This is a genomic window from Rhizobium oryziradicis, assembly GCF_001939045.1.
GTDB lineage: Bacteria > Pseudomonadota > Alphaproteobacteria > Rhizobiales > Rhizobiaceae > Allorhizobium > Allorhizobium oryziradicis.
Window position 1 is genome coordinate 170365 of sequence record NZ_MKIM01000027.1, and the last position, 230686, is coordinate 401050.

The 230686-nt window shown below is 54.8% G+C and carries 212 protein-coding genes, 1 tRNA gene and 3 pseudogenes (2 of these 216 running past the window's edge); 119 read left to right on the forward strand and 97 right to left on the reverse strand.

What is annotated here, in order from left to right; all coding sequences use genetic code 11:
• The 11 genes in view from BJF95_RS11840 to BJF95_RS11890 are tightly spaced (at most 46 nt apart) and all read left to right on the forward strand, a layout consistent with a single transcriptional unit that may run on beyond the window.
• Nucleotides 1-374, forward strand: partial view of a GNAT family N-acetyltransferase gene (locus tag BJF95_RS11840; protein ID WP_075639666.1) — the 3' portion only. 58 nt of this gene lie to the left of the window's left edge; only the last 374 of its 432 coding nucleotides appear in the window; the start codon falls outside the window, past its left edge; it ends in the stop codon at nucleotides 372-374.
• Nucleotides 375-386: 12 nt separating this feature from the next.
• Nucleotides 387-3152 carry a phage tail protein gene (locus BJF95_RS11845; protein WP_075639667.1) on the forward strand — a complete coding sequence of 922 codons (2766 nt, stop codon included), beginning with the start codon at nucleotides 387-389 and terminating at the stop codon, nucleotides 3150-3152.
• Nucleotides 3149-4660 (forward strand): hypothetical protein, encoded by a 1512-nt coding sequence (locus tag BJF95_RS11850; protein WP_075639668.1) that lies wholly within the window; start codon nucleotides 3149-3151, stop codon nucleotides 4658-4660. Before BJF95_RS11845 ends, BJF95_RS11850 begins: the two co-directional genes overlap by 4 nt.
• A gap of 44 nt (nucleotides 4661-4704) precedes the next feature.
• Nucleotides 4705-4884 carry a hypothetical protein gene (locus BJF95_RS11855; RefSeq protein ID WP_075639669.1) on the forward strand — a complete coding sequence of 60 codons (180 nt, stop codon included), beginning with the start codon at nucleotides 4705-4707 and terminating at the stop codon, nucleotides 4882-4884.
• Nucleotides 4868-6193 (forward strand): gp53-like domain-containing protein, encoded by a 1326-nt coding sequence (locus BJF95_RS11860; protein ID WP_075639670.1) that lies wholly within the window; start codon nucleotides 4868-4870, stop codon nucleotides 6191-6193. The genes BJF95_RS11855 and BJF95_RS11860 overlap by 17 nt, the downstream gene beginning before the upstream one ends.
• Before the next feature lie 2 nt (nucleotides 6194-6195).
• Nucleotides 6196-6762: a DUF4376 domain-containing protein gene (locus BJF95_RS11865; protein WP_075639671.1), complete on the forward strand. Its 567-nt coding sequence runs from the start codon at nucleotides 6196-6198 to the stop codon at nucleotides 6760-6762.
• 43 nt (nucleotides 6763-6805) lie between these two features.
• Nucleotides 6806-7363, forward strand: a complete 558-nt coding sequence (locus BJF95_RS11870) for a lysozyme family protein (RefSeq protein ID WP_075640301.1) — start codon at nucleotides 6806-6808, stop codon at nucleotides 7361-7363.
• Nucleotides 7360-7590 (forward strand): hypothetical protein, encoded by a 231-nt coding sequence (locus BJF95_RS11875; RefSeq protein ID WP_075639672.1) that lies wholly within the window; start codon nucleotides 7360-7362, stop codon nucleotides 7588-7590. The genes BJF95_RS11870 and BJF95_RS11875 overlap by 4 nt, the downstream gene beginning before the upstream one ends.
• Entirely contained in the window at nucleotides 7587-8021 is a 435-nt protein-coding gene (locus BJF95_RS11880; RefSeq protein WP_075639673.1) for a hypothetical protein, read from the forward strand. The genes BJF95_RS11875 and BJF95_RS11880 overlap by 4 nt, the downstream gene beginning before the upstream one ends.
• A 46-nt stretch (nucleotides 8022-8067) precedes the next feature.
• Complete coding sequence (locus BJF95_RS24065) at nucleotides 8068-8229, forward strand: hypothetical protein (protein ID WP_175577246.1); 162 nt, start codon at nucleotides 8068-8070, stop codon at nucleotides 8227-8229.
• Nucleotides 8213-8584, forward strand: coding sequence for a DUF1515 family protein (locus BJF95_RS11890; protein ID WP_075639675.1), 372 nt, complete (start codon nucleotides 8213-8215; stop codon nucleotides 8582-8584). Before BJF95_RS24065 ends, BJF95_RS11890 begins: the two co-directional genes overlap by 17 nt.
• Nucleotides 8585-8631: 47 nt before the next feature.
• Here the strand turns inward: BJF95_RS11890 and BJF95_RS11895 are convergent, their stop codons facing one another.
• From BJF95_RS11895 to BJF95_RS11920, 4 genes are all read right to left on the reverse strand, one after another.
• Nucleotides 8632-8877: a hypothetical protein gene (locus BJF95_RS11895; RefSeq protein ID WP_139317475.1), complete on the reverse strand. Its 246-nt coding sequence runs from the start codon at nucleotides 8875-8877 to the stop codon at nucleotides 8632-8634.
• A 74-nt stretch (nucleotides 8878-8951) separates the two neighbouring features.
• Nucleotides 8952-9590 carry an acyl-homoserine-lactone synthase gene (locus tag BJF95_RS11900; RefSeq protein WP_075640302.1) on the reverse strand — a complete coding sequence of 213 codons (639 nt, stop codon included), beginning with the start codon at nucleotides 9588-9590 and terminating at the stop codon, nucleotides 8952-8954.
• A gap of 79 nt (nucleotides 9591-9669) precedes the next feature.
• A complete protein-coding gene (locus BJF95_RS11905) occupies nucleotides 9670-10404 on the reverse strand; it encodes a LuxR family transcriptional regulator (RefSeq protein ID WP_175577247.1) in 735 nt (244 codons plus the stop codon).
• A 1082-nt stretch (nucleotides 10405-11486) separates the two neighbouring features.
• On the reverse strand, nucleotides 11487-11699 hold the full coding sequence (locus BJF95_RS11920) for a hypothetical protein (protein ID WP_075639680.1): 213 nt from the start codon (nucleotides 11697-11699) through the stop codon (nucleotides 11487-11489).
• Between the two features lie 271 nt (nucleotides 11700-11970).
• Here BJF95_RS11920 and BJF95_RS11925 point away from each other — a divergent pair, with 271 nt between their 5' ends.
• The 6 genes from BJF95_RS11925 (at nucleotide 11971) to BJF95_RS11945 (ending at nucleotide 18673) form a co-directional block, all read left to right on the forward strand.
• The gene (locus BJF95_RS11925; RefSeq protein ID WP_075639681.1) at nucleotides 11971-13149 is read left to right on the forward strand and encodes a phosphoserine transaminase; all 1179 of its coding nucleotides are present in this window, start codon (nucleotides 11971-11973) and stop codon (nucleotides 13147-13149) included.
• Between the two features lie 83 nt (nucleotides 13150-13232).
• Entirely contained in the window at nucleotides 13233-14828 is a 1596-nt protein-coding gene (serA, locus tag BJF95_RS11930; protein WP_075639682.1) for a phosphoglycerate dehydrogenase, read from the forward strand.
• A gap of 227 nt (nucleotides 14829-15055) precedes the next feature.
• Complete coding sequence (locus BJF95_RS11935; RefSeq protein WP_083638797.1) at nucleotides 15056-16471, forward strand: cytochrome ubiquinol oxidase subunit I; 1416 nt, start codon at nucleotides 15056-15058, stop codon at nucleotides 16469-16471.
• Entirely contained in the window at nucleotides 16461-17465 is a 1005-nt protein-coding gene (gene cydB / locus BJF95_RS11940) for a cytochrome d ubiquinol oxidase subunit II (protein WP_075639684.1), read from the forward strand. The genes BJF95_RS11935 and cydB overlap by 11 nt, the downstream gene beginning before the upstream one ends.
• Entirely contained in the window at nucleotides 17465-17584 is a 120-nt protein-coding gene (locus tag BJF95_RS23845; protein ID WP_139317476.1) for a DUF2474 domain-containing protein, read from the forward strand. The genes cydB and BJF95_RS23845 overlap by 1 nt, the downstream gene beginning before the upstream one ends.
• Before the next feature lie 105 nt (nucleotides 17585-17689).
• Nucleotides 17690-18673 carry a Tim44 domain-containing protein gene (locus BJF95_RS11945; RefSeq protein ID WP_075639685.1) on the forward strand — a complete coding sequence of 328 codons (984 nt, stop codon included), beginning with the start codon at nucleotides 17690-17692 and terminating at the stop codon, nucleotides 18671-18673.
• A 127-nt stretch (nucleotides 18674-18800) separates the two neighbouring features.
• On the opposite strand, the gene BJF95_RS11950 is transcribed toward BJF95_RS11945, so the two are convergent.
• Complete coding sequence (locus BJF95_RS11950) at nucleotides 18801-19754, reverse strand: sugar-binding transcriptional regulator (protein WP_075640303.1); 954 nt, start codon at nucleotides 19752-19754, stop codon at nucleotides 18801-18803.
• Nucleotides 19755-19885: 131 nt separating this feature from the next.
• Between BJF95_RS11950 and ung the strand changes: the two genes are divergently transcribed.
• From ung to BJF95_RS11970, 4 genes are all read left to right on the forward strand, one after another.
• Entirely contained in the window at nucleotides 19886-20587 is a 702-nt protein-coding gene (ung, locus tag BJF95_RS11955; protein WP_075639686.1) for a uracil-DNA glycosylase, read from the forward strand.
• A gap of 59 nt (nucleotides 20588-20646) precedes the next feature.
• Nucleotides 20647-22074, forward strand: a complete 1428-nt coding sequence (locus BJF95_RS11960; RefSeq protein WP_075639687.1) for an aldehyde dehydrogenase family protein — start codon at nucleotides 20647-20649, stop codon at nucleotides 22072-22074.
• Nucleotides 22075-22079: 5 nt separating this feature from the next.
• Entirely contained in the window at nucleotides 22080-22469 is a 390-nt protein-coding gene (locus BJF95_RS11965; RefSeq protein WP_075639688.1) for a RidA family protein, read from the forward strand.
• A gap of 129 nt (nucleotides 22470-22598) precedes the next feature.
• Nucleotides 22599-23090: a histidine kinase gene (locus tag BJF95_RS11970; protein WP_075639689.1), complete on the forward strand. Its 492-nt coding sequence runs from the start codon at nucleotides 22599-22601 to the stop codon at nucleotides 23088-23090.
• A 9-nt stretch (nucleotides 23091-23099) separates the two neighbouring features.
• Here BJF95_RS11970 and BJF95_RS11975 read toward each other — a convergent pair whose 3' ends face one another.
• The 6 genes from BJF95_RS11975 to BJF95_RS12000 form a co-directional block, all read right to left on the reverse strand.
• Nucleotides 23100-23681, reverse strand: a complete 582-nt coding sequence (locus BJF95_RS11975) for an NAD(P)H-dependent oxidoreductase (RefSeq protein ID WP_075640304.1) — start codon at nucleotides 23679-23681, stop codon at nucleotides 23100-23102.
• A gap of 178 nt (nucleotides 23682-23859) precedes the next feature.
• A complete protein-coding gene (locus tag BJF95_RS11980) occupies nucleotides 23860-25266 on the reverse strand; it encodes an FAD-binding oxidoreductase (protein WP_075639690.1) in 1407 nt (468 codons plus the stop codon).
• 3 nt (nucleotides 25267-25269) lie between these two features.
• Nucleotides 25270-26580, reverse strand: coding sequence for a cytosine deaminase (locus BJF95_RS11985; protein ID WP_075639691.1), 1311 nt, complete (start codon nucleotides 26578-26580; stop codon nucleotides 25270-25272).
• Nucleotides 26580-27383 carry an ABC transporter permease gene (locus BJF95_RS11990; RefSeq protein ID WP_075639692.1) on the reverse strand — a complete coding sequence of 268 codons (804 nt, stop codon included), beginning with the start codon at nucleotides 27381-27383 and terminating at the stop codon, nucleotides 26580-26582. Before BJF95_RS11990 ends, BJF95_RS11985 begins: the two co-directional genes overlap by 1 nt.
• On the reverse strand, nucleotides 27383-28204 hold the full coding sequence (locus tag BJF95_RS11995; RefSeq protein ID WP_075639693.1) for an ABC transporter ATP-binding protein: 822 nt from the start codon (nucleotides 28202-28204) through the stop codon (nucleotides 27383-27385). The genes BJF95_RS11990 and BJF95_RS11995 overlap by 1 nt, the downstream gene beginning before the upstream one ends.
• A 101-nt stretch (nucleotides 28205-28305) precedes the next feature.
• Complete coding sequence (locus BJF95_RS12000; protein ID WP_075639694.1) at nucleotides 28306-29310, reverse strand: ABC transporter substrate-binding protein; 1005 nt, start codon at nucleotides 29308-29310, stop codon at nucleotides 28306-28308.
• A 199-nt stretch (nucleotides 29311-29509) separates the two neighbouring features.
• Here BJF95_RS12000 and BJF95_RS12005 point away from each other — a divergent pair, with 199 nt between their 5' ends.
• Nucleotides 29510-30481, forward strand: coding sequence for a LysR family transcriptional regulator (locus tag BJF95_RS12005; RefSeq protein ID WP_075639695.1), 972 nt, complete (start codon nucleotides 29510-29512; stop codon nucleotides 30479-30481).
• Here BJF95_RS12005 and BJF95_RS12010 read toward each other — a convergent pair.
• Nucleotides 30466-31266 (reverse strand): creatininase family protein, encoded by an 801-nt coding sequence (locus BJF95_RS12010; RefSeq protein WP_075639696.1) that lies wholly within the window; start codon nucleotides 31264-31266, stop codon nucleotides 30466-30468. The genes BJF95_RS12005 and BJF95_RS12010 overlap by 16 nt on opposite strands.
• Nucleotides 31267-31475: 209 nt before the next feature.
• On the opposite strand from BJF95_RS12010, the gene BJF95_RS12015 reads away from it, so the two are divergent.
• Nucleotides 31476-32255 carry a metallophosphoesterase family protein gene (locus BJF95_RS12015; protein WP_075639697.1) on the forward strand — a complete coding sequence of 260 codons (780 nt, stop codon included), beginning with the start codon at nucleotides 31476-31478 and terminating at the stop codon, nucleotides 32253-32255.
• A 116-nt stretch (nucleotides 32256-32371) separates the two neighbouring features.
• Here BJF95_RS12015 and BJF95_RS12020 read toward each other — a convergent pair whose 3' ends face one another.
• Nucleotides 32372-33265 (reverse strand): DMT family transporter, encoded by an 894-nt coding sequence (locus tag BJF95_RS12020; RefSeq protein WP_075639698.1) that lies wholly within the window; start codon nucleotides 33263-33265, stop codon nucleotides 32372-32374.
• A gap of 362 nt (nucleotides 33266-33627) precedes the next feature.
• On the opposite strand from BJF95_RS12020, the gene BJF95_RS12025 reads away from it, so the two are divergent.
• Together BJF95_RS12025 and BJF95_RS12030 are read left to right on the forward strand one after the other, a co-directional pair.
• Complete coding sequence (locus BJF95_RS12025) at nucleotides 33628-34926, forward strand: adenylosuccinate synthase (protein ID WP_075639699.1); 1299 nt, start codon at nucleotides 33628-33630, stop codon at nucleotides 34924-34926.
• Between the two features lie 171 nt (nucleotides 34927-35097).
• Nucleotides 35098-37164 (forward strand): hypothetical protein, encoded by a 2067-nt coding sequence (locus BJF95_RS12030; RefSeq protein ID WP_075639700.1) that lies wholly within the window; start codon nucleotides 35098-35100, stop codon nucleotides 37162-37164.
• A gap of 76 nt (nucleotides 37165-37240) precedes the next feature.
• Here BJF95_RS12030 and BJF95_RS12035 read toward each other — a convergent pair whose 3' ends face one another.
• Nucleotides 37241-38467, reverse strand: coding sequence for an MFS transporter (locus tag BJF95_RS12035; RefSeq protein ID WP_083638832.1), 1227 nt, complete (start codon nucleotides 38465-38467; stop codon nucleotides 37241-37243).
• Nucleotides 38468-38648: 181 nt separating this feature from the next.
• Here BJF95_RS12035 and BJF95_RS12040 point away from each other — a divergent pair, with 181 nt between their 5' ends.
• Nucleotides 38649-39911: an arsenic transporter gene (locus BJF95_RS12040; RefSeq protein WP_075639702.1), complete on the forward strand. Its 1263-nt coding sequence runs from the start codon at nucleotides 38649-38651 to the stop codon at nucleotides 39909-39911.
• Nucleotides 39912-39981: 70 nt separating this feature from the next.
• Here the strand turns inward: BJF95_RS12040 and rpoH are convergent, their stop codons facing one another.
• Together rpoH and BJF95_RS12050 are read right to left on the reverse strand one after the other, a co-directional pair.
• Entirely contained in the window at nucleotides 39982-40884 is a 903-nt protein-coding gene (rpoH, locus tag BJF95_RS12045) for an RNA polymerase sigma factor RpoH (RefSeq protein ID WP_075639703.1), read from the reverse strand.
• Nucleotides 40885-41043: 159 nt separating this feature from the next.
• Entirely contained in the window at nucleotides 41044-42069 is a 1026-nt protein-coding gene (locus BJF95_RS12050; protein WP_075639704.1) for an RluA family pseudouridine synthase, read from the reverse strand.
• Between the two features lie 285 nt (nucleotides 42070-42354).
• Between BJF95_RS12050 and BJF95_RS12055 the strand changes: the two genes are divergently transcribed.
• Complete coding sequence (locus tag BJF95_RS12055) at nucleotides 42355-42735, forward strand: hypothetical protein (RefSeq protein ID WP_075639705.1); 381 nt, start codon at nucleotides 42355-42357, stop codon at nucleotides 42733-42735.
• Nucleotides 42736-42833: 98 nt separating this feature from the next.
• On the opposite strand, the gene BJF95_RS12060 is transcribed toward BJF95_RS12055, so the two are convergent.
• A complete protein-coding gene (locus BJF95_RS12060) occupies nucleotides 42834-44666 on the reverse strand; it encodes a methyl-accepting chemotaxis protein (RefSeq protein ID WP_075639706.1) in 1833 nt (610 codons plus the stop codon).
• Nucleotides 44667-45062: 396 nt separating this feature from the next.
• On the opposite strand from BJF95_RS12060, the gene BJF95_RS12065 reads away from it, so the two are divergent.
• On the forward strand, nucleotides 45063-45914 hold the full coding sequence (locus BJF95_RS12065; protein WP_075639707.1) for a TrmH family RNA methyltransferase: 852 nt from the start codon (nucleotides 45063-45065) through the stop codon (nucleotides 45912-45914).
• Between the two features lie 142 nt (nucleotides 45915-46056).
• Here BJF95_RS12065 and BJF95_RS12070 read toward each other — a convergent pair whose 3' ends face one another.
• From BJF95_RS12070 to BJF95_RS12080, 4 genes are all read right to left on the reverse strand, one after another.
• Nucleotides 46057-46344 carry a hypothetical protein gene (locus tag BJF95_RS12070; protein ID WP_175577248.1) on the reverse strand — a complete coding sequence of 96 codons (288 nt, stop codon included), beginning with the start codon at nucleotides 46342-46344 and terminating at the stop codon, nucleotides 46057-46059.
• Between the two features lie 17 nt (nucleotides 46345-46361).
• Nucleotides 46362-47090, reverse strand: a complete 729-nt coding sequence (locus BJF95_RS12075; RefSeq protein WP_075639709.1) for a hypothetical protein — start codon at nucleotides 47088-47090, stop codon at nucleotides 46362-46364.
• Complete coding sequence (locus BJF95_RS24070; protein ID WP_175577249.1) at nucleotides 47087-47224, reverse strand: hypothetical protein; 138 nt, start codon at nucleotides 47222-47224, stop codon at nucleotides 47087-47089. Before BJF95_RS24070 ends, BJF95_RS12075 begins: the two co-directional genes overlap by 4 nt.
• A 127-nt stretch (nucleotides 47225-47351) precedes the next feature.
• Nucleotides 47352-47888: a DUF1134 domain-containing protein gene (locus BJF95_RS12080; RefSeq protein ID WP_425348696.1), complete on the reverse strand. Its 537-nt coding sequence runs from the start codon at nucleotides 47886-47888 to the stop codon at nucleotides 47352-47354.
• Nucleotides 47889-48224: 336 nt separating this feature from the next.
• On the opposite strand from BJF95_RS12080, the gene chpT reads away from it, so the two are divergent.
• On the forward strand, nucleotides 48225-48902 hold the full coding sequence (chpT, locus tag BJF95_RS12085) for a histidine phosphotransferase ChpT (protein WP_075639711.1): 678 nt from the start codon (nucleotides 48225-48227) through the stop codon (nucleotides 48900-48902).
• A gap of 203 nt (nucleotides 48903-49105) precedes the next feature.
• Entirely contained in the window at nucleotides 49106-49465 is a 360-nt protein-coding gene (locus BJF95_RS12090) for a response regulator (protein WP_075640305.1), read from the forward strand.
• Between the two features lie 285 nt (nucleotides 49466-49750).
• On the opposite strand, the gene ctrA is transcribed toward BJF95_RS12090, so the two are convergent.
• Nucleotides 49751-50452 (reverse strand): response regulator transcription factor CtrA, encoded by a 702-nt coding sequence (gene ctrA / locus BJF95_RS12095; RefSeq protein WP_075639712.1) that lies wholly within the window; start codon nucleotides 50450-50452, stop codon nucleotides 49751-49753.
• 443 nt (nucleotides 50453-50895) lie between these two features.
• Here ctrA and BJF95_RS12100 point away from each other — a divergent pair, with 443 nt between their 5' ends.
• The gene (locus BJF95_RS12100) at nucleotides 50896-51246 is read left to right on the forward strand and encodes a flagellar export protein FliJ (protein WP_075639713.1); all 351 of its coding nucleotides are present in this window, start codon (nucleotides 50896-50898) and stop codon (nucleotides 51244-51246) included.
• 861 nt (nucleotides 51247-52107) lie between these two features.
• Here the strand turns inward: BJF95_RS12100 and sciP are convergent.
• From sciP to cysC, 4 genes and pseudogenes are all read right to left on the reverse strand, one after another.
• The gene (gene sciP / locus BJF95_RS12110; RefSeq protein WP_075639715.1) at nucleotides 52108-52383 is read right to left on the reverse strand and encodes a CtrA inhibitor SciP; all 276 of its coding nucleotides are present in this window, start codon (nucleotides 52381-52383) and stop codon (nucleotides 52108-52110) included.
• 615 nt (nucleotides 52384-52998) lie between these two features.
• Nucleotides 52999-54036, reverse strand: a complete 1038-nt coding sequence (locus BJF95_RS12115; RefSeq protein WP_075639716.1) for a DUF2793 domain-containing protein — start codon at nucleotides 54034-54036, stop codon at nucleotides 52999-53001.
• A gap of 138 nt (nucleotides 54037-54174) precedes the next feature.
• Complete coding sequence (gene cysQ / locus BJF95_RS12120) at nucleotides 54175-54957, reverse strand: 3'(2'),5'-bisphosphate nucleotidase CysQ (protein ID WP_075640306.1); 783 nt, start codon at nucleotides 54955-54957, stop codon at nucleotides 54175-54177.
• Nucleotides 54958-55292: 335 nt separating this feature from the next.
• Nucleotides 55293-55826: pseudogene (gene cysC / locus BJF95_RS12125) on the reverse strand (adenylyl-sulfate kinase); the annotation flags it as partial.
• A gap of 519 nt (nucleotides 55827-56345) precedes the next feature.
• Between cysC and BJF95_RS12130 the strand changes: the two are divergent.
• The 14 genes from BJF95_RS12130 to BJF95_RS12195 all read left to right on the forward strand — a co-directional run bounded on the left by BJF95_RS12130 (nucleotide 56346) and on the right by BJF95_RS12195 (nucleotide 72154).
• Nucleotides 56346-57602: a sarcosine oxidase subunit beta family protein gene (locus BJF95_RS12130; RefSeq protein WP_075639718.1), complete on the forward strand. Its 1257-nt coding sequence runs from the start codon at nucleotides 56346-56348 to the stop codon at nucleotides 57600-57602.
• Nucleotides 57603-57685: 83 nt separating this feature from the next.
• Entirely contained in the window at nucleotides 57686-57967 is a 282-nt protein-coding gene (locus tag BJF95_RS12135) for a sarcosine oxidase subunit delta (protein ID WP_075639719.1), read from the forward strand.
• The gene (locus tag BJF95_RS12140) at nucleotides 57964-60921 is read left to right on the forward strand and encodes a sarcosine oxidase subunit alpha family protein (protein ID WP_075639720.1); all 2958 of its coding nucleotides are present in this window, start codon (nucleotides 57964-57966) and stop codon (nucleotides 60919-60921) included. The genes BJF95_RS12135 and BJF95_RS12140 overlap by 4 nt, the downstream gene beginning before the upstream one ends.
• Before the next feature lie 11 nt (nucleotides 60922-60932).
• Nucleotides 60933-61460, forward strand: a complete 528-nt coding sequence (locus BJF95_RS12145) for a sarcosine oxidase subunit gamma (protein WP_075639721.1) — start codon at nucleotides 60933-60935, stop codon at nucleotides 61458-61460.
• Nucleotides 61461-61817: 357 nt separating this feature from the next.
• Nucleotides 61818-62720 (forward strand): branched-chain amino acid ABC transporter permease, encoded by a 903-nt coding sequence (locus tag BJF95_RS12150; RefSeq protein ID WP_075639722.1) that lies wholly within the window; start codon nucleotides 61818-61820, stop codon nucleotides 62718-62720.
• Nucleotides 62721-62723: 3 nt separating this feature from the next.
• Complete coding sequence (gene livM / locus BJF95_RS12155) at nucleotides 62724-64112, forward strand: high-affinity branched-chain amino acid ABC transporter permease LivM (RefSeq protein WP_075639723.1); 1389 nt, start codon at nucleotides 62724-62726, stop codon at nucleotides 64110-64112.
• Nucleotides 64112-64987 (forward strand): ABC transporter ATP-binding protein, encoded by an 876-nt coding sequence (locus BJF95_RS12160; RefSeq protein WP_075639724.1) that lies wholly within the window; start codon nucleotides 64112-64114, stop codon nucleotides 64985-64987. The genes livM and BJF95_RS12160 overlap by 1 nt, the downstream gene beginning before the upstream one ends.
• The gene (locus BJF95_RS12165; RefSeq protein ID WP_075639725.1) at nucleotides 64987-65715 is read left to right on the forward strand and encodes an ABC transporter ATP-binding protein; all 729 of its coding nucleotides are present in this window, start codon (nucleotides 64987-64989) and stop codon (nucleotides 65713-65715) included. Before BJF95_RS12160 ends, BJF95_RS12165 begins: the two co-directional genes overlap by 1 nt.
• 75 nt (nucleotides 65716-65790) lie before the next feature.
• The gene (locus BJF95_RS12170; protein WP_075639726.1) at nucleotides 65791-66147 is read left to right on the forward strand and encodes a DUF6867 family protein; all 357 of its coding nucleotides are present in this window, start codon (nucleotides 65791-65793) and stop codon (nucleotides 66145-66147) included.
• Between the two features lie 241 nt (nucleotides 66148-66388).
• On the forward strand, nucleotides 66389-67507 hold the full coding sequence (locus tag BJF95_RS12175; RefSeq protein WP_075639727.1) for a branched-chain amino acid ABC transporter substrate-binding protein: 1119 nt from the start codon (nucleotides 66389-66391) through the stop codon (nucleotides 67505-67507).
• A 364-nt stretch (nucleotides 67508-67871) separates the two neighbouring features.
• Nucleotides 67872-68636, forward strand: a complete 765-nt coding sequence (gene minC, locus BJF95_RS12180) for a septum site-determining protein MinC (protein ID WP_075640307.1) — start codon at nucleotides 67872-67874, stop codon at nucleotides 68634-68636.
• Nucleotides 68637-68770: 134 nt separating this feature from the next.
• On the forward strand, nucleotides 68771-69586 hold the full coding sequence (minD, locus tag BJF95_RS12185; RefSeq protein ID WP_075639728.1) for a septum site-determining protein MinD: 816 nt from the start codon (nucleotides 68771-68773) through the stop codon (nucleotides 69584-69586).
• The gene (gene minE, locus BJF95_RS12190) at nucleotides 69583-69843 is read left to right on the forward strand and encodes a cell division topological specificity factor MinE (protein WP_075639729.1); all 261 of its coding nucleotides are present in this window, start codon (nucleotides 69583-69585) and stop codon (nucleotides 69841-69843) included. The genes minD and minE overlap by 4 nt, the downstream gene beginning before the upstream one ends.
• 214 nt (nucleotides 69844-70057) lie before the next feature.
• Nucleotides 70058-72154, forward strand: coding sequence for a hypothetical protein (locus tag BJF95_RS12195; RefSeq protein WP_075639730.1), 2097 nt, complete (start codon nucleotides 70058-70060; stop codon nucleotides 72152-72154).
• Between the two features lie 68 nt (nucleotides 72155-72222).
• Here the strand turns inward: BJF95_RS12195 and BJF95_RS12200 are convergent, their stop codons facing one another.
• From BJF95_RS12200 to BJF95_RS12210, 3 genes are all read right to left on the reverse strand, one after another.
• On the reverse strand, nucleotides 72223-72762 hold the full coding sequence (locus BJF95_RS12200) for an AAA family ATPase (protein ID WP_075639731.1): 540 nt from the start codon (nucleotides 72760-72762) through the stop codon (nucleotides 72223-72225).
• Nucleotides 72763-73013: 251 nt separating this feature from the next.
• Nucleotides 73014-73946, reverse strand: coding sequence for a response regulator (locus BJF95_RS12205; RefSeq protein WP_075639732.1), 933 nt, complete (start codon nucleotides 73944-73946; stop codon nucleotides 73014-73016).
• Nucleotides 73939-77325 carry a hybrid sensor histidine kinase/response regulator gene (locus BJF95_RS12210; protein ID WP_075639733.1) on the reverse strand — a complete coding sequence of 1129 codons (3387 nt, stop codon included), beginning with the start codon at nucleotides 77323-77325 and terminating at the stop codon, nucleotides 73939-73941. The genes BJF95_RS12205 and BJF95_RS12210 overlap by 8 nt, the downstream gene beginning before the upstream one ends.
• A gap of 387 nt (nucleotides 77326-77712) precedes the next feature.
• Here BJF95_RS12210 and olsC point away from each other — a divergent pair, with 387 nt between their 5' ends.
• Nucleotides 77713-78546 carry an ornithine lipid ester-linked acyl 2-hydroxylase OlsC gene (gene olsC, locus BJF95_RS12220; RefSeq protein ID WP_075639735.1) on the forward strand — a complete coding sequence of 278 codons (834 nt, stop codon included), beginning with the start codon at nucleotides 77713-77715 and terminating at the stop codon, nucleotides 78544-78546.
• Between the two features lie 93 nt (nucleotides 78547-78639).
• On the opposite strand, the gene BJF95_RS12225 is transcribed toward olsC, so the two are convergent.
• The 3 genes from BJF95_RS12225 to BJF95_RS12235 are packed head-to-tail and all read right to left on the reverse strand — an operon-like array spanning nucleotide 78640 to nucleotide 82365.
• Nucleotides 78640-81180, reverse strand: coding sequence for an HWE histidine kinase domain-containing protein (locus BJF95_RS12225; RefSeq protein ID WP_245297308.1), 2541 nt, complete (start codon nucleotides 81178-81180; stop codon nucleotides 78640-78642).
• Complete coding sequence (locus BJF95_RS12230; RefSeq protein ID WP_139317479.1) at nucleotides 81167-81802, reverse strand: biliverdin-producing heme oxygenase; 636 nt, start codon at nucleotides 81800-81802, stop codon at nucleotides 81167-81169. The genes BJF95_RS12225 and BJF95_RS12230 overlap by 14 nt, the downstream gene beginning before the upstream one ends.
• A gap of 41 nt (nucleotides 81803-81843) precedes the next feature.
• Nucleotides 81844-82365 (reverse strand): DUF5680 domain-containing protein, encoded by a 522-nt coding sequence (locus tag BJF95_RS12235; RefSeq protein ID WP_342587945.1) that lies wholly within the window; start codon nucleotides 82363-82365, stop codon nucleotides 81844-81846.
• Between the two features lie 190 nt (nucleotides 82366-82555).
• On the opposite strand from BJF95_RS12235, the gene urtA reads away from it, so the two are divergent.
• From urtA to ureC, 13 genes and pseudogenes are all read left to right on the forward strand, one after another.
• Nucleotides 82556-83803, forward strand: coding sequence for an urea ABC transporter substrate-binding protein (gene urtA, locus BJF95_RS12240; RefSeq protein WP_425348697.1), 1248 nt, complete (start codon nucleotides 82556-82558; stop codon nucleotides 83801-83803).
• Between the two features lie 144 nt (nucleotides 83804-83947).
• Nucleotides 83948-85522, forward strand: coding sequence for an urea ABC transporter permease subunit UrtB (gene urtB, locus BJF95_RS12245; RefSeq protein WP_075640309.1), 1575 nt, complete (start codon nucleotides 83948-83950; stop codon nucleotides 85520-85522).
• Entirely contained in the window at nucleotides 85519-86670 is a 1152-nt protein-coding gene (gene urtC / locus BJF95_RS12250) for an urea ABC transporter permease subunit UrtC (protein ID WP_075639739.1), read from the forward strand. Before urtB ends, urtC begins: the two co-directional genes overlap by 4 nt.
• Nucleotides 86667-87422 (forward strand): urea ABC transporter ATP-binding protein UrtD, encoded by a 756-nt coding sequence (gene urtD, locus BJF95_RS12255; protein ID WP_075639740.1) that lies wholly within the window; start codon nucleotides 86667-86669, stop codon nucleotides 87420-87422. Before urtC ends, urtD begins: the two co-directional genes overlap by 4 nt.
• Before the next feature lies 1 nt (nucleotide 87423).
• Complete coding sequence (gene urtE / locus BJF95_RS12260; RefSeq protein ID WP_075639741.1) at nucleotides 87424-88119, forward strand: urea ABC transporter ATP-binding subunit UrtE; 696 nt, start codon at nucleotides 87424-87426, stop codon at nucleotides 88117-88119.
• A 75-nt stretch (nucleotides 88120-88194) separates the two neighbouring features.
• Nucleotides 88195-89397, forward strand: coding sequence for a CE1 family esterase (locus tag BJF95_RS12265; RefSeq protein WP_075639742.1), 1203 nt, complete (start codon nucleotides 88195-88197; stop codon nucleotides 89395-89397).
• Nucleotides 89398-89475: 78 nt separating this feature from the next.
• Nucleotides 89476-90243 carry an urease accessory protein UreD gene (locus BJF95_RS12270; protein ID WP_083638833.1) on the forward strand — a complete coding sequence of 256 codons (768 nt, stop codon included), beginning with the start codon at nucleotides 89476-89478 and terminating at the stop codon, nucleotides 90241-90243.
• A 39-nt stretch (nucleotides 90244-90282) separates the two neighbouring features.
• Nucleotides 90283-90585 (forward strand): urease subunit gamma, encoded by a 303-nt coding sequence (locus tag BJF95_RS12275; protein ID WP_070149744.1) that lies wholly within the window; start codon nucleotides 90283-90285, stop codon nucleotides 90583-90585.
• 4 nt (nucleotides 90586-90589) lie between these two features.
• A complete protein-coding gene (locus BJF95_RS12280; RefSeq protein WP_075639744.1) occupies nucleotides 90590-90844 on the forward strand; it encodes a DUF1272 domain-containing protein in 255 nt (84 codons plus the stop codon).
• Nucleotides 90845-90861: 17 nt separating this feature from the next.
• Nucleotides 90862-91167 carry an urease subunit beta gene (locus BJF95_RS12285; RefSeq protein WP_075639745.1) on the forward strand — a complete coding sequence of 102 codons (306 nt, stop codon included), beginning with the start codon at nucleotides 90862-90864 and terminating at the stop codon, nucleotides 91165-91167.
• Nucleotides 91164-91568, forward strand: coding sequence for a lysozyme inhibitor LprI family protein (locus BJF95_RS12290; protein WP_075639746.1), 405 nt, complete (start codon nucleotides 91164-91166; stop codon nucleotides 91566-91568). Before BJF95_RS12285 ends, BJF95_RS12290 begins: the two co-directional genes overlap by 4 nt.
• Before the next feature lie 13 nt (nucleotides 91569-91581).
• Nucleotides 91582-92205, forward strand: a pseudogene (locus BJF95_RS12295) (glycosyltransferase family 29 protein); the annotation flags it as partial.
• A 35-nt stretch (nucleotides 92206-92240) separates the two neighbouring features.
• Nucleotides 92241-93953: an urease subunit alpha gene (ureC, locus tag BJF95_RS12300; RefSeq protein ID WP_075639748.1), complete on the forward strand. Its 1713-nt coding sequence runs from the start codon at nucleotides 92241-92243 to the stop codon at nucleotides 93951-93953.
• A gap of 59 nt (nucleotides 93954-94012) precedes the next feature.
• Here ureC and BJF95_RS12305 read toward each other — a convergent pair whose 3' ends face one another.
• Nucleotides 94013-95230, reverse strand: coding sequence for a glycosyltransferase family 4 protein (locus BJF95_RS12305; protein WP_075639749.1), 1218 nt, complete (start codon nucleotides 95228-95230; stop codon nucleotides 94013-94015).
• Between BJF95_RS12305 and BJF95_RS24075 the strand changes: the two genes are divergently transcribed.
• The 5 genes from BJF95_RS24075 to ureG all read left to right on the forward strand — a co-directional run bounded on the left by BJF95_RS24075 (nucleotide 95229) and on the right by ureG (nucleotide 98271).
• Nucleotides 95229-95375, forward strand: a complete 147-nt coding sequence (locus BJF95_RS24075; RefSeq protein ID WP_175577250.1) for a hypothetical protein — start codon at nucleotides 95229-95231, stop codon at nucleotides 95373-95375. The genes BJF95_RS12305 and BJF95_RS24075 overlap by 2 nt on opposite strands.
• Before the next feature lie 442 nt (nucleotides 95376-95817).
• Nucleotides 95818-96354, forward strand: a complete 537-nt coding sequence (locus BJF95_RS12310) for a peroxiredoxin (protein WP_075640310.1) — start codon at nucleotides 95818-95820, stop codon at nucleotides 96352-96354.
• Nucleotides 96355-96512: 158 nt separating this feature from the next.
• Complete coding sequence (gene ureE / locus BJF95_RS12315) at nucleotides 96513-96965, forward strand: urease accessory protein UreE (protein WP_075640311.1); 453 nt, start codon at nucleotides 96513-96515, stop codon at nucleotides 96963-96965.
• Between the two features lie 6 nt (nucleotides 96966-96971).
• On the forward strand, nucleotides 96972-97643 hold the full coding sequence (locus BJF95_RS12320; RefSeq protein WP_075639750.1) for an urease accessory protein UreF: 672 nt from the start codon (nucleotides 96972-96974) through the stop codon (nucleotides 97641-97643).
• Nucleotides 97644-97659: 16 nt separating this feature from the next.
• On the forward strand, nucleotides 97660-98271 hold the full coding sequence (ureG, locus tag BJF95_RS12325) for an urease accessory protein UreG (protein ID WP_075639751.1): 612 nt from the start codon (nucleotides 97660-97662) through the stop codon (nucleotides 98269-98271).
• A gap of 216 nt (nucleotides 98272-98487) precedes the next feature.
• Here the strand turns inward: ureG and BJF95_RS12330 are convergent, their stop codons facing one another.
• The 8 genes from BJF95_RS12330 to BJF95_RS12365 form a co-directional block, all read right to left on the reverse strand.
• Nucleotides 98488-99177 (reverse strand): Crp/Fnr family transcriptional regulator, encoded by a 690-nt coding sequence (locus BJF95_RS12330; RefSeq protein WP_083638800.1) that lies wholly within the window; start codon nucleotides 99175-99177, stop codon nucleotides 98488-98490.
• Between the two features lie 542 nt (nucleotides 99178-99719).
• The gene (locus BJF95_RS12335) at nucleotides 99720-103007 is read right to left on the reverse strand and encodes an efflux RND transporter permease subunit (protein WP_075639753.1); all 3288 of its coding nucleotides are present in this window, start codon (nucleotides 103005-103007) and stop codon (nucleotides 99720-99722) included.
• A gap of 12 nt (nucleotides 103008-103019) precedes the next feature.
• Entirely contained in the window at nucleotides 103020-104216 is a 1197-nt protein-coding gene (locus tag BJF95_RS12340) for an efflux RND transporter periplasmic adaptor subunit (RefSeq protein ID WP_075640312.1), read from the reverse strand.
• Between the two features lie 278 nt (nucleotides 104217-104494).
• Nucleotides 104495-105487, reverse strand: a complete 993-nt coding sequence (locus tag BJF95_RS12345) for an ABC transporter substrate-binding protein (RefSeq protein WP_075639754.1) — start codon at nucleotides 105485-105487, stop codon at nucleotides 104495-104497.
• Between the two features lie 44 nt (nucleotides 105488-105531).
• Entirely contained in the window at nucleotides 105532-106401 is an 870-nt protein-coding gene (locus BJF95_RS12350) for an ABC transporter permease (RefSeq protein ID WP_075639755.1), read from the reverse strand.
• Entirely contained in the window at nucleotides 106398-107273 is an 876-nt protein-coding gene (locus BJF95_RS12355; RefSeq protein ID WP_075639756.1) for an ABC transporter permease, read from the reverse strand. Before BJF95_RS12355 ends, BJF95_RS12350 begins: the two co-directional genes overlap by 4 nt.
• Entirely contained in the window at nucleotides 107270-107740 is a 471-nt protein-coding gene (locus tag BJF95_RS12360; RefSeq protein ID WP_245297309.1) for an endonuclease domain-containing protein, read from the reverse strand. Before BJF95_RS12360 ends, BJF95_RS12355 begins: the two co-directional genes overlap by 4 nt.
• Before the next feature lie 151 nt (nucleotides 107741-107891).
• Nucleotides 107892-108731 carry an ABC transporter ATP-binding protein gene (locus tag BJF95_RS12365; protein ID WP_245297310.1) on the reverse strand — a complete coding sequence of 280 codons (840 nt, stop codon included), beginning with the start codon at nucleotides 108729-108731 and terminating at the stop codon, nucleotides 107892-107894.
• A 71-nt stretch (nucleotides 108732-108802) separates the two neighbouring features.
• Here BJF95_RS12365 and BJF95_RS12370 point away from each other — a divergent pair, with 71 nt between their 5' ends.
• Nucleotides 108803-109222, forward strand: a complete 420-nt coding sequence (locus tag BJF95_RS12370; RefSeq protein WP_075639758.1) for a cupin domain-containing protein — start codon at nucleotides 108803-108805, stop codon at nucleotides 109220-109222.
• A gap of 15 nt (nucleotides 109223-109237) precedes the next feature.
• Here the strand turns inward: BJF95_RS12370 and hydA are convergent, their stop codons facing one another.
• On the reverse strand, nucleotides 109238-110692 hold the full coding sequence (gene hydA / locus BJF95_RS12375) for a dihydropyrimidinase (RefSeq protein ID WP_075639759.1): 1455 nt from the start codon (nucleotides 110690-110692) through the stop codon (nucleotides 109238-109240).
• A gap of 288 nt (nucleotides 110693-110980) precedes the next feature.
• Nucleotides 110981-112234, reverse strand: a complete 1254-nt coding sequence (locus BJF95_RS12385; protein WP_075639761.1) for a Zn-dependent hydrolase — start codon at nucleotides 112232-112234, stop codon at nucleotides 110981-110983.
• 292 nt (nucleotides 112235-112526) lie between these two features.
• Here BJF95_RS12385 and BJF95_RS12390 point away from each other — a divergent pair, with 292 nt between their 5' ends.
• On the forward strand, nucleotides 112527-113168 hold the full coding sequence (locus BJF95_RS12390) for a TetR family transcriptional regulator C-terminal domain-containing protein (RefSeq protein ID WP_075640314.1): 642 nt from the start codon (nucleotides 112527-112529) through the stop codon (nucleotides 113166-113168).
• Here BJF95_RS12390 and BJF95_RS12395 read toward each other — a convergent pair.
• The 4 genes from BJF95_RS12395 to BJF95_RS12410 form a co-directional block, all read right to left on the reverse strand.
• The gene (locus BJF95_RS12395; RefSeq protein ID WP_075639762.1) at nucleotides 113165-114100 is read right to left on the reverse strand and encodes a DMT family transporter; all 936 of its coding nucleotides are present in this window, start codon (nucleotides 114098-114100) and stop codon (nucleotides 113165-113167) included. The two genes, BJF95_RS12390 and BJF95_RS12395, sit on opposite strands and share 4 nt — an antisense overlap.
• Before the next feature lie 336 nt (nucleotides 114101-114436).
• Nucleotides 114437-116989, reverse strand: coding sequence for a bifunctional diguanylate cyclase/phosphodiesterase (locus BJF95_RS12400; RefSeq protein ID WP_175577251.1), 2553 nt, complete (start codon nucleotides 116987-116989; stop codon nucleotides 114437-114439).
• A gap of 572 nt (nucleotides 116990-117561) precedes the next feature.
• Nucleotides 117562-118875, reverse strand: coding sequence for an NAD-dependent dihydropyrimidine dehydrogenase subunit PreA (gene preA, locus BJF95_RS12405; RefSeq protein ID WP_075639764.1), 1314 nt, complete (start codon nucleotides 118873-118875; stop codon nucleotides 117562-117564).
• 13 nt (nucleotides 118876-118888) lie between these two features.
• Complete coding sequence (locus BJF95_RS12410) at nucleotides 118889-120250, reverse strand: NAD(P)-dependent oxidoreductase (RefSeq protein ID WP_075639765.1); 1362 nt, start codon at nucleotides 120248-120250, stop codon at nucleotides 118889-118891.
• A gap of 296 nt (nucleotides 120251-120546) precedes the next feature.
• Here BJF95_RS12410 and BJF95_RS12415 point away from each other — a divergent pair, with 296 nt between their 5' ends.
• The gene (locus tag BJF95_RS12415; protein ID WP_075639766.1) at nucleotides 120547-120948 is read left to right on the forward strand and encodes a DUF2325 domain-containing protein; all 402 of its coding nucleotides are present in this window, start codon (nucleotides 120547-120549) and stop codon (nucleotides 120946-120948) included.
• Between the two features lie 14 nt (nucleotides 120949-120962).
• A complete protein-coding gene (locus BJF95_RS12420) occupies nucleotides 120963-121241 on the forward strand; it encodes a hypothetical protein (protein ID WP_139317481.1) in 279 nt (92 codons plus the stop codon).
• A gap of 15 nt (nucleotides 121242-121256) precedes the next feature.
• Here BJF95_RS12420 and BJF95_RS12425 read toward each other — a convergent pair whose 3' ends face one another.
• The 4 genes from BJF95_RS12425 to BJF95_RS12440 all read right to left on the reverse strand — a co-directional run bounded on the left by BJF95_RS12425 (nucleotide 121257) and on the right by BJF95_RS12440 (nucleotide 125447).
• Nucleotides 121257-121622, reverse strand: coding sequence for a DUF423 domain-containing protein (locus BJF95_RS12425; protein ID WP_075639768.1), 366 nt, complete (start codon nucleotides 121620-121622; stop codon nucleotides 121257-121259).
• 1 nt (nucleotide 121623) lies between these two features.
• Complete coding sequence (locus tag BJF95_RS12430; RefSeq protein WP_075639769.1) at nucleotides 121624-122019, reverse strand: globin domain-containing protein; 396 nt, start codon at nucleotides 122017-122019, stop codon at nucleotides 121624-121626.
• Nucleotides 122020-122113: 94 nt separating this feature from the next.
• Nucleotides 122114-124207 carry a glycogen debranching protein GlgX gene (gene glgX, locus BJF95_RS12435; RefSeq protein ID WP_075639770.1) on the reverse strand — a complete coding sequence of 698 codons (2094 nt, stop codon included), beginning with the start codon at nucleotides 124205-124207 and terminating at the stop codon, nucleotides 122114-122116.
• 316 nt (nucleotides 124208-124523) lie between these two features.
• Entirely contained in the window at nucleotides 124524-125447 is a 924-nt protein-coding gene (locus BJF95_RS12440) for an alpha/beta hydrolase family protein (protein ID WP_075639771.1), read from the reverse strand.
• Between the two features lie 413 nt (nucleotides 125448-125860).
• Here BJF95_RS12440 and BJF95_RS12445 point away from each other — a divergent pair, with 413 nt between their 5' ends.
• The 3 genes from BJF95_RS12445 to BJF95_RS12455 are packed head-to-tail and all read left to right on the forward strand — an operon-like array spanning nucleotide 125861 to nucleotide 129104.
• Nucleotides 125861-127270 (forward strand): circularly permuted type 2 ATP-grasp protein, encoded by a 1410-nt coding sequence (locus tag BJF95_RS12445; RefSeq protein WP_075640315.1) that lies wholly within the window; start codon nucleotides 125861-125863, stop codon nucleotides 127268-127270.
• A 5-nt stretch (nucleotides 127271-127275) separates the two neighbouring features.
• Nucleotides 127276-128217, forward strand: coding sequence for an alpha-E domain-containing protein (locus BJF95_RS12450; protein ID WP_075640316.1), 942 nt, complete (start codon nucleotides 127276-127278; stop codon nucleotides 128215-128217).
• 14 nt (nucleotides 128218-128231) lie between these two features.
• A complete protein-coding gene (locus BJF95_RS12455) occupies nucleotides 128232-129104 on the forward strand; it encodes a transglutaminase family protein (RefSeq protein ID WP_075639772.1) in 873 nt (290 codons plus the stop codon).
• Here the strand turns inward: BJF95_RS12455 and BJF95_RS12460 are convergent.
• Nucleotides 129087-129926 carry a LysR family transcriptional regulator gene (locus BJF95_RS12460; protein WP_075639773.1) on the reverse strand — a complete coding sequence of 280 codons (840 nt, stop codon included), beginning with the start codon at nucleotides 129924-129926 and terminating at the stop codon, nucleotides 129087-129089. The two genes, BJF95_RS12455 and BJF95_RS12460, sit on opposite strands and share 18 nt — an antisense overlap.
• A 101-nt stretch (nucleotides 129927-130027) precedes the next feature.
• Here BJF95_RS12460 and BJF95_RS12465 point away from each other — a divergent pair, with 101 nt between their 5' ends.
• Entirely contained in the window at nucleotides 130028-130999 is a 972-nt protein-coding gene (locus BJF95_RS12465) for a quinone oxidoreductase family protein (protein WP_075640317.1), read from the forward strand.
• Nucleotides 131000-131086: 87 nt separating this feature from the next.
• Nucleotides 131087-131557, forward strand: a complete 471-nt coding sequence (locus tag BJF95_RS12470) for a hypothetical protein (protein ID WP_075639774.1) — start codon at nucleotides 131087-131089, stop codon at nucleotides 131555-131557.
• Nucleotides 131558-131608: 51 nt separating this feature from the next.
• Here the strand turns inward: BJF95_RS12470 and BJF95_RS12475 are convergent, their stop codons facing one another.
• On the reverse strand, nucleotides 131609-132082 hold the full coding sequence (locus tag BJF95_RS12475; RefSeq protein ID WP_075639775.1) for a MarR family winged helix-turn-helix transcriptional regulator: 474 nt from the start codon (nucleotides 132080-132082) through the stop codon (nucleotides 131609-131611).
• 305 nt (nucleotides 132083-132387) lie between these two features.
• Here BJF95_RS12475 and BJF95_RS12480 point away from each other — a divergent pair.
• Nucleotides 132388-132464: transfer RNA gene (locus BJF95_RS12480), tRNA-Arg, on the forward strand.
• 178 nt (nucleotides 132465-132642) lie between these two features.
• On the opposite strand, the gene BJF95_RS12485 is transcribed toward BJF95_RS12480, so the two are convergent.
• From BJF95_RS12485 to BJF95_RS12500, 4 genes are all read right to left on the reverse strand, one after another.
• Nucleotides 132643-133014, reverse strand: coding sequence for an HNH endonuclease (locus BJF95_RS12485; RefSeq protein ID WP_245297311.1), 372 nt, complete (start codon nucleotides 133012-133014; stop codon nucleotides 132643-132645).
• An 87-nt stretch (nucleotides 133015-133101) separates the two neighbouring features.
• Nucleotides 133102-133704 (reverse strand): DUF2026 family protein, encoded by a 603-nt coding sequence (locus BJF95_RS12490; RefSeq protein WP_075639777.1) that lies wholly within the window; start codon nucleotides 133702-133704, stop codon nucleotides 133102-133104.
• A gap of 84 nt (nucleotides 133705-133788) precedes the next feature.
• The gene (locus tag BJF95_RS12495) at nucleotides 133789-135180 is read right to left on the reverse strand and encodes a DEAD/DEAH box helicase (protein WP_075640318.1); all 1392 of its coding nucleotides are present in this window, start codon (nucleotides 135178-135180) and stop codon (nucleotides 133789-133791) included.
• Between the two features lie 317 nt (nucleotides 135181-135497).
• A complete protein-coding gene (locus BJF95_RS12500) occupies nucleotides 135498-135821 on the reverse strand; it encodes a hypothetical protein (protein WP_075639778.1) in 324 nt (107 codons plus the stop codon).
• Nucleotides 135822-136085: 264 nt separating this feature from the next.
• On the opposite strand from BJF95_RS12500, the gene BJF95_RS12505 reads away from it, so the two are divergent.
• A complete protein-coding gene (locus tag BJF95_RS12505; RefSeq protein WP_245297337.1) occupies nucleotides 136086-139754 on the forward strand; it encodes a PAS-domain containing protein in 3669 nt (1222 codons plus the stop codon).
• On the opposite strand, the gene mnmC2 is transcribed toward BJF95_RS12505, so the two are convergent.
• Entirely contained in the window at nucleotides 139746-140468 is a 723-nt protein-coding gene (gene mnmC2 / locus BJF95_RS12510; protein WP_075639780.1) for a tRNA (5-methylaminomethyl-2-thiouridine)(34)-methyltransferase MnmC2, read from the reverse strand. The two genes, BJF95_RS12505 and mnmC2, sit on opposite strands and share 9 nt — an antisense overlap.
• Between mnmC2 and BJF95_RS12515 the strand changes: the two genes are divergently transcribed.
• The 4 genes from BJF95_RS12515 (at nucleotide 140467) to BJF95_RS12530 (ending at nucleotide 145661) form a co-directional block, all read left to right on the forward strand.
• Nucleotides 140467-141666, forward strand: a complete 1200-nt coding sequence (locus BJF95_RS12515) for an NAD(P)/FAD-dependent oxidoreductase (RefSeq protein ID WP_075639781.1) — start codon at nucleotides 140467-140469, stop codon at nucleotides 141664-141666. The two genes, mnmC2 and BJF95_RS12515, sit on opposite strands and share 2 nt — an antisense overlap.
• A gap of 107 nt (nucleotides 141667-141773) precedes the next feature.
• Entirely contained in the window at nucleotides 141774-142481 is a 708-nt protein-coding gene (locus tag BJF95_RS12520; RefSeq protein WP_075639782.1) for a DUF1045 domain-containing protein, read from the forward strand.
• Nucleotides 142482-142649: 168 nt separating this feature from the next.
• A complete protein-coding gene (gene puuE / locus BJF95_RS12525; protein ID WP_075639783.1) occupies nucleotides 142650-143570 on the forward strand; it encodes an allantoinase PuuE in 921 nt (306 codons plus the stop codon).
• Nucleotides 143571-143840: 270 nt separating this feature from the next.
• Nucleotides 143841-145661 (forward strand): sensor domain-containing diguanylate cyclase, encoded by a 1821-nt coding sequence (locus tag BJF95_RS12530; RefSeq protein WP_175577252.1) that lies wholly within the window; start codon nucleotides 143841-143843, stop codon nucleotides 145659-145661.
• A gap of 84 nt (nucleotides 145662-145745) precedes the next feature.
• On the opposite strand, the gene BJF95_RS12535 is transcribed toward BJF95_RS12530, so the two are convergent.
• Together BJF95_RS12535 and BJF95_RS12540 are read right to left on the reverse strand one after the other, a co-directional pair.
• Nucleotides 145746-146792 (reverse strand): NAD(P)-dependent alcohol dehydrogenase, encoded by a 1047-nt coding sequence (locus BJF95_RS12535; protein ID WP_075639785.1) that lies wholly within the window; start codon nucleotides 146790-146792, stop codon nucleotides 145746-145748.
• A gap of 377 nt (nucleotides 146793-147169) precedes the next feature.
• Nucleotides 147170-148942 (reverse strand): methyl-accepting chemotaxis protein, encoded by a 1773-nt coding sequence (locus BJF95_RS12540; protein ID WP_245297312.1) that lies wholly within the window; start codon nucleotides 148940-148942, stop codon nucleotides 147170-147172.
• Between the two features lie 303 nt (nucleotides 148943-149245).
• Here BJF95_RS12540 and uraD point away from each other — a divergent pair, with 303 nt between their 5' ends.
• Nucleotides 149246-149740, forward strand: coding sequence for a 2-oxo-4-hydroxy-4-carboxy-5-ureidoimidazoline decarboxylase (gene uraD / locus BJF95_RS12545; protein WP_075639787.1), 495 nt, complete (start codon nucleotides 149246-149248; stop codon nucleotides 149738-149740).
• Between the two features lie 82 nt (nucleotides 149741-149822).
• Here uraD and BJF95_RS12550 read toward each other — a convergent pair whose 3' ends face one another.
• Nucleotides 149823-150002, reverse strand: coding sequence for a DUF2735 domain-containing protein (locus BJF95_RS12550; RefSeq protein WP_075639788.1), 180 nt, complete (start codon nucleotides 150000-150002; stop codon nucleotides 149823-149825).
• Between the two features lie 402 nt (nucleotides 150003-150404).
• Here BJF95_RS12550 and BJF95_RS12555 point away from each other — a divergent pair, with 402 nt between their 5' ends.
• From BJF95_RS12555 to BJF95_RS12570, 4 genes are all read left to right on the forward strand, one after another.
• Nucleotides 150405-151439 carry a glutamine synthetase beta-grasp domain-containing protein gene (locus BJF95_RS12555; protein WP_075639789.1) on the forward strand — a complete coding sequence of 345 codons (1035 nt, stop codon included), beginning with the start codon at nucleotides 150405-150407 and terminating at the stop codon, nucleotides 151437-151439.
• Nucleotides 151440-151715: 276 nt separating this feature from the next.
• Nucleotides 151716-152216 (forward strand): ureidoglycolate lyase, encoded by a 501-nt coding sequence (locus tag BJF95_RS12560; RefSeq protein ID WP_075640319.1) that lies wholly within the window; start codon nucleotides 151716-151718, stop codon nucleotides 152214-152216.
• Entirely contained in the window at nucleotides 152213-152569 is a 357-nt protein-coding gene (gene uraH, locus BJF95_RS12565) for a hydroxyisourate hydrolase (RefSeq protein ID WP_075639790.1), read from the forward strand. The genes BJF95_RS12560 and uraH overlap by 4 nt, the downstream gene beginning before the upstream one ends.
• A 2-nt stretch (nucleotides 152570-152571) precedes the next feature.
• On the forward strand, nucleotides 152572-153315 hold the full coding sequence (locus BJF95_RS12570; protein WP_075639791.1) for a metallophosphoesterase family protein: 744 nt from the start codon (nucleotides 152572-152574) through the stop codon (nucleotides 153313-153315).
• A gap of 110 nt (nucleotides 153316-153425) precedes the next feature.
• Here BJF95_RS12570 and guaD read toward each other — a convergent pair whose 3' ends face one another.
• From guaD to BJF95_RS12605, 7 genes are all read right to left on the reverse strand, one after another.
• A complete protein-coding gene (guaD, locus tag BJF95_RS12575) occupies nucleotides 153426-154730 on the reverse strand; it encodes a guanine deaminase (RefSeq protein WP_075639792.1) in 1305 nt (434 codons plus the stop codon).
• Complete coding sequence (gene puuD / locus BJF95_RS12580) at nucleotides 154730-155962, reverse strand: urate hydroxylase PuuD (RefSeq protein WP_075639793.1); 1233 nt, start codon at nucleotides 155960-155962, stop codon at nucleotides 154730-154732. The genes guaD and puuD overlap by 1 nt, the downstream gene beginning before the upstream one ends.
• Nucleotides 155963-156066: 104 nt before the next feature.
• Nucleotides 156067-156972, reverse strand: a complete 906-nt coding sequence (locus BJF95_RS12585; RefSeq protein ID WP_075639794.1) for a LysR substrate-binding domain-containing protein — start codon at nucleotides 156970-156972, stop codon at nucleotides 156067-156069.
• 335 nt (nucleotides 156973-157307) lie between these two features.
• The gene (gene xdhC, locus BJF95_RS12590) at nucleotides 157308-158108 is read right to left on the reverse strand and encodes a xanthine dehydrogenase accessory protein XdhC (RefSeq protein WP_075639795.1); all 801 of its coding nucleotides are present in this window, start codon (nucleotides 158106-158108) and stop codon (nucleotides 157308-157310) included.
• Entirely contained in the window at nucleotides 158108-160441 is a 2334-nt protein-coding gene (gene xdhB / locus BJF95_RS12595; protein WP_075639796.1) for a xanthine dehydrogenase molybdopterin binding subunit, read from the reverse strand. Before xdhB ends, xdhC begins: the two co-directional genes overlap by 1 nt.
• A gap of 114 nt (nucleotides 160442-160555) precedes the next feature.
• Nucleotides 160556-162022 (reverse strand): xanthine dehydrogenase small subunit, encoded by a 1467-nt coding sequence (xdhA, locus tag BJF95_RS12600; protein WP_075639797.1) that lies wholly within the window; start codon nucleotides 162020-162022, stop codon nucleotides 160556-160558.
• A 38-nt stretch (nucleotides 162023-162060) separates the two neighbouring features.
• On the reverse strand, nucleotides 162061-162831 hold the full coding sequence (locus BJF95_RS12605) for a 3-hydroxybutyrate dehydrogenase (RefSeq protein WP_075639798.1): 771 nt from the start codon (nucleotides 162829-162831) through the stop codon (nucleotides 162061-162063).
• 327 nt (nucleotides 162832-163158) lie between these two features.
• On the opposite strand from BJF95_RS12605, the gene glpK reads away from it, so the two are divergent.
• The 8 genes from glpK (at nucleotide 163159) to der (ending at nucleotide 172344) form a co-directional block, all read left to right on the forward strand.
• Nucleotides 163159-164652, forward strand: a complete 1494-nt coding sequence (gene glpK / locus BJF95_RS12610; RefSeq protein WP_075639799.1) for a glycerol kinase GlpK — start codon at nucleotides 163159-163161, stop codon at nucleotides 164650-164652.
• A 176-nt stretch (nucleotides 164653-164828) separates the two neighbouring features.
• Complete coding sequence (locus BJF95_RS12615; protein ID WP_075639800.1) at nucleotides 164829-165875, forward strand: LLM class flavin-dependent oxidoreductase; 1047 nt, start codon at nucleotides 164829-164831, stop codon at nucleotides 165873-165875.
• Between the two features lie 46 nt (nucleotides 165876-165921).
• Nucleotides 165922-166677 carry a type I methionyl aminopeptidase gene (map, locus tag BJF95_RS12620; protein ID WP_075639801.1) on the forward strand — a complete coding sequence of 252 codons (756 nt, stop codon included), beginning with the start codon at nucleotides 165922-165924 and terminating at the stop codon, nucleotides 166675-166677.
• A gap of 113 nt (nucleotides 166678-166790) precedes the next feature.
• On the forward strand, nucleotides 166791-167996 hold the full coding sequence (locus BJF95_RS12625) for a YbfB/YjiJ family MFS transporter (RefSeq protein WP_075639802.1): 1206 nt from the start codon (nucleotides 166791-166793) through the stop codon (nucleotides 167994-167996).
• 96 nt (nucleotides 167997-168092) lie between these two features.
• Nucleotides 168093-169343, forward strand: coding sequence for a peptide antibiotic transporter SbmA (gene sbmA / locus BJF95_RS12630; RefSeq protein WP_075639803.1), 1251 nt, complete (start codon nucleotides 168093-168095; stop codon nucleotides 169341-169343).
• A 148-nt stretch (nucleotides 169344-169491) separates the two neighbouring features.
• Nucleotides 169492-170070: an NnrU family protein gene (locus BJF95_RS12635; protein ID WP_075639804.1), complete on the forward strand. Its 579-nt coding sequence runs from the start codon at nucleotides 169492-169494 to the stop codon at nucleotides 170068-170070.
• Between the two features lie 124 nt (nucleotides 170071-170194).
• The gene (locus tag BJF95_RS12640; protein WP_075639805.1) at nucleotides 170195-170866 is read left to right on the forward strand and encodes a tetratricopeptide repeat protein; all 672 of its coding nucleotides are present in this window, start codon (nucleotides 170195-170197) and stop codon (nucleotides 170864-170866) included.
• 50 nt (nucleotides 170867-170916) lie between these two features.
• Entirely contained in the window at nucleotides 170917-172344 is a 1428-nt protein-coding gene (gene der, locus BJF95_RS12645) for a ribosome biogenesis GTPase Der (RefSeq protein ID WP_075639806.1), read from the forward strand.
• 70 nt (nucleotides 172345-172414) lie between these two features.
• Here der and BJF95_RS12650 read toward each other — a convergent pair whose 3' ends face one another.
• Nucleotides 172415-173188, reverse strand: coding sequence for a sulfotransferase family protein (locus BJF95_RS12650; RefSeq protein ID WP_083638801.1), 774 nt, complete (start codon nucleotides 173186-173188; stop codon nucleotides 172415-172417).
• A gap of 431 nt (nucleotides 173189-173619) precedes the next feature.
• Complete coding sequence (locus tag BJF95_RS12655; RefSeq protein ID WP_075639807.1) at nucleotides 173620-174681, reverse strand: glycosyltransferase family 4 protein; 1062 nt, start codon at nucleotides 174679-174681, stop codon at nucleotides 173620-173622.
• Between the two features lie 247 nt (nucleotides 174682-174928).
• On the opposite strand from BJF95_RS12655, the gene bglA reads away from it, so the two are divergent.
• Together bglA and BJF95_RS12665 are read left to right on the forward strand one after the other, a co-directional pair.
• Nucleotides 174929-176593 (forward strand): beta-galactosidase BglA, encoded by a 1665-nt coding sequence (gene bglA, locus BJF95_RS12660; RefSeq protein WP_075639808.1) that lies wholly within the window; start codon nucleotides 174929-174931, stop codon nucleotides 176591-176593.
• 132 nt (nucleotides 176594-176725) lie between these two features.
• A complete protein-coding gene (locus BJF95_RS12665) occupies nucleotides 176726-178537 on the forward strand; it encodes a M23 family metallopeptidase (protein ID WP_075639809.1) in 1812 nt (603 codons plus the stop codon).
• 10 nt (nucleotides 178538-178547) lie between these two features.
• On the opposite strand, the gene BJF95_RS12670 is transcribed toward BJF95_RS12665, so the two are convergent.
• The 9 genes and pseudogenes from BJF95_RS12670 to choX form a co-directional block, all read right to left on the reverse strand.
• Nucleotides 178548-179321, reverse strand: a complete 774-nt coding sequence (locus BJF95_RS12670; RefSeq protein ID WP_075639810.1) for a potassium channel family protein — start codon at nucleotides 179319-179321, stop codon at nucleotides 178548-178550.
• Between the two features lie 217 nt (nucleotides 179322-179538).
• Nucleotides 179539-181236 carry an adenine deaminase gene (gene ade / locus BJF95_RS12675; protein ID WP_075639811.1) on the reverse strand — a complete coding sequence of 566 codons (1698 nt, stop codon included), beginning with the start codon at nucleotides 181234-181236 and terminating at the stop codon, nucleotides 179539-179541.
• A 16-nt stretch (nucleotides 181237-181252) separates the two neighbouring features.
• On the reverse strand, nucleotides 181253-181921 hold the full coding sequence (locus BJF95_RS12680) for a chloramphenicol phosphotransferase CPT family protein (RefSeq protein WP_075639812.1): 669 nt from the start codon (nucleotides 181919-181921) through the stop codon (nucleotides 181253-181255).
• 5 nt (nucleotides 181922-181926) lie between these two features.
• Entirely contained in the window at nucleotides 181927-182796 is an 870-nt protein-coding gene (locus tag BJF95_RS12685) for an aldose 1-epimerase family protein (protein WP_075639813.1), read from the reverse strand.
• 710 nt (nucleotides 182797-183506) lie between these two features.
• Nucleotides 183507-183824 (reverse strand): ArsR/SmtB family transcription factor, encoded by a 318-nt coding sequence (locus tag BJF95_RS12695; RefSeq protein ID WP_075639815.1) that lies wholly within the window; start codon nucleotides 183822-183824, stop codon nucleotides 183507-183509.
• A 372-nt stretch (nucleotides 183825-184196) separates the two neighbouring features.
• A pseudogene (locus tag BJF95_RS12700) lies at nucleotides 184197-184679 on the reverse strand (HugZ family pyridoxamine 5'-phosphate oxidase); the annotation flags it as partial.
• A gap of 83 nt (nucleotides 184680-184762) precedes the next feature.
• On the reverse strand, nucleotides 184763-185812 hold the full coding sequence (gene choV, locus BJF95_RS12705) for a choline ABC transporter ATP-binding protein (protein ID WP_075639817.1): 1050 nt from the start codon (nucleotides 185810-185812) through the stop codon (nucleotides 184763-184765).
• Nucleotides 185809-186654: a choline ABC transporter permease subunit gene (gene choW, locus BJF95_RS12710; protein ID WP_075639818.1), complete on the reverse strand. Its 846-nt coding sequence runs from the start codon at nucleotides 186652-186654 to the stop codon at nucleotides 185809-185811. The genes choV and choW overlap by 4 nt, the downstream gene beginning before the upstream one ends.
• Nucleotides 186655-186735: 81 nt before the next feature.
• Nucleotides 186736-187692: a choline ABC transporter substrate-binding protein gene (choX, locus tag BJF95_RS12715; protein ID WP_075639819.1), complete on the reverse strand. Its 957-nt coding sequence runs from the start codon at nucleotides 187690-187692 to the stop codon at nucleotides 186736-186738.
• Between the two features lie 301 nt (nucleotides 187693-187993).
• On the opposite strand from choX, the gene BJF95_RS12720 reads away from it, so the two are divergent.
• Nucleotides 187994-188575, forward strand: a complete 582-nt coding sequence (locus tag BJF95_RS12720; protein ID WP_075639820.1) for a thymidine kinase — start codon at nucleotides 187994-187996, stop codon at nucleotides 188573-188575.
• A 184-nt stretch (nucleotides 188576-188759) separates the two neighbouring features.
• The gene (locus BJF95_RS12725) at nucleotides 188760-189869 is read left to right on the forward strand and encodes a DUF2333 family protein (protein ID WP_075639821.1); all 1110 of its coding nucleotides are present in this window, start codon (nucleotides 188760-188762) and stop codon (nucleotides 189867-189869) included.
• A 148-nt stretch (nucleotides 189870-190017) separates the two neighbouring features.
• Here BJF95_RS12725 and BJF95_RS12730 read toward each other — a convergent pair whose 3' ends face one another.
• Together BJF95_RS12730 and BJF95_RS12735 are read right to left on the reverse strand one after the other, a co-directional pair.
• Nucleotides 190018-190446, reverse strand: coding sequence for a PAS domain-containing protein (locus BJF95_RS12730; protein WP_175577253.1), 429 nt, complete (start codon nucleotides 190444-190446; stop codon nucleotides 190018-190020).
• Between the two features lie 99 nt (nucleotides 190447-190545).
• On the reverse strand, nucleotides 190546-191202 hold the full coding sequence (locus BJF95_RS12735) for a helix-turn-helix transcriptional regulator (protein ID WP_280950438.1): 657 nt from the start codon (nucleotides 191200-191202) through the stop codon (nucleotides 190546-190548).
• A 781-nt stretch (nucleotides 191203-191983) separates the two neighbouring features.
• Here BJF95_RS12735 and BJF95_RS12740 point away from each other — a divergent pair.
• Nucleotides 191984-193651, forward strand: coding sequence for a formate--tetrahydrofolate ligase (locus BJF95_RS12740; RefSeq protein WP_075639824.1), 1668 nt, complete (start codon nucleotides 191984-191986; stop codon nucleotides 193649-193651).
• 59 nt (nucleotides 193652-193710) lie between these two features.
• On the opposite strand, the gene BJF95_RS12745 is transcribed toward BJF95_RS12740, so the two are convergent.
• Nucleotides 193711-194625 carry an extensin-like domain-containing protein gene (locus BJF95_RS12745; RefSeq protein ID WP_075639825.1) on the reverse strand — a complete coding sequence of 305 codons (915 nt, stop codon included), beginning with the start codon at nucleotides 194623-194625 and terminating at the stop codon, nucleotides 193711-193713.
• Between the two features lie 318 nt (nucleotides 194626-194943).
• Here BJF95_RS12745 and BJF95_RS12750 point away from each other — a divergent pair, with 318 nt between their 5' ends.
• The 4 genes from BJF95_RS12750 to queF all read left to right on the forward strand — a co-directional run bounded on the left by BJF95_RS12750 (nucleotide 194944) and on the right by queF (nucleotide 199209).
• Nucleotides 194944-197133, forward strand: a complete 2190-nt coding sequence (locus tag BJF95_RS12750; RefSeq protein WP_075639826.1) for an anthranilate synthase — start codon at nucleotides 194944-194946, stop codon at nucleotides 197131-197133.
• Complete coding sequence (locus BJF95_RS12755; RefSeq protein WP_245297314.1) at nucleotides 197130-197624, forward strand: GNAT family N-acetyltransferase; 495 nt, start codon at nucleotides 197130-197132, stop codon at nucleotides 197622-197624. Before BJF95_RS12750 ends, BJF95_RS12755 begins: the two co-directional genes overlap by 4 nt.
• Nucleotides 197625-197833: 209 nt before the next feature.
• Entirely contained in the window at nucleotides 197834-198748 is a 915-nt protein-coding gene (locus BJF95_RS12760) for a cation diffusion facilitator family transporter (RefSeq protein WP_075639827.1), read from the forward strand.
• The gene (gene queF / locus BJF95_RS12765) at nucleotides 198745-199209 is read left to right on the forward strand and encodes a preQ(1) synthase (RefSeq protein WP_075639828.1); all 465 of its coding nucleotides are present in this window, start codon (nucleotides 198745-198747) and stop codon (nucleotides 199207-199209) included. Before BJF95_RS12760 ends, queF begins: the two co-directional genes overlap by 4 nt.
• Nucleotides 199210-199277: 68 nt before the next feature.
• Here the strand turns inward: queF and BJF95_RS12770 are convergent, their stop codons facing one another.
• Nucleotides 199278-200078, reverse strand: a complete 801-nt coding sequence (locus BJF95_RS12770; RefSeq protein ID WP_075639829.1) for a DUF2076 domain-containing protein — start codon at nucleotides 200076-200078, stop codon at nucleotides 199278-199280.
• Nucleotides 200079-200232: 154 nt separating this feature from the next.
• On the reverse strand, nucleotides 200233-200805 hold the full coding sequence (locus BJF95_RS12775; protein WP_075639830.1) for a HupE/UreJ family protein: 573 nt from the start codon (nucleotides 200803-200805) through the stop codon (nucleotides 200233-200235).
• Nucleotides 200806-200996: 191 nt separating this feature from the next.
• Between BJF95_RS12775 and BJF95_RS12780 the strand changes: the two genes are divergently transcribed.
• From BJF95_RS12780 to BJF95_RS12795, 4 genes are all read left to right on the forward strand, one after another.
• Nucleotides 200997-202448, forward strand: a complete 1452-nt coding sequence (locus tag BJF95_RS12780) for a protein adenylyltransferase SelO (RefSeq protein WP_075639831.1) — start codon at nucleotides 200997-200999, stop codon at nucleotides 202446-202448.
• Between the two features lie 273 nt (nucleotides 202449-202721).
• Complete coding sequence (locus tag BJF95_RS12785) at nucleotides 202722-203309, forward strand: alpha/beta hydrolase family protein (RefSeq protein WP_075640322.1); 588 nt, start codon at nucleotides 202722-202724, stop codon at nucleotides 203307-203309.
• 23 nt (nucleotides 203310-203332) lie between these two features.
• Nucleotides 203333-203857, forward strand: coding sequence for a GNAT family N-acetyltransferase (locus BJF95_RS12790; protein WP_075639832.1), 525 nt, complete (start codon nucleotides 203333-203335; stop codon nucleotides 203855-203857).
• Between the two features lie 310 nt (nucleotides 203858-204167).
• A complete protein-coding gene (locus BJF95_RS12795; RefSeq protein WP_075639833.1) occupies nucleotides 204168-204452 on the forward strand; it encodes a GIY-YIG nuclease family protein in 285 nt (94 codons plus the stop codon).
• Between the two features lie 414 nt (nucleotides 204453-204866).
• On the opposite strand, the gene leuA is transcribed toward BJF95_RS12795, so the two are convergent.
• The 7 genes from leuA to BJF95_RS12830 all read right to left on the reverse strand — a co-directional run bounded on the left by leuA (nucleotide 204867) and on the right by BJF95_RS12830 (nucleotide 211032).
• Nucleotides 204867-206573, reverse strand: a complete 1707-nt coding sequence (gene leuA, locus BJF95_RS12800; protein WP_075639834.1) for a 2-isopropylmalate synthase — start codon at nucleotides 206571-206573, stop codon at nucleotides 204867-204869.
• 329 nt (nucleotides 206574-206902) lie between these two features.
• Nucleotides 206903-208087: a benzoate/H(+) symporter BenE family transporter gene (locus BJF95_RS12805; protein ID WP_075640323.1), complete on the reverse strand. Its 1185-nt coding sequence runs from the start codon at nucleotides 208085-208087 to the stop codon at nucleotides 206903-206905.
• A 104-nt stretch (nucleotides 208088-208191) separates the two neighbouring features.
• Nucleotides 208192-208629 carry a DoxX family protein gene (locus tag BJF95_RS12810; RefSeq protein ID WP_075639835.1) on the reverse strand — a complete coding sequence of 146 codons (438 nt, stop codon included), beginning with the start codon at nucleotides 208627-208629 and terminating at the stop codon, nucleotides 208192-208194.
• A gap of 11 nt (nucleotides 208630-208640) precedes the next feature.
• The gene (locus tag BJF95_RS12815) at nucleotides 208641-209396 is read right to left on the reverse strand and encodes an HvfC/BufC N-terminal domain-containing protein (RefSeq protein ID WP_075639836.1); all 756 of its coding nucleotides are present in this window, start codon (nucleotides 209394-209396) and stop codon (nucleotides 208641-208643) included.
• A gap of 7 nt (nucleotides 209397-209403) precedes the next feature.
• A complete protein-coding gene (gene bufB / locus BJF95_RS12820; protein ID WP_083638804.1) occupies nucleotides 209404-210360 on the reverse strand; it encodes an MNIO family bufferin maturase in 957 nt (318 codons plus the stop codon).
• A 90-nt stretch (nucleotides 210361-210450) separates the two neighbouring features.
• Nucleotides 210451-210729 (reverse strand): BufA1 family periplasmic bufferin-type metallophore, encoded by a 279-nt coding sequence (locus BJF95_RS12825; protein ID WP_075639837.1) that lies wholly within the window; start codon nucleotides 210727-210729, stop codon nucleotides 210451-210453.
• Between the two features lie 27 nt (nucleotides 210730-210756).
• On the reverse strand, nucleotides 210757-211032 hold the full coding sequence (locus BJF95_RS12830) for a BufA1 family periplasmic bufferin-type metallophore (protein WP_075639838.1): 276 nt from the start codon (nucleotides 211030-211032) through the stop codon (nucleotides 210757-210759).
• Between the two features lie 194 nt (nucleotides 211033-211226).
• Here BJF95_RS12830 and BJF95_RS12835 point away from each other — a divergent pair, with 194 nt between their 5' ends.
• The 5 genes from BJF95_RS12835 (at nucleotide 211227) to BJF95_RS12855 (ending at nucleotide 215519) form a co-directional block, all read left to right on the forward strand.
• The gene (locus BJF95_RS12835) at nucleotides 211227-211784 is read left to right on the forward strand and encodes a sigma-70 family RNA polymerase sigma factor (protein ID WP_075640325.1); all 558 of its coding nucleotides are present in this window, start codon (nucleotides 211227-211229) and stop codon (nucleotides 211782-211784) included.
• The gene (locus BJF95_RS12840; RefSeq protein ID WP_075639839.1) at nucleotides 211781-212416 is read left to right on the forward strand and encodes an NrsF family protein; all 636 of its coding nucleotides are present in this window, start codon (nucleotides 211781-211783) and stop codon (nucleotides 212414-212416) included. Before BJF95_RS12835 ends, BJF95_RS12840 begins: the two co-directional genes overlap by 4 nt.
• Before the next feature lie 146 nt (nucleotides 212417-212562).
• Nucleotides 212563-213303 carry a GntR family transcriptional regulator gene (locus BJF95_RS12845; protein ID WP_075639840.1) on the forward strand — a complete coding sequence of 247 codons (741 nt, stop codon included), beginning with the start codon at nucleotides 212563-212565 and terminating at the stop codon, nucleotides 213301-213303.
• Nucleotides 213304-213348: 45 nt separating this feature from the next.
• Nucleotides 213349-214173: an amidohydrolase family protein gene (locus tag BJF95_RS12850; protein ID WP_075639841.1), complete on the forward strand. Its 825-nt coding sequence runs from the start codon at nucleotides 213349-213351 to the stop codon at nucleotides 214171-214173.
• Between the two features lie 47 nt (nucleotides 214174-214220).
• On the forward strand, nucleotides 214221-215519 hold the full coding sequence (locus BJF95_RS12855; RefSeq protein WP_075639842.1) for an SLC13 family permease: 1299 nt from the start codon (nucleotides 214221-214223) through the stop codon (nucleotides 215517-215519).
• Nucleotides 215520-215633: 114 nt separating this feature from the next.
• On the opposite strand, the gene BJF95_RS12860 is transcribed toward BJF95_RS12855, so the two are convergent.
• From BJF95_RS12860 to BJF95_RS12870, 3 genes are all read right to left on the reverse strand, one after another.
• On the reverse strand, nucleotides 215634-216218 hold the full coding sequence (locus BJF95_RS12860; protein WP_075639843.1) for an ATP-dependent Clp protease proteolytic subunit: 585 nt from the start codon (nucleotides 216216-216218) through the stop codon (nucleotides 215634-215636).
• Nucleotides 216219-216527: 309 nt separating this feature from the next.
• Nucleotides 216528-217481 carry a flagellin N-terminal helical domain-containing protein gene (locus tag BJF95_RS12865; protein WP_075639844.1) on the reverse strand — a complete coding sequence of 318 codons (954 nt, stop codon included), beginning with the start codon at nucleotides 217479-217481 and terminating at the stop codon, nucleotides 216528-216530.
• Nucleotides 217482-217679: 198 nt separating this feature from the next.
• On the reverse strand, nucleotides 217680-217940 hold the full coding sequence (locus BJF95_RS12870) for a hypothetical protein (RefSeq protein ID WP_075639845.1): 261 nt from the start codon (nucleotides 217938-217940) through the stop codon (nucleotides 217680-217682).
• A 266-nt stretch (nucleotides 217941-218206) separates the two neighbouring features.
• Between BJF95_RS12870 and hemF the strand changes: the two genes are divergently transcribed.
• The 3 genes from hemF to BJF95_RS12885 all read left to right on the forward strand — a co-directional run bounded on the left by hemF (nucleotide 218207) and on the right by BJF95_RS12885 (nucleotide 220036).
• Nucleotides 218207-219121 (forward strand): oxygen-dependent coproporphyrinogen oxidase, encoded by a 915-nt coding sequence (hemF, locus tag BJF95_RS12875; protein ID WP_075639846.1) that lies wholly within the window; start codon nucleotides 218207-218209, stop codon nucleotides 219119-219121.
• A 195-nt stretch (nucleotides 219122-219316) separates the two neighbouring features.
• On the forward strand, nucleotides 219317-219589 hold the full coding sequence (locus tag BJF95_RS12880) for a hypothetical protein (RefSeq protein WP_075639847.1): 273 nt from the start codon (nucleotides 219317-219319) through the stop codon (nucleotides 219587-219589).
• 243 nt (nucleotides 219590-219832) lie between these two features.
• Nucleotides 219833-220036 carry a DUF1059 domain-containing protein gene (locus BJF95_RS12885; protein WP_075639848.1) on the forward strand — a complete coding sequence of 68 codons (204 nt, stop codon included), beginning with the start codon at nucleotides 219833-219835 and terminating at the stop codon, nucleotides 220034-220036.
• Nucleotides 220037-220138: 102 nt separating this feature from the next.
• Here BJF95_RS12885 and BJF95_RS12890 read toward each other — a convergent pair whose 3' ends face one another.
• The 3 genes from BJF95_RS12890 to BJF95_RS12900 are packed head-to-tail and all read right to left on the reverse strand — an operon-like array spanning nucleotide 220139 to nucleotide 222650.
• On the reverse strand, nucleotides 220139-221401 hold the full coding sequence (locus BJF95_RS12890) for a CCA tRNA nucleotidyltransferase (protein WP_075639849.1): 1263 nt from the start codon (nucleotides 221399-221401) through the stop codon (nucleotides 220139-220141).
• The gene (locus BJF95_RS12895; protein WP_075639850.1) at nucleotides 221398-222036 is read right to left on the reverse strand and encodes a CoA pyrophosphatase; all 639 of its coding nucleotides are present in this window, start codon (nucleotides 222034-222036) and stop codon (nucleotides 221398-221400) included. Before BJF95_RS12895 ends, BJF95_RS12890 begins: the two co-directional genes overlap by 4 nt.
• Nucleotides 222033-222650: a DUF1285 domain-containing protein gene (locus BJF95_RS12900; protein ID WP_075639851.1), complete on the reverse strand. Its 618-nt coding sequence runs from the start codon at nucleotides 222648-222650 to the stop codon at nucleotides 222033-222035. The genes BJF95_RS12895 and BJF95_RS12900 overlap by 4 nt, the downstream gene beginning before the upstream one ends.
• Nucleotides 222651-222806: 156 nt before the next feature.
• Here BJF95_RS12900 and BJF95_RS12905 point away from each other — a divergent pair, with 156 nt between their 5' ends.
• The 6 genes in view from BJF95_RS12905 to BJF95_RS12930 are tightly spaced (at most 36 nt apart) and all read left to right on the forward strand, a layout consistent with a single transcriptional unit that may run on beyond the window.
• Nucleotides 222807-223820 (forward strand): AAA family ATPase, encoded by a 1014-nt coding sequence (locus BJF95_RS12905; protein WP_075639852.1) that lies wholly within the window; start codon nucleotides 222807-222809, stop codon nucleotides 223818-223820.
• A 15-nt stretch (nucleotides 223821-223835) separates the two neighbouring features.
• On the forward strand, nucleotides 223836-224780 hold the full coding sequence (locus BJF95_RS12910) for a DUF58 domain-containing protein (protein ID WP_075639853.1): 945 nt from the start codon (nucleotides 223836-223838) through the stop codon (nucleotides 224778-224780).
• Entirely contained in the window at nucleotides 224780-227593 is a 2814-nt protein-coding gene (locus BJF95_RS12915; protein WP_075639854.1) for a DUF4159 domain-containing protein, read from the forward strand. The genes BJF95_RS12910 and BJF95_RS12915 overlap by 1 nt, the downstream gene beginning before the upstream one ends.
• A gap of 31 nt (nucleotides 227594-227624) precedes the next feature.
• Nucleotides 227625-229697, forward strand: coding sequence for a hypothetical protein (locus tag BJF95_RS12920; RefSeq protein ID WP_075639855.1), 2073 nt, complete (start codon nucleotides 227625-227627; stop codon nucleotides 229695-229697).
• Nucleotides 229698-229700: 3 nt separating this feature from the next.
• Nucleotides 229701-230111: a GNAT family N-acetyltransferase gene (locus BJF95_RS12925; protein ID WP_075639856.1), complete on the forward strand. Its 411-nt coding sequence runs from the start codon at nucleotides 229701-229703 to the stop codon at nucleotides 230109-230111.
• Nucleotides 230112-230147: 36 nt separating this feature from the next.
• On the forward strand, nucleotides 230148-230686 hold the 5' portion of the coding sequence (locus BJF95_RS12930) for an MBL fold metallo-hydrolase (protein ID WP_075639857.1). 334 nt of this gene lie beyond the right edge of the window; 539 of the gene's 873 nt are visible here — the first part of the coding sequence; its start codon is at nucleotides 230148-230150; the stop codon falls past the right edge of the window.

The window sequence follows — 230686 nt, forward strand, 5'->3', positions numbered from 1 at the left end:
GCCATGCAGCGGCGGGCTATGGGTTCGCGTTTGAGGCATCACGGGCCGATGCGCTGTTTCGCCTGCATCTGGAAAGCCCCATGGCTTGCGTGTTGCTGTTGGAGCGGCAAGGGGTTGTAGCGGGCGTGCTGATGGCCTCGGTCTATGACCATCCGTTCGGGGCTGGGTTGATGGCTAAGGAAACGGTGTGGTATATCGCGCCCCATGCCCGTGGGCGCGGTGGGCCTGCCATGCTGGACGCCTATGAGGCGTGGGCGGTTAAGCTTGGCTGCACATCGATTGGCATGGCAGCGCTTGCCAGCAATGATGTGTCCAAACTCTATCAGCGGCGTGGTTATGCCGCCGTTGAAACGCACTTTATCAAGTCAATCTGACGGTATCCCAACATGGCTATTTTTTCCGGCATCGCCGCACTGGTCACCAGTGCGGTGGGTGCGATCTCGACCTTTGTGGGTGGCTTGGGCATTATCGGCTCAACCTTGCTGCGGGCCGCTGTTGGCGTGGGTTTGAGCCTGCTGGCCAAGGCGGTTGCGGGCAAAGGCAATCCGACGGATTCGGCATCCTTTGCGGTCAGTGGCCAGTTGCAGGCGGGCGGCACGGTGTCGCGCTCGATCATTCTGGGCATGACCGCCACAGCGGGATCGCTGGTCTATGCCAACACATGGGGCAATGAGGGCAACACGCCCAACGCTTACGCCAGCCAAGTGATTGCTGTGGCCGATGCGCCAATCAAGTCGCTGCTGGCTGTTATCGTCAATGGCGTTGCCTGTGAGTTGGATTTTGGTCGCTATCATGGCGACTTCGGCTGGCCGGTTAAAGAATACCGCAAGGATGGTGCCGATTACCTTTGGATCAAGTTTTATGATGGTAATCAGACACAAGCCGATGGCTTTCTGGTCAACCGTGTCTCCAGCGCTGCGCGGCCTTATCAAAGCACACGGGTGGGCTATGGCGTTGCCTATGTGATCGCCACCTCACGGGTTAATCAAGAGCTGTTTTCCGGCTTTCCATCGTTCAAGTTCGTGCTGGATGGCATGCGGCTTTATGATCCGTCTGCTGATAGCTCGGTGGGTGGCAATGGTGGCCAGCGCTGGAATGATCCCGCCACATGGGGCGGTGATGGCGACCGCTTGCCGGTGGTGCAGCTCTATAACGTTATGCGGGGTATCCGCTGGAATGGGCAATGGCTGTATGGCCTGCAAACGGTCTCGGAGCGGCGCTTGCCCGCCAGCCATTGGATTTCCCAGATTGGCAAATGCCGGGCCTTGATTGACGGGCCGGATGGCAAAGAGGCCACCTATCGTTCGGGTGCCGAGGTGGGTGTGAATGCTGCAATTCAGGATGCGGTCAACGCCATCCTGACCGCCTGTAACGGGCGTCTATCCGAGATTGGCGGCACCTATAAGCCTTATGTGGGTGCGCCGGGAAATGCTGTCTATCAGTTTTCGGATGCGGATATTCTCTCAACAGAAGAGCAGACGTTTACGCCCTTCTTTGGCCTGTCTGATACCATCAACGGCATATCGGCCTCCTATCCATCCATTGATGATGCATGGTCGATGACAGAGGCACCGCCTGTTTACAACAGCGGCTTTGAGGTGGAAGACGGCGGGCGGCGGCTGTTGGCCGATGTCAGCCTCGATTTTGTGCCCTTTAAGGGCCAAGTCCAGCGGCTGATGCAATCGGCGCTGAAAGAAGCGCGGCGGGCAAGGCGGCACACCATTTCCATGCCGCCCGCGTTTTGGGTGCTGGAGCCGGGCGATGTGGTGGCGTGGGCAAGCGCCCGCAACGGCTATAACCAAAAGCTGTTTCGCGTGGATGGTGTTCTCGATCAGCCCAACCTTGATGTGGTGCTTGATCTCACGGAAGTTGATCCAAGCGATTATAACTGGAACCAAGCCACCGATTACCGTGTGCCGGTGTCGGGCAGTATCGCAACAGAGCGGCCACCCGTTCAACCGATGTATGGTTGGCAGGCGGTGCCCGCCACGATTTATGATGATCAAGGCCGTGCACGGCGTCCATCCATCAAGGTCAGCTGTGATGCGGGTCAGGATGATGTACGCAATGTTCGCATTCAGGTGCGGCAAGTGGCATTGCAAAACCTTGTCTTTGATAGTGACGCCACGCCTTACGCGGCACCTTTTGAGTGGGTTTTGAATGGCACATTCATTTCAGCCACGCGGTTTCAGGTGCGCGGCAAGTTTGTGCCTTACTCCAACCGCGCCACCGATTGGTCCGATTGGATTGATGTGACCACGCCTGATGTGCGGTTTCTGGCGGGGGCCGATTATGATCCATACGAGGGGCTGATTGGCTTTGATAATCTTGAGGGTGACTTAGGGCAATATCAGGATTGGCTCGGTGCTGGTCTGCGCGATGTGCAAACCACGATTGCCGAGCTGGATGCGCGTATTGCCGACCTCGACCTGGGCGGCGCTGTTGTGCGTGATCAGCTGCGCCAGCAGATCCGGGCAACCGCTGATCAGGTCACGGCTGATTACACCCATCAAGTGGATGTTTTGGCCTCTGCGGATGCGGCGATTGTGAACAGCGTGACCGCGTTGACCTCCACCTTCAACGCGCAAACGGCAAGCTTTACCTCGCAAATCAGCACGCTTGCAGCCGCTGACACGGCCATGACAAGCCGGGTCGATACGCTCACCGCCACCTTGACCGATACGCGCACCGGCTTGCAGGCAACGTCCACGGCTGTTTCCAGCCTGCAAACCAAAGTCACCAGCGTTGACGGCAAGGTGACGGCGGTGGCCTCGGCCCTGACCTCGCTATCAGCCGCATCATCCAGCGGCGATGTGAACAGCGCCAATTTCCGCATGTCGGTGATGAGCGGCCCTGCTGGCTATTCGCGCATCGGGGCAGAAGCCCGCCAAGGCGGGGCGGGCGATTTCCGCTCTGCCGCCTGGTATCTGGACGTTCCCAACGATGCCAGCCTGCCAACCCGGTTTTTGGTGGAAGCGGGTCAATTCATTGTCGTCGCGGGCGGCAATTACAACAATCCGTTTGTCGTGGATGGCACGGCGGTGCGCATGAACGTTGCCAACATTGGCACGGTCACGGCGGGCGTTATGCAAAGCTCAAACGGCAAAATGGTGATCAACCTGACAGCAGGAACGATTGTGATTTCGTCATGACCAAAACACTTATTGGCCTCGACTATACCGGCACGGCTTGCGTTAAAATCACCAAGGGTTCCTATGATCCCGTGACCACGCCGGATGGTGATATTGCCAAGTTTCTCTATTCGTCAAAATGGGCGGCAGATTGCAAGATTGCCGCCCTGTTTCGCGGCCTGCCGCAAGGGGCGGGTTACTATCCATCACCGCAAAACTGGAATTATTACATCTCTTATGGCCACCCGCCACCAGCGGGCGAAACCACGTTTGATTTCAACATCATTCAAAAGAGCTATTTTCCTGATCTGCTCTATGATTACCCGCTGCACATCATCAAGTCCTATGATCAAAACGGCTATGACATTACCGCACGGGTTTGGAGTTTTGTGCTGAACGCTGGTTATGCTCAAACCTATGTTTGGCAGACCGCAAACGGATCATCCAACAACGTGGGCTGGGTTAGCCCCGGCTCGACCTTTGGGGTGCTGGCTGCGGGCGGGGCATGGACCACGGTAACAGCCACGCAAACGGCCATTGCGTCCAATATGGATTTGAGCGGATCATCCCAGATCACCATGGCGGTGTTTAACTTGCCCGGTGATGAAGCGCCCATTCAAAATGGCGATGAGCGGGCACCTGTGGCAGGCCAGCCGCAAATCATCATCAATTCCAGCACGCTCAAAGTGAGCAAGCCGGGCTTTGATGTGAACACCGCCACCGGCACGCAAGTGGCGTTTGACAGTGCCAACATGCCAAGCAAGATCATTGCCGCCAATGATATCTATGTGCCAAGCGGCACAAGCTATTATGAGACGGGCTTTTATCTGAGCTTGGAAACGCTGGTTGATTGCCATTTCTACGATGGCAGCGTGATCTATTATCCGCGCTCGATTGCCAAAGGTGCCATTCCGGTGGTCTATCGCAAGAACGGCACGACAATTGAATTCGTCAATTCAGGCGCACCATGCCGGGCACGATTTATGGTCTATGCCTCTGGCAAGACAGATCAAACCTATGGCCAAAACGATGTGTTGCGGCAATTTACCGATGGCGGCGGCAACAATGTCGTGCAGTTCTTAAGGCCCGGTTGCGGTCCTAATCCGAGCTTTTCCGATATTGTCATCGATAGCCGTTGGCCTGTCGTGAAGATCGTCAAACAGGGCTATTTCAATGTGCCGGATGGGGCGGCGGAATCAACCATATCCTATGACGCAAACGGCATGTTCGTGTTTGTGCGCTGGTGCAGCTTGCACGGCGGCGGCAGCAACGGCAATGGCGTGAACCGCTGGACGTGGAGCAAGTTTGTGCGCCCGCCCGAATTTACCCTATGGGCGGTTGATAACGGCGCTTTCAATGTGGGCGGCAACACCACGATTTGCCGCTACGACAACACATCGGCCACGTTTTACAGCTATCGCGGCCTGCCCAAATACCAGACCTACACCAGCTCAAGACCGACAACGGCCTATGACACGGCCCCGATTATCGGCATCCGCTACTACGTCTTTGGCGTGGCGATGCCCTGATAACGCCTGACGGCAACCCTTCCCATTTTCGAAAGAGTGTTTCCATGAACATCCATCCCGATGTCGCATATGCAGAGCTGTGCGCTGAGAACAAATATCTAAAAGGCCGCAATCTGGCGCTGGCGCAAACGCTGCATGAAATCGCCAGCGAGCGCGACCAATTGCGTGCCGAGCTGGACGCATTGACCAAATTAAAGGAGGCGGATGATGGCGCTGCTGAGTGATTACACTGCTGGCACCGTGACCATTGCCGCCAACGGCACAGCAGTCACCGGATCGGGCACGGCCTGGCTGGCGGCTGGCTTTGGTGAGGGGGATTTGCTGATCGCCAACGGCTATTTTGGCCTTGTTGGATCGGTGCAAAGCAACACGGCTCTAACGCTTTCCCAGCCTTGGCGCGGCGGTGCGCTGAGTGGTGCGGGCTATCGTCTACGCTATCAGGGCGATGGATCGCGGATCTCGGCGCAGGCGCGGCAATTGGTTGAGCTGCTGGGCGGCTCTGGCAATCTTGAGGCTCTTGGCAAGCTTGCCGCTGGTGCAAATCAACTGGCGTATTTCAACGGGGCGGGGCAGATGGCCGCAACGCCTTTGACCGCCTTTGCGAGGACGTTGCTGGATGATGCGGATGCATCCACCGCATTGTCGACCTTGGGTGTCTCCAGTTTCGCCAAGACCCTGCTGGATGATGGCGATGCGGCGACGATGCGCGCAACGTTGGGTGCGCAAGCAGCACTCGGATTTACCCCTGTTCAGCAAGGCGGAACCGCGCAAAGTGGCGGCAACAAGATTTATCTGGGCTGGGGTCTCGACGCCTCGCTCAAACTGAGAGTTGATAACGTAGAGTTTGGTTCGGTATGGCCCATAAGGGCGGCGTTCAACGTCAACCGCGCTGGCGACACCATCACCGGCGATTTGATCGTTAATGGCGGCTTGTCAACTCGCAGTCCGCTTGAAGTTGGGACTGGATCGAACGCAAGTTACATTCGTATGATTGATGTCGATGAAGGCACACGTTACCTTCATAACAATAGCAGTAGCATCGGCTTTCTTGGCAGCACAGACAGCTGGATCATGAGGGTCTTTGATGATGGCACGATCAATGCATTAAATCCGGCCAACGGTGCATCTGGTTATTTGTATTCCAATGGTAATGTTGCAGGCAGCATATGGGCCGCCTGGGGTGCCACAGACGCTTACAGCGCCATTAACGCAAAAATCGCCAGTCTGATTTCCGGATCGCTGGCGACCTCTGGATATACCAAGCTGCAAAACGGATTGATCATCCAGTGGGGCAGGGCAAACACTTCAACGGCTGCAAATGTCACATTGGCCTTTCCAATTGCGTTTCCAAACGCGGTCTATTCGGTGGTCGCTACCAACCTTGTGACCATACCGGATAACAACACCTTCTATGCCGTTTCCATTGATGACCCGCAACGCGGCAGCTTCAACGCCCGTGGTCGATATCTCAGCAATGGCGGCGGCTTAGGCGCAGCACAACTCGATTTTAGCTACATCGCGATTGGACGCTAACCATGAAACTCGCACAATTTAACGCGGATGGATTGCCGCTTGCCTTCTATGACAGCGAGATAAACGCCGATGCCTTGCCGCAGGATGCCATTGAGATCACAGATGATCAATGGCTGGAGCTGATCAGCCACCAAGGCCGCAGGCGCTTTCAAGATGGGGAGGTGGTCGAATATCAGCCTCCAGCGCCTGCACTGACCGGGGCAGATGTTGACCGTGAACGGGATCGCCGCATTGACGCGGGCTTTGTGTTCGATGGTGTCTTTTATCAATCCGATGAGGGATCACGCGAAAACATTGCCGGCGCAAAATCGGCGGCAACGGATGCCATCGCCCTGGGTGCTTCATCGGGTGACTTTGGCTGGCAACGCTTGCTCGATCCCGATGCTGCGGAAACCTTCAAATGGATCGCCACCGACAACAGCCTGCACCCGATGGATGCGCAAACGGTTGTTCGGTTTGGCTATGCCGCCATGGCCCATAAGCAGGATATGATTTTCAAGGCCCGCGCCCTCAAGGCCATGGACCCGATACCGGCAGATTTTGCCAGTAACGACGCCTATTGGGCGTGACGTCTAAACCCTAGCGGCAATTTTCAAAACAAGGATGAATACAATGGATCGTGCGAAATTCTTCGCAGGCCTGCGCAGCGCGTTGTTTGGCGGCAGGCTCACCCAAGGCCAAGTTGATGGCATCAACGCCATTCTGGATGGATGGCAGGCAAGCCAGATGACGGATCTGCGCTGGTTGGCCTATATGCTGGCCACCGCATACCATGAAACCGCCAGAACCATGCAGCCGGTTGCAGAATATGGCAAAGGCAAAGGCCGGAAATACGGTGTGAAAGGCAAGTACGGCCAAGTGCCCTATGGGCGCGGCTATGTGCAGCTGACGTGGGATGTGAACTATGAGAAGGCAGATCGCGAGCTTGGGCTTGGCGGTGCGCTTCTCGATAATTTTGATCTCGCGCTTGATCAGGATTTGGCCTCGAAAATCATGTTCCTCGGCATGGAAGAGGGCTGGTTTACCGGTAAAAGCCTTGGTGACTATTTCAGCGGGCAGAAGGCCGATTGGCTGAATGCCCGGCGCATTATCAACGGCATGGATCGCGCCAAAGACATTGCCGCCTATGGCCGCAAGTTCCACTCCCTCTTGCTGGAGGCCGGGGCATGAACACCAACCTCTTGCACAATCTCATCAACACGCTGATTACTGCCATCCCAGCGCTGGCGCTGTTTGACTGGACGCCGTTCTTTAGCGAGGCAACGTCCTTGAAGATCGTCGGGGTGCTTGGCCTTGGCAAGATCATGATCAACGCAGTGCGCGACGGGCCGGGCGGCATGGTGCGGCCACAGCCACCGGTGGAACCACCGCCATCACCAGACGGCGGTCCACAATGATGGACATTATCAAAATACCGGCTGCGATGGTGGCGGGCATGGCAATAGCGGCTCTTGCCCTTGTTGTCTTTTATGATGGCATCAGTCTGCCATATTTTGGACAGGTCATAGATGGTCGTTTGCAGAATGCCGTTGAGGCGGCAAAAGCGGGCTTGGTAGCGCAAGCCGACCTGGACGCGGCCAATGCCAAATTGGCCGCCATGACCCTGCGGGCACAGCAGGCTGAAGCACTGGCCGAACAGGCCCGCGCTACTGGCGAAAAAATCACGGAAAAAGAAGGGCAGGGCGATGATGCGCTTAAGGCATCTGTTGCGGCTGATCATCGCGGCGATGGCGCTCGGTGGTCTGCCTCTGATATTAACTGGCTGTGTAACGAGCGCCGACGCCTCGGCATCATTGGCGCGTGCGGCGGCGGCCAAAGCGGTCGCTGAAATGCCGGTGGCGTTGCCGCCATGGCCTGATTGGTGTCGGCGGCATATGCGCCGGATTGTGCCAGTGTCTGGCGGATCGGCGGCGCATGATCAACTTGGCTGGGAGGTTAGCGCCTCTCAGCAAGATGCCCGCACCGATGCTTGTGCCGAAATCTACGACAAGCGACGGGCGGAATATGGGGGTGGCGGGCATGGCACCGGAAATTGATGTGGGTGTGCATCGCCAGCTCGGTGAGCTGGTTGCCGGACTGCGGGGGCTAAAAGATGACATACAGGAAATCAGGGACGCGCAACTGCGTGCTGATGATAGATCAACACAAAGCCGCGCTGTGGTTCATCGGCGGATGGATGAACTGGTTTCCAATGTTGGAACGCTGGAGCGGCACATAACCAGCATACAGGCCGATGTGGCTGACATGAAGCCCGTAACCAATGATGTAAAGCGCTGGAAGCTCATCGGCATAGGTGCCTTGGGCATGATTGGCATCGGCGGGATTGCGCTGGGTGTATCCTTTGCGGATGTGCTTAAGCGGGTCGGCGCGCTGCTGATTGGCCGTATTTAACCCCAAATAGACTAGGCCGGAAGATTGCTCTTCCGGCCTTTTTTTGTCTAGGCTTCCTCGTCTTCAGACAGTTGTTCCGATCCGAGTCCCATGATGTCTTCTAGTTCATGGCCAGCCATAGAAATCAGGTAAGACATCATGCCTAAACCCATTTTATTGGATAGTTCAATGGCACATTCGAGCGTGTAGCGTAGCTGCAATAAGTTCGCGTCGCTTGGTGCCTCGCGTGTCATACCTGTCTGGTTTTGAAGCGTCGGCATTGGCATATGTTTGTATTCTTCAGGTGTTCCCATGTTTCGCCCGCCCAATCAAATTGCGATAAGTGGTCAAGTGACTTCCGTCACCAATTGGTTTTTCGAAGGGATGTTTACGCCGCGGCATTTGGAAGGTGCTGCACTTCCGCAATCACAGGAAAATTCATTCCTGCGGGGGACGCAATGTCATTCCACAGATCTTGCGAAATTTCGAAAAGTCCGGCGTAGGTCATAACCCGCCCGATCCGGACAGGCTTTCCGATCGTGTCTGCTGGGCAGTTCGACGAGCGAAAGATGCGGGCCATTCTGGCATCGAATACAGACACAATGTGTGTCAGGCCAGCTATTAGGCCTACCTCCACTAGCCCACAAAGAAGCTCAGTTGTGACTCTGTTAATTCGCGACGCGCCGCTACCAGCTAGATCAGGATCGATGCAAAATCGTGAGCTCTCCCAGATAAGCGGGCTTTCAACTACCAATCCGTCCGGCAACAGCACTGAAAAAACATCGCGGAGCATATTCGGTCCAGTTGTTGCCAAAAGTCTTACTGCACCTTCCAGTTTTCCAGTTTGCGGATTTACTGACAGGAGGTAGAGCGGATCCGCCTCATCGAATACATCTACTTCACGACCATTGAAGACGTTGACGTCCCACTGAAGTCTTTCATGAAATACCCGTGCACGTAGAACATGCATTTCATCGATAAGGGCGTTGAACTTCGCCCGATTTTTAGATTCTACAACATAAAGCATATGATCCCCCATCGTTAAGAGGGGGGAAATCTAATCTGCAATTTCAAGGTGAAATACCCGGTGAATACACCGGGTATTTTCACATCAAGATTATGTTATGGTTTAGCGCTTTAACGACTGCATGGGTGATATTTGTTGCATCAAGTTTTGCTCGGGCGAGATCGAGGTAAAAGCGTACTGTCTTCTCGGTTATCCCTAAAATCATTGCAGTTTCCCAGTCCGTTTTGCCGGATGCTTTCCATTTCAGACATTCGATTTCTCTGGGGGCGAGTTTTGGAGCGGGTCTCTTCTCAGCTTGTGCTGATGACATTACGAGATTGTGCACATGGTAAGCCAACATCTGCAGATCGCGTTTCAGGAATTCCTGGTCTTTTTTCCATTCTTTCGCAGAAGAATCACTCGTGATCGTAAATAGTGCGCGATCACCAGCCATACCCCTGACAGAAAATGTCACTCCACTCCTGCCAACACCGAATTCAGCAGCTTCTCCAAAAAAGGTTTTCAACTTCGTGTTTTTCGCGCCGCCCGCGTTCCATTCCACTGGCAGCAAATTGGAGAAGCCCTCTTTGATGACGGGATCAATCGCCACATAATTTTGTGCTTTGTAGTGTTCAATCCATTTTAGAGAATAAGTTACAGCCAAAAATGGCTCATTCAGATTTGAAATTGGAACATTCATCCCAAAATAGGCTATGGTTTTTAGCGCGTAGCTCGAACGTATAAATTCAATAATGTCCGAGTGGTTCTCTTTTATCTTATCGTCGTTCAATTTTTCCATTATCTGAAGATACGATTTATAAAAATAAGAACTCACGGAAATCTCCATTCCATCATTACAAAGTTTGAGATTGAGACATGTGTAAATTCATTGAAATTCAAAAGAAAAAACGTCTCAATCTCCGTCTGTTATCGATGGAGATGTATTTTATTATAATGGAATAGCAACTTTTCAAAATACATAGTATTCGATATGACTGAAAAAAGTCGCACACTTGTCGCGATTTAAAACAGTTCTAATTTCTGACAATGCAGAAAAGTCTCTTTTCAGCTCAGAGGGCTTTATAGAGTTCAATGCGCGATGTGTATGCTAAGTTGCCGGATATTCTACATGCAATCTTACTGTCAATGGAAAAAGATGCAATCGACAACAATTTAAGGTGTATCCAGCCTGATAATGATGACATTGCCTCATCTACGAGAGACGGTCTCGATCTGGTAAGAACTTTCTCACAGATTAGAGACCCGATCATGCGTGAAATCGTCATAGAATTTGTCAAAAAAATTGCAAAAAAGTGAATGAGCTTATTTTGTATATTATAATTTTTATTCTATTAAAATAAATATGAATACACATTCATTATTGTCGAATAAAAATTCAATGAAATTAAAATTATAATAAAAAATAAAAGAATTATATTTTTGGTCAAAGGGCTTCCTCTGCGAATATAGATGAAATTTCAGACGTCGATGATTTTTAGACGTGGCCCAATTGCATGTTTTATAGTGCGCACAAGCGACTTTATTGATTGTTTCGTCTGTTGTGAAGGTGGTTTCCGGTGCGCTGAAAAGCCTGGGCGAGCATAGCTGGGCTAATCCCTTTTTGCTCGACCAAGCACAAAGCTGTTCTTTTCGATATTGCCGCATCGGACACAGCGCAGCAGCGGCTCCATTGGTATGATTGGCTTGAGTTTTCCGAATTTACCTTGCAGTTTCCAGCGGTCCAATAACGACACATGCCCGCACCTGGCGCATTTGCCGCCAAGCAAATACCACTGTGGTAGGTCTGCGAACGTGGCAGAATGGTCGCGCTCTGGCACGATGAAGACTGGTTCTCTTGGTGGCAAATTGTCGTTGTTGCCGCCTGTCAGGTCTATGCCCCGACGATGCCGCATGTCATCACCGCTCTATGTTTGGCATCCAGCCGCGTGTGTATCCTTTTCCCATTGCGGTAACGGCAATGGATAGCTGTGTTTGTAAATGCTCAATTTCATCCAGCAGGATTTCAACAGCGGCCACGGCATCGCCGCCATGGGTTTGGATGATGTAGGCCGCAATTTCGTTGGGTTCTGCGGGCGCTTCTTGGCACACGTTCTCGTCCTCGTATTTCATAGCCATGCCTCTCATATTTGATATTTGTTCTCAAAATGTTCTCATTTTGAAAGAGAGTCAAGACGGCTCTCAGGCCGGAACGAATCAGCACTCTTTGTGTCAGATTTTGTGTCAGTGTCACTCGCTTGTTTCTGGTGTGTTCCCACAAGGTTCTGCATGAAATTACGAGGCGTTTGATTTTTTTCTTGCGTGGGCAAAGGGTTTTCATTATAGACGACGGCGGGACACCTCTCCCCAACGAGAGGCCATATACCTGGAAGGGTAGTTTGCTATGGTTGATATTACCGCACCGAATCTGCGTCCAAACAATACGCATTTTTCTTCTGGTCCATGCTCGAAGCGCCCCGGTTGGGCACTTGATGCACTCAGCGATGCTCCGCTCGGTCGTTCGCACCGCGCCAAGGTTGGCAAAGACAAGCTGAAGTTGGCCATTGATCTCACACGTGAAATTCTGAACGTTCCTGCCGATTACCGCATTGGTATCGTTCCCGCATCCGACACTGGCGCTGTTGAAATGGCGCTCTGGTCCTTGCTGGGTGAGCGCGGCGTGGACATGCTGTCCTGGGAAAGCTTTGGCGCTGGCTGGGTGACCGATGTGGTCAAGCAACTCAAGCTTGCTGATGTTCGCAAGTTCAATGCCGATTATGGCCTGCTGCCAAACCTCGCAGACGTTGATTTCGACCGCGACGTGGTCTTCACCTGGAACGGCACCACCTCTGGCGTTCGCGTTCCCAATGCTGATTTCATCCCGGCTGACCGCAAGGGTCTGACCATTTGCGATGCCACATCTGCTGCCTTTGCGCAGGACATGGATTTCGCAAAGCTCGACGTTGTCACCTTCTCCTGGCAGAAGGTTCTGGGCGGCGAGGGCGGTCATGGCATGTTGATCCTTTCCCCACGGGCTGTTGCGCGTCTGGAGTCTTACGCACCGGCCTGGCCGCTGCCAAAGATTTTCCGCCTCACCTCTGGCGGCAAGCTGATTGAAGGCATCTTCAAGGGCGAAACCATCAATACGCCTTCGATGCTCTGCGTCGAGGACTATCTTGATGCGCTCAACTGGGCCAAGTCGCTCGGCGGTCTGGATGCACTGATTGCCCGTGCCGATGCCAATGCCAAGGTGATCTTTGATTTCGTCGCTGCCAATGATTGGATTGCCAATCTTGCTCAGGTTGACGAGACCCGCTCCAACACATCGGTGTGCCTGACCATTGCCGACCCTGAGGTTCTGGCGCTGCCCGCAGACGAACAGGCCGCTTTTGCCAAGGGCATTGCAACGCTGTTGGAAAAGCAGGGCGTGGCTTATGATATCGGTGCTTACCGCGATGCGCCGGCTGGCCTGCGCATCTGGGCTGGTGCCACCATTGAGACAGCCGACATGCAGGCGTTGATGCCTTGGTTGACCTGGGCTTACCAGACGCAGAAGGCAACGCTTGCCAAGGCTGCTGCCTAAATAGTTTTACGGTTCCGCCGCAGGGCGGAACCTTCTTCCCCATTCCTGATCGTTACAAACGAACTCTTATCGGAGGCCTCGTCATGGCACCTCGCGTTCTCGTATCTGATGAATTGTCAGAAACCGCCGTCCAGATTTTCCGCGATCGCGGCGTTGAAGTGGATTTCCAGCCGCAGCTCGGCAAGGATAAAGACAAACTGGCCGAAATCATCGGCAATTACGATGGTCTGGCCATTCGTTCGGCCACCAAGGCCACGGAAAAGCTGATTGCTGCTGCCACCAACCTGAAAGTGATTGGCCGTGCGGGTATCGGCGTTGATAACGTTGATATTCCGGCCGCCTCGCGCCGCGGTATCATTGTGATGAACACGCCGTTTGGCAATTCCATCACCACGGCTGAACACGCCATTGCGCTGATGTTCGCCGTTGCCCGTCAGCTGCCTGCTGCTGATGCCTCCACACAGGCTGGCAAGTGGGAAAAGTCGAAGTTCATGGGTGTTGAAATCACCGGCAAGGTGCTGGGTGTGATCGGTGCCGGTAACATTGGCGGCATCGTTTGCAAGAAGGCCATTGGCCTTGGCATGCATGTCATCGCCTATGACCCCTTCCTGTCCAACGAGCGCGCCCAGGAAATGGGTGTGAAGAAGGTTGAACTGGATGAGTTGCTGGCTCAAGCTGACTTCATCACCCTGCACGTCCCAATGACCGACAAGACCCGCGGCATTCTGGGCAAGGAAAACCTCGCCAAGACCAAGCCCGGCGTGCGCATCATCAACTGCGCCCGTGGTGGTCTGGTGGATGAAGCAGCACTTGCCGAAGCCATCAAGTCTGGCCATGTGGCCGGTGCCGGTTTTGATGTGTTTGAAGTGGAGCCCGCCAAGGAAAGCCCGCTGTTTGGCCTGCCAAACGTGGTCTGCACCCCGCATTTGGGCGCATCCACCACCGAAGCACAGGAAAATGTGGCGCTTCAGGTGGCAGAACAGATGTCGGATTATCTGGTCAAGGGTGCCGTTTCCAACGCCATCAACATGCCTTCGATCACCGCTGAAGAAGCGCCAATCCTCAAGCCATTCATCAAGCTGGCTGACGTGTTGGGTGCCTTTGTTGGTCAGGTCACAGAAGGCCCGATCAAGCAGATCGAAATCCTCTATGATGGCCAGACGGCCACCATGAACACCAAGGCCCTCAGCTCTGCGCTGCTGGCTGGCCTGATCCGTTCTCAGGTGTCGGATGTCAACATGGTGTCGGCTCCGATCATGATCAAGGAAAAGGGCATTGTGCTCTCTGAGGTCAAGCGCGACAAGACCGGCGTTTATGACGGCTACATCAAGCTGACCGTGACGACCGAAAAGCAGACGCGCTCGATTGCCGGTACCGTGTTCTCGGATGGCAAGCCACGCTTCATCCAGATCAAGGGTATCAACCTCGACGCCGATGTTGGTCAGCACATGATCTACATCTCCAACACCGACGTTCCCGGCATGATCGGCTTCATGGGCACCACGCTCGGCAACGCTGGCGTCAACATCGCCAACTTCCAGCTGGGACGTGAAAAGGAATCGGGCGATGCGATTGCACTGCTCTATGTCGACGGCCCTGTCGATCAGGCCGTGTTGGATCAGCTGACGGCCAATGCGGCCATCAAGCAGGCCAAGCTTTTGACCTTTGCGGTCGAATAAGATCTGTTTGATCGAATTGTGATGACAGGCAACCCGGCGAGCGAAAGCTTTGCCGGGTTTTTCGTCTGTGCTTCACAGTTTGATAACTGTCAAATTGACGCATGGCGGCTTGTCGCATTGTTTCTTGGTGGTATGGCTCTAGGTTATGCTAATATGTTCAGACCACGGTGTTATCGTGGTTCCGGGTATGACGTGTAACGCTCCATGTGAGCGCAGGAGACGCTGCCATGTTCGACAATTTTGATGCTGTGTTGCTTGCAAGAGCGCAATTTGCTTTCACTGTGTCATTCCATATCATTTTTCCTGCTTTTTCCATTGGGCTGGCAAGCTATCTGGCGGTCTTGAATGGCCTGTATCTCTGGACCAAAAAAGAAGTCTATTACGAGTTGTTCAACTTCTGGAAGACAATCTTCGCTGTGGCCTTCGGCATGGGCGTGGTGTCGGGCATCGTCATGGCCTATCAGTTTGGCACCAATTGGAGCGTGTTTTCCGATAAAGCCGGACCGGTGATTGGCCCGCTGATGGGCTATGAGGTGATGACGGCCTTTTTTCTGGAGGCAGGCTTCCTTGGCGTCATGCTGTTTGGTCGCGCGCGGGTCGGGCCTGTGCTGCATTTCTTTGCCACCTTCATGGTCGCGGTCGGCACGCTGATTTCGGCTACATGGATTTTGGCCGTGAACTCCTGGATGCAGACGCCTGCGGGTTTTGGCATGAATGACAAGGGCCAGTTTATTCCGCTGGATTGGTGGGCGGTGATTTTCAATCCGTCTTTCCCCTATCGTCTGGTGCATATGGTGCTGGCGGCTTACCTCACTACAGCTCTTGTGGTGGGCGGCGTAGGTGCCTGGCATCTGCTGCGCAAAACGGCTCCGCGGCGGGCCGGAAAAATGTTCTCGATGGCCATGGGCATGGTGGCCATTGTGGCACCCATTCAGATTTTTGCAGGCGACGCCCATGGTCTGAATACGCTGGAGCATCAGCCGGTGAAAATCATGGCCATGGAAGGCCATTTTGACAGCCACCCCGATGGTGCGCCGTTGATCCTGTTTGGCATTCCCGATCAGCAAAACCAGCGGGTGGATTATGCAGTTCAGATTCCAAAGCTTTCCAGCTTGATTTTGAAACATGATCTGAATGCGCCAATGGCTGGCCTGGATACGGTGCCGCGGGAGCTTCAGCCGCCGGTTGCCGTGGTGTTCTGGTCGTTCCGCATCATGGTCGGGCTGGGCTTTGCCATGCTGGGGCTGGGGTTGTTCAGCCTATGGACGCGCTATAGGGGCACGCTCACCACCAATGTCTGGCTGCATCGGCTTGCCGTTGCCATGGGGCCTGCGGGTTTTGTGGCCGTGCTGGCGGGCTGGGTGACCACAGAAGTCGGCCGCCAACCCTATACGGTCTATGGTCATCTGCTCACATCGCAATCGCATTCAGCCATTGAAGCGCCTGCGGTGGCAACCTCGCTGATCCTGTTCATCATTGTCTATTTCTTCGTCTTCGGCTCTGGCACGTTCTATCTGCTGCGGCTGATGGCGCGCCTGCCGCGCGACCCGACGCCGGAAATCGGCGATGCGCCCATCCGCACAGCGGGTATTGTGCCCGGTGTTGCCAGCCCTCATCGCGACGGAGGCCACCATGGTCATTGATTACGCATTCATTTGGGCCGCCATTATTGCCTTTGCCATTCTCGCCTATGTCATTCTCGATGGCTTTGATCTGGGGGTCGGCATTCTGTTTCCGGCTTTCAAGGACAAGCACGACCGCGACCAGATGATGAATTCGGTTGCCCCCGTATGGGACGGCAACGAAACATGGCTGGTGCTGGGTGGTGGCGGTCTTCTGGCGGTGTTTCCGCTGGCCTATGCCACCATTCTTCCCGCGCTGTATATGCCGATTATCTTGATGCTGATCGGGCTGATTTTTCGTGGCGTGGCCTTTGAATATCGCTGGCGCACGCACCGTTGGCGGGGTGTGTGGGATGTGGCCTTTGCCGGTGGCTCGATTGTGGCGGCGCTGATGCAGGGCATTGCGCTTGGCGCTTTGGTGCAGGGCATTCCGGTGGTCAATCGCGCCTATGCCGGCGGCTGGTGGGATTGGCTCACGCCCTTTTCCATCGGCACGGGTGTGGCGCTGGTGATCGGTTATGGGCTTTTGGGGGCTACATGGCTGGTGTTTAAAACCGTGGGGCCTCTCAGGCTTCGCGCCCAGCAATTTGCCATGTCGGCAGCAGTGCTGACCGTGTTGGCCATGGGGGTTTTCAGCCTGTGGACACCCTGGTTGAAGCCGCATTATCTGGATCGCTGGTTTGGCTTTCCCACCTTGATTTTCAGTGTGATCGTGCCGGTTCTGGTGCTGGTTTGCCTCTATCTGATTTTCAAGGGCCTGCGCGATAATCAGGACTGGTTGCCGTTTGTGGCCTCGCTTGCCCTGTTTACACTGGGTTTTGCCGGTATCGGTATCAGCTTCTACCCCTATATGGTGCCGACAGCCTTGACGATCTGGGATGCGGCAGCGCCAGACAGCAGCCTGAAATTCCTACTTGTGGGTGCCGTTGTTCTTGTCCCGATCATTTTGTTGTACACGGGCTATGCCTACTGGGTATTCAGAGGCAAGATTAATCCAGAAGAGGGCTATCATTGATGACTGAGCAGCGGAGTTTGGCGCAAAAACTGGTTTGGTTTGCGATTTTCTGGTTGGTGGGTGTGGGCATTGTCGGTGCCGTTGCGGCATCAATCCGGCTGGTTTTGATGACAAATTGAGAGAAACATCAAAATAATTTGATCGTTGCTCTAAAAATGCATGCGTGGCGTTGCCATATGGAAAGCGGAGGCCAATTTAGGGCCGGGATGAACATAGAGGGTGGTATGCAGAGAGCTTTAAAAGCATTGGGCATTGTGATGATCGGCTTGGCGGTGACAGTGACATCGGCCGATTTCGCCGAGGCACGCAAAGCCGGAGGCTTCAGCAGCTTTGGCAGCCGAGGCAGCAAAACCTATAGCGCGCCTGCAACCACCAACACCGCCCCCACAACGGCGGCTCCTATTCAACGCAGCATGACACCTAATACCGCCCAACCCGGTGCCATGGGCCAAGCCGCACAGGCGGCACCCAAGCGCGGCCTGTTTGGCGGCATGGCCGGCGGCCTCATGGGTGGCCTGTTGATGGGTGGCCTGTTTGGCATGTTGCTGGGCGGTGGCTTTGGTGGCATTTCCGGCATGTTTGGCATGCTCTTCCAAATCCTGCTGATTGGCGGCGCGATTATGCTGGCCATGCGGTTTTTTGGCCGCAATCGCACCGCGCAAGCGCAGGCTTATTCCGGATCAGACAATCGCACCGCCCATTCGGGTGATGCACCGCAGCCATCCGCAAATCAGGGCTTTGGTGGTTTCTCCATTCCCAAGATTGGCGGTTCTGCCCAGCCCGCTGCCGTATCCGGCAGCGACGAGGTTGGCATTACGCCAAAAGATCAGGAAACCTTTGAGGAATTGCTGAAAGAAATGCAGCATGCCTATGCCGCTGAGGATTATTCCGCCCTTCGCCGGATTACCACGCCGGAAGCCATGTCTTATCTGGCCGAAGAGCTGGGCGAGAATGCCACCAAGGGCGTCAAGAACGACGTGCGCGATGTAAAACTCTTGCAGGGCGATCTGTCTGAGGCATGGCGCGAAGGCAATGTGGATTATGCCACCGTTGCCATGCGCTATGAAGCCATCGACGTGATGCGTGACCGCACAAGTGGCAAGGTGGTTGAGGGCGATCCTGACCATCCACAGGAATCGGTTGAGGTCTGGACATTTATTCGCAGACCCGCAACAGGCTGGAGCATCTCAGCTATTCAGTCTGCTTGATCAGCGACAGCTTGCGATACGAACAATGAGAGCCTCCGGTCTTTGGGCCGGAGGTTTTTTCGTCTAAAATTCTTTGTTTGAGTTTGTCTTTTCGGGAAAACCGACTTCCACTTTTCCCTGACAAATTTTAGTGGCTCAAGAGAAACTTTGCCGCGTCTTCATCGGTGATCAGCGCGTTGATGTGGCCGCCGACCACGGCGGCGCGAATGGCGGCATGTTTGCGTTTGCCGCGCGCCATGCCAATCACGGTCGAGGTTTGGCGTGAGGGAATGTCCATACTGGCCACCCGCTCATTGACGGGGTCTGCCAGCAATTGGCCTTTTTCGTCAAAAATCCAGCCGCAGATTTCGCCGGTGGCACCAGAATCCAGCAAGGCCTGCATCTCGGTGTGTTTCAAAAAGCCGTCTTGCAGCAGCGGCGCATTCAGCGTCATCTCACCAATGCCGACAAAGGTGACATTCGATTGCTGACCAAGCGCGATGGTGGGAGCCACCAGCGGCTGACGACGCAGCAGGTCGCGCTCCTCCTTTGAGGAGACAATGACCGGCAGCGGCATGGGAAAATGCGGCGCTTTCACTGCATCGGCCATGGAAAAGATAACGTTGAAATAGGCGGCCGAGCCGTCCGGGCTGATATTGCCGGTCAAGGATACAATCTTGTGCTGCGGACACTCCATGGCAGACAATTGGTCAATCATGGCGCGCAGCGTGCGGCCCGTGCCCATGGCAATAATCAGCGGTTCTGGCTGTTTCAGCCAGCGTTCCAGCTCTGCCGCCCCGGCTTCGGCAATGCCGGTGGTGGTGGCATCCGAGCCGGGATCGGTGGGCACCACCTCGACTTGGCTGAGGCCGAATTTTTTCTGCACGGCATCGGCCAGTTCCAGACAAACGGCAATGGGGTGATCGAGCCGCACTTTCACCAGCTTTTCCGCCACGGCCAGTGACACCAGCCGCTGGGCGCTCTGGCGGGAGATATTCATGGCAGCCGCGATTTCGTCTTGCGTGCGACCGGCCACATAATAGAGCCAGCCCGCGCGGGCGGCGTCATCCAGTCTTGCGTTCGAGCTTGCTTTTCTTGCCATCATCATCTCCCGGCCTTGAGGTAGACCCGAAGTTTCGTCTCTGTCAATGCAGGTTATCGGTGTCAGGTCTTGAGTTTGGTTCCCTTTGCCCGCTATGCATGGTGACACAGACAATGCAGTGGGAGCATCACATGGCACAATCTACACCGCAACTGGAAGAGAGTTGGAAATCGGTGGTTGGTGGCGAGTTTGACCAACCCTATATGCGCAGCCTCAAGCAATTTCTGCTGGAGGAAAAACAGGCCGGAAAGCCTATCTTTCCCAAAGGGTCGCAATATTTTCGCGCCATGGATCTGACCCCGGTCGATCAGGTGCGAGTGGTGATTTTGGGCCAAGATCCCTATCATGGCGCGGGCCAGGCCCACGGATTGTGCTTTTCCGTGCAGCCCGGTGTGCGTATTCCGCCGTCATTGGTCAATATCTATAAGGAAATGGAAAGCGATCTGGGCATTCCGCGCGCCAACCATGGCTTTTTGGAGCATTGGGCGCGCCAAGGCGTGTTGCTGCTCAACAGTGTGTTGACGGTGGAAGAGGGCCGCGCTGGCTCCCATCAGGGCAAGGGCTGGGAGCGGTTCACTGACCGCATCATTCACACTGTGGCCGAAGAGCATGAGCATGTGGTGTTTATTCTCTGGGGGGCCTATGCGCAGAAAAAAGCGGCGTTTGTCGATCCAAAGCGTCATCTGGTGCTGAAATCCGTGCATCCATCACCGCTCTCGGCCCACAATGGCTTCTTTGGCTCCAGGCCTTTTTCAAAGACCAATGCCTATTTGCAAAGCCATGGGCTGGCACCGATTGATTGGCAATTGCCGATCACGCCAGACGCAGGTTAGCGCTTGCAGTTTGCCCGCCTTTGCCGATAGTCTGCGTGGATCAAAGCAGGGGAGGTACGATGAGCAATCACCTGAAATTCTTCATTGACGGCGAATGGGTTGACCCGGCAATTCCTGCCACGCTGGATGTTATCGATCCGTCCACCGAGGAAGCCTTTACCGCGATTTCCGTGGGTTCCAAAGCCGATGTCGACAAGGCGGTCGCTGCTGCCAAGCGCGCCTTTGCGACGTTTTCACTCTGGTCGGTGGAAGAGCGCCTGGCGCTGCTTCATCGTATGTTGGTGGAATATAACAAGCGTTTTGACGATATTGCCAAGGCCGTGAGCTTTGAAATGGGTGCGCCCATGTCCTTTGCCTTAGAGGCGCAAGCCTGGGCCGGCCGCGCCCATATGGAAGCCACCATTGCCGGGCTGGAAAATTTCAAATTTTCTGAAAAGCGTGGCGCGACCACGGTTGTCAAAGAGCCGATTGGCGTTTGCGCGCTGATCACCCCATGGAACTGGCCGCTGAACCAGATTGTCTGCAAGGTGGCCCCGGCCATTGCCGCTGGCTGCACCGTGGTGCTCAAACCCTCGGAAATCGCACCCATCAGCGGTATTATCTTTTCCGAAGTGATGGAAGCGGCGGGCGTGCCCAAGGGCGTCTACAACATGGTCAATGGCAATGGCCCGGATGTGGGGCAGGTCATGGCTGGCCATCCAGATGTCGATATGGTGTCGTTCACCGGCTCCACCCGTGCAGGCATTATCGTTGCCAAAACGGCGGCTGACACCGTCAAGCGCGTGGCGCAGGAACTGGGCGGCAAGTCGGCCAATATCGTCCTGCCCGATGCCGATTTCGAGAGTGCCATCCGCAAGGGTGTGCAAGGTTGCTTTGGCAATTCCGGCCAATCGTGCGATGCGCCAACCCGCATGCTGGTGCCTGCCGATCGCCACGATGAAGCACTAGTTTACGCCAAATCGGAAGCCGAAACCTTTGTGGTCGGTGATCCGCGCGCCGACGATACGGTGCTTGGTCCTGTGGTCAGTCAGGTGCAGTTTGACAAGATCCAGCGCTTGATTGAAGCCGGGATTAAAGAGGGGGCAACTTTGGTAACCGGCGGTCTCGGCCGCCCTGAAAATCTCAACCGTGGCTATTACGTGCGCCCCACCATTTTTGGCAATGTGCGCAATGACATGACCATCGCCCGCGAAGAAATTTTTGGTCCTGTGCTGTCGATTTTGCCCTACAAGGACGAAGAAGAAGCGGTCGAAATTGCCAATGATACGGTTTATGGTCTGGCCGCTTATGTGCAGTCAGTCAATATTGAGCATGCCCGTGATGTGGCCAAGAAAATGCGGGCCGGTTCGGTTTATCTCAACTATCCAGAGTGGGATACCTTTGCGCCCTTTGGCGGCTACAAGCAATCCGGCAATGGCCGCGAATATGCTGATTGGGCCATCCATGATTTTGTCGAAATCAAGGGCATTGTTGGCTGGGGCGATTGAAACGCATGAAGCAGGTCTTTAATCCGCCGTCGGTGCGAAAGCCCTTTGGTCAATATAACCACGGCCTGCTTGTGCCGCCGGGGGCTAGCCTGCTGGTCACCTCTGGCCAGCTCGGAATCGGTGCGGATGATGTGATTCCGCCCGATGTCGAAGGGCAGGCGGCCCTTTGCTTTCAAGCCATCGGTGCGATCCTGGAAGAGGCGGGCATGAGCTTTGCCGACGTGATCCGCATCTCGGGCTTTGTCACCAGGCGTGAAGATTTCGCACCCTATATGGCGGTGCGAGATCGCTTTACGCTGGAGCCCAAGCCGGTTTCCACACTGATTATTGTCGGTGGTTTCACCCGCCCGGAATTTCTGGTTGAGGTAGAGGTCACAGCGGCGAAATCTGTTTGATTTTTTGGTGTTGAAAAGGGTGTTCTACTCCCGAAAATAGTAGATGGAGAGAGAAAATCTCCCCGCGACAAATCTGCAATTATCTCTATTTTCCTCTCTTGAAATCTATTGTGCTTGAGGGGAAAATTTATGAGAATCGTGCTTGCCGCTGTCATTCTGGCGGCTTTTTTGCCATCGGTGTCCTTTGCAGATACTTTGCTGTTTCCAAGCGAAGATCCGATTGCGCAGATCACCATTCCTGCCGATTGGGAGCCAAAAGAAACCGAAAGTGGCGTTGATGCCACATCGGCCGATGCGGCTATCTATCTTGCCGTCGATGTTGCCAATGCCAAAACCAGTGACAAGGTGATTGATGACGCGATTGCGTTTTTGAAAAAGAACGGCGTTAAAATCGATGGCTCGACCCAAAAGCAGTCCGATGAAGTGATCAACGGCATGGACATGAGCAATTTTGACTGGACCGGCACCGATGAAGAAGGCCCAGTCAATGTCAGCCTGTCGGTTGTTTCGCCAAAGCCCGGCAAGCTGCTGGTCATCACCTATTGGGGATCAAAGGGCAAACAGGAAAAGCATTTTGGCGAATTGCAGGAGATTATCGCCTCCTTGAAGCCGTCCAAATAAGCCTGAGTTTCAAAACCGCTCCATCTCGCGCCGCACTTTATTCATGAAGGCGGCGCGGGTTTGTTCCGTGCAATTGTTCATGTCGTAATGGGCCATGAATTTCACTGGTGCTCCGATTTTTATCTGGGCACGGATCACACGTTTGATGGTCTTTTTTGGCGGGTTGCCGGCCAGAAAGGCCCGCATGGGCGTGGCCCCATAGGTCAGCACCGCTGCCATTTTGCGAATATGCCGAAGCGTTGGCGTCAACTGGCCATCGTTGAGAGCAAAGCTGACACCCGGCAGCCAGACCCGGTCAAAATAGCCTTTCAATATGGCCGGGAAGCCAAAATTCCACACTGGTGTGACAATGACCAGCCCTTCGGCGGCTTTCAGGCGCTCTACATAGGGCTGCACCAGTGCGGTGTTTTCAGGATAATCATGGTAGATGTGCCGGTCATGGGCGGATAGCACGGGGTCAAACCCTTCATCATAGAGATTGCAGCCATCGACCTCGTGGCCTGCTTTGGTCAAGCTCTCAAGCGTCAGGTGATAGAGCGCACGACCATAGCTTTCTGCGATGGGATGGGAGTGAAGAACAAGAACGCGCATGGCAAAGCTCCAGGTTTGTGCCTGTGTCACCACAGGCTCAAAGTGAAAACGTCCGCGCCGTTTGTCCTAATGCATCTTATCCGCCGCCCAAGCCGGATCAGGATGCACCACGTTTTGCACGTGAACAGGAAGCCCTGTCAGGAGTACCTTCGGAATGAATGTTGTGTGGCGGTAATCTTTACACCTTTTCGAATGCTTGCAGGCCGGGGAAGAGATAATTCTTGCCCGCCTTGAAATCAAAATCAGGATTGTCCCAGGCAATCATCTTGCCGGGGTTGAGCAGGCCCTTGGGGTCGGTTTCCTTCTTGAAGGCCAGCTGGGTTTCATCGGTCTGCTTCATGCCGCCTTCTTCCAGCGTATAACGATGCGGGTTGAAGATCGGGCAGCCATTGTCCTCGTGAATGCGGATGATCTCTTCCAGCCGCTCTTTGGTGGTGTAGCGCACCAGAGGCAGGCCAGAGCATTGGATTTGCCCATCGAATTTCAAAAATTCCAGATGGCCAATCACTTCCTCGCCAAAGATTTCCGTCATTTTCGCCACCTTGGCCACATGATCGGGACCGGGATATTGCACCTGCAAATAGGTGATCGACGGGTCCACCTTGAGGGCGCGCAGCGTTGTGTGGTTCCATGCCAGCTCATAGGCGTGCGGAATGCCCTTCATGCTCTCGACTGTGTCGGAGCGAAAACGGATGTCGCCCTTCATTTTCTCCGCATAGGCCAAAAACGGTCCCATGGAATGGGGGGTCACCATCAGCACCACCACCGACTGACCCTCCTTGAGCCATGGCTTGTGGCGGGTGAAATAATCAAAGGGAACGGGAGCGGCAATCGGAGCCACTTCTTTGAGCAGAATACCATTGCGGTGGCACAGGCCATCGGCAAAGCGCACGGCGTCCATGTAATCATCATAGCCGACAATCACGTCCACCCAATCATAGGCCGGAGCCAGCGGCATTTCCACTTCGGTGATAATGCCATTGGTACCATAGGCATGGCTGACCTTTTGCAGATCCCAGGCCGAAAGTTCCAGCACGCGCGGCTCGGCCTCCATGGTCACCACCCGCAGCCGCAGAATATTGCCCAGATCGCGCAATCCGCCCCAGGTGATTGAGCCAACACCACCAGAGCCGCCAGCCACAAAGCCGCCAATGGTGGCCGTTTGCGCGGTAGACGGATGGAAGCGCACTTCCTGCCCGGAATGGGCTTTGGTCTGCTTATCCAGCTCAGCGATGACAATGCCCGGCTCGCAAATCACTCGGCCGGGGTGGATTTCCTTGACCTTGTTCATGTTGATCAGGTTAAGCACAATGCCGCCGGAGAGCGGCATGGCCTGACCATAATTGCCGGTGCCAGCACCGCGCGGCGTGATTGGCACACCATTGGCGTAAGCCACTTTCAGGGTGCGGATTACCTCTTCTTCTGATGTCGGCGAGACAACCAGATCGGCGGTCACATGGTCGAGCTCGTCTTTCAAAATCGGCGAATACCAATAGAAATCCCGGCTCTTTTGTTTCACCAGCGCCGGGTGATCTTCCACGGCAATGCCGTTCAGTTCCTGTTTGATCTTTGCATAATCCGGCATGAGTCAGCCTTCCATCAGTTCATCGAGGTCACGGTAATCGGGCGGGCTCGCATCAATGGCTTTGCCCGCCCTCATCACGATGCGGTTGCTTTGGGGACGCGAGAGAAACTCGCTCCAATGGCGGGCTGAAAACAGCACCAGATCAGCTTTGCCGCCCACGGATATGCGGCCATGGTCTGGTCGGCCCAAAATATCGGCAGGTGTGCGGGTGACAATGCGGGCGGTGGTGTCCAGCGGGTGATCGAGATGGATAATCCGCACCGCTTCGCGCAGCACTTCCACGCAGTCGAGATCGCCATAGGCGTAGAAAGGATCGCGGGTGTTGTCGGAGGAGACTGCCGTTTGCACGCCTGCCGTCGTCAACTCATGAAACAGCGTTACGCCGCGCTGGCGCGGGGTGCGGCCAGAATATCGATCTTGCAAATACATATTGCACATCGGCAAGGAGACAACCGCTAGACCCGCCTTGGCCACCAGATCAATGGTCGCTTTGGCGACATCATCGCTTTGCTGGGTCAGCGAACAGCAATGGCCGACAACGACAGAGCCTTCAAAACCGTTGCGCAACTTGGCCTCGGCCACGGCTTTCAGCGCCAGCACCGAGGCATCCTGCGTTTCATCGACATGCAGGTCAATATCAAGACCGTGATCGCTTGCTGCTTGAAACAGCAGATCCAGCCGCGCATCCAGATCGGGCACCATTTGCGTCACGCCGCCAAGAATGCCGTTGTGGGATTTGACCACGTCAATCAGATCAGTGAAGAAAGCGGCGTTGGTGATCTCTTCAAAGGGAAAAAGTGCCGCCGCTTGCAGATCAAGCTTGCCTTTCCAGGCATCGCGCACCTCGGCGAAAACCTCATAGGAAATGCGATGCTGTGGGGCCAAACTATCGAGATGGGTGCGGATCAGGCTGGTGCCGTGGGCATAGGCACATTTGAGCGAAAACTCCATGCGGGCGCGCACATCAGCCGCCGACCAATTGGCTTCGCGGTCTTCCTTGACCGCGCTGAGCGCCCCCATAAAATCGCCGGAGACATTGGGTTTGCGTGGCCAGATATGGCCTTTGTCGAGATGGGTGTGCATATCGATAAAGGTGGGAAAGATCATGCCGCTGGCCATATCTGCAAAGGGCAGATCCACGGGAGTGCCGGGCGGTACAATGGCTTCGATTTTGCCGTCCGTGATGATCAGATCGGCCTTCACCAGACCTTCAACACTTGGGCCTGAGAAGCCATCAACCGTGATGTCAGGCAGAGTTGCATTTTTCAGCACAAAGCGCGGATCATTCGGCACTGTGACAAAGGGCTTGGTCATCAATTTTCTCGCTTGATGCTGCTCTCATGCCAGCGGTGCAGCGCAAGCCATGAGATGAAGGAGGTAATGGCAAAAATAACCACGCCGAGGCAGGATAGAAGAATGAGGGCCGCAAACAGCCGGGGAATATTCAGCCGGTATTGCGCTTCCAATAGGCGAAAGGCGAGGCCGGAGCCTGCCCCCGCAGAGCCTGCGGCAAACTCGGCCACCACGGCGGCAATCAATGCCAGGCCACCGCCAATGCGCAAGCCGGTCATGAAATAGGGCAGGGAGGCGGGCAATTTCAGATAGATCAGCGTTTGCCAACGCGATGCGCCGTAAAGCTCAAACAGGTTGAGCAGGTTATGGTCCACGCTTTTCAAGCCCTGGACCATATTGGACAGGATGGGGAAAAAGGCCACCAGAAAGGCGCAGATCAACAGCGCTGATTGCGTGGTGGGCGCATAGATCAAAATCAGCGGCGAGATGGCGACAATGGGTGTGACCTGCAAGATCACGGCAATCGGATAGAACGCCAGCTCGATCCATTTTCCCTGCACCAAAAAAATGGCCATACCAACGCCGCCCACCAGCGCCAAGCCCAGCGACATCAAGGTGATCTGGGTGGTCACCCACAGGGCGGGGCCAAGGGTTGGCCAATCATTGTAAAGCGAATTGGCGACCGCCAAGGGGCCGGGCAAAATATATTGCGGCACGCCAGAGACCGCGACGCCGATATGCCAGACCAGCACCAACACCACCACGACCGCAATGGGAACGAGGATTTGCAGAGCTGTTTCACGCATGTGATTGCGGGTTGCCATCAATGTTCCTCCCCACCCATGGCGCTTAACAGCGCGTTGGAGGTCTTTTCGCAGGCCTGCCGATATTCTTCTGATGTGCGATAATGGGCATCGCGGTTGAGGCTGGTGATCAGCGGAAAATCGGCATCCACCCGACCGGGCCGGGCCTTCATCACCACAATGCGGTTGGAGAGATAGGCGGCCTCAAACACCGAATGGGTGACGAAAATCACGGTAATGCCTTTGTCTTTCCACAGCCTTAGCACGTCATCATTCAGCTTTTGCCGGGTGATTTCATCCAATGCAGCAAAAGGCTCATCCATCAGCAGCAATTTGGGTTTTGTCACCAGAGCGCGGGCAATGGAAACCCGCATTTTCATGCCGCCAGACAATTCGCGGGGATAGGCCTTGGCAAAATCCTTGAGGCCAACGGTTTCCAGCGTTTCCAGAATGATCGGCGTTGCTTGCGCTTTCGATACGCCTTGCAGACGCAGCGGCAGGTAGACATTGGCAAACACGGTTTGCCATGGCAGCAGTGTCGGTTCCTGAAACACAAAGCTGATGTCGCCGTCCGGAAGACCTTTGGCATTGATGCGTGAGCTTGGCCAATCAATGCTGCCGCTTGTGGTATCACCCAGCCCTGCGATGATGCGAAGTGCTGTGGATTTGCCGCAGCCCGAGGGGCCGAGCAGGCTGACAAATTCGCCTGCCTCAACGTTCAGCGACATGTTGGACAGCGCCACCGTGCCAGAGGAGAATGTTTTGGAGACGCCAGACAGGGTGACCAGCGGGCGCTTTTTACTCTCACTGTGCATGGGCAATGGGGTGTCACTCACGATCATTCAATGCCTGTTGTTGATGCCCTTCTGCCACTCGCGAGAAGGTGATCCGAAAACGGTATGAGGGGGTGAAGAACCCCTCCCAACAAGGGGAGAGGCCTTTCTCACTTCTTCAGTTTCAAACCAACGCCCTTGCACACAAATTTGGTGGTGAAGGCTTTTTGGTAATCCAGCTTCGCATCCACCACACCAATGGACACCATTTCGGTGAAGAATTTTTTGTAGTGATCATCGGTCATGCAGCCGATGCCCTTGTCGAGTGCCGATCCTGAATCCACAATGCCATATTCCTTCATCTTCTCGATGGAGAAGGCGATCTGGGCATCGGTCATTTCCGGATTGTCTTTTTTAATCAGATCATTGGCGGCTTTGCTGTCACCGTAGAGATAATTGTACCAGCCTTCCGCTGAGGCATCGATGAAGCGCTGCACCACGTCCGGCTTTTTATCAATCATGGTCTGGGTGGTGGTGATCATGGTGGAGTAGGGGCTGTAACCATTGTCTGCCAGCAAAAACAGTTTTGGTTTGAAACCACCTTGTTTTTCAACCTCATAGGGCTCTGAGGTAATATAGCCCTGCTGGGCGGATTTTTTATTGGCGATGAAAGGGGCGGGGTTAAACGTATAGGGCTTGTATTGCTCGTCCTTGAAGCCCGGATAGTTCTTTTTCATCCATTCAAAATAGGTCAGGTAGCCATCCTTGCCCATATAGATGGTGTCGAGCTTGGCCAGTTCGGCAAATTTTTCCACGCCCTGATCGGGATGGGCCATCAACACCTGCGGGTCTTTTTGAAAGATGGCGGCCACATCCACCAGCGGAATGCCCTGTTTGACGGCATCCATTTCGGCCAGTGGGCTGCCCATGTAGAAATCCACCTTACCGGCAATCAGCAGCGCCTGATTGGCGGCATTGGGACCACCTTGCACGATCTTGACGTCGATGCCGTATTTTTTATAGGTGCCATCGGCAACGGCTTGATAAAAGCCACCATGCTCGGCCTGCGCCAGCCAATTGGTGCCATAGCTGACCTGATCCAAAGCGAGAGCTGGGCTTGTGGCCCCAAGCACTAGGGCGGCTGCGGCAAGATAATGTGCAAATCTCTTCGTCATGCTGATCTTTTCCCCTTAAGCTCTGGCCCCTCACACTCCGATGAAGCCGTCGTCGTTGACGCATTTTTCACATTTGAGCGCTTGCTTTGCGCTTTGAAAAGCATCAAATTTCGTTCGCATTGATGCCTTTAAAGCAGCGCTTGCATCTTTTGATGTATTGCTGTTCAACGTGATTAAAAAATAGACTGGTGAGCTGCCCGTGTTGCATTCCAGAAAGCTGTATTACATTGATGAGATTGCCAGATGTGGCTCAATACGCAAGGCGGCAAATCGTCTTAACGTTGCATCCTCGGCAGTGAATCGCCAAATTCTGGCGCTGGAAGAAGAGCTTGGTGCGCCGATTTTCGAGCGCTTGCCGCGTGGCTTGCGCCTGACAGCGGCGGGTGAGCTGTGTGTGGAACATATTCGCGAGGTTTTGAAAGGCTATGAGCGGCTGGAAGCGCGCATTCGCAGCCTGAAAACCCCGCAAGCCGGTAAGGTCTCTCTGGTGACCACGGTGGGGCTGGCATCCGGCCCTTTGCCCGATATCATTGCGCGCTTTTTGGAAGCACACCCGCGCATCAAGGTGCATGTGCGCAATGATAGTGGCACAACGACGCTCAACCCGGTGCTGACGGGCGAAGTGGATATTGGCCTTGGCTTTAACATCGTTGCCACGCCGGGCATTCGCACGCTGGCCAATTTTGATATTCCGGTGGGGGCTGTGCTGCCGCCGGGGCATCACTTGGCGCAAGCGTCGGGGCCGGTGGATCTGGTCGAGGTGGTGCAGGAAAAGCTGGTGCTGGCCGAGCCCGGCACCAGCCTGCGCAATGTCATCAATCTGGCACTCGCGCCGCTTCCCTTGCCGATCGAGCCTTTGCTGGAAACCAATGCGTCGGAACTTTTGAAGCAATTGGTCAAATGCGGCTCTGCGCTGACCTTGCTGAACCCGCTGGATGTGGTGGCGGAATGCCGCCGTGGCGAGCTGGTGTTTCGGCCCTTGAGCGAGCCGCATGTGCGTCATCAGCCAATGAAGCTGTTTGCGCGCGCGCGAGCACCTTTGGATGCCGCCACCAGCCTGTTCGTCGAATATCTGATGCAGGAGATTGTGGCGCTGGTGGAGGATTTGCAAGGCAAAGGCTTTTTGCCGCTAAGCCGCACCAGCCCTGAGCGTGTTCAGGATGGCGAATAAAGCGCGGACAAGGGGTAGTCGCGCACATCGCGCAGCAATTGCACAAAACTTGCCACCTGATGCTGGCAAATGGCTTTGCCTTTTTCGGCGGTCCCCTTGGAGGCATCCCCTACCACGCCATGGAGGTTCAGGTCATGGGCAATCCATGCCAGCGTATGGGGTGGCGTTGGCCCCAGAAAATCCGAGCGTTCGCGCATCCATTCGGCCTTGGAGACAAAATTCTCTGCTCTTTCCATCCGCACCAGATCGGGCCTGAAATGCAGCATCAGCGAGGTTTCAACCTCACCGCCGTGAATGCCATATTTAGCCTCATGCTCGGAAATCATGCCGTCTGGATGGCCAAACCGCGCCCATTGGGTGGCCACCGCCACCATTTGAAACCGCACTCGAAGCTCTCTAGCGACAATGTTCATCACATCCAGATTGCCGCCGTGGGAATTGACAATCACCAGCTTGCGCACACCTGCCTCTGCCACTTTTCCGCCAATGGCGGTCCAGGCCGGAATGAGGATGTCAGCCCCCAGAGAAAGCGTGCCGGGACCATAAATATGCTCATTGGCCTTGCCGATTTCCTGGGTGGGCAGCACCAGAAAGTCCAGATCATCGGGGCGTTGTGCTTTCAGCTCACCCAACATGCCGTTGGCAATGGCAACATCGGTGGCAATCGGCAGGTGCGGGCCGTGCTGTTCGGTGGAGGCAATCGGCAGGATGGCAATGGTTTTATCCGCTGACAGGTGTTTGAAGTCGTGAGTGTTCAACTCGTTCCAGTAAAAAGGTTTTGCCATCACTCTGTTCCCTGATCTGTGTTGAGGCCACCGTAGAGCCGCAACCATCCTCGGAAAAGCATCAATTTGTGTGCGCAGTGCTGCTAAAAAGGCGACGCCCGCAAGGGCCTGCGCTGTAAGCCTAATTTTTGGGAAGCGGAGGCTGCTCGTCAGCCCTGTTGAGAAACGCTTGCAACCGGCGTAGAACAAAATCCGAGGCTGGGTCGTGCATGAAAAAATTACTGCGTAAAATTCTGGATAAGGGGTCAAAAGCCGCTGGTGCGTCTTCACGGCCACGGCTGACGTTTGATTGGCAAGAGTTTTCAACACTCTACGCGGTTGGCGATGTTCATGGCTGCTATGTGGAACTGCTGGAGGCGGAGTGTCGAATCTTGCAGGATGCCAGCCTGCGCGATGGGCGCAAGCTGATTGTCATGCTGGGTGATTATGTTGATCGCGGGCCATCATCCAAGCGGGTGATTGAGCATTTGATGAAGCCGCTGCCGCCGCAAATTGAGCGCGTCAGCCTTTGCGGCAATCACGATGATGCCTTTTGTGATTTTATCGAAAATCCCTCGCGGTCGCGTGGTTGGCTGGATTTTGGAGCGGCAGCGACACTCTACTCCTATGGTCTGGATATTGATCATGCGCTGCAAAAGGCCGGTGGCTTTGAAGGCTTGCGCGTGCAGCTTTCCAGTGCCATCCCTGCCAGTCATTATCATTGGCTGAAAGCGCTGCCGGTCATGCTGTCGGTTGGGCCGATTGTTTTTGTGCATGCGGGTGTTACGCCCGGCCTTGGGCTGGATCAGCAAACAGATCAGGATCTTATGTGGATCCGGGAGCCGTTTTTAAGTCGCGGCCCTGAAATGCCCTATACCGTTGTGCATGGCCACACGCCCACCGATACGGTCACCTTTGGCAAGAACCGAATCGGTGTTGATACGGCCGCCTATGCGTCCGGGCGTCTCAGTGTGGTGTGCATTGCCGATGGGCATGCCCATGTGATCTAGAGACTGTCAGGTTCAGATTGAACCAGACAGTCTCTAGATTTCTTTGTTTGAGTTTGTCTTTTCAGGAAAACCGGATTCCACTTTATCCCTGACAAACTCTAGATGTTGTCTAGTGGTTACGCAGCAGTGGTCTTTGGCTTGCCCCATTCAGCAAGGGCAATGCCACCCAGCACAAGGGCCAGCGCCATGACGTGAAAGCCCTCCAGATGCTCGCCCACGACAATCACCGAGAGCACGGTGCCGAAGATTGGCACAAGATTGATAAACAATCCGGCCCGGTTGGCACCAATGATGCTCACACCTTTAATATAGAGTGTTTGCGAGACCAGCGAGGGCAGCAATCCGCAAAACAGAATCAGCAAAAGTCCGGTGGTATCGGGCAAGATCATGCTGCCATTGGCATCTTCCCAGATCACCAGAGGAATTGTTGCCAGCACGGCCCCAAAAGACAGCGACGCCATCAGGCTTTTCCAATGCAGTTCTGGCTTCCAGCGCAGCGCGATGGTGAACAGCGAATAGCATAACACCGCCAGCATCATCAGGCCGTCGCCAAAATTGAGCCTAAGCGACAGCAAAGCCGTCAGATCGCCATGGCCAGCGGTGAGCGCCACGCCGACAAAGCTGATGATGAAGCCCAGGACCTGCACCTTGGATGCGGGTATGCGAAACAGCAGAAAATTGAGAACAAAAATCAGCACCGGAATGGCACCTTGTTCAATGGCACCATTGACGGCAGAGGTGTATTTCAGCGCCGAATAGAGAAAGCCGTTAAAGCCGGTGTAGCCAATGGCACCAAAGGCCAAAAGCAGTGGAATATTGCGCCGGATTACCGGCCAGTCGGATTTAATCTGATCAATGGAAATCGACAAAAGAAGGCAGAAGGCCAATGTCCAGCGCCCGGCATTGAGCACCATGGGGCTGATGTGTCCCACGGCCAGCTTGCCTGCCACGGCATTGCCGCCCCAAAGCAGCGTGGTGAGCATCAGATAGGCATAGGCTCTGATTTGCATGGGCATTCCTCACAATAGTCTTCGTTCTGGCAATTTTCTGGTGATTGTCGCATTCCCTTAAGGTTTTACCTTACAAAAAGCCAGATTGCTGACGACAAACGGGTCGCTTTCCGCAAAACAAAGCAGTATAGATGCGCGGGTTTGGCACGCTGCGAAAAGCGGTGCGTCTAAGCTTGGCCTATGCGTGCGGGTGTTGCACTTCGCGCATTGGCATGGTTTGCTTCAATGGTGGCGCGTCAGCGTATTTTTGGGATTTGCGCGTGAGCGTATTTTTTGAGTTTGCGCGTGAGCGTATTTTTCGAGTTTGCGCGCGAGCGTATTTTTTTCGAGTTTGCGCGCGAGCGCAAGAACAGGATTGAAAAATGACGAATGTCGTGGTGGTTGGCTCCCAATGGGGCGACGAAGGCAAAGGCAAGATTGTCGATTGGCTCTCTGAGCGTGCGGACGTGGTTGTGCGCTTTCAGGGCGGCCATAATGCTGGCCATACGCTCGTTATTGATGGAATTTCCTATAAGCTGTCATTGCTGCCCTCGGGTGTTGCCCGCCCCGGCAAAATGGCCGTGATTGGCAATGGCGTGGTGGTTGATCCTCATGCGCTGATTGCTGAAATTGGCCGTCTGGACGCCCAAGGCGTGAAAGTGTCGCCAGAAAACCTGCGCATTGCCGACAATGCCACGCTGATTTTGTCGCTGCACCGCGAGCTGGATGGCCTGCGGGAAGATGCAGCCTCCAACAGCGGCACCAAGATTGGCACCACCCGCCGCGGCATTGGCCCAGCCTATGAAGACAAGGTTGGCCGTCGTGCGATTCGCGTGATGGATCTGGCCGATCCTGAAGGTCTGGCCGAAAAAGTCGCCCGCATTCTGCCCCATCACAACGCGCTGCGTCGTGGCTTTGGTGCGCCAGAAGTGGAACATTCGACCATTATGGAAGAATTGCTGTCGGTGGCCGACAAGGTGCTGCCGTTCCGCGAAACCGTGTGGCTGATGCTGGATAAAGAGCGTCGTCGTGGTGCGCGCATTCTGTTTGAAGGGGCGCAAGGCTCGTTGCTCGACATCGATCACGGCACCTATCCCTTTGTGACGTCGTCCAACACGGTTGCGGGGCAGGCGGCAGCTGGCTCCGGCATGGGGCCGGGATCGCTGGGCTATATTCTTGGTATTACAAAGGCTTACACCACCCGCGTTGGCGAAGGTCCGTTCCCGACCGAGTTGACCGACGAGATCGGCCAGTTTCTGGGCGAAAAGGGCCATGAGTTTGGCACCGTCACGGGCCGCAAGCGCCGTTGTGGCTGGTTTGATGCGGCTTTGGTGCGCCAGTCGGTTGCCACCAACGGCATCACCGGCATTGCGCTGACCAAACTGGACGTGCTGGACGGCCTTGATGAGTTGAAAATTTGCGTGGGCTACAAGCTGGATGGCGAAGAGATTGACCATCTTCCCGCAAGCCAGGCGGCGCAAGCTCGTGTCGAGCCGATTTACATCACGCTCGAAGGTTGGAAAGAATCAACCGTTGGTGCGCGCAAATGGGCTGATTTGCCAGCCCAGGCGATTAAATATGTGCGCCAGGTGGAAGAATTGATCGGAGCTCCCGTGGCTTTGCTCTCAACCAGCCCTGAACGCGATGACACCATACTTGTGACAGATCCATTTGAGGATTAAGGTCATATTCGATAAATTGTCTTGCATCCCGAAATCAATGAGCGGTTTTGGGGTGCATAAAAAAGCGTAACAAAACTTCCCGGAAGTCGGTTTACCCTGAAAATAGGGGCACCAAGTGGACTGGGGCTATATCGTCTTTCGGCCAGAGCCGATGACCACGAGAAAGTACGGATGGCAGATTTCGTAGCAGTTATTCGACGTGCCGTTGACGGCCTGTCGAACAATACCCCGGAAATGCGCGTTAAGGTGTATGAAAAAGCTCGCGGTGCCGTGATGCGGCAGCTGGAGAATATGACACCTAAGCCGTCAGAGGACATGTTGCGCCGTCAGCTGGACAAGCTTGAACTGGCCATAACGGATGTCGAGTCGGAATATGCCGAAGCGCTTCCGGCTGAAGACGAGACTGTTGATGCCGCACCCGCTTATGAACCTGATCCGGTCTACGAGCCGGAGCAGGAAGCGCCTTACGCGCCGCCAGAGCCCTATCATGCGTATCAGGAAGAGCCTGCGGTTGCAGCGGAGCCTGAGGTTGTTGAGACGGCTTATGAGCCCGAAGTGGCCGAGTCGGTTGATGATGATCATCATGTAGAACCATGGCAGGCCCCGGACTATTCCCAACCGGCACACCAGACGCCTGAGCATGATGACCATGTGGATGCGCCAAAGCAAATGCCTGCGGCCGACTATCCGGAATGGGCGTCTGAGCCAGAACCTGTTGCCCCGCACAGCAACCATGCTGCGGATACCCACGCGCCAGACAGCCATGAACCAGAGTCATGGGGTGTCGCGCATCAGGGTGACAATGCCACGCATCAATCCACGGATGATGATCATTGGAATACACCTGTCGCGCCATCTGTGAGCACAAACCATGCCGAGGTTGCGCCGCCCTACCAGAGCCCGCAACGTCAGACGGATCATGCCGATGCGCTTGGTGCCTTTGATGAATTTGTGCGAAGCCAGACGGTTCACGATCCTAAAAAAGATAGCGGCGATACTGCCGATCTCTTGAACTGGAGCGAGACAGACAAAGCCGCCAGCAGCGACAAGCCCGCGCGCGGTGCCGACGTTGGCACCGATCCTGCCTGGTTTGACGATTTTGTCACCACGAGCAAGCCAACAGGACAGGTTGATGCCGCTCTGCAAAATCTGACCAATGACAGTGGCAAACGTCAAGGCACATCCAAAGAAGAGCTGTTGGCGACCCTGAACAAGGGCCAGAACAAGAGCAAGAAAAAAGCCAAGACCAGCGGCAAGTCGAAATCGGGGGGAATGAAGCCCTATATTTTGACGGGTGCGCTGATTTTGATTTTGGCGGGCGGTGGTTATGCAGCCTATGTCAATCGCGAATATTTGGCATCGCTTGCCAATGGTTTGACACCGCCGGCCCCACAGACGGCCTCAGAGCCGGGCAAAACGGATGGTGCCAAAACAGACGGCGATGGCGTGAAAGCCGCAACTTCGGGCGGCGACGCACAAGCCGGTGCAGCAGGCCAGAAATTTACCCAGCAGCTTATGCCGGATGGCACAGAGGTTGACCGCGGCCCATCTGCGGCTGAAGCCAGTGCCAATGAGGGCCGCTCGGTTGCGCAGCAAAATGTTGCGGCCAACACGCCGCCAGCGAGTGCGGCAACGGCTGCTGGCGCGCCTGCCAGCAAAGCGTTCACTGTGCCTGCCAATGGCCAGAAGGCCTATCTCTATGAAGAGCGGCTTGGCGAAACCACGCCTGCAACCATGCAGGGCTATGTGGTGTGGGAAGAAAAGAATGAGACCGACGATAATGGCAAGCCGCAGCCTGTTATTCAGGGGCAATTGTCTATTCCTGAGCAGGGTCTGACCGCGCTGATCACCTTCAAGCGCAACACCGATCCATCGCTTCCGGCCAGCCATCTTGCCGAAATCGTGTTCTCTGTTCCCAAAACCTTCCCCGGTGGCGGGATTGACAGTGTTCAGCGCGTTGCCATGAAACAAACCGAGCAAGATCGCGGTGATCCGATTGTCGCGGTTCCAGCCAAAATCATTGATGATAGTTTCATGATTGCGTTCAATGATTTTCCAGAGGTGGTTGCCCGCAACATCAGCTTGTTGCGTGATCGGGAATGGATCGACATTCCGGTCACCTACCGCAACGGCCGTCGCGCTTTGATTACGCTCGATAAGGGCAGCGTTGGCAAAAAAGTCTTCGACGATGTGATCAAGGAATGGATCGCCCGCGGCAGCGCCAAGAGCGGCGGTTGAGCTTTTACATTTCGCAGATCGTCCTAAAAATCGATGTGACACAAGGGAGGCGAAAGCCTCCCTTTTTACGTTCAGATCATCCTTCCGGATTTTCCGGGGCAACCTGATGGCGGTTGAACAGAAAGAGCAAAAGCGCAATTGCGGCAATGCCACCGTGGAAGAGATAAGCCAGCGAATAGCCGCCTTTTTCCGTGAGCCAGCCAGCCACGATATTGCTGGTTGATGCACCAATGCCTTGCACTGTCATCACCGCGGCTAGACCGAGATTGAAGCGCCCCGAACCCAGCAGAATCCGCTCCACGGCAATGGGGGTGGCAATGCCGATCAGTCCGGCACCAACGCCATCCAGAACTTGCACGGGATAGATGGCGGTGAAGCTGGTGAACGTGCCCGCGATCATGCCACGCACGGGCAGGGCCAGCAGGGCAATCAGGAAAATTGAGCGCAAACCGAAACGGCCGATCAGAAAGGGCGCGCTGGCGGCCACCACAATCATGGACAATTGCGAGATACCGGTGGTGATGGCGGTTGTTTGAAACGGGCTGTCCATTTGAATGGAAAAATCCTGAGCGATCAAACGGCTGATCGGTGCGTTGCCAAAATGGAAAATCATCATGATGAGCGCCAGCACAATCAGCCCTCGGCTTTGGGCCAACACGCGAAACCCAGCCGGTTTTAAAGCAGTGTCATCATTTTTTGCAAAGCCACGCGCCACTTTTTGGTCGATCTCTGTGGGGCGGATGGCCAGTGTGGCAACAATGGCGGCAAAAGCGGAGGCCAGCATCAGCCAGACAATACCATTTTGGCCAAAATGCTCGGCAATGAGATAGACACACACCAGCGAAAAGACGTTGCCTGTGTGGTTCCAGACCTCGTTGCGCGAAATTTGTTGGGAAAACGCTTTTTGGCCAACGAGACCAAGGGTCAGACCCATCAAGGCAGGCCCGATGACCGCACCCACCAGTGCGGTTGCCGATTGCCCGCCGAAAACCGAGAGATTGTTGGGACTTGCCAATGTCCATAGGGCGGCGGCGGTGACAACAACGACGGGTGCAATAATCAGACTGCGTTTATAAGGACTTGCATCCACAAGGGCACCAAAAAACGGTGTGGCAATCATGCCGAGGATGCCGCCGATTGTGGCAATAATCCCCAGCGTCATGGGCTGCCATCCATGGGTTGCCAAAAATCCGTCCAGAAAAGGGCCTAGTCCATCACGGGCATCTGCAAGGAAAAAATTCAGCGTGGCCAGCGCCACCAATGAGCGATGGCTCACCGACGTGATCTTGGGTTGTGATTGCACGGTCCACACCTTTATCCTATTGCTTTTACTGGATATTACATGGCGCTCGTGACGATCAGGGGAAGGGGGAAAGAATGGACAACAAAATTATCTTTTGACAATTGCTCTTATGAACGATCGCTCTAAATGTGGACTGTCTTCTCGCAGAGTGATTCCTGTTCTGCCAATATCCGGATAATCTATGGCAACGATATATGTGACTTGGGGTGTTTCTGCCCTCGCTGTTCTCGGAGTGATTGTGCGGCCATTTGGCTGGCCCGAGGCGATCTGGGCGGCGGCTGGCGCAATTGCGTTGTTGCTTCTGGGCCAGATTAGCACGCTCGATGCATGGACCGGGGTGGCCAAAGGCTTCGACGTCTATCTGTTTTTGATTGGCATGATGCTGTTGTCCGAGCTTGCCCGGCGCGAGGGGCTGTTTGATTGGCTGGCAGCACTGGCGACCCAAAAGGCCAAAGGATCGCCCATCCGGCTGTTTGTGCTGATTTATGGGGTCGGCATTCTCGTGACAGCCTTTTTATCCAATGATGCGACGGCGGTGGTGCTGACGCCTGCGGTTTATGCGGCGACAAAGGCGGCCAAGCTCAAAAATCCCATGCCTTACCTGCTGATCTGCGCCTTCATTGCCAATGCCGCCAGCTTTGTCTTGCCGATCTCCAATCCCGCCAATCTGGTGATTTTTGGTGGCGGCACCATGCCGCCTTTGTCCAAATGGCTTTCGACCTTTGTTGTGCCGTCGCTGGTGGCGATTGTCGTGACCTTCGTCATGCTCTATTGGAGCCAGCGCCGCGAGATTTTGACCGAGACCTTGCAGCGGCAAATCGATGCCCCCACCTTGTCCCACAGTGCCCGGCTGGCAGGCTTTGGCCTGCTGCTCACCGCCATTATTCTGATCATTGCCTCAGCCCTTGGCATTGACCTTGGCTGGCCAACCTTTTTGGCAGGGGTGTTGACCACCGCTCTGGTGTTGGCGCTGACCCGTCAAAGCCCTGTGGAGACCCTGAAGGGTATATCATGGAGCGTCTTGCCGCTGGTGGGCGGGCTGTTTGTGCTGGTGGAAGCGCTGGACAAGACCGGTCTGACCAGCATGCTGGCGCAGGAATTGTCGCGCCAAGCCCAGGCCAATGCCAGCACCGCTGCGATGGGTGCGGGCTTGCTGGTGGGCTTTATGTCCAACCTCGTCAATAATCTGCCCGCCGGATTGGTGGCAGGTGCCACGGTGCAGGCCGCCCATGTCAGTGACACCGTATCAGCCGCCGTGCTGATCGGTGTTGATCTCGGCCCGAACCTGTCCGTCACCGGCTCGCTTGCCACCATTCTTTGGCTTTCGGCCCTTCGCCGCGAAGGCCTTTCTATAGGCACTTTCGCCTTTTTGAAAATTGGCGCAGTGGTGATGATCCCAGCTTTGGTGCTGTCGCTTCTGGCTTTGGTGTTGACGGCCGCTTAAAAAAACGCGCATGAAAAAGCCCCGATGACGTCGGGGCTTGGATCATTTCCTCACTCGGTAGAGTGGATGTTTATGCATCCACCACCCGCAATGCCTTGGCTTGATCCAAGGCATCTTTTTGCACGGCTTCCTGCACTTTTTCAAAGGCGCGAACTTCGATCTGGCGAACACGCTCGCGGCTGATGTCAAATTCTGCCGACAATTCCTCAAGCGTCACGGGATCTTCTGCCAAACGACGGGCCGCAAAAATGCGGCGTTCACGCTCGTTCAGCACCGCCATGGCACGCGTCAGCATGCTGCGGCGGGTTTCCAGCTCGTCTTGCTGGATCAGCACGGCTTCCTGGCTTTCGTGATCGTCCACCAGCCAGTCCTGCCACTGGCCGGACTCGCCCTCGCTGGCGCGCATCGGTGCGTTCAGCGATGCGTCGCCCGAAAGGCGGCGGTTCATCGAGATCACTTCTTCTTCCGACACATTCAGCTTGGTGGCAATTTCGGTCACATGCTCGTGGCGCAAATCGCCTTCTTCAATGGCTTGAATCTTGCCCTTGAGACGACGCAGATTGAAGAACAACCGCTTTTGATTGGCGGTGGTGCCCATTTTCACCAAAGACCATGAGCGCAGGATATATTCCTGAATAGACGCCTTGATCCACCACATGGCATAGGTTGCCAAGCGGAAGCCCCGTTCCGGGTCAAATTTCTTCACGGCCTGCATCAGGCCAACATTGCCCTCAGACACAACTTCGCCAATGGGCAGGCCATAGCCACGATAGCCCATGGCAATTTTGGCCACCAGACGCAAATGGCTTGTTACCAAACGATGCGCGGCATCGCGGTCTGCGTGTTCGGCATATCGCTTTGCCAGCATGTATTCTTCTTGCGGTTCCAGCATTGGAAATTTGCGGATCTCGTCAAGATAGCGATTCAGACCGCCTTCGCCAGCGGTAATAGACGGCAAACTGTTCCGGGCCATTGAGCACCCCTTTCTTCTTTGAGCCTCCCGATAGCGCGGGCAGGCCCTGATTGCGTGGATAGCATGATCCCACGCAACTCCCCGTGAAAGATAGGTATATCAAAGTGTCAATTCAAGGACCGTTTTGTAGGGGACAAGCACGCTTTGCGGCTATGCTTATCAAATTGCCTCGAATGCTTCCATGACTGCGGCCATGTCGTCAGGAACCGGGGCTTCAAAATGCATGACCTCGCCGGTTCTGGGGTGTTCGAACGCCAGTAAAAACGCATGTAGGGCCTGGCGGTGAAAGCCATTGACTACGGCCTTGGCATGATCGGGCAGAAGATTGGCCTTGGTTTTAAAAGCGGCACCATATTCTGGATCACCCACCAAAGGATGGCCAATATGGGCCATGTGCACGCGGATCTGGTGGGTTCGTCCCGTTTCCAATCGGCACTCCACCAGAGAGGCGAGGCAGGTGGAATCCGGCTTTTCACCGTAGCGCTCGATCACCTCATAGTGGGTGATCGCCTCGCGGGCATCGTCGGTGTTCTCATTTTTCACTGTACGCTTGGTGCGGTCACCAGCGCGCCCCAATGCCGCATCAATCGTGCCGCGCAGGCCCTTGGGGCGACCCCAGACAATGGCCTGATAGGCGCGTTCCAGCGGGCCATTGCGGCCGTGGTCGGCAAATTGATCGGCCAGATGGCGATGGGCAATATCGTTTTTGGCCACCACCATAACGCCGGAGGTTTCCTTATCCAGCCGATGCACAATGCCGGGGCGCTTGACCCCACCAATGCCAGACAGGCTATCTCCACAATGGTGGATCAGCGCATTGACCAGCGTGCCGGTCCAATTGCCCGCACCGGGATGCACCACCAGCCCGGCAGGCTTGGACAGCACAATCAGGTCATTGTCTTCATAAAGCACCTCCAGCGGAATATCCTCGCCCTTGGGTTCGGGATCTTCCGGCTCCGGCATCTCAATCACCAGCGCATCGCCCGGCTTTATTTTTCGCTTGGGTTCCGTGACCACCGTGCCGTTGATGGAAATGGCCCCTTGCTCAATCAGCGCTTTGACGCGATTGCGTGATAAATCTCCCCCAAGTTCCGCGGCCAGCCATGCATCAAGACGGCCCTGGGCGTCTTCATTGGCAATCAGCTCTTTCCTTGGCGCTTCTGCTTGTTTAAAGGGGTCTGTCATTGTGCAATCCTGTTTCTAGAGTTTGTCAGGGAAAAGTGGAATCCGGTTTTCCCGAATAGACAAACTCAAATATGAAAATCGAGAGTCTGTCTGGTTCAATTTGAACCTGACAGACTCTAGGCCTTGATGAGGCCAACTGCCCGCGTGGGCAGCAAGATTGCCCCACCGTTGCATCATTCTCTAAAGCAATTTCGCTTTAAAGAATTATGCAGCAGATAGAAAGTGCTATAGCGGCCAGAGCGCATTTATACCCTGCGCGGCGCTATCTCGAAAGGTTGAAGGTTTATGAGCAATTTCGATACCGACGAACAGGACGAAAAGCCGCTCGATCCGGTGCTCGAAAAAGTTCGCCGCAAGATGGTGCGTTTGCAGATCGTCTCGGCGGGTGTCATGTTTATCAGCCTGATGGCGGTCTTGACCGCTGTTGTCTATAAGGTGCGCCATAGCCCGACACCGGAAAAAGCGCAAACAGAAGCTTTTTCAATCCCGTCTGATCAGCCGCGTGCTGCTAATGTGCATCTTCCCGCAGGCTTCAAGGTTACGTCAACGGCACTGTCGGCTACGCAGATTTTGTTTTACGGCACCACGGCCGAGGGGCAGAGCAAGGCCTATGTTTTTGACCTCGCCATTGGCCGGGTTGTTGCTGAAGTGACGGTTGCGCAATAAAGAAAAACCACATCCCGCGTGTCGGACCAAAGCTGTAAAACCCCGTGGTGTTTTACCAACACCACGGGGTTTTTGCTGATACGGGGAGGGCTGTAGCCTCAGGCTGCGTGGCGAGAAGCGCCCGCATCGTTGGTCCATTCACGATCCGTGCGCAGTTTGAAATGGTTGACCAGATCGCGCAGGCGCTCGGCTTCCTGTGCAAGGCTGCTGGCGGCGGCGGTAGATTGTTCGACCATGGCCGCATTTTGCTGGGTGGTTTGGTCCATTTCATTCATGGCCGAATTCACTTCGGACAGGCCGGTGGACTGTTCGCGTGATGACGTGGCAATTTCGCCCATAAGCAGGTTGATCTGAGCCACTTGCTCGCCAATGGCTTTCAGCGCCACGCCGGTGTCACGCACCAGTTTCACGCCGCTGTGCACTTCCTGCGAGGAGTTCTGGATCAGGCCCTTGATTTCCTTGGCAGCATTGGCAGACCGCTGCGCCAGTTCGCGCACTTCCTGCGCCACAACAGCAAAGCCCTTACCAGCTTCTCCGGCGCGGGCCGCTTCAACCCCTGCATTCAGCGCCAAGAGATTGGTCTGGAAGGCAATCTCGTCAATGACGCCAATGATATTGGAGATCTGCTGAGAACTGTCTTCAATGCGACGCATGGCATTTTCAGCATTGGTGACGACGCTTGCTGATACGCTTGCGTTTTCGTTGGCGCTTTGGGCCACTGCGCGCGCTTCGTCTGTGCGCTTGGCAGCATTTCCGACGTTGCTGGTGATCTGATCCAGCGCAGCAGCGGTTTCTTCGAGAGAAGCAGCTTGCTGCTCCGTGCGCCGTGACAAATCATTGGTACCATCGGCAATTTCGCGGGTACCATTGTCCATGGCCTGCACAATATCGCTGATTTGGCGAATGGTTTGACCAAGCTGCTGGATGGATGAATTGAAATCAATGCGCAAGCTGTCATATTCCTGGGCAAAAGGCTGAGAAATCGTCACAGACAGGTCACCTGCGGCCAAACGCTGCAAACCTTCGCCTAAGGTCTGGGTCGCAAACCGAAGTTTGTGGGCTTCTTCTGCGGCTCGGCGGCTGCCGGATTCTGTTGCTTCCTCTTGCTGGCGACGCGTTTCAGCGGCTTCTGCTTCAAGACGCTGGTTCTCAACGCCGGCATTGCGGAAAACCTCAACCGTTGCTGCCATGTTGCCAAGCTCGTCCTGGCGGCCAGCGAATGGGATCTGGCTTTTCAAGTCCCCGTCAGCAAGACGGCGCATGGCATCAGCCAATTTGCCAATCGGGTTGGCAACGCCAAAAATGACGTACCACATGCCTGCCAGCGCAAACATGATGCTGAAAGCCGACATGATCATCATCAACAAAGTCATGTTGTCTTTTGTTGTAGCGCTGGACGTTACGGTGTCATTGATCCGTGTCTCGATATATTTCAGCAGCGCATCGACACTCGCCGCTGCGGCGGCTGAGGTAGGGGCAACCTTTTGGTCAGAAATGGCTTGTGCCTCGGCATTTTTGCCATCAACCCACAAGTTGGCCAATGTCTTGCTGACCTCTTCATAGGCAGCAATGGATGATGCTATGTTGTCAACAAGCTCTTTGCCTTTTCCTGTGCGGGCCATAGCCTGGTATTGCGATACGAGGCCTGCCAATTTATCGGCCTGGGCATTGGACATCTCAATAGCCTGGCGCATAGCATTCGGATCGGGCTTGGCGAGGGACACTTTGGCGACTGTTAAACGCAATCCCATGAATTCGGTTTTGAGCGCAGCTGCCATGGCCTGACGTTTGGATAGCGGCCCACCAATATCCTCGAGATTGGCATAAACGGTTGACATGCCATAAAATGAGGTGGCCGAAAGTATTATAATACCAGTGGTAATGATGGAAAGCGCCAATGTTAGCGCTGTCTTAATCGTGACACGACGCACGTGCTGTCTCCTGTATCTTACGCAAACGAGAGTTTGTCTGGAATGAGGTCTTGAGAAGAAAATTTTGGCCGGGAAAAGCGCAATCAATTTGCGTGCTTTGATCTCCGTGCTCCGATGAGCAGCACGGAGATCAAAGCGCGTCCCAAACGGGTCGACGTTTTAATCCATGAGTGTTTTTTTAATGAATTTCTTTTGTTCGGTATCGTTCATCATGATGATATCGTGAAATCATCGATTAATTCTGCTAAAAATCCGTAAAATTTTATTTCTTTTTAAATATGGCCTTATATTTGAAATTTTAGATTATCGTTCGAGCGTGACCATACAGACAATACAGAGGGTATGGTTTCGGTTTTGGACGATCCCTCGTTGTATTTGGAATATTCGATCTAAGCGATGGCAAACATATTTTCGATATCCGAGGCGGATGACCCGCGCATTGCCGCCTTTCACAAGATCCGCGAGCGCGATCTGACCGGGCGCGATGGCCGGTTTATTGCGGAAGGCACGGTGGTATTGCGCATGTTGCTGGCCGCCCACCGCGCCGGGCGCGGTATTGAGGCCGAGGCGCTGCTGGTTTTGGAAAACCGCCTTGCCGGGCTTGCACCGCTTCTGAAAGATTGGCCGCAAGACAAGCCTGTCTATGTTGCCAATGGCGCGACCATTGATGCCATTGCGGGCTTTCATCTGCATCGCGGTGTGCTGGCGCTGGGAAATCGGCTGACAGCGCCGGATTTTTCCGCACTGGTTGCCAGTTTGCCCGCACAATCTCTGGTGCTGGTGGGTTGCGGCATTTCAAACCACGACAATATTGGCGCAATGTTTCGCAATGCCGCGGGCTTTTCGGCAGATGCGGTGTTTTTGGACGAAACCAGTTGCGATCCGCTCTATCGCAAAGCGCTGCGGGTGTCGGTTGGCTCGGTGCTGACCACGCCCTATAGCCGGCAGGGGCAGGCAGTGTCTTTGCTGTCCGCACTGGATGTCGCAGGCTTCCTGATTGCGGCATTGAGCCCTTCGGGAAAGCTGGAGATTGGCGATATCGGTTCTGCATTGTCCGGTCGTGCGCGTCTGGCTCTGGTGGTTGGAACAGAAGGTGAGGGGCTGCCTGCCGAGGTGCTGGAACGCTTCTTAACAATGCGCATTGCCCAATCACCGGGATTAGACAGTCTCAACCTTGGCACAGCCAGCGGCATTGCTTTGCACTGTGCCGCGCGGGCTTTGGGGCGGCTGGATTTTTCAGCGAATTAAATGCGTTGCAGCTTGAGCTATCCGGCCGTGATCAAGGCGGGAGCTAGAGGTTGTCAGGAAAAGTGGATTTCGGTTTTTCTGATCCGGCAAACCCAAACAAAGGAGACCGTAGCGCACTCAATTTTTGGCATAATTGCTTAAATTAAGTCCCGATTTCAGGGTTTGTGCCGTATGCCTGAACCGCGTCAATCAAATTGCTTTTGACATCTTGGTTGGCCAAAAGTGCCGGAATGGGTGAGGTTGCCCCTGCGCGCGAGGCTGTCAGCACCAGCATGCCGGCGGCAATGGTGGCAATGTTCTGACGCAAGGCGTCATCGTTGTCTTGGCCATGCGCGCTTACCAATTTGGCACAAAGAGCGCTGCTTTGCGCCCGCAAGTCCTGTTCCAGCGCCTGGGTATCGATGGCGGAGCTGTCCAGTTTCTGCACCATCTTGGATTTTTCTTTCATCATACGCGCTGCTCGGTGGGTTTGGGTTGATCGGCGCTGCCTTCAAGTTTTTGCAGGCGATCTTCCAACCGTAAAACCTTATCCTCTTCTTGTAAAAGCCGCTGCTCTGCCTTTTGGGTGCGCTCCAGTGCCGATTTTTTTTCGTCCAGCAAGGTTTCGCGCTCCTGACGGAGGTCTTTTATACGCAGTTGTAAATCTTCCACCTGCTGTTGATGATTGGTGGTTTCCTGATTGCGCCCGTTCATTTTTGTTTCAAGGCGGCTCACATTGGCCTTCAGCGCTTCAATGTCGTCGATGCGGCTGGAAACATTGGCTTCGCTGCGCTCCAGCGACGCTTTCAATTTTTCGATCTGTGTGCCGCTGGTGCGCAATTCTGCTCTCAATTCGGCGGCTTCACGGCTCATGGTGTTCACTTGCTCTTTCAGCAAGGCTTCTTCGCGCAAAGCCCGCTCCATTTCGGCAATGGCGCTGTCGGAGACGATTTTCAACGACACAGACCTGTCCCGTTCCCGTTTCAACTCGTTTGCAAGTTTGGCATTTTCGGCCGCATAGACCGCGCGCACCATATCCTTTTGGGCACGCACCTCCTGCGCACCCAGCGGGGCCGTGGCGCGCAGACGCCTTTCGGTATAGGCGACAATCCGGCCATGGATGGCCGGGCTGACAAGGGCCATTAACAGCGCCGCTGTGGTAAAACCCAGCGCAAACAGGAGGGCGTATTCAATCACAGCGAAGCCACTTCTTCGGGGGCAATGCCCAGAACATCATGCAGCTGGTGCAAAATCGAACAGCCAATCTGTTTTGCACCGCAGAGGGCGCATTCCACTGGTGATTTGCGAAAAGGCACCCTCATGCTGCGCATTTCTGGTCTTCTCCTGACGCCCCGTCTAAAAAAGCGGTCATGTCTAAAGCGGTTATCCTTGCCTGATTCTAGCATAGATTTAGACGGTATTGTGAGGCTGTTGCACGGATTTTGCGCAATTTCCTGTTCAGAAAGGGTTCCAGGTGGATTGGGGGGTCAATTTGAGATAGCCGACATTGACGCCAAGGCGCGCGCCCAGGCCCGTGCGGATCGGCACCAGAACCATATTGTTGCTCTTGAGCGCCGTCATGCCAACGCCGGCGATGATATAAGCCGAGCCACTGACGCCGCCAAACCGGGTGTACAGGCTGTCGATTGAGGGCAGATTATAGACCAGCATCATGGTTCGGCTGCCGTTGCCACCATAGTCAAATCCCAGCGAAGGGCCTTGCCAGAATACCGGATGTTGGCCAGCATTCTTGGTGTTGAGAGTGCCTTCGCCGTAAGTCAGGCCTGCAATAAACGCGCCTGAGCCTTCCTGGCCGAGAATATAGCCATTTGGCAAGCCATATTGCGAGAACGCTTTTTCAATGACCTTGGCAAGGGCACCGCTGGTTTCGCCAAAAAACGAGTGACCGGCGTTGACCACTTCGTCCATCGTATATTGGTCGCTGTTTTGCGCCATGGCATTGATGGGCATGACAACAAAGGCTGCCAAAACCATGGCAGCGGGTAGAATCCAGGTCCGTACCACGTCCCGAATGATGGAAAAGCGCATTGCTTCCTCCTCGGATGAAAATAGAATCGGCCTTATTCAGGCTTTATCCCATCTTGATGATTTCGTCTTAACAATGGGTTTACCAAATATGGTGTCATTATGGCGCATAGAATGTGCGGTTAAGCTGGCGCGGCCAAAACACACGCTTAAAATATCAAGCGTCTCAATAAACGCATGATACTGACCTAGTTTATTCGCTGCATAATCTCCCCGTTAAATCCGGCACGATTTGAAGGAAGAATGCAGTAGGCTTATGATGACGTTGCCGTCGAGGAGAAATCGATGATCAAGAACCCAAATCTTACACTCGCCGGTGCCGATCTGGCAGCCCTGTTGTGCAGTCGTGTTTGCCATGATGTTATTTCGCCGGTGGGCGCAATCAACAATGGCCTGGAACTGCTCGACGAAGGCGGTGCCGACGAAGACGCCATGGACCTTATTCGTGCAAGCGCGCTCAATGCGTCGGTGCGGCTTAAATTTGCCCGTCTGGCTTTCGGCGCTTCCGGCTCTGTCGGTGCATCCATTGATACAGGCGAGGCGGAAAAGGCCGTTAAGGATTTTGCCGAGGCCGAGAAGAAAACAACCGTCACCTGGAACGGTCCGCGCGCCATTATTGCCAAAAACCGCGTTAAATTGCTGATGAACCTGTTTTTGGTAGCCTATGGGTCCATCCCTCGGGGTGGGTCATTGGATGTCGTTTTGGAAAACCCGGAATATGACGCGAAATTCAGCATTGTCGCCAAGGGCCGGATGCTGCGCGTGCCCCCAAAATTCGCTGAAATTTGCGATGGCATTTTGGAAGAATCCATCGATGCCCATACCATCCAGCCCTATTACACGGTTCTTCTGGCCGATGAATCGGGCATGGAACTGAAATATTCCATCGGAGAAGGCGAAATTGTTTTCACAGCGCAAACCGCAGCAGTGGACGCCCCTGACGCGGAACCTTCGGCCGAATAAATTGTCGTTTTCCTGCTTGCCACCATGCCGGGGGCAGGCAGGAACAATGGTATGGTTGGGTGTGCACTCTGTTATGGTTCGAATCTGACCCGTCGAATGATGTTTGCAACCGCAGATTTCTATTTTCTTTTAAGGGTGATTCTGTATTATTCTTTCCGAATGTAATGGAGATTGTGGCGATGGGAACGGGCGTGGGCACTGAGATGAAGCGACTGATGATTGCTGATTCGTCGGATGTCGTGCGCAAAGTGGCCCATAAAATCCTCTCTGAGCTTGGCTATGAGGTGAGCGAGGCATCCTCTGCCAGAGAGGCGCTGACCACGTGCGAGGCACAATTGCCCGATGTGATCATCGTCGATTCCGGCATTGATGGTGCGCTGGACCTGATCACCAACATTCGCTCCATGCCCGGTGGAACAGCAGCACGGATTTTCTATTGCGTGATCGAGGCAGATTTAAAGACGATGATGCGCGGAAAGCGGGCAGGGGCGAGCGATTTTCTGCTCAAGCCTTTTGATCGGCAAATTTTGACAAAGATTTTTGATCAACGCGCCGCTGCCTAAAACATCGTGCCGAAAGCCGGTTTCCACTTCTCGGATAATCCGATGCGTAAACAAAAACTTAGAGCATCGGATCGGGGCTGATTTTCGATCCGATGCTCTAAGCTCCAGCAGCACGTGAAAACGACAAAAAGCTCCCGCAATACGGGAGCTTTTGGCATGGAACAGTCGCAAACCTTACGTTGCCATGCGGTTTATAAAACGCACACAGCGGTTATTCAGGGCAGCCTTAAAATGTCGGGGCGTCATGCGTTGAAACCAGATTATTTCAACGCATTTTGTCGAGATTTATGCCGTTTCCATATATTCGGCGCTGTCAGGTTCGCGCAGCACATAGCCACGGCCCCAAACAGTTTCGATGTAGTTTTCACCGCCAGCCGCATTTGCCAGCTTCTTGCGAAGTTTGCAGATGAAAACGTCGATGATTTTCAATTCAGGTTCATCCATGCCACCATAAAGGTGGTTGAGGAACATTTCCTTGGTCAAGGTTGTTCCCTTGCGGAGCGAAAGCAGCTCCAACATCTGGTATTCCTTGCCGGTCAGATGAACGCGCTGGCCGCCAACTTCAACCGTCTTGGCGTCAAGGTTAACAATCAGTTCACCAGTGATGATGATGGATTGTGCATGACCCTTGGAGCGGCGAACAATGGCGTGAATGCGCGCAACCAGCTCATCCTTGTGGAATGGCTTTGTCATGTAGTCGTCGGCACCAAAGCCCAAACCGCGAACTTTATCCTCAATTCCGGCCATGCCGGACAGGATGAGAATTGGCGTCTTCACTTTCGAGAGACGCAGAGTCCGAAGGACCTCGTAACCCGACATATCGGGAAGATTGAGGTCAAGCAGAATGATGTCGTAATCATATAGTTTCCCGAGATCGACGCCTTCTTCACCAAGATCTGTGGTGTAGACGTTGAAGCTCTCGGACTTAAGCATCAGTTCGATGCTCTGCGCTGTGGCGCTGTCGTCTTCGATGAGTAGAACCCGCATAAATATCCCCTTTACCGCCGCCGTAAGGTTTTGAATGGTCCCAACGCTAAACGGATCCAGTCGTTGCCTGATTTGAAGGCTGCCACTAAATGGTTAACAAATTCTGATTCACTCTGGCAAGAGTAACGAATTTATTAAGTTTTTTAGTTAGCCCAATGATTCATTGTCACTTTCTCATCGCCACAGCTGAATCATTTTAGCAGACTTTCCGCTTAAGCGATTCAATTGACTTATCATTGTCATTGTCCTGTATTTTGGACCTTGGCATTTACCGACCCTTAAATGATCTCCCTTATCATTAACGATGCCCGTAAACGAAAGGTTACCAAAGGTAGTTTTTTTGTTAACGCCGCGAGATTTTTCGGGGTGATTCGTTTTAATGTCCGCGGGCGATGGGAAATTTGAGTGAAAGCGGGGGACCTCGCATCACGGGAGTATTGCGTATGAAGTCGCGTGACAGTCTAACACGCCTGAAGGCATTTCAGGTTGCGGAGAAGCGTCGGCAGTTGCAACAGTTGCAGCTGATGATGTCAGAATTTGAGCGAATGGCTGCTGAATTGGAAAACCAGATCTCTGTTGAAGAGAAAAAGGCCGGTATCACCGACCCCACCCATTTCGCTTATCCAACTTTTGCAAAAGCGGCTCGCCAGCGTGCTGATAATTTGCAAAACTCGATCCGCGAACTGAAAGTGCAGCAGGACGCTGCCGAACTGGCATTGGAAGAGGCTGTGGCAGATCATGCCAAAGCGGCAGCGCTTGAAGAGCGTGATGGACAAAATCGGGCCCGTGCTTAACGCATCGGTCCTGAGACCTTATAAAATATTTCCGCATAATTCCTGCAATCCATCGCGATTGCAGGAATTATGCGGAAAATTTACAATGATGCGCTTGCGGGCAACAGGTGAAAGACCTGACCACCGCCAGGAAATGCGGAAACAGGTTTTCTGCAAGAGGGGATGACGCGAGCCCCACCAATTTTCATTGGATGCGCCAATTTCTTTCGTTTGATCTGGAGCTTTTTCAAACGCTGTTTGTGCGTTCTTGGTCTTTCAGCTTCCGAAACCGACCCGATCCAAAGCTTAAACCGATATTGCGAGATGCCGCCACGACATTATCGCTTGCGCGGTCGAAGCATCGACGCGGAAATCGGGAATGCTCGCGTGCTTTTTCCTTGTGAAGATTTTATGCTGCTTCGAAAGCGGCAATTTCCGCATCAAGATCGGTCGATCCGAGCAACTGCTTTCAGTCAGCCCATCGTTCCAGACAAAAATTCCGGGCTTTAGAGTCTGTCAGGTTCAAATTGAACCAGGCAGACTCTAGATTCCTTTGTTTTCGTTTGTCTTTTCGGGAAAACCGGGTTCCACTTTTTCCTGACAAACTCTAGCTCCGGGAAGGGCGATTGTCTGGGACAGCTTATCACCATCGCGGCTGCTTGAACTGTGTGGTCAAAAAAGCAGCGCGACGGTAAAGCGGCGAATTTTTCTTTGCTATTGGGCAATTTTGCCCGGCAGCCGTCCAATGGGGAAATGACAGAAGCCGGACATGGGAAACAAGAGGCTGAGACGGTATTCTTTGGCCAGTATTCTTGCAGCTCAGAAAAATGTCTAAAACAAACAATGTGGAGCGCCTGCGTTGGCGCACCTGTAAAAGTCTGGTTAGTGGCGATATTGCTGGATGCGTGTTGTCCGCAGACCTGGAAGGCCGTGGTCAGAGATAGAGGACTGCCAGGAGAGGAATTCCTCCACTGTCAATGTATAGCGTTCACAGGCCTCTTCCAGGCTCAGCAATCCACCACGAACAGCGGCGACAACCTCTGCTTTGCGGCGGATAACCCAGCGACGGGTATTGGCTGGCGGCAAGTCAGCAATTGTTAGCGGGCTGCCGTCGGGGCCGATAACATATTTTACACGCGGGCGTATCGTTTCGGTCATTGGACTCTCTACTACAAACTCAAGACCACAGACCCGAAATCTAGCGCGGCACCTTTAAAAAATACCTAAGCTCGAGGTAATAATTTGATAATAATTTGAACAGGTTGGTCGCTTGTGCTGATGTCACACACAAACTGTCATTTTGTGAAAATATGTGCAAGAAACCATACAAATTAAATATAAAACGTCTCGTTTTTAGCGTTCTTATGTATGCTTATTGTGTAACTTGAATTTATCGATGATTTTTTTCTAGAAGATACAATCGTTACGCCAATAATTTCAGAAATTATGATTTGTATATTTATATTTTTGATGATTTGTCGCCGTTTGTTTTGGCTTTATTAGGCGGCGCGTGAGAGCCGTTGAGAGAAGTGGCATAATAAATGCAAAACCCGCCGCCAGCTTGATGATTCGCCCTCGAGATTCTGTATAATTTTGGAACGTTTTTCACAGAGAAATCGTCGGCAGTGATATTTTTTATCTATGCCAAGAGATTTTTTTACCTCCCGGGCGGTCGATACGGTGCTTGGGCGTGTGCCAGCACCGCTCTCGGCTGAAGCTATTTTGCACCTTGGTAATGTCAAGAGCCGCTCATTCTCGCGATCGGCCTCCAGTTCACAAAAGGACAACCGCGATTTTAACGCCGGTTGAGCTTGCTCCCAGAGTGGCAGTTCCGCTGTGCAATATACTCAGTTCGGTATTTTGATTGAGCAGCAAGCATGTTGTCTGGCTGGATTGAACAACGCCAGTCACCGTGCCAATTGCGAGTTTGAAAAAACGCGCCTGGGTCTGGTCGATAATTGTAGCGGCATAGTCTTTTGCGGCAGATGCCGAGATGATCAGCGAGACGAGGTAAATGCCCGTGGTTGGTATTTTGAGGCTTTGGCCTGTCGTTGCACCAAGGGTCGTTTGCAGAACGATCCCGCCCTGGCCCATGGTCAATAGATCGAAGCCGGTAATCTGCCCCTCGCTCACATTGATTTCCGAGGGGGCGAACCGGGCCGTTGCCGCGGGTTTTGCTGGTTGCTTGACATAGCCCTCCGGGCTTATCGCCAGTGCGGTGGTCCAGCGGCCCGCCACATCACAGACCTTGATGCTCAACTCATCCGAGCCTGCGAGCCCGATTTCTGCTTTTCCCTGCCAGTTGGATTGATAGAGCAGCGAGGCAGTATTGCCAGATGCGGCCTTGTTCAATTTCACCCGTTGGTCGCCGCCATTGTGATTGAACAAAACGGCATCAGAGGCAATGGTGAATCTGTTGGTGTCATCGGCGCTGGCGTTCACACCAAGACGGCTAAATTGCGGGGCCGATGGCAGCGGTAGCTCACGCCAGCCGGAACCGTTGTAGGTGAGCAGTGTGCTGCTTGAGCGAAAAAAAGCCATCCACCCGATTTGGGGTGTCATAAACAACCATGCACCATCCTGCCACACCGCGATCATGCCATCGTGATTGGTCCATGCATCGGTGGCATTGGCCAGAAGCCAAAAGCACTGGCCATTGGCAGGTGTGGCGGGTGGTGCTGCCAGACTATCGGTAATAACCAGTTGCGTTGCCGCATCCAGAATGGCCAAAGCCTCGTTGTGGGTAACATGTTTTTGCGCCTGGGAAGGCAGAATATAGGGCAGGGCCAAGCGGGGTGTTGTGTCAGTCATCATCATCTCCATCCATATCGGTGCTGGCATTATCGGCCATGCGTGGAGAGGGTGAAGAAAGAGGATGCTGTCTCTTTGATTGTTCTTGGAAAACGGCGCGCCATGTTCACGGCACATGGTTGCGCGAAAAATGGGGTGTCAGATCTGATGCCCACCCCAGGCAATAAACGATGGGTTGGCAAAATCGCTATCCTGGGCCTGGTTGCGTTTGCCGTAAGGCAGCGGCCGCCCATCCAGACCGAGTGTCATGCCGCCGGCGGCCCGCAGCACGGCATCGCCTGCAGCCGTATCCCATTCCATCGTGCGGCCAAAGCGTGGGTAAACATCGGCGTCTCCCTCGGCGATGAGGCAAAATTTTAGCGATGAGCCGACCGATTTTGTATCGGTAATGCCTTTGCTTTTCAAAAAAACATCCGTTTCCGGGCTGTTATGCGAGCGGCTGGCGAGGGCCACGAGACTGCTCTGAGAGCCACGCACCCGGATAGCGCGACGTGCAACGGGCACAAACGTTTCATCAATCTCGATTTTGAAAGCGCCGCTTGCATCTCCGAGATAAGCCACGCCTCGGGCCGGCGCATAGACAATTCCCATGACAGGAATACCCGCTTTTATCAGCGCAATATTGACGGTAAAATCCGAGCTTTTACGGATAAATTCCTTGGTTCCATCCAAAGGGTCCACCAGAATGAAGGACGTGTGCCCAGTCTCGGGAATATTGCCAGCGGCGGCGGCTTCTTCAGCCACAACGGGGACGTCGGGAAAGGCGGCGCTGAGTGCCGACAAAATTACCGCCTCGGCGCGCTCATCGGCTTCTGTGACGGGAGAGGAGTCACTTTTGATGTGAATTGTTGGGCCATCATGAAAGACCTGCATGATTTCTCGACCCGCCGCAATGGCTGCACGCTCAAAAACATCGATCACGGCCAAGCCCTTCCTATGGTGATGCAATGGCGCAGGTGTTGATCATGTTTGAACCGCAAAACCCACGCCAGATTTTTGACTGCATAATTCTTGAAATCAAAGTCGATTTAAGATGAAAATTATGCGGCAGATCAGAAGTGTTACAGCGTCCTTTGTGCACTAGAGTTTGTCAGGGAAAAGTGGAATCCGGTTTTCCCGCAAAGACAAACTCAAACAAAGGAATCTAGAGTCTGTCAGGTTCAATCTGAACCTGACAGACTCTAGATCCGGTGAACAAAGGACGCTGTAACATACAAAAATACATTGAACGCTTTGTTACCTGTTTGAGTTATGCGTCAGGCAGGCGTGGTTTTATCCAAATAATCAACCACCCGCATGGCAAGTTCATCCGGCCCGGCTTCCAGCGTTTTCAGGTTGATCTCGGCGTGGAGCGGAGGCTCATACGTTGAACTCACGCCGGTAAAATGCGCAATACCGCCTGTTAGCGCTTTGCGATAAAGGCCTTTGGGATCGCGCCGGATACATTCTTGCAAAGGCGTGTCGATAAACACCTCGATAAATTCGTCTTTGGTCAACAGGTTTCGAGCCAGCTCCCGATCTACCCTGTACGGTGAGATGAAGGCGACGATAACAATCAGCCCAGCATCTGCCATGAGCTTGGCCACTTCGGCCACACGGCGGATGTTCTCAACACGGTCTTCATGGGAGAAGCTGAGGTCTTGATTGAGGCCATGGCGAACATTGTCGCCATCAAGAATATAGGTGTGATTGCCCCTGGCGTGCAGCCGTGTCTCTATCGCATTGGCAATTGTTGATTTTCCGGAACCTGACAAGCCAGTTAACCAGATCACCCTGGGGCGCTGTTTTTTTATGTTTGCGCGGGATTCCCGTGTCACCTGCAGCGTTTGCAAAACAATATCCTGCTGAGTGAATTGGATTTTTGGTGGCCCGTGGTCGCTCAACATTCCCCCTCTGCCGTGTGCAGAGTGCACAAATGGCGACTTGTTTTTTTACCCGCAAACGTCATGAGAAGCAGTTATACCCTCACTTTGTAATTTTATGAAATAACTAACTTGCTTGCAAAAACCCGTATTGTTCAACTTTCATCACCGTTCAGATGCTCCAGGCGGTTCAGATTTTCTACTTTGAGATGAATACTTTGTCACTAAAAAACTGAAGTTCAAGATGCCCACGCTCGTCTTTGAAGCATGTTATGTGTAAAGATAACCCTAAACTGGCCTGCTGATTTGGATGTTTCCCCCGCTTTCTCGGCATCATTTTCACCTTAAATCGTTTCCGATTTAAGGAATTACGCAGTAGCCCCCTGCATTGGCTTGTGATTTTTTGCTGTTGTGCCAATGTGCCCGTGGCATTTCACAGGACGACGCATGCGCTATTCGGCTTTTTCGCTTGTAAAACAAGCTCTTTTCGGCAATCGGCATTGGACGCCCCTGTGGCGGGAGCCAGAGCCGAAACCTCATTATGATGTGGTCATTGTTGGCGGCGGCGGCCATGGTTTGGCCACAGCCTATTATCTGGCCAAAGAATACGGCATCACCAATGTGGCGGTGCTGGAAAAATCCTATCTTGGGTCCGGTAATGTTGGGCGCAACACCACGATTATCCGCTCCAATTATCTGCTGGATGGCAATTTGCCGTTTTACGAGCTGTCCTTAAAGCTATGGGAAGGCTTGGAGCAGGATTTCAATTACAATGCTATGGTGTCGCAGCGTGGGGTGATGGATCTTTTTCATTCCGATGGTCAGCGCGACGCCTATGCCCGGCGCGGCAATGCCATGAAAATGCACGGGGTCGAGGCCGAGATGCTTGAACGCGATGCCGTGCGAAAACTGATGCCTTATCTGAATTTCGACCACGCCCGCTTTCCGATTTTGGGCGGTCTTTTGCAAAAGCGCGGCGGCACGGTGCGTCACGATGCCGTGGCCTGGGGCTTTGGCCGGGGTGCCGATAGCCGCGGCGTCGATTTGATCCAGAATTGTGAAGTCACCGGCATTCGGCGTGATGCAGCTGGCCGCGTTGAGGGTGTCGAAACCAGCAAGGGTTTTATCGGTTGCAACAAGCTGGGTTTGACGGCGGCGGGGCATACGTCAATTGTGGGCCAGATGGCCGGGTTGGAGCTGCCGATTGAAAGTCATGTCTTGCAGGCTTTTGTCTCGGAGGGCATCAAGCCGGTGATTGATCATGTCATCACTTTTGGCGCATCCGGCCATTTCTATATTTCGCAGTCTGATAAGGGCGGTCTGGTGTTCGGCTCGGATATTGATGGCTACTCTTCATATGCCCAGCGGGGCAATCTGGCCATGGTGGAACACGCCATGGAGGAGGGGGTATCTCTTATTCCCGGCCTGTCGCGCTTGCGTGTGTTGCGTGCCTGGGGCGGGGTGATGGATATGACCATGGATGGCTCGCCGATTATTGACCGCACGCCGATTGATAATCTCTATCTCAACGGTGGCTGGTGCTATGGCGGATTTAAAGCCACGCCGGCGTCTGGCCTTTGCTTTGCCCATCTGATTGCAAAAAACGAACACCATCATGTTGCCCGCCTGCTGCGGCTTGATCGTTTTCGCCGTGGTTTTGCGGTGAACGAGAGCGGCAAAGGCCCGCAACCCAATTTGCACTGAATTCGAGAGTTTCCTGTTTTTCGTTTGTCTGGTCAGAAAAACCGGGTTCCACTTTTTCCTGACAAACTCTATCGAGACATCCTATGGCAAGCCTGATCACCTGCCCCCATTGCGGGGTGCGCCCAAGAGAAGAATTCACTATTCGCGGTGATGCATCGCCGGTGCGGCCCAAAGCCAGCGCCTCGGATGATGCATGGTATTCCTATGTCTTTGTGCGCAAAAATCCGAAAGGCCGTAGTGTTGAACATTGGCAGCACACGGCAGGCTGTCGCCGCTGGCTGGTGGTGGAGCGCGACAACGCCATGAGCCACGAAGTTTATTCTGTGACGGATGTTTCCGCTAAAGTGATAGAGGCGGAGCAATGAGCAGCTATCGTTTGCAAAACGGCGGCTTGATCAAGCGCGACCGCCCCTTGAAATTCACCTTCGACGGCAAGTCCATGGACGGCTTTGAGGGCGATACGCTGGCGTCGGCGCTTTTGGCCAATGATCAGCTGTTGGTGGGCCGCAGTTTCAAATATCATCGGCCACGCGGCATTGTCACAGCGGGATCGGCCGAGCCCAATGCGCTGGTCAGCATTGGTGCGCAAGGGCGTAGCACCCCAAACACCCGTGCCACTATGGCAGAGCTGTATGACGGCTTGAGCGCCCGCAGCCAAAATTGCTGGCCCTCTCTGCGCTATGATATCGGTGCGCTGAATGCGTTGTTTTCGCCACTTCTGGGGGCGGGTTTTTATTATAAGACCTTTATGTGGCCCAAGGGTTTTTGGGAAAAAGTCTATGAACCGCTGATCCGCAAAGCCGCGGGCCTTGGCAAGGCGGCGATGCAGGCCGATCCCGATGCCTATGAGAAAATTTGGGCCCATTGCGATCTGCTGGTGGTGGGAGCCGGGCCGACCGGGTTGATGGCGGCGAGAACGGCGGCGCGCGCAGGTTTGCGTGTGGTGCTGGCAGACGAGAGTTTTGCGCTGGGTGGTTCACTGTTGAGCGAAACCACCAAGATCGATGGTCAACCGGCATCCGCCTTTGCCGATCAGGTTGTGGCTGAATTGAGCAGCTTGAGCAATGTCACGCTGTTGCCGCGCACCACGGTGTTTGGCTGGTATGATGACAATGTGTTTGGCGCGGTGGAGCGGGTGCAAAAGCACAGCAAGCTGCCGTCACCCGATCGGCCCGTGGAGCGGCTATGGCGGATCATTGCCAAGCGCGCCATTGTGGCAACCGGCGCAGAGGAGCGCCCCTTGGTGTTTGGCGGCAATGACCGGCCCGGCGTGATGACAGCGGGGGCGGTCCGCACCTACCTCAATCGCTATGGTGTTGCAGCGGGTCGCTCCGTGGCAATCTTCGCCAATGGCAGCGCGGGCTACCGCACGGCAGCTGATTTGCAGACTGCTGGTGTCGAGGTGGCGGCCATTATCGATCCGCGTGCCAGCTCCGCGGATGAAGCGCCCGATGGGGTGCGTGTTCTGCGCGGTGCCAACGTGGTGGGAACGATAGGTCGTGGTCGGCTTTCCAGCGTGATTGTCGAGCGCATGGGCCATAGGCAGGAGATTGGGTGTGATGCGCTGGCCATGTCGGGCGGGTTTAGCCCGGTGGTGCATCTGGCCTGCCAGCGCGGCGCAAAGCCGGTGTGGTCGGATGCCGCGCAAGCCTTTCTCGCTCCCGATGCCGGCGCAGGGCTGATGGTGGCTGGATCAGCCGCAGGCCATGCCAGCTTGCCGGATTGCCTTCGCGATGGTGCGGCCAAGGCGAGCGATGTTGCGAAAGACCTTGGCTTCAAGGTCAAAAAAATGCCGTTGTCGGAGGTCGAGGGAGACTATGATAGCTCTTTTGCGCCGCTATGGTATGTCACCGGCTCGATCGGCAAGGCTTTTGTTGATTTTCAAAACGATGTTCATATCGGCGATTTGAGCCTCGCAGAGCGCGAAGCCATGGGCTTTGTTGAGCATTCCAAGCGCTATACCACCACCGGCATGGCCACCGATCAGGGCAAGCTTGGTAACGTCAACGCCGTGGGCATTATTGCAGGCATGCGCGGCATCTCGCCCGCCGCCGTTGGCACCACGACATTTCGGCCATTCTACACGCCCGTCTCCATGGGGGCCATGGCGGGCACCAGCCGCACTGAACGCACAAGGCCGGTTCGCACCTCGCCGCTGCATGGCTGGGCGCAGAAAAACGGTGCCGAATTTGTGGAATCCGGCCTCTGGTATCGCGCCAGCTGGTTTGCGCGCAGTGATGAAACCAGTTGGCGCGAGAGTGTGGACCGGGAGGTGTTGAATGTGCGCGCCAATGCCGGTTTGTGTGATGTGTCAACGCTTGGCAAAATTGAGCTGTTTGGCAAGGATGCGGCGCAATTTCTCAACCGGATCTATTGTAACCCGGTGCTGAAACTGCCGATTGGCAAGGCCCGCTACGGCCTGATGCTGCGCGAAGACGGCATGGTGATGGATGACGGCACGTTAAGCCGCTTGGGGCAAAACCACTATCTGATCTCCACCACCACGGCCTATGCCCGCGAGGTGATGAGCCATCTGGAATTTGCAGCCCAAGTGCTGTGGCCGGATCTGGATGTGAAGCTTTTGTCTGTTTCAGACCAATGGGCGCAAATGGCGCTGGCGGGGCCAAAATCGCGGGTGATTTTGCAAAAGCTGGTGGAAGACGATATTTCCAATGCGGCATTCCCCGCTCTCGCAGCAAAAGAGGTGACGCTGAAAGGCGGATTGCGGGCGCGGCTGTTTCGCATCTCCTTTTCAGGTGAGCTGGCCTATGAGCTGGCGGTGCCGGCCGGTTTTGGCGAGGCGGTGGCTGATGCTCTGATGGAGATCGGGAGACATCACGGCATCTGCGCCTATGGCGTCGAGGCCATGAATGTGCTGCGCATTGAAAAAGGTTTTGTCACCCACAGCGAAATTGATGGCACGGTGACACCGGATGATCTGGGATTGGGACGTATGTTTGCAGACACCAAGCCCGATTTTATTGGCAAGCGCCTGTCCAGCCGCTTTGGCCTGACGGCAGCCGATCGCTATCAACTGGTCGGGCTTAAGCCGGTGGACGCCGAGGACAGTTTCAAAGTGGGCGCGCATTTGTTGAAAGAAGGTGCCCGCCCGTCCTTGCTCAACGATCAGGGCCACGTTACCTCGGTCTGTCATTCCCCGACGCTGGATTGCTGTATTGGTCTGGCACTGCTGAAATCCGGCCGGGAGCGGATGGGTGAGAAAATCACGGTTTGGGATGGTTTGCATGGTCATGAGGTGTTGGCAACCATCTGCGAGCCGGTGTTTGTCGATCCCGCTGGTCAGAAATTGCACGGATAAGGAAGCGCAAGATGGATTTCATTCAAAGACATCCGCTTGAGGATTTGATGCCAACGCCAGCACCCGCATCTCTTCGTGATGGGGATCATATGAGCATTTTGCGACGGCCCGCTGTTCTCTCGATCATCGCTGCGCCTGAAGCTCTTTCGGCTCTGCCAGATGGGGTCTTGCGCATTTGTGGGCCGTTCGAGTGCCTGCTGGTCCTCAATGAGACAGAATTGGATGCGGTGACAGCAGAGCTGAAAAATGCCGGTGTGCCCTGGGTTGATCAGAGCCATGCCTCTGTTGTGGCGAGGCTTTCTGGCCCCAATGCAAGAGCGGTGCTGGCCAAGGGCACAGCCGTGGATCTGCACCCTGCCGTGTTTTCGATCAACCAATCGACCAATACGCTCTACGGCCAGGTGCGTATCAATCTGGCGCGCATTGCCGATGACGTTTTTGAACTGGTTGTTCCGCGCTCTTACGCGCGCTTTTTCTTTGAAGACATTCTGCAGGCCGGCCGGTCGTTTTCTCTGACAGCGGCTTTCGCTCAAGCGTGATAACAAAGCACCGTTCGCCAAATGGGGCGAACAGTGCTGTAACACTTTCAATCTAATCCACAGTGTCCCCGAGCCCGTTGAAAATTTCTCGCTTTCTTTGGTGATGTTTTTTCATTTCAATCACTTGTGGGAATTTTTTTCCACAACGCATGCGCGTTTTTTAAGCGAAAATTTGAATTTTCTGCCGAGATTCTTTCAGATATGCACCGAAAATGAGCAATTGACAGAAAAAAGCGCTTTCTTTTTCATTTGGGCTTCACATTTGGCGCGAAAGCGATAACAAATTGCACCAACACGAAGAACCCGAACGGGACAAACAAGGAATGCCGTTCTACACGGACATTCAGGGGATATTGTATGGATTACTTCATCCAGCAGCTCATTAATGGGCTTACGCTCGGGTCCATCTATGGGCTCGTGGCAATTGGCTATACCATGGTCTATGGTATTATCGGCATGATCAACTTCGCCCATGGCGATATTTTCATGCTCGGTGGTTTTGCGGCATTGATCGTTTTTCTGGTTTTGACAACATTTTTTGCGGGCATCCCGGTGGCGCTTGCATTGTTGATCATGCTGGTTGTCTCGATGCTGATGACCGGTCTGTGGAACTGGACAATCGAGCGCGTTGCCTATCGTCCCTTGCGCGGCTCATTTCGCCTGGCACCGCTGATCACGGCGATCGGCATGTCCATCGCCTTGTCCAACTTTATTCAGGTTGCTCAAGGCCCGCGCAACAAGCCTATTCCGGCTCTGGTCAATGATATCTATCATTTCGGCGGCATTACCATTGCACTGAAGCAATTGATCATTGTGGCGGTCACGGCCGTTTTGCTGGCCGCGTTTTGGTATATCGTCAATAAGACGCCCCTTGGCCGCGCCCAGCGCGCCACCGAGCAAGACCGCAAAATGGCGGCTTTGCTCGGTGTGGATGTCGATAAGACCATTTCAGTGACCTTCGTTATGGGGGCGGCGCTGGCGGCTGTGGCAGGTACCATGTATCTGATGTATTACGGCGTTGCTTCGTTTACCGATGGCTTCATTCCGGGTGTCAAGGCGTTTACGGCAGCCGTTCTCGGCGGCATTGGCTCGCTGCCCGGCGCTGTTTTGGGTGGTCTGTTGATCGGCCTGATCGAATCGCTGTGGTCTGCCTATTTCACCATCGCCTACAAGGACGTTGCCACGTTTGGCATTCTGGCTTTTGTGTTGATTTTTAAACCAACCGGCATTTTGGGCCGTCCCGAAGTGGAGAAGGTCTGATCCATGTCCTCAACTGATACTGCTGTGACCAAAACCGATGGCCTGATGGTGCGGGCCTTCAAAGAGGCTCTGTTTGCTGGCGTGATCGCGCTGGGCATGTTCATCCTCTATATCGGCGTCAAGACCGACCAGAATATCAACAATGAGTTGATCTGGTACACGCGCCCCGGATTGCTGGCGATCTTTGTTGCCATCGCCTTTTTTGGCCGGTTTGCGATTGTTGCATTTTTTGCTCCATGGGCCAAAGCGCGCAAAATGCGGGCTTCCCTAAAGCCGGCGTCGCTGGACGCGCCAAAACCTTCCTATTTCAAGACGCATTTTCTCAAAATTGCGCTGGTGGCCTTGATTTTGTACCCGCCGGTCATCCTGTTTCTGGTCGGCACGCAAGGCTCGCTGAAATATGTCGATAACTTCGGCATCCAGATCCTGATTTACGTGATGCTGGCATGGGGCCTCAATATCGTTGTGGGTCTCGCCGGTCTGCTCGACCTGGGTTATGTGGCCTTCTATGCGGTGGGTGCCTATTCCTACGCCCTGCTGTCACAGCATTTCGGTCTGTCATTCTGGCTTCTTCTGCCGCTGTCGGGCATTTTCGCAGCCCTGTGGGGGATTGTCCTTGGCTTTCCGGTGTTGCGCTTGCGCGGCGACTATCTGGCCATTGTCACGCTGGCGTTTGGCGAAATCATCCGTCTGGTGCTGATCAACTGGACAGATGTGACGCAAGGCACTTTTGGCGTGTCGAGCATTCCAAAAGCAACCCTGTTTGGCATGCCGTTTGATGCCTCGGCGCATGGATTTGCCAAGACCTTTGGCCTGTCGATGTCCTCGGCCTATTACAAGATCTTCCTGTTCTATCTCGCATTGGCGCTGTGCATGTTGACGGCCTATGTCACCATTCGCCTTCGCCGTATGCCGATTGGCCGCGCTTGGGAAGCGTTGCGTGAGGATGAAATTGCTTGCCGGTCGCTCGGCATCAACACCGTCACCACCAAGCTGACCGCCTTTGCAACGGGGGCCATGTTTGGTGGGTTTGCAGGCTCGTTCTTTGCCGCACGTCAGGGCTTTGTCTCACCAGAAAGCTTTGTGTTCCTCGAATCCGCTGTCATTCTGGCGATTGTGGTTCTGGGCGGCATGGGATCGCTGACCGGTATCGCTGTTGCTGCTGTTGTGATGATTGGCGGTACCGAACTGCTGCGCGATATGGACTTCCTCAAGCATGTGTTTGGACCAGACTTCACGCCTGAGCTTTACCGCATGTTGCTGTTCGGGATTGCCATGGTGGTGGTCATGCTGTTCAAGCCGCGCGGTTTTGTCGGAACACGAGAGCCGACGGCCTTCCTGAAAGAACGAAAAGCCGTCTCGGGTAGCTTCACCAAGGAGGGGCATGGCTGATGACCTCCGGAATCAAAAATATGAGCAAAGACGCAATTCTGAAGGTCGAACATCTGTCGATGAAATTTGGTGGCCTCATGGCCATCAACGACCTGTCGTTCGAAGCAAAGCGCGGTGAAATTACGGCTCTGATTGGCCCGAACGGTGCCGGAAAAACCACGGTGTTCAACTGTATCACAGGGTTCTACAAACCCACGATGGGCATGATCACCATGACGCAGAAATCGGGCAAGGAATTCCTCCTTGAACGGTTGTCGGATTTTGAAATTCCGAAAAAGGCCAAGGTTGCCCGCACGTTCCAGAATATCCGTTTGTTTTCGGGTCTGACTGTTTTGGAAAACCTGCTGGTGGCCCAGCATAACACGCTGATGAAGGCGTCTGGCTATACGATTTTAGGTTTGCTTGGGCTTCCAGCCTATAAAAAGGCCGAGGAGAAATCGATCGAGAATGCCAGATATTGGCTGGAAAAGGCCGAGTTGATTGATCGTGCCGATGATCCGGCCGGTGATTTGCCCTATGGCGCGCAGCGCCGGCTGGAAATTGCCCGTGCCATGTGCACCGGGCCAGAGCTTTTGTGTCTCGATGAACCGGCAGCGGGGCTCAATCCACGCGAGTCCCTGGCGCTGAACACTTTGCTCAACGGCATTCGCGATGACGTCGGCACCTCTATCATGCTGATCGAGCATGATATGTCGGTGGTGATGGAAATTTCCGATCATGTTGTGGTGTTGGAATATGGCCAGAAGATTTCCGATGGCACGCCTGCGCATGTGCAAAATGACCCCAAGGTGATTGCGGCCTATCTGGGGGTTGAGGATGAAGAATTGGATGAAGCGATTTCAGATGTGGAAGCGATTGCCGGAGGCAATGTCTGATGGCCGGTGATGCACTTTTGAAAGTACAGTCTGTCGAAACATTCTACGGCAACATCCGCGCCTTGGATGGCGTGAGCGTTGAGGTCAACAGAGGCGAAATCGTCAGTCTGATCGGTGCCAATGGCGCGGGTAAATCCACGCTGATGATGACCATCTGCGGCAGCCCGCAGGCGCGCGCTGGCAAGATCATCTTCGATGGTGTGGATATTACCAAAATGCCCACCCATTTGATTGCCCGTGAGCGCATTGCGCAATCGCCAGAAGGGCGGCGGATTTTTCCGCGCATGACGGTGATGGAAAATCTGCAAATGGGCGCAGGTCTTGATAACCTCAAATATTTCCATGAGGATATCGAGAAGATCTTTGCCCTGTTTCCGCGCCTGAAAGAGCGCCAGAGCCAGCGCGGCGGCACGCTCTCGGGTGGTGAACAGCAGATGTTGTCCATCGGCCGCGCCTTGATGGCCCGCCCGAAACTGCTTCTGCTGGATGAGCCGTCGCTTGGTCTTGCACCGCTGATCGTCAAGGGCATTTTCGAGGCGATCAAAAAGCTCAATCAGGAAGAGGGGCTCACCGTGTTTCTGGTCGAGCAGAATGCGTTTGCCGCGCTGAAACTGTCAGACCGGGCCTATGTGATGGTCAATGGCCGTGTGACCATGAGCGGTTCTGGCAAGGAGTTGCTGGCCGATCCACAGGTGCGGGCGGCCTATCTTGAAGGCGGACGTCATTGAACAGTGGACCGAAAAGTGTGCAGCGGTTTTCGGATAATCCGCGGTCAGAATTGAGCGGCGGAAGGGGAATTTGAGATGCAGGGACTTTTTTTTGACGCTGAGCCAGATCCGGTTCGCATCGTTCTGCGCTTTCTGGTGGTACTGCTCGGCTTCTGGACCGCGTGGCGTACCGGCAAGGCTGTTGCAGAAAATTGGGAAGGCTATGGTCGGATCGTTGTCTACACGCTGCTTTTGGCATTCGTGATGCGTTTCCTGCATCATGCACTGTTCAACGGCGGCATGCTGGATGCACCGCTTTACCTGATTGATTTTGTGGTTTTGCTGGCTTTTGCGGTGGTTGGCTTCCGCTTGCGCCGCACAGATCAGATGACCAACAATTACTATTGGCTGTATGATCGTACTTCTTCATTGTCTTGGAAGAAGAAAGATTGACATGCTGGTTTTTCTCGCCTTTGATGGTGGAAAGAACACGAAGAATGCAACTGTATAATTCCTGAAGCCTGAATTGCTTTAGGTCAAAAATTATCCAGAAGATTTAAAGTGTTACAGCGCTCTTTGGTCGAATTTTCGAACTTAAAGCGCTGTGAAGAGTGGAGCAGTTTACCGGCGCAATCTTGGTGGGTGTTGTGTTGGAATTCGAAACAAACCCGCCTCAAAAACTGGGAGTCTCAGAATGAAGAAGTCGCTTCTTTCGGCCGTAGCTTTGTCGGCTATGGTCGCCTTCAGTGGTGCCGCCAAGGCCGATATCCTTGTCGGCGTGGCTGGTCCTCTGACAGGCCCGAACGCTGCGTTTGGCGCACAGCTGCAAAAGGGTGCAGAGCAAGCTGCTGCTGACATCAACGCAGCGGGTGGCATCAACGGCGAAAAGATCAAGATCGAGCTGGGTGATGACGTTTCCGACCCGAAGCAGGGTATTTCGGTTGCCAACAAGTTTGTGGCTGACGGCGTGAAATTCGTCATCGGCAACTTCAACTCCGGCGTGTCTATCCCGTCTTCAGACGTTTATGCTGAAAACGGCATTTTGCAGATCACACCGGCCTCGACCAACCCGAAGTTCACCGAGCGTGGCATGTGGAACACCTTCCGCACCTGCGGCCGCGATGACCAGCAGGGTGCAGTTGCCGGCCAGTATATCTTTGATAAGTTCAAGGGTGCCAAGGTAGCCTTCGTTCACGACAAGACCCCTTATGGTCAGGGCCTTGCCGATGAAACCAAGAAGACTTTGAACAAACTTGGCGTCAAGGAAGTGATCTACGAAGGCATCACTCCCGGCGAAAAGGACTATTCGGCTCTGATTGCAAAGCTGAAGGAAGCTGGCGTTTCGGTGATCTACTACGGTGGTCTGCACACGGAAGCCGGTCTTATCCTGCGTCAGCTGGCTGACCAGGGCGTGAAGGCAACCATGATGTCTGGCGATGGCATCACCTCCAACGAGTTGGCCTCTATTGCTGGTGACGCTGTTAACGGCACGTTGATGACCTTCCCACCAGATCCACGCAAGAACCCAGACGCTCAGGAAGTGGTCAAGAAGTTCCGCGCTGCTGGTTTCGAGCCTGAAGCCTACACGCTCTATTCCTATGCTGCCCTTCAGATCATTGCCGAAGCTGCCAAGGCAGGCAACACGCTTGACCCTGAAAAGGTTGCTGAAGCCATGAAGGCAAAGGGTCCGTTCAAGACCGTTATTGGTCCGATCGGCTTTGACGCCAAGGGCGACATCACCCGTCCTGACTACGTGATGTACACTTGGAAGAAGGGTGACGACGGCAAATACTCTTATTTCCAGAACGAATAGTCTGGTTAAGTGTTAACGCACCAGAAAAGCCCGGCCCTGTGCCGGGCTTTTTTGTTTTGAACTGGCTGATCGATTGAATTTCATTGCTGCAATCTTTCACAGCGCCTGCGCCATTTATGGCGCACAAAGGCTCAAAGTAACACTCTATATCTGCTGCATAAGTTTCACCTTAAAGCGATTCCGATTTAAGGAATTATGCAGTAGGATGTAATGATAAAATCCATTTTGGCAAAATGCGCTGTTTACAGCGGGCGTATCAGTTTTTCATTCTCGCTTGAGCTCACTTCGGCCTCACTTAGCGTGAGGCGTTAACCTTTTGTTAACCAAATCAGCCGTAAAACTCGTCAATGATTTGTTTACGAAGATGACCAAAGTGCTAACAGAACCACGTTCCATCAGAATAAAAGGCCGGTCATTTTTGGCGGTTGTGCTCTCGCCGGATCTGCCGGTGGATCAGTGGCTTGAGCGGCTGGATGACCTTGCCTCGCGCTCGGCTGGTTTCTTTTTGGGCCGGCCGGTGGTGCTTGATGTCGCGGACCTTGCGATTGATCGGGATCAGTTGAAAGACCTGATTGCCAAGCTGGCCAGCCGCAATGTCAGCATTATGGGGTTGGAAGGTGCCAAGCCATCGATGGTGGAACGCGGCATGCCGCCCATCCTCAAGGGTGGCCGTCCCGTTTCTGACGTTGAGGTGCCCAAGGCCGCTCCGGAGCCTGCGGCAGAACAGATTGAAAAAGATCAGCCGCAAGCCGAGCCAGAAACGGTACCGGAAGAACGCGCGCCAGAGGTGCGAAGCGTTGTTCAATCGCTGATGATCCCTGAGGCGGTTCGCTCTGGCCAATCGGTGATTTTTACCGAAGGCGATGTCACGGTGCTGGGTGCGGTGTCATCGGGTGCCGAGATCATCGCGGGCGGCTCGATCCATATTTACGGTGCCTTGCGGGGCAGGGCCATGGCCGGCTCGGTTGGCAATTCCACGGCGCGGATTTTTTGCCGCAAGATGGAGGCTGAGTTGGTGGCCATCGACGGCATTTATAAAATGGCCGAGGATCTGCCGCCCGAATTGCTGGGCAAGCCGGTTCAGCTTTGGCTGGAAGGCGACGCTATTAGAGCTGCGAAAATGGCGTGAGGTCAGTTTGACGCCGCCTTTGTTGGCTATCACGTTTAACGAGTTTGATTCGGCATCAGCCGGGTTTTAAAAAAAATACCAGCAGCTTGGCCGCCTTCTGCAAATGACAGAGCGGCGAAAGACAGGAGAGCAAGATGGGGAAGGTCATTGTTGTGACATCAGGCAAGGGTGGGGTTGGCAAAACCACATCCACGGCCGCCCTTGGCGCAGCACTCGCCCAGCGCGGCGAAAAAGTTGTCGTTGTGGATTTCGATGTCGGCTTGCGCAATCTCGATTTGGTGATGGGTGCTGAGCGCCGGGTTGTTTACGATCTGGTCAACGTCATTCAGGGTGATGCCAAGCTGACGCAGGCGCTGATCCGTGACAAGCGGCTGGACACCCTGTTCCTGCTGCCCGCCTCGCAAACGCGCGATAAGGACAATCTCACACCCGAAGGTGTGGAATGGGTGATTGCAGAGCTGAAAAAGCATTTTGACTGGGTGGTTTGCGATAGCCCCGCCGGCATCGAGCGCGGCGCGACGCTGGCCATGCGTCATGCCGATGTGGCCGTGGTTGTCACCAACCCGGAAGTGTCGTCGGTGCGCGACTCTGACCGCATCATTGGCCTTTTGGATAGCAAGACCGTGAAGGCCGAGCGCGGCGAGCGGATGGAAAAGCACCTGCTGCTGACCCGCTACGATGCAACCCGCGCCCAGCGCGGCGATATGCTGAAGGTGGAAGACGTGCTGGAAATCCTTTCCATCCCGCTTCTGGGCATTATCCCGGAAAGCATGGATGTGTTGAAAGCCTCCAACATGGGCGCACCCGTGACACTGGCCGACACCAAGAGCGCTGCTGCCACCGCCTATTTCGAAGCCGCCCGTCGTTTGGCTGGTGAAGACCTTCCTGTGTCGATGCCTGGCGAAAAGCGCGGTTTGCTCGGCAAGATTTTCTCCCGGAGGGCCGCATGAGCATTTTCAACCTTTTCCGCAAGCCCCAAACTGCGCCGATGGCGCGGGAGCGCCTGCAAGTGCTGCTCGCCCACGAGCGCGCCTCCCAAGGCTCCGACCTCGTGGCCATTCTGCGCGAGGAAATTCTGGCCGTGATTGCCAAACACGTTCAGGTCGATGCCGACAAGGTCCGCGTGAAAGTGGACCGCGATGAGCATGTGTCGATTCTGGAAATCGACGTGGAGATTCCGATGGACGCCAAGGCTTTGGCTGCTTGATGGGGTAGGGTTGGCCGGTGTGGCTGACCTAAAAGAGATGAGAGATTTTGCAGCCGCAAAGTGAGAGCTTTGCGGCTGTTTGTGTTTTTTGCTTCCGATACAAATTCCTTCGCTATGGAAGGTTGAGTTTGTTGCTCTAAGTTGTCGTTGTCATGAAAATTAATAGAAATTTCGAATTTGAGAATTGAGATCTACTTATATTGAGAGGCAGGACATGAGCGACATTTCTGAAAATGCGGCCAGAACCCTTTCATCTGCTTTGCTAGCCTGCCTTGATGAGGTGGCACCAGATAACGCTTTGCTTCATGCCTTTGGTGGTTGGGCTGATGCTTTTAAAGACCTTGCCGATGGTCATGATCGAGAAAGCTATAAAAAGCCCCCGGCCATTGTTGGCGTGGCGGCGTTATGTGTTTTGCAGGCCTTGAGGCGTGCCAGTCGGCATGCTGACATGGCTCCGTTTCTTTTGGAACTGGGCGACCTGTTTCGTGTCGTATATCGGTACGAGCCGCACGATCTTCCAATGACAACCTTGCTGAGTCATTTCAATTTTCTCCATATACCGTTTATTTTGGATTGGCTCGAGCGTGAGCAACAAGCCGAAACACCAGAATGGATTCTGAAGTTTAAGCCCCATCGGCGGGAGGATTGGCGTGACAACTCTCTCGATGATGCGCTTGTTTCAGAGGTGTTGTCCCATCCGGCAATCAATGCCTATGGACCGTTTGTTTATGACCCGGCATGGGTGTTGGAGCAGCAAGAAAAGACGCTCTTGCTTGGTCCGATGGATGACCGCCTGGAATCCGTGCGAGAGTTCGAATCGCTTATTTTAATGAATGCGCTAAATGCAAACATGCCGGAACGGGCGCTTCCTTTGCTCGATGAAAAGCTTGAACGCTATCTCGAAAGTCCAATCCGGGACGGTCAAAATTTCATCTTCAACGCGATCTGTGTGTTGGCAGGGGTTGGAGACAATGATCGTGCGCTTCGTACGGCAAAGGCTTTGGTGAGGATTGGCTATCACCTTACATTTCGCTTTTTTGTTGATCCAGAAAAGGATGATGTCTGGAACAGAGAAACGCGCCAGCATGAATGGTTGGCTGATCTGGTAAAAACGCCTGAGTATCAAAAATTTCTGGATGATATTGAGGGCAAGATTGTCAACTACACAGACCCGGATCAGACAACATTCGCATTTCTTCAAGATGGAATTTACAAAGGCAAGGCGCGAAAGAAATGCAATTTGACCAAAACGCTCATCGAACCAGGAACGAAGGTTGTGCGTATTCGCGGCTTGTGTGGTAAAAGTGTGGAGCAAGAGCTCAGACTTGCGGCGGCGACGGCGTTTGATGATGGTCGCTGGGCAGAGCGCAGACGTGAGTTCGAAGAAAATAGAGTGCCTTTGCATCTCGTTTTCTCCCGCAATTACCGTAAACATTGGCGCAGTCCTCATATTGCTGCTTTTGCCTATGATGTTCGCGATGCTGGGACTGTTGATATCAAACGCGCTGTGCAGCTTGTTGCAGACCATCAACCGCCACCCATTTGGAGAGAGTGGTACACGGAACGCCATCAGAGACTCGAGGATGGCTTTCCAATTTTCGAGGGTGCTGAAGGCTATGGTGATGCGGTTAATTTGATTTGGCGTCTTGTCAAGGCGGGCTATGGCGAGCCATTCATGCAGGCCGCGCGTGACCTTCCAACCGAGAAGGCCGACAAGGTATTTGCAATGTTGGGTACGTTCGCATTCCCTTTGTTCAGGGCTGGTGCGCAATCTCATTTTGGCATTCGCGATTTGCCGGAAATCATGGAAATCGTTTTCAAGGAACGTTTGACAGTTGAAGAGCACTTGAGGGTCGCTGATTTCGGCCATGAACACCCGCGCTACAGGGCAGCACTTCTGAGCGCAAGGCACGCTTATGGTTTGCATCTTTATTCGAACTACGGGCCAACCGTTGATTGGTTCTTACAAGGCCTTGATCATTTTTCACTGGCAAAGGGTTGCCACTTGCTTTTCTTCTTTATCCATCACATCGATGAAGACGAAATTCTAGAAAAAATGATGGAGACTGGTTGGCTACCCAGTTCAAACGGAGGTAGCAGCAGCAGCGATATTTATGGCAATAGCAGCCATTTTTATATGAGAACCGTGCTATTTCATCTTGCGCTGAATGCGCCGGAGCGTGTTCGTCCATGGATTGATCGCCCCCTTATTCAGGCACATTGTTACATGTCGGTTGACCGTGAGACGTTTCGACTCGTTGACAAGCTTCTGAAGAGCACATCTTCGGTTGCTGGTAAGATGCGGTCGTGATCGTTCTTTTAAACAGGAGATGATTGCTGACGGTCAAATTGACTGGGCGGTGTAATAGCTGTGTGACGTCATTTGGTCATTTCAAGTCTGGTCAAAACAAACTCCACCCGCTGTTCAACGCTCACCTTGGGCAAAACCACGACCTCATACCCAAGTGCCGGATAGGTGGTGAGCAGGCGCTGATATTCCTGTTCTGCCGCCGTTAGATCATGTTGGCGCTCCGCATCTTGCTGGTAAATCTCGGGCCATGGTGGGGTGAGGAAAACGCGGGTGTGGTAGCGGTGTTGATGTTTGAGGGCGTTTAATTGGGCCTCATCGCCGGTTTCGGTTTTCAGGGCGGAGCTAGCGTCGATCAGGCTGCGATCGAAGAAGACCCAGCCGGGGAGGGATACTGCTCTTTCTCGGTCTTCCAGTGCCATGGTGATGGCGCGTTGGGCAAAGGCGGCCATGTTGATCCACGGCAGAGCGGCTCCATCGGCCGCTTGTTCTTGCGCCACAATGCGGCGACCCGGCTCGTCTATGGTGGCATAGCCTTTGGCTTTGAGGGCTGAGAGTAGGGTCGATTTTCCGCCGCCAGAGCAGCCGGAGAGGATGACGAAGCGGTTCATGGTGTGTGTCTCTGGATTGGGTTGACTTATTGACCTTGGAGCAAGTTCCCCCTCTGGTCTGCCGACCATCTCCCCCACAGGTGGGGAGATTGGATAGGCGTTGTCGCTCATTTCAACTGAGACGGTGGCGAGTTCCGACGTGTTGAAAGCTCGATGTGAAGCGGGAAGTCTGCTCCTTGTTGATCTCCCCACCTGTGGGGGAGATGCCCGGCAGGGCAGAGGGGGTATTATGTCACAGACGCAAATATTCCTCACTCCACCCTAAGCACTGCCGCCGCCTTCACCGCCGCAGAAGCTCTATTCTCCACACCAAGCTTCACATAGATCTGTTCCAGGTGCTTGTTCACGGTGCGGGCGGCGAGGCCGAGGATTTCGCCGATGTCGCGGTTGGGTTTGCCGCGGGCAATCCAGAGAAGAACTTCGGATTCGCGCTGGGTGAGGCCAAAGGCCTGGCGCAGGCGCTCGTCCTCGCGCTGGGTGTTGGCTTGGGTTAGGCGAAAGAGGAATTCGTCGGCACCCATGGAGCCGAGGTAGGTGATTTGGAGGCTTGCCGCATCCTCTTGCGGAATGGAAAAGGCGGTGTCGCGGGCTAAGGGCCTGCTGGATTTTATGGTGTCGGCGATGGCGCGGGTTACGGTTTCGAGCCCGTCTTCGCGCCCGGTGGCATCGCTCACCAACCGGCTGGCTTGCGGGGTGGACCACAGCAGGCTGCCATCGCCGCGAAGCGCAATCAAGTGGCGGCCTGCGGCGTCCAGGGCCACGCGGGCACTTTGGGCCGAGCGGGCGTTGCTAAGATGCACGCGGATGCGGGCGCGCAGCTCGTCGATATTGATCGGTTTGGTGAGGTAATCGACACCGCCGGAATCCAGCGCGTGGACGACGTGTTCGGTATCGGTCAGGCCGGTCATGAAAATCACCGGCACTTGAGCAACCGATGGATTGGCCTTGATCTGGCGGCAGGTTTCAAAGCCGTCCATGCCGGGCATGATGGCATCCAGCAGGATCAAATCGGGGCTGATGCGCTCGACAATGCCAAGGGCGGCTTTGCCAGAGGTGGCAATCAGCACCGAAAAGCCGGATTGCTCCAAAGCATCGGTGAGAAAGCCCAGCGTTTCCGGGCTGTCATCCACCAAAAGCACAATATCACGAGGAGATGGATCGCGAGGAGATGGGGTGTCAGCCACGGGGTTTCTCTTTCTCGATTTTATCCAGATGGGCCAGTAATCCGGCCATATCAAAGCCTTGCACAAAGGTGCGCAGCTCTTCCACAAAAACCAGATAATCCGGGTTGTTTGCCAGCTCTTGCAGCTTGCTGTCCAGACCGCGTTTATAGCCGATCTGCGCCAGTTGCCGCAAATCTTCAACGGCGCTTGCATCGGGCAAAATCATGGGCGTTTTGGCCTTGGGCGCGTCCACGGTTTTGGGCAGGTCATCGGCGTAGAGCCAGGTCAGGCCAAGATGGCGGGCCAGCTTGTCACGCAGCATTTTCACATCCACCGGCTTGGGGATGGCGTCGTTGTGGCCGCTGGAGCCGGGTTCGCGCACCGCAACATCGCCGATGTTGGCCGACAGCATCAGGATCGGGGCCGTCTGACCTGCATCGCGCAGCTTTTCCACCAATTGCCAGCCGTTCATGCCCGGCATGGAAATATCCACCAAAAACAGATCGGGTTGAACGCCCTCAATCAGCGCCAAACAGTCTGGTCCACCAGTGGCGGTGAGGATGATGAAGCCCAAAGGGGCCAGTGCCTCGCGCATCAGGTCGCGGTGGTCCTCGTTGTCATCCACCACCACAAGGGTGCGGCGGGGGCCATCATAAGAGTGGATTTTGCGCTCTGGCTCTGGCGCTGTGCTGGGGCGCACCACGGCAGAGAGCATGAGGCGCACCCGGAAGGTGGTGCCGGTGTCGCGCTGACTTTGCACGGTGATTTCGCCGCCCAAGGTGTTGGTGAGCAGTTTGGTGATGGTCAGGCCAAGGCCCAATCCCGGCATCGGGCGGGTGCTATCGGCCTCGCCACGCTGGAAGGGCTCGAAAATGCGCTCAATATCCTTCTCCGCAATGCCGCGTCCGGTATCGGTTATGGTGAAACTGGCCACCTGGCTGCGGTAATCCACATCAAAGCGCACGATACCGCTATCTGTGAATTTGATGGCGTTGGAGAGCAGATTGACCAGAATTTGCCGCAAACGGCGCTCATCAGCCCGCACATATTGGGAGAGATTTTTGGCGCGGGTGTGGGTGAAGGTTAGCCCTTTGGCCTCGGCCTGCGGGCGGATCATATCAACAATCTGATCGAGAAAATCGTGAATGTTCAGCTCGGCGGAGATGACCTGCAACCGGCCAGCCTCGATTTTGGAAATATCCAGAAGGCCGTCAATCAGACCGGAGAGGTGATCTGCCGAGCGGCGTATGACCTTGATGGCGGGCTGGCGGGGCAGGGGAATGGTGTCATCCTGCTCCAGCAATTGCGCATAGCCCAGCACGGCGTTGAGGGGCGTGCGTAGCTCGTGGGAAAGGCCCACCACATAACGGCTCTTGGCGCGGTTGGCGGCTTCGGCGGTTTCCTTGGCGCTTTGCAGGGCGGCATCGGTTTTCTTGTGGGCGGAGATTTCTTTCAGGAGCAGACTGTTTTGCCGGTAAGATTCCTCTTCGGCCACCACGCGGCTGTCATGCGCCAGCACATAAAACCATGTGGCAATGCCAGCAATGACGGAGAAGACGAAAAACACGATCAGAATGGTGCCATTGACCACCAGCGATGTTTCCGGCGAGGCGGCGGAGACTTGATGGGCAATCAGCGCCAGAATGGCACCGATCAGCGAAATCGCCCCCACGCTGGTCAGCGCGTAGCGGCCAAGGCGGGTCATCAGCCGGTCAATCACCGTTTCCGGCAGCAGTTTGCGGGCAACTAGGCCCACTTGGGTGTTCAGCCGCGCCTTTGGCTTGCACATATCATGGCAGCGGCTATCCAGCGAGCAACAGAGCGAACAGATGGGCGCGGCATAGGCGGGGCACCACGCCATATCCTCCGGCTCAAACGGGTGTTCGCAGATGGAGCAGGTGATGTGGCTGAGGCTTTTCCAGCTCTGGCGCGGCTTGCGGGCCAGATAATATTTGCCCTTGGTGGACCATGCCAGAAGCGGCGAAATCACAAAGGCCAGCAGAGTAATAAAGGTGGAGAGCGAGGCCAAAAGTTGTCCAAACAGGCCAAAGTGGGCCGCCAGTGCAATGCTGGCCGAAATCAGCAGTGTGCCGCAGCCCACTGGGTTGATGTCATACAAATGGGCGCGTTTGAACTCGATGCCCTTTGGTGCCAGCCCCAAACGCTTGTTGATAAACAGATCGGCGGAAATGGTACAAAGCCACGCCATGGCGATGATGGAGAAAATGCCAAGGGTTGCCTCCAGCAGCCGATAGATGCCAAGCTCCATCAACAAAAGCGCAATGCCGACATTAAACACCAGCCACACCACCCGGCCCGGATGGCTGTGGGTGAGGCGCGAGAAGAAGTTGGACCACGCCAGCGAACCCGCATAGGCGTTCATCACATTGATTTTAAGCTGTGACACCACCACAAACGCCACCATCAGCAACAGCGCAATGGTGTGGTTGGGGGCAATATAGCCAAAGGCGGTGAGATACATATGGGCCGGATCAGCGGCATTTTGCAGAGAAACACCGTTGGACAGTGTCAGAACGGCCAAAAATGAACCAGCCAGCAGCTTTGGCACGCCCACCACCACCCAGCCAGCACCGGCCAGAAACACCATAAACCGATGCCGTAATTTGCGCCCGCCTTCGGGCGGCAGGAAGCGCAGAAAGTCGACCTGTTCGCCAATCTGCGGCATCAGTGCCAGAATAACGGCAGAGGCTGCCCCAAAATCGGCGAGGCGAAAGGGTGAGGTGGGCTCAAGACCGGCGTTGGAATGGCTGATCCCGGCAAAGGCCTGCCAGAGATCAAACTTGCTCCAATCCTGAAAGGCAATGAACACGAAGGGTGCGATGTTGAGAATGATCCAGATCGGCTGGGTCAGCAATTGAAAGCGCGAAATCAACTGGATGCCGTAGGTCACCAGCGGAATGACCACCACTGCGGAAATGATATACCCAATGCTGGGCGGAATGCCAAAGGCCAGATCCAGCGCGCCTGTCATGATCGATGCCTCAATGGCAAACAGCATGAAGGTAAAGCTGGCATAGATCAGCGAGGTGATGGTGGAGCCGATATAGCCAAAGCCAGCACCACGGGTGAGAAGATCAATATCCACCCCTTCGCGGATGGCAAAACGGCTAATCGGCAGGCCCACCAGCAGCATGAGGAGGGCTGCCACCAGAATGGCAAAAAACGCATTGGTGGTGCCGTAAGACAGCGTAATTGTGCCGCCAATCGCCTCCAGCGCCAGAAAGGAAATGGCCCCGATGGCGGTTTGCGAAATGCGGCTGGAGGAAAAGCGGCGCGCACTTTTGGCCGTAAACCGCAGGGCATAATCTTCCAGCGTCTGGTCTGCCACCCAGCGGTTATATTGGCGACGAACGGGAATGATGCGTTGGCGTGCGGCCATGCGAAATTCTACGACCTTATATGGGTTACGGCTTAAATGCGCGGTGCGTTTTTAAGAATGAGCCTGAGCCGCGCATTATCCTTGTTTTTTCCGCAGCGACGTCATCGTTTCATTGTGGGCAATGAAACGCGACATGCTTTAGTTTCAATGGATTGTGACGGTTTGGCAAGTGCCGGCTGAGAAAGGTCAGCAAAAGACTGTTGTTTTCAACCCTTGTATTCCTATTGTGACAGTGTATGTCGCAATTTATCCGCATTTTGCTGGCCATTCAAAATACCAGATTGCTTTTGTCGTGTTTTGGGTTTTGAAACCAGCTTCAGGGATTGAAACACGAAAAACCAAGCCCCAGTTAACAGATTGGTCTTTCTAGAAAGAAAGTGTCGTTCGATGGATATGCCTGCCTCTCAGTCCCCAGCCTCTGCTCAACACGAACAAAGTTTTGGCACGAGTGGCATCGCGCCGATGGAGCGCCCGAGCCGCATCACGCGGTTTTTTATGGCCATTGTTGGCTGGGCGGAGCGCCTGAATTTCAAATATGCCAAGCTTGGCAATCCGCCGGTGTATGACAATGCCACGTTTCCGTGGGTGGCCGAGGTCGAAAAGGCCTATCCGGCCATTCGCGCCGAGCTGGACAAGATTTTGGTTCGCCAGGCAGAACTGCCAAGCTTTCAGGATATTTCCACCGATGTGAAAACCATTTCCACCGATAACCATTGGAAGACCTTTTTCCTTTTGGGCTTTGGTCTGAAGTCGCAGCAAAATATCGATGCCTGCCCGGAAACGTGGAAGGCGATGCAGAATATTCCAGGCCTGACCACCGTGATGTTCTCGATTTTTGAGCCGGGTAAGCATCTGCCCGCCCATCGCGGCCCCTATAATGGCGTGCTGCGCCTGCATCTGGGCATGATTGTGCCGGAGCAGAGCGAACGGATTGCCATTCGTGTCAAAGATCAGATTTGCAATTGGCAAGAAGGTAAAGTGCTGATTTTTGATGATGCTTACGAGCATGAAGCGTGGAACCACACCGACAAAACCCGCGTGGTGCTGTTCGTGGATTTTGCCAAGCCATTGAAGTTTCCGGCACGGCTGGTCAATTGGGCGCTGATGCATCTGGCGATTTTCACGCCATTTATCCGCGAAGGCCTCGACAACCACAATGAGTGGGAAAAGAAGTTTTATGCGGAAGCCGAAAAACTGAGAAATCAGCCCAAAGCGGGCTGATTTTTGCCAAAACCAAATGATGTGTGAAAAGGCCAAAATCGAATATCGGTTTTGGCCTTTTGTTTGTGCTTTTGCCTTACAAAGGCTCGCCCCTTACAAAGGTTCGCCATTGAGCCGGTTGGTAATTGCCGCCAACAACCGATCACTCTCATAGGGCTTGTTGACGACGGGAACGTTTTTCAGGCTATCGGGCACCACGGAGCCTTCGGCATAGCCGGTGGCAAACACGAATGGAATGCCAAGGCGACGCAGCTCTTCTGCGACCGCAATCGAGGTATGATTGCCGAGATTGATGTCGAGAACCGCAAAATTCGGTTTGGTGTTTTTCAGCTGTGCCAGGGCATTTTGTGCAGAGCCTGCCGTCAGCACATTGATGAAGCCTGCGTCGTTCAACATCATCTCGGCGTCCATCGCAATCAACATCTGGTCTTCCACCAAAAGGATCGGCAGGTTTTTGTCGATGGTCAGCATTGTCGATTTATCCGTTATCAATGGGTTGCTGTGCGCTTTTGTGTCGGGCCGCTGAAAGCCACTTAGAAATTGGGCAGGCAAAATCAGTTCTGCTACCAGCCCTGCCGGATCAAATCGCACGGTGCTTTTGCCGCCAAGATCATAGGGTATGCTGCGGTCAATCAAAGCCGAGCCGAAGCCTCTGCGGTGCGGCTGATGCACGATCGGCCCCCCTGATTCCTGCCATGAGAGCGTACAATCGCCTTGCTCTGTCCAGCGCCAGCGGACAGTCAATGTGCCACCTGGGCACGACAATGCACCATATTTTGCGGCATTGGTGCAGAGTTCGTGGATCACAAGGGCAGCAACAGCATAGGCACGGCTATCCAGAATCACCATGGGACCATCCATATGGATCGTCGTGGTGGTGGTGTGATAGGGGCCAAGCTCGGCTTTGAGCAGATCTTGCAATTGCCCGCTGCCGCTGCCGCGTATCACCTGATCATGGGCGTGGGCGAGGGCTTGAATACGTCCTTTAAGGGTGGCAACGTAACCATTTAGCCCCTGTTCGGCGCGCGCTGGTGCACCCACCAGTGATTTGATGACGGCCAGAATGTTTTTGACGCGGTGGTTGAGCTCTTCATTCAGAATGCGCTGGCGGATATCGGACTTCTGGCGCTCATCCTCCATAATCTCATTGTGGCGCAGCACCGTTTCCACGGTGACTGAGCGAATGCCAGCAGCAATTTCGCGGTGGATGTCGCTCCAGGCGTTGGATTGCCGGTGTACCGTTTCTTTCCAGATGGCAAAGCTCTTGCGCGGGGTCAGCCGATCGCCAAGCGGCCCTGTGGAATAGGATTTTTCCGGATTGCCGGCCCAATTGAGGGTTTGCAAGCGTTCTTTGCGGAAAAACACCAGATAATCCCGCGGAATTTGACTGAAGGGGATCGCCAAAACGCCCGAGACAGCCTCATAATAGGCTTCAGCTGGCGGAAACACACTGGACAGGTTGTGAGTGGCCCAGATTTGCCCTTCGGATACGGTGGTCAAAAAATGCATCAGCGGTTCGACATCGGCAAGCGCCGGGGCGGCACCGGTGGAGGACCATTGCCCGTTCATCCACAAACCGACGCCGTCGCATTCAATCAATTGTTGGAAATCGACGAGGCTGTCCCTGAACAGTTCATCCACATTGGCGTGGTGGGACGCCAATGTCAAAAAGCGATCCAGCGAGCGCCGGGTCTGGCTGGCCAGTTCCAGCCTCAGGTTTTGCTTGAGCGCCAAGAGCTCTAATGAGAGAAACTCTCCAAAAATTTCTGAAGAAATCCGCTGCGACAGGCTGAGGATTTTCGGGCTGTAATGATGGCAGGCAATCAGCCCCCATAATTCTCCGTTCATCATCAACGAGATAGACATGGAGGCACCGACGCCCATATTGCGCAGATATTCCAGATGGATGGGTGATACGCTGCGCAAATGGGCAAAGGACATATCCAGCGGTTCGCCTGAGGCATCCAGCTCCGGCACAAGTGCGACCCGGCTGCCGCCCGCATCGGAAATCACCCGAATGGGATTTTGCATGTAGAGTTTTCGAGCCTGCTGGGGAATGTCCGTTGCTGGAAAATATTGCCCCAGAAAACTCTCCAGATCAGCTCTTTTGGCTTCACTGACAACCTTGCCCGAGCCGTCGGCGTCAAAGCGATAAATCATGACGCGATCATAGCCAAGAACACCGCGGATCAGCCGCGCCGAGGTTTTGATCAGGCTGTCAATGTCCTTGATGCCTTTGATCCGGCCAATCAATTCGCGCGCAAGCTGGAGCGGTTCGCTGATGCCTTCGGAGCGTTCAAACTCGATAATCGCATTGCCACGATAGGTATGAATGCAGATGTCGAAATAGCGGCCTTCACCCAATTGCACATGGGTCAAGACTGCGGGCCGGGAGGCGTCCCTTGCAGTAGACAGTGCATTGCGCAGGTCATGGGTGATGTCGTCGCCCAATAAATCTTCAATGGCAAGATTATTGATCTCGCCTGCCACGCCCAGAAATTCCGCCGTATTGGCGGAAAAGCGCAGCACCCGCGTGACCTGCGCGTCACAAGCCAAAAGGCAGCCGTGTGGCTGGATGCTGCCGGGAATGTGGATGGGTTCACGATCGCAATTGGTCAGGTCAGTGGTCTGCAAGATTGTTTTCCATCACGGTTTCAAACGCTTGATGCGCGAACGAGAAAGTTTCATTGGCCCAATGGATCATCCGGGCCTCATTCAGGTGTTGCATTGCTTCCAGAACGCCTAAAAATGCGCTCCAATTGGCCGCATTTCCAGCCTGAACTGCCAGATGGGAAGCGCCGTTGCTTTCAGTGATGTTGAGGCTGGCCGCGCGTTTGACCAGAAGCTTTGCACCCAGAGAGGAACCTTCCAGCACATAAAACAAGCCAAGCCAATCTTCGATTTGCTCCGGCTGCGGAGTGGCAATCTCGGTCGTTTCCTCAGCTGCATCCGCGTGCAAACCAAGAGCCGATAAGTCGGCACGAATGGCGTTGCTAATCATCGAGGGGTGCCACCCATGGAACAATCCAACAGGTGCCCGGCTTTTAATGGTTTTTTCCAGGGGCAAACGAAACCTGGCACTGCCCAACACATAGGATCGATACGCTTGGAGAGACGAAAACGCACCAATTGTGGCGTCTAACGCTTCGTGTTTCTGTGCCGTGCCTCGCCTCAGCATGTGTCGCCGATGGGATACGGCCATGTAAATTTCTTTCTCCCTCAGATCAGCGTGTTCTAATAGCATGATAAATCGCACAAGCGCAATGTGCGCTTGTGCGTGCTATCTTGGGCTTTATCTCAAGGCCGGATCATACCGCCATGATAATCAAACTGATAGAGAAGCGTCGTGTTGAGGCGGATGGTTTCAACTCCTGTAAAGCGCTGGTAACTGCCCTCGGAATGATCACTGTAGTGAAAACCCTCAACTTCTTGCTGGAATCCACCTAAAAACCGGCCCTGTTGATAGAGCGCTTGCAGGGAGGTGGTGATGATCCGACCGGCCATCTCGGCTGTCAAAAGATCATCCTTGAGGATTTTTCCGTAATAGTTCATGCCCCAGACCGGGATTTCATCGCGCCACACCGTTTCCTGGCCCATAAAATCCGTTCCGCCAAAATAACTGTCGAGATAGGAAAAATTGGCCTTCTGGAAGCTGAGATCATGGCTGCCAGGACGGCACGATTGTCGATTTTTGGGTCCACGCCCTATGTAACAGTGCGACTTCGCCTCTAAAATAAATTCTTCAAGTGCGTCCATTGCTCCCACTCCCCAAAACATGAACATAAAGAGAACATATGGGCGAATGGTTTCGTTGGTCAAGCGCTTTTGTGGCCGGTACGGCTTATCTGCCCCGGCGCCTACGTCATTCGACGTATACGTTTTTGCTGCACTGCATCCGATACTGCCCCTCAGCAACGCAGAGACCTGCAATTCAATAAGTTGCACACTCAAAATGAGGGGAAATCAAATGAATTTCAAAGCACAGCTGAAGGGTGTCCTTCTTGGTGCCATGCTGTCCAGCACCGCCTTCCACGGTGCCTTTGCAGCAGATGACACCATCAAGGTTGGTATTTTGCATTCTCTCTCTGGCACCATGGCGATTTCGGAAACGACGCTGAAGGATGCCATGTTGATGCTCATTGACGAGCAGAACAAGAAGGGCGGCGTTTTGGGCAAGAAGCTGGAGCCAGTTGTGGTCGATCCGGCCTCCAACTGGCCGCTGTTTGCCGAAAAGGCCCGCGAACTGATTTCCAAGGACAAGGTGTCTGCCGTTTTCGGTTGCTGGACATCGGTGTCGCGTAAATCGGTTCTGCCAGTGTTCAAGGAACTGGATTCGGTTCTGTTCTACCCCGTGCAGTTTGAGGGCGAAGAAAGCGAACGCAACGTGTTCTACACGGGTGCCGCGCCTAACCAACAGGCCATTCCCGCTGTTGATTATCTGATGAAAAATGAAGGCGTGGAGCGTTGGGTGCTGGAAGGCACAGACTATGTTTACCCACGCACCACCAACAAGATTCTGGAAGCTTATCTCAAGTCCAAGGGCGTCAAGGCTGAAGACATCAAGGTGAATTACACGCCGTTCGGCTTCTCCGACTGGCAGACCGAAGTGGCCGCTATCAAGAAATTCGGCGGCGCTGGCAAGAAAACTGCGGTGATCTCGACGGTTAACGGCGATGCCAACGTGCCCTTCTACAAGGAACTGGGCAATCAGGGCGTCAAGGCCGAAGACATTCCGGTCATGGCCTTCTCGGTTGGTGAAGAAGAACTGGCCGGTATCGACACCAAGCCGCTGGTGGGCCATCTGGCTGCGTGGAACTATTTTGAATCCGTTGACACCCCGATCAATGCCGAATTCATCAAGACCTGGCACGCCTTTACCAAGAACGACAAGCGCGTGACCAATGACCCGATGGAAGCCGCCTATATTGGCTTCAACATGTGGGTGAAGGCGGTTGAAAAGGCAGGCACAGCTGAGCCAGACAAGGTGATTGATGCGCTGGTGGGCGTCTCCGTGCCCAACCTGACCGGCGGCTATGCCACCATGATGCCAAGCCATTACATCACCAAGCCGGTGCTGATTGGCGAAGTGCAGGAAAATGGCCAGTTCGACATCGTATCCCAGACACCAGAAGTGGTCGGCGACGAATGGTCTGACTTCCTGCCAGATAGCAAGGATCTGATTGCCGATTGGCGCATGCCGATGAACTGCGGCAACTTCAACGTCAAGACCGGCAAGTGCGGCGGTAAAGGCTCGTAATATCCCCAGCCTGTAACTGACTGCGGGTGCCTCGGCATCCGCAGCTTTTTTCCCTTTCCAGTAGGGATTCATCTTGAGAGGGCCGAAACATTGCGATCCTGTTTGAACCATCTGTCCTCTGTGCTGGCTGCCGGGCTTTTGCTGATGCTGGCTTTTGGCCTTTCGGTGGCCCGTGCCGATGATGACCCAGTAAGCCTGATCAAGGCCCTTGGCACAGCCGACTTCGCACAAGCCGAAAAAATCATCGATGCTTTGGGCAAGACCGGCAATATCAAGCTGGTGCCAGCCCTTGAAGCCCTGAGCGGCGGTGATCTTTATGCCCGCAAAGCAGACGGTGCCGTGTTCATCACCAAATCCGCAGGTGGCAAGCTGGCCCTGATTGATCCCATCACCGGCGCAGACGCCGGGCAGGAAGCCAAGGCGGCAATGGTGAAGATCAGGATCAATAACAGTTTGCGCCGTGCCATTCGCTCTGCCCAGGGTGGTTTGACCCTTCTCAGCCCCGATCGTGCTGTGCGGCTCAGCGCTGCCGATGCATTGCTGAAGGCTCCGAGCGAAGAGAATCTGGAATTGCTGGACACGGCTCTTGCCAAGGAAAAGGATGGCGAGGTCAAAAAGCTTCTGGTGCAGGCACAAGCTGTGTCGCTTCTCACCTCCAGCCGCCCGATTGATGAAAAACGTGCTGCCATCAAGGTCATTCGTGGTCTTGGCGGGCAAGATGCTCTTTCCATTCTGGGCAATGCGGCCCAAACCGCCGATCCAGCCTTGAAGGGCGATATTGATGCCGCCATTGCCTCGCTCACACATGAAGCAGCACTTTGGAACTCGGCCCAGAATATCACCTATGGCATTTCGCTTGGCTCTGTTTTGCTGCTGGCCGCCATTGGTCTGGCCATCACCTTCGGCGTCATGGGCATTATCAACATGGCGCATGGCGAAATGGTCATGCTGGGGGCTTACTCCACCTTTGTGGTGCAGCAGGTGATCCGGGCGCACGCGCCGGGCCTGTTTGAATGGTCCTTGGCCTTTACGCTGCCGGTGGCCTTTATCGTCACGGCTGGCTTTGGTCTGGTGATCGAGCGGCTTGTGATCCGCTTTCTCTATGGTCGCCCGCTGGAAACCCTGCTGGCCACATGGGGCATCTCCTTGATGCTGCAACAATTGGTGCGCTCTATCTTCGGCCCCACCAATCAGGAGGTTTCCAACCCTGTGTGGATGTCCGGCTCCTTTGCTCTGGGGGGCTTGACCATCACCTGGAACCGGTTGTGGATTCTGGCCTTTTCGCTGGCCGTATTTTTCGCGCTTTTGATGTTGTTGAAGCGCTCGGCCTTTGGCTTGCAAATGCGGGCCGTGACCCAAAATCGCCGCATGGCGTCTTCCATGGGCATTCGCACCCCTTGGGTCGATGCGTTCACCTTCGCGCTCGGCTCCGGCATTGCCGGCATGGCGGGCGTGGCGCTTTCGCAGATTGATAATGTGTCACCCAACCTTGGCCAAAGCTACATTATCGACAGTTTCATGGTCGTGGTGTTTGGCGGCGTTGGTAATCTCTGGGGTACATTGGTGGGGGCGTTTTCGTTAGGGATTCTCAACAAGTTCCTCGAGCCTTACGCCGGTGCCGTGCTTGGCAAAATCCTCGTGCTTGTTCTCATCATCCTGTTTATCCAGAAGCGGCCGCGCGGTCTCTTCGCACTCAAGGGAAGGGCGGTGGAGGCATGATCACCTCGTTTTTGTTGCGCTCGCTGGATCGTAAAATCTTGATTGCCATTGGCCTGCTGTTGGTGCTGGCCATCATCGTACCGGTTCTCAGCCTGGCGGTGCCGGAAGGAAGCGCCCTGCATGTGCCCACCTATCTGGTGGCGCTGTTTGGCAAATATCTCACCTATGCCATGCTGGCCTTGGCGCTGGATCTGGTCTGGGGCTTTTGCGGCATTCTCTCGTTGGGCCATGGCGCGTTTTTTGCGCTCGGCGGCTATGCCATGGGCATGTATCTGATGCGCCAGATTGGCCCGCGTGGGGTCTATGGCGACCCAATCCTGCCCGATTTCATGGTGTTTTTGAACTGGAAAACCCTGCCATGGTTCTGGCACGGCTTTGATATGTTCTGGTTTGCGGCCTTGATGGTGTTTGTAGCACCCGGCCTGCTGGCCTTTGTGTTTGGCTGGTTTGCCTTCCGCTCCCGCGTCAATGGCGTCTATCTGTCGATTATCACGCAGGCCATGACCTATGCGCTGCTGCTGGCCTTTTTCCGCAACGATATGGGCTTTGGTGGCAACAATGGTCTGACGGATTTCAAAGACATTCTTGGCTTTAACATTCAGGCCGATGGCACTCGCGCCGCCCTGTTTGCCATCACCGCTGTGACCCTTGCGCTCTCTCTCATGCTGGCCTCCGCCATCGTCCGTTCCAAATATGGCAAGGTGCTGGTGGGCATCCGCGATGCCGAAAGCCGCACCCGCTTTCTGGGCTATCGGGTCGAGCATATGAAGCTCTTCACCTTCGTGGTGTCGGCTATGATGGCTGGCGTTGCCGGCGCGCTCTATGTGCCGCAGATCGGCATTATCAACCCCGGCGAATTTGCCCCTGCCAATTCTATCGAAGTGGTGATCTGGACAGCCGTGGGTGGCCGCGCAACGCTGATTGGCCCGATTATCGGTGCCATCCTTGTCAATGGTGGCAAAACCATCTTCACCGGCCTGTTCCCCAATGCCTGGCTGTTTGCACTGGGCGGTTTGTTTGTACTGGTCACGCTGTTTTTGCCCAAGGGCATTGTTGGCACGGTTGCCCAACTCTGGGGCCGTCGTAAGGAATATCGGGATGCGGCAGAAGCCGAGATTGCCCATAAAACCGCAGAGGTGAAGCCATGAGCGATAAAACCACCAGCAGCCTTTTGTATCTCGATGGCGTCTGCGTTTCATTTGATGGCTTCAAGGCACTGAATTCGCTGTCCTTCGTGGTGGAGCCCGGCGAGCTTCGCGCCATCATCGGTCCCAACGGGGCAGGCAAAACTACGATGATGGACATCATCACCGGCAAAACCCGGCCCGATAGCGGCGAAGTGTTTTTTGATGGCGGCAAGGTTGACTTGACCAAGCGCGATGAGGCCGAAATTGCCCAACTCGGCATTGGCCGCAAATTCCAAAAACCCACAGTGTTTGAGAGCCACACCGTGTGGGACAATCTCGAACTGGCGCTGAACAAGCCGCGCGGGGTGTTTTCTACGCTGTTTTACCGCATGAGTGCACAAGATCGCGAGCGGATCGACAATATTCTCGAAACTGTTCGCCTGACCCACCGCAAGAATGATCTCGCCGCCAATCTCAGCCACGGCCAAAAGCAATGGCTGGAAATCGGTATGTTGCTGGCGCAGGAGCCAAAACTGCTGCTGGTGGATGAGCCGGTGGCGGGCATGACCGATGCAGAAACGGCGGAAACCGCCATTCTCCTGCGTGAAATTGCCAAGACCCGATCAGTCGTGGTGGTCGAGCACGATATGGGTTTTATCCGCGATCTGGGCGTGAAAGTGACCTGTCTGGCTGAAGGTTCGGTGTTGGCCGAAGGCTCGATTGATTTTGTCTCCAACGATCAGCGCGTGATCGAGAATTATCTGGGGCGGTGATATGCTGACAGTTGAAAACGTCAATCTTCATTACGGTGCCGCGCAAGCCTTGCGCTCGGTCAGCTTGAATGCCCCCATGGGCAAAATCACCTGCGTTTTGGGTCGAAACGGCGTGGGCAAAAGCTCGCTGCTGCGGGCCATCACCGGCCAGCATCCGGTATCGGGCGGCACGGTGAGTTTTGATGGCAAGAGCCTCAACGGCATGGCCCCTTTTAACCGCGCCCGACAAGGCGTTGGCTATGTGCCGCAAGGGCGCGAGATTTTTCCGCTGCTGTCCGTGAAGGAAAATCTGGAAACCGGCTTTGCACCGCTAAAGCGCAAGGACCGCACCATTCCCGATGACATTTTCAGCCTGTTTCCGGTGCTGGAGAGCATGTTGGCGCGGCGCGGCGGCGATTTGTCGGGCGGCCAGCAGCAGCAATTGGCCATTGGCCGGGCCATGGTGACACGGCCGAAAATTCTGGTGCTGGATGAGCCAACAGAGGGCATTCAGCCATCGATCATCAAGGATATTGGCCGGGCTATTCGCTATTTGCGCGATTCCACCGGCATGGCGATTTTGCTGGTGGAGCAATATCTGGATTTTTGTCGTGAGCTGGCAGACCATGTTTATATCATGGATCGCGGAGAAATTGTGCATCAAGGGGCGGCTGAAACCCTTGATACGCCTGAGGCCCGGCGGCATTTGACTGTTTAAGGATGTATTTGAGGTTTCTCTTGAAGCTGCAATTCTATGTGATAATTTCCCCGCGCGGCAATTAGGGAAAACTGGATGACACGGAATGGCGTTTTGGGCCTGCGGCGCGCGGGTTTTGTACCGGGTTTGGCACCCGCTTCGGTATTGAGTGCATGTGGGGTGTTGTTTGTGTGCCTGACTGGTCTTGTCGGTCCCGCCATGGCGGCTTCCGGCTGCGGCCTGACCGTGCGGGCCGGGGTGCAGGAGCTTTCGTTTGAGTCCGATGGCTTGAAGCGGAGGGTATTTGTGTTTGTACCGGCAAGCTATACTGCCAAAAGCAAGGTGCCGGTGGTGTTTGATCTGCACGGTTCCAACAGTTTTCCCAAAGCGCAGATGGAGCGCAGCGGCTGGCCTGATGTTGCCCGCGAAAACGGCTTTCTCGTTGTGGCCCCTGAGGGTGGACTAACGGGTAAGCTGCCGGACACGCATGCCTGGAATGTACCCGGTGTCACCCCCGGCGATGGCCCGGATGATGCGGAATATCTCAGCGAGGCCGTTTCGCAGGTCAAAGCCAATTTCTGTGTGGATGAGACCCGGCTTTATGCCTCCGGCTATTCGGGCGGCGGGCGCATGCTGTCGCAATATATTTGCAACGGCAATCGCGATTTTTCGGCAGCCGGTTTTGTTATGAGCCTTCGGGCGGGCTATCCAAAGCAGGTGCAGCAGGGGCAGGCAAAAGGAAAATGGTTGCCTGATCCGCAGAGCTGCCATCCTGCACAGCCCGTGTCGATCATTGCTTTTTGGGGATTGAAAGATAACACCAACCCCTACATTGGCGGTGGCAAGCCTTATTGGCAATATAGTGGCCAGACGGCGCTGAACCGTTGGGCCGAGCTGGATGGATGTGAAGGCTCGGAATCCATCGTTAAGGGTGCAAAAATTTCGTCGGCGACCTATGAGCGCTGCAAGGGTGGTGCAAAAATTGTGTCCTATACCATTGCCGGGCAAACGCATGATTGGCCAGACCGCACGGTCGGATTTTCTCTGGCCTCTATTGGTGGCAAAGGCCCGGTCGAGAAAGCGACAGAGCCGATGTATGCGGCAAAGCGGATGTGGGCCTTTTTTAACGCACGCGGTGGCGATTTGATGGCCAAGGTGGGAGCCAAGGATATTTGCGCCGATGGTGCAAAAAACGGTGCCGGTGTGGCCAGCGCCGCCTGTGCGGCGGTGTTGAAAACCAACACCAAAGCCGTGGACGATACGGATTCGCTTGCCATGGGCGCGCGCCTCTCGCGCTGATATGAAGGAGCCAGCGTGCAATCAGCCATAAGCAGCAGGCCGCAACGTGCCTTTGGGCGCGGGCGGCTTGAAACCAAGATGCTGGATGGAAAAACGCGGCTTGCCACTTTTTTCCAGGAAGGCTGCGCCAAGATCCGCATGCCTCAGAGTTTTGATGGCCGTATGGAAGCGGTGTTGATCAATTCATCAGGTGGCCTGACCGGCGGTGACCGCTTAAGCTGGGCATTTGGGGCCTCTGCAGGCTCGCATCTGACCTTGACCACCCAAGCTTGCGAGAAAATCTACAAGGCATCCAGCGATACGGCAGAGGTGACAACCCACATTGAGGTTGGCGCTGATGCGGTGGTGCATTGGCTGCCGCAGGAATCGATTTTGTTTGATCAGGCATCCTTGAGCCGCAAGCTGGAGGTGGATCTGCATGAAACATCTGAATTTCTGGCGGTTGAGGCGATCTTGCTGGGCCGCAAAGCCATGGGCGAAAGCGTGAATTCCGGCATGGTGCGTGACCGCTGGCGCATTCGCCGCGCGGGCAAGCTCATTCATGCCGAAGAGCTGGCACTGTCGGGCCCAGTGCAGGACATCTCTGCTGAAAAAGCGGTGCTTGATGGCCATGTGGCCTTTGCCACGCTGCTCTATGTCGGGTCAAAAGCGGAATCGCATCTGGCAACCGTGCGCAGCGTGATGGATGCCCAGAACGGGCAGGGTTTAGCAGGCACAAGCCTATGGAATGACAAGCTGATTGCCCGTTTTATGAGCAGCGACGGATTTCGTTTAAGAAAATTGCTTATCCCGGTCATTTCGGCCTTGCGCGCGGGCGCGTCTGTGCCGAAAGTCTGGACTCTGTAACCACGCGATTTTAAACACAGGATTTGTTGGGGACCACGCATGAATCTGTCGCCAAGAGAAAAAGACAAGCTGCTGATTTCCATGGCTGCCATGGTGGCGCGGCGCAGACTGGAGCGCGGCGTCAAGCTCAACTACCCCGAAGCCATTGCACTGATTTCGGATTTTGTGGTCGAAGGTGCGCGCGATGGCCGGGCTGTGTCGGAGTTGATGGAGGCTGGTGCCCATGTCATCACCCGCGATCAGGTGATGGAGGGCATTGCCGAAATGATCCATGATGTGCAGGTGGAAGCCACATTTCCCGATGGCACCAAGCTGGTGACCGTTCACGAACCGATAAGGTAAGCCGATGCTGGCGCTTCGACCCAATTGCGAATGCTGCGACCGTGATTTGCCGCCCGACAGCCGGGATGTGGTGATCTGCAGCTTTGAATGCACCTTCTGCACCGATTGCGCTCATGACAAGCTTGGCGGCTTTTGCCCCAATTGCGGTGGCGAGCTGGTGCGCAGACCCATTCGCCCGGCAGCTAAGCTTGCCAACAACCCGCCATCCACTGTTCGTATTCTCAAGGCAGAGGGCTGCGCGCCTTCCAACGCCGCCTGAATTATGGGAGAGACAGAATGAAACCCGGTGAAATCATTGCTGCCAGCGGCGAGATCGAGTTGAATGCCGGCCTGCCGACGGTGAGGATTGAGGTCGAAAATTCCGGCAATCGCCCGGTGCAGGTGGGCAGTCACTACCATTTTTATGAAAGCAATGCGGGCCTATTGTTTGAGCGGGAAAAAGTGCGCGGCATGCGGCTGGATATTCCGGCGGGCACGGCGGTGCGCTTTGAGCCGGGGCAGAAGCGTGAAGTGACGCTGGTGCCGCTTGCCGGCAGCCGCGAGGTCTATGGCTTTCGCCAGAAGGTGATGGGCAAGCTATGAGATTGGCATTAGCGATTTTGGCCTGTCTCGTCGTGAGCGCCGGTTCTGCCTATGCAGTGGGTCCGAAGTTGAATTGCCAAGACCCTCAGACGCAAGCCGAAATGACCCAATGCGCGGGCGATGAATTCGATGCGGCCGACAAGGCGTTGAACGCCCAATGGAAGCTGACCCGCGCCGCGTTGGTGGAAACCGATGCCAATCTGGACGCCGACCAAAAGGGCGCGGAAAAAGCGCTTTTGAAAGGTCAGCGGGCCTGGATTGATTATCGGGATGGGCAATGCGAGGCTGAGGGCTTCTCCGTTCGCGGCGGCACGATGGAGCCGATGATGGTGGCCTCTTGCAAGGCGCGATTGACGGAGCTGCGCACCAAGGAGCTAAAATCTCTGGCCGAGCCGCAGTGATCAGGTCGAGGCAGAAAACACGATGACGCGAACGATCATGATTGTCGGCAATGGTGATATTGAGCAAAGGGTGGCCCAGCGCATTGATGGCGCTGATATGGTCATCCGCTTCAATGGGTCGCGCAATTTTAACCGTGCGGGCAGCCGCACCGATGTGGTGGCCGTATGCAACACTGGCCGTCCGGCCAAGGCCATGGTGCAGAATGAAGCGTGGCGCGACAGCGTGCCAGTCAAGGATTGCCGGGCAATCTGGTCGGTGCGCGATGGGCAAAAATTTCAGCGGATCAAGCCGGATGTGCTGGCATGTTTTCCTGAGTTGATTGATTTTTTTGATGATTATACCGAAGCGTTTGCGGAGTTTGCGTTATCGAGGGGCAAGGAGCACGTGGTGTTGCCTGCCGCGCTGCATGATGCGGTTGATGCTGAACTCGCCACGTTTCAGCCCGCGCCTTATGTGGTGCCATCCTCTGGTTTGATGGTGATGGCGTATCTTCTTAATGATCCGGCCTTTGTCGGAGATGAAATTGCCTTTGCCGGCTTTTCGCATCAGGGATGGGATGGCCATCCCTTTGAGGCGGAGCGGCAATTGGTGAATGCCTATGTGAGTGCAGGGCGCCTGACGCGCCTTGCTGCCTGAATTTTTGCCGCCTGATTTCGAAGGAGTCTGACCTCATGTCTTACAAGATGTCCCGCGCTGCTTATGCCAGCATGTTTGGTCCGACCACGGGCGATAAGGTGCGGCTGGCCGACACCGAATTGTTTATCGAGGTCGAAAAAGACTTCACCCATTATGGCGATGAAGTGAAATTCGGCGGCGGCAAGGTGATCCGTGATGGCATGGGCCAATCTCAGGTTACGCGCGCCCAAGGTGCTGTGGACACCGTCATCACCAATGCTTTGATTGTTGATCACTGGGGCATTGTCAAAGCCGATATCGGATTGAAAGACGGGCGCATCGTGGCGATTGGCAAGGCGGGCAACCCCGATACGCAGCCGGGTGTTGATATTATTGTTGGTCCCGGCACGGAAGCCATTGCCGGTGAGGGCAAGATTGTCACGGCTGGCGGCATGGATAGCCACATCCATTTCATCTGCCCGCAACAGATTGAAGAAGCCCTGATGAGCGGCATCACCTGCATGCTGGGCGGCGGCACAGGCCCGGCTCATGGCACGTTGGCCACCACCTGCACACCGGGACCATGGCATATTGCAAGGATGATCGAGGCCGCCGATGCCTTCCCGATGAACCTTGCCTTTGCGGGCAAGGGCAATGCCTCGCTTCCCGGCGCGCTGGTGGAGATGGTGCTGGGGGGAGCATCCTCGCTGAAACTGCATGAAGACTGGGGCACAACACCGGCCGCCATTGATTGCTGCCTCAGCGTTGCTGACGAATACGATGTGCAGGTGATGATCCACACCGACACATTGAACGAGAGTGGCTTTGTGGAAGACTCGGTGAGTGCCATCAAGGGCCGCACCATCCATGCCTTTCACACCGAAGGGGCGGGCGGTGGCCATGCGCCGGATATTATCAAAATCTGTGGCCAGCCGAATGTCATTCCATCGTCCACCAACCCAACCCGGCCTTATACCATCAACACGCTGGCCGAACATCTGGACATGCTGATGGTCTGCCATCACCTCAGCCCGTCGATTCCGGAAGACATTGCCTTTGCCGAAAGCCGTATTCGCAAGGAAACCATTGCCGCCGAAGACATTTTGCACGATATCGGCGCGTTTTCGATCATCTCATCCGACAGTCAGGCCATGGGCCGTGTGGGCGAAGTGGCGATCCGCACCTGGCAGACCGCCGACAAGATGAAGCGCCAGCGCGGACGTTTGCCGTCCGAGATCGGCGAAAACGACAATATGCGGGTGAAGCGCTACATTGCCAAATACACCATCAACCCGGCCATCGCCCATGGCTTGAGCCATGAAATCGGCTCGATTGAAATTGGCAAGCGTGCCGATCTGGTGATCTGGAATCCGGCGTTTTTCGGCGTCAAGCCGGATATGGTGCTGATGGGTGGCTCGATTGCGGCCGCCCCGATGGGCGATCCGAATGCCTCGATTCCAACCCCGCAGCCAGTGCATTACCGCCCGATGTTTGGTGCCTATGGCAAGGCGCGCACCAATTCATCGGTGACGTTTGTGTCTCAAGCCTCGCTGGATGCGGGCCTTGCGCAAAAGCTCGGCGTTGCCAAGCAATTGCTGGCGGTGAAAAACACTCGTGGCGGCATTTCCAAGAGATCGATGATCCACAATGATCTGCTGCCCGAGATCGAGGTGGACCCGGAAACCTATGAAGTGCGCGCCGATGGTGAATTGCTGACTTGTGAGCCAGCCACCGTGCTGCCGATGGCGCAGCGGTATTTCTTGTTTTAGAGCCTGCCAGATTGAGATGCCGTCAGGGAAAGCTCAGTTCCACTTTTCCCTGACGAATTCTATGCGCGGTTGTGAGCGCGCGCTATAGGCCGGTGGCTGCGGCCGTTCCTGAACGTGTTCAGCGCATCCACATAATACTCGTCCCAGAATACGGTGGCATCCTGGGATGAAAACATCGATTTCGCCGTCTCATAGGCGGCTTGTCGCATCGCCTTATAGCGGTTTTGGTCGCCCATGATGGTGACGATTTCGCTTAAAGCGCTGTGCGCCAAGCGCTCAATTTCGCGGGCGTGAATCTCTGCAAATTCAGAGGTTGAGCGATCGTCGGCAATATGTTTCCATTCGCCAATGTCGGTGGTGTCCATCGGCAGCAGAATGCCGTTTTTCTGATGCTGGATGAATTCCGGCAAGGCTCCTTGGGCGGTGCCGATTACCGGCACGTAATTGGCCTCGGATTCAATCACGCTATAGCCAAATGTGTCGCAAAAGGTGGTGAGCAGCGAAAAATGCGCGTTGCGCAAGATTTTCAACACCTCGCTATTGGGAATATTTTGCACATGGCGCACGTTGGGTAGCGCTAGCAATTTGCGGTAGCGGTCGAAATAGCCCGGCTCAAGCGGATCGGTCCACGAGGCCTGGCCGACCTCAACGGTGGAGACAATATCCACCTCCAGCGGAATTCCCTGTTCCAGTGCCAGTTCTGCCATGCGCACCCCAACACAGCCGCCTTTTCTGGCAAAGTGATTGCCAACAAACACGACACGAATGGGGTATTGCTCATCTTCGGTGTAACGGTCGGCGCGATCTTCAATGACCATATTGGGATAACGCAGGAAGAGCTTGTGTTTCAATTGGTCGAAAGACGGATGATCCTTGTGGGAGGTGAGAAAAATACGGCGGGCATGTTCGGAAATGGCCCCGATGCCAACGCAGCGATCACTCAGCAGTTGACGCATCATGAAGCGATAAAAGCGCGATTGCTCTATGCCAAAACCTCGAGGCATATGGGATTCAAACGACATGACAAACGGCGTGGTGCCCAAGGGAATTCGATTAAAGGCGTGCACAAGATCAAACTTGCGCACCGGCACGGGCGACAGAACAGTAACGCCTTCCAGCTTTTCCGAGATATAGTTCATCGGCACAAAGTTGCGTGTTTCAATCCTGTGTCTGGTGTGGCGAGGCGAGTTGAAACGCCATGGATAGCGGGTTGGCGCAAGCACTGAAAGGGTTGGCTTTGCACTCTGTCCGGCCTGTCCTTTGGTAGGAGGCACCATGGCCTGGTTGCCTGAAACCGAGTTTTTTATCAATGAGGGCTGCCGCCTTGGGAAGCCGCCCTTCAAAACCTGGGTCATGGTTTATTCCTCTGACTTGACCGGTGCGCTCAACATCCCATTCGGGTGGGTGAGCATCCAGAAGTGAATTTCAACCTAAACTGTGGTCGATAAGTCGATAACGAAGCTTCCTACATATGTATATTAAAACATGTATCACCGTTTCTATGCAATATTTTAGTTTATTTTAAGACGGCATAGGGTTTTCACTATATGCTCTGTATCGATGGTGAAATTCTTGAAGCCTAACGTCTGGCTTAGGGGGGAGGTTCCCTCAATGCTGTTTTTTAGTGATTTATCCGCTCTCTATATTTCTCACCTGTGGTAATATATTCGCTCCACGCGAATGCTCCGGCTCTTTCGGCAGGAGGCGCTATCATATGCTGCAAGTGCATGGCTGCCATGCGTCAGCGCAATGGACCGTGTTTTATGCTGCGTTGCACGCGGTTTTGCGCTATTGCGAAAAGGGAATGCTGTTGCTGTCGCTTGACAGCGCCGGCCTATTCTTTGCGGTTAAGGAGATCATGATGATTATTGGCAGAAAAGTGCCCAACGTAACATTTCGCACGCGCGTTCGCGACGAAGCTGTTGGCGGCCCAAACCCATTTCGCTGGCAGGATCTGACCTCGGACGATTACTTCAAGGGCAAGAAGGTCGTTTTGTTTTCGCTGCCCGGCGCGTTCACACCAACATGCTCGACCTACCAATTGCCTGATTTTGAAAAGCTTTACAGCGAGTTCAAGGCTGAGGGCGTGGACGAGATCTATTGCATCTCGGTCAATGATGCTTTCGTCATGAATGCCTGGGGCAAGAGCCAGGGTCTGGAAAACGTCAAGCTGATTCCAGATGGTTCTGGCGAATTTACCCGCAAGATGGGTATGTTGGTGGCCAAGGATAATCTCGGCTTTGGCATGCGCTCCTGGCGCTACGGTGCCGTGATCAACGATGGCGTTGTTGAGCAATGGTTTGAAGAAGAAGGCTATTCGGACAATTGCGATAGCGATCCCTATGGCGTGTCGTCGCCGCAGAATATTCTGGAAAAGCTGAAGGAAAAGAAAGCAGCCTGATTTCAGGCTACATGCTTTTTGACAAGCCACGTGTCAGCAAGATACGTGGCTTTTTTGTTGACATGATCAGGCTCTGTGAAGCGACGCTATACGGCATTTGCCGGTTGCGCGATGCTGCTATTTTATGCAAAGTCGGCTTCTGCTTATTTGGAGTGCCTATGCTGCGCGTCACCTCATTCATTCCCGCCCAAGAGGCGTTTGATAGCCCCACCTCCACCGTTGTTTTGCCCCATGCTGATCGGCATTTGCGGCGCAAATTGCTGCATCTTACTGACGGTGAAATGGTGATGCTGGACCTGAAAGAAGCGGTTCTCTTTGCCGATGGCGACCGACTGGTGCTGGACAACGGCGATCAGGTCGAGGTCAAGGCGGCAGAAGAGCGGCTCTATCAGGTCACGCCGAAAGACACTCAGCATTTGCTGGAACTGGCGTGGCATATGGGCAATCGGCATTTGCCAGCGCAGATCGAGCTGAACCGTATTCTCATTGCCCGCGATCCGGTGATCCGCACCATGCTGGAAGGCTTGGGCGCAGAGGTCAGCGAAGTGGTGGAGCCATTTCAGCCGGTGCGCGGGGCCTATCACAGCCATGGCGGCCACGGGCATTCCTGATTGCCCATGGCCGATTCTTTAACAACGCAAGGCCTGTTGCGGCTTGTCACCTGGTTGTCGCCTGCTTTTCCGGTGGGCGGTTTTGCCTATTCATCCGGTTTGGAAAAAGCGGTTGAAGATGGATTGGTGCGCGATCAGCCAGGCCTTCTTGCATGGCTCAATTCGCTTTTGCATCACGGCGCAATCTGGAATGATGCGGTGCTGCTGGCTGAGGCCTGGCGCAGTTATGATGAGCGCTTGAGGCTGGAGGCGGTTGCGGAATTGGCGCTGGCCTTGGCGGGTTCAAAAGAGCGTTATCTGGAAACCGTGGCGCTTGGCTCGGCCTTTCGTGAGGCCGCGCAGGCGTGGCCCAGCCCGGTTTTGGCTTGGCTTTCCGGTGCTGTGGCCTATCCGGTCGCGGTCGGAGCAATTTCGGCCTCGCACGCCATCAGCTGTGAGGCGACGTTGGCCGCTTATCTGCATGCAGCAGTATCTCAACAGGTGTCGGCGGGCATTCGCCTTGGGCTGATGGGCCAAAGCCAGGGTGTGGCACTGCTGGCCGCATTGGAAAACGCCATTGAACAGGTGGCAGCTAAGGCGGCTCTGAGCACGCTGGATGATTTGGGCGCGGCCACGGTTGCGGCCGAGATTGTCTCTGCCCGGCACGAGATGCAAGCGAGCCGGTTGTTTCGCTCATGAATAAAAAGGGAAAAGCATGAAATCCGCGAATGGTCCATTGCGTGTTGGAATTGGTGGTCCCGTTGGTTCGGGCAAAACGGCGCTGACAGAAAAGCTGTGCAAAGCCATGCGTGAGCACTATTCGGTGGCCGTTGTCACCAACGATATTTACACCCGTGAAGATGCCGATGCGCTGATCCGTATGCAGGCGCTGTCGTCTGATCGGGTGGTGGGTGTAGAAACGGGTGGCTGTCCGCACACGGCCATTCGCGAAGATGCATCGATCAATCTACAGGCCATTGCTGGCCTGAATGAACGCATTCCCGATCTCGATGTGATCTTTATTGAATCTGGCGGCGACAATCTGGCTGCAACCTTTTCGCCTGATTTGGCCGATGTGACGATTTATGTGATTTCGGTCTGTCAGGGCGAGGAAATTCCGCGCAAAGGCGGGCCAGCCATCACCCGATCCGATCTTCTGGTGATCAACAAGAAAGACCTCGCACCCTATGTCGAGGTGGATCTGGACGTGATGGATCGCGATGCGCGGCGCATGCGCGAGGCAAGGCCGCATGTATTTTCAGATTTGAAGCGCGGCGAGGGCGTTGCCGAGATTGTCGATTTTCTCAAAGGCGTGGGCGGGCTTTAGAGTTTGTCAGGGAAAAGTGGAACCCGGTTTTCCCGAAAAGACAAACGAAAACAAAAGAATCTAGAGTCTGTCTGGTTCAATCTGAACCTGACAGACTCTAGGCGGAACTGGCTTTAAATATATTGTCCAGTTCCGCCCACCTCGTGCCGCGATATAACTCTTTGTTTTTGCGCATTTCCGGACGGAAAACCGCTACACACTTTTCCTGGAAATGCTCTAGATTTGCCGAAGGGCGCTGACGTCTTCAATCTGGATCATGCGCCCGCGCACGGTCACGCCGGAGTGGCGCAAGGAAGAGAAGGCGCGGGAGAGGGCTTCCGGGGCAAGGCCCAGTTTTCCGGCCAGCAGGCTCTTTTGAAAGGGCAGGCGAATGGATGCGGCACCCATGGCCGACTGGCAATTTTCCAGCAAATATTGCGCAACCCGCTGCGGTGCGGTTTGCAGCCGGTCATTGGCAATGCAGGCCATGGTGCGGCGCAAATCGTTGGACAGGCAGTGAATAATGGCGCAGGCGATATCATGCTCCTGCTCGGCCAATTGGCGCACCTTTTGCAGGTTGAACCGGGCGATGGTGATGTTTTCGGCTGCCTGCGCGTTATAATCATAGCTGTCACCGGTGGTGAGCAGGCATTCGCCAAAGGTGTCGCCTGCTCCGCAAACGCGGATGTCGGCTTCGCGACCATCCTTGTTCAAACGATAAAGGCGCACATAGCCCGACAACACGCTGTAAAAGCAATCGGCCGGATCACTCTCGCGAAAGAGAATATCGCGGGATTCAAAGCTCAAAACACTCGCCGACGCCAGCATTTTAACCAGGGAAGACGGTGTCAGGTCTGCCATGAGCGGCGACCTCACCAAAATGTTCCGATCACGATTGTTCAAATTCAAAACCTTGTTCACGGCCAGATGGCTCCTCTTGATACAGTGCTGCTGGCTGGTTCTGTTATCCCCACAGCTCTGTAAGCCTTAAATCTCGTGCAACGTGTCATCCGAATATGAGCGCTGTGAACACCTCTTGCGTTGGGTAAGACGCAAAGATGACGCTCTCAGCTCCGTGTTCGAGTTTGCCAGATCAGAAAAATCGGCGACCGCCTTTTCCTGACAAACTCTTCTCTATCGGGGTTCGTTGCTTGAAGGCTAATGTATGGTGTTTGCAAAAAATTGGTTTGATTTCGATCAAATAATAAAAAATCGCGTGATTTGCCTTCTAGAGACTGTCTGGTTCAGATTGAACCAGACAGTCTCTAGACTCCTTTGCTTGAGTTTGTCTTTTCGGGAAAACCGGATTCCACTTTTCCCTGACAAACTCTATCGTGTCAGATCATGCCGTGGCTTTTGCGGATAGGGTTAGGGTTTATCAGGCAAAAGCGCAATCCGGCTTTTCCGAATGGGTGAATAAAAACAAGGGAATAGAGAGTCTATCTGGTTCAGTCTCAATCTGACAGACTCTAACTTGACCTCCATTTCGATGGGGAGTTCGCACCGCTCTCCAGCCGGTCAATACGCGTTTCCAGCCCGTTCACCTGTGTCGATAATGTCTGCTGGTGGAGGGTGAGGGCGGCATTGTCCAGGGATTCCAGCTCAACCTCCTTGGGGCCAATGAAGCGGCTGAAAAGCCTGCCCAGCAGACGCGAAAGATCGTCCATGATCAGGAAGAACGACGGCACCACCACAAGGCTCATGATGGTGGAGGTGATGATGCCGCCAATCACGGCAATGGCCATGGGCGCGCGGAAGGAACCGCCTTCGCCAACACCAAGCGCCGATGGCAGCATGCCTGCCGACATGGCGATGGAGGTCATGATAATCGGTCGTGCGCGCTTTCGCCCTGCATCAATCATGGCGGATATGCGATCCAGACCTTGATGGCGCATCTCCACGGCAAAATCCACCAGCAGAATGGCATTTTTGGTAACAATGCCCATCAACATCAAAATACCAATCAACACCGGCATGGATAAGGAGTTTCCGGTGAAAATCAGCGCCAGTGCCACCCCGCCTATGGCCAGCGGCAGGGAGAACAGAATGGTAAAGGGCTGAATCACATCCTTGAACAGCAGGATCAACACCGTCAGCACCAGCAGCAGGCCCAAAAGCATGGCATTGATGAAACTGGCAATCATTTCATTTTGCACTTTGGTGTCGCCGGTTTCTACCAACCGTACGCTGGCCGGTATCTTGGCCTCCGCGACGGCCTGCTTGAAGGCCGTGGTTGCCGTGTCCAGCGCCACACCTTGCGGCAGATCGGCCCCGATGGAAACCACCCGGTTGCGATGGTTGCGTTTGATGGAGCTGACGCCCTGGGTGTAATCAATCCTGGCAACGCTGGAGAGCGGCACCATGGAGCCATCGGCCGTCGCAATCTTGATGGCGCGGATGGCCGATAAATTGCGGCGCATGGTCAGATCGGTCTGCACGCGAATGGGGATCTGGCGATCATCCAGCGAGATTTTTGGCAATCGCGCATCAATATCGCCAATGGTGGCGACGCGAATGGTTTCGGAAATCTGCTGGGCTGTGATGCCAAGACGCGCCATTTCATCGCCCTTGGGCTGCACCTGCAATTCGGGGCGGGGCAGGGAGCCATCGGCGCTGACATTGGCCAGAACCGGCACGGTGCGCAACTTGGCTTCGAGAATGGCGATGGCGTCTTGCAGGTCGGCTTCATTGTTGGACAGGAAGTAGAAAGCCATGTCGCGCTGGCCACGATCATTCAGCTTTTGCACGCGAATGTCTGGAATCGATCGCAGCTTGGCAAACACCAGTTTTTCCACATCCCATTGCGGGATTGTCCGTCCATTCATCTGCATTTTGGGAAGATAAGGACCAATCAACGGCAGGTCGCCAAACAGTTTGTTGACCACTGTTTTAACCAGAGAATGCTCGATCTTGTACAATTGCAGCGAAACAGCCGCCCGCCGCAATTCCAGATCGCCGGTGGGCGATGTGCCGCCCTGCACAAAAACGCTCTCAACGCCATCCACGTCTTTCAACGCGGCATAAATGTCGCGCGCGCGGCGCTCTGTATCCTGCAAGGTCGCGCTGGGCGGCAGTTCCACCGACAAGGAGATGAGGCCTGAGTCGTCGGGCGGAATGAAGCTGCTGGGTACCCGCAGCAACATAACGACCGAGCCAATTAGAAAAATCAACGCCACCAAAAGCGTTGCGTAGCGATAATACCAGGTGCTGGTGGTGAAGCGGATCAAGCGCGTATAGAAGCGCATGATGCGCCCCTCGCTCGCGTGCTCATCATCATGGCCGTCTTCAGCCCGCATCAGATAGGCGGCCATCATCGGCGTTATCAGCCGCGCCACCAGCAGCGAAAACAGCACGGAAAAGGCGACCGTGAGGCCAAACTGAATGAAATACTGGCCGGGAATGCCCGGCATGAAGGACACCGGCACAAAAACGGCAATGATGGTGAAAGTGGTGGCAATCACCGCAAGGCCAATTTCATCGGCGGCCTCAATGGCGGCGCGATAGGGCGTTTTGCCCATTTTGATATGGCGGGCGATATTTTCAATCTCGACAATCGCATCATCGACCAGAATGCCAGTGGCCAATGTCAGGGCCAGAAAGCTGATCAGATTGAGCGAAAAGCCCATCATATCCATCACCCAAAAGGTGGGGATGGCGGAAAGCGGTAGCGCAATGGCCGAAATCAGAGTTGCGCGCCAATTGCGCAGAAACAAAAACACCACGATGATGGCCAAAAGTGCGCCTTCGAGCAAAGTGTCGATGGCCGCCGTATAATTGCCGAGGGTGAAATAAACGAAATCGTTGATCAGCGTGATCGAAACACCGGGATTTTGAGCGCGCACCTCATTGAGGCTTTTGGCCACAGTCTCGGCCACCGACACTTCGGACGCACCCTTGGCGCGATACACCGAGAAACTGACGACCTGCTGGTTATCAAACAGGGCAAACGACACCGGCTCTTTATAGGTGTCGGTGATGGTGCCGAGGTCGGATAATTTGACAAAACGATTGTTGGGCAAGGCAATGGTGGTGTTGGCAAGGGCCGCCACACTGCGGCTATCGCCCATGACGCGAATGGCTTGCTCGGTTCCGGCCACTTGGCCTCGGCCGGAACCCAGATCAACATTGGTGCTGCGCAACTGATTGTTGACACTGGATGCCGTGATGCCCAAGGCATTCAGCCTGTCCGGGTCAAGCTCAATGTGAACCTCGCGGTCAGCACCGCCCACCCGGTCAACCCGGCCAATGCCGCGCTGGCCCTGCAAGGCGCGTTTGACGGTATCGTCCACAAACCACGATAGCTCTTCCAGCGTCATATTGGGGGCAGAGACGGCGAAGGTCTGGATGGCCTGTCCCTCGACATCAATTTTTGCCACGATTGGCTCATCGACGGTCGCCGGCAAGTCACTTCGGATTTTATCAATCGCGTCCTTGACGTCTTGCACTGCCTGATTGGTGGGCACTTCCAGCCGAAAGACAACAGAGGTGACGGACATGCCATCGGTGACCCGCGACGATAGCTCGTCCACGCCATTGATCGAGGCCACCGCATCCTCGACCTCCTTGGTCACCTGCATTTCCAGCTCGGCCGGGGATGCGCCGCTCTGGGTCACGGTGATGGAGACAATGGGCACATCGATATTGGGAAACCGGGTGATTGGCAGCGCATTAAACGCCTGAATCCCCAGAACCATCAACAGAAAGAAGCCGAGCAAAGGGGCGATGGGATTGCGGATGGACCAGGCGGAGAAGTTCATGATCTTGCCCTATCAATTTGAAGCGGCATCGGTTTCACGAACCGGTCTGATATGGTCCCCGTCACGCACAAATGCACCCGCCTTGGCCACCACCAGATCACCGGGGGCCACGCCTTTTGTCACCAGCACCTCACCATTTTCGACGATGCCGGTCTCAATCGAGATTTTATGGACGACATTATCGCGAACAACATGGGTGATGCTGCCGGTTTTCGTGGTTTCGACAGCAGAAAGAGGCAACACCACGCCTTCGCCCGATGTGATGGTGATAACGGCGCTGGCATACATGCCCTGCTTGGCCAGATTGCTGTCATTGAGGGCGATATGCACCGAGCCCAACCGCGACGCGGCCTTGACCACGGGCGAGATCAGCCTGATTTTACCATCAATCGGTTTTGCAAGACCCGTCACGGTGATTTCGGCAGATTGGCCGACGCGCGTTTTCAAAATTTCATCTTCCGAGACATCAGCCACCAATTCCAGCTCGCCATCGCGCAAGATGGTGAAAAGCGGAGAACCGGAGCCAACCGCAATGGCACCAACGCGGGCATTGCGCGCCGTAATCAGGCCGCCAAACGGGGCCTTGATTTCGGTGCGGCTCAATTTCAGCTCAACATCGGCAATCTGGCTGTTGACAGATTTCAACTCGGCCTCGGCAATGGCAATGGCTTGTTCGGCATTGGCCACGCTGTTGCTGGCGTTGGTGGCAGCGGTTTCCAGCTTTTGCAACTCGGATGTCGACATGGAACCGCCGCTGGAGAGTGATTGGCCGCGCGCCAACTGCCGCTTGGCCTCAGCCTCATTGGTGTTGGCATCGCGCAATTGAATCTTGAATTGCGCCACGGACGCATTGGCCTTGGCCTGATTGGCCAGCAATTGCGCCTTTTGCAGTGTCAGGCTGCTGTCATCAATGGTTGCCAGAACCTGTCCGGCTTTCACGCTGTCGCCAACATCGGCCTTGAGCGTGTTGATGGCCAGCCCCTCCACCTGCGGCTGGACATAGATTTCTTCCACGGCTTCAATCGTGCCATTGGTCAGGATCTTATCGGTGAGGCGACCTTTATGGGCTTCAATCACCACAATGGCGGGATATTGTTTCTCACCCGTCTGATGTGCAGATGGTGGATTTTCAGATTGGGCAAATGCGGGATAAGCGATTGTTGCGCCGAGCAAGAGGCCCAGCAGACCAGTTGTTTTGAAAATGCTCACCCGTGTCGTTCCTCGAATAACGATTGCGCCAAGGCCAATCTTCAAAACAGCACGATCTGTCGAATATCGGTGCCCCTGTCTCCCTATACATCATTATATGATGTCAGTCTTATCAAATGCAAACAGGATTCGCATTGCGCGCAAACTCGCGCATTTGCAACCTTGTTTCCGTTTCTCCAGCGCCGCGCGCCATGTATCGCGCGACGCTATGTTACCAAAGCTGGCTTTTCGAGCATCCCTGCTTAAATCCCAAGTATTTAAGCAGGGACTAGGGGTGCCTATTTTAGCGCGGCATTGGTGATGTCGTGGGTGTAAGCGCCAACCGGCTCCTTGCTGATCACCGGATCAGAGCCGCCGCCCAACAAGGTCGCTACCGTGCGCTTGTAATCGGCATCATCCAAGGCACCGTTGGAGCCCGCGGTGAGCTTTGCCACTTCGCTCATCATCCGCTTCTGGTGCTTCTCTGTCTGCGCACCGGAGGCGTCATTTTCGAGCACAATCTCGGCTGCGGCATCGGTGTTCTTTTCAGCCCACTTCCAGCCCTTCATCGAGGCGCGCACGAATTTGACCATTTTCTCCTTGAAGGCCGGGTCTTTCAGCTTTGGTTCCAGCACATAGAGGCCGTCTTCCAGCGTTGCCACGCCTTCCTTCTCATAAGGGAAGGTGATCAATTCGTCTGGCTTGATGCCTGCATCAATCACCTGCCAATATTCGTTATAGGTCATGGTGGAAATGCAGGCGGCCTGCTTTTGCAACAGAGGATCGACGTTAAAGCCCTGTTTCAGCACTTTCACGCCATCCGGGCCGCCATCGGTTTTGATGCCCAGATGCGCCATCCACGACAGGAACGGATATTCATTGCCGAAGAACCACACGCCCAGTGTCTTGCCCTTGAAATCGGCAGGCGTCTTCACACCGCTTTCCTTGAGACAGGTCAGCATCATGCCCGAATGCTTGAACGGCTGGGCGATGTTGACCAGCGGCACGCCCTTTTCGCGGGTTGCCAAGGCCGATGGCATCCAATCGACAATCACATCGGCACCGCCGCCAGCCAACACTTGCGCAGGCGCAATGTCCGGGCCGCCGGGCTTGATATCAACATCAAGACCTTCTTCTTTATAAAAGCCCTTGTCCTTGGCAACGTAATAGCCGGCAAACTGGGCTTGGGTGACCCATTTCAGTTGCAGGGTCAGCTTGTCTGCTGCATGGGCCTGCACGGCCAGCATGGAAATGCCAGCAGCCATGAGCAGGGTGGTGATTTTGGTTTTCATTGTTGTTCCCCTTTTTGTTGATCATCGTGATTATCGAGTCAGTTTTATCGAGTCTGGCCACTGCGGACAGACGGATGCCAGAAGGTGACGGCTCTCTCCGTCAGCGCCACCAAACCATAAAAAACCGAGCCAGCCAGAGCCGCGACCGCGATTTCGGCCCAGACCATATCGACATTGCTGCGGCCAACCTCGGTTGAAATGCGAAAGCCCATGCCCACAATGGGTGTACCAAAAAATTCTGCCACAATTGCGCCAATCAGTGCCAGCGTTGAATTGATCTTCAGCGCATTGAAAATAAACGGCCAGGCAGCGGGCAGGCGCAGTTTGATCAAAGTCTGCCAAGGGCTTGCGGCATAGGTGTGCATCAAATCGCGCTCCATGCTGCTTGCTGCAGACAATCCCTGCACGGTGTTTACCAGCATGGGGAAGAAGGTCATGATCACCACCACGGCCACTTTGGATGGCCAATCAAAGCCAAACCACATGACCATGATGGGTGCGATGCCCACCACGGGCAGGGCCGAGACAAAATTGCCGATGGGCAGCAGCCCGCTTTTGAGAAAGGGCGAGCGGTCAATCAGCACCGCCACCACAAAACCAAGTCCGCAGCCAGCGACATAGCCGGTGAGCACGGATTTAAGGAAGGTTTGCTGAAAATCGGCCCAGAGTGTGGGTATTGAATGGATCAACCGCGTCCAGATCATGCTGGGGGCAGGCAGCAGGATGGACGGAATATCAAAGCCGCGCACCACGCATTCCCAGATCACCAAAAGTGTGATGCCAAACAGCAGCGGCACGGCAAGATCGGCTGCGCGCTGGTGTGTTGGGCTGGCAAAGTGCTGGCGCACCAGCCATTCATTGATAGCCCATGCCAAAAGCCAGAAAACGAGAGCAAAGATCAGATAGCCACTCATGCTTTGATCCCCATCCGTTTCAAAACAGTGCTGTGGGCGAGGCCCACAATGGCCACCAGAATGGCGGCAAGCCCTGCGGCCATGAAAAGTGCTGCCCAGATTTGCACCGTCTGGCCATAGTAAGAGCCGGATAACAAGCGTGCGCCCAGACCCGCAACCGCGCCGGTTGGCAATTCGCCGACAATGGCCCCCACCAGCGAGATGGCAATGGCGACTTTGAGAGAGGTAAACAGATAGGGCATGGCGGCAGGCATGCGCAGTTTCCAGAATGTCTGGGTGTTGCTGGCATAATAGGTGCGCATCAGATCAATCAAAATCGCATCGGGGCTGCGCAGGCCTTTGACCATGCCCACCACCACCGGGAAAAACGACAGATAAGTGGAAATCAGCGCTTTGGGCAAAAGGCCGGAAATGCCAATGGCGTTCAGCACCACGATGATCATCGGCGCGATAGCGATAATCGGGATTGTCTGGCTGGCAATCACCCACGGCATCAAAGATTTATCGATGGCGCGATTGTGCACAATGCCAATGGCCAGCAAAATGCCAAGCAATGTGCCCATGCCAAAACCCATCAGGGTCGCCGATAGCGTGATCCATGTGTGATAAACCAGACTGCGCTTGGAAGTGATGGGCTTATCGATGGTTGTTGCCCACAATTCCGCAATAATCTGATGCGGCGCGGGCAGGACCGGACGCTCCTGATTAAACGTCCGCTCGATCAATTGCGTGGTGGTAACGCTCTCCCCAGCACGGGCCGCCTGATCGCGCACAAAAGGCGCGTTGAGAATGACCACAAAGACATGCCAGATGATTAGGATGGCAAGAATTACGGTGAGGACGGGGAGGAGACGGGTGCGGAATGTGCTCATGGGGTTGCACCCTCTGACTTGAGAAATCTGCTTATGGCTGCCTCAAGGGTAATAAAAATATAGTCGGAATTATCCAACACCTGATCATTATCGAACCGAAGCACTTTGAAGCCTTGGCTCCGCAACCATGCATCTCTTTGTTTGTCGTGACGCCTGCCATCATTGGTTTCGTGGCTATGGCCATCGACTTCAATGATGATTTTGGCGGATAGCCAAGCAAAATCCGCAATATAGGGGCCGATCGGTGTTTCCCTGCGGAAGCGTGCCCCTCTCGGTCTGAAATCTCGGAGCAGATCCCACATTTCCTGTTCTGCTTTGGTCAATTCCCGACGCAGGGTTTGGGCACGGGTTCGGGTTTTGGGGTTTATGTTGGAATGGGCCATCAGGAGGGCTTTGGTTGGCGTTGCGTCCGTGGTTTTTTCCCCTCCCCAACCCCTCCCCACAAGGGGGAGGGGCTTTGGTGCCATGATCCCGCCTTGTGCTTTAGGTTGATGGATTGCGCTCTTTTGGGTGGCTACGAATTCGACCATATTTGTTTGGCGCAATAGGGTAGCGGCATCGTAGCCCCGCCCCCTTGTGGGGAGGGGTTGGGGAGGGGATTTCGTTCTTGCACCAAGACTACTCATCATAACTATGCCCCGCCCGCAAACCTTCGCGCACCCGATGGGCAATCTCCAAAAACTCGGGGCTTTCTCGAATATCCAGTGGTCGCTCTCTGGGGAGGGTCGATTCAATCACATCGGTCACGCGACCGGGCCGGGGACTCATCACCACGATCTTGGTGGAGAGATAAACGGCTTCCGGAATGGAATGGGTGACAAAACAGATGGTTTTGTTGGTGCGATCCCAGAGTTTGAGCAATTGCTCGTTCAGATGGTCGCGGACAATTTCATCCAGCGCACCAAACGGCTCATCCATCAACAACAGATCAGCATCAAACGCCAGCGCACGAGCAATGGAGGCGCGCTGCTGCATGCCGCCGGAAAGCTGCCAAGGGAACTTCTTGCCAAAGCCCGACAGATTGACCAGTTCCAGTGTCTGCTCAATCCGCTTTTTCTTCTCATCCGGGCTATAGGCCATGATCTCCAGCGGCAGGGCAATGTTTTGCTCAATGGTGCGCCACGGATAGAGCGCTGCCGCCTGAAACACATAACCGTAGGAGCGTTCTTTGCGGGCATTTTCGGGCGTCATGCCATTGACGGTGATGCTGCCGCTGGTGTGCTTTTCCAGATCGGCAATGACGCGCAAAAACGTGGTCTTGCCGCAGCCGGAGGGGCCGATAAAGGAAACGAAATCGCCCTTTTTCACCTCCAGATCAACGTTGGACAGCGCATGCACCGGCCCATCATTGGTCTGGAAGGTCAGACAGAGATCTTTGGCAGAGACGACGGAATAATGTGAGGGACCGTTGGAACGTTCAGGACCTGCCAACTCCGAGGCTGATGTTTGAGATGTCATGGATAAAACCTGTAGGAGATTGCGCCTCTGGTGGCACTGTGAGAAATTCGCAGGAAAAATGGAGCACTGTTATGGACCATGATCAATCGTCGAAGCCGACCTGCCGTCTTGTTCGCCCTAACGATCATTACGATGGAAAGCAGGGCTTTAGCTACATTGCTGGTATCTCTGCCGAGACAGTGGGGGCGAAGGGCATTTGCATGCATCTTTTGACCATTCCCCCGGGTGGACGTGCCAAAGCGCATTTGCACGAGGCGCATGAAACCGCAATTTATACCATTTCTGGCGAAAGCCATGCCTGGTACGGTGATAAGCTTGAGCACCATCAAATTGTGCGGGCTGGTGAGCTTTTTTACATCCCGGCGGGGGTGCCACATCTGCCCGCCAATCTTTCTGATCAGCCCTGTGTTATCGTTATCGCCCGCACGGATCCCAACGAGCAAGAAAGCGTTGTGCTGTTGCCGGAATTGGACGATCTGGTGCTGAAATGAGTGCATGGGGTGCTTTCACACCCCGCTGGCCGGAATGCCTGTGCGCTCAACTTTACGTGGCGACACCAGTTCTTTCCATGTGGACAGGGCCTTGCTAACCGCCGGATAAGGCTCACGCTTGACAAACTTGCCGTGGCCTTCCTGCGTCTTCACGGTGCTTTCCTCAATCGCCACCACGCCACGGGTGAGGGTGAAGCGCGGCAGGCCGGTGACGGTTTTTCCCTCGAACACGTTGTAATCAATGGCTGATTGCTGGTTGCTGGCCGAGATGGTCTTGGAGCGCTTCGGGTCCCACACCACAATATCGGCATCGGCCCCCACAAGGATCGCGCCCTTCTTCGGATAGATATTGAGGATTTTGGCGATGTTGGTGGAGGTGACGGCCACGAATTCGTTCATGGTCAGGCGGCCCGTTGCCACGCCATGGGTCCACAGCATCGGCAGGCGATCTTCCAGTCCGCCGGTGCCGTTGGGGATTCGGGTGAAATTGCCGACGCCAAACCGTTTTTGTTCGGTGGTAAAGGCGCAATGGTCTGTGGCGACGCAAGAGAGCGAGCCCGATTGCAGGCCTGCCCAGAGGCTATCCTGATGCTGCTTGTTGCGGAATGGCGGCGACATCACCCGGCGGGCGGCGTGGTCCCAATCCTTGTCGAAATATTCGCTCTCATCCAAGGTCAGATGCTGGATCAGCGGCTCGCCATAAACCCGCATGCCTTTTTGCCGGGCGCGGCGGATAGCTTCATGGGATTGTTCGCAAGACGTATGCACCACATAGAGCGGCACACCGGCCATATCAGCAATCATTATGGCCCGGTTGGTGGCTTCACCCTCCACTTCGGCAGGGCGGGAATAGGCATGGGCTTCCGGGCCATTGTTGCCATCTGCAAGCAGCTTGGCCGACATGGCCGCGACCACATCGCCATTTTCGGCATGCACCAGCGGCAACGCACCCAGCTCGGCGCAGCGCGAGAATGAGGCAAACATCTCGTCATCATTCACCATCAAGGCCCCCTTATAGGCCATGAAGTGCTTGAAGGTGTTGATGCCCTTGTCTTGCACAATGGTTTGCATTTCGTTGAAAATGCGCTCATCCCAAGAGGTGATGGCCATATGGAAGGAGTAATCGCAGTTCGCGCGGGTGGATTTATTGTCCCAGCGTGTCAGCGCTTCCAAAAGCGATTGGCCAGGATCGGGTAGGCAGAAATCCACCACCATGGTGGTGCCGCCCGCCAGACCCGCACGGGTGCCACTTTCAAAATCATCGGCGGAATAGGTGCCCATAAACGGCATTTCCAGATGCACATGCGGATCAATGCCGCCCGGCATGACATAACAGCCCGCTGCATCCAGCACGGTCTCGCCGGAGAGGTCGGGTCCGATTTCGGTGATGATCCCGCCCTCGATTTTTACATCGGCCTTGTAGGTGAGATCGGCGGTGACGATGGTGCCGCCTTTGATGACTGTGCTCATGATTGCTGTTCCCTCATTTATTATTGAACGACCTCACTGCCCGATTCCAGTCGTCTATAACATCGTTGACTTTGTGGCTGGCGTCCGAATGTTCGTTTTTAAGGCAAGTCAGATATGTCTGCATTTCGTCAACGTAATCATTAACCTCGCGTTTGGTCCGCTCCATTTGGTCGAGGTCGGCGGAATATCCTGACCGGATATAAGGCTCACTTGGTCTATTGCAGTAATATAATTGCCCGTGAGCGTTTGGTGCGAATAACAATGAGGAGACTCCGATGAGCTTTATCCTCACCCCACAACCTCCGCCGTCTCCAGTACCGCATGCAACAGCACATCACAGCCTGCCGATGCCCATTCCTTGGAAATCTCCTCGGCCTCATTGTGCGAAAGCCCGCCGACGCAAGGGCACATGATCATGGTCGAAGGTGCAACCCGTGCCGCCCAGCATGCATCATGGCCAGCGCCGGAAATGATGTTCATATGGCTATAGCCTAGCCGCTCGGCGGCATCGCGCACGCGGCCCACCAATGTGGGATCAAACGTCACGGGGTCGAAATGGCCGACGGCTTCCACCGAGCAGCCAACGCCGAGGGCTTCGCAAATGGTTGCGGCTTCGGCTTCAATTTTGGCCCGCATCCGGTCGAGCTTCTCTTGGCTCGGTGTGCGAATATCGACCGTGAACACTACCTTGCCCGGCAGCACATTGCGCGAGTTGGGCGAGAAGAACACCTGGCCGACGCCGCCAACCGCACCGGGCTGTTCGCTCATCGCCACATCCTGCACCATTTCCAAAATCCGGCCCATAGCAAGGCCAGCGTTGACGCGCAGGTTCATGGGGGTGGAGCCGGTGTGGGCCTCGCGGCCCGTCAGGGTAAATTCCAGCCACCACAGGCCCTGACAGTGGGTCACAACACCAATCTGCTTGTTTTCGGCTTCCAGAATCGGCCCTTGTTCGATGTGATATTCGAAATAGGCGTGCATTTTGCGCGCGCCCACTTCTTCTTCACCCAACCAGCCAATGCGTTTCAGCTCGTCGCCATAGGTTTTGCCGTCGGGGTCTTTGCGGGAATAGGCGTAATCCAGCGTATGCATGCCAGCAAACACGCCGGATGCCAGCATGGCAGGAGCAAAGCGTGCGCCCTCTTCATTGGCCCAGTTGGTCACAACAATCGGGTGTTTGGTCTTGATGCCGAGATCGTTCATCGAGCGCACCACTTCGAGCGCGGCCAAAACGCCGAGCACGCCATCATATTTGCCGCCTGTGGGCTGGGTGTCGAGGTGTGAGCCGACATAAACGGGCAGGGCATCCGGGTCGGTGCCGGGGCGGGTGGCAAACATGGTGCCCATCTGGTCCACGCCCATGGTCATGCCTGCTGCCTCGCACCAGCTCTGAAACAGGGCGCGGCCTTCGGCATCTTCATCGGTCAAGGTTTGGCGGTTGTTGCCGCCTGCCACGCCGGGGCCAATCTTAGCCATATCCATCAGGCTGTCCCACAGCCGGTCACCATTCACGCGCAAGTTCACGCCGGGTTGAGCCGTCATTTTATCGTTCCTAATCTGTGCAGGGGTTTCGATGCTGATCGAAAGCCGCTGTTCCCTTTGTCTGACCCTTATTGTTGTTTTTGGGCCTTTGTGGTCGCCAAGCATTGCCTTTTTAGAAGCAGTGATTGATATTTGACCGATTGGTAAACATTACAACTTCCACTGCTGTACTCAAGCCGTAAAATGGGAAAAATTTTGCAAAAATGACAGGCGGTTGCTTAAAAACTGGGCCTGTTTTTTGGGCGTTTTTTGCAGGGCTTTCGCCGATGATGGAAAGATGACGGGAGGCATGATGGCGATACCACGGGCTGCCAGAACACAGCGGCGCACGCGCATTCAGGTTGAGAAGGAAGAAGTTATCCTTCAGGCGGCGCTGGATGTGTTTTCCACTCAAGGGTTTCGTGGCTCGACCATTGATCAGATTGCGGAGGTGGCAGGCATGTCCAAGCCCAATCTGCTCTATTATTTTCGCACCAAGGAGGCCATGCATCGGGTGTTGATGGATCGGCTTTTGGCCAATTGGCTCGAGCCCTTGCGCGCTTTTGATGCCGATGGCGACCCTCGGGAGGAGATTTGCTCTTATATTCGGCGCAAGCTGGAAATGGCGCGGGATTTTCCACGCGAAAGCCGGTTGTTTGCCAATGAAATCCTGCAGGGCGCGCCGAATATTGAGGATGTGCTGAAGGGATCGCTGAAAGAACTGGTGGATGAAAAAATCGAGGTGATTCGCAGCTGGATCAAAGCGGGCAAGCTGGCTCCATGCGATCCCTATCACCTGATTTTTTCCATCTGGTCGACAACTCAGCATTATGCCGATTTTGATGTGCAGGTGCGCGCCGTGCTGGGGCAGGGGCTTGCCAGCGACACCCGCTTTGAGGATGCCGTGCGCTTTTTGGAGGGCTTGTTTGTGACGGGGCTGAAGCTGGCTGATTAATCGGGCAGGGTTGCCATGGCCAGCAGGCCTGCGGCGGTAATCAGCGCGCCGGCAAATACGCCAAAGGGTGCCCAGCCGTGGCCCAAAGCGCCTTCCAGCAGAATGATGAAGGTGGGGGTGAGGTAGCTATAGGCCAGCACCTTTGGGGCGGGCAGGCGCTGGGCTGCATATTGCAGCAACAAAAAGGTAATCAGGGTCATGACGATGGCCAGATAAACCACCATGAACCACGCCAGAGGCGGTACGCTGGCATAGTCCAGCGCCAGCAATTTTGGTGTGCCGGGAATGAGAATAAAGGCAAGCGTGGCAACGGCCGTCCAGAACATGAAAATCAACGGCGGCTCGTTTTCGTTGAATTTGCGCAGCAACGGCACATAGATGGCGTGGGCTGTGACGCCAACCAGATAGATCATCTCACCCTTGCCAAGATCAAAACTCAGCAGCGCTTGAATATCGCCGCGAAAGATAACCCAAATCGCTCCAATGGCGGCAATGCTGAGGCTGACCAACACCCGCCCGCGGGTGCGCTGGCGCATCAAGAGCCAGGCAAAGCCAGCGCTCATCAACGGCATGATGGTAAAAATCGCCCCCGTGGCCACAGGTGCCGTAAATTGCAGGGCAATGAACATGCTGAGCATGTACGTGGACATCAAAGCACCAATGGCCAAAAACCGCCCCGGCCGCTTTGGCAATGTGAAAGGATAGCGCTTGATCTTGAAGCAGATAACGCCGGTCACCAAAACGGTCAGCAGGTAGCGCAGGGCTGTCAGAGCAATCGGATCGATCACTTTGGTTGCCATGCCACCAAACGAAAAAGATGTGGCCAGCAACATCGCAAACAGCAGTACGGCCAGATGTGCTTTCAGCTTTTCCCGCCCACGCGCATGCAAATTGTGACGATCAACGGGAGAGGCGATGGTGGGAGATGTCATGGGGCACTTCTTTATGGGCGGCACTTTGACCGACAGCACTGTTGGTCGTACATGGCGAACAAAGGACGCTGTAACGGAAATTATCGCGCGCTTCCACCCTGATCGCTCCACACACGCGAAATTTACGGCCTGATCTTCATGAGATGAAAATCCTCGCCGGTCCGCTCCTGCATAATTCCCTAAATCGGAATCCGGTTTTCCCGAATAGACAAACGACAACAAGGGAATCGACAATCTGTTTGGTTCAATTTGAACCTGACAGACTCTAAGGAGAAAATTATGCAGCAGATTTAAAGCGTCCTTTGTGCGCCATATATGGTGAGAGGCGCTGTAGGCTCAACCAATGGCGCTGACTTTTCTGGTCGCATTGGCCTCGGTCAGCAGGGCAAAAAGGTCGTCGCCGCTCATGGGTTTGGCCAGAGCATAGCCTTGCAGGATATGGCAGCCCAGATCGCGCAGAATTTCGGCGTGCTGCATGGTTTCCACGCCCTCGGCGATGATGTCGATGCCCAGCGATTTGCCAATGTCGACGATGGAGCCAATCAATCGGCGCTGCGGTTTGCTCTCCAAAATCGGCAAGGTCAACTGACGGTCGATCTTGAGGCGGCGCGGCGACAATTTCAAAAGGCTGAGAATGGATGAATAGCCGGTGCCGAAGTCGTCGATCTCGATCTCAATGCCAAGCGCCTTGATCTGGTCGATGGCGGTCGATGCGGCTTCATCCTTGTCGTCGAAGGCAATGGATTCCAGCAGCTCAAACGAAAGCCCACCGGCGGGCAAAGGCATGCGTGCCAGCCGTTCCATCAGCCCGTCGTCAAACAGACGCTGGGCGGAGATGTTGACTGAAACATGCAGCGCGTCGAGATTGTTCTCTTCCCATCGTTTGGCTGCCTTGATGGTTTGCTTCAAAATGGCCTTGTCAATCTCGGCCACCACATTGAGGCTTTCGGCAACCGTGAGGAATGCGGCAGGCGAGAGCAAGCCCTGCTCGGGATGTTGCCAGCGGGCCAGCGCTTCCACCCCGATGATTTGTAGGGTGTGGGCGTCAAATTGCGGCTGGAAATAGGGAATGAATTCGTCGTTTTCGAGAGAGCGAAGAATGGCATCTGCCGTGCGCTTGGTGGCGAATGTTGCTTCCTTCAAGGTGTCGGAGAAAAACTCTAGCCGGTTCTTGCCGCGGCGCTTGGCTTCATAGAGGGCGATGTCAGCGTTGATCAGCGCCAGTTCCATGCTGTCGAGACTTGGCGGAATAAGGGCGATGCCAACGCTTGCGCCCACGCGACATTCCTGCCCTTCCCACGGGATTGGTTGGTTGATGGCTGTGATCAGCGCTTCGCCCATGGCCTTGGCCTGCTCCTCCGCCATGCCCTTTGGGCTTTGGCAGACCACCACAAATTCATCACCGCCAATGCGGGCGGCGAAATCATTTTGGTTGGTCAGCGCGTTGATCTGGTTGGCCACATGGCGCAGCATGGTGTCGCCAGCGGCGTGCCCCAAGGTGTCATTGATGTCCTTGAAGCGGTCCAGATCGATATGCAACACCGCTGCCATCCCGTTGGCGGCATGTGCTGGCTGTATCTTGGCCAGATGCTTATCGAGATAGCGGCGGTTGGCAAGACCCGTCAGCGGGTCATGCAAAGAGCTATGCTCCATGGCAAGGCGGGCATCTTCCAAGGCATGATTTTGCAACTCCAGCGCAGTTTTTGCCTTTTGCAGATCTTCTTGCATTTTCACATCTGCGGTAATGCTCCAGTTGACGCCGACAATCTTCTTGCGAAAATGCGCATCGCGGTACACTGCGCCAAATGCCCGCAAATGTCGGACCTCGCCGGTCTCCGTTGTGATCCGAAATTGGGTGGAGTAATCGGTATTGGTGCGAATGGCATTGTCGAAGCGCTTGGTTGTTGCCTCGCGATCTTCCGGGTGAATCCGGTTTTTCCACGCCTCAATATCTGTCTCAGAAATATCCGGGTCCATGGCATAGAGCTGGCGCATGCGCGCATCCCAATGGAGGCGTCCTGAGGCGATATCCAGCTCCCAAACGCCAATTTGCGACGCATCCAGCGCCAGTTGCAAGCGTTGGGAAACGCTGCGCAACTCGCGTTTTTGCTCGTTCAACTCGGCGATATTGGTTTGGCGTTCTTCCAGCAGTTTCGCCACCCACAAGATCGGGGCGAGAATCATGAATGCCAGAAAGAACATCATGATCCGGCGTGTTGATGCATCTGCCGCCGCTTCGTTTGACAGATTTTTCGGGCTGGCCGCCAAAATCCAGCTCTGGGCGCCGATATTGACGGTCAAGGTCAGCAACGCTGTTTGCGTTAACGGGCCATTGTCAAAAATCGGTGCGCCTTTTCGGTCGATATTGTCGTATAAGGCAATATTGAGATCAAGCGACGGGTCCGTCAAACCGCTTTCCCGAAAGAGCCTGTCCACTTCGACGGTGCCCACCAGCAGCCTGCGGGTATTGGTCTCTTCTTGAGGCATATGGTCCGCACCCGCAAGACCCTCTCCATAATTGAAGGGATAAAAGATCTTCATGCTGCGTTTGTTGAGCGTCGATATATGGGGGCGGGCCACCACAAAGGTGTTGTTTTTTTCTGCGGAGCTTGCGGCCTTTATATCCTCTGGATCGGAGGAAAAGAGCTGCCCTACTGCGGGTTGGTTGGGCAGGTAGGGGTAAATAAATGTCGTTGTCGTGCCATCAACAATACTGACATCCGTGAGGCGCATCGGGCGCGAAAACAGCCGCCTGCCAATTTCGGCAAAGCGTGTCTGATTGATGTTCGGCTCCGTCTCCATTACGGCGGCCAGACCTTGCAGAAGCTTGATATCGGATTTGATATTGCCTTCCAGCTGGGCGCGAATGGGGCCGAGCTTGTCGGCCACGGCTGCTCTGCGATCTTCAACGTGAGATTTCTGCGCTTGGGAATCAAATATATAAACCGCGACAAACACAGCAATGCTGACAATAAGGGTTGGCCAATAAAATGTGGCGTACCGGCTTATTCTTTCCAATATATCGGGTCTGTGCTGTGCGTCTGTCATGCGTGCGCTTTATTCATTTAAAGAATGACCCTGCAATAACGGGCAATTCAGGCCATGAAAGCCTTTATAAACTCTGAATAAGTTAAGGACAAATGATTGCAGTCGCTATTAATTCGCCAGATGAGGGCAGTCTGTTGCATTTGTGGTACTGTGATATTTTTAAATTAGATATCCGTTAAAAATGAAAAGCTTACTGTGTGTAGAATAAGCGAAAATACCATGTCGTCGCTTGCCGCATTTGAGAGCCTTGGCAGGAGACGCGACAGCGTCATGCCGCATGCTTACTTAAAAATGTATGCACGAGCAGGTTTATTAAGCAGGTTTGCACAAGTAGGTTTGTGTGGCCATCATCATACGGCGGCGGGACGCCCCTGAAAAGGCGTCCCGCTCTGATATTTTAGAAAATGTAGATGTTATTCTGCAGCCTGAACTGCCATGGGATTGTTGGCATGGGTGGTCCAGTTGGCATAATCCGGGTTTACCGGCTTGCCGGTGCGCTGGTCCATGGTGCCGGGCTCCAGCCCGACCATGGTGATGCAGTTTTCGACCGGACAGACGTTGACGCAGAGGTTGCAGCCAACGCACTCGTCTTCCATCACCTCGAACTTGCGAATGCCATCGACAAGGTTGGTGATGGCCTGATGGGATGTGTCCTCACAGGCGATGTGGCAGCGTCCACACTTGATGCAGGCGTCCTGATCGATATGGGCCTTGGCAACATAATTGAGGTTGAGATATTGCCAATCGGTGACGTTTGGCACGGCCCGACCACAGATATCATCCAGCGTCGCATGCCCCTTGGAATCCATCCAGTCAGAAAGGCCGGAAATCATCTCTTCAACAATCTTGAAGCCATAGGTCATGGCGGCGGTGCAGACCTGCACATTGCCAGCGCCGAGGGCAAGAAACTCTGCCGCATCGCGCCAGGTGGTCACGCCACCAATGCCGGAAATCGGCAGGCCATAGGTTTGCGGATCACGGGCAATTTCCGCCACCATGTTGAGCGCAATCGGCTTGACCGCCGGGCCGCAATAGCCGCCGTGGCTGCCCTTGCCGCCAACGGTTGGCATGGGCGCGAAATTATCCAGATCGACCGAGACAATCGAATTGATGGTGTTGATCAGTGATACCGCATCGGTTCCGGCCTCCTTGGCGGCGCGGGCGGGCTTGCGGATGTCAGTGATGTTCGGGGTCAGCTTGGTAATCACCGGCATGCGGGTATATTGCTTGCACCAGCGCACGACCATGGCAATATATTCCGGCACCTGACCAACGGCAGCCCCCATGCCGCGTTCAGACATGCCGTGCGGACAGCCGAAGTTCAACTCAATGCCATCGGCTCCGGTTTCTTCCACCAGCGGCAGAATGGCCTTCCACTCGTCTTCTTCACAGGGCACCATGATGGATGCAATCAAGGCGCGGTCCGGCCAGTTCATCTTGACCTGCTTCATTTCCTGTAAATTGATTTGAAGCGGGCGGTCGGTGATCAGTTCGATATTGTTGAGGCCCAGCAGGCGGCGATCTGCCCCCCAGATGGCCCCGTAGCGTGGGCCATTGACATTGACCACCGGCGGGCCTTCCGAGCCCAGGGTTTTCCACACCACGCCGCCCCAGCCCGCCTTGAAGGCGCGCTCGACGTTATAGGCCTTGTCGGTTGGCGGCGCAGAGGCCAGCCAGAAGGGGTTGGGCGATTTGATGCCAACGAAATTATTGCGAAGATCAGCCATGATACACTCTCCCTCAAGCCACAGCAGTTGTGCCCGCAGCAGCGGCTGCGAGAGACAGGTTGATGCTTTCGGCCGCATCGCGGCCCATGGCAACGGCAGACACCGTGAGGTCTTGTCCGCCAAAGGCGCAGTCACCACCGGCCCAGACACCGGGAATGGAGGTGCGACCTTCTGCATCGACGGCGATCTTGCCGCCTTGCAGTTTCAGGCTGTCCTGGCCTTGTGGATCGAGTTTTTGGCCGATGGCCACCAGAATCTGATCGGCCTTGATCTCTGTGGTGTGGCCGGTGCCTTTCATCAGACCGTTTTCGAGGTGAGTGTACTCAAAACTGATGCTTGAGACGTGGCCATGGTGATGCGCCACGTCTTTGGGCTGAAGCCAATGGCGAATGTGAACGCCCTTGGAGGCTGCCAGATCCTGCTCAAACTGAGAGGCATTCATATGTTCCTGGCCACGGCGATAGCAGATGGTGACATTCTCTGCCCCCAAAAGCTTGGCCTGAACGCCCGCATCAATGGCGGTCATGCCGCCACCGATGACAACCACGTCGCGGCCCACCGGCACATCGGCCTTGTTGTTGGCCTCGCGCAAATTGGCGATAAATTCGACAGCATCCATAATGCCATTGGTCTGCGCACCGGGAATGTTGAGCGTGTTGACATTACCAAGCCCGGTGCCGAGGAAGACTGCATCGAATTTTTCCTGAAGCTCGGACAGCGTAAAATCGCGGCCCAGCATCTGGCCATGCAGCACATCGATATTGCCAATGGAGAGGATGTAATCCACCTCACTTTGCGCAAAATCATTGGTGGTCTTGTAGGCGGCAATGCCATATTCGTTCAGGCCGCCAGCCTTGTCGCGGGTATCAAAAATCGTCACGAAATGGCCGTGCATGGCCAGCCGATGGGCGCAGGCCAGGCCTGCGGGACCAGCCCCCACCACAGCAATGCGTTTGTTGGTTTCAGCAGCTGGCGTGTAAAACTGCCGACCCTGCTCAATGGCGAGATCAGTGGCATAGCGCTGCAAGCGGCCAATTTCCACCGGGCGCTCTTCGGCGGTGTTGCGCACGCAGGCCTGTTCGCACAGGGTTTCGGTGGGACAGACGCGGGCACACATGCCGCCCAGAATATTCTGGTCGAAAATGGTCTTGGCCGATCCTGTTGCATTGCCGGTCGATATTTGCCGAATGAACATCGGAATATCGATGGCGGTGGGACAGGCCGTCATGCACGGCGCATCATAGCAGAAATAGCAGCGGTCTGAGGCCACCAGCGCTTCATGATCGTTTAAGCGCGGGTGCAGATCAGAAAAGTTTTTTGCATAATCGGCAGCATCAAGCCGCCCGGCCTTCAGGCCTGGTTCCAGTCTTCGCATCGCAGTTCCCTCTATTTTTGTTCGAAGCGATTGGAAAAATGGTAACGCAGGTTCAAAATTTTATCAAACGGTAAAAATAAATTTTCAAGCGATGCTGCGATTGCGTTAAGTATCTGAATATCAGGTATTTTCTTGAGAGCGTTGCCAATTTCCCCGGATTTTTCAGGGTGGTGATATCTCCATTAAAACATGACAAAAATAATCACCTATATACTTTACTATTTTTATCATGTTTTGTAATGTGCATCGACATCAGGATGGCTGAAGCGCCTCCCACACCACCCGGAGACGATAGAATGGCAAAGCATGGCATGGTCAAAAAGAAGAAAGCGGACAAGCGCCCGGTGATGGCGGCCCCTGTGGATGAAAAGGGCAATCAATCGGACATCAAAAGCTTTCTCTATGTTGGCGGGCGTGATTGCCAGGTTGCCCATTTGCGCCAGATTGCCACCAATTTTGGCGCGGAACTGATCCATCATGATGGTGGTTTGCGTGAAGCTGTGTCGCGCATTGATACCGTTCTTCCCTCTGTCGACTGCGTGTTTTGCCCCATCGACTGTATCAGCCACGATGCCTGTCTGCGGGTAAAAACGGGCTGCAAGAAGTTTGGCAAAACGTTCATTCCGCTGCGCAATGGTTCGAAATCCAGTTTGGAGCGGGCCTTGCAGACGTTGAACGACAGATCCGATAGTGCATGAAGGAAGGGCAGGGCATGAGCGATGGTTATGACAGGAGTTCGATGATCGAGCTTCACAAGTTGACGGATCAGCCGTGTGATGGCCTGGCAACAGCACTCTATGAAAGAATAGAGGATGAGAAATGGCGTGCAGAGACGACGGCTGAGATCATCCGGTTGCCGGGTTTGAACGAGCGGCAGATGTCGCGCTCCGAGCATTTGGCCAAGGGGCTTCGCCAGCATTGGGACAGCGCCGTGGTGATCGAATTCCCACGTCCACAATGGTTGCGCAATGCAGACCGGCGCAAAGGCTGAGCCAGGTGTCCGTTATTAGCTTCGTTTGAAGGCAGCACCCAGTGCCAACAGCAACCAGCCGATCATCATTGCCACGCCTCCGGTGGGGGCGGCCATGGGAAACAGGCTGTTGCCGGTGAAGTGTTTGATCACCAGATCCGCGCAAAACAACAATGTGCCAAGAGCAATGACGAGGCCGGATAGGGTCGCGGTTTTCACCTTGTCATGGGCAAGATAAAGCACTAGCACGGCAGGGGCATGGGCCAGCGCAATGCTGGAGGCGGGGGCCAGAAGATTGCTGGCTCCACTGACATGGGCGGCGGCTGCCGCAAGCCCCACGCCGCTTGCGCCAAACAGCCCGGAGAATATCAGCAATAAAGGACGAAAGCCTGCAAGCTGCATGTTATTCCTCCTTGTTTTGCATATGATGGGCCAGTTTTTCAATCGGTGCCCAGATGATCTCGCGCAGCTTTTCATGGGCTATGGTTTCATCCATGGCACGACGAAAGCACAGCAGCCATTCATCGCGTTCCTGCGGGCCAATCTCGGCGACAAAATGCCTGCGGCGCAGCATGGGATGGCCGCGCTTTTCAATATAGATTGGCGGGCCGCCCAGATAGCCGGTGATGTAATCGTAAAACTTCTCTTCGCTTTCGGTCAAATTGGCGGGGTGAATGGCGCGGCAACGGGCGGCTTCGGGAAGCGTGTCCATCAATTGATAAAAGCGTTGGCACAGCGCCTTGACCGTCGCATCGCCGCCAATCGCTTCATAAAGTGTAATGGTCTGTTCGTCGCTCACATCCTGCCCTCATGTTCTTCTTACCATATCGCCGTTTTGGCGCGTTCAATCAACGCTTGAAAACGGGATGTGGCAATCCGGCACAGGGTCAAACCTATTCCGTTGGTTCTTGATGCGGCACAAACAGGGCCATGCTGGTTTCGCTGATTGAAAACTGATTGTCCTGCCCGTCGTCATTGCGATTGCTGGTGTCAAAAATCCGCTCCCAGCGCGTGACGCCGGAAATCTGGGGTAGGGTGATGGTGTCATCGCCACCGGCGTTCAAGACGCAAAACACCTTGTCTTCCTCGACATCAAACTGGGCGACATCGCGGATATTGGAGAGATAGCAGCCAAACAGCCTGCGCTCGCCATCATGCCAGTCTCCATCCTCCAGCGGTTGGCCGTCCTGTCTGAACCAAGCGATGTCGGGGATGTTTTCAACAATATCTTCGCCGGTTAAAAACTGCTCTTGCCGCAGTGCCGGATGGGCCTTTCGCAGGGCCATAACCTGCCGGGTAAAGTCGATCAGCCCGGAGTTTACCTGTTCCCAGTTGATCCAGCTGATCTCATTGTCCTGGCAATAGGCATTGTTATTGCCGTTTTGGCTATTGCCCAGCTCATCGCCGCCCAGCAGCATCGGCACGCCCTGGCTGAACACCAAGGTGGCAATCATGTTTTTAACGCGCAGGAACCGTCGCGCATTGATTGCCTCATCATCGGTGGGGCCTTCAGCGCCGAGATTATAGGCGTGATTGTTGGAATGGCCGTCGCGATTGTCCTCGCCATTGGCCTCATTGTGCTTTTCATTATAAGATACAACATCTTGCAGCGTAAAGCCGTCGTGGGCGCTCAGCAGATTGACTGACGAGGAGGCGGTCCGACCCGAGTGGTTAAATTGCACCGATGAGCCAGCAAAGCGGGCCGCCATATCCGCCGCCTGTCCGCCATCCTGCTTCCAGAAACAACGCGTGGTGTCGCGATACTTATCGTTCCACTCGCGAAACGGCGGTGGGAAGCCGCCCACCTGATAGCCGCCGGAGCCGATGTCCCAAGGTTCGGCAATCAGCTTGACACCGGACAGGATCGGATCCTGCCGGATGGCATTGAAAAACGTGCCTTCTCGATCAAAATCCGGATTTTCGCGACCCAGCGTGCTGGCCAGATCAAAGCGGAAGCCATCGATATGCATGGTGCCAACCCAATAGCGCAGACTGTCCAGCACCATGCGCAACACCATCGGGTGCGATGCATTCAAGGTGTTGCCGGTGCCGGTGGTGTCAAAGGTATGGCGCGGATTTTCAGGCGATGCGCGATAATAGGAAAGGTTATCAAGGCCGCGATAGCTCAGCGTGGGGCCGAGTTCCGAGCCTTCGGCAGTGTGGTTATAGACCACATCCATGATCACTTCGATGCCGGCTGCGTGGAAGCGTCGCACCATGGTTTTGAACTCGGTGATATGCTTTGATGACATGAACCGCGGCTGCGGCGCGAAAAAGCCAATGGGCTGATAGCCCCAATAATTGCGCAGGCCTTTTTCCACCAGATAGCGGTCATCGACAAAGCTTTGTATGGGCAAAAGCTCAATGGCGGTGATGCCAAGCTTGGTCAGGTGATCAAGGATCGGATCGGCGCACATGCCCATAAAGGTGCCGCGCAAATGCTCTGGCACATCGGGGTGCAGCATGGTCATGCCGCGCACATGTGCTTCATAAATAATGGTGTCCGTCCATGGCCGCCGAATGGCTTCATCACCGTCCCAGTCAAACGCCGGATCCTGCACCACGCTTTTCATCATAAAGGGAGCGCTGTCGCGCTCATCGAACGAGAGATCGCCGTTGTCATCGCCAACGGTATAGCCATAAAGCGCGTCATCCCAGATCAGATCGCCATGGAGCTGTTTGGCATAAGGATCGAGCAACAGCTTGTTGGGGTTGAACCGCAATCCTTCTTCCGGGCGATAGGCCCCGTGGGCGCGGTAGCCATAGATGGTGCCGGGGCGCAGACCCTCAATATAGCCCGACCAGATATCGCCTTCTCTGTGGGGCAGAGCCAGCCTGGCAATCTCGTTTTGTCCATCCTCGGAAAAAAGACAAAGCTCTATCTTTTCGGCGTGAGCGGAGAATACCGCAAAATGTGTGCCTTCGCCGGTAAATTCGGCACCGAGCTCTGGTTTCATAAACGCAAGAGGAGAGAAAGAAAAAGTCATGAAGCGCGGCTCCTGAAGAGTGTCGGCAAGGTGCAATCATCATCGACCGCTAGAGCGCTGTAGGTTTTATCAAACGTACATGGCTATCGGCACTCGTTTGTCAAAGCGTCGTTCGGGAAGTGGGGTCGGCATTTCAGGCGTAACGTTTGAGAAGGCCGCGTTTCCACAGTCTCTGGCTTGTCCTACAAGCCATGAGCGGGCAAAATGTTCCTGTCAAAAGAGACAATATTTTAGCAAGAGCCGTTAAAACGCCAAAAGCCCAGCCGATTTTTGAACCGGCCGGGCCTTTATAAAAAGCGCGTTTCAGACGATGGCTTTAAGCCGCAACGCTTCGGAAAAACTGCATGCTGGCATCAATAGCACCGGGAATCTGGGTGGTATGATTGCCCAGGATCACATCTGATTTAATGGACACCTTGGCCGCTTGTGCCCGTTTGATCAAAAGCTCCTGGCCGTCATCAAAATGGGTTTCTTCTGAGGCATGCAGCAAAAGCGTCGGGCATTTGAAGCTATGGGCGTAGCAAACGGCGCTGCGCACCTCAAATTCATGCGGATTGCTGTCGTCAAAGCGAATATCGTCGGGATAGCGATTGAAAAAGCGGAACGCATTGGGATTGCCGGAAATCGGCACGCTGGCGCGAAAGCGATGGGTGCTCATGGATGCCAGCATGGCAAGGGCACCGCCCACGCTGTGGCCAGCCAAAAACACCCGCTTGCGATCGACACCGGGCAAATGGGCGAGGCGCTCGGCGGCGGCCAGCACATCGCTCACCTCATCATAAAAGCCGGAAAAAATACCCATCTGGCCATTTTCTCCACGCAATGATGGCATCATCACCACATAACCTGCATCAACATAGGCTTTAAGTGGTTGCCACTGGCCAATGCCCATGGCGTTGCCACCGTGAAGAAACAGCACCGCAGGCTTGAGTTTTTTCTCGCGCTTGTATTTTGAAACCCAGGCCGTCAGCGAAAGCTGTCCGCCGCGACCGGATCGATAAAACACCCGCTCCGCATCAGCGGGTGTTTCAAGCGGCTCGTATTTATCGGGGGCAGGGCCTTTTTGGAGCAGGTGAGTGCTAAAATGCTCGCGCGCTTTCATGTAGTCATGGCTTAAAAGGCGCGGCTCTGCCGGAATATCAAAGGCCCGTGCCATGGAGGGGGCTGCGCAGGCCGCAGCCATTCCCGCCAATACGCTTCTGCGTGTGAGTTTCATGCTGCTCTCAAATTTTAATACCATTCGCAAAAATACTCCATGAAATACCTGCTATGGTGCATTGCTTTGCCGGGTACGCCAAGACACTTTTTTTTGAGCGTTTCTGGCGAGGGCGTGTTCGCGCCTGTTTTCATGTCCATTTTATGACATGAGTCGTTGCATAAGCATAATCCCGCCCCATATCCCGCATCAGAAAAAGGTGACAGAATGTCGTTGCCTTGGAAATTCGATGCATGATTTTATGCATTTGCTAATATTTTCAGCAATGATGAAACGCGCTGTTTCAGCAAGCCGCCCATGCACTGCCAAAAACGCTTAGTTTTCAGGCTTTCTTTGCCAATTTGGGTCAATCCAAAATATTCTGGGCAAATTGTGCACGCTTCTTGCATTGCTGGAGAGGTTGTATTCATATGTATAAAAAAAGGGGGATAGCGCCATTGGCATTTGATGAAATGATCAAGGCGGACGGCAGTCCGCGCGGGCCGTATGACAAGTTCTTCGAGTGGTATTCCAGTCAGGATCCCAAGCATCTGATTGCCAAATCACGCGATGCAGAAACAATTTTCAGAAGAACCGGCATTACATTTGCCGTTTATGGTCACGAGGATTCGTCTGAAAAGCTGATCCCTTTCGACCTCATTCCGCGCATCATCTCGGCGAAGGAGTGGCGCAAGCTGGCGCAGGGCATCGAGCAGCGGGTTTTGGCGCTGAATGCTTTTCTGGATGACATTTATCACAAGCAGGAAATTATCAAGGCAGGTCGCATCCCGCGCGAACTGATTGAAAATAATGTGGCCTTCCTGCCGGAGATGATCGGCTTTCGCCCGCCCGGTGGCGTTTACACCCATATTGTCGGCACCGATATTGTGCGCACCGGCGAGGGTGAGTTTTACGTGCTGGAGGACAACGCCCGCACGCCATCCGGTGTCAGCTATATGCTGGAAAACCGCGAAACCATGATGCAGATGTTTCCTGAGCTGTTTCAGGCCAACAAGGTGCAGCGCGTTGAAGATTACCCCTATCTTTTGCGCCAATCGCTGGCATCGCTGGCCCCTCCGGGCTGCAAGGGCAAGCCGCGTGTGGCGGTGTTGACCCCCGGCATCTACAATTCGGCCTATTATGAACATTCGTTTTTGGCCGACATGATGGGCGTGGAGCTGGTGGAAGGCTCGGATTTGCGCGTCATTGACGGCAAGGTGAAAATGCGCACCACCCGTGGCTATGAGGCCATTGATGTGCTCTATCGCCGCGTGGATGATGATTATCTCGATCCGATGACTTTCCGCCCGGATAGCTGCCTTGGCATTCCGGGGATTATGGATGTGTATCGCGCTGGCAATATCACCATTGCCAATGCGCCCGGCACCGGAATTTCCGATGACAAGGCGATTTATTCCTACATGCCGGAAATTGTCGAGTTTTACACTGGCCGCAAGGCGATTTTGGAAAACGTGCCCACCTGGCGCTGTTCCGAAGCCAATAGCCTGAAATATGTGCTGGAGCATCTGGAAGAGCTGGTGGTCAAGGAAGTGCATGGCTCTGGCGGTTATGGCATGTTGGTTGGCCCAACCGCGTCCAAAAAAGAGCGCGCCATTTTTGCTGAAAAGCTGAAAGCCCGACCCAGCAATTACATCGCTCAGCCTACGCTGTCGCTCTCCACAGTGCCGATTTTGGTCAACAAGGGCATAGCACCCCGGCATGTGGATTTGCGTCCCTATGTGCTGGTGTCAGACAAGGTGCAAATCATTCCCGGTGGCCTGACCCGTGTGGCGTTGAAGCAAGGATCGCTGGTGGTCAATTCCAGCCAGGGCGGCGGCACCAAGGACACTTGGGTACTGGAGGACTGATGGTTATGCTCGGAAGAACTGCAAACGGGCTCTACTGGATGTTCCGTTATATTGAGCGCGCTGAAAATATTGCGCGGCTGGTGGATGCGGGTCTGCGGGTGTCGCTCACCCGCTCCGGTGCCACCGATGAGGATTGGAATGGCGTTTTGCAAAGCGCCGATGTGCTGGATATTTTTCTTGAGAAATATGACAAAGTCACCTCGGCGGATGCGATTGACTTTCTGTTGAGGGATCAGGCCAATCCGTCCAGCGTCATGTCTTGTGTGGATTCGGCCCGCAACAATGCCCGCATGGTGCGCACAGCCCTGACGCGCGAAACTTGGGAAGCCACCAATGAGTGCTGGATAACCATGAAGCAATTGCTGGCCCGCAGGCTGAAATCTGCGGATCTGCCGGAAACCATTGATACGGTCAAGCGCAGTGCAGGGCTGATCCGTGGTGCCTTCCATGGTTCGATGTTGCGCAATGAGATCTATAATTTTGCGCGCATTGGCACATTTATGGAGCGGGCCGATAACACCAGCCGTATTCTGGATGTGAAATATTACGTGCTTTTGCCAGCCGTCACGCAAGTGGGTTCGTCGCTCGACAATATCCAGTGGGAATCCATCCTGCGCTCCGTCTCGGCCCATCGCTCCTACCGCTGGGTCTATGATGGCGAGTATTTGGCCTCGAATATTGCTGATTTTCTGATTTTGAACGGGCAAATGCCACGATCGCTGGCCTATTCCTATGAGAAGATTGTCAGCAATCTTGGCTATATTGCCAAGGAATATGGTGAGCGGCTCCCGGCCCATAAAACGGCAGATGACATTCGCGCATCATTAAACTCCACCAACATTGCTCAGATCATGGATTTGGGCCTTCACGAGTTTCTCGATAATTTCATCGCTCTCAACAATAAGTTGGGGCAGGAAGTTATCGAGGGCTACCGGTTCTACAGCTGAGGTGGGCACATAGAATGCGTTTGAAAATCAAACACGTGACGGAATACCGCTATGACGAGCCGGTTCAGTTTTCTCTGCAACGGCTGCGCCTGACGCCGGTTGAAGGACCGGGCCTTCGTGTCTTGTCGTGGAATATTGCGGTGGATGGTGCCAAGGTTGAAGCCGGATTTAACGATCAGTTTGGCAACCACACCCATCTGGTGTCCTATGAGGGCGAAAGCAGCTCAGTGCGCATTGTGGCAACGGGCGAGGTGGAAACCGAGGATCGTGCTGGCGTCTACGGCCCGCATGTCGGCTATGTTCCGCTCTGGCTTTATCTTCGCGATACGCCGTTTACCAAAGCGGGAAAGCTGACAAAAGAGCTGGTCAAAAGTCTCGAAGGCGACACCGATCTTGCCAAAATGCACGATATGATGGGCAAGCTGCATCAGCAGGTGCGTTATATGCCGGGGGCAACCGATACCGAAACCACCGCCGAGCAGGCGTTGGAAGTCGGCTCCGGCGTGTGCCAGGATCACAGCCACATCATCATTGCGGCGGCCCGGTTCATGCAGTTCCCGGCGCGCTACGTGTCTGGCTATCTCAAGATGGATGATGTGGAGGAGCAGGTGGCTACCCACGCCTGGGCCGAAGTCAACCTTCCCGGTCTCGGCTGGGTTGGATTTGACGCCGCCAACAACGTCTGCCCCGATGACCGCTACGTGCGTTTGGCAACGGGCCTTTGCTATTCCGACGCCGCACCGATTTCCGGCATGCGCATTGGCATTGCGGATGAAGAGATGAGCGTGGTGGTGACGGTGACGGATCAGACGCAAAGTCAATCGCAAAGCCAGTCACAAAGCGAGTCCAAGGGTCAATCCCAAGGTCAATCATCTGGCCAGAGTTGAGATCAGAAAATCCATCACGGCCCTAACGCGCGGTGCACGGCGAATATCGTCGTGCACCAGCATCCACAACTCGCGCGGCGGCGGGGTGAGGGCGCTGGTCAGCTTTTTCAAACGCGGATCGCCATCGCCAAGATAATCGGGCAGGAGCGCGACGCCCAAGCCTGAGGCCGCCGCTTGTGCTTGCGCCTGGGCATCACTGCTGCGCAGCACCACCCGTCTGGCTCCAAGCTGTGCCAGTAGCCACGTTTGCTGCGGCATGGAATTGTACTCTTCGTGATAGGTGATGAATTCCCAGTGGTCTTCGAGCACCTGATAGGTGTGGTTTGCAAAAAAGAAGAACGGAATATCGCGCAGCTTGCGCGCAATCAGCCCCGGCGTGTTGGGCCGCGAAAGACGCAGCGCAATATCTGCTTCTCCCTTGTTGAGATTGGCGAAGTCTTTTTCTCCCGTCAGCCGGATATCGATGTCGGGATAGCGTTGGCGCAGTGCAAGAAGGCGCGGGGCCAGCGCCATCGTGGCAAGGCTCGGGGGTGCGGAAATATGCACCACCCCCGCTAAGCTGTTACCAGCACCATGGGCGGCCCGCTCAACACTTGCCATCGCTTCTTCCACTGGCGTGCCAAGGGCCGCCAGCCTCTTTCCCACAGGCGTCAGCTTCACCTCGCGTGCAAGCCGCTCGACCAGCTTGACGCCCAGATCCTGCTCCAGCGTGGAGATGCGGCGTGCCACCGTAGTGTGATCGACATGCAGCGTGCGCGCCGCTGCCGAAAAGCTGCCCGCTTGCGCCACAGCCAGAAAGGTGCGGTAATCATCCCAGTTCATCGGTGCATTTTTCCATAGGTACTGTGCAGTTTTCTGCAATTTCACCCATGTTAATCCAGCGCTATGTCATTTGCATGCGAATTTACACAAGGATGCTGATGATGAATGAGATGATGGAATTTGACATGCCCGGCGAAGCAAATGTGCTCACGCTTGCGAATCGTCCGCTTGCAGCGCTTAATCCCGGCGAAATCCGCTTGCGCCAGACGCAGATTGGCGTGAATTTCGTGGATATTTATCATCGGCAAGGCCTCTATCCCTTGCCTCTGCCTGCGGTTCCGGGCGTTGAGGCGGTGGGTATTGTCGAGGCGGTGGCCGATGATGTTCGTAACCTTCATCCCGGAGATCGCGTGGCCTATGCCTGTCTTCCGGCTGGCAGCTATGCAAGCTTTCGCAACCTTCCGGCCTCCATGGCCATTCCGCTTCCCGATACTCTGGATGATCGGGCGATTGCGGGTTCTTTCCTGCGTGGGTTAACGGCCCATATGTTGCTGGAAACGGTCACATCAGTCAAACCGGGCCAGACAGTGTTGATCCACGCCGCAGCCGGTGGCCTGGGTTTGATCTTGACCCAATGGGCCAAGCAAAAGGGTGCCACCACCATTGGCACGGTCAGCACCACGACGAAGGCTGATCTGGCCGTTGCCCATGGTTTGGACCATCCCATTGTCTACACTGAAAGCGACTTTGTGGCGCAAACGCTGCAACTGACCGACGGCAAGGGTGTTGATTATGTCATTGATGGCATTGGCGCAGATGTGTTGCTGGCGAGTTTTGCAGCGCTCAAACCGTTTGGCATGGTTGCCTCAATTGGCCAGACGGCAGGGCCTGTCGCCGCGATTGATCCCAAACTTCTAACAAACCGCGGCTTCATGCGCCCAAGCATTCTGGCTCTGACGGCGGATAAGCGGGCCTACCGAACAGCGGCAGAGGCCTGGCTTACCATGCTTGCCACTGGCATGCGCCTTGAGGAGGGCCATACCTATCCTTTGGCTGAGGCGGCGAAGGCCCATCAGGATATGGAGCAAAGACGCACAACCGGGCCGGTGCGGCTATCGACCGGCAATGCTTGAGCAGGCATTACTTGAGCGGGTGGTGCAAAATCGATTCCGCTTTGCGAAGAGATAGGATAGATTCTGTCGCAAATCAGGACAGACGCAATGTTGTTTGGGCAATCAATCTTTCAATCCGTTGTAGAGCGGCTTTCCCTCGAAGATGAGGAAAAGCCCGAGGATCCGCCTGTTGTGCGGGCCTATCGGGTTGCGGGCTTGAGCACGGGCTTTGTGCAAGACAATGGTTTGATGCAGCAGGCACCAGCGGATTGGGCGCAAGACCGGTATTTAGACCTGATGGCCGACGGCATTTTGCCGCCTGTTTTGCCTGAGATACCCGCTTTGCCTGAGATGCCTGCGCATCTTGGCCGCTTGAGCGCCGCTGAAATCGCTGAGGATCTGGGGTTGAAAGACGCCGACGATATGGTGGCGCTGCAAGCCAAGCGCCGGGCGTTTGCCATGAACAATCACCCGGACCGGGTTGATGCGGCCTTTGCAGATGCCGCCCACACCCGCATGACAATTGCCAACCAACTGGTAGACGAGGCGCTGCAAAAGCGCGCATTGCGCAAGGGGTAAAAACTCTCGGCCTGGGTTGCAAGCCGAGATGAGGGTCAAGTGCGCCTGTGATCAATCAGAAATGCACCGCAGCATCTCAATCAGCTGATCGCGCTTTTCATAGCCGCCAAGCCGGCCAATGAATTTGTCTTCATGCTCGCGCCATTTGGGCATGAGGGATTGCAGAAAAGCCATTCCCGCATCCGTCATGTGCAGAAAGTACACACGCCGGTCTGTCGCAGATTTTCGGCGCTCAATCAGACCTTTTTCCTCAAGACCATCCACAAGTGCCACAAAATTCGCCCGCTGAATGGAAAGAATTGCGGCAACATCGCTTTGCCTCAGGCCGGAATTACCAGCAATAATCGATAAAACCGAGAAATCGGCGGGGCGAATACCTTGGTCGCCAAGAACATCTTGAAAATCTTGTAATATTGCAAGCTGCGCCCGTCTCACGCGAAAACCAAGAGATATTTCCAAAACTGACTGATCGACAACCCCTTGTCGATCCGCAATTTGCTCTGCGGACATATTGAAATTGTTCATAACTCTTTAATCAAAACCTCCCCACATAAATGCAGCGTCCCACAACGCAGCATGCCACGAATTTCGATTTAGGAATAAAATTCTCCCGTTGTCTTCTGTACTATTCTCGATAGAGTGAAGCAACATGCTTCTCTTTCTCAATAATTATTGAAGATACCTAATTGAAATGATGACCGCGCTTTCGCGGGGCGTATCTGGCAATGTTGAAAAGAGGGCGCTTCTGTGGGGCAAATGCAAATTCACCATTGAAGAGACGATAAGACTAGGCTATTAACCGCTTCGCACCACAGCGTGCAACGCTGAACGCACCCGTAGCTCAGCTGGATAGAGTGTTGGATTCCGATTCCAAAGGTCACAGGTTCGAATCCTGTCGGGTGCGCCATTTCTTGTTTTTTCAATAAAATCAGATGCTTACGTGCCAATGTCAACGGCGCGGTCTTGAGTGCGCCAAGGGTTTGGAAAATGGTGCTGACCGCGCGTGAATGGTCATCTTGTCGCGGGGTTGGGGTTTGCATGAACCTTTCCAGCGGCCATCCTTGTCTTGTATGGTTGCGCCGATCTCATCGACCTTGCCGTGGCCCTCGTGCTTCCTTTGCGGAGTCGGAAAATCCGGGAGGTTTGTTTTTGATCCACGCGACGAATTTTTGCACGGCGGGATCTTCAAGAATGGCTTCGATTGTCGAAAACTTCTTCGCCAGTTGGGAATCTGTGAAGATGGCGTGTATCTGATCGTGGCAAACACGATGGAGACACACGGTTTTCTTTCCGCCCTTGCTCTTGGGAACAAGATGATGGAGCACTTTCTGATCTTCGGGAATCGAGCGCTCGCATAACGGACATACCAGTGGCTCTGGCTCTGCCACGTCCCATGAAGCCAGTTCGTCTCTGTTTTTGCGAGCCATAAGCCGATCTTTCTGCGTGGTGCGGGCCATGCGGAAAATATCGGTTTTATCGGTGGGGCGCAATGCGCTCTACAGCATCGTGCAGAAAATCGGAATCGGCACGATGCCCAATAGTGGTTACCAGCTGCCCGTCAGCGCTTTGCCTGTGAGCTGCACCTGCTTTTGGTTCCCGAATTCGTCCGTCACAGTCATAAACGGCATCATTTTCTTGGGCGCTTTGCGAAACCAGATTTCGGCGAGGCGGGCGAGGTCGCCAATGGCGCTTGCGTCCTTCCAGCCGGCAAAGCGGCGGGCGGTGGCGCTGGGTGTGGAGGCGTAGAAGAAGTCTCCGGAGGTGTTGAGGGAGTTGATGTCTGCGGCCATGGCGCTGAGGGGTTTTTGCAGCATTTTGGCGGGCAGGGGTGTGCCGTTCAGGGTCAATGCCGGGGCCATAAAATCAATCGCCCAGCCGTCGGCCTCGATCCAGCAATGGAAGTTTTCGCCGTCACCGGTGAGGAAACCATCGTCCTTGTGATCGGCAAACAGCATCACGTCATTGCCAAGGCGATAGGCCGCGAGGCCGCTTTTCGGGGCGGCGTTGATTTTAAAATGCTGTTTCAAAAGGTAAGAGCCAAAAACGCTGAAATACATGCTTGCCGTTGCCGGATTGGCCTTTTCGCTCAAGAGCAGCGAATTGATCACGCTGTAGATGCGGTGATAGTCGGTTTGCTTGATCAGCATGTGAGGCAGGCCTTTTGCATAATTGTAAACGCCGAAAAGGCCGGATGAACCGGCCTTTCCTGATATTGTCGTGGTCGCTGAATTTTAGCGTTCGCGGCGCTGACCACCTGCACCAGCACGGGCTGGGCCGTCCTGACGTGGGCGATCCGGGCGGCGCGCTGGACGGCTGCCGCCGGGCTTGCGATTGCCGCCTGGACGGGCCGAGCGGTTCTCGCCTTCGCCGCCGTCTTCGCGTGGGCCGCGATTTTGTGGGCGGCCATGGTTACGGTTGCCTGCACCGGCACCCGCGCCAGCACCTGCACCACCGCCACGACGGGCTGGACGGGCAGGGCGACCGCGATCGGCCGGAGCCTCGCCGCTGGCCACTGCGATTTCAATGCCCATCAGGCGCTCGATGTCGCGCAGCAAGCGGATTTCGTCAGGTGCGCAAAACGCAATGGCAATGCCATCACGGCCAGCACGGGCCGTACGGCCAATACGGTGCACGTAAGCGTCGGGCACTTCCGGCAGGTCGTAGTTGAACACGTGGCTGACGGCAGGAATGTCGATGCCACGGGCAGCAACGTCTGTTGCCACCAAGATCTTGATGGTGCCATCGCGGAAGCCCTTGAGGGCGCGTTCGCGCTGGCCCTGGCTCTTGTTGCCGTGAATGGAGGCAACCGAGTGGCCGGTCAGTTCCAGATGCTTGGTCAGCTTTTCAGCGCCATGCTTGGTGCGCAAAAACACGATGGAGCGACCATCTGGATTGTCAGCAAACGACTTCTTGACCAGCTCGGTCTTGTGGTTCTGGCCGTTAACGAAGTGAACATATTGCTCAACCTTGTCGGCAGCCTTGCCCGGAGGGCTGACTTCAACCTTGGTTGGGTCTTTCAGGAAGCTGGCAGCCAGATCGGCAATGGCCTTTGGCATGGTGGCCGAAAACAGCAGGGTCTGGCGCTTTGGCGGAACCATTTTGGCAATTTTGCGCAGGTCATGGATAAAGCCCAGGTCCAACATCTGGTCGGCTTCGTCGAGCACGAGATATTTCACGGCGCGCAGCGAAATGGCATTGCGCGAAATCAGGTCGAGCAGACGGCCAGGCGTTGCCACCAGAATGTCGGTGCCTTTTTCCAGCTGCAGCTGTTGCTTGTTGATGGATGCGCCACCAACAACCTGATTGATCTTCAACGGTGTTCTGCGAATAAAGCCGCGCAGGTTGTCACCAATCTGGTTGACCAATTCGCGGGTTGGCGCGAGAATCAGCGTGCGGGTGGTGCGGTTTTCAGGACGGCTTGGGTCCTTCAGCAGCATTTCAATCAATGGCAGGCCGAAGGCGGCGGTTTTGCCGGTGCCGGTCTGGGCCAGACCAATCAGGTCGCGGCCGGAAAGAACAACGGGAATACCCTGTTCTTGAATCGGTGTTGGTGTATCGAAGTTCATTGCGGTCAGCGTGGCAACAATATTTGCCGAGAGGCCAAGTTCGTTAAAACTGGTCAATTCATTTACCTTTTCGGGGCGCCAAAACAAAACTCCACCATCGCCTCATTGCGATCGTGGTTGTTTTAGCGTCAAGAACCCCGCGTGATTTGGGAACTTGTCAGTTGGAAGACTGCTTTCAGGCGCGTTTGGCTGCCGTTGCAGCCATATATGGGGCGCCTCAAGACCTTCTTTGACTACTGGGAGAGTAGCAGGGCGCGCTCACGCGGCGGCCGGAAGGTTTAAAGCTGATGTGCATTTGCTCTTTTCATCAGCTATTGTCAAGGGCCCGCCGGTTTTTAGCGGCGGGCACCGGTGTTTTCGATTTCAAATCTGCGTTAGCGCGGGCAGACCTGCACTCTGTAGCCATCGCCCCATTCGTTGTGGCGCCATTCATAATGGCAGGCGGGCACATAAACCGGACGGTAATAGGTTCTGTACACCGGCGGTGGTGGTGGCGGAGCTTCGTAAACCGGATAGGCATAAGCCGGACGGCGTGCTTCGTTGATCAAAGCACCACCAATGATGCCACCAACGGCACCGGCGGCAACGCCGCCCCAGAAATGGTCACGTGCCTGAGCCGCCGGCGCAGTTGCAACGAGGGAAAGCCCCACCATGGATGTGGCCAAACCCGCAGACATGACGTTACGAAATATGGACATGACCTTGTTCCTTTCAAAGCCCTACTTCGAGAATATGGGCATAATCTGATCGCGAAACACGGCAGATTCATGATCAATCTGTGGCAAGGAGTTTAAATTCTATGTCATGTTTTTCGCACTTTTAGTTGTTTTTACGCAGTAATTCTCTTTCTGGCTGAATGAAAACTGTGGTTAATAAGGTATTGTTTTTCTGAGGTTCCTCTGTTTAGTTGATTGTGGGGTGATTGTCTTGCGGGATCCAACATAAAAGGGGGCGCGTTGCCGGTGGAAGGAGGACTTCTCGCCATTGCGTGCGAAAAAATTGCAAAGCTCGACGTTCCTGCCTTTATCAAGGACAGCGAGTTGCGTTTTGTTGCGGTCAATCCGGCGTTTGAGGCATTCTCGGGCTATGATCGGCCCGCTCTTTTGGGCCATGACATTGGCACATTGACCGGAAGACCCGAAGATCGTGCCTGGGAAGATATGGAACGCCGCGCTCTGGTGTTTGCAGATGAACAATTGGCGCTGTGTTTTGATGGTGCCGGGCAAGAGCATTGCCGAGTGCAAATTGAGCGTTTTGTCACCGAAGATGAAAAGCTGTTTGTGTTTGGCGTGTTTCGCGAGCGCCCCAGACAATCAAAAGTGCGACTGTTGAAGCGCAACCGGCACTCTGCCTCCGAGGAGTCCGTGATGGAAAAGCCGCTGTCCGCCAATGACGCTGGCCCGCCAACCCCCGATTTTTGTGCCCTGCTGGATGCGCTGACCATGGGCGTGTTGATGCTGGATGGTGATCTGCACATCGCTTATGTGAACAGCATTGCGGTCGATATGCTGGCTTCCATTGGCTTTCGCCCCCGGCTGGGCGATGGTTTTATGACGCTGGTCGACGCTATCATTGCCTGTGAGGTGCAAGATGGCCGGATTGATCGGCAAGGTCTTGTTGGCCTGGCCATGAAAGGTGGCGACGGCGGCAAAGCAGCGCGTATCCCCTTGGGTGACAGGGTTGTTGACATCAGCCGCAACCATCTGTCCTGCGGCAATGTTGTGTTGCAGCTGACCGATGTTACAGATCTGCAAGCGTTTGAACGCGAAAGCCTACTCTATCGCACCGTGCTGGAAAATGTGCCGGAACCGGTTTTTCTGCGCGATTGCGAGCGGCGGCTGATCTTTGCCAATGCAGCTTATGAGCATATGTTGGGCCAAGATCGGACCCATTTTTACGGCATGACAGAAAGCGAGATGTTTTCGAAAAATGCCGAGCAATTGTGTGATGAGAACACGCGTGTTCTTGAAACCGGTGTGGAGATTGAGCGAGAGCAGATTGTGACCATGCCCAATGGCGTGGCCGTGCCGCTGTTGACCAGTTTGCGGCGCATCAGTGATGGAAATGGCCACCGCTATATTGTTGGTACACTTGCCGACATTTCTATTTTGAAAGTGAGCGAACGTGCCCTCTTGGAGGCGCGCGCCCAGGCGGAAGAGCGGTATCAGCAATTTGAGCGGATTTTGCGCACCATGCCGATTGGTGTGGTGATCTGGGAGCCTGATTTTATCATTGGCTTTGCCAATTCCAAGGCGCGAGATATTGTCAACTGGCCGCAGAACCGGCCCATCAATGGGGTGTCTGGCGAGGATTATATCCGCCACGCCTATGAAAATGGCTGGCCTTTGGTCGGGCAGGGTGAGGATTTGGACGCGCGCATTGCGGCACGATGCGCTGAGATCAAACAACTGAACGGCACCCAGCAATATGAGAGAACGCTGGACAATGGCTGCCATGTGTTGGTGAGCATGACAGCTCTGGAGCACGGCCAGATTCTGGTGACCTACACCGATTACACCGAAAAGCATTTGCGTGAGCGGGAAATTCGCGAAGCGAAAGCCCGCCTTGAAGATGTTGGCACGCTGCTGAAAGAGGCCTCGCAGGTGATGACGCAAGGCCTTTGCGTGGTCGAGAAAAATAAAATTCTCTATGCCAATGACAAATTCGCCGAAATCCTGAATTTTCCGGCACCGATGGTGGCTCAAGGCGCTGATTGGCAGGCGCTCTATGACAGTTTGAAGCTGCGTGAAGATTTTGGTGCCAATTCGGCAGAGCTTCTGGAGGATCTGGCGTCGCGCCTGTGCATCGAGACAAGCGTGAGCGGCGTGCTGAAGCGGCATGATGGTGTCTGGGTGAATTTGGAGGCGCTTGTCAGTGGTGAGGGCCGTTGGCTGTTCGTTGCGCGCGACATATCCTATGAGAAAAACCGTGAAGCGGAGCTGACTGCCCTGGCATCGCGGGCGGAGGCTGCCGACAAAGCCAAATCGCGCTTTTTGGCCAGCATGGGGCAGGAAATTCGCACACCGATGAGCGGTGTGTTGGGCATGGCGGAGTTGCTGATCTCATCCGATCTCGATGCCCGCCAAAAGACATTTGTTGATGTTATTTTGAAATCCGGCCGGTCTCTTCTGACGATTATCAATGACATTCTCGATTTCGCAAAGATTGATGATCGAAGCCTGTCCTTGCGCAAAGCTCCCTTTGATCCGATGGCGGCGGTGGACGATGTGATCTTGCTGATGGCGGGTCGGGCCGCCGAGAAGGATATTGAGCTGCTGGTGCGTGGTCATAGTGGCCTTAAGCATCTGGTGTCGGCAGATGCAGGGCGCTTTCGACAGATTTTGACCAAGCTTGTCGATGAAGCCATCAAGGCAACCGAGAAAGGCCATGTGCTGGTGGAGCTTTCCGAGCAAAAGGAAAGTGATGAGCTGCTGTGGTTGACCCTTCAAGTTGAGGATACTGGCCGCGGATTTACGCCAGAGCAGCGCAACGTGGCCTTTTCCAAATTCTCGCAGTTTGAAGAGCCGCCGTTGTTTCATAAGGGCGGTGCTGGTCTGGCGTTGTCCATCGTTGGCGGATTGGTGGAGCTGTTTGGCGGAACCATTGGTATTCTGAGTGAGCCGGGCGAAGGCGCGGTGATTACGGTGCGCTTGCCGCTGGCCATTGCCGGTGAGAAAATATCGGAGCGTTCTGCCTTGCATTTGCAAGGGAGCCGGGTTTTGGCGCTGGCAGAAAATGCCCTGTCTTGCGGCATCCTCAATGATCAATTGGCCCATTGGGGCTTTGATGGCATTGCGCTCACCGAGCCGGAGATTGCCTTTGGCGTGTTGCGCGAAGCCATTGTCGTTGATCAGGCCATTGAGGTGCTGGTGGTCGATGTTCAAAAGGCCAATGATGCGGCGATGGATTTCATCCGGCGGGTGCGGCTTGATGGCCTGTTTAACCGCCTCTCCATTCTTGTCTTGATGCCCGCCAATCTGTCGAGTGTGCACGACGCGTTTGATGGCATGAATGTGCAGGCGCAATTGCACAAGCCCGTTGCCGATACCCTGTTGCGCAATGCGATTTCAGATGTGTTGAAAGCGGCAAGGCGGGCCTCGCGCCAAGAGACCGTGCCAGAAACGAGGCCAGACACGAGGCCCGCGTTGCAGGCCCCGCTGCAGCAGATTGCCAGCAGGCTCCCGGTACCGCCCGTCCAGTCCGTGATGCCCGAAATCGTGATGCCCGAGATCGTGATGATTGTGAGCGGCAGTGACACTGAAGGCGATTTTTTCCGCCAGACCTTGTCTGCGGCCCGGATTAGCTACGAGATTTTTGCAAGCCAGGAACAGGCGTTCAGCCTGTGGCAGCAGCAGCGCCCGCGCGTCATGCTGATTGATCTGACGCAGGACGATGCGGGTGCTTTGGAGTTTCTGCGCTTTTTGCGAGCAGAAGAGGCCCGCACGCCCCATATGCCGCCTACTGCGCTGATTGGACTTGCAAGCCGTGCCGTTGACACAGAAAAGTCAATGTATCTTGCCGCCGGCCTTGATGATCTGCTGGTCTTGCCGCTCAGCTCTGCCAAACTGGTGGAATGCATCCAGCATTGGTCTGTGGAGCATCATCCTCTGCCACAGGTGGCGCTATCTTGACGTGCCGCCGCACAGCATTTCGCGCTTGCCCGCAAAACCTTTGCGGCGCTCCACCTGAAAGCCTGCCGCCACCAGATTGCGCCGCACGAAACCGGCTGCGGCATAGGTGGCAAAGCGCCCACCCTCTCTGGTAAGTTGGCAAAGGCGGGTCATCAGCTCAATCGACCACATGTCGGCATTGCGTGATGGTGCAAACCCATCCAGATACCAGGCATCGAACGGCTCTTGCCAGCTGTTGAGCGAGGTCAGCGCATCACCACAAACGACAATCAGACGGGTCTGCTCATCAAGATCGAGCTGAACCTGACCGCTGGGAGCCTCGGGCCAAAGTGAGACGAAGTGTTGTCGCTCACCATCAATTTCCGGCCAATGGGAGAGGGCGCGGTCAATATCCTGCCCCCGCATGGGATAAAGCTCAAACGAGGTAAAGGTCAGTTTTTGGCCTGGCTGGCGGTAGAGTTTCCACTGCCGCCATGTTTCCATGGCATTCAAGCCGGTGCCGAAACCCAGTTCGCCGATGCGGAAATCCTGCGCCCCGTTCCAGCGCTGCGGCAAATCATTGCCCGCCAGAAACACGTGGCCGCATTCCAGCCTGCCATCGGTCTGGCAGTAAAAATGGTCGCCAAAAGCGGTGGAATAGGGCATATCGCCCTCTTGCCAGGTCAAGCTCTGGTGCGTTGCGGCAATTTCGGATTCTGAAGTGGAGTGTGTCATGACAAATGGCGATAAGATGGCTTTGCGCTTTGGTCAACTCTCCACCGATCTTCTTATTGTTGGTGGCGGCATTATGGGCCTTTGGGCCGCACGTTTTGCGCTGGAAGCGGGGTTGCGCGTGACATTGGTGGATGCAGATCGCATTGCCAGCGGGGCCAGCGGCGGTCTGCTCGGCTCGCTCATGCCCTATATGCCCGACAGATGGTGCGAGAAAAAACAGTTCCAGTTTGATGCTTTGCTGTCTTTGGAAGACGAAGTGGCACGGCTGGAGGCGGAAACCGGCTGTTCTGCCGGCTATCGCCGTGCTGGCCGGTTGATCATGCTGCCCAAACCGCATTTGCGCACCATTGCGCTTCGCCACGAAAAAGACGCGCAAACCGCCTGGCAGACGCCCACCCGCAGCTTTGCCTGGCAGGTGCTGGATCAATCCCCCTTTGGGGCCGATTGGCCAGACCCCAGCTATACCGAGGGTGGATTGGTGCATGACACGTTGGCGGCGCGCGTTTCACCGCGCGGCCTGACGGAAGGGTTGCGGCAGGTTTTGATGGCATCCCCTCGCTGCCAGATTATCGAGGGCGCGGCAGTCACAGGCTTTGATGTCGCGCAGCGGCAGGCCTTGTTGCAAGATGGCCGCAAGATTGCCTATGGCCACGTGATGATTGCGGCGGGCATCGGTTCATTTCCGCTGCTGCAGGCCTTGATGCCACCGCAGCCACAGCCTTTGGGCATGGCAGTGAAAGGACAATCGGCGCTTTTGCAGGCCAAAATTGATCCGACCCTGCCGCTGTTGTTTCTCGATGGCGTCTACATCGTGCCCCATGACGATGGCCGGGTGGCGATTGGCAGCACCAGCGAAAATCATTTTAATGAGGCCTTCACCACCGATGACCAGCTCGAGAGGCTGATTGAGCGGGTCGGCATCATGGTGCCAGCGTTGCGCGATGCCCCGGTTGTGGAGCGTTGGGCGGGTCTGCGCCCCAAGGCCATTGACCGCGATCCCATGGTCGGGCCTCATCCTGAGCACCCATCGATCATTGCACTCACGGGTGGGTTTAAAATCAGCTTTGGTCTGGCTCATCGCCTTGCGCAAGCGGCTCTTGCACCGCTGCTTGGCACAGAGCTCGTGGGGCAGCCCTTTGGGCTGCCTGACGGGTTTACACTGAGGCATCATCTAGAGGTTGCTTCACGCAAAAAGTGAAATTTAGATTTCGCTGTTTTCGTCATAGTGTCATGCAAATCGCCTATCTCGAAGAGGAAGCCGGTCGTTGAGCCATGCTGATTCGATGAGCCGAGGAGGCAAAGTGCATGCGTTACTCGATTTGTTACACACCCTCAGCGCGTGATCCACTGTCACTGGCCGCAAGCAGCTGGCTGGGGCGCAGCGTCTATTCGGGCGAGGCGGTGGAACACCCCGAGGGCATTGGCCTGAGCCAAAGCGAGATTGCCTTTCACACCGCTTTGCCACGGCGCAATGGCTTTCATGCCTGCCTGAAAGCTCCTTTTCGCCTGCATCCTGATGTCAGCGAGGCGATGTTGCTGCGCGAATTGATGCATTTTGCCGGCGTTGTCGAGCCTTTTGCCCTGCCTGCTCTGGAAGTCGGGCGGCTGGGTGATCATTGCGGCCTGATGCTCAGCCACCACTCGCTGCAGCTCGATCAACTGGCATCGCTGGTGGTGCAGAATTTCGATCAGTTTCGCGCGCCCCTCACAGAGGCCGAAATTGACCGCATGGCACCGGAGCGCTTGAGCGCACCGCAATTTGCCAATCTCTACCGCTGGGGTGATCCGCATGTGCTGGACGAATATCGGTTTTATCTCCCCTTGACTGGACCACTCTCGCTGCGTGATCGCGAGAGAGTGCAAAAAGCCACCAGCAGCTATTTTTCCACCTACCTTGCCCAGCCGCCAGTGTTTTCCAATCTGGCGCTGTTTGTGGAGCGCGAGCAGGGGGCTCCGCTGGTGGTGCATTCGCTACATCCCATGGGGCGGGTGTCGGCGCGCAAGATTGCGTAAATTTTGTCAGGGAAAAGTGGTCACCGGTTTTTCTGATCAGACAAACTCAAACAAAGAGGTTCAGACTCTGTCAGGTTCATGATTGAACCTGACAGAGTCTGAAAGTATCTCGACAAGGTTCTATAGCAATGCTTAACCTTTGATCTCCCAAGATATAAAGGTGACGTGATGCAGGATAAAGCCTACCCCCGCGATCTCATTGGTTATGGTCGCCACACGCCAGATCCCAAATGGCCAGGCGGCGCCAATGTGGCGGTGCAATTCGTGATCAATTACGAAGAGGGCGGAGAAAGCTGCATTCTTGATGGCGATCCGGGCTCGGAAAATCTTCTCTCTGAAATTGTCGGTGCCGCAAGCTGGCCGGGCCAGCGCAATCTCAATATGGAATCGATTTATGAATATGGTTCTCGGGCCGGTTTCTGGCGCCTGCACCGCATGTTTACAAAGTTGAACCTGCCTGTCACCGTCTATGGTGTCACGCAGGCCATGGTGCGCAACCCGGACGCCGTGGCCGCCATGAACGAGGCAGGCTGGGAAATTGCCAGCCATGGATTTCGGTGGCTGGAATATAAGGATTTTCCAGAAGATGTAGAGCGCCAGCATATTCAAGATGCTGTCAGGCTGCACACGCAGGTGGCTGGCGAGCGGCCCTATGGCATGTATCAGGGCAAGCCCTCAGACAACACGCTCAAGCTGGTGATGGAGGAGGGCGGCTTTCTCTATTCCTCCGACAATTATTCGGATGATTTGCCGTTCTGGGTGCCAGATCACCATGGCAAGCCATTTCTGATCATTCCCTATACGCTGGAAACCAATGATATGCGCTTTGCCACCCCGCAAGGCTTCAATTCCGGCGATCAGTTTTTCACCTATCTCAAGGATGCGTTTGACACGCTCTATCAGGAGGGCGAGGAGGGTGCGCCGAAAATGATGTCAGTGGGTCTGCATTGCCGTCTTGTGGGCCGTCCGGGCCGAGCAGCCGCTCTCAAGCGGTTTGTGGATTACGTGCTGTCGCATGACAAGGTTTGGGTGCCGACGCGGCTGGATATTGCTAAACACTGGCATGCCCATCACAAGCCGAACTGGTGAGTGGCACAACTGCTGCCCACTCTTGAGTGCATCGTGCCCAAAAATCAAAATCGGCACGATGCTGTTTCACGTCATATTGCTGGCTTTTTCTAAAATTTGATTCAAGAGCGTGTGAATTTCCTGCAAGATCATGCTTTTTGAGACGATTATTTAATTCTCAAACTCTAAGAGGGGGCGTTAAACACTGCCAGAGAACCGTTACCAATGAACGAGCATGCCGCGGGATCTATCCATTCGAGGCCTTTTTTATTTGCGACCATGTGTGCCGCCATGTTTGTTGGTCTTGCCGTCTGGTCTGAGATTTCCAGCTGGCAAGCCCAAGTGTCGCGGATGAATTCCTATCTGGAGCAAACCGCAAAGGCGATTGCCCAGCACGCGGATGATGTTATTGAGGTGGCAAAGCAGCCTTTGGTTGGCTTGGTGCTTCAGGTTCGCAACAACAGCGATACGATGCTGCAAAAGCTCGAACTGGTGCGAACGATGCGTGATGTGACCAGAAACTCACCTTATTTGCGCAGTCTGGCGTATCTGAATGCGGATGGCCGATTGATTGAATCTACGACAAACGCCTTTTCTGCCGGGGTCGATTTATCCGACCGCGCCTATTTTATCCATCATCGACAGTCCGAAGATTTCAGCCCACGCGCCGATGGGCCATTTAAAGGCCCGGTGACCAATGAATGGTTTATGACCCTGTCTCAGCGGTTGAATGACCGCAACGGACATTTTGCCGGTGTGATGGTTGCCACCATTGATGTCAGAATGTTTATTAATTTTTTCAAAGGCTTCAGCTTTCCAGGACAAGCCACGCTTGCCATGATTGATGGCGATGGCCGTATTCTTGTTCGCTCGCCAATGGATTATAGCGCCATGGGGATGAGCTTAAACCAGACGCCATTTTATCGCGATGCGCTGCTGAAAAAAAGCAGCGGAAATTATCCGTATCGGTCGCCATTTGACGGCGTGTTCAAGGAATCGGGCTATTATACCAGCCAGGCGACCCACATTACCGCGCTGGTTGCGATCTCTCAAAAGGATATCCTCTGGTATTGGATCAAACTTTCCAAAACCAGATGGCTGTTTTCTTTGGCTGCCATGTGCGCGGCAGTGGTTATGACCCTTCGGTTGATGCACAATATGGCTATGGCACGCCGCGACCAGATGCTGATTGCGGCGCGGGATGCCGAATTTCAGCTCATTGCCAATGCATCGTCTGACCTGATCGAAAAGCTGGATGATAACGGCATACGGGAATATGTGTCTGCGGCATCCCAATCGGTTTTGGAAATTGATCCGGGCGAGCTTGTCGGAAAGAGTGTGTTTGAGGGCAATGATGCCGAGGCCAAACAATATTGGTCCGAGGCTTTGGCCAATATTGCCGCCGGGTCTTCCATCGAAAGGCTGATTTTCCGGCGAACCAAGAAGAATGGCGAGAAAGCATGGCTGGAAACGGTGATTACCCGTGTGCGCCGCTTTGATGTTGGCAGTGGCATGGTTGCCATCACCCGCGATGTCACCAGTCAGCGCTTGCTGCAAGAAGAGCTGGACCGACTGGCCAATACGGATGAACTGACCCAACTGTCAAACAAGCGCCATTTCAACACACAGCTGAGGTTGCGAACGGCAGAGGCAAGGGCAAATGGCACGCCGCTTTCTCTTTTGCTCATGGACGTCGATCGCTTCAAACTCTTCAATGACACTTATGGTCATTTGCCCGGCGACACCTGTTTGCGGCGCATTGCGGCTGAAACGTCGGCGACCATTCGCCATGGCACGGATCTCGCGGCCCGATACGGTGGCGAAGAGATTGCGGTATTGCTGCCTGGCCTGAACGAGGAGGAGGGCTGGGACATGGCTGATACGATTCGTCAGCGCATTGCAGCTCTTGAGATCGAGCATGCAAAAAATCTGCCTTGGGCCTATGTCACCGTCAGTATTGGCGTGGCGACGCTGACAGTTCATCAGCATGAGAGCGATGAAGCGCTGTTCGTGCGCGCCGATCAGGCGCTTTACAAGGCTAAAAATTCCGGGCGCAACACTGTTATTGGCAATGAAAGCAACCTTGCTGCGCAGACCAACAGTGCCGCCTGATTGTGCTGTTCTCCCGGATAGTCCGGGAGAACCTGTGCAAGGAGGGGCTAGATCAGGTCTGCCCGTGATCAAGTCTGTTTGTGATCAGGCGTCCAGCGTCGCCATGTCGATCACAAAGCGGTAGCGGACATCGCTTTTCAGCACGCGGTCATAGGCCTTGTTGATGTCTTTGATATCAATAACCTCAATGTCCGACGTAATGTTGTGCTTGCCGCAGAAGTCCAGCATTTCCTGTGTTTCCTTGATCGAGCCGATCATGGAACCCGACAGGTTGCGACGGGCCGGAATGAGCGAGAATGCATGCACCGGCACTGGCTTTTCCGGAACACCCAGCAGCACCATGGTGCCATCAACCTTGAGCAGGTTGAGATAGGCATTCCAATCAATATCGGCACTGACGGTGCAGATGATCAGATCAAACGTGCCTGCCAATGTCTTGAAGGTTTCAGCATCGCTGGTGGCGTAATAGTGCTTGGCACCCAGCCGCAGACCATCTTCCTTCTTGGACAGTGTTTGGCTTAAAACGGTGATATCGGCACCCATGGCCGCACCGATTTTAACCCCCATATGGCCCAATCCACCCATGCCGACGATGGCAACATTTTTGCCAGGGCCTGCCTTCCAATGGGCGAGAGGCGAATAGAGCGTAATGCCAGCGCACAGCAGAGGGGCTGCGGCATCAAGCGGCAGATTGTCAGGAATGGACAGCACATAGCCTTCTTTGACCACGATGCTGTCAGAATAACCGCCCTGGGTCACGGTTTTGCCATCGGCTTCAAGGCTGCTGTAGGTCTGAACCAGACCGGGCTGATATTGCTCTGTGTCAACATCGCGGGTTTGGCAGTGAACGCAGGAATCAACAAAACAGCCGACGCCCACGTGATCGCCAACCTTGAATTTGCTGACCTTTGAGCCAACCGCTGTCACGACACCGGCAATTTCATGGCCGGGGACCATCGGAAAAATGGAGATACCCCATTCATTGCGTGTCTGGTGAATGTCTGAATGACACACGCCGCAATATTTGATGGATATGACCACATCATCGTCATTGGGTTCACGACGCTCAAAAGTGAAAGGTGCGAGCGGCTTGGTGGCATCGGTGGCGGCATAGCCTTTTGCAATCGGCATGGGAAATCCTCGTGGTCGTATCAGGGAAAGAATAGTGGACGGTGTTGCGTAGCAAGGACGCTACAAAATTCACAACTCCCATATAGTGCGCACAGAAGTCGCAACAAGGGGCGAGGGGAGTTGGCAGAAAAAACCACGAGAGATTTGAGAACAATTATGCGCTCGGCTTAAAATGAAATGTTATATCATTAATAGACAAAATTTTTACTTTAGAAGTGCTTGCCCAAAAATACCAAGTCTTCTGATTTGATACCGGCGAACATCACAAGCCACCGATGGCGCTGTAACATCGCGGGTCCAACACATGATGGTGATCTGTGCTTCGCCCTCATCCGATCTGAGAGGTGAGGGCGAGGCTGGAAATGGAGAAGGTGATATCAGGCCGCGCGGTGCGTGGAATGGCTGCGCCGGTCCTCAATCTTAAACATCGAGAGAAGATGGGCCAGGTTTTCGGTTTCGGACTTGAGCTGGCTCGTTGCGGCTGTCGTCTCTTCGACCATGGCAGCATTTTGCTGGGTCATGCGGTCGATCTCGTTGATCGAGCTGTTGATTTCGGAAATGCCGCTGGATTGTTCGCGCGACAGGGTGGCGATGTCGCCAATGCTGGCGTTGATGGTCAGCACGCGGCCGTCAATGCCCTGAAGGGCAGCGCCCGTTGCCTCCACCAGCTGCACGCCTGCCTGGACTTGCGCACCGGAGGCCTGAATATGGGTTTTGATTTCTTTGGCGGCATTGGCAGATCGCTGGGCCAGTTCACGCACTTCTTGCGCCACCACCGCAAAGCCCTTGCCTGCTTCGCCAGCGCGGGCGGCTTCGACGCCTGCGTTCAAGGCCAGCAGGTTGGTCTGAAAGGCAATCTCGTCAATCACGCTGATAATGTCGTTGATCTTGGTCGAGGATTGCTCAATCAAGCCCATGGCGCTGATGGCCTCCGTCACCACACTGCTGGATTTTGCGGCATCTTCTTTGGCTGAAATTGCCATGGTTCTGGCCTTTTCAATGCTGCTCTCCGACGATTTGATTTTGTGGCTGATGTCATCAATCGCGGCAGCGGTTTCTTCCAGATTGGCAGCCTGTCCTTCTGTCCGCTTGGAGAGATTGGTCACAGCACCATTGATCTCATCCACCGATCGCCCAACACTCATCGTGCTCTCGGCAATTTTATGAAGGGTCTCCGCCAGCGCCGAGACGGCTTTGTTGAAGTCGGTTTCAAGTTTGAGATAATCACTGGGAAGATTGGTGAGCCGTACGGTGAGATCACCTTTTGAGAGCGCCTCAAAGGCTTGCGCAAAGCTGGCAACCACGCCGGCTTGTTTGTCGCTGTTTTGTTTTTCAACTTCGGCACGTTCCTGCCGTCTTTGATCCATGGCCAATTGGCTGGCAGCCCGGTTGTCTTCCAGCCGGTTGCGCTCGACAACGGAATTTTTAATCTCAACCAGAGCATTGGCCATTTGACCAATCTCGTCTCGGCGATGGGTGTGCGCAATCTCGCCGGACGTATCATTGGCCGCAATTTTGATCATGGTCGCTTTGAGGGCGTTGAGCGGTTTTGAGATCGAGCGACCGATCAGGATCGAACCAAGAATGGTGGCTATAGCCGCAAAAAGCAGGATAATGCCGGTGGCAAGCGTCTGCTTTTCGCCCATGGCCACGATGTCATCATTGTAAACGCCGGTGCCGACAATCCAGCCCCAGGGCGCAAACAGCACGATGTGCGAATTCTTGCCCACCGGCTGATCCGAGCCGGGTTTGGGCCACATATAATCAAGATAGCCTTCGCCGCTGGCCTTGGCGATTTTGATAAATTCCTGAAAAATGAAAACGCCGTTCGGGTCTTTCATGCCCAGAACACTGGTGTTGTTCAAGGCCGGTTTGGCGGCATGGGCCACCATCACACCATTCAGGTCGTTGATCCAGAAATAGCCATCGGGACTATACCGCATCGCCACGATCTGGGCGATGGCATCTTTCTGCGCTGCCTCGCGGGTCATTTTGCCTTCGGCTTCAAGGCTCTGGTAGCGCTTGAAGATGGAAATGGCATTTTGATCCATCTTCATGAGCATGGCTTTGCGCTCGCTCACAATATTCTGATAGGATTGGTGACCGCTATAAAACAGCGCACCGGCCATGATGAAGAGACTGATGCCCATCAGCAAAAAGATTCTCTTCAGAACAGACAAATTAGACATATCTTAATTAATCCCCCGCTCCCGCTTTTTTAAGAGTGAGCCGGAAGCGTTTATAAATGTCTAATTTTGAACGTTTAAATTGTCGCAGGCGGGCCTATACCGCGCGTTTTGTGTCTTTTTTTGCCTCAAATCCCGCCCAAAACGGGAATTGTGCCACTGTTTTGGATAGCATCGACTGCATAATTTTCGCCTTAAATCGATTCCGATTTCAGGAATTATGCAGTATGCATGAACGTCAGCGTAAGTGATTTGAGGTGAGGGCGTATGGATCGGCACTTGTTTGTTTCGCAGTTTGGTGGCGTTTTCGAGCATTCGCCCTTTATTGCAGAGCGCGCGTTTGATCAGGGATTGATTGAAGAGCCATTGACCTTGGCCGGGGTTCACGGTGGACTGTGTCTGGTCTTTCGCCAGGCTAGCCCCACGGAGCGGCTGGGTGTTTTGCGCGCCCATCCGGATTTGGCAGGCAAACTGGCCATTGCTGGTGAATTGACGCAAGACAGCAAGAATGAACAGGCAAGTGCTGGCTTGGATAGATTGTCAGAAGCCGAGCACGCGCGGTTCACCGCGCTCAACAGCACCTATACCGAGAAATTCGGCTTTCCCTTTATTATTGCGGTCAAAGGCCTGACCAAGCATGACATTCTGGCCGCCTTCGAGACGCGCGTGAACAATGGTTCTGATGCGGAATTTACCACCGCTTGTAACCAGGTTGAAAAAATCGCGCGCCTACGGCTTCAAACCATCCTGCAAAATCCTTAGGTGGATTTATCGGGTGATCTGTATGTTCAGTCTACATCAGCCCAATCGAGCGCGTTAAAACCTGTGCAGCAGAGACGTCGCACTATTGCTTGCGGGTCTCTTCCGCTTCCCGAATGGCGTCTTCGTGATACCAGCTCGCCGAGCCGCTTTCATAAATCACCGGCGCGGGTTTGTTGCGTTCACGCATTTCGCGTAGCTTTTGCGCATTCCGAATAGGAAATTCATAGATTTTTGCCGATTCACGACCAAGGCTCGTTGTCATTGCACTGCCTTTCAGAGTTCCTCGGGCTCCTCCGCCCAGATTATTATCTTACCATATCCTCACATGCGTTGCACATCAAAAGTGCATCCTGCCCAAAAAAAGATCATTTTTATTTTGATCTTTTGCATGTTTTTTCGGCGCTCCCGATGCCTGCGTCATATTTATGCGTCGACATCTTATAAAATCATCACATTCTAATGGCGAGCTTGGGCGCGAAACATTAAGAAAATCTGTTGTTTTACAGGGTTGGGCGTCATTGATGCTGTTTTTTTGCCTGTTTTGGGTATTCGCAATGACGAATTGGCACGCTTCCTGCTTCTTATTGTTCGACTCACCGGACTGCCGGAGAATCAATCCTAGGGTGCGCTCGGTGTAGAGCGCTGGACTTATGAGAGATCGACAATGACGAAGTACAAGCTCGAGTACATCTGGTTGGATGGCTATACGCCGGTTCCGAATTTGCGCGGCAAGACGCAGATTAAGGAATTCGCTGAATTCCCAACTTTGGAACAGCTCCCTCTCTGGGGATTTGATGGTAGCTCCACCCAGCAGGCCGAAGGCCATAGCTCGGATTGCGTGCTGAAGCCTGTTGCTGTTTACCCAGATCCAGCCCGCACCAATGGTGCGCTGGTTATGTGCGAAGTGATGATGCCAGATGGCGTAACACCGCACGCTTCCAACAGTCGCGCCACCATTCTGGACGACGAAGGCACATGGTTTGGCTTTGAGCAGGAATACTTCCTGTATCAGGATGGCCGCCCGCTCGGCTTCCCTGAAAACGGCTTCCCAGCTCCACAGGGCCCTTATTACACCGGCGTTGGCTATAAGAACGTTGGCGATATCGCACGCGAAATCGTTGAAGAGCACCTCGACCTCTGCCTCGAAGCAGGCATCAACCACGAAGGCATCAATGCTGAAGTGGCCAAGGGTCAGTGGGAATTCCAGGTTTTCGGTAAGGGCTCCAAGAAGGCCGCTGACGAAATCTGGCTGGCTCGCTACCTGCTCGTTCGCCTTTGCGAAAAATACGGCGTTGACGTTGAATTCCATTGCAAGCCACTCGGCGATACCGACTGGAACGGCTCTGGCATGCACTGCAACTTCTCCACGCAGTTCATGCGCGAAGTTGGTGGCAAGGACTATTTCGAAGCGCTCATGGCTGCTTTCGCCAAGAACTGGAAAGAGCATATCGACGTATACGGCCCAGACAACCATCTGCGCCTGACCGGCAAGCACGAAACCGCTCCTTGGAACAAGTTCTCCTACGGCGTTGCTGACCGTGGTGCATCGATCCGCGTTCCACATTCCTTCGTTGCCAACGGCTACCGCGGCTACCTCGAAGACCGCCGCCCGAACAGCCAGGGCTGCCCATACCAGATCGCTTCTCAGGTTCTGAAGACGATCTCTGAAGTACCAGTCGCAAAGTCTGCTGCTGCCTAATTCAGAAGCGCCGATGCTTAGGCATCGGCGCTTTTCTCCCCGCTTTGGTCCATTGACGGGACATTGCGCCGGTTGGATTTCGAGTGTGTTGTTACCCGCTCGATCTCCATACGTGGGCCGATATCAAGACGCTCACGCCACATCATTCACGACAGCGATCATTCGTTTTTCATCATGCTTTGCAAAAGAGTGGGCGTGATAGCCCATTTGATTTCAATTCGCTGTTCCCATACATTTTTCAATGCGTTACCTTTGAGAAAACCATTGGATATGTTTATGCCTCACCCTCTATTGATCCGCCCGCTTACCCCTGAAGCCTTTGCTCCATTTGGCGATGTGCTGGAGGCTAATCGCGACACCATGCGCCTCATTAATGGTGGCACGACGGAGCGGTTTCATGCGCTGGCAAGCCCGGATGTGGTGGGTGAGGGTGCGCGCGTTATTCTCAATATCTTTCGGGGTCAGCCGCGCCGTTTTCCATACCACATCACGATGATGGAGCGGCATCCGCTGGGCAGTCAGAGTTTTACCCCTCTGTCAGGTCGGCCTTTTCTGGTGGCTGTCTCACTGGATGAGGGCGGTAAGCCGGGTGCGCCGCAGGTGTTTTTGGCAAAAGCGCATCAAGGCGTGAACTATCACCGCAATGTCTGGCATCATCCTTTGATGGCGCTTGGGGACGTGAGTGATTTTCTGGTTGCAGATCGTGATGGTCCGGGCAACAATCTGGAAGAGGTGTTTTTTGATACGCCCTATCTCATTCAGGAGCCTGCCCTATGACCGGCCTGACCACGCATGTTCTCGATACCGCACTTGGCAAACCCGCTGAAGGGATGCGCATTCAGTTGATGCTGATGAAGGGTGAGGAAGGGGAGCTGATCAAGACCGTCTTCACCAATTCCGATGGTCGCGTTGATGGCGGACCGATTTTGGCTGGCGATGACTTTAAGGTTGGCGTCTACAAATTGCTGTTTCACGCTGGAGACTATCTCAAGGGTCAGGGCATTGAACTGAGCGATCCGCCGTTTCTGGATGTGATTCCCATCCGGTTTGGTATCAGCGATATAGCAGCCCACTATCATGTGCCGCTGCTGCTGTCGCCCTATGGTTACTCGACCTATCGGGGAAGCTAAACATGCGCTTTGCCGCGATTGCCGACATTCACGGAAATTGCTTAGCGTTGGAAGCGGTGCTGGCTGACATTGCGGCGCAAGGCATTGACTATGCCGATGTTGTCAATCTCGGCGATTGCTTCTCCGGTCCGCTCGAAGCGGGCCGCACGGGTGATTTGCTGCTGCTGTTGGACCTTGTCACGGTGCGCGGCAATCATGATCGCTATCTGATCGAGCGAGCGCGGGCGGGCATGGAAGCGACTGATGCGGTCGCCTTTGATCAATTGGCGGAACGCCATTTCAATTGGTTGAAAACGCTTCCTTTTTCAAAGATTTGGCGCGATGAGATCTATCTTTGCCACGCCACGCCTACGGACGATAATACCTATTGGTTGGAATCGATGACGCCGGACGGCAAGGTGCATCTGAGGCCACGGGCAGAGATCGAGGTCTTGGCGCAAGGCATTGAACAAGAGCTGATCCTGTGTGGCCATTCGCATATTCCTCGGACGGTGAAGCTTTCCGACGGTCGTTTGATCGTCAATCCCGGTAGTGTCGGCTGCCCGGCCTATGATGATGATTTGCCATTTTACCACAAGGTGGAGGCGGGCACGCCGCTGGCCTCCTATGCTATCCTGGAAAAGACACAGGCTGGCTGGACGGTAACATTCCGCCAAGTGCCTTATAACAATCTTGCCATGGCGCGGCTGGCCGCCGACCATGGCCGCAAGGATTGGGCCAGCGGGCTGGAAAGCGGTTGGCTTTAGAGTTTGTCAGGGAAAAGTGGAATCCGGTTTTTCTGATCAGACAAACTCAAACAAAGGATTCTAGAGTCTGTCTGGTTCAATTTGAACCTGACAGACTCTAGAAGCTTGAATTATTGCGGCTTGCTGGCCACGCCCGCCACATAGGTTTCCACCACCACGCGGTCATCACCCAGGGTTTGCATCAAAAACAGCTCTTCGATCAGCGTGGTCACGGCTTCCATTTTCAGCGCCATGGCAGGTGTTGCGGAGGCGTTGAGCACCACCAGATCGGCCTCAGAACCCGGCTCCAGAGTGCCGATTTTATCGGCCAGCGACAGCGCCTCAGCGTTGCCCAGCGTCATATGATAATAGCTTTCCAGCGGGTTCAGCCGTTCGCCCAGCAATTGCTGAATCTTATAGGCCTCGTCCATGGTTTTGAACATCGAATAGCTGGTGCCGCCGCCGATATCGGTGGCAACGGCTACGCGCACGGGCTTGTTGCGGCGCTGAATAGCTTTCAGCGGAAACAGGCCGGAGCCAAGGAACAGGTTGGACGTGGGGCAGTGCACGGCAACCGAGCCGGAGTCGGACAGCGCATCTGCCTCGCGATCGGACAAATGGATGGCGTGGCCAAACAGGGTCTTTTTGCTCAGCAGACCATAGCGAGCGTAGATATCCGTATAATCGATGGCGTCCGGATAAAGGCTCGCCGTAAACTCGATTTCCTCACGGTTTTCAGAGAGATGGGTCTGGATGTGCAGGTCTGGATATTCATAGGCCAGCTCCTGTGTGCGTTCCATCTGCTCGGGCGTAGAGGTGATGGCAAAGCGTGGAGTGATGGCCACCATGTTGCGGCCGCGGCCGTGCCAGCTTTCAATCAATTCGCGGGTTTCATCATAACCGCTTTGTGGTGTGTCCAGCAGGCCTTGCGGGGCGTTGCGATCCATCATCACCTTGCCGGCAATCATGCGGGTGCCGCGCCGCGCACTCTCGGCAAAAAAAGCGTCGGCTGAGGTTTTGTGCACCGAGCAATAGGCCACCGCTGTTGTGGTGCCCTGCCGCAGAAACTCGTCGAAAAAATGGGTGGCAATGCGCTGGGCATGGGCCGTTTCCACGAAGCGGCATTCCTCGGGGAATGTATAGGTGTTGAGCCATTCCAGCAGATTGGCGGCATAGGAGCCAATCACCTGCATTTGCGGAAAATGCACATGGCAATCAATAAAGCCGGGCATGATCAGATGCGGGCGGTGATCGACTTCCGGTGTGGTTTCTGCGGCCTGCGCCTTGACCTGATCGTAAGCGCCGGAGGCAATGATCAGCCCGTCGGCCACCAAAACGGCACCATCACTCACATAGAGATAGCTGTCGGTATCTGTGATGTGCTGGGGCGCTGCCTTGAAGGAGAGCAGACGGCCACGGATCAGAAGTTCACTCATTACTCTGTTTTGCCTTTCACAGCGCTTTCATACCACGCCACCAGCATCGCCCGCTCTTGCGGGGTGACACTGGTGACGTTTCCCGGCGGCATAGCGTGGCTGCGGCCTGCCTGCAAATAAATCTCGCGTGCGTGGGCCGCAATCTCGTTATCGGTCTCGAATTTCACGTTTTTGGGCGCAAATGTCAGCCCGTCCCACGATGGCTCTTGCGCATGGCACATGGAACAGCGGGCTTCAACAATGTCGCGGGCTTTGGTAAAATGAGCATCTGTCATAAATTGCGTCTGCATGGGCGACAGGTTTGCGTGTTCTCCAGCCCCCAGTTTGGGCTGGGTTGAGAGCCACATGATGATGATGAAAATCACTGCGGTGATCATCCATGTCCAGATCGGCTTGCCTTTGCGCGCGTGGCCGGTGTTGAACCAGTGGCGGATGGTGACACCCATGAGAAACACCAATGCGGCGATAATCCAGTTATAGGCCGTGGCAAAAGCCAGCGGATAATGGTTGGACAGCATGAAGAACACGACAGGCAGCGTCAGGTAGTTGTTATGCAGTGAGCGCTGCTTGGCAATCACGCCATATTTGGGGTCAGGCTTGCGCCCGGCAATCAGGTCTGCCACCACCACGCGCTGATTGGGCATGATGATGAAAAACACATTCGCCGTCATAATGGTGGCGGTGAAGGCACCGAGATGCAAAAATGCGGCACGGCCGGTGAACACCTGCGTATAGCCCCAGGCCATGATCACCAGCAGAATATAAAGCAGGATCATCAAGCCCCATGTGCTTTTGCCGATGGGGGATTTGCACAACAGATCATAACAGATCCAGCCAATGGCCAGCGAGCCAGCAGACAGGGCAATGGCCTGCACATGGCTGAGATCCAGCAAGCTGCGATCAATCAAAAACAGATCTGCCCCGCCATAATAAACCACGCAGAGCATGGCAAAACCCGACAGCCAGGTGGCGTAGCTCTCCCATTTAAACCACGTCAAATGCTTGGGCATGGAGGCAGGCGCGACCAGATATTTCTGGATGTGGTAAAAACCACCGCCATGCACCTGCCATTCCTCACCATAGACACCTTCGGGCATGCCGGGGCGCTTGGTCAGGCCCAGATCAAGGGCGATAAAATAGAAGGAAGAGCCGATCCAGGCGATGGCGGTGACCACATGCAGCCAGCGCACAGCAAAGGTCAGCCATTCCCAGGCAATGGCGTATTCATACATAAGGCACCCCGTTTTCTCTCCCGACTCGCAACTGTGCAAAATGTTGGGGGTCAAGGGAAGGGGCGAGGGCGACGAATGTGTAAAAAATTGTGCATGGCTGCAATTTAGGCAGTGCCGAGGGTAAGGGGCGGCAGTGCCTCTGTCAGCCATTGATGGAATGCTTTGATTTTAGGGGTATTGCGTTTGTGCGGCGGGTAGACCAGCCAGTATATATGCTGGTCGCGGTATGAGAGGTCGAAAGGCTGGATAAGCCTGCCTGCAGCGAGGTCATCTTCCACATAAAACCGGCTGAGCATTGCGGCTCCATGACCGGCAATTGCAGCACCCGCTTCGAGATCGAGCACGCCAAATGCTGTGAACTTGATTGCGGTTTTGCTGGGTGAAGGAATGCCTGCTGCCTGAAACCAATCCGTCCACCAGCATTCACCTGTGCTGATCCATGGCAATTTAAGAAGATCTTCCGGCTTATTTACGCCGCCAATACTTGCCGCCAGTGCTGGGCTCAGCATTGGCGTGTAGTCGAGTTCCAAAATTGGATGGCAGATCATTCCTGGTAAGGGGCTTTTGTCGATGCGAATGGTCACATCCGCATTTTCGCGATTGGGATCATTTTTACTTTCGGATCGCAACAGTCGCACGGCGATATTGGGATGTTGGAGCTGAAAACTGCCCAGATGCCTGGCCAGCCATTGAGAGGCAAATGTTGGAGCAGAGTGAATTTCCAACACCTCATCGGCCGTTTGCCGAGCCAATGCCACGGCTTCACGCAAGAGTTCAAACCCTTCGCGTGTCTTTGGCAATAACCGCTCACCTGTTTCGGTCAAGGTGATCTGCCGGGTTTGGCGCAAAAACAGAGCTTCGCCAATATTATCCTCCAACAGTTTGATTTGATAGCTCACCGCCGTTTGCGTCATCGCCAGTTCTTCGCTGGCGCGGGTAAAACTGTTGTGGCGGGCCACCGCTTCAAACACACGGAGCGCATTGACCGGAAACTGTTTCGACATTTTCATGGATAAGCTCTCTTTATGCGTGCTCCCCATAATTGAATTGGAAATGCGAAGCCGTCAAGCGCATGAACGACCTGTAAACACTGAGGTTTGGCGACCTAAAGAGGCGAAACCTTCGTGAGAAGATCCATTCATTAAGTTTGAAAGGTGGAGGGTGTTATGCTGTCCGCACACGCATTTTTGCGCTCGTTTTTTGACATTTTTGGTGGGGCGAACGCCCACGTTTTCTCCAGGCGCAAGCGCCACACCGATGTGCCAGAGGGGCTGAAGTCTGATCTTGCGATTGACGAGGGCGAGCGGCATCACAGCCGCATTGATGCGTTTTGGTCTTCGCATCGCTATTTTGGGTGTTGCAGCAGTTCGGCGGCCACCAGCGCTGCAATCACCGCCGGGCGTTTGTCCTTATAAGGACTTTTGCCAATCGGCATGGTGAGGCGCGAAAGATTGGCCGTGTCTGCTCCCTCGCGGGCCAGCCAATGGGCAAAAGTGGCGCGCTTGCTGCTCGATCCAATCATGCCGATGTAGGAAAGATCGTCTCGTGCCAGGGCTTCGCGGGCAATGAGAAAATCCAGCGCATGATCGTGGGTGACGATGACGCAAGCGCCGCCGGGGCGAATGGCCGACACTTGCGTTTCCGGCATGGCGCTTCGGTGAAAGTTTATGCCGGGGGCGATGTCGCCATCGGTATGCTCGCGGGTATCAATCAGGGTAACGCGAAACGGCAATGGGGCGAGGGCGGATGCCAGCGCCAGGCCCACATGGCCTGCGCCGAAAATAAAAACGGGTGGGAGGCTGTCATAGGCTGCGGCCTGTTGCTGCAGAAAGATTGCGCGTCTCTCAAGTGTGAGGCGACTTAAGAGCAGCCCCACACGCCCGCCACAGCATTGGCCAATGTCCGGGCCAAGTGGCACATCCATCTCGGCTTCATCATCGCCATTGATCAGCATGGAACGGGCTTTGTCGATGGCCAGATATTCCAACTGGCCGCCGCCAATCGTGCCAGTCGTGGCGTGAGCGGCGACAATCATAAAGGCCCCAACCTCGCGCGGGGTCGAGCCTTTGGCCTCCGATACCGTCACCAGCACGGCATCTGGGTGAACGGCCAAAAATGCGCCCGCATGGGATGGCTGGCTCGTCATCACAGTGTTTTCAGCCGTTCCACGGCCATCAATACACGCTCTGGCGTGGCGGGCGCATCCAGCCGCGGGCAGTGACGATAATCAGCCACCGATGCCACCGCCATGGACAGCGCTTCCAGAACTGAAATCGCCAGCATAAACGGCGGCTCACCCACCGCCTTCGAGCGACCAATGGTCAGTTCAGTGTTTTCTGCCCAATCGGCCAGTTTGACGTTGAAAATTTTCGGCCGGTCCGAGGCCAGCGGAATTTTGTAGGTCGAGGGCGCGTGAGTGCGCAGGCGACCCTTGCCATCCCACCACAGCTCTTCCGTGGTCAGCCAGCCCATGCCCTGCACAAAGCCGCCTTCGATCTGACCGATATCAATGGCCGGATTGAGGGATTTGCCCACATCGTGGAGAATGTCGGTGCGATCCATCAGATATTCTCCGGTCAGCGTATCAATCGACACTTCGGTGCAGGCGGCACCATAGGCGTAATAATAAAACGGCGTGCCGCGCCCTGTTTCGCGGTTCCAGTGGATTTTTGGCGTCTTGTAAAAGCCAGCGGCCGAGAGCTGCACCCGTGCGAAATAGGCCTGTTTGATAAAATCAGGGAAGGGGATGGTTTCCGCGCCAACCTGCACCCGGTTGGGCAAAAAGCGCACATCGGCTGCTGCCACGCCCCATTTTTCTGCTGCAAACGCCACCAGCCGTTCCTTGATCTGGCGTGCGGCATCAAAGGCGGCCATGCCGTTGAGATCGGTGCCGGATGAGGCGGCAGTGGCAGAAGTATTGGGTACTTTGCCAGTGGTGGTGGCGGTGATTTTCACCACGTCAATATCCACCTGAAAGGCATCGGCCACCACCTGCGCCACCTTGGTGTAGAGGCCCTGACCCATCTCCGTGCCGCCATGATTGAGGTGAATGGAGCCATCCTGATAGATATGCACCAGCGCACCGGCCTGATTAAAGGCGGTCATGGTGAAGGAAATGCCGAATTTAACCGGGGTGAGGGCAATGCCCTTTTTGATCACCGGGCTGGTTTTGTTAAACTCGATAATCGCCTTGCGCCGAGCCTGATAGTAGCAAGAGGTTTCCAGCTCACCCACCACGCGGGCAATGATATTGTCTTCTACCGTCTGGTGATAAGGCGTCACATCGCGGCCAGAGCCAAGCTCGCCATAGAAATTGGCTTTGCGCACATCCAGCGGGTCTTTGCCAAGTGTGTAAGCGATTTCCTCAATCACCCGCTCGGCTCCCAACATCCCTTGCGGGCCACCAAAACCGCGATAGGCGGTATTGGAAACCGTGTGGGTTTTCAGCGGCTGCGAGGTGAGTTTCACATGCGGATAGAAATAGCTGCTATCGGCATGAAACAGCGCACGATCCGTGACCGGGCCGGAGAGATCCGATGAGTAGCCGCAGCGTGCGGCAAAATTGGCTTGCACCGCGTGGATGCGGCCATCGCTGTTGAAGGCCACGTCGAAATCCATCTTGAAATCATGGCGCTTGCCGGTGATCGACATGTCTTCATCGCGGTCGGGACGAAATTTTACGGCACGGTTCAGCTTTTTGGCGGCAATAGCGGCGAGTGCCGCAAATTGATTGCCTTGGGTTTCCTTACCGCCAAAACCGCCGCCCATGCGCCTTGTGTTGACGGTGACGGCGTGGGAGGGAATGTTGAGCACATGGCCAACAATATGCTGGATTTCTGACGGATGCTGGGTGGATGACCACACGGTCACATCCTCATCCTCACCCGGAATGGCCATGGCAATCTGGCTTTCCAGATAGAAATGCTCCTGCCCGCCGATGCGCATGGAGGATTGAAGGCGATGCTGGGCCTTATCCATCTCGCTCTCTGGCGTACCGCGCTTGAGCACCATGCCGGGTGTGACAAGCGGTGCGCCGTTGTTCAGCGCGCCATCAATATCGGTCCAAAACGGCAGGTCGCGGTATTCTACTGTGGCAAGCCGTGCGGCCTTGCGGGCCGCATCGCGGGTCTCGGCAATGACGGCAAAAATGATCTGGCCGTGGAATTCCACCTTGGTGGTGGCAATCAACGGTTCATCGTGGCGACCACCGGAGGAGACATCATTGGTGCCGGGTATGTCATCAGCCGTCAGCACGGCGACAACACCCGGATAGGCTTTGACAGCGGACAGATCGATGGAAATGATTTCCGCATGGGCGCGATCCGCCAGACCCAGACCGCCATGCAGCAGGCCTGCGGGTTCGGGAATGTCATCGATATAATCGGCGCTGCCTGCCACATGCTTGTGGGCGGAATCGTGGCGCAGCGATTGATGCATGGGGCCTTTGATGGCGGCGGATGTGAATGTTGCCTTATCCATGGGCTAGGCTCCCTTTTTGGACGGTCTTTATGGTGCCCGACAGATGGGTTTTGTGATGCCGCTCACGCACCTCTGCCATGGATGCAAGCGTTTGTGCCGTGTATTGTGTCACCATCACACCGCCTCCATCGCAAACCGCTGCAATTCCTGCCCATGACCCGATGTTTCCAGATAGAATCGTGTTGCCAAGTTTTTCGCTGTTAATTGCCGATACTCGGCTGTTGCCCGCCAATCAGACAGCGGTTGATAATCAGCATCAAAAGCATCGCGCGCGGCCTGAACGGTCTCCTCACTCCAAGGCTTACCCATGAGGGCTGCTTCCACCGCATTTGCGCGCTTTGGCGTACCCGCCATGCCGCCAAAGGCAATACGAACGTTGGAAACGCAGGCACCTTCCGTTTCCAGATAAAACGCGCCGCACAGCGCGGAAATATCCTCATCCCGGCGCTTGGAAATCTTATAGATGGCAAAATGGCTGGACGCTTTGGGACGCGGCACAAAAATGCGCTCCACAAATTCGCCGGGCTTTCGGTCTTGCTTGCCGTATTCAATGAAGAAATCTTCCAAAAGCAATGTTCGCGTGCCGGACACCGAGCGCAGTGTTACCGTGGCCCCCAACGTTATGAGTGCCGGCGGTGTATCGCCAATCGGTGAGCCATTGGCAATATTGCCGCCAATCGTGCCCATATTGCGCACTTGCTGGCCGCCGATACGCTCGATCAAACGGCCAAAAGCGGGGATTTCCGCGCGTAGACGCTCAAAGGCGGCGCTATAGCTGACGCCAGCGCCAAAGGTGATGCCGACTTCATCACCGCCAATGTCTTGCAATTCGCTCAAATGGTTGATGAACACCACGGGATTGAGAACCCGCATCTGCTTTGTCACCCAAAGGCCCACATCAGTGGCACCCGCAACAATCGTGGCTTTGGGGTGGGCGGCCAGCGTGTTGGCCAGTGCCTCAACATTGGCAGGCACAATCAAAGTGCGGTCATCACCCTCCAGCACAATGGTATCGGTGCTGGTCATTGCGTTGAGAGCGGCAATGATCTTTTCGCGCTCGCGGGCCAAAGGATCAAACAATGCCGAGGGGCGTGTCTGCCCCATTTGTTCTGCGGCTTTGATAATGGGCTCATAGCCCGTGCAGCGACAGAGATTGCCTTGCAGGGCGCGCTCAATCTCGGCCCGGCTTGGGGCGGCGTTGGTCAGCCACAGACCATAGAGCGACATGATAAAGCCAGGCGTGCAAAAACCGCATTGCGAGCCATGGCAATCGACCATGGCCTGCTGCACGGGATGCAAAGTGCCATCCTTTGCGGCCAGATGTTCGACTGTTACCACATGGCAGGCGTTGAGCGAGCCGACAAAGCGAATGCAGGCGTTGACTGATTCGTAGACGAGCTGGTCTTTCACCAGCCGCCCCACCAACACGGTGCATGCCCCGCAATCGCCTTCTGCACAGCCTTCCTTGGAGCCTGTCAAACGGCGGGAAAGCCGCAGGTAATCCAGAAGGGTTGCCGTGGGGTCTATGCTGGAAAGCGAGACCTCTTGGTCGTTGAGCAGAAAGCGAATGCGGTTTGTCATGGTCGTCCTTCAGAAGCGGTGTGCAACTGATAAGACTATTACGCCGTCCAGCCGCCATCAATCGATATATGCGTTCCGGTGATCTGTTTTGCAGCATCACTTGCGAGATAAATGGCGCAAGCGGCAACCTGTTCCACGGTAACAAATTCCTTGGTGGCTTGCGACGCCAGCAAAACGTCGCGTTTCACCTGTTCCTCGGTGATGCCACGGGCCTTGGCGGTATCGGGAATCTGCTTTTCCACCAAAGGTGTCAGCACATAACCGGGGCAAATGGCATTGACGGTTACGCCATGTTCGGCAAGTTCAAGGGCGGCGGTCTTGGTCAGGCCCATAATGCCGTGTTTGGCGGTGACATAGGCCGATTTGAACGGCGAGGCCACCAATCCGTGCGCCGAAGCAATGTTGATGATGCGGCCAGATTTTTTGCCCTTCATGTTGGGAATAGCGGCGCGCATGGTGTGGAAGGCGCTGGACATGTTGATGGCAATAATCTGATCCCATTTTTCAATCGGGAATTCTTCAATCGGTGCCACATATTGAATACCGGCATTGTTGACCAGCACGTCAAGGCCGCCAAATTGAGAAATCGCGGTTTCGATCATATCGGCAATTTCGGCAGGCTTGGTCATGTCGGCAGCATGATAGATCACTTTGCCGCCTTTCGCTTCCAACTCCTTGCGAATGGTTTCGATCTCATCGGCTGGGCCAAAGCCATTGATCAGCAGATTGGCACCTTCCGCTGCAAATGCGCGCGCAATTCCAAGGCCGATGCCACTGGTGGAACCGGTTACAACAACATTTCTTTTCATCGCTTTTTCCTTTTCGCTGAGGCATTTGGTTCGGTGAGGTATGTGACAGGCGTTGCTTGGTGGTGTGTCTGCTTTTGGCGTGTGCAGCCAGACCGAATTCAATTTCCCCGATTATATTTATATGGGTAGCCTATGCCCAAAAGCCAACGCTTGGCAATTCGGCTTTTGGTTGGCCGCTTTCACCTGTAAAGATGGGTTGACGGGCTTAAATGTCCTGTTGAATAACAGGAAATCTTCGTTTACGTTTCCTTTTTACGGTGGATTGCGGCTTAAAACGTCATATTGCGCGCATTTCGAAAACAAAACGAAAGCTCTGGGAGGAGTGTCATGGCTAGGTTTGTGCTGGCAATTGATCAGGGAACAACATCCAGTCGCGCAATTGTGTTTGATGATGCCATGCGCATTGTTGGTCGCGGTCAAAAAGAATTTCCGCAAATTTTTCCGCAGTCCGGCTGGGTGGAGCACGAGCCCGAGGCGATTTGGGACAGCGTAACCCACTGCATTCGCGAGGCCTTGGCGCGGGCGCGCATCACCCTCGCTGATATTGCCGCCATTGGCATTACCAACCAGCGCGAAACCGTGGTGGTGTGGGAGCGCGACACCGGCAAAGCCATCCACAATGCCATTGTCTGGCAGGATCGGCGCACGGCTGCGTTTTGCGAAAAGCTTAAAGGCGATGGGCTGGAAGCGCTGTTTACCGAAAAAACCGGCCTGCTGCTGGACCCGTATTTTTCCGGCACCAAGCTGTCGTGGCTGCTGGATCATGTGGAGGGCGCGCGCGCAAAGGCAGAGCAAGGGGCGCTCTGCTTTGGCACCATTGATACCTATCTGATCTGGCGGCTGACCGGCGGCAAGAGCTTTGTTACCGATGCCACCAATGCGTCGCGCACCCTGCTTTATAATATTGCCGATAATCAGTGGGACGATGAACTGTTGAAACTCCTCAACATCCCCGCCGTGATGCTGCCGCAGGTGATGGATTGCGCCGCCGATTTTGGCGTCACAGACGCGGCCGTGCTGGGTGCCGCCGTGCCGATTTTAGGTGTGGCTGGCGATCAGCAGGCGGCCACCATTGGCCAGGCCTGTTTTGCGCCGGGCATGGTCAAATCCACCTATGGCACCGGTTGTTTTGCGTTGCTCAACACCGGCACAGATCGGGTGGTGTCGAAAAACCGATTGCTGACCACCATTGCCTATCGCATGGATGGCAAAACCACCTACGCGCTGGAAGGCTCTATTTTCATTGCCGGTGCCGCCGTGCAATGGCTGCGCGATGGACTGAAGGTGATTGGTGATGCTGCGGAAGCCGGCAATCTGGCGGCATCAGCTGATCCAAACCAGCAGGTCTATCTGGTGCCGGCCTTCACCGGCATGGGTGCGCCGTGGTGGGACCCCGATGCGCGCGGCGCGATGTTTGGCCTGACGCGCAACAGCGGCCCCGCCGAATTTGCCTGTGCGGCGCTGGAGGCTGTGTGCTTCCAGACCCGCGATCTTCTCGATGCCATGCATAAGGATTGGCAAAACGGCCATGACGAGATGGTGTTGCGGGTGGATGGCGGCATGGCGGCATCGGATTGGACCATGCAGCGTTTGGCTGATCTGCTGAATGCGCCCGTGGATCGGCCAGCGATTATTGAAACTACCGCCTTGGGGGCCGCTTTTCTGGCTGCCAGCCGCGCAGGCCTGTGGCCCGGCATGGATGAATTTGCCAAGGCCTGGGCGCGCGATTATCGGTTTGAGCCGGTGATGAAGGAAGATGTGCGCTTGGCCAAGCACACAGGCTGGCAAGATGCTGTGCGTCGCACCTTGACCCATTTTTGATGTTTTGAATCAATACTGTGAAAAGTTGAGTCAGCTATTGGCTTTACCCCTTTGAATACAGGGGTAAATTCGCATCTATTGATGGAACCGTCTTTTTTTGAACAATGCGTTTTCAACCCGGCGTTTGCGCTCGCGGCTACTGGTCGCTATCTCTGTGTCAATAATAGGAGATAGTGATGGAACTCGGACTTTATACCTTTGCGGATGTCGATCCCAATGCAGCCAACAAAGGCCTGGAGGCCAAGCGCCGGGTCGATGAGCTGCTGGAGGAAATTCAGCTGGCCGATGAGGCGGGTCTTGATGTGTTTGGTCTTGGTGAGCATCACCGCCCTGATTATATGGCCTCTTCGCCCGCCACCATTCTGGCGGCGGCTGCCGTGAAGACCAAAAACATCCGGCTGACCAGCGCAGTGTCCGTCCTCAGCTCGGATGATCCTGTGCGGGTGTTTCAGCAATTTGCCACGGTTGATTTGCTCTCAGGTGGGCGTGTGGAGATGATGGCCGGGCGTGGCTCCTTCATCGAGAGCTTTCCCTTGTTCGGCTATGAGCTTGACGATTATGACATTTTATTCGCCGAAAAACTTCAGCTTTTGATGGAGATCCGCGAAAACGAAGTGGTGACATGGCAGGGCGAGACCCGCAAACCCATCCAGGGACGCGGGGTTTATCCGCGCCCGCTGCAAGACCCATTGCCGCTGTGGATTGCTGTTGGTGGCACACCGCAATCGGTGGCACGCGCTGGGGCGCTCGGTCTGCCGTTGGCGCTGGCGATTATTGGCGGCGAGCCGCATCGGTTTGCACCTTTGTTTGATCTCTATCGCCAGAGTGCGGCCCGCACCGGAGCGGATGCGGCCAGCTTGAAGACATCCATCAATGTGCATGGATTTGTTCACGAAACCGATCAGTCGGCCGCCGATATTTTTTACGAGCCACAAGCGGTGGTGATGAACCGCATTGGCCGCGAGCGCGGCTGGGGGCCGACCAATCGTGCCCATTTTGATGCCAGCCGTGGGCCAAAGGGCGCGCTGTTTGTGGGCAGCCCCGAAACGGTGGCGGAAAAGATCATTGCCCATCACGCGCTTTTCAAAAACGACCGCTTCTTGTTGCAAATGGCCATCGGCCCCATGCCGCACAAAGAGATCATGAAGGGCATTGAGCTTTTCGGCTCAAAAGTGGCACCGATTGTGCGCAAGGCATTGACGCCTCCAAAGGCCGGGGCGTAATGCAGCCGCATGCTGATTTTGCGCCTGACTTTGTGAGAGTGTGCCGATGATTATTGCCAATGATGATGAATTGCAGGGCCTGAAAGAGGTTGGACGATTGTGCGGTCTTGCGATCAAAACCATGGCAGCGTCAATGGAGCCGGGCATGACCACGCGCGAGCTGGACATGATTGGCCGCAAAATTCTCGAGGATGCCGGTGCGCAGTCGGCACCGGAGCTTTGCTATCAATTTCCAGGTGCCACTTGCATCAGTGTGAACGAAGAAGTGGCCCATGGCATTCCCGGCGATCGGGTGATCAAGCCAGGTGATCTGGTGAACATTGATGTGTCGGCCGAGAAAAACGGCTTCTTTGGCGATGCGGGCGCGTCCTTCATGGTGCCGCCCGGCAAGCCAAAAACCGAGCGCTTGCTGCGCGATGGCAAGCGGGCGCTGTTTTTGGGCATCCAGCAGGTCAAGGCGGGATTTCCGTTCGCAGGCATTGGCCGCGCCATTGGTGCCTTTGCCGATAGCCATCGCTATACATTGATTGAAAATCTCGCCAGCCACGGCGTTGGCCGCTCCCTGCATGAAGAGCCACGCGAGCTTTCCACCTGGGCTGACCCGGATGAAACCCGGATTATGGCCGACGGGCAGGTGTTTACCATCGAGCCGTTTTTGTCGCTGGGCGGCCAATGGGCAGAGGATGGCGGCGGCGATGATTCATGGACGCTGTATAGTGAGCCACGCGCGCTGACAGTGCAATTTGAGCACACGGTGGTTGCCACCAAAAGCGGACCGCTGATTTTGACGCTCGTTGATTAAGGGGTGGCTTGAAGCTGCCAGTACACGGCTTTGTGACCCGATCCGTGTGCGCGAAATTGCTCATATCAAAAATTATGAATTGTCAGTTTTTGCCTGCGGTGCGATAGCGAGCCATGAGCACATTACAGTCCCGCCGATCTCTCGTTCTTGCCGCTATTGCGGGTGCCCTTGCCATGGCATCGGCCTTGGGCTTTGGCCGTTTTTCGTTCACCCCGATTTTGCCGGGCATGATGGCCGACCTTGGGCTTTCGGCCGGTGATGCCGGATTGATTGCATCAGGGAATTTTGCTGGCTATCTCGTCGGTGCCGTTCTGGCTGGCCATGGTTTTGCCAGCGGACGAGAGCGGGGACTGGCGATTTTGTCCTTATTGGCCAATGCCATTTTGCTAGCAGTTATGGCTTTGAGCAATGACGTTGATGTCTTTGTGCTTATTCGGTTTTTATCCGGTGTTGCCAGCGCGTTCTCGCTGATTTTTACAAGCTCTGTTGTGTTGTCTTATGCTGCGGGCAGTGAGCACGCCCAATCCACCCATTTTGGCGGCGTGGGATTTGGCATCGCACTTTCCTCCCTGCTGGTCTTTATGATTGGTCAAGTGCATGGCCTGTTTAACCTTGCAGGCTGGCGGCTGGATTGGCTGGTTGGCGCAGTTGTCAGCCTGGCGGCCACCCTCGCGGTTGCGGCCATGTTGCCGAGAGTGGATAAATCCGACGCAAAACAGCCCGCTGAAGGAAAGCTGATCTGGACGCGGAAATTTCTGCTGTTGCTGGCATCCTACGGGCTGTTTGGCTTTGGCTATGTCATCACCGCCACCTTCATCGTCACGATGGCCCGCATGGCCCACACCGGCGCGGTGATCGAGTTTCTCTCATGGTTTTTGGCTGGTCTTGCTGCGGCTATTGCGTTGTTTGTCTGGCACCCGTTGATGATGCGCTTTGATCTGGTTGGAGCCTATTGCGTGGCGCTGCTGGTGGAGGCCATCGGCGTGTTTTGCTCGGTTGCCTTGCCCGGCGTGGCAGCGCCCCTGATTGGCGGCGTGGCACTGGGCGCGACCTTCATGACGATTACGGCCTATGGCTTGCGGCTTGGCCGGGTGCTGGCCCCTAAAAGCCCGCGCAAGGCGCTATCGATGATGACGGCAATGTTTGGCGTTGGCCAAATCATCGGGCCATTGGTGGCCGGTGCCGTTGCCCAGCGCAGCGGCAGTTTCACCCTGCCAAGCTTGATTGCTGCGTCAATGCTTTTGGTCAGCCTTGTTTTGGCCGCATCCTTGTGGGCAAGCATGCGAAAGGCAAAAAGTCAGGCCATTACAAATGTGTAAGGATGGTTTTGAACTATTGTCGCACAGCAATAAGTGACTTAGTTTGCCTAAACGATAAACCGCCCAGATCGATTTCTGTCAGGAAAGTACCTCCCTGTGTTCCACTCATTCTTCCCCAAGCCCAAAGTGTTTTTCCCCTCCGCTGTGATCTGGGCGATTTTTGCGGTCATGCTCTGGTACATCTTCGGAGACAATATCGGATCGGCTCTCGGTTTTACAATTACACCAGCGGGTGCGCCACCCAAAGTTGGCGTTTCTATTTTTTGGTCCTCCGATTTCATCTGGTTCTATCTTTACTTCGCGATTGCAGTTGCGATTTTTGCGGGGTTTTGGGCCGTTGCTGCTCCTCATCCGTGGCAAAGATGGTCTGTCGTTGGTTCTGCAATGATTTTGTTTACAGTCTATTTTCAGGTGCAGGTCAGTATAGCGATTAACAACTGGAATGGTCCTTTTGGTGATTTGATACAGGCTGCTGTTTCAAAATCTAGACCTGTTGCGGCAACTGAATTTTATTCGCAATTTGTCGTTTTTCTTGAAATAGCTTTTCTTGCTGTTGCTGTATCTGTTGTAACTCGCTTTTTTATCAGTCACTATATATTTCGCTGGCGCATCGCGATGACTGATTTTTATATGAGCCATTGGCCAAAGCTACGCATTATCGAAGGTGCGTCTCAGCGTGTTCAGGAAGATACAATGCGCTTTGCCACCACGGTTGAAAGCTTAGGTGTCAGTCTGATCAGCAGTGTAATGACGCTTATCGCTTTCACACCGCTTTTGGTAAGGTTGTCAGAAAATGTTAAAGAATTGCCACTGGTTGGTGCAATTCCATACCCCCTCGTAATTGCTGCGATTTTCTGGTCGTTGTTTGGTACCGTACTATTGGCTGTGGTTGGCGTTAAATTGCCGGGTCTCGAATTCCGTAATCAGCGTGTTGAAGCCGCCTATAGAAAAGAGCTTGTATACGGTGAAGATCATGCTGATCGGGCCGAATTGCAGACGATGAAAACTTTGTTTGGTGCTGTTCGGCGTAACTATTTTAAATATTACTTTCATTATGTATATTTTAATATTGCGCGCTATTTTTATATAAATCTGGATACGATTTTTTCTGTTGCTGTTCTTGTGCCTTCATTCGTGGCTGGTACTATTAGCTTGGGCATGCTCAATCAAATCTCTGGCGCTTTCGGGCAAGTGACCTCATCGTTGCAATATCTTGCGAATTCCTGGACAACGATTGTTGAATTATTGTCTATTCATAAGCGTTTGAAGGCTTTTGAAGCTGCTATCGATGACGAGCCTTTACCGGCAATCGACCAGCGTTATATTGCTAAGCAAGAGCATGATTGAGTGCTTGCTTAAGCCGTATTTTAATAATGAAAGCGGCCGGGTTTCCCGGCCGTTTTGTTTTGGGCAAAGGTATCCTTGAAGGTCCTATAGTCAGTGCATGCGGCATGCGCTATCAATCACTGCAAGAGGATTAAAGGGAATCGGCTCCATGCTTATATTGATTATTGGTTTGATTCTGTTTCTGGGCCTGCATCTGATCCGGGTTGTCGCGCCCGGCCTGCGGGCCGCTATGGTGGCTCGGCTGGGGCTGAATGGCTGGAAGGGGATGTATTCCGTCCTTGCCCTTGTGGCGATTGCGCTGGTTGCCTACGGCTATAGCATTGCTCCTGTGATCAATGTCTGGTTTCCGCCCATGGGCATGAAGCATTTGACCGCCACGCTGATGGTGTTTGCGACCATCTGTCTCATCGCAGGCTTTTTGCCTGCCGGGCATATTGCCGTCAAAGCCAAACATCCCATGGTTCTTGCCATTAAAATCTGGGCGCTGGCGCATTTGCTGTCAAACGGCAGTGTTCGTTCCATCATTCTGTTCGCAGCATTTCTGGCTTGGGGCGTGATCTTGCGCATTTCGCTAAAACGCCGCGCGCGGACAGGGGAAAGTGTTGACCGATCTTTTGTGGCAACGAAATATGATCTCTATGCCGTGGTTTTGGGCTTGGTTGTCTGGGCCGCCATCACGTTCAAATTGCATGAGTTGCTGATCGGCGTGGCCCCACTTGCCATGTAAATGCGCGATTTGCGGGGGCTGAAACGATGAATTGCCATCCGCCCCCTTACAATAGTGTAAAAATCGGGTAGAAGGCGCAGCATCAGTTGATCGATTGAAACATGGCTTGAGCCCGGAATTTGTTATGGCAGACCAAAACGACAGCTTTATTCGCGAAGTGAATGATGAAATCCGCTCGGAGCAGATGCAGCGCGCCTGGCGTAGGCTCGGGCCCATCATCATAACCGTTGCCGTGCTTGTCGTTCTTGGCACAGCGGGCTACCGGGTCTATGAATACTGGACCGATGATCGCTCATCGCAGTCTGGCGATCAATTTCTGGCTGCTCAAAAGCTGGCCGCCGATGGCAAAACCGACGAAGCTTTGAAGGCGTTTGAAGCGCTGGAAAAGACCGGCTTTGGCAGCTATCCTGTTTTGGCAGATTTTCGCTCGGCCAGTCTGTTGGCGCAAAAGGGTGATCAGAAGGGCGCAATTGCTGCTTTTCAAGCGCTTGGCAAAGACAAGGCTGTGCCGGAAGCGCTTCGTGATGTGGCCCATATTCGCGCTGGCTGGTTGCTGATCGACAATGGCACCTATGAGCAGGTGTCGGCAGAAGTGGAAGCGTTGGCAACGCCCGGCAACGGCATGCGCAGCTCCGCCCGCGAAGCTTTGGGCCTAGCCGCCTATAAGGCTGGCCAGCTTGACCGCGCCCGCGAATGGTTTGAACAAATTGTGGAAGACACGCAGGCTCCGCGCAATGTCAGCAGCCGTGCACAGATCATGCTGGACAATATCACAGCCGCAACCAAGACCTCTTAATTTGACACGTGCCCGAAAAACGGGTGGTAACAACCGGATACTAAAATTTCATGAGCTTTACCGTCGCCATCGTCGGACGTCCCAATGTGGGCAAATCCACGCTTTTCAACCGTCTGGTTGGCAAGAAGCTGGCGCTTGTCGATGACATGCCCGGCGTGACCCGTGATCGGCGCCCCGGCGACGCCAAGCTGGTGGATTTGCGGTTTCAAATCATCGACACCGCCGGTTTGGAAGATGCTGGCCCCGAGACGCTGGAAGGCCGTATGCGCGCCCAGACGGAAGCGGCGATTGATGAAGCCGATTTGTCGCTGTTTGTGGTTGATGCCAAAATGGGCCTGACCCATGTGGATAAAACGCTTGCGAATATGCTGCGCAAGCGGGGCAAGCCTGTGGTGCTGGTGGCCAACAAGTCTGAAGCCAAAGGCTCGGACGGTGGCTTTTACGATGCCTTCACGCTTGGCCTTGGTGAGCCGGTGCCGATTTCGGCCGAACATGGGCAGGGCATGATTGATCTGCGCGATGCGATTGTCGAAGCTCTGGGCGAAGAGCGGGCCTTCCCCGAAGAAGACGATGATGCTGTGGCTGAGACCGATATTGTTCTCAAGCCTACCGATGACGAAGAAGACGAAGAAGCGCTGTCGCATTATGATGAGTCCTTGCCTTTGCGCGTGGCCATCGTTGGCCGTCCAAATGCTGGCAAGTCGACCCTCATCAACCGTTTTCTGGGTGAAGATCGCCTGCTGACCGGGCCTGAAGCGGGCATTACCCGCGATTCGATCTCGGTGGAATGGGATTGGCGCGGTCGCACCATCAAGATGTTTGATACCGCCGGTATGCGCCGCAAGGCCCGCGTGATTGAAAAGCTGGAAAAACTGTCGGTTGCCGATGCCCTGCGCGCCATTCGCTTTGCTGAAACCGTTGTGATCGTGTTTGACGCAACCATTCCCTTTGAAAAGCAGGATATTCAGATTGTCGATCTGGTGCTGCGCGAAGGCCGTGCGGCGGTGCTGGCCTTTAACAAATGGGATCTGGTAGAAGATCCGCAGGCGCTGCTGGCTGAACTGCGCGAAAAGACCGAGCGTTTGTTGCCACAGGCGCGTGGCATTCGCGCCGTGCCGATGTCGGGTCAGACCGGCTACGGGCTTGAAAAGCTGATGCAGTCGATCACCGATACGGATCGGGTGTGGAACAAGCGTATTTCGACCGCCAAGCTGAACCGCTGGCTGGATAGCCAAACAACCCAGCATCCACCACCAGCGGTGTCTGGTCGTCGCTTGAAGCTGAAATATATGACTCAGGTGAAGGCCCGCCCGCCTGCCTTCATGATTTCCTGCACGCGCCCCGATTCTGTGCCAGAGAGCTATATCCGCTATCTGACCAATGGTTTGCGCGCTGATTTCGACATGCCCGGCGTTCCGATCCGCATTCATCTGAAAGCGGCTGATAATCCGTTTGAAGGCAGAAAACGCAGGCGTTGATCGGCTGCGCTTATTGCGACAGGCGAATCTTTGAAAACATATGGCCCAGCATGGTTTTCCTGCTGGGCTTTTAAAATGTTGGCCAATCAAAAATATCAAGCCCTGTTAGCCTTGAGAACTTCGTGAGATCCTGGCGCAATGCCTTTTGAAACAGGAGTCTGTCGTCTTCTGTCGGCGCGCACGGGTAGGTGATCGGAGGTTGCGCGTTTTCGGATTTTGCGTCTTTCTCGGCAAACCGCGCGATCCCGAGAAAGTCGCTGATGTGACGAAGCGTGACAAGGTGATCCGTCCTGAAGGTTTCCGATTTGAGAAACAGCAATTGTTCGCGCGGGAAAAGGCGCAAAGCACGCTCGACTTGCTGGCCGTAAAACCCTCTTTCAAGATAGGTATAGACCCGAAATTCCGGGCTTTGCGGATGCTTGCCAGACAAACGGTCCCGACCCTCCCGGATTGCGGCGGAAAAGGGTAGGTCTTCGCTTTTTCGCGCATATTCCATGCACCATTGCGACCAGGCGCGCTCAAATGGGTCCCTAAACAGAAAAATCAGCTTTGCGTCGGGATTATACGCCTGAAGCCGCTCCAGTGCTTGCGGCCAGAAGAGGTAGATTGGCGTTATATCGTACCGTCTTTTGTCCCCCTCCCGATTGTTAAAATAATCGTCCAGAAGGCCATAGTTTGGCGCGTTCCAGTCTAGGTCTTCATTATCAAAAAAATGGAGTTCTTTGAATTTGGGAGTGTCGAGTTGTGGGTGGTTGCAGAAATAGGCGTGCAAACTTGTTGTTCCACCTTTTTGAACCCCGCAGCAGAAAATATCGATTTTTCTTTGATTTCTACTGTCCAGCAATTCTCTATTCTTCTTTTTTGTTCAAATGAAATTGCAATTTTAAAATTTTGACCAAAATTGCGAAGAAAAATGAAGGCGAACTTCACATCGAATGGTGTTTGAGACAACCCTTGGATGTGATCGTAAATTAGAATATTAGTCGTTTCAAGTGGATTGTTTATCGACTGGAAAATATTTTAGTCGCTTTTTATCCAAAACATTCGCTCCTGCCATGTCCAATTTTAGAGTTTGTCAGGGAAAAGTGGAATCCGGTTTTTCTGATCAGACAAACTCAAACAAAGGAATCTAGAGTCTGTCTGGTTCAATCTGAACCTGACAGACTCTAAGACACAGGCGCGCGCTCTTGATATTAAGGATATCTTTCAGGGGATAGGGGGATGATCCGAAGGAGCCTTTCTGGCTTTCGGCAATCTGCCAAACGTTACACGATTTCAGATCATTGCGTTTTTCTGAGAGCGTCTGCGCATCAGCGATCGCCTTTTGCCCTGCGCCTTGGCCTCAATGACATTGTCGAGGAATTGCTTCGTTGCCATGGGCCACGAGAATGTCTCGGCAAGTTCTCTGGCATCCTCGCGCGAGCAAGACAGGGCCGACAGGCAGGCGGTGCGCAAATCATCATTCAGACTGCCAGCACCGGGATTGGTGACAATATCGATCGGCCCAGTCACAGGATAGGCGGCCACAGGCACGCCAGAGGCCAAAGCTTCCAGAATGGTATTGCCGAATGTGTCGGTTTTGGACGGAAAAACAAACACATCTGCCTGGGCGTAGGCAGATGCGAGGTCTGCGCCATGCTTGACGCCGGTGAACAACACGTCGGGATAACGGGCCGAAAGCTCTGCACGGTCCGGGCCATCGCCAATTACCACTTTCGAGCCGGGCAGATCGAGATCGAGAAAAGCGGGCAGGTTTTTTTCCACGGCAATGCGGCCAACGGTCATGAAAATCGGGCGCGGTAACCCGAAGGGCTTTTCGTCCTGCGGTTGGGGATGAAAAAGCTGGGTATCAATGCCTCGGCTCCACAGCCGTAAATTGCCGATTTTCTTGGCGTTCAGTTCCCGTTTCAGGCTCTCGGTTGCCACCATGCAGGCACCACCAGCGCGATGAAACCAGCGCACATAGGCATAGAGCCAAGACAGCGGAATGGGCAGGCGGGCTGCGACATATTCGGGAAAGCGGGTGTGATAGCTGGTCGAAAAAGCCACCTGATTTTTCACGCACCAGCGGCGGGCCAAAAGCCCAAGCGGACCTTCGGTGGCAATGTGAATAAGGTCCGGCTTGCTGCGCTTGATGACACCGGCAACGCGACCGGGGCCGGTTAGTGACAAGCGAATCTCAGGATAGGTTGGCATGGGCACGCTTTTAAAGGACGCAGGCGTTATCATGGAGACGGTGACGCCCATTTTCGCCAGTTCCGCATTGGTATTTTCAATGGAGCGAACAACGCCATTGACCTGCGGATGCCAGGCATCTGTCACGATTGTCAGCCTCATCGCGCGTGCTCCCTAGAGTTTGTCAGGGAAAAGTGGAATCCGGTTTTCCAAAAAGACAAACCAAAACAAAACAATCCAGAATGGACAACGCAACACGACTCATAAACGCGCCGCCACTGTCTTTGCGCTTATGAGCCAGATTTGTAACAGACGCATGAAACACACTTTTCTGTGACGACCACTGGTTTTTGGCTATTGCCCTCTATAGCTTTTAAAGTTGTGATGCAGTTCAAGATAGGATCGAAGAATGACAAAAACCAACCATGCCACCGGACAAAAAACAGATGACAATGCCAACTGGTGGCGCGGAGCGGTGATTTATCAAGTCTATCCACGCTCATTTCAAGACAGCAATGGTGATGGCATTGGCGATATCAAAGGCATCACCAGTCGTCTGCCCTACATTGCCTCTCTGGGGGTCGATGCCATCTGGCTTGCGCCGTTTTTCACCTCGCCCATGGCCGATATGGGCTATGACGTCTCGGATTATTGCGACGTTGACCCGATGTTTGGCACGTTGCACGATTTTGATATCATGATGGCAAAAGCCCATGAGCTGGGCCTGAAGGTGATTATCGATCAGGTGATCTCTCATTCATCCGATCAGCATCCATGGTTCAAGCAAAGCCGCTCAAGCCGCGACAATGAGAAGGCGGATTGGTATGTGTGGGCGGATGCGAAGCCCGATGGTACCGCACCTAACAACTGGATGTCGATTTTTGGCGGTCCCGGCTGGGAATGGGATGGCGTGCGCAAGCAATATTACATGCATAATTTTCTGGCCTCCCAACCGGATCTGAATTTTCACAATCCGCAGGTGCAGCAAGCGGTGCTGGATGCGGCGCGCTTCTGGCTGGAGCGTGGCGTGGATGGTTTCCGCCTCGACACGGTGAATTATTATTTTCACGATCATCTGTTGCGCGACAATCCGCCCCACACCGCCGACAGCAATGAAGCTGGGCTGGATGCACCCGATGTGAACCCCTACGGTATGCAGAGGCATTTATACGACAAGACGCAGCCGGAAAATGTTGGCTTTCTGCATAAGCTGCGCTCGGTGCTGGATGAATATGGTGGGCGCACAACGGTGGGCGAGGTGGGCGATGGCGCGCGCTCGTTGCAGACGGTTGCGGCCTATACCAATGGCGGCGACAAGCTGCACATGTGCTACACCTTTGATCTTCTGGGGCCAGAGTTCAGCGCGGCCCATATCCGCAATTGCGTGACATCGTTTCAAGCGAAGGTTCTGGATGGCTGGGTTTGCTGGGCCTTTTCCAATCACGATGTGATCCGCCATGTCAGCCGGTTTGCACCGACACCGCAGGATCGGGTGGCAATTGCAAAGCTGGCAATTACGGTGCTGGCATCGCTGCGGGGCTCGGTCTGCCTCTATCAAGGTGAAGAACTCGGCTTGCCGGAAGCGGAACTTGCCTTTGAAGATCTGCGCGACCCGTATGGTATTCGCTTCTGGCCCGCCTTCAAGGGCCGTGATGGATGCCGCACCCCCATGGTCTGGGAAGGCCATGCTGCCCATGCAGGCTTTTCGGATGGCACACCTTGGCTGCCGGTGCCGGCCGAGCATCAGGCGCTTTCGGTGGATGTGCAAGATGGCGATGCAAACTCGGTGCTTGCCCATTATCGGGCGGTTCTCGCATGGCGCAAAGCCCACCCGGAAATGATTGACGGTGACATGTCCTTCATTGATCTCAATGAAGATGTGCTCGCATTCGTGCGCGAAAAAGACGGCAAGAAACTGTTGTTTGTCATCAATTTAGCGTTGAAGCCGAATCAGGTGATACTGCCTTTGCAGCTTGAGATAAAGGCTGTCCTGCCACTTCCCGGAATGAGGGCAACTATGGCGTCTGGTGTGGTCCATCTTGCGGCTCTGGATGGCTTTTGTGCCCGGCTTTGATCTGTGACTGTGGACAAATTTTCAACTCCGTGTGAGCTTTGGGTGTGCGGGCGTGATCGCGCCTGGGCGGTCACATTTTCGCCATGTGCTGAGGCACAAGTCGGCGCATAATTTTGAAGGAGATCTGTGCCTATGGTGGGCGTCGAACCGTGCAGGGCTGGCGAACTGGAACTCGAATTTTTCGGTACCATTCGTCATCATCAGACGGTGCGTCCATTTTCGCTGCGCAATCACTGGCGCACCGTGGCGGTGTTGGTGCTTTTGGCAGCCGTGCCTGCCGGTGTGCTGGTGAAGTTCATGGACGGAAGCTTTGTAAAAGCACCAACGCACGCTGCTGTGGTTCTGCTTGCCAAGCGTCATCGTCAGGTTGCCCGCAAACAGCCACGGTTGCGTGTGCCGGTCGGGGTGATCAAAACTGCCAGAATGGATATGATTGAGGCCCGCATGGATGGGTCTCTGGCCAACAACACCTATTTCTCCGCATCCATTGATCTCTCCGATGCGTCGCCAGCAGAATCCCAGGCTGATCAAGGGGGGATTGCCTCCCTTGCGGCCTATGGCAATGAGACGGCATCCCGGCCAGATCCGTTTAACCTGATTTTGCGTGGAGAGAGAGGAGAGGGCGAAGACGGCGAGGAGCATGCGTCGCTGCACCCTGGACCACGCCTTGTCAGCCAGCCTGTGCGCGGTGTTCCCATCAATGTCAGCGTGGCAACGGAAAGCCCGGCACCCTTGGTGCGGCGTCTGGTGGCCATGCCCGCCAAGCCGCAGGATTTGAGCGATATTGAAGGCGCGTTGAACGTTTCCGATGATGAATGGGCGGCGCTGGGCCGAAAACTGGGCATTACCAGTTTGCAGCCGGGTGAGCGTTTGGAAATTATCTACAGCGAAGCGGATGAGGTTACGGGCGATTCGCACATCATTCTGGCGCGTTATGTCAGCAAGAAGGGGCAGGAGCAGCTGATTGCCCGCCAACACAACGGGCAATGCGAAGAGATTGTGGACCGGGCCATTTATGAGCGTCTGGTGGCCGAGGCCCTTGCCCATCATGACGATGAGGCGGTTGTGCAAGACACCACCGTTTCTGTCAAAAAATCAGCCATTGCCGCTGCAAAATCGGAATATCCCTCCGTCATGGCGCATATGAAACGCGAAAAAGTGCCGATGACGGTGGCCTTGCAGGTGGTGGAACTGCTCAAGCTCAATGATGTGCATGTTTCTGACACGGATGATGCATTGTCAAAACTGCATGTGGTGTTTCGTAAAGTTGAGAGCGGCGAGGTTGAGCTGGTTTTCTTGGGGCTGGATGAGGGCGGACACGAGCGACGCTTCTATCGCTATCCCGGCCGCTTGGGCCACGAGGCAGAGTTTCTCGATGAAAGCGGACGATCTGTCTCCAAGCCCTTGATTGGCAATCCCGTGCCGGGTAGCCGCCGAAATGACGGTTTTGGCTGGCGCATTCACCCTATTTTGCATCGGCCGGAGTTTCACAATGGCGTCGATTTTGATGCGCCCATGGGCTCGCCCATTGTGGCGGCTGGCGATGGCGTGGTCATCAAAATCTCCTCCGAAAAAGGATATGGCAAATATGTGCGGGTGAAGCATGATTTTGGCTACACCACCACATACGCGCATATTTCCGGCACAGCGAAGGGCCTGAAGGTCGGCGATCGCGTGTCGCAAGGACAGGTTATTGCCTTCATTGGCTCGACCGGCCTGTCCACGGGGCCGCATCTTTATTACGAATTGCGCATGGGCAACAAATATGCCGATCCAACCAAGACGAAAATTCAGGCTGGTACCGTGCTGCAAGGCGATGCTCTCTCAGAGTATCACCGCGAAGTTGTGCGGGTTGATGATATCGCCAAATTTGTGGTGGCCTCCGCCAGATCGGTTGCGAATGCTGTTGGCGATGGCATTCAAAAGGTCGTGCAGCCCCATTGAGGCAAATGTCTCAAATACCCTCATCGGGGATGTTTAAAAGACGTCCGCACGCTTTGCAGTGCACAGCATCCGTATCGTGCCGGTTCAGCCCGCAATCGGGGCAGGAAAAGGTGACCTTGAAGGGGCGCACCACGGCCTGCGCCAGCCGCACAAACAGCGAGATGCCGATAATCATTGCCACCACCGAGGTAAGCTTGCCCAAAGGGCCAGGCAGAGTGATATCGCCAAAGCCGGTGGTGGTGACCGTGGCAACCGTGAAATACAAAGCATCGACAAAGCCTTCGATGCCGGGCTGGCGATAGAAAAAGAACGTGTAAACAAAACCTGTCAGCATGAACAGGAAGACAAACAGATTGATGGCTGCTTTGACAACATCCACTTTGTCTATCAAATGCAAGCGTTTGAGCATCAAAGTAAAAATGGGTCTTTGCACCACCGCCCAGATGCGCATGACGCGCACAAATGCGAAATTAAACAGCAAATCTGGAAGCAGCAAGGTGCAGAGCACAAAGACGTCAATCCAGGTCATCGGCCGCATAATCCAGCGGCGCGTGCTGTTTGATGCCGAGCGCTGGGCAATCAACTCCAGCGCCATCCAGGCCGCGATGCCATAATCCATCACCAGATAACTTGGCCTGTCCCGCAGGTAAGGCCCTGCCAGAAAAAACAGGACGATGACGAGGTCAATCACCATCAACGTATATTGAAAGCGAATGGCCGCCGTACTCCGGCCGAAATAAAGACGGTTGAGCGTCAGGCGGATGGGTTTGTTACTCTGCAGCAAGCGTGGCTCTCATCTGGTTACGGCATGCTTCACTCAAAGACATCCACATGCTTTCATCATCAAATTTGACATCAGTTGCCGAAATGGTCACGCGAAACCCTGTTCAATGCGTCATTATTGTAGATGACGCTTTTCACGATAGCAGATCCCTCTCGGGCGTTGAATCCATGGTTGTCGGTGAAACTATTTCTGGCTGTCGCTATGCCAGTTCTTTTCCTCACCCAATCAGCATAAACTTATCCACATCCACCATGCCCTTATCGGAAATCTTCAGGTGCGGAATGACGGGCAGGGGCAGAAAGGCGACTTGCAGAAAAGGTTCCTGCAAAGTGGTGCCCAGCGCATAAGCGGCTTTTCGTAAATCATGCAGGGTGTCGCGCACGCTCTCAAATGGCTCAAGGCTCATCAGGCCCGCAACCGGCAGCGGGATTTCACCGGTGATTCTGCCATTTTCCACCACCACAAAGCCGCCCTTGATCTCGGAGAGGCGGTTGGCGGCCAGCGCCATATCGTCTTCCGAAACGCCGACGACGCAAATGTTGTGGCTGTCATGGCCGACAGTCGAGGCAATAGCTCCTTTTTTCAGACCAAAGCCCTGCACAAAGCCGTTGGCGTGATTGCCGTTTTTACCATGGCGCTCAATGACGGCGACTTTGATGATGTCGCGCTCAAGATCAAGGCTGGTCTGATTGCCGCTGGAGGGCAATTGATAGCGGCGATATTCGGTGATGATCTTGCCGGGCAAAACGCCCATCACCGGCACTTCGCCTTCGCTGACCGGCACTGCAAAATCTGCTGCTTTGATGGTGCGCGCCTTGACGCTATCGAGACCCACGGGGGCCACCGGCTTGCGTGTGGCGAACAGGGCGTCGGTGACAAGGCGTCCGGCGGCAAACACGTTTGAAGCCCTGCAGTTTTCCAAACTGTCCACCACCACCAGATCGGCGCGGTAGCCGGGAGCCACAAGGCCGCGGTCGCGCAGACCAAAGGCGCGCGCGGCCGAAATGGAGGCGGCGCGATAGATCGCCAGCGGCTCCACGCCATGGGCAATCGCGGTGCGGATCATATAATCCAGATGGCCTTCCTCGGCGATGTCCAGTGGGTTGCGGTCATCGGTGCATAGCGCCAGATAGGGCGAAAGACGCTCGTTGATAATTGACATCAAGGCGTGCAAATCCTTGGAGACCGAGCCCTCGCGCACCAGAATATGCATGCCTTTGCGGATCTTCTCCATGGCCTCTTCTGCGGTTGTGCATTCATGCTCGGTGCGGATTCCAGCCGCCAGATAACCGTTCAGGTCATTGCCGCGCAAAAGCGGCGCGTGGCCATCAATATGCCCGCCCTGAAACGCCTCCAGCTTGGCCATGCAGATGGGGTCCTTATGGATCACGCCCGGAAAATTCATGAATTCTGCAAGGCCAATCACCTTGGGATGATCTCGGAAAGGCAAGAGCCGCTCGATGGGTAGGTCAGCGCCGGAGGTTTCCAGATGGGTGGCGGGCACGCAAGACGAGAGCTGCACGCGGATGTCCATGATGGTTTCCTGCGCCGAATCCAGAAAAAACTGGATCCCTTCCGTGCCCAGTACATTGGCGATTTCGTGTGGATCGCAAATCACGGTGGTGACACCATAGGGCAGTACGCAGCGGTCAAATTCGTGCGGCGTGACCAGCGAGCTTTCAATATGCAAATGCGTATCGATAAAGCCCGGCACGACGATTTTGCCCGAAATATCAATTTCTTCAATGCCCTGATAGTCACCGCAGGTGCCAACAATCGTGTCGCCACAGATGGCGATGTCGCTGGCAATCAGCTCTCCAGTGACCAGATCAAAGAAGCGCCCACCTTTCAGCACAATATCAGCAGGTTCGCGGCCAACGCCTTGATCGATGCGGCTTTCCAATGTGCTCATGATGGTTGCTCCTTTTATATCAAAAGTTTGTCTTAGCCGAATGCAGACCGTTTTGGAGATTTTTCAGGCGGCGCTCGAAAAAGGTTGGCTGGTCTCTGGTTGTCTTGAGAAAGGCAGAAATGCGATCAGCGTTTTCTTCCGGCGATTTGTCTGTTGTATCAATTTCCAGATCGTAGGTGCCATGGTCGTGAACCTCCTCCTGCCATTTTTGAACGGGAAGGGGAAACGGCTGTTGTGGAGACCCTTGGAGATAATGTTCCGAGGATTGTTGCCGCCGTACCATAATCATCTCAAGTGAGCATCGTATTCCGATGAAAAATGCCGGAAGGCCTCTTAGTTTTTGTGCACAGTCATCGAGGATATTCAAAGGTTTCGAATATCCTTCATGGTGGCCGACATCTGTAACAACATGAATACCCAGCCGACTATAGGCGGCAATGCTTTCATAAAGTGCTGCATAAAGCCGTTTGACGTTTTCTTCTTGCTCAGGGTGTTCTCCGCCGGGCCTCAAGCCGATACCCGGACGATGGCGCGCACCGATCATGCCTATCTGTGCGTCAACACCGATGTTGACCCACAAACCCGGAAAACGGTCCTGAATGGCTCGGGCAAGAGTGGATTTGCCCGAACGGGGCGCACCGTTCAAAATGAGAATCTGACCAGGTTGACATGCCTGTGAACTCTCCATGGCGCTCAGGCTTTCACTGTGACGGAAAATCCATAGTCGGCGGTTTCGCCTGCTGGCAGCAGAACGGTATAAGGGCGGTCTTTCAGTGCAGGGCCTTTGCCGTGCTGGGCGGCCATGCCGTGCCATGGCTCGATGCAAATGAAGGGTGCACCGGGTTTTTGCCAGAGCGCCAGATTGGGCAGGTTCTCAAAGGCGAAGTGTAAAGACGGCCCACCATCGGCTTGATAGGTCAGGCCCGTGCCTGCGCCTTGCGCAAAAATCATGGCGTCTTCGACATATTGGCTGGCATCCAGCGTTAAATGCCCGGCCGTGAAGGGGGAGGGCCGTGTTGTCTGATCCAGCAAGCCGCCGCTCAGGCGCAACAGCGCCGGTTCTGCTCCGTTGTCGAGAACGATGTGGTGGGCTTTGCCTTCTGCACCCGGCAGGGGCCAGAGAAAGGCGGGGTGAAAGCCTATGCCATAGGGCATGGCATTATCACTGGCATTGGTGACGCTGGCCGTGACGCGCAGTGTATTTTGCGCGAGCTGGTAGGTGAGGGCCAGAGAAAAATCAAAAGGATAGACGGATTTTGTCTCATCGTTTGAGGTGAGCATAAAACAACAGCTTTGCGCACTTGCGGCCGTCAGAGCAAAGTCTTTGCGTCTCGCAAGACCATGTTGCGCCATTGTGTATGGCTTACCATCAATCTGGACGGTGTCATCCGGGGCTTTTCCAACGATCGGAAACAAAATAGGGGAGCGCCCGTTCCAAAAAGTCGCATCGCCATTCCAGAGAAAGGAGCGACCATCCTTTGTGACGAGCGATTGCAACTCGGCACCCAGGGATGAAATCTCGATGGTCAATTGCTCGTTTTCTAAACGGGTAAGGCTTGGCATCGAATCTCCTTCAGGTGCATCTGGAGCGCATGTTATTGCATAATTCTTTAAACCGGAATCGGTTTAAAGATAAAATTATACAACAAAAATAAAGAGCTACAGCGCCGTGCGCCACATATGGCGCACGGCGCTGTAGCGTATAATTGCTTAAACAGGAATCGAATTGAGAATGAAATTCTCAAGCAAATTTAATCTGTTAGATCGAAATCTTCTTTTGTGAAGCGCAGTTGTGTCGTGCGGGTGGATTGAGTAAGGCTGGCGCAAGCAGGCTGTGATTGTATTGCACCATGATCACATAGCCAATCGAAAGGCAGTTCGATTGCGCCAAATATCCTTGAGCCGGATGGCTCCACTGACATTGTGCTGAATGCAGCCTGCGTTGTGCGCAAGGCAGTGCATAAAGGATGATCTATTTGTGACCGTGATAGCAGGCCGTGAGCTCAAACAGGCTCGGGGCCTGCTGGCATGGATGCTGCCGATTTTCAAATTCTATTGTGTCTTTCCTCAAGCCGATGTTGGTTCAAGGATAATTTATGCATTGCCTATAGAATGTTACGCGAAACTTGTAGACGCCGTGCGGTTTTTTAACTTCGGAGCACAAATGCGAAAACAGGAAAACTGCTTTGGGCGTTTTTAAAGTGAAATGACGGCATGGTTTTTTTAAACCAGGCCGTCATTTTATGGCTGTGCAACTATGACAGCGATATCATTTACGCGGCATTGCGTGTGGCTTCCTGGCCGCAAAAAATGTCCTCAAGTGTTCCGAGAACCTTCATCACAGCATCAGATGTGCTTGAATAATAGATCGTTTGTGCGTCACGGCGTGTCTTCACAAGCTTCTGGGCACGGAGCTTGGAAAGGTGCTGTGACAATGCTGATTGGCTCAATCCAACCTGCGAGGCAAGCACGCCGACTGGCACCTCACCCTGAACCAGACTGCATAGAATCATCAGTCGCTTTGGATTTGCCATCGCGGTCAAAAGGCCGGCAGCGGCATTGGAGTGATCACTCAACTCGTTGGCTTTCATCTCTCAGTCTCTCTTTTTAATCGAATGAACCTGCTATCAGGTTCTTTTGCGACCCCGTAAAAAACCCTACTCCCAAACTCTACCAACATAAGGAGATTTGTATATTCCTAAATTTAAGGTATCGACTACCCTTTATTAGCGGCTCCCGAACATGTGATCCATACTCCAGTTTTTTCCGGCCTGTCACGCAAAAAAGCGAGGTATTCACCCAAAAAAAGTCGTTTCTGGCGTGATCTGGAACAAATAGAAGTTATTAGAAGTTTGGTAGGGGCTAAAATGTGCTGAGAATTTGGGTAATTTTGTGAAGGGAATACCCTAAATTTAGCATGGTTTTGTGGATGTATTTTCACACTGCGCGGACGGATGAGGGTGCAGAAGGTCATCCTTGGTCAGTAAAAATGCTTTTCCGAATCCCCCATTCAGGCTTGCGCTATGGGGTGTGAGCCGTAAAAACAGGAAATCAGGAAAATCGATGTAGAGTTTCGCCTTCGGATGGCGGCTCAAAAACACATGCCGCATGGCCGTATGCTCTTGGCTATCACGCGCAATTTTTTCAGATATGCATTGCAATGTGACGCGCGGATGCGCCAGGGGGTCGCCTTTGCCGGGCTCTCCAACCAGCAGTGACGCCCGTGGATCAACCAGCAGCGCTTTGGTGTGGGCAGAGAGCTGCGAGACAAGAAGCGTCAGCGTGCCATCTGGCATGGTCGCCATCAGCACGCGGCTCACGAAGGGCGCGCCCGTTTCCGGCTCCAGCACCGCAAGTGCGACATGCTTGGCTTTGTGCAACAGGTCTTGCACCAATTGCCTTGCTTCGTCTGTTGTGGGGCGGATGGGAGAGGGCTTTTCCGGCATGGCTGATCTCGAGGAATGCAGTTATAAAAAATGCGCCGCGTGGAACCAACGCGGCGCATTGTTATCAAATCTGGGAGCGCGTTTTAAGCCTGCCGGTGTCGCGTCAAAGCGTTGACCACATCCTGCGCACTGATCGCGCCGATGACAGACCCGTTGTCGACCACGCCCACCACGCCCGGCTGGGCGGCCATGGCGTCCAGAACATCCACCAGAGGCGTATCGGGTGCCGTTGTGGCTGTCACGCCAAGCGCCGTGGCGCTGCTGTTTTGGATGCCTTTTTGCATCACGTCTTTCGCCGTCAGCATGGCAATCGGATTCATGTTGCGCACGAAATCTGCAACATATTGGTCCGCCGGATTTTGAACGATTTCCTGCGGCGTGCCACATTGAATGATCCGTCCGCTTTCCATGATGACAATGCGGTTGCCAATGCGGAAGGCTTCGTCCAGATCATGGCTGACGAACAGGATGGTTTTTTTCAAGCGCCGCTGAAATTCCAGCAGTTCGTCTTGCAGACGGGTACGGATCAACGGATCAAGAGCCGAAAACGGCTCATCCATCAGCAAAATAGGAGCGCCGGTGGCAAAGGCGCGGGCAAGGCCCACACGCTGCTGCATGCCGCCGGACAGCTCATCCACCTTGCGATCAGCCCATTGCGACAGGTTGACCAGTTCAAGCTGTTCGCCAACAATTTTCTTGCGCTCGCGCTCGGCCACGCCAGCAAGCTCAAGGCCAAAACCAATGTTATCGGCCACAGTGCGCCATGGCAGCAGGCCAAATTGCTGAAACACCATGGACACGCTGTGCATGCGCAGATCCCGTAGCGTTTTGGCGCTGGCCGTATAGGGATCGACAAAGCCATTGCGGTGTTTGACCGATACCGTGCCGCGCACCACGGGAGCCAAGCCATTGACCGCCCGCAGCAGCGTGGATTTGCCCGAACCGGACAGGCCCATCAACACCAGGATTTCGCCTTCCTTGAGGGTGAGCGATGCTCCAGCCACGCCGAGGATAAGGCCGGTTTCCTTGTTGATCTGGTCGCGGGTCAGGCCTTTGTCCACCAAAGGCAAGGCTTTTTCCGGCCGATCACCAAAGACAATGTCGACGTTTCCAAAAATCACTGCATCGCTCATTTGTCATCTCCTGCAGCGGAAATCCGGAACATGCGATCCAGGATAATGGCCAGAATGACGATACACAGCCCGGCCTCAAACCCCTTGGCGATATTGACCGTGTTGAGCGCGCGCACCACTGGCACGCCGAGGCCTGCGGCCCCCACAAGGGCGGCAATCACCACCATGGACAGCGACAGCATGATGGTTTGGGTCAGGCCTGCCATAATTTGCGGAAGCGCGTAAGGCAGCTCGACTTTGCGCAAAACCTGAGAGGGGGTTGCGCCAAAAGCAACGGCTGCTTCGACCAGCGATGATGGCGTGGAGACAATGCCAAGCCGTGTCAGGCGGATGGGCGATGGCACGGCAAAAATCACGGTTGCGATCAGGCCGGGCACCATGCCAAGGCCAAACAGGATCAAGGCGGGTATGAGATAAACAAAGGTTGGAATGGTCTGCATCAGATCGAGCACGGGACGCATGAGTGCATAAATCCAGCTGCGCCGAGCCGCCAGAATACCTAAGGGCACGCCGACGATCATGCACACGGCGGTGGAGGCAAGCACAAGCGCCAGTGTCTCGGTGGTTTCTTTGAAATAGCCTTGATTGATAATGAAAACCAGGCCCAGAAAGGTAAACAGCGCAACGGTCAGAGAGCGGCGCAAAAGCCAGGCAATAAAGCTGATTGCCAAGGCGACAATAAGCGGGTTGGGGTATTGAAGAATAAACAGCAAGCCGTCGATGCTGCCTGATATGACATGTGAGAGCCAGTCAAAAAACCAGCTGCCATTGGCCGTCAGCCAGTCCACAAACACTTTGGCTGTGGGGCCGACGGGAATCTTGAAGTCAGTAAGCCAATCCACTGAAACGCGTCCTTTAAAAAGAGGTGTGAGGAGCGATGTCGGGGCGACTGGCGTCGCCCCGATGCGATCATTCAGTGAGGCTTAGAGGCCCAACCCCTTTTTAACCGCGGCCAGACCATCCTTGCCGTCCTTGGTGGTCACGCCAGCCAGCCAAGGCTCAACCACGGTCGGATGGGCCTTCAGCCATGCCTTGGCTGCCTTTGCAGGATCTTCGCCGTCGTCCAGAATTTTGCCCATGATGGCATTTTCCATGTCCAGCGAGAACGTCATGTTTTTCAAAAGCTTGCCGATGTTTGGACAATCGGTTGTGTAGCCGCCACGTGCGACGGTGTAGACGGTTGCGCCACCGTAATTGGGGCCAAACACTGTTGCATCACCACCAGCGAGATAGGTGATCTCGTGAGCGTTGTTCATGGGATGCGGTGCCCATGCGAGGAAGATGATAGGCTTCTTTTCCTTGTCGGCGCGTGTCACCTGGCTGAGCATGCCTTGCTCGGAGGATTCGACAACATCAAAACCCTTCAGGCCAAAGGTATCAGCCTTGATCAGGGAGTTGATCATTTCATTGCCTTCATTGCCCGGCTCAATGCCATAGATCTTGCCATCCAGATCGGCCTTATGGGCAGCGATGTCTTTGAAATCCTTGATGCCAAGCTTTGCGCCTGCGGCATTGGTGGCCAAGGTGTATTTTGCGCCTTCAAGATTGGCGGTGATGCTTTCAATCGACTTGTCGTTGAGATATTGCTCGATCGCGCCTTTCTGGGCAGGCATCCAGTTGCCAAGGAAAACGTCGATCTCCTTGTTTTTCATGGAGGAGTAGGTGACAGGCACACCAAGTGTCTTGACGTCTGCCTTGTAGCCGAGTGCTTCCAGCACGGCAACGAAGGAGGCATTGGTGGAGGCGAGGTCGGTCCAGCCGACATCGGAAATACGCACGGTGCCACAGCTTGCTGCTTCTGCAGCAAAGGCGGTCTGGCCAAAGGCAGTCAGGCAACCAGTCAAAGCGAGGGCGATCTTAACGGACTTCGTAATTTGCATATTATCATCCCTTTTTTATGTTCCCGGCATTATCAATACATAAACCGATGAGGCAAGCCTTCGTGTTCACGCCGGTGGATAGGGGCCATTTGCGACATTTTGACATATTTTATGTCTGCTACAGCACTGAGAGCCACATAGGGCGCAGAAAGCTTCGCTGTAGCGCTTTATCGCGGACACATCATTTTTACGTCAAATCGATTTCGACTTCAAAATAACGCAGGCTGCGTTTTACGCGAAAAACTGTGGTTATCGCAATGGCTGGCTTTTCACGCAGGGTGTGACGGGGCAAAAGATAGCCATGGCCAAGCTCTATTTTAATTATGCCGCGATGAACGCGGGAAAATCCACCATGCTGTTGCAAGCCTCCTATAACTATCAGGAGCGCGGCATGCGCACGGTTATTTTTGTGGCGGCGCTGGATGATCGCGCAGGCCGCGGCAAAGTCGGGTCCCGCATTGGCCTTTCCAGCGATGCGCATACGTTTGAGGCTGACACCAATCTGTTTGAGACCGTTGCCGCCATGCATGCCGATGACCCCATAGCCTGCGTGTTTGTGGATGAGGCCAATTTTTTGTCGGCACCCCATGTCTGGCAATTGGCCCGCATTGCAGACCGGCTGCATATTCCGGTGATGACCTATGGTTTGCGCACCGATTTTCAGGGCAATCTCTTTCCGGCTTCCGAATTGCTGCTCGGCATTGCCGATGAATTGCGCGAGATCCGCACCATTTGTCACTGTGGTCGCAAGGCCACCATGAATGCCCGCTTTGACGCCAATGGCGCGGTGATTCGAGAAGGGGCGCAGATTGATGTTGGCGGCAACGAGAAATACGTGTCTTTTTGCCGGTTGCATTGGGATGAGCTGTTTAACGGCGCTTGAGTTTGTCAGGGGAAAGCGGTCCCCGGCTTTTTCGTAACGACAAACTTTTCTGCAGAAGATTTAAGGTCAAACTGTCGCAAGACGTGCGCAGGTGTTTCATAAAATTTCACGCATCACGCCGATCCTTGTTGTTATCACAGGGGCGTGAGCCTATCTGTTGGATGGACAACAGGAGGCAAGACGGATGCTGGATGCGGTGAAGCGAACATTTATGGGCTTGTGGTCTGCACTGCGTCGAAGTGCCGGGCTCTTCTATATCGCCGTATCATGGCCTTTCCGGGCGCGTCATTCGACGGCTGGCAAGCGCAGCCTGATCTTTCGTGCTGTGGTCGCTTTGCTGGTGTTGGTGTTGGTTGCCGCCTACGGGCAATTCTTGTGGCGCACGCAGGTCTGGAACGGCTTTGATCCTGAATTTGCCAAGGCTTATGGCTTTGCCGATCGTAAGGTTGCCGCTGGCCAATCGCTGCCAGACAAGCCGGGAACCTGTCAAAATTCGGGCATTGTTGCAACGGTTGCCGATCTGACCGATGGCAATGTCAATCAGAATGACTGGGTGTCCTCCACTTTGCTGTACAAGCTCGGGTTCTTTGGTCTCGACTGGGATGATACGCCGTTCTTTGATAACAAGGCCTCTTTCCAGCGCGGTGTGAACCAGGTGGCACGGCGCGTGGCCATTGAACTTGCTGATAACCTTGGCCGCGTGCGCGGCACATCCGGCATCAATACCGACTTGCAGGATGCCCGCGGCAACATTCAGTTCGACGAGAGCACCTGGTATTTTGGCCTCAGTCCTTTTGGTTTTAAAACCCCGTCGCCGGGCTATTATCGTGCGGCCATCAAAAGCTGGCGCAAGTTCAACTCGGACCTCGAAACCTGCAAGGCCGTGTTTGATGCGCGCGCCGACAATCTGGTTCAATTGCTGGATCGCTCTGCCAACGATCTGGGCAACACATCGGATATTTTGCGTCGCCGCTCAGAGGAGCACAATGCCGGCTGGTTTGATATGCGCGCCGACGACCGCTTCTGGTTCGCTTACGGCCAGCTTTATGCGCAATATGCCATCTTTCAGGCGGCCAGTGCCGATTTTGCGGATGTGATCCGCGAGCGCAATCTCACGGCAATCTGGGCCGAAATGGAAAAGCAGATGGCCGCGGCCCTGCGCATTCAGCCGATGATTATCTCCAACGGCAGCGAAGACGGCATCTTCATGCCCAACCATCTCTCCACAATGGGCTTTTACATCTTGCGTGTGCGCGCCAACATGGTTGAATTGCGCGGCGTGCTGGAGCGATAACGGATCGGTCCCGCATCAACCCACTCATGAGCTAAAGCGCCTCGTGGCCTGTCGGTCCGGGGCGTTTTGGCATGTTGTTACTCGACGGATTTGGTCCGAAACCAGGTCCCGCTTTTCGGGCCAAAGCTCCAGCACTGCCCTGTCGCGATCATTCGGTCGGTTTTGGATCTTCAGATGGCGCGCACTTGGGGGGCACCATAAAGGCTGCGGAGGAAACGTGCTGAAACAGCTCGTGGGTCATGCCGCGCACTTCGGGCGTGCCTTCGGCATTGATCTGATGAAAGCCAACACTGCGAACCCATTTCACCGATTTTTTTTTGGTGATCAACCGATAGATACAGTGGTAGGTCTGTCTGGTTTCCATACTGACCTGAAACGTATCCAGCATCATTGTCTGGTCATCGGGATGGATGGCCTGCAACAGCGACGTAAAATTGATCGGGCCGGTGTGAGGCTCCATCTCAAAAATTTTGAATGTATGTTCGGTGAAGTAAAACAAGCCATCGTCCAGCGCGACACGCCAAAAACCACAGACAAGAAATGCCTCAATCAATGTTGTGACATCGGTTTCACTCATGCCTATCGCGTGTAAATCCTGCATCGGTTGCGCAACCGACTCGTCAAAGCGCCAAGCCAAACTCATCTCTCCCGTCATGGCATTGCCGAACCAATCCGTTTACTGGATCAATTTTAGCCTGATGGCTTTGGCTACCAATTGTGTACGATTCACGCAATCCAGCTTTTTCATGGCCGTGGTCATGTAAGCATTTATTGTGTGGTCGGAGAGGGTCAAAATTCCGCCAATCTCGACAGAGGTTTTTCCCTGCGCGGTCCAGCGCACCACTTCAAGCTCTCTTGCCGAGAGCGCGTTGATTGTGCTCATTTCGGCCCGCAACAGGCTGTTGTATCGGTCAAACAGCTCCATGGCGATCATGTTGAGCTCATTCAATTCACTGCGGGATACGGGCGGCCTGTCTCCTTCGAAACGCATGTAATATTTGCGGTGGTCCTGAGCATTGAAGACGAAGAAAATGCCAACAATCAGGCCGAAGCGCAACATCAGATCGCGCGTCATCGGCAACCATTCAAGCTCATCGCTCTCGTGAGAACTGGCCATCAAATTCCAGGTGTGTGGGCGAATCGAACTGGCAAATTTTGTGATCATTGGACAGTGCCGAACCATCTGGTGGCGATCATACTCTTGAATGAATTCGATCGGCAAAGTTGATTCCAGAACGAGCGGAGCCGCATGCACATCGGCAGGCGTTGGTGCCACAAAAATCGTGCCGTGCGACAGGCCAAAGGCGTGCACAATGTTTTTGATCACTGCCAAGCATTGGCTGCGATGGGTCACAGCGGAAATCTCGGTACTTAACAGAGCTTGACGTGGAGCAGCTATCATCGATGAGCAACTGACTTTATGAGTTAAAAAACAACAATACCAAAAATTTGCCCCCCCTGAAAGCAAGTGTAAGGGGTAAATCATTTTTTGGTATACTTATTTAGTTAATGGTGAGATGTCGACATAAAATTGTAAATTATCATATTCGTAACAACTTTAACGACTGTCGTCGAAACAAGAATTGCTAAAAGCTGCTGGTGCACGCCCGGTTCACAGTTTTCTACCTTTTACAGCGCTTCTTACCATATATGGCGCATAAAGGCCCGAAGAAGCACTTTATATTTGCTGCATGATTTTCACCTTAAATCGATTCCGATCCAAGGAGTGATGCAGTAACAAATGATCAAAAGTGATGAAATAGGACTTTTTGGTAATCCCCTGTAATTTTAAGGGTGAATTATGCCGGGTTGCCTGGTGTGGTGTCCCATGCGTGTTGTGGTTGAAACCGTGTGTTTTGCGGCTTTTTCCATGGATAGAGAGTTGTTGAAGGGGTGCGCTTCGATTATAGCGCCGTGCATTGCCGACGGAGTGATCGTGGCATATCGAATGCGGTTGTGAGGCTGATGATGTTTCTTGTAGGGTCGGCCGCAGCGCGTCATCCATGGTGCGCAGACGGTGGCTGGAGCAGGCCTGCGGGAGACGATGATATACGGATTGGTCGCGGCGCTGGCAATGGCAAACCTGGCAATGGCAAACAAAGGGTAGAACGCTGATGTCTGATATTGAAATCGCCAGAGCGGCCAGCAAATTGCCGATCCATGAAATTGGCACAAAACTTGGTATCGGCTATGAAAATCTCGTTCCGTATGGACACGATAAAGCGAAGATCAGCGCTTCCTTTCTCGCGTCGTTGAGAGATCGGCCGGATGGTCGGTTGATTTTGGTCACGGCCATCAATCCGACACCTGCAGGCGAGGGCAAGACCACGACCACGGTGGGTCTGGTCGACGGCCTTAACCGCATCGGCCGGCGCGCCCTAGTGTGCGTGCGCGAGCCATCGCTGGGACCATGCTTTGGCATCAAGGGTGGTGCGGCAGGCGGCGGCCACGCGCAGGTGGTGCCGATGGAAGACATTAATCTGCATTTTACCGGCGATTTCCATGCCATCACCTCGGCCCATAATCTGCTGGCCGCGATGATTGATAATCATATCTATTGGGGCAATGACGAGGATATTGATACGCGCCGTGTGACGTGGCGGCGCGTGGTTGATATGAACGACCGCGCCTTGCGCCAGATGGTGGGTGCTCTTGGCGGCGCGCGCAATGGTTTTCCCCGCGAAACCGGTTTTGATATTACGGTGGCCTCCGAAGTCATGGCCATTTTGTGCCTGGCCAGTGATCCGGCCGATCTCGAGACGCGCTTGGGTGGCATTGTCGTTGGCTATCGCCGCGATAAAAGCCCGGTGTTTGCGCGCGATATCAAGGCCGATGGGGCCATGGCGGTGCTGCTGAAAGATGCGATGCAGCCGAATTTGGTGCAGACGCTGGAGAACAATCCGGCGCTGGTGCATGGCGGCCCTTTTGCCAATATTGCCCATGGCTGCAACTCGGTTGTTGCCACCAAGGCAGCCTTGAAGCTCGCAGATTATGTGGTGACAGAAGCGGGCTTTGGTGCCGATCTTGGTGCTGAGAAATTTTTCAACATCAAATGTCGCAAAGCGGGCCTCAAGCCGGCGGCCGCTGTGGTCGTTGCCACCGTGCGGGCGCTGAAAATGAACGGTGGCATCGCCAAAAGCGATCTGGCGCAGGAAAATGTTGCCGCCGTGGTGCGTGGCGCTGTCAATCTGGGTCGCCATGTGGAAAATATTCGCAAGTTTGGTGTGCCGGTGATTGTGGCCATCAATCATTTCACCAGTGATACCCCGCAAGAGGTGGCGGCTGTGCAAGCCTTTGCCAAAGAGTTGGGTGTCGAGGCTATCCTGTGCCGCCACTGGGCCGAAGGCGGTGCCGGTATTGAAGAACTGGCGCAGAAAGTGGCAGCTCTCGCCGACAGTGGCATCGCTGATTTTCAGCCACTCTATCCCGATGACATGCCGCTTTTGGAGAAGATAGAGGCAGTGGCAAAAGGCATCTATCGCGCATCAATGGTGACTGTGGATCGTACGGCTGCCGAGCAATTGGCGCAATTTGAGGCCATGGGCTATGGCGCTTTGCCGGTCTGCATTGCCAAAACCCAATATTCTTTCTCCACCGATCCGGCAGCCCTCGGTGCGCCTGAAAACCATAAGGTGCATGTGCGCGAGGTGCGCCTTTCGGCCGGTGCCGGTTTTGTTGTGGCTGTGACCGGCGATATCATGACCATGCCCGGCCTGCCACGCGTGCCTGCGGCTGAGAGCATCCGGCTTCGCCAGGATGGCATGATTGAAGGGCTGTTTTAAGCCATCTGTGCCGATTGAAAATATGTGAGCGAGATGGGCGGCAGGGTGTGCCGCCTTTTTCACTCCTTTGGATCGCGGCAAAAACGTGCATCATTGTTGCGCCTGATCAGGTCCAGATGCATGTGATCCATGTGGGTTTCGTCGCTGCCGGGAGCCAGAACGGTGGTAAAATACAGGCAGGCCGATGCATTGAGCGTGCGTTGAAACGCCCCACTCATGGTCGGATTTTTCTCTTCGGCAATGGTCATATCCACTTTGCCTTTCTCAAAACTCAGCGCTGCAATATCAATGGCGTTGCCGCGCGCATGCTCCGAAATTTTGCCGGTGGACTGGCTGTTGCGCTTCCGGCAGATATAGCTGGATGCCTGATTGACCGAGGTGAGCTTGCCTTTGTCCGGCAGGGCCTGTTCTGCGGCAGGAAGGACTGCCGTTTGTACCCATTTGGAGAGTTCCAGCGCGGCCTCACAGCGCAATGTGGCTTTGGGAGAGAGCGTCACACCGGGCAAAATACTGCTGACTTCCACCGGCTTATCAATGCCACAGCCATCACCATCGTCAATGCGGGTTTTTTCAACAAAGGTTACGCCTGCTGCGGTCAGATCCTTGAGACATTGGCTATAGGCCGCAGGATCTTCCGTCATGATGGGTGGCGGAGGCGCTTCGGCTGGCTCTGATGTTTTTTGCTCGGGCACCTTGTCGTCAGCCGGTTTTTCACCAGCCGGGCTGTCAGTGGGTGATGGCAAGGGTGTTGGAACTTTTGCCGGATCAGGCAGTGCGGCGCCGTTTGAAGTCGCATCCTTGTCCTCGCTCTTTTGATCCGGCTTCTTTTTGTCAGGGCTTGTGCTTTCCGGCTGGACCTTGTTACCCGGCTGGGCTTGGTCCGGCTTTTGATCTGGCAACGGCCCTGTTGGCGGAAGGGAGGCACCCGTAAGGTATAAGAGGCTCATGCCCATCATCAAAATCGTGCGGTTCATGCGGCCAAATCCATTGTTGTCAATGTGGCTGTAACGCGCGGCAGGCCATTTTGTTGCCCAGACATCGATTTAATGCTGTTGCAGTGGGTTTGTCGTAAAAAGCCTTTTGCAAATCCCTTGCGCATTGGTTCGGCTCAGGCTATGAATTTGCCATGAAGATCGTTTTGTCCATGAATGCTTGGTGGTGGGTACGCTAAACGCGGCCTTGACCAGTCATGTCTAAAGACGATTGACCACAAAGCCGCCCGGAGTTCCTGAGGCGGCTTTTTTGTGTTCAAGCCCCTCACAATCGGGTCTTGATTGAGGAGAGACTGCAAGATGGTAAGCATTGTTCGAAATGAGGACGGCGAGATTTATCAGACTCGGGGCGGTATCCGGGTCACGCGCAGTCGCCGCGCCACACCCTATGCCGATGCGGTCTCAAGCTATGTTGAAAAGCTTGATGAGCGCCGAGGCGCGGTGTTCTCTTCCAATTATGAATATCCGGGTCGCTACACCCGCTGGGACACCGCCATTGTCGATCCACCTTTGGGCGTTTCCTGCCGTGGGCGCATCGTATGGATCGAGGCCTATAATGGCCGTGGTGAAGTGCTGCTGTCTTTCATCGCTGAAAAGCTGGCGAGCGCGAAGGACCTGACCTTGGGTGCACAGACGCAGACGCGGCTGGATCTGACCGTCAACCAGCCGGACCGGGTGTTTACCGAGGAAGAGCGCTCCAAGGCCCCCACGGTGTTTACGGTGCTGCGCGCCATTACCGATCTGTTTTATTCCGCCGAGGATAGCAGCATTGGCCTGTTTGGTGCCTTTGGCTATGACCTGACCTTCCAGTTCGATGCCATCGACATGAAGCTGAACCGCCCGGACGATCAGCGCGACATGGTGCTGTTCTTGCCCGATGAAATTCTGGTGGTGGACCACTATTCGGCCAAGGCGTGGATTGATCGCTACGACTTTGAAAAGGATGGCGTGACCACGGAAGGCAAGGCACAGGACATTGCGCCAGAGCCGTTCCAGAAAACCGATCGCATTCCACCGCGCTGCGACCACAATCCCGGCGAATACGCCAAGCTGGTGGTGAAAGCCAAGGAAAGCTTCCGCAAGGGCGACCTGTTTGAAGTGGTACCGGGCCAGAAATTCATGGAGCGCTGCGACAGCAAGCCTTCCGAAATTTCCAAGCGGTTGAAAGAGATCAACCCGTCGCCCTATTCTTTCTTCATCAACCTTGGCCATCAGGAATATCTGGTCGGGGCCTCGCCGGAAATGTTCGTGCGCGTCAATGGTCGGCGGATTGAGACCTGCCCGATTTCGGGCACCATCAAGCGCGGTGACGACCCGATTGCTGATAGCGAACAGATCCTCAAGCTGTTGAATTCGAAGAAGGAAGAGTCTGAGCTGACCATGTGCTCGGACGTGGACCGCAACGACAAATCCCGCGTCTGCGAACCCGGCTCGGTGAAAGTCATCGGCCGCCGCCAGATTGAGATGTATTCGCGCCTGATCCACACGGTGGACCATATTGAGGGCCGTTTGCGCGACGATATGGATGCCTTTGATGGCTTTCTGAGTCATGCATGGGCGGTGACGGTGACGGGTGCGCCCAAGCTGTGGGCCATGCGCTTTATTGAAAACCATGAAAAGAGCGCGCGTGCCTGGTATGGTGGAGCCGTGGGCATGGTGGGCTTTAACGGTGATATGAACACAGGCCTGACCCTGCGCACCGTGCGCATCAAGGATGGCATTGCCGAAGTGCGGGCAGGGGCCACGCTGCTCAACGACAGCGTGCCCGAAGATGAAGAAGCTGAAACCGAATTGAAGGCATCGGCGATGATTGCTGCGATTTTGGATGCAAAAACCGGCCACAACGCCAAGACCAAGCGCGATGTGGCAAGCGTCGGGCAGGGGATTAAAATCCTGCTGGTCGATCACGAAGACAGCTTTGTGCACACGCTGGCCAATTACTTCCGCCAGACGGGCGCAGTGGTCAGCACCGTGCGCTCGCCGGTGGCGGATGAGGTGTTTGACCGCATGAACCCCGATCTGGTGGTGCTCTCACCCGGTCCCGGCTCGCCATCGGATTTCGATTGCAAGGCCACCATCAAGAAAGCCCGTGATCGCAATCTGCCCATCTTCGGCGTCTGCCTTGGCTTGCAAGCTCTGGCGGAAGCCTATGGCGGGCAATTGCGCCAATTGGCGGTACCCATGCATGGCAAGCCATCGCGCATTCGCGTGCTGGAGGCAGGCACCGTGTTTGCGGGTCTCAGCAAGGAAGTGACCGTGGGTCGCTACCACTCGATCTTTGCCGATCCAGCCACGTTGAACCGTGATTTCATCATCACGGCGGAAAGCGAAGATGGCACCATCATGGGTATTGAGCACACCAAAGAGCCAGTGGCTGCCGTGCAATTCCACCCGGAATCGATCATGACACTCGGCGGCGATGCCGGGATGCGGATGATTGAAAACGTGGTGGAAAAGCTGGCAAAGCGAGCCAAGGTGAAGGCGGCGTGAGCGAGATCGTCATCGAGCCTATGCGGCCTGAATTTATCGAGAGCTTCCGGGAAGCTCTCGATAGCGTATCGCGTGAGCGACGGTATTTGAGCTTGCTTGAGGCTCCGCCGCTGGAGGCCACCAAGGACTTCGTGATGGGCCTTTTAGAGAAGGGCAATCCACAATTTGTCGCGCTGGTGGGAGACAAGGTTGTTGGCTGGTGCGATATCCAGCGCGGCACCCGTGAGACACAATCTCATCGCGGCACATTGGGCATGGGCATTGTTGATGGTTATCGTGAACAAGGTCTTGGTAAGCGTCTGATCACGACAACACTCGATGCTGCCAGAGCGATGGGCCTGCACCGGGTCGATCTGGATGTTCATGCGGATAATACGCGCGCGGCTCGTCTTTATGAGAAGGTTGGCTTTCAGCGTGAAGGTGTAGCGCGGGATGCTGTGCTCATTGATGGGCATTACATCGACCTGATCAAGATGGCGATTATCTTTTAATCTCTTTGCATTGCTGGTTGTGGTAATTTAGCAATATCTACCATTCATTAACAACGCTTTGGATTATGTGTCGCTTTGGTTTGACACGTTAGCAAAATTCTACGATACCACGCGCATCATAAACCGTCCGGCCTTGTCAGGCTTGGGCGGTTTTGCCGTCTTAAGGGGCCAGTTTCTGCAATTGGTTCGCAAATGCAATGAGGTCACGCATGTCTGATAGCAATCCATTGGTAAAGACCTTGGCCTTTTGGGGTATTCCGCTGGCCATTGGCGTGCTTGGTTTGAAAATGCTGGCCTGGTGGGTCACGGGCTCGGTGGCGCTTTTGTCTGACGGGCTGGAATCCACCGTCAATGTGGTGGCGGCTTTCATTGCCTATTTCGTGATTGGCTATGCGCAAAAGCCTGCCGATGATGATCATCCTTATGGGCATCACAAGGCCGAATATATCTCGGCTGTTATTGAAGGCGTGCTGATTGTTGTCGCCGCTGTGCTGATTATGAAAGAAGCAATTGCCGCGCTGGAAGCACCCGCCATGCTGGATGCGCCCGCGCTGGGCCTTGCCATTAATTTTGCCGCTGGCGCGATCAATGCGGTTTGGGCAACGATTTTGATAAGGGTTGGCAAGCGCCACCGCTCCCCAGCGCTGACCGCCGATGGTCAGCATATCATGTCGGATGTGGTGACATCGGTTGGTGTTCTGGTTGGCCTTGTGCTGGTGGTGATCACCGGCTACGCCATTCTGGATCCGATCATGGCGATTCTGGTGGCCTGCAATATTATCTATCAGGGCTTTAAGGTCATTACCCATTCGGTGGATGGTTTGATGGATAAGGCGGTTGAACCCAACGAGGAAGCCGCCATTAAAAAAGCGATTGCTGATCATGCCACCGGCTCGCTTGGCGCGCATTATTTGCGCACCCGCCGCGCTGGCGCTGCCACCTTTGTGGGTTTTGATCTGGTGGTGCCCGCTGATATGACGGTATCGAAAGCCCATGAGATTTGCGATAAGCTGGAAGCTGCGATAAAGGCGGTGCAGCCGGGTGCGCGCGTGACAATCCATGTGGAGCCGGAAGACGAAGTGGCCCATGGCGTGGATGTCAAGGTTGAAGGAGTAAGTATATGAGCAAGACCGATGTTTCCGGCCTGTCGCAGCTGGGCCAACAAGTAGACGCCCCCACCAGCCCTGAAACGGCGGTGATGGAGCGCGTGCCCAATGGCAATGCCGGAACCGATTATGTGGTGCGCTTTACCGCGCCTGAATTTACCTCGCTGTGCCCGATGACCGGCCAGCCGGATTTTGCCCATATCGTCATTGATTATGTTCCAGGCGAGTTTCTGGTGGAGTCAAAATCGCTCAAACTCTTCCTGTTCTCGTTCCGCAATCACGGCGCGTTTCACGAGGATTGCTCGGTCTATATCGCCAAGCGCCTGGTGGAGCTTTTGAACCCGAAATGGCTGCGCATTGGTGCTTATTGGTATCCGCGCGGCGGCATTCCGATTGATGTGTTCTGGCAAACTGGCGAAGCGCCAAAGGGCGTGTGGTTGCCAGACCAAGGCGTGCCGACCTATCGCGGACGCGGATAAGACAGAGGGTCAAGATGCAAAAGAGCGCCGGTTCATCCGGCGCTCTTTTGTTAAAGAGGCTGTGCCTGTCAGGCATTCATGCTGTCATCGCCGCCAAAATCGCCGCTGTCATCATAGCCGCCATCGTCATTATTGTCGTAGTCAGCCTGCTGATAGCCGGTATCGCTAGTGTCATTAGAGTTGTTGCCAGCGTCACTATTGGGTTCGGTGATGTTGTAGGTATTGTTGTTGATGATAGTTTCTTCAACGGGAGCAGCACCCATGCCAGCCATGCCGCCGCCCATGCCCAGCATATTGCCAAAGCCGCCGCCATGGGTGGTGAAAATATCGCGCACGGCATCAGCCATCAGAACGCCACCGGCAACGCCTGCGGCTGTGGTCAAGGCTCCGCGCAAAAAGCCACCACCGGCAGAGGGGGCTGCCTGCTGTTGGAAGGGTGCGGCCTGCAGCGTGCTTGTTTGCGGGGAACCGGTGTTTTGCGCATAATTGTCATAGAGGCGGCCAGCTTGCGGCGCGGCTTGCGGGCTTCGGCCCCATGGTCCGCTTGCGGGCTGCGGTGTTGCGTTACTACTGCCGAAAATCGAGCTGAGGCCGCCGAGAAAACTGCCCTGTTGTGCGGGCGTGTTGGATTGGCCAATGTGGCTTTCCAGTTCCTGCACATGGTCTTCAAGGTCACGGATCTTGGCGGTTGCGGCTTCGAGGCCTTTTTCCTGAATAATCACCGCTTGCGCCATATAATAGGCGGCGTGAGGCTGTCGTTGCAGCTCAGCGGCAATCAGGCTCTCGGCCTCGCTGTCACGCGGGTTTGAGCTGGCCTGGGCAAGGCGATCAAACAATTGGGTCAGTAATTGGCGTTCTTCCGGTGACATGGTCCATTCTCCAAGGACGATTCCTAAAAAAGATGTAGAGCGCCAATCGTGGCGCTTCCATGCCATTTTGAATTACAAATGTGTAATCTCGTGCGGCATCCATAAAAAAACGGCGGGATTTCGCCCGCCGTTCTTCTTTTAATGGATGGTTTGATCAGCCGAGCATCAAAGCTGCGCCGCCAACGGCGGTGGCAACGCCGAGCAGGCGCGTGACCTTGGGGCCAAAGCCATTGAGTGCCACGCCAAGGCCAACGCCAACAGCATGCAAGAATGCCGTTGCAATCATGAAGCCGAGGCCAAATTCCAGCGCGCCCGCACCGGCAAGCTCGGTGCCGTGGGCATAACCATGAAACAGCGCAAACAGCGCCACCACGGCAGAGGCACCAGCCGCAGGCATGCGAACAGCCGTTGCCACCAGCAGGCCAAGGCCCATGACAGATGCCAGAATGGCAGGCTCAACGAAGGGCAGATGCACGCCGGCCAGCGCCAGCAAAAAGCCAATAGCCATGGTGCCCACAAAGGCGGCAGGCACGGCATAAAGCGCCTTGCCACCCTGCTGTGATGCCCATAGGCCAACGGCCACCATGGCCATGATATGGTCCGGACCCGTGAGCGGATGGGAAATACCCGCCATGATCGAGCCATGTTCGGCCGGGTTCAGGTGGGCAAAAGCAGGTGCTGTTGCCGCCGCAAGAATGGCAGCGGTGATGGATAAACGTTTGAACATGATAAGTCCCTCAAATTGGTCAACCTGGCGTCCGGGATTCGGTCCCGCCGGTTTCCTTCTTATGTCAGGGATCAGTTTACGTTAAGGGCTTTTCGTCTGTCCATGGGGAATTTACCGGGGGTCATGGTTCTTCTTGCTTCCCTGCGGAAAAAACCCACATAAGAAGGGATTGCCGCCCTCGGAGATTGACGATGTTCCCTTTCGATAATTCCTACGCCCGCCTGCCTGGCCATTTTCACGCCTCCGTTTTGCCAGCGCCTGCGGCAAGGCCAAAGCTGATCCGTTACAATGCGGCACTGGCGAAAGAGCTGGGAATCGAACTCAATAGCGAGGACGAAAGCAGTTTGGCCGAGATTTTCTCTGGCAATCGTGTGCCTGAAGGCGCAAGCCCGCTGGCCATGGCCTATGCCGGGCATCAATTTGGCGGGTTTAATCCACAATTGGGTGATGGCCGGGCAATCTTGCTGGGCGAAGTGGTCGATCAATCCGGGAAACGGCGCGATATTCAGCTGAAAGGTGGCGGGCCAACACCCTTTTCCCGAAATGGCGATGGCCGCGCCGCTCTTGGCCCGGTGCTGCGCGAATATATTGTCTCTGAAGCCATGTTTGCGCTTGGCATTCCCACCACCCGCGCGCTGGCAGCAGTTGCCACCGGCCAGGCGGTGCGGCGCGAAACACCCTTGCCGGGGGCCGTGTTTACCCGCGTGGCGGCAAGCCACATCCGGGTCGGCACCTTTCAGTTTTTCGCAGCCCGTGGCGACACACAAGGCCTGCGGACGCTGGCCGATTACGTGATTGCGCGGCATTATCCCGCGCTGACAGGAGCGGATAACCCCTATCTGGCGCTTTTGAACGCCATCATCGATGCCCAGGCCTCATTGATTGCCCGCTGGATGGCAGTGGGCTTTATTCATGGGGTGATGAATACCGATAACGTTACGGTGTCTGGCGAAACCATCGATTTCGGCCCCTGCGCTTTTCTGGATGAGTATGATCCGAAAAAGAAATTCTCCTCCATCGACCAGCGCGGCCGCTATGCCTATGCCAACCAACCCGGCATCGGCCAATGGAACATGGCGAGACTGGCCGAATGCCTGCTGCCGCTGTTTGAAGGGCCTGAGGAGAGGGCGGTGGAAGACGCCAATGCTGCCTTGGTGCGTTTTGGCGAGACCTTTCAGCGCCATTGGCTGACGAATTTCCGCGCAAAATTCGGAATCATAGGCGAGGATGAGGACGATCTGGCGCTGGTCAATGATTTTCTGGCACTAATGCACGAATCCGAGGCCGATTTTACCGTCACTTTCCGCAGACTTGGCTATGTTGCAGGCGGGGCGAACCCCAGCACACTCAACCTCTTGCCGGATGAGCTTGCCCAATGGCTCCCCCGCTGGCAATCCCGCCTCGGCACAGGCCGCGACGCCCGCCAAACTGAGGCCACTATACACGCCACCAACCCGGCGCTTATCCCCCGCAACCACCGGATTGAAGAGGCAATTGCGGCGGCCATCTATGATGATTATTCGTATTTCGAGCGACTGACGAAGGCATTGGAGCGGCCGTTTGACGAGGTGGATGCGAAGGCAGACTTACGGCTGCCACCGACAGTGGAGGAGAGGGTGGCAAGGACGTTTTGTGGGACGTGACAGGGATGTATTGTCAATGTCGTGAACGTGATTTGACTGTCGTGGAATTGTAAAGGAGCTATAATAAAGCTGTCGTATTCTAACACGGATCTTGGGATATATTATTTGTCTATCGCTATTCGCCAGACGTATTCCGACACAGATGCAATTATATTTTGGCCGGGAGATAAGTCGCCGAGAGGTGGCATTGTGTGCTTACATGGTTCAGAGGGTGGTTCGATAGGCTTTAACCATGTGCATTGTGCCTTATTTGCAGCCCATGGATTTGCTGCCATGGCCCAACATTATACTGAAAACGATGAATATATGACGTCGCCCGATATTCATGATGTGGCGCTGGAATGTATTGAGGCAGCGCTCTTATCCATGAAACAGCAAATGCAGCCTTTTGGCTGCGGGGTTGGGCTTTTTGGTGTATCCAGAGGCGCAGAGCTGGCGTTGCTGCTTGGTCAATTGTTAGCCGAGGACGGTGCTGCGGCGCTTCCCGATGCCATTGCGGCGCATTCTGTCCCTGAGCAGATTTGGGGTGCCTATATCGTCGAGAATTACCGCAAAGGTGGTTATGAGGGCGGTGAAACCCGCCCGGCTTGGTCGTGGCGTGGCAGTCACGAACGGACGCTTCCGAGAATGCTATTGCATCCAGAACGCTATCCCAATCCGATTTTTATTGCCCATGGCATGGAAGATGAACTCTGGGATGTCACTGCCGCAAAGCGGTTGGTGGCCAGAATGGAAGAGGCGGGTCGTCCACCGGAGGCTCATTTTTTCGATTATGAAGGCCATACCTTTGGCCCCGGCCGCAACCGAGAGCTTGAATTGCAGGTTGATTTTTTTGCGCGCACTTTATCGTCAAAAAGATAAATTTACTTCGAGGGGTAAGATATTTGAAGCCGACACAGTTTAGGCCGATAACCTCGGATGATCATCAGGGGTTGGTCGCCCTGTGGCGAGACACATGGACCGCAACCTATGGCCCAAGTCTGGGGCTGGCTGCTTTGGACAGTAGCCTTAAGGATTTGGCGCAAAACGGAACCGCGTCTATGTTGCCGGGCTTTGGTGAGTTGGGTTATTGCATGGCAGACGGTCAGGACATTCGGGCCAGCGCTATTGTGGTCGAGCGTGGCACTGTAGCTTATCTCTGGGGCATGTATGTGCATCCGAGCTGTCAACGGCAGGGGTTGGGGTCACTTCTGCTCAAGGGTGTGGCATCTGAAATCGCCACGTCATCAGACATCGAAATTCGTGCGTTGCCGACCAGTTCATCCGCTATAAGCTTTTATCAAAAACATGGGTTTGTAGAGACTGGAACCGAAGACACTGAGCTAACGGGTGGGGTTAGTGCAAAAACTCTGATTATGTCCGTGAGTGTGGAGAGGTTGAAAGCAATGTCGTTGATGAGTTCTCTTTAAGCCGGTTATCATGGCCGTTGAGGCGAAGACCTATAATCATGGGCCACAGCGTTTGTTGTTTGGATCCTCGGGTCAAGCCCGAGGATGACTCGCGTCTTGATTGTTTGTTGAGCGGCATTGCTAATTTTCGTGGGTGATTTGTGGGTCGACAGCTTCCTCCGCGTCATCCTCGCCCTTGAGGCGAGGATCCAGAGCCACAGGCGGCAACATTTAGTCTTTCCAACCTGTGGGACTGAATGATGCCGAAGATTATTTCCGATCCGCTTTTCCAAGACTTGCGAGAGGGCAAAATTCCGGTCACATTTCCCGCATGGCGGGATTTGTTTACATCATGACCAATCATAAGCATGGAACACTGTACATTGGTGTAACGTCTGATCTTGCGCGCCGTGTTTATGAGCACCGAGAGGCGATAACGGGAGGGTTTACTACCAGATACGATCTGAGACAGCTGGTATGGTACGAGGAACATTACGAAATAGGATCTGCTATCCAGCGTGAGAAGTCTCTAAAGCGATGGTATCGTCAATGGAAAATTGATTTGATTGAGGCGTTTAATCCAGACTGGCGTGACCTCTATTCTGAATTAATGTGACGCAGCATTTGTGGCGTGGATCCTCGGGTCAGGCCCGAAGATGCCTCGTGGTTGGGGCGTTTGGTGATAGCCACAACGAATGTTGATAGGTGGTGGGCACGCGAGTTTCCCCTGCGTCATCCTCGCCCTTGAGGCGAGGATCCAAAGCCACAAGCGGCAACATTTGCGGTTTGGATCTTCGGGGCTGGTCCGAGGATGAATCGTGATTGGGGCGTTTGGTGATAGAAACAACGAATGTTGATAGGTGGTGGACACGCGAGTTTCCCTTGCGTCATCCTCGCCCTTGAGGCGAGGATCCATGGCCACAATCCGCAGCATTTGCGGTTTGGATCCTCGGGTATAGCCCGAGGATGACTCGTGAAGGGAGTTACGACGGCGAAAAACAGTGAGAAAACCGCCTCGTTGCTCAAGCCTTTACTTCGCCCGCAGTTCCAACACCCGGTTGGCCGCCGAAATAATCGCTTCCAGCGAGGCGGTCACGATGTTTTTGTTGATCCCTGCGCCAAACAGTTTGCCTCCGGGGTGGTTCAGTTCGACATAGGCGATGGCGGCGGCGTTGGAGCCGTGTTGCAGGGAGTGCTCAGAATAGTCCTGCACCGAGATATCGAAGCCGAGGTAGGTTGAGAGCGCATCGACAAAACCGTCGATGGGGCCGGTGCCTTTGCCTTCGATCCGCTTGGTCTCACCGCCGTCGGTGATTTCAGCGGCCACCACGCGCAGGCCCTTCACGGCTGTGTCGGGGTAGGTGTGGTGATCGATGAATTTCAGGCGGGCTTTGGGTTGATCAACGTAATGTTCAATAAAGCTGTCGTAGATGCGTTTGGCGGGCAATTCTACGCCTTCTTCATCGGTAATGCGCTGAATTTCCTCGCGGAATTCTACCTGCAAATTGCGCGGCAGGTTGATGCCGTAATCCTCTTGCAGAATATAGGCGATGCCGCCCTTGCCCGATTGCGAGTTGATGCGGATGATGGCCTCGTAAGAGCGGCCCACGTCCTGCGGATCGATCGGCAGATAGGGCACTTCCCACAGGGATGAATTGGCCTTCTTGATGGCCTTCATGCCCTTGTTGATCGCGTCCTGATGGGAGCCGGAAAAGGCGGTGTAAACCAGCTCGCCGACATAAGGATGGCGCTCGGGAATGGTCATCTCGTTGGAATATTCATAGACAGCCTTGATGCGCTCAATCTGCGAGCAATCCAGTTCTGGATCAATGCCTTGCGTGTACATGTTCAGCGCCATGGTGACGACATCGACATTGCCGGTGCGCTCGCCATTGCCAAACAATGTGCCTTCGACGCGATCAGCACCGGCCATCAAGGCCAGTTCGGTGGCGGCAATGCCGGTGCCACGGTCGTTGTGCGGGTGCAGCGAGATGATGACGTTTTCGCGGTTGTCGATGTTGCGGCACATCCACTCGATCTGGTCGGCGTAGATGTTGGGCGTTGCCATTTCCACGGTCGAGGGCAGGTTCAAGATCAACTTGTTGTCGGGGGTGGGCTTGATCTCGGCAATCACGGCGTTGCAAATGTCCAAGGCCACGTCCAGCTCGGTGCCTGTAAAACTTTCGGGTGAATATTCAAAGCGATAGCCACCGCCTGCCTTGGTGGCCATGTCAATAATCATCTTGGCGGCATCCACGGCAATCTGCTTGATGCCATGCACATCCTTGCCAAACACCACGCGGCGCTGCAACTCTGATGTCGAATTGTAGAAGTGGATGATCGGCTTGTTCGCGCCTTCCAAGGCCTCAAACGTGCGGGTGATCAGCTCGGGGCGGCATTGCACCAGCACCTGCAAGGACACATCATCGGGCACATTGCCTTGTTCTACACACCAGCGGGCAAAGTCAAAATCGGTTTGGGATGCAGACGGAAAGCCGATTTCGATTTCCTTGAAACCCATTTCCAGCAACAGCTGGAACATGCGGGCCTTGCGGTCGTGGCCCATGGGGTTGACCAGCGATTGATTGCCATCGCGCAAGTCCACAGAGCACCAGATAGGGGCCTTGGTGATGGTTTTGGATGGCCAGGTGCGATCAGGAATATTGATCTGCGGGTAGGGGCGATATTTCTCGCTGGCGTCTGGCATGCCTTTTGGAGCGGTATTGGACTTTACCATGGTTCTTCTCTTCTCATCCCGAATATGCCCGGCTTATAGCGGCTGTATCGCGGATTGCGAATGACAAATTCGGCCCATTCAAGGGTCAATCTTCAAAAAAATGGATTTGGTGAGGAGCAATCGCCACATGCGGCGAACCCGGCCGCCGGGCGCTCCTCAATGGACCCGGCAACCGCGGATAAGGTCGAGAAGAAGAAGCGAGGATAGGGCGCGCGAAGAGGCGACGTGGCTGAAATTGCCCCGGTCCGCAGTCTTCATCATGGAAAAGCCCGATCTGTTCATGGCGAAATTTATACGCAGGCGTTTTTGTGCTGGCAAGGGGGCTTTTTTCATTTTGCAAATTTTACGGTGAGCTTGTTAAGGCCCAGCATGGCAATGCCGCCAACAAGCCCCCAAAATGCACCCGAAATGCCCAAAAATGAAATGCCCGATGCGGTCACAAGAAAGGTGATGGCGGCTGCATTGCGGCTTTCCGGCTCTTTGAACGCTGCGAAAGCAGAGCCGGAAAAAGCACTGATCAGCGCAAGGCCTGCAACAGATTTGATCAAAATTTCGGGCGCGAGTGCCACAAAGGCGGTGACAACGCCGGTTAAAAGCCCAAGCACAATATAGGCGATGCCCGCAATGATGGCGGCCCAATAGCGGCGGCTTTCATCCGTGTGGGCATCTTTGCCAGCGGCCATGGCGGCGGTGACGGCTGCAAGGCAAATGGAGCTGCCACCAAACGGGGCGACGAGGGCTGAAAACAGGCCGGTCACTGCGAAAAGCGGGCCGGGGGCCGGGCGATAATCATAAACCTTCAAGATCGCAATGCCGGGAATATTTTGCGAGGCCATGGTGACAATAAACAGCGGCAGCGAGATGGAAATCACGGCGGCCAAGGTGAAGTGCGGCATCACGAAACCGACGGGTGGCGCAAGTGATGCACCCAGATTGGCAAAGGCCGACTCGGGCACATGGACACCAAAAATCAACACCAGAACAAAGGCCGCAAGGGCTGCGGGCACCGCAAAAAGACGGTTGAATGCGCCGACAATGGCCCAGGTGAGCAGGATGGGCAGTCCAAACAGGGGATTGAAGGAAATGGCCTGAAAAGGCGCAAAGCACAGGCCAATGATGATGCCTGACAGCAATGCGTTGGCCAGTGAAGAGGGAATGGTGGCAATTGCTTTGCCAAGCGGTTTGAACAAGCCCGCGATGATGATCAGCAATGCACAGACCAAAAATGCACCGACGGCTGCGGAAAACCCGCCTTCAGGCGCGCCGGTGTTGATCAAAAGGGCTGCTCCCGGCGTGGACCACGCCACCGAAATTGGCATTTTTGTTTTCAGGCTCACCAAAATGCCGCAGACACCCATGGCAACGGACAGTGCCATCAAGCCGGCTGCCGCCTGCATGTCGGTGGCCCCCACACCTTTCAATCCTTGCAGCACAATGGCAAACGAGCTGGCAAAGCCCACGAAAGCAACCAGCAGGCCCATAAGCAGGCTTTGTAGAGAAAAGTCTTTATGCATGACGTGGTCCAGCATGGGAAATTTACCGTGCTGGAACAACAGATTTTTGGGAGGCGTGCAAGGTCAGTTGCGCCATAAACCGGTACGCTTTGCCTGTTGTTTTATCAATTTGATTGTTTCCATAGCAGGTGATCGATTGAGAGAATGCCCGGACCGTGGGCCATAATGATCAAAAGGCAGGCGGCCCATGTGCCGTGGGTGGGCCATGCATCGGGGTAGACGAAGATTTCGATCACCAGCGTCATGCCCAAGAGAGCAAGGGCGGATAGGCGGCTGGCAAGGCCAATGACCAGTAGAATGGGAAACAAATGCTCGGCAATGGCGGCCAAATGGGCAGCAAGCCAAGGATCTACCAGCGGTATTTTATACTCATTTTCAAAGAGATAAATGGCGGTGTCGGTGACGTGAAAGCCATCGACTTTGGTTTGGCCGGAGCGCCAGAAGGTACCCGCGATCGACAGGCGGGCAATCAGCGAGACCAGATCAAGCGGAATGTGGCTGAAAAGGCCGGTGAAACGGTTGGCCAGTGAGAGCGACTGCATGACACGTCTCCTTATCGAATGGTGGCAAAGGCACCGCTTTGCAGCGCGCCGGTGAGATTGGCGGTGAGATCGAACGCCTCTGTCTCGGCCATGGCGATATCGACAGCCTCGCCAAGGGAGGTGCCTTGTGCCAGCGCCAGCAGAAAACCTGCACCGCCGGGGGGAAGGCGATGCACCTCGACCGTCATCTGCGGACGCAAGACCAGCGCGTCTTCGCCCTGCCAGTCATCAATCGGGCAGAGTTCCGCTTCGCCGGCATTCATGGCCCAGATGGTCACAACCGGGTGGATGGAGCGGATGACGGCAAAAGATGAATGGGGTGAAAAGCGCACATTCGCCAATGTCTCCGGGGCAATGGCGGCAAGAGAGCCGGGGTCCAGCGGGGCCTGATCGGCAGCGTGGTAGGCGCGGCTGCGGGCCGCCTCCAGCCGCATCACGTCTGGCAGATAGCTGAGTTCTTTGGCGGGTTCAAAGCCCGCGACAAAATCGGGAAAATCATCGCCATAGTTGAGCAGCAAGGGTGAGCGTGGCGGATGAGCCTCAATGAGCGCCTGCGCCATGGCGGCAAAAAAGTCTTTGCCCACAATGGCCTCACTGGCTGGAAAGCGTGATGCCAACGCGCCGCGCAGGCTGGCGGAGACATTGTTGCGATAGACTTTAAATCGGCGTTCAGGTGCTGCGCTATTCCATGCCGCCACGCCATCTGGCACGGGCAGGGAGATGTCGTTCAGGGCGGCGGCGAAGTTGTTTTGGGTGGTGTGGGACATGGCAACCTCACGCAGCCCGGCTTTGAGCCGCTTGGTTGAGAAGCACCTGAGCGCATTGCGCTTCAAGGCGCAACGTTGGCCAATCTGGCACGTCATTGTCCCACTCAATCAGGGTGGCAACCGGGCCGGTGCGCGCCAAAACCTCTTCGTAAAGTGTCCAGACCGGGTCTTTCACCGGCGTGTCGTGGCTGTCGATCAACAAAGGTGCGCCGTGATCATCTTTGGTTTCACTGTGGCCGCTCAGGTGAATTTCGCGCACATGTGTCAGCGGAAACCGTGCCAGATAGATGCGCGGATCGAGCTGATGATTGGTGGAGGCGACAAACACATTGTTGACGTCCAGCAGCAGCCCACAGCCGGTGCGCGCCACCAGCTCAGTCAGAAAGTCCACTTCTTCCAGCGTGCTCTCGGTGAAGGTGATGTAGGTGGCCGGGTTCTCCAGCAGCATTTGCCGCTTTAAGGTGTTTTGCACCTGATCAATGTGGTTGGCCACATGGTTCAGCGTTTCTGGCGTATAGGGCAGGGGCAGAAGATCGTTGAGAAACACCGTGTCGTGCGAGGACCACGCCAAGTGCTCGGAAAAGCTTTCCGGCTCATAGCGATCACACAGGGTTTTCAGGCGGGCGAGGTGGTCTTGATCCAGCGGCTGCATGGAGCCAATGGAGAGGCCTACACCGTGAACGGAGAGCGCATAATCCTCCCGCAGTTTGGAGAGCTGTGCGTGCGGCGGGCCACCGGCCCCCATATAGTTTTCGGCATGGACCTCGAAAAAGCCCAGAGCATCGTGCAAGAAATCGGAATCGGCACGATGCTCTGGATTTTTGTTTTCGCATCGGATTGTTCCGAAAACCGGTTCCCGCTTTTCGGTCCGATGCTTTGGCGGCTGCGGCGCATCAATGATGCTGCGAAAATGCTCCGGCTTGAAGCCGACGCCTGCACGTTTGGGAAGCTGGCTTGGTTTCATGGTGTCTTACACCTTATGTTGCGGGCGTTGTCTGATGTTTTTCGAAAACAGAGTGGCGGAAGGCGTTCCGCCACTCTGTTTTCTGTGGCTTTAGGCCGGGGCGGGGCCTTGGGTGAGCGAGCCATGACCGTTCGGCGTCTTCATGGTTTCGCAAGAGCCCGCAGGCACCAACTTCCATGCATTCTGCTGATAGTCGATCTTGGAGGTTCCGGCACAGGTGGTGCCAGGGCCTGCGGCGCAATCGTTCTGGCCTTTCATGGCAATGCCGTAGCATTTTTCTTTCGTGTCAGCGGCTTGTGCTGGCAGCGTGCCAACCAGTGCCAGGGCGGCACCGAGCGAGGCAGCAAGAAGGGCGTGGTTTTTCGTCATGGATCGTCTCCGTGTTGGGCTTAAGCGTTACATGGACTTCAACATGCCATGGCCGTGTGGCGTCTTCATTGAGACGCAAGAGCCGGTTGGCACCAGCTTGAACGAAGACTTGTCGTAATCCATGGTGGATTTGCCAGCGCAGTCGTGCTTGCCAGCGGCACAATCATTCTGGCCCTTCATGGCAACGCCATAGCATTTTTCTTTACCAGTCATGTCGGCGGCATTGGCAGCAGGCACAGACACAGTGGCGAGGGCAGATGCAAGCGAGGTGGCGAGAGCAAGAGCTTTGATAGAAGTGTTCATGGTGGTCTCCTCAGATGGTTGCCATGATTGGCTGACATGAGAGGCTACGGATGCGCTTTGGGGAATGTTACAGAGCGGGAGAAATTTTTTATCGAATCTGTGCAAATATTATGAAGCGGCATGCGAATGCGTTTTTTTGATAGAATTGCAGACCATCTGTAACAAATCCCCCCAGCCAACGTATAGGATGCGTGGTGAAGCAGTCAGAACGCGAAGATGAATGGGCAAAATGGATGCGCGCGGCCATTGCAGGCGATAGCCGCGCCTATCATCGTTTCCTGATGTCCGTAACGCCACATTTGCGCGCCATGGCAAGGCGACGCTGTGATCAGTTTGGCGCGCCAAAGGGCGATGCGGAAGATGTGGTGCAGGAAGTGCTGCTGGCCATTCACCTCAAGCGCGGCACATGGGATCCCAAACGGCCCATTGGTCCGTGGTTGACGGTGATTGTGCGCAACAAGCTGATTGACAGTTTGCGCAAGCGCGGTCGCCACGTGCATGTGCCGATTGAAGATGTGATTGCAACGCTGGAAGCAGACGAGCAAACCGATGCCACCGAGCGAATGGATACGGAAGCTCTGCTGGAGCGGTTGAAAGACCCGCAGCGGGATATTGTCCGCTCCATCTCTTTGAATGGTGCTGGCGTTCGGGAAACAGCGGAAAGACTGAAGATGAGCGAAGGATCTGTGCGGGTGGCGCTGCACAGGGCGCTCAAGGCCCTGGCGGCGATGTATCGGAGTGAAGCACAATGAAGACAGATGAGCTGATCAGCCTTTTGGCACAGGATGCCCCGGTGCGCTTCTCGTTGAGCAAGCGGATGGCGTGGGCGCTTGTGGTGGGCGTTGTTGTGTCTGGTCTTTTGTTGATCTCCACCGTGGGGTTGCGGCATAATCTGGAAAGTGCTGTGGAAACGGCGCGGGTGGCCTTTAAAATCGTTGAGACCTTTCTTCTGGCGTTGACGGCAAGCTGCCTTGTGTTTCGCATTGGCAAGCCCGATCTCGGCCTTCGTCCGTTAGTGCTGTGCCTGCTGATGCCGCTGCTTTTGCTGGTGGCGGCCGTTGCAATCGAACTGACCGTGCTGCCCGAGGGGCTTTGGGCACCCAGCCTGATTGGCTCTCACGCCGCGTTTTGCGTGTTTTTCATCCCGGTTTTGTCAATTGTGCCGCTGGCTGGCTTTTTGAAGGCACTGCAAAGCGGTGCTCCTGAAAATCCCGGCTTGGCAGGAGCCGCAGCGGGCCTTGCGGCCAGCGGCATTGCGGCCGCCCTTTATGCCTGGCATTGCCCGGATGATAGCCCGCTGTTTGTGGCCACATGGTATGTTCTGGCGATTTCGCTGGTGACCGTCATCGGCTTTTTGGCGGGGCGGCGGCTGTTGCGCTGGTAACGCTCGTTTTGCAATTCACTCTGTTTTGCAGGCCACTTTGTTTTGCAGGTAACGGGCTTTCTGCTGTTCAAAGTTCTATAGAGAACTGATTGACTGGTGAACTATGGTGTCTTATAGGCAAGAACAGGGCAGAAATGGGAGGAGCCATGGAATACCCACATTATGCGCGGGCGGTGGATGACCGCCTGCCTGCTTATCTTCAACTGAGAGATCGCCTTGCCGGGCAGATTGCAGCCGGCACATGGCGTGTTGATGAAGCACTACCCTCTGAAAATGTACTGGCCCAGCAAACCGGCTTGTCGGTGGGCACGGTGCGCCGCGCCATGCAGGCGCTGGTGGATGAAGGTTTGCTGGAGCGCCGTCGCGGCTCAGGCACATTTTTGAAAAAGCCTGCTTTTGATGCATCCCTGTTTCGCTTCTTCTCGGTGCAATTGCCCGATGGGCAAGGCACCATTCCCAGCAGCCGGTTGACCTCTCGCCAGATTGCGCCTGCACCTGAGCCATTTCGCGCACTGTTTGGCGATGTCGAGGCAATCCATATCGAGCGGCTGAGAGGTGTTTCCGGGCAGGTGCTGCTGGCCGAGGATATCTGGATACCGTCCAGTCGCTTTGCCGGTTTTGAAAGCATGCCTGAGGCCGAAATTGGCCCGCTGCTTTACCCGGTCTACATGAGCCGATTTGGGGTGCTGGTCGCCAGAATTGTCGATGATGTCAGCTTTTCCACCGCCGATGGCAAGATGGCCGAAAGGCTTGGTTTGCCGCAAGGCGCACCCTTGGCGGTGGTTGAGCGCATAGCCTATGCCCCCGATGGCATGCCTGTGGAATGGCGCGTGGCCTGTGGTTCGGCCACATGGTTTCGTTATCGCAGCCGCATAGGGCCGGGCTGAAACTGATTTCACGTCCAGTAGAATACTCGAAATTTGAAGGTTTTAATGATCAAGCAGCCTCTCTCGACCATCACCGGTATCGATACCCACGCGCATATTTTTGAGCAAAATTTGCCCATGGTGCAGGGGCGTCGCTATAGCCCAGCTTATGATGCGCTGGTGGAGCAGTATATCAGCCATCTGGATCGCAACGGTCTCTCTGGCGGTGTGCTGGTCCAGCCGAGCTTTCTGGGCACAGACAATCATTACATGCTGGATGCGCTCAAGCGTTATCCCAAGCGTTTGCGCGGCATTGCGGTGGTGGATCGCACAATCTCCGCTCAGGCACTTGATGATCTGGCTCAAGGAGGTGTTGTCGGGGTTCGCCTTAATCTGGTTGGCAAGACGCTTGACGATTATGCCGAACCGGATTGGCAGGCCTTTTTTCAAAAACTGGCAGAGCGTGGCTTGCAGCTTGAAATTCAACGCAGCTTTGATGACTTTTCGCGCTTTTTGCCTGCCATGCTGACATGTGGTGTCACTGTTGTGATTGACCATTTTGGCCTGCCTGCGGGCGGTATTGATCTGCAAAAGCCAAGCCACCGGCTTCTGTTGGGGATGCTGGATAATGCGCAACTATGGGTCAAGCTTTCAGCCTCTTATCGAAGCGCTCTTGATGAGGCACAGCGTCAGGATGCTTTTGCCCAATTGCGCAAGGCTTGCGGCGGCATTGAGCGCTTTCTGTGGGGCAGCGATTGGCCCCATACGCAATTCGAAGATCGCACGGATTTTGATGCGCAATATGCGCTTTTGCGGGCACTGATCCCCGATGAAACGGAGCGAAATCGGGTGTTGATCAACAATCCGGCAGGCCTGTTCAGGTTTGTTTGAGTAGATCACATGGTTTCAAATTTCGCCATAAAAACAAGAGAAATCCTATGAGCCTTATCGCCGTTCTGGCCATTGTCCTTGCGATTGCGCTTGGCTATGCCACCCGCATCAATATCGGCCTGTTTGCCATGGCCTTCGCCTATCTTCTGGGCTGCTTTGTGATGGGGCTGAAGCCAAGCGACATCATCATGATGTGGCCGTTGAAGATCTTCTTCGTGATCTTTTCCGTATGCCTGTTTTACAGCTTTGCCATGGTCAATGGCACGCTGAAAAAAATGGCCGAGCATCTGCTCTATCGCTGCCGCAATGTGCCTTATCTTTTGCCCTATGCGGTTTTTCTGGCGGCAACCATCATCTCCGGCATGGGGGCTGGCTATTACACAGTGCTGGCCTTCATGGCACCACTCACGCTGATCCTGTGCCAGCGAACGGGCATGGGGCTGATTATTGGCGGTCTGGCGGTCAACTATGGTGCGCTGTGCGGAGCCAATTTCGTATCCAGCCAGAGCGGCATTATTTTCCGCGGTTTGATGGTCAATGCAGGTGTTTCGGAAAATCAGGCCTTTCTCAACGGCCTGGCGATTTTTGTCGCGACACTGATATTGCCGATCATTGTTATTTCTGTTGTTGCCTTCTTCGGCCGTAAGAATGAGACAAAAGTGACTGAGCCGGGTGCTGCGACGCCGCCAGAGGCGTTCAACGGTGTTCAGCGCACCACATTGTTCCTGACCTTGCTGATGATGGGGCTGGTGCTGGCCGGTCCCTTGGCACAGCTTGTGTTTCCGGCCAATGCCACGGTTAAATTCATCAATTCCAAAATTGACATTGGCTTGATTGCCAGCCTGTTCTCCGTCATCGCGCTGCTTTTGAAACTGGGAGACGAGCGCAAGGCCATTGCATCGCTGCCCTGGCCAACCCTGATCATGATCTGCGGCATGGGCATGTTGATTTCGGTGGCCATCAAGGCAGGCATGATTGACGATCTGGCAGTCTGGATCAGTGGCAATATTTCGCCAATTCTTATTCCGCCCATGTTTGGTATCGTTGCCGGAATCATGTCGCTGTTTGCCAGCACGCTTGGTGTGGTCACGCCCGCTCTGTTCCCGCTGGTCATGCCGCTGTCGCAGTCGATGTCGATGAATCCGATGCTGATTTTCGTGTGCATCGTGCTTGGCTCGCAGGCGACGTCGATTTCACCGTTCTCGTCGGGTGGCAGCCTCATTCTCGGCTCTGCACCGGATGAAGAAACCCGGCAAAAGCTGTTTCCTCAACTATTGCTGCGCGCCGCACCCTTGGGCTTTGTGGCCGCAACGCTCACCAATCTTGTTCTGGCATTTGCCATGTAAGACTTTTAATCTGCTGGATAATTTTCATCTTAAATCGATTCCGTTTTAAGGAATTATGCAAAAAAGCCCGCCGCGATTATATCGCGGCGGGCTTTTTTTTGAATATTTTCAAAATCAGCCGATTTCAGACTGGCTTTCAACAATGCGCGATACCAGTCCATAGGACAGGGCATCTTCAGCAGACAGCCAGTAATCACGGTCGATGTCTTTGGCGATCTTTTCTTCCGACTGGCCGGTGGCCTTGGAGAAGATCTTGATCAGGCGCTTGTTCATCTTGATGATTTCATTGGCCTGGATTTCGATATCCGATGCCATGCCGCGTGTGCCGCCCGAGGGTTGGTGCAGCAAGAAGCGGGTGTTGGGCAGGCACAGGCGCTGCTCCTTTGGCACGGATACGTAGATCAAAGCACCTGCAGAAGCGACCCAGCCGGTGCCGATAATCCACACCTTGGGCTCGATGAACTTGATCATGTCATGGATCGAATCGCCCGATTCGACGTGGCCGCCGGGAGAATTCACGTAAACGCGAATGTCTTCGTCGCTGGCAGCAGCCAAGGCCACCAATTGGGTGCAGACCTTTTGCGCCAGTTCCTGAGTGATCCCACCATAGATGAAGATCGAACGCGACTTGAAAAGATTCGCTTCCGTTTCCTTGCCGAGAGGCAGTTCCTTGCTCTTGTCGTCGTCTTCTTCGTTCATTCGGCAATTCCTCATTTGCGTTTTGCTCACCCGCGCATACAGCGGCGTGCACCTTATATGGTGCACTAAACTGCGCTGTACCACCTGTCTCTGCTGCATATTTTTCCCCAAACCAATGCTGGCTCAAGGAATAATGCAATCTGCCTCTCAAGGCTTAAAAGAATGTGTGAAAAAGACAAGCTTTGATCGACAAAATGGCGGGTTATACCCTCTGGAAGCATCCGATGGATCGTCGATCCACTCCTGTAACAATTAAAAAACGGGCCTCACGACTGGCATGAGACCCGTTTGAAAGGATTGTTGTTGTGCTTACATGAACAGCTGGGTGACGCTGCGTTGCTGGCTGTTGGCAATGTTGAGGCCAATGGTTTGCAACTGGGTCTTGACCTTTTCCGAAGACAGCTTTGTGGCTTCCTCTTCCATATTGGCGTCCGTCAGGCGGCCAATGCTGATGGTGTTGACGTCCTGAAGGTCTTTCAGGAAATCGGTGTTGGCGGAAATGGTTTTCTGCGTGGCACCAATCTCTGCCCCGGCATTGGCCAGACCATACAGCATGGTGTTGGTGGCCGAAATCATCCCGTCAATGTCCGCGTTGGATGTGCTGTTGGAAATGGCAATTTCCTTGGCCGAAGGCGAGGCTGGCGTCTGTGAATTGGCATTGAGAAGGTAATAATCGCTGGTCGAGCCATTGGCTGCAATGGTGGTGTAGGCACGGGTCAAAATGCCGTCATTGGCATCATTGGCGCTGGTCAGCACGCTTTTGGCCGTGTCGAAATTGGTGACATTGACGGCCAGATTGCCGCTGCTGTCAGTGCCAACCGAGGACACCATGGATGTCACCTTCGGGCTTTCCGATGCGCCAAGCTTGAGCCAGTTCTGGCCATTGAAGCTGGAGCTGTCGGCAACAGACGTCAATTGTGATTTCAACTGGGTGATTTCAGTGTTGATAGCGTCCTTGTTGGCTCCAACGGCCTTGGACAGGATCAGCTTCGATTGAATATCAGAGACAATATTTGTGGCCTGCTGCACACCCAGCGCCGCCGTATCCGTCACGGCGGCCGACAGGCCCGTGGCATCCTCTGCGCTTGACAGCGAGAGGTTGGACGATTTCATCGTGGTGGCAATGGACCAGTAAGCCGCGTTATCGGCGGCATTATCGACCTTTTTTCCGGTTGCAACGCGTGCCTGCGTGCTTTCATAGGCCTTGGATGTGCCGGTTAGCAGCGACAGCGCCGAACTTGATGTTGCATTTACAGATGCCATGCTGATCTCCACCCACGGTACGATACTCAAAACAGACCCGCCGCCGGACCCGGAAATTCCTGATGCTGATTGGTTTTGGCAGATGCCAGAAGCAATCATGTAAGTTATCTATAATGTACGAGCTATTACAACCTGCTTGATACAATCACTAACAATTTAACGATCCGGGCAAAATGCCCGACAATTCGAATATGCGCATTAATCTGCAGAAGAAAGACGCCGCATGGTAAATTCGATGCGTTCGTCATCAAGGCGTCGCCAGCTTTCAATTTCAGTCCAATAGGCTGCACGCGGGAATGCGTCAAACCATTCTCGGGCTTTTACACGGGCATCTTCACGGCTCAGGCAAAACGTCTCTCGAATGAAGGCAGGGTTATGCGCGCCTTTTTGCCCTTGGCGATAGCGATCAATCTGACGTTTCAACCCATCAAGCGGGGGGCGAGGAAGCTTTGTGGCCATGACATCATATCCTGTTCCAACTCCACCATAAAACAACTTCGGGTATTTTTCCAGCACTCCATATTTAAGAGTTCTAGAGTGTGTCAGGGAAAAAGTGGAATCCGGTTTTCCCGATCAGACAAACGAAAACAAGAAAATTTAGAGTCTGTCTGGTTCAATCTGAACCGGACAGACTCTAAATCAATTTTCGCGTTCTGGCGCATCAATGGCAGACCTGTTATTTGCTGCGATCAAAATTCGCCGAGATGACGACAGGGAGAATGCATATGGAACGTCCTGTTTTGCCAAAGGGCCTGCCCGACGATATTGAAACCAAAAAGGCTACTGCCCGCGCATGGTTTGAAAACCTGCGAGATCAGATTTGCGCCTCCTTTGAAGCGTTGGAAGACGAATTATCCGGCCCGCTCAGTGACCGTGAACCGGGGCGTTTTGTGCCCAAGGACTGGCAGCGCGAGGAAGGCAAGGGCGGCGGTGGCCGCATGTCGATGATGCATGGTCGGGTGTTTGAAAAGGTCGGCGTGCACACATCCACTGTTTATGGTGAGTTTTCGCCCGAGTTTCGCAAGCAAATGCCCGGTGCCGAAGAAGACCCGAGCTTTTGGGCCTCGGGCATTTCGCTCATTGCTCATCCGTGCAATCCCAATGTGCCCGCCGTGCATATGAACACCCGCATGGTGGTCACCACCAGCCAATGGTTTGGCGGCGGGGCGGATTTGACACCGGTGCTGGATCGTCGCCGCACACAAGAGGATGCCGATACGGTTGCCTTTCACGCAGCCATGCAGGCCGCGTGCGATGCCCACCCGGATGTTGCGGATTATGCGCGCTATAAGGCGTGGTGTGAGGAGTATTTCTTCCTGCCCCACCGCAATGAAGCGCGCGGCATTGGCGGCATTTTCTTTGATTGGCTGCATGCGGGCGAAAAGCTGGACCGCTGGGATGTGAATTTTGCCTTTGAACAAGAGGTGGGTCGCCAGTTTCGCGATATTTACCCGCAATTGGTACGGCGCAATTTCAACACGCCCTGGACTGATGCCGACCGCGAAGAGCAATTGGTGCGCCGGGGCCGCTATGTCGAGTTCAATCTGCTTTATGACCGTGGAACGATCTTTGGCCTGAAGACGGGCGGCAATGTCGAATCAATTTTGTCGTCCATGCCACCGCTGGTGCGCTGGCCTTGATGTCTCATCTGCGCCATTTCAGAACGCATAAGGAATAAAACCCCTCGATTTCGAGGGTTTGTGCGCCTAAGAGACACCGTTATGTGCTATTTTAGTTAAGGAGATGCTGTTTTATTGGCATCCATAAAAGATTTAACATTGGTTTAATTCTCTTCTGTGTTACACTTAAGACACAGATCAAGGAGGAGGATTGCAATGGTTGCCATGAACAGCATGCCCATCCCCACACAACCTGACGGTTTCGAGAGATCGCTTGATACCGTTGAGTTGATCGATCGTATGGCGCATGATTTGAAAGCGTCCAGCGATGCGGATCTGCCCCATTGCTACTTTGTGGAGCAGGCGAAACTTCGTTTGGCGGGTGTACACACCCGTGAACGCGCCGCCAATGATGCGGTGAGGACGGTGAGCAAAAACATCGTCAATGGACCAAGCTCGGTCTTTTATGCTTGGGCTATGCCTGAATAATGCATCGGACCGAAAAGTGGACGCCGGTTTTCGGACAATCCGATGCGCAGCAAAAATCAAAGCATCGGACCGAAAAGTGAGTGCCGGTTTTCGGAAAATGCGATCAACAGATCAGGCGTAGCCTTTGACGTCAAAACCCTCTGCGCTGGAATGATTCCAGCGCAGCCATGAATGCGCACGTTGTGAGGAGTAAGGTGCGCTGTAGCACTTTATATTTGCTGCATGACATGAAGGAGAATGACCATGAAACAGTTTGAATGTGGCGCACTTGTGCCCGGTTGTGAATGGCATACCCGCTCCAACGAGGCCGCAGAGGTGGTTCACCGCGCGGTCGAGCACATGCGCCTCGTGCATGGTGAAACGCTTATTCGCGAAAATCTTATCTATAATATCAAGTTGCGGATTGTTGACACTGCCGACCCGCAGCCCGCTTGGCAGGCAGCTTGATTGGGTCACAGGTGCATCGATTGTATTGATCGATCTCGATCCCGCCATTTCTCATCCTCAGGGCTGTGCCTGAGGATGAGGTTGAGAAAATCCAAATGATTATCAGGATTCAGATGCGTGCTTTTCTGCGAGGCGCGCTAGCAACGTGTCGCGGCTGAGAGTGAAATTCGCCTGCACCCACACGGCTTCCAGGTCGTTCAGCATCTCGCCAACCTTCGGGCCGCCGGCAATGCCCAAGGCCATCACATCGCCGCCATTGAGCGGAAAGGCTGGCTTTTCAAAGGCCTCTGCGCGCTGCAACAGACGCGAGAAGCGCGCCGTTTGCGCCATGGCCTCAGTGTCTCCCTCCGCCTTGCTGCGCGCATTGGCAAGCGACAAGCGAAGTTGCGCGATAATGCCCGCCTTGCCATGGTGATAGAGCAGACGGTCCAGCGCCAGTTCGCCGGTGCTGTCGGCAATTTTCGGAGCGCTCACAAAGTCTTGCAAAAACTGCGCTTCCTGTCTGGAGAGTTTGAGGCGCGCACTTAAGCCTTTCATGCGCTCCGCATCGTTGGGCACCATGGCGATGAGGCGCAGCAAAGGGTCTGGCTGCCAGCCAAGGGCGGTTTGGGTGGCAATCAGGCCGGGCAGGGCGTCAATGCCCCATTTTTCGGTTTCTGGCAAAATGGCGCTCAATACGCCCGCCTGGCGCATCCAAAGCAGCGCACGGCCCGGATCTTTGGCCGACAGCAATTTCTTGATTTCGCTCCATACCCGCTCAGCCGAGAGCTGCCCGAGGTGATCTCGTGCGGCGGCACAGGCGCGAAGGCCATTGGCATCGGGCCTGCCACGGCCATACCAGGCAAAAAAGCGAAAGAAGCGCAAAACCCGCAGATAATCCTCAGCAATGCGGCTATGTGCATCGCCAATGAAGCGTAATGTTGCGGTTTCAATATCCGCTTTGCCGCCCACCAGATCAATGATTGCGCCGTCCTTATCGGCATACAGCGCATTAATGGTAAAATCGCGCCGCTCGGCATCTTCCTGCCAATCGGTGCCAAAAGCCACCTCGGCATGGCGGCCATTGGTGGCCACATCGCGGCGCAAGGTGGTGACTTCAAAGGGCTTGCCATCGACAATCAGGGTCACGGTGCCATGGTCTATGCCGGTTGGCACAGCTTTGATTTTGGCATTCTCTGCCCGCTCCATGACCTCGGTGGGCAAAAGCGTTGTGGCCAGATCAATATCGCCAATCGGCTCGCCCAACAGGCTGTTGCGCACGGCACCGCCCACCACGCGGGTTTCACCACCCTCTGCATTCAGGAGTGTGAGGACGCGGCTAAGCGATGGCTCTTGAAACCAAGGCTGATCGGCAACGGAGTTCATGTGTAAAGCCTTTCATACAGCGTGCGCAGGATGCCTGCGGTAATGCCCCATATATGGTGTGGGCCATAGGGCATTTCATAAAAATGCCGATAAACGCCATCGCGAAACAGTTTGCTGCCGCGACGGTGATTGGCGGGGTCCATCAAAAATGCCAGCGGCACATCAAACACCTCTGCCACTTCATCCGGGTTGGGGGTCAGCGTAAAGCCGGGTTGCACAATGGCCAAAACCGGCGTGATGCGAAAACCGGTGGCGGCCAGATAATGGGGCAGACGGCCAACGGTTTCAACAAAGTGCGATTCAAGGCCAATTTCTTCACGGGCTTCACGAAGGGCTGCGGCTTCCGGGCTTTCATCGTCGTCATCAATGCCGCCGCCGGGAAAGGCGATCTGGCCGGAATGCTTGCGCAATTTATCGGTGCGCTGGGTGAGGATAATGCGCGGTGCATCGCCGTCATTGATCACCGGCACCAGCACCGCGGCATCTTTCAGCCGCATGCCCTCCAACAAGGGCAGAAGCTCGGCGTTGAGCGCGTGGTCGCCATGGTTGCGCCAAGCCTCCATCAACGGTGCGCCGCTTTGGCGCTGGGCGCGGGCTTTGAAATCATCGGCGGTAAATTCGGCTCTGGTGCTCATGGGGAGGTGCGCTCCAAAAGGGCGGCGTCCATGACAGGGAAGATGGCCCCGCCGGAGCGAATGGCAAACATCTCGCGCCCCTCAATCTCGATCACCTCACCTTGCGCCAGAAGATCGTAAGCGACCGCGCGTGACACCAGCGCTTGCAGCCGCCCGCGCACCGAAAGATAAGGTTTGAGCTGCTCATTGTCGTTGGTAAAGGTGAGCGGATGGTCGGCTCCGGCCTCAATCACATCGCCCACATTGGTGCGAAAGGTCAAAAGTGGTGCGCCGTTTTGTGCGCTCACCGTCATCTCGACAGCAAGGAAATGGGCGTCCTGCACCCGGATGCCAACTTTTTCCACAGGTGTGACGAGATAGGTTTTGCCGTCATCGTCTTTACGCAACACAGTGGAAAACAGCCGCACGAGGGGCGCGCGACCAATGGGTGTGCCCATATAAAACCATGTGCCGTCTGCTTTGATTTCCATGTCAATATCGCCACAAAAGGGCGGATTCCAGTGATCAACGGGAGGAAGACCAGCCTTGCCGCCAGCGGTCTGTTCGCTTGCGCGTGCAATCATGGCGGCCAGATCCGCAGCATTTTCAGCTTTATTGTCTTTGTCGGCTGCCATGTTTATGTCCCGGTTTTCAACGTAATAGCTGTATGACACGAGATAGTGGTTTGAAACGCGCTTGTCAGCCGCCATACGGGTAATAAGTTATAGAAAGATTGTGCTGCACGGCAGCGGGATCGATTCGGATCAAAGACTGAGCCAACGGAGAACGCCATGGGCATGATCACCACCACGGACACCGCGCTCGATGAGAAGGCCATGATTGCCAGCGCCGAAAAGGCGTTGAGCGAGATCGCCGATGTGCGCCGCGAGGTCTCCAAGGTTATCTTCGGCCAAGAACAGGTGGTGGAAAGCACGCTTCTGGCCATTCTCTCCGGCGGCCATGCGCTGCTGGTGGGCGTGCCGGGCCTTGCCAAAACCAAGCTGGTCACGACCCTTGGCACGGCGCTGGGGCTGGATGCCAACCGCATTCAGTTTACGCCCGATTTGATGCCCTCGGATATTCTTGGCACCGAAGTGATGGATCAGGATGAGCATGGTCGCCGCTCGTTTCGCTTTGTCAAAGGCCCGGTGTTTGCACAATTGCTGATGGCCGATGAAATCAACCGCGCCAGCCCGCGCACGCAATCGGCGCTGTTGCAGTCGATGCAGGAATATCACATCACCATTGCCGGGCAGCGCTATGATCTGCCTGCCCCTTTCCACGTGCTGGCCACGCAAAACCCGCTGGAGCAGGAAGGCACCTATCCGCTGCCGGAAGCCCAGCTTGACCGCTTTTTGCTGCAAGTGGATGTCGGCTATCCAGAACTTGCCGCCGAGCGGCAGATTTTGCTCGACACCACCGGCATCAGTGACAGCCACGCCAGTTCGGTGCTGGATGCCGAGCGTTTGCTCAGTATTCAACGCTTGATCCGCCAAATGCCGGTGTCGGAAAGCGTGGTGGATGCGATTTTGTCGTTGGTGCGATCAGTGCGTCCGGGTCAGGGCAATGCTGAGACCGACAAGCATGTGGCTTGGGGGCCGGGTCCACGCGCAGGGCAAGCCTTGATGCTGTGTGCCCGTGCCCGTGCGCTGTATGAGGGCCGATTGGCTCCCTCGATTGATGATGTGCATGCGCTGGCAGAACCCGTGTTGCAACACCGTATGGCGCTGAGTTTTGCAGCGCGCGCCGAAGGCATGGCTGTGCGCGATGTCATTGCCGCCTTGGTCAAACAGAACAAAGCATAAGGAGACGGTGGCAGCGTGGCAGCAATAGGACAGATCGTCGAGAAAACCCCGACCGGGGACGGTCTGGCCCGTGCACGTCAGCGCGCAAGCCTGATCCCCGATTGCATGGTGGAAGCCAAGCGCATTGCCAACACGGTGATTTCAGGATGGCATGGCCGCCGCAAGCGCGGCATTGGTGAAAATTTCTGGCAGTTTCGTCCCTATGCTGACGGCGAAAGTCTGGCCGCCATTGATTGGCGACGCTCTGCGCGGGATGACCAACTCTATATCCGCGACCGCGAGTGGGAGGCCGCCCACACCGTTTGGCTCTGGGCTGATTTTTCGCCTTCCATGATGTTTAAATCCAAGCTTGGCACAGTCTCCAAGGAAAGCCGTGCCTTGGTGCTGATGCTGGCGCTTGCCGAGATTTTGGCCCGCTCCGGCGAGCGCATTGGCTGCCCCGGCATTTTGGAGCCTATTGCGGCGCGCAATGCCGCTGAGCGGCTGGCAACGGCCTTGATGCATGCGGAGGAAAATGCCGCGTTTTTGTCGGGACTACCCCAGACGGGGATGATCCGTGGGGCAAGCGACATCGTGCTGATTGGCGATTTTCTCGATGATGCAGATCGGATTATGGATAGCATCACGCCCTTGTCGCGGCGCGGTTTGCACGGCCATGTGATTGAAATTGCTGATCCCGCCGAAGAGCTGTTTCCCTATGCGGGCCGCACCGAATTTACCGATCCTGAAACCGGCGAAAAGCTGGTGTCGGGCCGCGCCGAAACCATTGGCGATGATTATCGCCGCGCTTATCTCGCCCGTCGCGAGGCTTTGGGGCAGGGGCTAAGACGTCTCGGCTGGAGTTTTACCCATCATCTGACCGATCATCTGGCATCTGAAGCTTTGGCATCGGTGCATATGCATTTGTCCGGTGTGCCGCAAAATACCCATCAAAACGCGCATAGGGGGGGAGGGCTGTGATGTTTTCCTCCTTTGCTTTTGCCAGTCCCGCTTTGCTGGGCGCGCTAGTAGTGCTGCCCGCCATCTGGTGGCTGTTGAAGCTGACACCGCCGCGCCCGCAAGCCGAAGTGTTTCCGCCGCTGAAAATTCTGGCAACGGTGCTGAAGCGCGAAGAAACTCCAGCGCGCAGCCCGTGGTGGCTGACGCTTTTGCGCATGATCATGGCAACGCTGGTGATTTTTGCGCTGGCCGAACCTGTGCTGAACCCACGGGTTGGCACGATTGCCGGTGGGGGGCCGCTGGCGTTGGTGATTGACAACGGCTGGGCCAGCGGAACTGACTGGGACCGCCGCGTGGACACTGCATCTGGCTTGATTGATGAGGCCGAAAGCAAGGGCGTTGCCATCTCCATGGTGTTCACTGCCGAGCCAAGTCAGGATGCTGTGCCAACCGATCCGGCAACGGCGCGTGAACATTTGCGGGCTGCCAAGCCGCGCCCGCTGGTGCCAGACCGCGAGAGGGCTGTGACCGCTTTGCAAGCCGCGCTCAATGGCACCCATCCCGGCACCTTGGCCTTTATAACCGATGGCTTGGCTGCAAAAGACAATGAGAAGATCGGTGCTCAACTCTCCGCTCTTCAGCCGTCCGAGATGCGGGTGATTGCCGATGATGGCAAGGCCGCACTTGCTGTGACCTCTGCCACTAATGGCGTTGAACGTCTGAATGCCAAAGTGACGCGGCTTGCCACCACTAACCCGCAGCAGGTGATTGTCGATGCGCAAGACCAGCAAGGGCGCGCCATTGCCACCGGCACGGCAACATTTGCGGCAGGCCAAAGCGTGGCCACGGCAGAGATTACCGCGCCCTATGAGCTGCGCAATGATTTTGCCCGCCTGAGCATTTCCGGGCTTTCGACTGCGGGTGCCGTGCATTTGCTCGATGATGGCTTTCGCCGTCGCAAGGTGGCTCTGTTGTCGGGCGATTCCAATGATGAGTTTCAGCCGCTGTTGTCGCCGCTCTATTATATTGAGCGCGCGTTGCAGCCCTATGCCGACCTGATCAAGGCGCAAGACAAGGATTTGCCCACTGCTGTCACCCAATTGTTGCAGCAAAATCCATCGGTTGTTGTGATGGCCGATATTGGCCGCATGCCGCCAGAGGTGCAACAAGCCTTGCAGCGCTGGCTGCAAAAAGGCGGCACCTTGATCCGTTTTGCCGGTCCGCGTCTCGCCGCCGCCCCTGCTGATGATCCTTTGGTGCCGGTGATGCTCCGCCAAGGCGAGCGGCAATTGGGCGGGGCGTTGTCATGGGCAGAGCCGCAGGCTTTGGCTGCTTTCCCAGTCAATGGACCGTTTGCAGGCCTTGCCCCGCCCAAGGGTGTGTTGGTGAAACGACAGGTCTTGGCAGAACCCACGCCGGATCTGGCCGAGCGCACATGGGCAAGCCTTGCCGATGGCACGCCGCTGGTGACCACCAAACAGCTGGGGGCTGGCCGTATTGTGCTGTTTCATGTCGGAGCCGAGGCCAGTTGGTCCAACCTGCCGATTTCGGGCGAATTTGTCGAAATGCTGCGCCGGATTGTGCAGCTCTCCCATGCTGGTGTGGGCGTGAGTGGCACAACAGGGGCCGCAGTTGCCAGCCTGCCACCGTATCGGCTGCTGACCGAGCGCGGGGCACTGACATCTGATGCGGGCAATGCCAAGCCTTTGGAGTTAGGCGTAAACCGCCCGAAAGCCTCAAGCTTTGACAATCCGCCCGGTCTTTATGGCTCTGAAGACGGGTTTACCGCGCTCAACCTTTTGCCCAATGGCGCAGAGCTAAAGCCGGTGGATCTCAGCGGGGCCAGCGTGCCGGTGGTGCGTGAAGCGCTGGTGGGGGCCACTGCCAAGCCGCTGAAACCGATTTTGCTGGGGATTGCTTTGGTGCTGTTTATTCTCGATAGCCTTGTTGTGTTGTTCATGGGGGGGGCTTTTGCAAGGCTGCCAAAGCGCGGCACGGCGGCCGTTCTGGCTATGGTTTCTCTTGGGGCAGCTTTGTCCTTGGCACCGATGGATCGGGTTTATGCCGATGACAGCAAGCGCGGCGATGAGATCCTGTTGCAGCATTTGGACAACACCCATCTGGCCTATGTCAAAACCGGCGAGTCTGATGTGGACGAGTTGTCAGAGCGCGGCCTGAGCGGTTTGACCGAATATATGACCTATCGCACCACGTTGGAGCCGGGCACGCCCGTGGGGCTGGATATTGCCAAGGATGAATTGTCGATTTACCCGATCATCTTCTGGCCGATTTCGGCCACAGCCCCCATGCCCAGTGCAGAGGCCATCAGCCGGATTGATGCCTATATGCGTTCAGGCGGCACTGTGCTGTTTGATACGCGGGACCAGATCAATAATCTCGGCATTGATGGCGCGCCAAGCCCGAATGCCGAGCGGCTGCGGGCCATTTTGTCCAATATTGATATTCCGCCGCTGGAGCCGGTGCCGAAAGACCATGTTTTGACCCGGTCTTTCTATCTGCTGCATGATTTTCCCGGTCGCTACACCGGCAGCCCGCTGTGGGTGGAAGCGCGCCAGGAGGCCAAATCCAAGGGCAAGGAATTGACATCCGGCGGCGATGGGGTGTCGCCCATCATGATCACTGGCAACGATTTTCTGGGGGCCTGGGCCATTGATGCCAATGGCGTACCGCTGCTGCCCACGGTGCCAGCGGATGAACGCCAGCGCGAAATCTCCTACCGGGTTGGGGTCAATATCATGATGTATATGCTGACCGGCAATTACAAAGCCGATCAGGTGCATGTGCCTGCTCTGTTGGAAAGATTAGGCCAATGAGACAGGCCGCAATACAGACAAGGAGGCCGCAATGAGCCTTTCCTTCTCTCCCTTCCTGCCGTGGTGGATGCTGGGTGTGCTTGGCATTTTGGCGCTTGTGGTGGCTTTCATTGGCTTTCACAAGGGCATTCGTGGCAGCACCATTCGCCTCATTGCCTTTGCAGCCTTGATTGCGGCGCTTGCCAACCCGTTGTTGCTATCGGAAGACCGCGATGCGCTGAGCACCGTGGTGCCGGTGGTGGTGGACCGCAGCCAGAGCCAGACCGATATTCCTGCGCGCAAGGTGATGACGGATGAGGCCTTGCAAGGCATCAAGCAGCGCTTGGCGCAATTTCCCGGCATAGAGCCGCGCATTGTTGAGGCATCGACCCCGGATACTTCCGACACACCCTCAACCCGGCTGTTCGAGACTTTGTCTTCTGCCGTGTCCGATGTGCCGCCTGCGCGCATTGGCGGGGCAATTTTCATCACCGATGGGCAGGTGCATGATGTGCCGTCCAACCTCAAGACCCTTGGCATGAATGCGCCGATCAGCACGCTTTTGACCGGTAAGGCCAATGAATTTGACCGCCGCATTGAAGTGGTGCGCGCGCCGCGTTTTGGCATTGTCGGCCAAAATCAGGACATGGTGCTGCGGGTGATCGATGAGGGTACCAAGGTGTCCCAGCCTGCAACGGTCAGCGTGCGCATCAACGGTGTGGAGAGCGGCACGTTTTCGGCGGTGCCGGGTAAAGACACGCCCTATAGCTTCACGGTGCCGCGTGGCGGCAGCAATGTGCTGGAATTTACCGTCTCGGGTCTGCCCGGTGAGGTGACGGAAACCAATAACAAAGCCGTGCATCTGATTGATGGCATTCGTCAAAATCTGCGCGTGCTTTTGGTGTCCGGTGAGCCGCATGCGGGTGAGCGCGCCTGGCGCAACCTTTTGAAATCCGACCCTTCGGTGGATCTGGTGCATTTCACCATTTTGCGCCCGCCGGAAAAGCAGGATGGCACGCCCATCAACGAGTTGTCATTGATTGCCTTTCCGACCCGCGAGTTGTTTGTTGAAAAAATCCACGATTTCGATCTGATTATTCTCGATCGCTACCAGCATCGCGGCGTGCTGCCTTTGCTTTATTACGACAACATAGCGCAATATGTGCAAAATGGCGGTGCACTGCTGATTGCGGCTGGACCGGAACATGCAGGCCCGGACTCCATTGCCATGACGCCGCTGGCCTCCGTCTTGCCCGCCGCACCCACCGGCCAGATGGATGATGGCGGCTTTTATCCGCGTCTCTCGGACATTGGCAAAAAGCATCCTGTGACCCGCGATCTGGATGGCTCCGGCTTTGAGCCGCCCCATTGGGGTCGGTGGTTCCGCAGCGTGGATGTCACCAAGCCTTTGGGCGAAACCGTGATGACGGCAGCCGATGGCAAGCCGCTTTTGGTGCTTAACCGCGCAGGCAAAGGCCGGGTTGCCATGCTGCTCTCCGATCAGGGTTGGCTGTGGGCGCGCGGCTTTGAAGGCGGTGGGCCGCATGTGGCGCTCTATCGCCGCATTGCCCATTGGCTGATGAAAGAGCCGGAACTGGAAGAAGAAGCCCTGACCGCCCGCGCCAGTGGCAGGATGCTGACCATCACCCGCCAGACCATTGGTAATAATCCGGGGCCTGCCACCATTATCGCGCCCTCGGGAAAGCGCGAAGAGGTCGCCTTATCGCAAACGGAGCCGGGCCGCTTTACTGCAGAGCAGCGCATGAGCGAGACAGGCTTGTTCACCATCACCAATGGTGAGTTTTCAACCCTTGTGCATATCGGCACGGTGGATGCGCCAGAGTTCAAGGCGATGATCTCGACACCCGATATCTTGCAGCCGGTGGTTGATACCACCCATGGCTTGATGAAGCGGCTGGATGACGGCAAGGGCGGTATTTCCATTCCTGACATTCTGCCGGTGCGCGGCGAAGTGCGCAGCAACGATGGCCAGCGCATTGCCATTCGCATGACCGATGAAACGGTGCTGAAGGGCATCAACACCCTACCATTGTTTGCCGGATTTGGTGGTTTGGCGATGTTGTTGTTTGCCGTGTCGGCGATGTGGTGGCGCGAGGGGCGGTAAGCGATGTTTGAGGTTCTGGATAGGGTGCCGGAGGCTGATGAGGCGGAGCTTTCAAAAGCTCTGATTGCTTACAACGTTGAGATGTTGGGCGCATCCCATCGTCAGCCGCTTTATATCCCATTGAAAAATGCGCAAGGTGTCGTGGAGGGCGGTTTGGTCGGGGCCACAGCCCGTGGCTGGCTGCATGTGGATATTCTGTTTGTTCCAGATGCGTTGCGTGGTCAGGGGTTGGCGGCAAAGTTGCTGTTGGCGGCCGAGGATGAAGCGAGAAAGCGTGGCTGCAAAGGTGCGCTTATCGACACCGCCAATCCAGTCGCGCGACGGATTTATGCGCGTCAAGGCTATGATATTTGCGGCACGCTTGAGGATTATGGTGATGGCCATTCCATCACTTGGATGAAGAAAATGCTGTGATCTCCCACACAGCAAAAGAGATATAGGATTTCTTTTATGAACGAAAATGTAAATCCATCTGCACTTGGTCCTTTCCGGTTTTCACTGGGCTCAGTTGAAATTTTTGCCTTTTGCGATGGCATTTTGGCGGCTCCCCTTGCCAATCTCTATCGTCGCGGCTCGGACCAACCAACGCCGGAAGCTTTTGCCGGTGCGCCTACGCAGCTTTCCGTCAACGCTTTTCTGGTCAAGGTGGGTGGCAAGCTTGTGTTGATTGACACCGGCTCTGGTCAGCTTTTCGGACCAGACCATGGCAAGCTGTCTTCGGGGCTTGCGCAACTGGGCCATTTTGCTGATGAGATTGACGATATTATCCTCACCCATATCCATGCCGATCATTCGGGCGGTTTGATTTCAGAGGGTGCGCCGGTTTTCAAAAAGGCAACATTGCATATTGGCAAGACGGAGGCCGATTTCTGGCTGTCACCGGGGGCCGCCGATGCTGCAAACGTGACAGAGCGGGTGAAGGGTCAGATTGCCCGCGCCCATGCCTGTATCGATCCCTACGACCAGCAGGGCCGGGTCCATATTTTTGC

Excerpts from the sequence above, each read along its gene's own strand:
- BJF95_RS12460 (WP_075639773.1), bottom strand. The coding sequence starts at position 129,926 with ATGAACTGGGATGATTACCGCACCTTTCTGGCTGTGGCGCAAGCGGGC.
- BJF95_RS12900 (WP_075639851.1), bottom strand. The coding sequence starts at position 222,650 with ATGGCAGCCGACAAAGACAATAAAGCTGAAAATGCTGCGGATCTGGCC.
- BJF95_RS12290 (WP_075639746.1), top strand. The coding sequence starts at position 91,164 with ATGAGATTGGCATTAGCGATTTTGGCCTGTCTCGTCGTGAGCGCCGGT.
- BJF95_RS12605 (WP_075639798.1), bottom strand. The coding sequence starts at position 162,831 with ATGAAAAGAAATGTTGTTGTAACCGGTTCCACCAGTGGCATCGGCCTT.
- BJF95_RS11860 (WP_075639670.1), top strand. The coding sequence starts at position 4,868 with ATGGCGCTGCTGAGTGATTACACTGCTGGCACCGTGACCATTGCCGCC.
- BJF95_RS12750 (WP_075639826.1), top strand. The coding sequence starts at position 194,944 with ATGGTAAGCATTGTTCGAAATGAGGACGGCGAGATTTATCAGACTCGG.
- BJF95_RS11960 (WP_075639687.1), top strand. The coding sequence starts at position 20,647 with ATGAGCAATCACCTGAAATTCTTCATTGACGGCGAATGGGTTGACCCG.
- BJF95_RS12680 (WP_075639812.1), bottom strand. The coding sequence starts at position 181,921 with ATGGAGAGTTCACAGGCATGTCAACCTGGTCAGATTCTCATTTTGAAC.
- BJF95_RS12515 (WP_075639781.1), top strand. The coding sequence starts at position 140,467 with ATGACAAATGGCGATAAGATGGCTTTGCGCTTTGGTCAACTCTCCACC.
- BJF95_RS12265 (WP_075639742.1), top strand. The coding sequence starts at position 88,195 with ATGACACGGAATGGCGTTTTGGGCCTGCGGCGCGCGGGTTTTGTACCG.
- urtC (WP_075639739.1), top strand. The coding sequence starts at position 85,519 with ATGATCACCTCGTTTTTGTTGCGCTCGCTGGATCGTAAAATCTTGATT.
- BJF95_RS12000 (WP_075639694.1), bottom strand. The coding sequence starts at position 29,310 with ATGACGAAGAGATTTGCACATTATCTTGCCGCAGCCGCCCTAGTGCTT.
- BJF95_RS11900 (WP_075640302.1), bottom strand. The coding sequence starts at position 9,590 with ATGCTTTATGTTGTAGAATCTAAAAATCGGGCGAAGTTCAACGCCCTT.
- BJF95_RS12520 (WP_075639782.1), top strand. The coding sequence starts at position 141,774 with ATGCGTTACTCGATTTGTTACACACCCTCAGCGCGTGATCCACTGTCA.
- BJF95_RS12570 (WP_075639791.1), top strand. The coding sequence starts at position 152,572 with ATGCGCTTTGCCGCGATTGCCGACATTCACGGAAATTGCTTAGCGTTG.
- BJF95_RS12100 (WP_075639713.1), top strand. The coding sequence starts at position 50,896 with ATGAAGTCGCGTGACAGTCTAACACGCCTGAAGGCATTTCAGGTTGCG.
- ureC (WP_075639748.1), top strand. The coding sequence starts at position 92,241 with ATGTCTTACAAGATGTCCCGCGCTGCTTATGCCAGCATGTTTGGTCCG.
- BJF95_RS12160 (WP_075639724.1), top strand. The coding sequence starts at position 64,112 with ATGACCTCCGGAATCAAAAATATGAGCAAAGACGCAATTCTGAAGGTC.
- BJF95_RS12845 (WP_075639840.1), top strand. The coding sequence starts at position 212,563 with ATGGAATACCCACATTATGCGCGGGCGGTGGATGACCGCCTGCCTGCT.
- bufB (WP_083638804.1), bottom strand. The coding sequence starts at position 210,360 with ATGAAACCAAGCCAGCTTCCCAAACGTGCAGGCGTCGGCTTCAAGCCG.
- BJF95_RS12385 (WP_075639761.1), bottom strand. The coding sequence starts at position 112,234 with ATGACGGCTCAACCCGGCGTGAACTTGCGCGTGAATGGTGACCGGCTG.
- BJF95_RS12275 (WP_070149744.1), top strand. The coding sequence starts at position 90,283 with ATGAATCTGTCGCCAAGAGAAAAAGACAAGCTGCTGATTTCCATGGCT.
- xdhA (WP_075639797.1), bottom strand. The coding sequence starts at position 162,022 with ATGACAAACCGCATTCGCTTTCTGCTCAACGACCAAGAGGTCTCGCTT.
- xdhC (WP_075639795.1), bottom strand. The coding sequence starts at position 158,108 with ATGACGAGCCAGCCATCCCATGCGGGCGCATTTTTGGCCGTTCACCCA.
- BJF95_RS12345 (WP_075639754.1), bottom strand. The coding sequence starts at position 105,487 with ATGAAAACCAAAATCACCACCCTGCTCATGGCTGCTGGCATTTCCATG.
- BJF95_RS12055 (WP_075639705.1), top strand. The coding sequence starts at position 42,355 with ATGAGCAATTTCGATACCGACGAACAGGACGAAAAGCCGCTCGATCCG.
- BJF95_RS12410 (WP_075639765.1), bottom strand. The coding sequence starts at position 120,250 with ATGCGAAGACTGGAACCAGGCCTGAAGGCCGGGCGGCTTGATGCTGCC.
- ureE (WP_075640311.1), top strand. The coding sequence starts at position 96,513 with ATGCTGCGCGTCACCTCATTCATTCCCGCCCAAGAGGCGTTTGATAGC.
- BJF95_RS12890 (WP_075639849.1), bottom strand. The coding sequence starts at position 221,401 with ATGAACTCCGTTGCCGATCAGCCTTGGTTTCAAGAGCCATCGCTTAGC.
- BJF95_RS12415 (WP_075639766.1), top strand. The coding sequence starts at position 120,547 with ATGGCAAAGCATGGCATGGTCAAAAAGAAGAAAGCGGACAAGCGCCCG.
- cydB (WP_075639684.1), top strand. The coding sequence starts at position 16,461 with ATGGTCATTGATTACGCATTCATTTGGGCCGCCATTATTGCCTTTGCC.
- minE (WP_075639729.1), top strand. The coding sequence starts at position 69,583 with ATGAGCATTTTCAACCTTTTCCGCAAGCCCCAAACTGCGCCGATGGCG.
- BJF95_RS11880 (WP_075639673.1), top strand. The coding sequence starts at position 7,587 with ATGATGGACATTATCAAAATACCGGCTGCGATGGTGGCGGGCATGGCA.
- leuA (WP_075639834.1), bottom strand. The coding sequence starts at position 206,573 with ATGGTAAAGTCCAATACCGCTCCAAAAGGCATGCCAGACGCCAGCGAG.
- BJF95_RS12365 (WP_245297310.1), bottom strand. The coding sequence starts at position 108,731 with ATGACATCTCAAACATCAGCCTCGGAGTTGGCAGGTCCTGAACGTTCC.
- BJF95_RS11920 (WP_075639680.1), bottom strand. The coding sequence starts at position 11,699 with ATGAAATACGAGGACGAGAACGTGTGCCAAGAAGCGCCCGCAGAACCC.
- BJF95_RS12440 (WP_075639771.1), bottom strand. The coding sequence starts at position 125,447 with ATGGTATTAAAATTTGAGAGCAGCATGAAACTCACACGCAGAAGCGTA.
- BJF95_RS12165 (WP_075639725.1), top strand. The coding sequence starts at position 64,987 with ATGGCCGGTGATGCACTTTTGAAAGTACAGTCTGTCGAAACATTCTAC.
- BJF95_RS12305 (WP_075639749.1), bottom strand. The coding sequence starts at position 95,230 with ATGGTGCCTCCTACCAAAGGACAGGCCGGACAGAGTGCAAAGCCAACC.
- glpK (WP_075639799.1), top strand. The coding sequence starts at position 163,159 with ATGGCTAGGTTTGTGCTGGCAATTGATCAGGGAACAACATCCAGTCGC.
- BJF95_RS12140 (WP_075639720.1), top strand. The coding sequence starts at position 57,964 with ATGAGCAGCTATCGTTTGCAAAACGGCGGCTTGATCAAGCGCGACCGC.
- BJF95_RS11970 (WP_075639689.1), top strand. The coding sequence starts at position 22,599 with ATGAGAATCGTGCTTGCCGCTGTCATTCTGGCGGCTTTTTTGCCATCG.
- BJF95_RS12130 (WP_075639718.1), top strand. The coding sequence starts at position 56,346 with ATGCGCTATTCGGCTTTTTCGCTTGTAAAACAAGCTCTTTTCGGCAAT.
- BJF95_RS12395 (WP_075639762.1), bottom strand. The coding sequence starts at position 114,100 with ATGACATCTCCCACCATCGCCTCTCCCGTTGATCGTCACAATTTGCAT.
- mnmC2 (WP_075639780.1), bottom strand. The coding sequence starts at position 140,468 with ATGACACACTCCACTTCAGAATCCGAAATTGCCGCAACGCACCAGAGC.
- queF (WP_075639828.1), top strand. The coding sequence starts at position 198,745 with ATGAGCAAGACCGATGTTTCCGGCCTGTCGCAGCTGGGCCAACAAGTA.
- BJF95_RS12270 (WP_083638833.1), top strand. The coding sequence starts at position 89,476 with ATGCTGGATGGAAAAACGCGGCTTGCCACTTTTTTCCAGGAAGGCTGC.
- ung (WP_075639686.1), top strand. The coding sequence starts at position 19,886 with ATGGCACAATCTACACCGCAACTGGAAGAGAGTTGGAAATCGGTGGTT.
- BJF95_RS12465 (WP_075640317.1), top strand. The coding sequence starts at position 130,028 with ATGAATGAGATGATGGAATTTGACATGCCCGGCGAAGCAAATGTGCTC.
- BJF95_RS12200 (WP_075639731.1), bottom strand. The coding sequence starts at position 72,762 with ATGAACCGCTTCGTCATCCTCTCCGGCTGCTCTGGCGGCGGAAAATCG.
- BJF95_RS12665 (WP_075639809.1), top strand. The coding sequence starts at position 176,726 with ATGGTGGGCGTCGAACCGTGCAGGGCTGGCGAACTGGAACTCGAATTT.
- minC (WP_075640307.1), top strand. The coding sequence starts at position 67,872 with ATGACCAAAGTGCTAACAGAACCACGTTCCATCAGAATAAAAGGCCGG.
- BJF95_RS12815 (WP_075639836.1), bottom strand. The coding sequence starts at position 209,396 with ATGTCCCACACCACCCAAAACAACTTCGCCGCCGCCCTGAACGACATC.
- BJF95_RS11985 (WP_075639691.1), bottom strand. The coding sequence starts at position 26,580 with ATGACCAAGCCCTTTGTCACAGTGCCGAATGATCCGCGCTTTGTGCTG.
- BJF95_RS12880 (WP_075639847.1), top strand. The coding sequence starts at position 219,317 with ATGGTTGCCATGAACAGCATGCCCATCCCCACACAACCTGACGGTTTC.
- BJF95_RS11925 (WP_075639681.1), top strand. The coding sequence starts at position 11,971 with ATGGTTGATATTACCGCACCGAATCTGCGTCCAAACAATACGCATTTT.
- BJF95_RS12475 (WP_075639775.1), bottom strand. The coding sequence starts at position 132,082 with ATGAACAATTTCAATATGTCCGCAGAGCAAATTGCGGATCGACAAGGG.
- BJF95_RS12470 (WP_075639774.1), top strand. The coding sequence starts at position 131,087 with ATGTTGTTTGGGCAATCAATCTTTCAATCCGTTGTAGAGCGGCTTTCC.
- livM (WP_075639723.1), top strand. The coding sequence starts at position 62,724 with ATGTCCTCAACTGATACTGCTGTGACCAAAACCGATGGCCTGATGGTG.
- minD (WP_075639728.1), top strand. The coding sequence starts at position 68,771 with ATGGGGAAGGTCATTGTTGTGACATCAGGCAAGGGTGGGGTTGGCAAA.
- BJF95_RS12870 (WP_075639845.1), bottom strand. The coding sequence starts at position 217,940 with ATGGCCACAAAGCTTCCTCGCCCCCCGCTTGATGGGTTGAAACGTCAG.
- BJF95_RS12550 (WP_075639788.1), bottom strand. The coding sequence starts at position 150,002 with ATGACAACGAGCCTTGGTCGTGAATCGGCAAAAATCTATGAATTTCCT.
- BJF95_RS12720 (WP_075639820.1), top strand. The coding sequence starts at position 187,994 with ATGGCCAAGCTCTATTTTAATTATGCCGCGATGAACGCGGGAAAATCC.
- BJF95_RS12145 (WP_075639721.1), top strand. The coding sequence starts at position 60,933 with ATGGATTTCATTCAAAGACATCCGCTTGAGGATTTGATGCCAACGCCA.
- BJF95_RS12825 (WP_075639837.1), bottom strand. The coding sequence starts at position 210,729 with ATGACGAAAAACCACGCCCTTCTTGCTGCCTCGCTCGGTGCCGCCCTG.
- BJF95_RS12745 (WP_075639825.1), bottom strand. The coding sequence starts at position 194,625 with ATGAACCGCACGATTTTGATGATGGGCATGAGCCTCTTATACCTTACG.
- BJF95_RS12450 (WP_075640316.1), top strand. The coding sequence starts at position 127,276 with ATGCTCGGAAGAACTGCAAACGGGCTCTACTGGATGTTCCGTTATATT.
- BJF95_RS12585 (WP_075639794.1), bottom strand. The coding sequence starts at position 156,972 with ATGAAAATGTCGAAACAGTTTCCGGTCAATGCGCTCCGTGTGTTTGAA.
- BJF95_RS12030 (WP_075639700.1), top strand. The coding sequence starts at position 35,098 with ATGGCAGATTTCGTAGCAGTTATTCGACGTGCCGTTGACGGCCTGTCG.
- BJF95_RS12740 (WP_075639824.1), top strand. The coding sequence starts at position 191,984 with ATGTCTGATATTGAAATCGCCAGAGCGGCCAGCAAATTGCCGATCCAT.
- urtE (WP_075639741.1), top strand. The coding sequence starts at position 87,424 with ATGCTGACAGTTGAAAACGTCAATCTTCATTACGGTGCCGCGCAAGCC.
- BJF95_RS12805 (WP_075640323.1), bottom strand. The coding sequence starts at position 208,087 with ATGCATAAAGACTTTTCTCTACAAAGCCTGCTTATGGGCCTGCTGGTT.
- BJF95_RS12865 (WP_075639844.1), bottom strand. The coding sequence starts at position 217,481 with ATGGCATCTGTAAATGCAACATCAAGTTCGGCGCTGTCGCTGCTAACC.
- BJF95_RS12350 (WP_075639755.1), bottom strand. The coding sequence starts at position 106,401 with ATGAGTGGCTATCTGATCTTTGCTCTCGTTTTCTGGCTTTTGGCATGG.
- BJF95_RS12135 (WP_075639719.1), top strand. The coding sequence starts at position 57,686 with ATGGCAAGCCTGATCACCTGCCCCCATTGCGGGGTGCGCCCAAGAGAA.
- BJF95_RS12770 (WP_075639829.1), bottom strand. The coding sequence starts at position 200,078 with ATGTCACCGGAAGAACGCCAATTACTGACCCAATTGTTTGATCGCCTT.
- hemF (WP_075639846.1), top strand. The coding sequence starts at position 218,207 with ATGGAACGTCCTGTTTTGCCAAAGGGCCTGCCCGACGATATTGAAACC.
- BJF95_RS11975 (WP_075640304.1), bottom strand. The coding sequence starts at position 23,681 with ATGCGCGTTCTTGTTCTTCACTCCCATCCCATCGCAGAAAGCTATGGT.
- BJF95_RS12065 (WP_075639707.1), top strand. The coding sequence starts at position 45,063 with ATGGCAAACATATTTTCGATATCCGAGGCGGATGACCCGCGCATTGCC.
- BJF95_RS12925 (WP_075639856.1), top strand. The coding sequence starts at position 229,701 with ATGTTTGAGGTTCTGGATAGGGTGCCGGAGGCTGATGAGGCGGAGCTT.
- puuE (WP_075639783.1), top strand. The coding sequence starts at position 142,650 with ATGCAGGATAAAGCCTACCCCCGCGATCTCATTGGTTATGGTCGCCAC.
- BJF95_RS12855 (WP_075639842.1), top strand. The coding sequence starts at position 214,221 with ATGAGCCTTATCGCCGTTCTGGCCATTGTCCTTGCGATTGCGCTTGGC.
- BJF95_RS12785 (WP_075640322.1), top strand. The coding sequence starts at position 202,722 with ATGGCCCAACATTATACTGAAAACGATGAATATATGACGTCGCCCGAT.
- BJF95_RS11935 (WP_083638797.1), top strand. The coding sequence starts at position 15,056 with ATGTTCGACAATTTTGATGCTGTGTTGCTTGCAAGAGCGCAATTTGCT.
- urtD (WP_075639740.1), top strand. The coding sequence starts at position 86,667 with ATGAGCGATAAAACCACCAGCAGCCTTTTGTATCTCGATGGCGTCTGC.
- BJF95_RS11980 (WP_075639690.1), bottom strand. The coding sequence starts at position 25,266 with ATGCCGGATTATGCAAAGATCAAACAGGAACTGAACGGCATTGCCGTG.
- BJF95_RS12500 (WP_075639778.1), bottom strand. The coding sequence starts at position 135,821 with ATGTCCATATTTCGTAACGTCATGTCTGCGGGTTTGGCCACATCCATG.
- BJF95_RS12695 (WP_075639815.1), bottom strand. The coding sequence starts at position 183,824 with ATGAAAGCCAACGAGTTGAGTGATCACTCCAATGCCGCTGCCGGCCTT.
- ctrA (WP_075639712.1), bottom strand. The coding sequence starts at position 50,452 with ATGCGGGTTCTACTCATCGAAGACGACAGCGCCACAGCGCAGAGCATC.
- uraH (WP_075639790.1), top strand. The coding sequence starts at position 152,213 with ATGACCGGCCTGACCACGCATGTTCTCGATACCGCACTTGGCAAACCC.
- BJF95_RS11990 (WP_075639692.1), bottom strand. The coding sequence starts at position 27,383 with ATGGCAACCCGCAATCACATGCGTGAAACAGCTCTGCAAATCCTCGTT.
- serA (WP_075639682.1), top strand. The coding sequence starts at position 13,233 with ATGGCACCTCGCGTTCTCGTATCTGATGAATTGTCAGAAACCGCCGTC.
- BJF95_RS12615 (WP_075639800.1), top strand. The coding sequence starts at position 164,829 with ATGGAACTCGGACTTTATACCTTTGCGGATGTCGATCCCAATGCAGCC.
- BJF95_RS12115 (WP_075639716.1), bottom strand. The coding sequence starts at position 54,036 with ATGACTGACACAACACCCCGCTTGGCCCTGCCCTATATTCTGCCTTCC.
- BJF95_RS12540 (WP_245297312.1), bottom strand. The coding sequence starts at position 148,942 with ATGGGCATCAGTCTCTTCATCATGGCCGGTGCGCTGTTTTATAGCGGT.
- BJF95_RS12895 (WP_075639850.1), bottom strand. The coding sequence starts at position 222,036 with ATGAGCACCAGAGCCGAATTTACCGCCGATGATTTCAAAGCCCGCGCC.
- BJF95_RS11875 (WP_075639672.1), top strand. The coding sequence starts at position 7,360 with ATGAACACCAACCTCTTGCACAATCTCATCAACACGCTGATTACTGCC.
- BJF95_RS12730 (WP_175577253.1), bottom strand. The coding sequence starts at position 190,446 with ATGAGTGAAACCGATGTCACAACATTGATTGAGGCATTTCTTGTCTGT.
- glgX (WP_075639770.1), bottom strand. The coding sequence starts at position 124,207 with ATGACTTTTTCTTTCTCTCCTCTTGCGTTTATGAAACCAGAGCTCGGT.
- BJF95_RS12485 (WP_245297311.1), bottom strand. The coding sequence starts at position 133,014 with ATGGCCCGCACCACGCAGAAAGATCGGCTTATGGCTCGCAAAAACAGA.
- puuD (WP_075639793.1), bottom strand. The coding sequence starts at position 155,962 with ATGTATGAATACGCCATTGCCTGGGAATGGCTGACCTTTGCTGTGCGC.
- BJF95_RS12425 (WP_075639768.1), bottom strand. The coding sequence starts at position 121,622 with ATGCAGCTTGCAGGCTTTCGTCCTTTATTGCTGATATTCTCCGGGCTG.
- BJF95_RS12905 (WP_075639852.1), top strand. The coding sequence starts at position 222,807 with ATGGGCATGATCACCACCACGGACACCGCGCTCGATGAGAAGGCCATG.
- BJF95_RS12635 (WP_075639804.1), top strand. The coding sequence starts at position 169,492 with ATGCTTATATTGATTATTGGTTTGATTCTGTTTCTGGGCCTGCATCTG.
- BJF95_RS12040 (WP_075639702.1), top strand. The coding sequence starts at position 38,649 with ATGGCAACGATATATGTGACTTGGGGTGTTTCTGCCCTCGCTGTTCTC.
- BJF95_RS11895 (WP_139317475.1), bottom strand. The coding sequence starts at position 8,877 with ATGGGAACACCTGAAGAATACAAACATATGCCAATGCCGACGCTTCAA.
- BJF95_RS11945 (WP_075639685.1), top strand. The coding sequence starts at position 17,690 with ATGCAGAGAGCTTTAAAAGCATTGGGCATTGTGATGATCGGCTTGGCG.
- BJF95_RS12530 (WP_175577252.1), top strand. The coding sequence starts at position 143,841 with ATGTTTGTTGGTCTTGCCGTCTGGTCTGAGATTTCCAGCTGGCAAGCC.
- BJF95_RS12355 (WP_075639756.1), bottom strand. The coding sequence starts at position 107,273 with ATGAGCACATTCCGCACCCGTCTCCTCCCCGTCCTCACCGTAATTCTT.
- BJF95_RS12490 (WP_075639777.1), bottom strand. The coding sequence starts at position 133,704 with ATGCTGATCAAGCAAACCGACTATCACCGCATCTACAGCGTGATCAAT.
- BJF95_RS11865 (WP_075639671.1), top strand. The coding sequence starts at position 6,196 with ATGAAACTCGCACAATTTAACGCGGATGGATTGCCGCTTGCCTTCTAT.
- BJF95_RS12915 (WP_075639854.1), top strand. The coding sequence starts at position 224,780 with ATGTTTTCCTCCTTTGCTTTTGCCAGTCCCGCTTTGCTGGGCGCGCTA.
- xdhB (WP_075639796.1), bottom strand. The coding sequence starts at position 160,441 with ATGGATAAGGCAACATTCACATCCGCCGCCATCAAAGGCCCCATGCAT.
- BJF95_RS12050 (WP_075639704.1), bottom strand. The coding sequence starts at position 42,069 with ATGACAGACCCCTTTAAACAAGCAGAAGCGCCAAGGAAAGAGCTGATT.
- BJF95_RS12860 (WP_075639843.1), bottom strand. The coding sequence starts at position 216,218 with ATGAACGAAGAAGACGACGACAAGAGCAAGGAACTGCCTCTCGGCAAG.
- bglA (WP_075639808.1), top strand. The coding sequence starts at position 174,929 with ATGACAAAAACCAACCATGCCACCGGACAAAAAACAGATGACAATGCC.
- BJF95_RS12360 (WP_245297309.1), bottom strand. The coding sequence starts at position 107,740 with ATGGCACCAAAGCCCCTCCCCCTTGTGGGGAGGGGTTGGGGAGGGGAA.
- choV (WP_075639817.1), bottom strand. The coding sequence starts at position 185,812 with ATGAGCGATGCAGTGATTTTTGGAAACGTCGACATTGTCTTTGGTGAT.
- guaD (WP_075639792.1), bottom strand. The coding sequence starts at position 154,730 with ATGAGTGAACTTCTGATCCGTGGCCGTCTGCTCTCCTTCAAGGCAGCG.
- BJF95_RS12335 (WP_075639753.1), bottom strand. The coding sequence starts at position 103,007 with ATGAACTTCTCCGCCTGGTCCATCCGCAATCCCATCGCCCCTTTGCTC.
- BJF95_RS24075 (WP_175577250.1), top strand. The coding sequence starts at position 95,229 with ATGGCCTGGTTGCCTGAAACCGAGTTTTTTATCAATGAGGGCTGCCGC.
- BJF95_RS12015 (WP_075639697.1), top strand. The coding sequence starts at position 31,476 with ATGAAAAAATTACTGCGTAAAATTCTGGATAAGGGGTCAAAAGCCGCT.
- BJF95_RS23845 (WP_139317476.1), top strand. The coding sequence starts at position 17,465 with ATGACTGAGCAGCGGAGTTTGGCGCAAAAACTGGTTTGGTTTGCGATT.
- BJF95_RS12725 (WP_075639821.1), top strand. The coding sequence starts at position 188,760 with ATGCTGGATGCGGTGAAGCGAACATTTATGGGCTTGTGGTCTGCACTG.
- BJF95_RS12760 (WP_075639827.1), top strand. The coding sequence starts at position 197,834 with ATGTCTGATAGCAATCCATTGGTAAAGACCTTGGCCTTTTGGGGTATT.
- BJF95_RS24070 (WP_175577249.1), bottom strand. The coding sequence starts at position 47,224 with ATGCGCAGCATGAGGGTGCCTTTTCGCAAATCACCAGTGGAATGCGCC.
- BJF95_RS11950 (WP_075640303.1), bottom strand. The coding sequence starts at position 19,754 with ATGGCAAGAAAAGCAAGCTCGAACGCAAGACTGGATGACGCCGCCCGC.
- BJF95_RS12420 (WP_139317481.1), top strand. The coding sequence starts at position 120,963 with ATGAGCGATGGTTATGACAGGAGTTCGATGATCGAGCTTCACAAGTTG.
- BJF95_RS12090 (WP_075640305.1), top strand. The coding sequence starts at position 49,106 with ATGAAGCGACTGATGATTGCTGATTCGTCGGATGTCGTGCGCAAAGTG.
- BJF95_RS12795 (WP_075639833.1), top strand. The coding sequence starts at position 204,168 with ATGGCGGGATTTGTTTACATCATGACCAATCATAAGCATGGAACACTG.
- rpoH (WP_075639703.1), bottom strand. The coding sequence starts at position 40,884 with ATGGCCCGGAACAGTTTGCCGTCTATTACCGCTGGCGAAGGCGGTCTG.
- ureG (WP_075639751.1), top strand. The coding sequence starts at position 97,660 with ATGAAATCCGCGAATGGTCCATTGCGTGTTGGAATTGGTGGTCCCGTT.
- BJF95_RS12560 (WP_075640319.1), top strand. The coding sequence starts at position 151,716 with ATGCCTCACCCTCTATTGATCCGCCCGCTTACCCCTGAAGCCTTTGCT.
- BJF95_RS12370 (WP_075639758.1), top strand. The coding sequence starts at position 108,803 with ATGGACCATGATCAATCGTCGAAGCCGACCTGCCGTCTTGTTCGCCCT.
- BJF95_RS11850 (WP_075639668.1), top strand. The coding sequence starts at position 3,149 with ATGACCAAAACACTTATTGGCCTCGACTATACCGGCACGGCTTGCGTT.
- BJF95_RS12555 (WP_075639789.1), top strand. The coding sequence starts at position 150,405 with ATGACGAAGTACAAGCTCGAGTACATCTGGTTGGATGGCTATACGCCG.
- BJF95_RS12685 (WP_075639813.1), bottom strand. The coding sequence starts at position 182,796 with ATGCCAAGCCTTACCCGTTTAGAAAACGAGCAATTGACCATCGAGATT.
- BJF95_RS24065 (WP_175577246.1), top strand. The coding sequence starts at position 8,068 with ATGCGCCGGATTGTGCCAGTGTCTGGCGGATCGGCGGCGCATGATCAA.
- BJF95_RS12455 (WP_075639772.1), top strand. The coding sequence starts at position 128,232 with ATGCGTTTGAAAATCAAACACGTGACGGAATACCGCTATGACGAGCCG.
- olsC (WP_075639735.1), top strand. The coding sequence starts at position 77,713 with ATGGATATGCCTGCCTCTCAGTCCCCAGCCTCTGCTCAACACGAACAA.
- BJF95_RS11965 (WP_075639688.1), top strand. The coding sequence starts at position 22,080 with ATGAAGCAGGTCTTTAATCCGCCGTCGGTGCGAAAGCCCTTTGGTCAA.
- BJF95_RS12195 (WP_075639730.1), top strand. The coding sequence starts at position 70,058 with ATGAGCGACATTTCTGAAAATGCGGCCAGAACCCTTTCATCTGCTTTG.
- BJF95_RS12850 (WP_075639841.1), top strand. The coding sequence starts at position 213,349 with ATGATCAAGCAGCCTCTCTCGACCATCACCGGTATCGATACCCACGCG.
- preA (WP_075639764.1), bottom strand. The coding sequence starts at position 118,875 with ATGGCTGATCTTCGCAATAATTTCGTTGGCATCAAATCGCCCAACCCC.
- BJF95_RS11890 (WP_075639675.1), top strand. The coding sequence starts at position 8,213 with ATGGCACCGGAAATTGATGTGGGTGTGCATCGCCAGCTCGGTGAGCTG.
- BJF95_RS12810 (WP_075639835.1), bottom strand. The coding sequence starts at position 208,629 with ATGCAGTCGCTCTCACTGGCCAACCGTTTCACCGGCCTTTTCAGCCAC.
- hydA (WP_075639759.1), bottom strand. The coding sequence starts at position 110,692 with ATGAGCACAGTCATCAAAGGCGGCACCATCGTCACCGCCGATCTCACC.
- BJF95_RS11845 (WP_075639667.1), top strand. The coding sequence starts at position 387 with ATGGCTATTTTTTCCGGCATCGCCGCACTGGTCACCAGTGCGGTGGGT.
- BJF95_RS12840 (WP_075639839.1), top strand. The coding sequence starts at position 211,781 with ATGAAGACAGATGAGCTGATCAGCCTTTTGGCACAGGATGCCCCGGTG.
- BJF95_RS11870 (WP_075640301.1), top strand. The coding sequence starts at position 6,806 with ATGGATCGTGCGAAATTCTTCGCAGGCCTGCGCAGCGCGTTGTTTGGC.
- BJF95_RS12150 (WP_075639722.1), top strand. The coding sequence starts at position 61,818 with ATGGATTACTTCATCCAGCAGCTCATTAATGGGCTTACGCTCGGGTCC.
- urtB (WP_075640309.1), top strand. The coding sequence starts at position 83,948 with ATGCTGGCTTTTGGCCTTTCGGTGGCCCGTGCCGATGATGACCCAGTA.
- BJF95_RS12070 (WP_175577248.1), bottom strand. The coding sequence starts at position 46,344 with ATGGTGCAGAAACTGGACAGCTCCGCCATCGATACCCAGGCGCTGGAA.
- BJF95_RS12010 (WP_075639696.1), bottom strand. The coding sequence starts at position 31,266 with ATGGCAAAACCTTTTTACTGGAACGAGTTGAACACTCACGACTTCAAA.
- BJF95_RS12830 (WP_075639838.1), bottom strand. The coding sequence starts at position 211,032 with ATGAACACTTCTATCAAAGCTCTTGCTCTCGCCACCTCGCTTGCATCT.
- sciP (WP_075639715.1), bottom strand. The coding sequence starts at position 52,383 with ATGACCGAAACGATACGCCCGCGTGTAAAATATGTTATCGGCCCCGAC.
- uraD (WP_075639787.1), top strand. The coding sequence starts at position 149,246 with ATGGATCGGCACTTGTTTGTTTCGCAGTTTGGTGGCGTTTTCGAGCAT.
- BJF95_RS12390 (WP_075640314.1), top strand. The coding sequence starts at position 112,527 with ATGGCGATACCACGGGCTGCCAGAACACAGCGGCGCACGCGCATTCAG.
- BJF95_RS12625 (WP_075639802.1), top strand. The coding sequence starts at position 166,791 with ATGAGCACATTACAGTCCCGCCGATCTCTCGTTCTTGCCGCTATTGCG.
- BJF95_RS12640 (WP_075639805.1), top strand. The coding sequence starts at position 170,195 with ATGGCAGACCAAAACGACAGCTTTATTCGCGAAGTGAATGATGAAATC.
- chpT (WP_075639711.1), top strand. The coding sequence starts at position 48,225 with ATGATCAAGAACCCAAATCTTACACTCGCCGGTGCCGATCTGGCAGCC.
- BJF95_RS12920 (WP_075639855.1), top strand. The coding sequence starts at position 227,625 with ATGAGCCTTTCCTTCTCTCCCTTCCTGCCGTGGTGGATGCTGGGTGTG.
- BJF95_RS12170 (WP_075639726.1), top strand. The coding sequence starts at position 65,791 with ATGCAGGGACTTTTTTTTGACGCTGAGCCAGATCCGGTTCGCATCGTT.
- BJF95_RS12780 (WP_075639831.1), top strand. The coding sequence starts at position 200,997 with ATGTTCCCTTTCGATAATTCCTACGCCCGCCTGCCTGGCCATTTTCAC.
- BJF95_RS11995 (WP_075639693.1), bottom strand. The coding sequence starts at position 28,204 with ATGATCGTGAGTGACACCCCATTGCCCATGCACAGTGAGAGTAAAAAG.
- choX (WP_075639819.1), bottom strand. The coding sequence starts at position 187,692 with ATGCAAATTACGAAGTCCGTTAAGATCGCCCTCGCTTTGACTGGTTGC.
- BJF95_RS12020 (WP_075639698.1), bottom strand. The coding sequence starts at position 33,265 with ATGCAAATCAGAGCCTATGCCTATCTGATGCTCACCACGCTGCTTTGG.
- BJF95_RS12080 (WP_425348696.1), bottom strand. The coding sequence starts at position 47,888 with ATGGTTTTGGCAGCCTTTGTTGTCATGCCCATCAATGCCATGGCGCAA.
- BJF95_RS11855 (WP_075639669.1), top strand. The coding sequence starts at position 4,705 with ATGAACATCCATCCCGATGTCGCATATGCAGAGCTGTGCGCTGAGAAC.
- BJF95_RS12210 (WP_075639733.1), bottom strand. The coding sequence starts at position 77,325 with ATGGCCGCACGCCAACGCATCATTCCCGTTCGTCGCCAATATAACCGC.
- BJF95_RS12025 (WP_075639699.1), top strand. The coding sequence starts at position 33,628 with ATGACGAATGTCGTGGTGGTTGGCTCCCAATGGGGCGACGAAGGCAAA.
- der (WP_075639806.1), top strand. The coding sequence starts at position 170,917 with ATGAGCTTTACCGTCGCCATCGTCGGACGTCCCAATGTGGGCAAATCC.
- BJF95_RS12320 (WP_075639750.1), top strand. The coding sequence starts at position 96,972 with ATGGCCGATTCTTTAACAACGCAAGGCCTGTTGCGGCTTGTCACCTGG.
- BJF95_RS12280 (WP_075639744.1), top strand. The coding sequence starts at position 90,590 with ATGCTGGCGCTTCGACCCAATTGCGAATGCTGCGACCGTGATTTGCCG.
- BJF95_RS12535 (WP_075639785.1), bottom strand. The coding sequence starts at position 146,792 with ATGCCGATTGCAAAAGGCTATGCCGCCACCGATGCCACCAAGCCGCTC.
- BJF95_RS12775 (WP_075639830.1), bottom strand. The coding sequence starts at position 200,805 with ATGTTCAAACGTTTATCCATCACCGCTGCCATTCTTGCGGCGGCAACA.
- BJF95_RS12885 (WP_075639848.1), top strand. The coding sequence starts at position 219,833 with ATGAAACAGTTTGAATGTGGCGCACTTGTGCCCGGTTGTGAATGGCAT.
- map (WP_075639801.1), top strand. The coding sequence starts at position 165,922 with ATGATTATTGCCAATGATGATGAATTGCAGGGCCTGAAAGAGGTTGGA.
- urtA (WP_425348697.1), top strand. The coding sequence starts at position 82,556 with ATGCTGTCCAGCACCGCCTTCCACGGTGCCTTTGCAGCAGATGACACC.
- BJF95_RS12655 (WP_075639807.1), bottom strand. The coding sequence starts at position 174,681 with ATGAGGCTGACAATCGTGACAGATGCCTGGCATCCGCAGGTCAATGGC.
- BJF95_RS12175 (WP_075639727.1), top strand. The coding sequence starts at position 66,389 with ATGAAGAAGTCGCTTCTTTCGGCCGTAGCTTTGTCGGCTATGGTCGCC.
- BJF95_RS12285 (WP_075639745.1), top strand. The coding sequence starts at position 90,862 with ATGAAACCCGGTGAAATCATTGCTGCCAGCGGCGAGATCGAGTTGAAT.